This window comes from Dokdonella ginsengisoli (assembly GCF_042652785.1).
In the GTDB taxonomy this organism is placed as follows: Bacteria; Pseudomonadota; Gammaproteobacteria; order Xanthomonadales; family Rhodanobacteraceae; genus Dokdonella_A; species Dokdonella_A ginsengisoli.
On sequence record NZ_JBHSHD010000007.1, the window covers coordinates 453106 to 666274 of the forward strand.

The window sequence follows — 213169 nt, forward strand, 5'->3', positions numbered from 1 at the left end:
CGACGACGAATCGCCGCCTCGTCCGGCGGCATAGGCGGGACTCAGCGCGCGGGCGCGGAGAAATCGCACGGCGCCCCGCGCAGGCGCTGGTCGAGCAGCCACGGCAGCAGCGCGTCCTCGGCGTAGGCGCGCGGCCAGATCACGTGCTTCTCGCCGGCGTATTCGGTGTAGCGCGGCTTGCCGCCCATCGCGCGCAGCGCGCGCACGACGGCGCGCGAGCCGACCATCGCGCCGTCGTAGCCGGTCTCCACGTCGGTGTCGTCGTCCTCGCTGCCGTGGAATACCCACTGCGGCACGTCGCGGATCGGCCCGAGCCCGGCGAGTTCGGTCATGCCCGACATCGGCACGCCGGCGGCGAAGCAGGCCGGATAGGTCTTCAGCGCATCCCATACGCCGGTCGCGCCGTCGGAAATGCCGGTGAGGTAGATGCGCCGCCGATCGATCGGGAAACGCGCCAGCGCGTCGCGCACGACGGCGGCGACGCGCGCCGGCGGCCAGTACGCGTCGGTCGTCTGCGGCGCGACGTAGACCAGCGCAATGCCGTCCTCGCGCGCAGCGTCGACGAGCTCGTACGAACCGTTGCCGCGGCCGGCGAGCTGCGATTGGTTGTCGGTGCCGTCCTGCCAGTCGCCGTGCAGGAACACCACCAGCGGCAGCTTCTCGCCGTCGCGCCGGCCCGGCGTCTGGATCGCCCGGTAAGGCACGCGCGCCGCATCGGCGGTCCAGTACTTCGCCAGCTCGGCGTCCTCCAGCTCGGCGGCGGCGGCGTGCCCGTGCGCGGTGACGGCGAGAACCAGGACGAGCAGGTGCAGGGCGAGACGGGACGAGACAGAAGAGCGCATCGCGCAAGCATACCGGCTGGCACGCCGCACGCCGTGCATTGACGCTGCATGTCCGCCTCGCTACGCTAGCATTTATCTTTTTATCAAGATAAAGGGATACATCTTGGACCTGGCCGCCACTTCGGCCCTGCTGCGCCTGCTTTCCGACCCGACGCGCGTGCGCCTGCTCGCGCTGCTCGAGCGCGAGGAACTCACCGTCGCCGAACTGTCCGCCGTGCTGCGCCTGGCGCAGCCGCGCGTGTCCACGCACCTGGCCAAGCTGAAGGAAGCCGACCTCGTGCGCGACCGCCGCGCCGGCGTGTCGTCCTACTACCGCTACAACGGCGAGCTGGACGCGAAGGAAGGCGCGCTGCTGCGCGCGCTTAAGGACAACGTCGACGACGCGATCCTGCGTGACGACGAGCGCCGCCTGCCCGCCCTGCTGGCCAAGCGCGCACGCGCCGAAGGCTGGGCGGATACCGTCGCCGGCGACATGGAACGCCACTATTCGCCCGGCCGCACCTGGGAAGCGCTGGCGCGCGGCATGACGCAGCTGGTGGAGACCGGCGACGTGCTCGACATCGCCTCTGGCGACGGCGTGCTGGCGGAGCTGCTCGCCTCGCGCGCGCGCTCGATCGTCTGCGTCGACGCCAGCGAGCGCGTGGTCGCCGCCGCGCGGCAGCGCCTGAAGGCCTTCGGCAACGTCCAGGTGCGCGTCGGCGACATGCACGCGCTCGACGTCGCCGCGCCGCGTTTCGACCTGGTCCTGCTGATGCACGCGCTGACCTACAGCGAACGCCCCGCCGCGGTGATCGCCGAGGCCGCGCGCGTGCTGCGCCCGGGCGGCCGCCTGCTCGCCGCGACGCTCGCGCGCCATGCGCACCGCACCGCGGTCGAACCGTTCGAGCACCGCAACCTGGGCTTCACCCCGGACGAGCTGCGCGAGTTCGCGCGCAAGGCTGGCCTGGACGTCATCGCCTGCGAGCGCCTCACGCGCGAGCGCCGCGCACCCCATTTCGAAGTCCTCAGCCTGCTCGCGAGGAAACCATGAGCCTGCCCTACCTCAACCCCTCCCGCGCCAAGGCCCTCGTCGACGGCCTCGCCCGCCGCATCCTCGTCATCGACGGTGCGATGGGCACGATGGTGCAGGGCTACAAGCTCGACGAGAGCGACTACCGCGGCGAACGCTTCGTCGACGGATTCGACCGCCTGCACGAGCCTCAGCGCGATCCGGCGACGCAGCCGGGCCACGACCTGAAAGGCAACAACGACCTGCTGACGCTGACGCGTCCGGACGTGATCGGCGCGATCCACACCGCCTACCTCGACGCCGGCGCGGACCTGGTCGAAACCAACACGTTCAACGCGACCTCGATCAGCCAGGCCGACTACCACCTCGAGCACGTCGTCTACGAACTCAACCGCGAAGGCGCGCGGCTTGCGCGCGCGTGCTGCGACGCGGCCGAAGCGAAGACTCCGCACAAGCCGCGCTTCGTGATCGGCGTGCTCGGCCCGACCAGCCGCACCGCCTCGATCAGCCCGGACGTCAACGATCCGGGTTTCCGCAACACCAGCTTCGAGGAACTGCGCGTGGCCTATCGCGAGGCCGCGGCCGGACTCGTCGACGGCGGCGCGGATGCGCTGATGGTGGAGACGATCTTCGACACGCTGAACGCGAAGGCGGCGCTGTTCGCGATCGACGAACTGTTCGAGGAACGCGGCGCGCGCCTGCCGGTGATGATCTCCGGCACGATCACCGACCTCTCCGGCCGCACCTTGTCCGGGCAGACCGCCGAAGCGTTCTACGCCTCGGTGGCGCACAGCCGGCCGCTGTCGGTCGGGCTCAACTGCGCGCTCGGCGCCAAGGAGCTGCGCCAGTACGTCGACGTGCTCGCCCAGGTCGTCGACGGCTACGTCAGCGCGCATCCCAACGCCGGCCTGCCCAACGCGTTCGGCGAATATGACGAGACTCCGGAACAGATGGCGCAGCTGATCGGCGAATTCGCGCGCTCGGGTCTGCTCAACCTCGTCGGCGGCTGCTGCGGCACGACGCCCGCGCACATCGCGGCGATCGCCGCGGCCGTCGAGGGTGTCGCGCCGCGCGCGTTGCACACACGCGTCTCCCAAGCGGCATGACTTCGTCGTTCCCGCGCGAGCGCGAGTCCATCGCGTTTTCCAGGCGCTGAGAAGCGGATTTCCGCTCGCGCGGGAATGACGTCAACCCAATCTCCGGTCCATCCAGAATGTCCGACACTCCACGCTACACCCGCCTTTCCGGCCTCGAGCCGCTGCTGATCACGCCGGAGCTGCTGTTCGTCAACGTCGGCGAACGCACCAACGTGACCGGCAGCGCGCAGTTCCGCAAGCTGATCAAGGAAGAACGCTACGACGAGGCGGTCGTGGTGGCGCGCCAGCAGGTCGAGAACGGCGCGCAGATCCTCGACGTCAACATGGACGAAGGCCTGATCGATTCCGAAGCCGCGATGGTGCGGTTCCTGAACCTGATCGCCTCCGAGCCCGACATCGCGCGCGTGCCGGTGATGGTCGATTCGTCCAAGTGGAGCGTGATCGAGGCCGGCCTGCGCTGCCTGCAGGGCAAGGGCGTGGTCAATTCGATTTCGCTGAAGGAAGGCGAAGAGGTCTTCCTCGACCACGCCAGAAAGGTGCTGCGCTACGGTGCCGCCGCGGTGGTGATGGCGTTCGACGAACAGGGCCAGGCCGACACCTGCGCGCGCAAGGTCGAGATCTGCACGCGCGCCTACCGGCTGCTCAGGGAACGCCTCGACTTCCCGCCCGAGGACATCATCTTCGATCCGAACATCTTCGCCATCGCCACCGGCATCGAGGAGCACGACAACTACGCGGTCGACTTCATCGAGGCGACGCGCCTCATCAAGGCGACCTTGCCGCACTGCCACGTGTCCGGCGGCGTGTCGAACGTGTCGTTCTCGTTCCGCGGCAACGAGACCGTGCGTCAGGCCATCCACGCGGTGTTCCTGTACCACGCGATCCGCGCCGGCATGGACATGGGCATCGTCAACGCCGGCGCGCTGCCGATCGTCGACGACCTCGATCCGGACCTGCGCGAGCGCGTCGAGGACGTCGTGCTGAACCGGCGCAAGGACGCCACCGAGCGCCTGCTCGAAATCGCCGAGCGCTACAAGGCGAAGAAGGGCGAGGTCGTGGTCGAGAACCTCGCCTGGCGCAGCCTGCCGGTGCGCGAGCGCCTGACGCACGCGCTGGTGCACGGCATCGACGCCTACGCCGAGCTCGACACCGAGGAGATGCGCCTGCAGTGCGCGCGTCCGCTCGACGTCATCGAGGGTCCGCTGATGGACGGCATGAACGTCGTCGGCGACCTGTTCGGCGCCGGCAAGATGTTCCTGCCGCAGGTGGTGAAATCCGCGCGCGTGATGAAGAAGGCGGTCGCCTACCTGCTGCCGTTCATCGAGGCCGAGAAGGCGCGCACCGGCGACACCGGCAGATCGAACGGCAAGATCGTGATGGCGACGGTCAAGGGCGACGTGCACGACATCGGCAAGAACATCGTCGGCGTCGTGCTCCGCTGCAACAACTTCGACGTGATCGACCTCGGCGTGATGGTGCCGGCGCAGAAGATCCTCGACACCGCGATCGCCGAGAAGGCGGACATGATCGGGCTGTCCGGCCTGATCACGCCGTCGCTGGAGGAGATGAGCCACGTCGCGCGCGAGATGCAGCGCCAGGAGTTCGCGCTGCCTCTGCTGATCGGCGGCGCGACGACCTCGCGCGCGCACACGGCGCTGAAGATCGAGCCGCACTACAAGGCGCCGACGGTATGGGTCAAGGACGCCTCGCGCGCGGTCGGCGTGGCGCAGTCGCTGATCTCCAAGGAGCTGGTCGACGCGTTCATGGCGAAGATCCGCGCCGAGTACGCCGAGATCCGCGAACGCCACAAGGACCGCGGTGGCGCCAAGCGCCTGGTTCCGCTCGATAAGGCACGCGCGCAGCGCTTCGACGGCGGCTGGGCCGACTATGTGCCGCCGGCGCCGCGTACGCCCGGCGTCACGGTGTTCGACGACTACCCGCTCGCCGATCTGGTCGAGTTCATCGACTGGTCGCCGTTCTTCAACGCCTGGGAGCTGGCCGGGAAATTCCCGGCGATCCTCGAAGACCCCGTCGTCGGCGCGCAGGCCACCGAGCTGTACCGCGACGCGCGCGCGATGCTCGACAAGATCATCGCGCAGAAGTGGCTCAAGGCCAGCGGCGTGATCGGGTTCTGGCGCGCGAACAGCGTCGGTGATGACGTGGTGCTCCTGACGGAGCACCGGGAATCGGGAATCGGGAACCGGGAATCGGATGAAGCGGCTTCCGCTCCTCCCCATTCCCTGCATTTCTTGCGCCAGCAAGTCGACAAGCCGGTCGAGCGGCCGGACTTCTGCCTGGCCGACTTCGTCGCGCCGAAGGATTGCGGGCGCGAGGACTGGATCGGCGCGTTCGCCGTCACCGCCGGCATCGGCATCGACGAGCACGTCGCGCGTTTCGAGCGCGACCACGACGACTATTCGGCGATCCTGCTGAAGGCCTTGGCCGACCGCCTCGCCGAAGCCTTCGCCGAGCACCTGCACCAGCGTGTGCGGCGCGAATTCTGGGGCTACGCGGCCGACGAGGCGCTCGACAACGAGGCCTTGATCGCCGAAAAGTACCGCGGCATCCGTCCCGCCCCCGGTTATCCGGCCTGCCCGGACCACACCGAAAAGGCGGCGCTGTTCCGCCTGCTCGACGCGACGGCCAACGCCGGCATCTCGATCACCGAGAGCTTCGCGATGCTGCCGACCGCGGCCGTCTCGGGCTGGTACTTCTCGCACCCGCAGAGCCAGTATTTCGTGGTCGGCCGCCTGACCAAGGAACAGGTCGAGGACTACGCCCGGCGCAAGGGCTGGTCACTGGCCGAGGCCGAGCGCTGGCTGGCGCCGAACCTCGACTACGATCCCGACTGACGCCGGGCAGGCCTTCCTGCCGGCGAGCTTGCAGGCCAGCACGTAGTCGCCCGGCCGGCCGATCCAGCCGTGCCCGCCGGCGACCCGCCGCACGGCCTGCGCGCCCCTGCCGTCGAGACAGGTCATGGGCATCGCCTGCCTGCCGGCGGGGGATGCGCGCCGCCCACGCGGAAGAAGCGCCGACGTCGACCGCGCTGCGGACGCCGCCGTGCCCGCGCGTTTCAGCTTGCATTCGCCTCGCGCTGCAGGCTTCGATCCTTGCGGTGGCGGAAGTCGACGACGAGGTTGTAGACCGACACGAAGGCCGGGAACAGATTCGAGAGCACGCCGACCGAATCGTTCTTGCCGAACGTGAAATAGCACACCAGCAGCACGCTGCCGAACACCGACAGCCACCAGAACGCGCGCGGCATGTGCACGCGCTTGAGCTTCTTGGTCGCGTACATCTGCACGAACCAGCGGCTGGTGAACAGGAACACGCCGAGGTAGCCGACGATCTTCCAGGGCGTGACCGTGATGCCGTGCAAGGTCACCAATACTTCATTCATGGGCGTGGCTCGCCATTGGGTCGAAGAAAATCGGGCGGCAGCATGCCGCGCGGCCCTTTCGGGACCGTTTCGCGGCGGAAAGGTTCGGCGGCGCGGCAACCCGCCGCGCCGGGATCAGCGCGAGCGCTTGGCCAGCCAGTCGTGGATCGCCGCCGGCACCTCGCGCTGCGCGCGGCCGGACACGTAGATGCCGATGTGGCCGCCGCGGAAGGCGATCTGCGTGTAGTCGTCGGTGCCGACGTGGTCGGCCAGCACGCGCGACGCCGACGGCGGCACCAGATGGTCCTGCTCGGCGAACACGTTCAGTACCGGCATCGTGACGTTGCCCAGGTGCACTTCGTGCGGGCCGATCTTCAGGCCGCCCTTGACCAGCTTGTTGCCCTGGTAGAAGTCCTTGATGAACTGGCGGAATGCCTCGCCCGCCTGGTCGGGCGAGTCGAAGATCCACTTCTCCATGCGCAGGAAATTTTCCAGCTCCGCCTTGTCGTCGAGGATGTCGACCAGGCCGATGTACTTCTGCTGGTTCAGCCGCACCGGCTTGAGCATCAGGTAGCACAGGTTCATCAGGTCGGCCGGCACGTTGCCGAGCGTGTCGACGAACAGGTCCACGTCCAGCTGCCGCGTCCAGTTCGACAGCATGTTCTCCGGCGTGTGGAAATCCACCGGCGTGACCATCGTGATCAGGTTCCTGATCTTGTCCGCGTGCGTGGAGGCGTAGCACAGCGAGAACGCCCCGCCCTGGCAGATGCCGAGCAGGTTGATCTTGTCGACGCCCGCGTGCGCGGCGACCGCGTTGACGGAACGGTCGATGTAGCCGTTGATGTAGTCGTCGAGCGTCAGCCAGCGGTCGGCCAGGTCCGGATAGCCCCAGTCGATCAGATAGACGTCCTCGCCCTGCGCAAGGAGATTCTTGACCAGCGAGCGGTCGTCCTGCAGGTCGACCATGTACGGGCGGTTGACCAGCGCGTAGACGATCAGGATCGGCACCTTGGCGGTCGGCGTCCGCTCGCCCTTGAAGCGATAGACGACGAGCTTGTCCTCACGGTAGACCGCTTCCTTGGCCGTGACGCCGAAATCGACGTCGTCGACCTCGCGCAAGGTCTGCAGGGCGGCGGCGAGCTTGCGCTGCGTGGTCAGGACTTCGTCGATCGCCTTGGTCGGCTCGATCTTGATCGGAAACATGAAAGGCCCTCGGCTGGACGTTCAGGCGCGCTCAGCGCTTCTTCTTCGACTTCGCCGCTTGCGCGGACTTTTTCTTCCCGCGGCCGAGCGAAGCGTCGGCGAACTTGGCGATGCGCGAGGAAAAATTGCCCGGCGCCACTGCAGCGACCGCTCGCCGGGCCTTCTTCTCCGGTTCGGCCTTCGGGCGCGCCGGGCGCTCCTTCGCGCGCGTGTGCGCGGCGCGCGGCGGCGGCGGCTCGGGCGCCTTATCCTCGGCCGCACGGCCGCCGCCGGCACGCTTGCCGGCCGCTTTCAGCGCGGCAACTTCGTCGCGCAGCCGCGCGACCTCGCGCGCCAGGCCGTCGTCGCCGCGGGCGCGCAGCTCGCGGCGCAGCGCCTGCAGGCGCTCGCCGATGTTGTTCAGCTCGGTGCGCGTGGGCATGCCCAGATCGACCGCGACGCGCTCGACCTCCTGCTGGATCTGAGAACGCACGCGCATCTGCGCGTTGACCAGCGCCCCATAGACTTCGCGGAACTCGGTCGACAGCGCGACTTCCGCGTAGCCCTCCTCCGCCGCGTCGACCCACAGGTCGTACAGTGCGCGCAGAGAATCGATCTGGCGCCCGGGCTGCTCGCGCTCGGTGAGCTTGCCTTCGAACAGCTCGAATCCGCGCTGGCTCGCCTTCAGCATCAGCGCGTTGTAGCGCGCCATCTGCTCCTGGCACTCGACCCAGGCGACGGCCATCTTCTGGTAGTGCTCCTGGTGCTCGCGGGCCAGGCCGAACGCCGGCAGGCTGAGCCAGCTCTTGAGTTCACCCGCATCCGCGGCCGGAGGGCGCAGGGAACCCAGCGTGTTGAAAATCGCCGCGTAGCCGCCGCCGTGGACCGGCATCTCGCGCATGGCGCGCAGCAGATCGCTGCCGAAGGGCATCGACTCGGCTCCGGGGATGCCGAAACCGGAGCGGAAGGTCTCGCTCCAGGCCGGGCCGCCGGTTCCGGCATTGGCCGCCGCGGCGAGCGCCGACTGCATGAAAGCCGCATAGCCCTTCGCACTGTCGATGATGCGCTCGATCGTCTCGCCCTGCGTCCCGCCGCCGGAGGCGAACAGGCGCGCCCACTGCTCGAAGCCGTCGTGCCAGGGCGACGCCGGCGCCTGTGGCGCGGCGCCCGCCTGGCGCGCCATGTCCTGCCACGCATTCATCATGTTGCGCGAAAATCCCTGCCATTGATTCAACCAATCGGGATTCGGCGACTGACCCATGGGGGCTCCTCGATGCGCGTGCAGGCGGAAGTCCCATCATAGTGCACGCACGTGACGCGCGCGCTATCGCCCGGGGAAAGCGCGGCGGATCAGCCCTTGGCGCGCACGGCCCGCACCGGGATGGAGCGGTTGCGCGTGTAGACGTAGACGGTCGCCGGCGGCATGTTCAGCCAGGTCATGCTCGCGCGCCGCACGCTCAGGTCCATCTCGGCCAGAAGATCGCGCGGCAGCGGGCTCGAGGGGCCGTAGGTGAACTGGATCAGCGGACGATCCGGGCCGAGCACGTCGAAGATCGCGCGCAGGATCGCCTGCTGGATCGGACGCGGCATCGCCAGGAAGCCGAGGCCGCTGACCACCGCGTCCACGCCTTCGCCGATCTCGAAGCCCGACTGCCGGGTCAGCTCGACCAGGTCGCGCGCATCGCCGTTGACGATGCGCACGCCGTCGAAACGCTCGCTCAGCCACTCGGCCAGCTCGGTGTTCAGCTCGACCACGAGCAGATCGTCGGGCGCGATGCCCCGATCGAGCAGCGCGCGCGTGAACACGCCGGTACCGGCGCCGAGTTCGATCACCCGCCGCGCCCCCGGCGGCAGCTGCGCGACCATGCGCCGCGCCAGTTGCCGGCTGGACGGTGCCAGCGACGCCATCGCCCGCGGATTCTTCAACCACTGGCGGAAGAACGTCCAAGCGGCCGGCCCTTCGGCTGCCGTGCGCGTGGAAGGTCGCCTGGAGTGTTCGCTCATGCACCGATCCGTTGACATCAACACGTCATGATAACGCGACCGTGCCCCACCCCGCCCAGCCTCCCGGCCGTTTGGCTTCACTGAAAAGCGCGGCCCGGCCTCCCAGCCCGTTCGCTTCACCTGAAAAGCCGGCCCAGCCCTTCAACCGGCCGGCTTCACATGAAAAGTGCGGCCAGGGACGGCCGCGCTGGACTCCAAGACCACGCAAGGCCACAAAGGTGGCCTTGCGCGGACCGAAGCAGCGATCAAGGACGAGCGCACAAAAAAGAAACCCCGCGACGACCAGGGGAAATCGTCGCGGGGCGGGTACGCTAGCGGCGGGGAAGGGGGAGGGGTGCGCCGCCAGCGCAGACGGTGATCAGCGGCGGTAGCCGCGATCGTAGTAGGAAGCCCGGTGGTAGCCGCGATCGTAGCTGCGGTACCCACGGTCGTAACGGTCGTAGTTGCGATAGCCGCGGTCGTAGTGAGCGCGCCGATACGTGGTGCGATAGTACGGGCGATCGTAATAGTACGAACCGTAATAAGCCGGGTAACTGTAATAAGCCGGACTGTAATAGGCCGGACGGTAGTACGCCGGAGCGTAGTACGACGAATAGTAGCCCCCACCGTAGTACCCGTGACCCCAACCGGAGTTGGAATAGCCGATGCCGACGCCGGGATATCCGAAATTGAGCGAAACGTTCCAGTGACCGTGGTGGTGACCGCGCGCGAACGACGCCGGCGCGAACACGAGCCCTGCGGTGATCAGCAGGCCGAGCACGACGAGACGAAGCGGGTTGCGGGAAACAGTCATGGGACAGGCCCTTCCGAATTACGATTCGCATGCTGCGTGCGAACGCCTGAATCGTGACTGAAATTTCGCGCGGGCGAGTTAAGAATCCGCTCAGCGCGCGGAACCACGACGCAATTCGTAGCAACGATGAATTCGCGCGTTGCGCGCGAAGTCCGGCGGAATGGTGGAAACCGTGATGTCCTTCACGTCGAACGCACTCGACAAACCTTCGTCGAGCGTGAAACGGCGCAAATTGTTCGAAAAAACGATCAGCCCGTCCGCCGCAAGGCGCTCGCCGCACAGCGCGAGCAATTGCGCATGGTCGCGCTGGACGTCGAAATCGTCGGCGCGCTTGGAATTGGAGAAGGTCGGCGGGTCGACGAAGATCAGGTCGTACTCGCCGCGATCGTGGCGCAGCCATTCCAGCACGTCGGCCTGCACGAGCCGGTGCGACGGCCCGCCGAACCCGTTCAGCGTGAAGTTGCGCGCGGCCCATTCCAGGTAGGTCGACGAGAGGTCGACGCTGGTGGTCGTACGTGCGCCGCCGGCCGCCGCGTGCACGCTGGCGCTCGCGGTGTAGCAAAACAGGTTCAGGAACCGCGCACCGCGTGCCGCGGCGCGAATGCGCGCGCGCGCCGGCCGGTGGTCGAGGAACAGCCCGCTGTCGAGGTAGTCGAACAGGTTCACGCGGAACTTCAGCCCGCCCTCCTCCACCACCAGGAACTCGTCGCGGCGTTCCAAACGCCCGTATTTGGAGCCGCCCTTGGCCCGATAGCGCGTCTTCAGAGCGATGCGTTCGCGCGGCACGCCCAGGGCGGCGCCCGCGCCGCGCACCAGATCGCGCAGCCGGTCGCGCGCGACCGCCTCGGGTATCTCGCGCGGCGGGGCGTATTCCTGCACGTGCAGCCAGGTCTGCGGGAAGGTCTCGTGCGACGGCGCGTCGTCGCGCGCGACGGCCGTGTAGACGTCGATCGCCGCGGCGTACTCGGGAATGTCGGCGTCGTAGACGCGGTAGCACGAAATTCCCTCGCGCTCGAAGCGCTTGCGCAGGTGACGCTGGCTCTTGGTGATGCGGTTGGCCACCGCCTGCGCGCCCTCCGAAAGCGGCTTCTCGACGTGCTCGCGCGGCGCGGTCTCGGCCAGATCGAACGTCAGCAGGCGGCACTCGAGCGCACCGTTGTAGAGCGTGTAGCGCTTGTCCGCGCGCAGGCCCAGCGCATGGCCGAGCTCGTCGTCGGCGACGATGACACTCGCGCGCCAGCCGACGAACTCCGAACGCAGGCGCTCGCCGAAGGCGCGATACAGCGAAGCGAGCTGTGCGCGCTCGCCGAGCCGCTCGCCGTAGGGCGGATTGCAGATGACCAGACCGGGCGCGGCGGTTCCTTCCGGCCGGCGCAGGTGCTCGGCCGAATGCCGCGCCAGATGCACGAACCCGGCGACGCCGGCCGCCTGCGCGTTGCGCTTGGCCTCGTTCAGCACGCGCGGATCCTGGTCACTGCCGAAAAACACCGGGGAGAGCGCGCGCAAGCCCTCTTCCGCGCGCCGGTGCGCTTCGGCCTGCAGCGTTTCCCACAGCGCAGCGTCGTGGCCGCGCCAGCCGAGGAAGCCGAAGTAGTCGCGGCGCAGGCCCGGCGCGACGTCGGCCGCCATCAGCGCGGCCTCGATCGGCAGCGTGCCGGAACCGCACATCGGATCGACCAGCGCGCCGCCGGCCGCGGCGATCGCCGGCCAGCCCGCGCGCAGCAGCATCGCGCAGGCGAGGTTTTCCTTCAGCGGCGCCTCGCCCTGCCCCTGGCGCCAGCCGCGGCGATGCAGCGGCGTGCCGGCAAGGTCCAGCGAGACGGTGGCTCGCTGGCGGTGCAGCCGCACGTTCACGCGGATCGACGGCCGCTCCACGTCGACGTCCGGGCGCGTACCGGCCTCGCGCCGGAACTGGTCGACGATCGCGTCCTTGGTGCGCAGGGCGACGAACTGGGTGTTGTTCAGTGCGCTCGAGCCGCCGACCGCGTCGACAGCGAAGCGGCCGTCGGCGGCGAGGTGCGCGGACCAGTCGATCGCCTGCACGCCGGCGTAGAGCGCATCCGCGTCGGCGGCGTCGAATTCCGCCAGATGCAGCAGCACGCGGCTGGCCAGGCGCGACCACAGGCAGGCGCGATAGGCCAGCTCGAGCGAGCCGGTGAAGTGCACGCCGGCGAGGGCCTCGCGCGCTTCCTCGGCACCGAGCGCGCGCAACTCGTCGCGCAGCAGGTATTCGAGTCCCTTCGGGCAGGTCGCGAACAGTTCCGGCACGTCAGTGGAGCCCGCTCAGGAACCGGCGGAACAGCTCGGCGCATTCGGACACGTGCGCACCGAGGCGATGGTCGTCGTCGACCAGGTGCAGCGCCGCCGCGCGCTCGCGCGCGAAGTCGATCGCCGCGTCCACCGGGCAGACCTCGTCACGCCAGCCGTGCACCAGCGCGATCGGCACCGCCGCCGCGCGGAACGGCTGCGGATAACCGGGGATGCCGGTGGGCAGCGCGAGCAGGAACAGGCCGGCGCTGGGCCGCGCCACGGAGGCCGGTCCGGACACGAAGGCGCCCATGCTGGAACCGGCGAACACCACGCGTCCCTCGGCCGGCGCATGCGCCAGCGCCCGCGCGATGCGCGCGTCGATTTCGCGCGGATCGCGCGTGGCGTCGAGGTCGCGGTAGTCCGGACGCACCTCGGCCCAGCCGAGCGCCACGGCGACCTCGGCCAGCGCACTGACCTTGGTCGCCTGCGGGCCGCTTTCCAGGCCGTGCGAGAGGATGACCGTGCCTTTCATGGGAATGGGGAATCGGGAGTGGGGAATCGCGAAAGCATAGCGGCACTTCGCCCCAGGGGGCGAAAACTTGTAGCCTTCCGCACCCGCCGATTCCCGATTCCCCATTCCCGGCCGTTGCCCATGCCCGCACTCGTCATCCACGACTGGCCGCTGCCGTACGAGGAACGCCTGGCCGCGCGGCCGTCGGCGGCGATCGACCTCGTCGTGATCCACTGCACCGAGCTGCCGGACATGACGCTGGCGCGCGAATTCGGCGAGCGCATCCACTACGAAGGCTCGCGCACCGGCAACAGCGGCCACTACTACATCGACACCGACGGCGCAGTGTCGCGCTTCGTCGGCGACCTGCGCGTGGCCAACCACACCTACAGCTACAACCCGCGCTCGATCGGCATCGAGCTGGTCAACCTCGGCCGCTATCCGCATTGGGGCGACAGCCGCCACCAGGAATTCAGCGTGCCGTACACGCCCGAGCAGATCGCCTCGCTGCGCGCCCTGCTCGGCCGCCTGCGCCACGATCACGCGAACCTGCGCTGGATCGCCGGCCACGAGGACCTCGACCGCCGCCTCGAGCCGGCAAAGGACGATCCTTCGATCCTGCTGCGGCGGCGCCAAGACCCCGGCCCGCTGTTTCCGTGGGACGAGGTCGTTCCCGAGAGCGGGCTGGAGCGCCTGAAGCCGGAACCCTGAAACCGGGCCGCCGATCCTGCCGGCTATACTGGGCGGCCCTTTCCGCCCGATCCGCCCGATGGCCGCCCACGTCGAAGAACTGCTGACCCTGCTTCAGCTCGAACGCCTCGAGGACAACCTGTTCCGCGGCGAGAGCCGCGACATCGGCACGCGCTTCGTGTTCGGCGGGCAGGTGCTCGGCCAGGCGCTGTCGGCGGCGCAGCAGACCGTCGACGCCGACCGCGCCGCGCATTCGCTGCACGCCTACTTCCTGCGCGCCGGCGACATCGAGAAGCCGATCGTCTACAACGTCGAACGCACGCGCGACGGCGGCAGCTTTTCGGTGCGCCGGGTCACCGCGATCCAGCACGGCCAGCCGATCTTCAATTTCTCGGCCTCGTTCCAGGTCGCCGAGACCGGCGTCGAGCACCAGGTGTCGATGCCCGAAGTGCCCAAGGCGGCCGACCTCGACCCGCCCAAGCCGCTGTCCGCCGATGAGCTCGCCAAGCTGCCGCCGAAGCTGCAGCGCTGGTTCGGCCGCGGCGGCCCGTTCGAGTTCCGCCACGTCTACCCGCGCGACGAGCTGAAGCCGGCCAAGCGCCCGCCGCAGCAGCAAGTCTGGTTCCGCCTGACCAGCCGCATCGCCGACGACGCGGTGCTGCATCGCGCCCTGCTCGCCTACGCCTCGGATTTCCACCTGATCGGCACCGCGATGCTGCCGCACGGCATCTCGTTCCTGCAGCGCAACGTGCAGGTGGCCAGCCTTGACCACGCGCTGTGGTTCCATCGGCCGTTCCGCGTCGACGAATGGCTGCTCTACGCCTGCGACAGCCCCACCGCGCAGGGCGGACGCGGCCTCGCGCGCGGCCTTTTCTACGACGAGAGCGGCCGCCTGGTCGCCTCGACGGCGCAGGAAGGCCTGATTCGCCTGCGCCCCGAAACCGCGTAGCATCGACCCATGCGCCAGATCTATACCTCGCCCCGCATGGAAAACATCCAGCGCGTCGTCGCGCTGATGGCCGAGAAGGGCATCCAGACCTCGATCGCGAACCGGCGCGCCTACCAGGGCTCGGACTGGAAGCGCTTCAGCTACACCGCGAAGGGCGATCGCGACTCCTGGCCGCAGGTATGCGTGGTGCGCTCGGAGGACCAGACCGCCGCGCGGCGGATCCTGCGTGACGCCGGGCTGGAACCGGCGACCCGCTTCGCCGACGAACTGGCCGCCGCACGCAGCGCCGGCGACGCCAGCGGCCACCGCCGCACCTCGACGCGGATCAAGCTGATCCTGCTCGCCCTGATCGGCGGCGTCGCGGCGCTGATCGCGATGACGATGCTGTCGCGCTGAGGCGGCGCGCTTCCTGAACCGCAGCGCGCCGGGACACGGCGGACGCCGCTCTCCCCGCCCGGCCCCCGGATGCGCCGCCGCGGCGAAACGCTAGAATGCGCCATGCGTTCGGATGTCGTCCGCCTGTTCCAGACCCTGCCGCATCCGTGCGGCTATTTCGACGAGCGCACCGCGCAGAACATCGTCATCGACCCGAGCGCGCCGCAGCTGCCGCAGATCTACGATCTGGCCGTGCAGCGCGGCTACCGCCGCGCCGGCGGCCACGTCTACCATCCGCAGTGCCAGGGCTGCAGCGCCTGCGTCGCCTGCCGCGTGCCGATCGCACGCTTCCGCCCCGACCGCAGCCAGCGCCGCTGCCTGGCGCGCAACGCCGACCTGTCGGTGCAGATCGTGCCGGCCGCCTACACCGACGAGTACTTCGCGCTCTACCGCACCTACCTGAGCGCGCGCCACCGCGACGGCGGCATGGACGACGCCCGGCCCGAGGACTTCGCACGCTTCCTGTACACCGCGTGGAGCCCGACCCGCTTCATCGAATTCCGCGACGGCGCACGCCTGCTCGCGCTCGCCGTCACCGACTTCTGCGCGGCGGGGCTTTCGGCCGTCTATACGTTCTTCGATCCGGAACACGAATCGCGCGGCCTGGGCACCTGCGCGATCCTGAACCAGATCCGCATCGCGCGCGAGCACGGCCTGCCGCATCTGTATCTGGGCTTCTGGATCGACGGCCATCCGAAGATGCACTACAAGTCGCGCTACCGGCCGCTGGAAATCCTGCGCGACAATGCGTGGCTCGACCTGGACGCCCCGGCCCGCTGAGTCCGCTGGCCTGCGCCCCGCGGCGCCAACCGCCTTCACCATCACGCCCGGCAACGGTGGCGCCTGGCTTTTTTCCGAGCCGGTCAGATGAATCCGATCTCGTGCTCGCCGTGCATCGACATGACGAGCTTCACCATCGACACCGGCACCATCAGTTCGAGTTCGAGCCGCTCGCCGTTCGGGCCCTTGCCGACCAGGGTCATGCCGAACAGCGGCCCGGCCGCGTCGATCTCCACGCAGACGATGTGCGGTCCGCCGGGCGTGTCGCGCAGGTACGGCTTGATCGCCTCGCCCAGCGCATCGAGCGCCTGCGGAAACAGGAAGACGGCGTAGTTCGGGGCATCGGTCATGCGGACGTTCCTGCGGTTGTGAGGGATGCCCGCTCAGGGCGAGATCGACAGGTGCGCGGCGGCACGCACGGCCTTGGCCACGGCCGCCTCGACGTCGGCATCGCGGGCGAGCGTGACCGCCATGCGGCGCTGGCCGTGGACCTCGGGCTTGCCGAACAGGCGCAGCATCGTATCGGGTTCGGCCAGCGCTTCGGCGACGCCGTGGTAGCGCGGCCGCGCGCCGTCGCCCTCGGCGAGCACGGCGCAGGAGGCCGAAGGTCCGAACGAGCGGATCGCCGGCACCGGCAGGCCGAGGATCGCGCGCGCGTGCAGCGCGAATTCGGACAGGTCCTGCGAGATCAGCGTGACGAGCCCGGTGTCGTGCGGGCGCGGGCTGACTTCCGAGAAGATCACCGCGTCGCCCTTGACGAAGAACTCGACGCCGAACACGCCGCGGCCGCCGAGCGCGGCGGTGATCGCCGCGGCCTGGCGCTCGGCTTCGGCCAGCGCCCGGTCGCTCATCGGCTGCGGCTGCCACGATTCGCGGTAGTCGCCCTTCTCCTGGCGATGCCCGATCGGCGCGCAGAAACGGGTGCCGCCGACGTGGCGCACCGTCAGCAGGGTGATCTCGTAGTCGAAGTCGACGAAGCCCTCGACGATGCAGCGCCCCTGCCCGGCGCGACCGCCGGACTGCGCGTAGTCCCAGGCCGCGTCGAGGCCGTGCTCGTCGCGGACGATGCTCTGGCCCTTGCCCGAGCTCGACATCACCGGCTTGATCACGAACGGCAGGCCGAGCGCGGCCACCGCCGCGCGGTATTCCTCGCGCGTGTCGACGAAACGGTACGGCGAGGTCGGCAGCTGCAATTCCTCGGCGGCGAGACGGCGGATGCCCTCGCGGTTCATCGTCAGCCAGGCCGCGCGCGCGGTCGGCACCACGCTCAGGCCCTGCTGCTCGAGTTCCATCAGGGTCGGCGTATGGATCGCCTCGATCTCGGGCACGACCAGGTCCGGACGCTCCAGCTCGATCACGCGGCGCAGCTGCGCGCCGTCGAGCATGTCGATCACGTGCGAGCGGTGCGCCACCTGCATCGCCGGCGCGTTGGCGTAGCGATCGACCGCGATCACCTCGACGGCGAGGCGCTGCAGCTCGATCGCCACCTCCTTGCCGAGTTCGCCCGATCCGAGCAGCAGCACGCGGATCGCGGTGTCGGTGTGCGGCGTGCCGAAATCTTTCATGCGGGGACTCGCGGGAAGGGGAGCGCGATTGTAATGAGGCGCCGGGCCGGCGGGGCAAACCGCTTCGCTCGCCTTCCCGGCCACGCCGGAACTACGTAAGGATTCGTGACTGCGCGCGGCGATTCACGCCCCCCGCACGCGCCGGCGGCCGCGGCTTGGCACAATGCGGCTTCCGCCAAGGGAAATCCGCATGCGCCGTCTCCTCCTCGCCGTCCTGCTCGCCTCGCCGTTGCTGGCCGGCGCCGCGCCGCCCGCGCATCAGTGGTTCACGGTCCTGCTCGACGGCCGCAAGATCGGCACCTTCGAATCCAAGCGCGAGGCGCACGGCAACCAGGTCGTGACGATGCAGCGGCTCGATCTGGTGCTCGACCGCGCCGGCACGCAGGTCACGCTCGGCAGCGCGGAGACCAGCACCGAAACGCGCGACGGCAAGCCTCTGTCCTTCCGCAGCGTGTCGCAGCTGTCGGGCAGCCAGACCGTGGTCGAGGGCACGCTGCGCGGCGGCACCCTGCACCTGGTCACGCGCAACGGCGGGCAGGCGCAGAAGCGCAGCCTGCCGTGGCCGAAGGGCGCGCTGCTGCCCGAAGGCGTGCGCCTGGCCGGCGTACGCGCCGGACTCGCCGCCGGCACGCAGTACAAGGCGCTGGCGTTCCAGCCGTCGAGCCTGGACACCGCCGAGCTGACCAGCATCGTCGGCGCCCGCGAGGACGTCGACCTGCCCGGCGGCCGCCGCGCCCTGAACCCGGTCGAGCAGACCCTGGCCTTTCCGGGCACGCCGATGAAGAGCCGCGCCTGGGTCGACGCGGACCAGACCGTGTACAAGCTGGCGATGCCGGTGATGGGCGTGGAGCTGGTCCTGCTCGCCTGCGATCGCGCCTGCGCGACCGCGCCGAACCAGGGCAGCGACGTGTTCGAGCGCACGCTGGTGACCTCGCCGCGTGCACTGGCGTCGACCGAACTCGCCGGAACGATGCGCTACACGCTGGCGTCGCGCGACACCGGCAAACCGCTGGCGCTGCCGGACACCGACGAGCAGCACGTCGAGCGGCGCGGCGACGAGTTCCTGGTGACCGTGCGCCGCGAGGCCGAGGCACGCGGCGAATCGGCGCCGGACAAGGACGACTACCTGCCCAACGACTGGCTGCAGAGCAAGTCGCCCGAGCTGGTCAAGCTGGCGCGCCACGCGGCCGGCGCGAACCGCGATCCGCTGGCGCAGATGCAGCGCGTGGAGACCTTCGTGCGCGGCTTCATCCGCAACAAGAGCCTGGGCGTCGGCTACGCCTCGGCGCTGGAAGTGGTGCGCAAGCCCGAGGGCGACTGCACCGAGCACGCCGTGCTCGTCGCCGCGCTCGGCCGTGCGCTGGGCATCGCCACGCGCGTCGTCGACGGCCTCGCCTACGCGCCCGGCTTCGCCGGCAAGGAGCAGGTGTTCGTGCCGCACGCCTGGGCACAGGCGTGGATCGACGGCCGCTGGCGCAGCTTCGACGCCGCCCTGTCCGGCTTCGACGCCGGGCACATCGCGCTGTCGGTCGGCGACGGCGATCCGTGGCGCTTCTACGCCGGCCTGGACATGCTCGGGCGCATCGAACTGCGCCGCGCCGAGGCGGTGACGCCGTAGCAGGCGTCGCCGCGCCGGTCGGTAGCCGTCGTCGATCGCCGGCACGCCACGGCAACGGGGCGAATCGACGCCAGCCGGCGCGCACCCAGCGCCCCGTTGCCGGAATCCGATCGAGCCGGCATCGGCGACGCGCGCTCGCGACTGGGCGCGCTTGCGGGCCTTCCGTTTTTTCCCGGACCACGATCCGCTGCGCAGATCGTCGACACCACATTTGGCGTTTGATATATTTTTGATATCTATTCGACGCACCAGGAGGCTCGTCATGAACGAGCGCAAAGCCTTTTCCGTTCCCGGCCTGCCGGTCGTGCTGGGCCTGATCGTGATCGCGATCGTCGCCTTCGTCTGGCTCGGCGACGGCCTGCAGCGCGGCGCGGCGCGGCCGCAAGGGATGGGCATCGTCGTGCTGCTGGTCGGCGCGCTCGCCTTCCTCGCCAAGGGCCTGTTCCAGGTGCAGCCGAACCAGGGCCAGGTCATGCAGCTGTTCGGCCGCTACGCCGGCAGCGTGCGCGACGCCGGCCTGCGCTGGACCAACCCGTTCTACTCGCGTCGCGCGATCAGCCTGCGCGTGCGCAATTTCGAATCCGGCAAGCTCAAGGTCAACGACAACGACGGCAATCCGATCGAGATCGCGGCCGTCGTCGTCTGGCAGGTGATCGACACCGCCGAGGCGGTGTTCCAGGTCGACGACTACGAGAACTTCGTGCGCATCCAGTCCGAATCGGCGCTGCGGCAGATGGCGCAGAGCTATCCGTACGATGCGCACGACGCCGACAAGCCTTCGCTGCGCAGCCACGGCGACGAGGTCAACGCGCATCTGCGCGACGAGATCCAGACGCGACTGGGCAAGGCCGGCGTGGAAGTCATCGAGGCACGCATCAGCCATCTCGCCTACGCGCAGGAAATCGCGCAGGCGATGCTGCAGCGCCAGCAGGCCGGCGCGATCATCGCCGCACGCACGCGCATCGTCGAAGGCGCCGTCAGCATGGTCGAGATGGCGCTGGCCGAACTGGGCAAGCGCGGCGTCGTCGACCTCGACAACGAACGCCGCGCGGCGATGGTCAGCAACCTGCTGGTGGTGCTGTGCGGCGACCGCTCGACGCAGCCGGTGGTCAATACGGGTTCCCTCTACACCGGCTGAGCGGCGTGAGCGAAAAGAAAGCCTACCCGCTGCGCATCAGCGCGCCCGTGCTCGAAGCGGTGCAGCGCTGGGCCGACGACGACCTGCGCTCGCTGAACGCGCAGATCGAATACCTGCTGCGCGACGCGCTGCGCAAGGCCGGCCGGCTGAAGCCGGCGCCGAAGCCGAAGGCGATCGAGGACGATTCCGCGTGAGCCGCTCGCCGCCTCAGCTGCGCATCGCTTTGCTGTTGGGCGTTGCCGGTGCCTGGGCAACGGCATTGCTCTTTCCGTACCTGCTCGCGCTGAAACCGGGCGCCCTCGCCGGCCTGCCGGTTACGCCCGGCGTGTTGATGTTGGCGCAATCGCTGCAAGCCGGCGTGATCGTGTTCCTGCTCGCCTGGGCCGGACTGAAACTCGGCGCGACGTCGGGCCTCGGCGCGCCGTGGCTCGCCGCCTGGCTCTACGCGCGCGCGCGCCCGGCTGCGGCGAACTGGCCGCTCGCGATCGCGCTCGGTGCGTCGGCCGCGGTGACGGTGCTCGTCGCGATCGCCGCGTTCGGCGCGCCGCTCGAGGCGATACGCACCCCGGCGCTCTGGAAAGGGCTGCTCGCCGCACCGTACGGTGCGATCGTCGAGGAGACTGCCTGCCGGGTCTTCCTGATGGGCAGTGTGGCTTGGCTGCTCGGCCGCTGCTGCGCCGGCGAAGCGAAGCCGTGGATCATGCCTGCCGCGATCGTCGTCGCCGCATTGCTGTTCGGTGCCGGCCACCTGCCGGCGGCCTCGCAGCTCGCCCCGTTGACGGCGGCAATCGTCGTTCGCGTGCTCGCCTACAACGCCATCGCCGGCCTCGCGTTCGGCTGGCTGTACTGGAAGCGCGGCCTCGAGCACGCCGTCCTCGCGCACCTCTGTGCCGACCTGGTCCTGCACGTCGCCGCGCCGGCGATGGCCTGAGGCCGCGACTCAGCGTCGATACATGCCCTCGTGATAGCGTTGGCGCCCTTCGACCGCGACGCATCGCGGCGCCCGTTCCTTCGGAGGTTGTCCATGTCGATCCGCGCCCTCGCCTGCCTGCTGCTGCTCGCCGTCGCCTCCGCCCAGGCCGCGACGCCGGCGAAGAAGAAGGCCGAACCCGCCGCCCCGCCGCAGGAGATCGACGTCGACGCGCTGGCGCGGGCGAAGGACGTCGGCGCGCAGACGCCGCCGGCCGACGGTGCGGCCGCCGAGGCGCCGCCGGCACAGGCCGAACCGGCAGCGGCCGAACCCGCTCCGGCCGAGCTCGCCGTCGAAGCCGCCGCCGCAGAGCCGGTGGCGACCGAGCATGCCTCGACGGAGAACGCCGCGGCCGAGAGTCCCGCCGCCAAGGTACCGAAGACCGCTGCCGAGCCGGGCAAGTCGCAGGACGCTCTCGCCCTGACGCCACCGATCGACGCGCAGGAGAAGCGGCTGGCGACGTCGTGCGAGTCGCGCTCCGCGAGCCTGCTCGACGCCGCCCAGAAGGGCGATTTCGCCACCGCGACGAAGGACTTCGACGCGAAGATGCGCGGCGCGATGCCGGCGCCCAAACTCAAGGAAACCTGGGGCCAGCTCGCGCAGTTCGGCGCACTGCAGGCGCGCGGCCAATCGCACCCCGCCAAGGGCGAGGGCTACTTCATCGTGATGACGCCGCTGATCTTCGAGAAGGCGACCCTGGTCGCGCAGATCGCCTGCGGCAGCGACGGTCGCATCGCCGGCTTCCACGTCAAGCCGCTGGCCGCCGCCCTGAAGCAGTGATCCGATGCGCGGCGCAGGCGCGCAGTCCGTGACTTCCTCGACGCCGCACGCGCCGCAGCCACCGGTGCGTTGCGACGCGCGGCAGCGGAGCGCGATCCTGCGCGAAGCCGAGCGCCTCGGCGTGCCGCGCGACTACGGCCGCCGGCGCGCGCTGCGCATCGTGCGCGAGCCGCGCGAGCTGGTCTGCGTCGGCGAGGACGTCCACGCGCGCCTTCAGTGGCTCGCGCCGCGCGCCGCGCGCGCCCTCGCCCGCATGCGCGCAGCCGCCGCGAACGACGGCATCGAGCTGCAGCTGGTGTCGGCGTTCCGCTCGGCCGAGTACCAGCTCGGCATTCTCCGCCGCAAGCTCGAACGCGGACAGACGGTCGAGGAGATCCTGCGCGTCAGCGCCGCACCCGGCTACAGCGAACACCACTCCGGCCGCGTCGTCGACCTGACCACGCCGGGATACGCCGCACTCGAGGAGGAGTTCGAGCGCTCGCCGGCGTTCGCGTGGCTGACGCGGCGGGCGCGCGAGTTCGGCTTCGTGCTGTCGTATCCGCGCGGCAACCGGCACGGCATCGCGTACGAGCCGTGGCACTGGTGCTGGCACGCGAAGCGTCGTTCCCGCAGCGCCGCCGCGTAGCGCCGCCGCGCTGCACGGCATCGGCGGCGGGCGCGCGGCCGCCGAACACCGGCGGATACTCAGTCGAAGCCGTCTCTGAAGATGATGTCGTCCGGCGCCTCCACTTCGACGGCGCCGATGTCGCACGTCGCAATGCCGTCGCCGTCACCGTCCTGGGGGCGCGCGATGCCACGGGCGTCGTTGCGGGCGCAGTTGGTGCCGCTGACGTCGCCGGCGTCGACCAGAGGACTTCCCACAAGCGGCAGGTGCACGGGCAGAGCCGAATCATACAAGCCGAGCGGCGACAGCTGAGGATCCACGCCGACCAGGTTGTACGCCGCACTGACCGTGCACGAACCGGGAACCTGTACCAGGTTGTCGATCGCCACGAGGTCGTGCTGCTCGTCCTGCTCGCAATCGGAAGGAGTCTCGGGATGGCCGAAGACGTGATTGCCGGCCAGCACGCTGTTGAACAGGCTCATCCTGTCGACCGGGCCGATCCACAGGCCGCCGCCCTTGGCGTCCGGCGCAAGTTCCCGGAACGTGTTTCCGACGATGCTGACGTTCTTCAGCACTCCGTTCTCGATGTCCTGCGCGTACAAGCCACCGGCACTCGTGCGCGAGCGATTCGCGCTGACCGTCGCGTTGAACAGCTGCAGATCGTACAGCCCGGTGACGGCCAGCCCGCCGCCGCCGCGCGCTTCGGCCTCCCCCGCATCGTTGACGGTGAAAGTCGACTCGCGCACCTCCAGGTTGTAGCGCTGCACGTACGCGCCGCCGCCCATTCCCGCCGCGCGATTGCCGGCCACCAGGCTCCGGATGAAGGAGGCCGCACCGAAGTGGACGGCAACGCCGCCGCCGTTGCCCGACGCGACGGAATCGGTGACAGCGACGCGCTCGAAGGCGACGTATCCGTGGTAGGCGAAGACCGCCCCGCCACTCTCTGCGGTACTGCCGTTCGTCAAGGTCAGGTCGTGCAGTCCCCACGTGAGAATCTGCAAGGTGTCGTCCTGCGACGGGAAAGTCATCACGCGCCCGTCCGCGGACGCGTCAATGACGGTCTCGCCCATCCCCGCGCCATAGAGATTCATGCCGCCGGGATGATGGGCGCCGAAGTCCAGTCCGCCGGGAACCAAGTAACGTCCGGCCGGGACGACGATGGCGCCCGGCTCGGCGATGGACCGGTTCACCGCCTCGCGCAGCGAGCAGTCCGTCTCGTCGCATTGCCCGTCGTCGCCGTCTTCGGTCTTGGTCACCCGATGCACGGCGCTGCGCGACATCGAGAACTCGAGCGAGGCGTCATCCGCGACGAACACGTAGGCCGCGACGAAGATGGAATAGGCGGTGTTGGCGCTCAGCTTCACGCCACGCAGGATCGATCCGCTTCCGATGCGAAGGCCGTCATCGTTGCAGCCGCCCGGCACGTCGACGAACGCTCCGGGCTCGCCCTCGTAGACGGCGAGCGCCGTGTCGTAGCCGCCCGTGTCGATGTCGACGTATTCGTCGGTGTCGCCGGTGACGAATCCGAACCACAGGCCGTAGTCGCCGGGATTGGCCGGATGGAACGACTGCCACCAGCAGAAGATGTCCGGATCGGTGTCGTCCGTGCTCGCGGTCGTCACGTCCGGCACGGTCGCCGAGAACGGCAGTTCGGTGATCGCCATGCGATCCGCCCAATGGTCGTTGGCCGGAGCGGCGTGGCCGATGCCGCAGGCGCCGCACGCGGCCGCGATCGTGCCGATGAGCCGGTAGATTCCTTTCATGAGATTCCCTGGCGAGTCGATTCGAACGGAAGCCCGCGCCGCGGCCCGGGACCGGGGTGGGTCCCCGCACGGCTGCGAGCGACGTCGGCGAAGAGCTCTCGGGGTGCCCGGCGACGCGCCGCCCGCAGGGTGCGGGGACCGGAGACGAATCTAGGGAGGGAGCCGGCGCCTGTCGGCACGAGCGGGTAACGTCGAGGTAACGACGAAGTAACGCGAACGGAAATCTAACCTTCTCTTCGTACTTTTTTCTTCGTAGACAACGCCCGTGCGGAAAAAAGCGAGTGCGCGCGCGACTCGGCCGGCGCCGCCGGAAGGCGGCGCCGGAGTCCGGATCAAGGTTCGAAGTTCAGCGTCGAGTCGGCGGCGGCGACCGCCGCGGCGGCCGGAATCGGCAGATCGTGGTAGTGGCCGGTCAGCCACAGCGGCAGCTGATCGGCGTAGTTCGGACTGCCGAGCACGCCGGAGTTGCCGCCCGGAATCACTTCCCAGGCACCGACCGTCGCCGTCATCTCGCCGACGAAGCGGCGCGCCGAACCGGAGCCGAACAGGAAGCCGTTGGCACCGTTCGCGCGCAGGTCGTAGTTGCCCACGTTGACGGTTTCCCAGGCGCCGTCGCGCGCGATGCCGGGCAGGCCTTCGGCGAGATCGGTGAAGCCGTACGGACTGGGAATGCCGTTCTGGCCCGGGATACTGAACGGTCCGCCGAGCGGATGGTCGAACACGATGCGGTGCAGGCGGCCCCAGCGGTAGTCGGCCAGGTTCGTCGAGCCGCCGAAGGCCGGCGCGAAGCCCTCCATGCCCAGCGCCTTCAACGACTCCGACAGGCTGCCGAGCAGGGCGAGATCGCGCGCGACGGACGCATCCTGCGCCGCCACGTCGGCGGAGCCGGCGAAGAACGGCAGTCCGGATGCGCCCCTGCCCTGCAGGGCATCGAAGTTCTCGAGCAGGAACTTAAGCCCGTTGAACGCGAGACCCGCGCTCGGCAGATGGTCGCCGAGCCCGGCGCTGGTCAGCGTCGCGTCGATCGTGCTGCGAAGGACTTGGCTGCGCCACGTCGCCCAGATCGTCGCGGCGACGCTGGCGTCGATTTCCGGCTGCCCCGGCGGCGCCAGCGCGAGCGGATTGTCGCCGGCGTCGTAGCCTTCGGCGATGCCGGTCGGCGTGGAGTAGTCCCAGGCGCGCAGGCGTTCGATCGCCTCCTCCACGCCCGGCGAGGCGGCCAGCTGCGCGAGCGCTTCCGGCGCCCCGCTCGCCTTCGCATGGTCGTAGGCCGCCAGCAGGTGCGGCAGGACCAGTTCCGCGTCGAGCGCCTTCGTGTTCGCCTGCAGCGCCTGCATGTCGGCCGGCGTGATCTTGTGCCCCGCCTCCTTGAAGGCCTGGATCTGGCGATCGATGCGGCCCATGCGCAGCGACGAGGCGCCGCCCCAGTCGAGGTAGTACAGGCCGCCGCCGGGGCGCAGCTGGTTGAGCGGATTGTTGTCGAGCGAGAAGCCGATCGGATCGTTGTTGGCGTTGGCGAAGTAGCCGCTGGCCGGATTGATCGTGAACGGCATTTCGTCCGCCGGCAGCACCTCGTACGGGGTGGCCTGATTCGACTGCCGGTTCGCGACCGGCATCCAGTCGTGCTTGAGCGCGCCGGAGCCGTCGCGGATCAGCCACGGCGGACGGCCGCCGCCGGGCGCACCGTCGGTCTGCAGGTCGGTACGGACCGGCGCCTCGGCGCTGGTGAAATAGGCGATGTTGCCGGCCGTGTCGGCGTAGGCAAAGTTCTGCGAGCCGAAGTCGAAATAGGTCAGCGCGTCGCGGAATTCGTCGAGGTTCGAGGCGCGGTTGATGCGGCGGAACGATTCGATCTCCTGCGTCGCGCCGAAGCCGGTGTAGGCGATCGACAGGCCCTGCGCGTTGGCGCTGTCGATCTGCACGATCGGGCCGTTGTTGCGCCGGGGCACGACCAGGGTGATCGCGCCGTCGCTGTAGCCGAGCGAGGTGTCGCGCACGACGTTGTCGGGCGTGCCATCCATGCGGTTGACGTAGTAGCTCTGGAAGATCCACTCCAGCGGCTCGTCGACACCGTCGTGCACGATCGCCACCGGCAGGCCGTAGGTGTTCAGGCGCAGCGTCTCCTGGAACACGTCGGTGACGTCGAGCGAGTTCGTCGTGGTGCCCCAGCACACGGTCTGGTTGCAGCCCTGGATCACGCCGGGCGCGCCGGGCACGGTCACGCCGGTCACGTCCATCGCCCGGCCGTCGCGCTGCTCGGTCGAGTACAGGTGCTGCTCCATGAACACCGGCGCCAGCGACAGGCTCAGGTGCGGGTCGTTCGACAGGATCGGCTTGCCCGAAGCGGTGAGCGAGCCGGAGACGACCCATTCGTTGCTGCCGATCGGCGTGTCGCGGCCGGCCAGCGCCTTCTCGAACAGCGGATTGCCGGCGATGCGCGCGCGGTAGTCGCGCGCGAGGCCGACGGTGACCGGATCGATGCGGCCGATCCGCTGCGCGGCTTCCGACTTCGGTGCCGCCGGTGCGCCCGCGGCGCCGGGCTGGAAGCCGGGAACCGTCACGCGGTCGTCGGCCGGCGCGGAACGATGCACGTCGCCGAAGAACAGCGCGGTGCCGTCGAAGCCGCCGGCCTCGCCGGCCTGCTGATAGGCGCCGAGCTGGATCGTCGCGTCGATGTCGAGATCGAACGAGAGCTGGTAGGCCAGGCCCTTGCCGACGCACAGCGTGTCGACCGGCGTCCACGGATCGGCGCGCGTGAGGTCGAGCGCGGCGTATTCGGGCGGTAGCGGATTCGTCGCCAGCCACTGGTTCACGCCGGCCGCGTAGGCGGCGATCCAGCCGCGCGTATCGTCGGACATCGCCGCCCAGCTGCGTTCGGCGGCGCGGCGCAGGCCGAGCGTGCGCGATTGCACGTCGTTGGCCAGCTGCGAAGCGCCGACCAGCGCGGACAGCGTGCCGCTGACCTGGCGCCGCGTGAGGTCCATCTGGAAGAAGCGCGCCTGCGCGTGCGCGTAGCCCTGCAGGAACGCGACATCGTCGTCGCTGCCGGCCTGGATCGTCGGCATGCCGCGCGAGTCGTAGGAAATCTTGCCGGGCCCGCTCAGCTGCGGGGCGGAAACGGTCTGCGCCTGCGACGGAAGCGAAAGCGCAAGGGCGACGGCGACGGGCAGCGCGCGCCGGAATGTGAACGTCAACATGAGAACCCCTTCTCGAATCCGATCGAACGATCGTTCGATTCGAGTATGCTCCCGAGTGCGCGAAATCCCGTTGTGCGTCGCATCGCGCAGCGCTTCGCACCGCGCGGTTCGAGGCGGCGGCGCGCACGGCGGAAAATCGCGACGCGGCCACGCCGCGTGCCCTTCCCCTGCATCGAGTCACCGCCATGCTCGCCAAGACCTACCCCTACTACCTCGCCAATCGCGCGCGTTCGCCGAACGCCGCGCTCGACGTGCGCGACAAGCATTCCGGCCGCGTCGCCACGCGCGTCGCCCTCGCCGACGCGAAAGCGATCGAGCGCGCCATCGCAGCCGCGGCGGACGCCGCCGCGCCGATGCGCAAGCTGCCGCCGTACGCGCGCCAGGCCGTGCTCGAACACTGCGTGGCGCGTTTCCGCGAACGCCACGACGAACTCGCCCTCGCGCTGTGCATCGAGGCCGGCAAGCCGATCCGCGACGCCGAGGGCGAGGTCACGCGCCTGATCGACACCTTCAAGGTCGCCGCCGAGGAAGCCGTGCGCATCGACGGCGAGGTGATGAACCTGGAAATCTCCGCGCGCGCCGCCGGCTATCGCGGCTTCGTGCAGCGCGTGCCGATCGGGCCGTGCTCGTTCATCACGCCGTTCAACTTCCCGCTGAACCTGGTCGCGCACAAGGTCGCGCCGGCGATCGCCGCCGGCTGCCCGTTCGTGCTCAAGCCGTCGGAGAAGACGCCGGTCGGCGCGCTGATCATCGGCGAGATCCTGGCCGAGACCGACCTGCCGAAGGGCGCCTTCTCGATCCTGCCCTGCCGCATCGAGGACGCCGGCCCGTTCGTCAGCGACGAACGCCTGAAGCTGCTCTCGTTCACCGGCGGACAGGTCGGCTGGGAACTCAAGGCGAAGGCCGGGCGCAAGAAGGTCGTGCTCGAACTCGGCGGCAACGCGGCCGCGATCGTCGACGCGGACCAGCGCGCGAGTCTGGATCGCGTCGTCGAGCGGCTGATCTTCGGTGCGTACTACCAGTCCGGCCAGAGCTGCATCAAGGTGCAGCGCATCTTCGCGCACGAGTCGCTGTACGCCGAGCTGCGCAAGCGCTTCGTCGCCGCGACGAAGCGGCTCAAGGTCGGCGACCCGAAGCGCCGCGACACCTTCCTCGGCCCGCTGATCGACGAGGCCAGCGCGAAGCGGCTGGAGGAATGGATAGGCGAGGCACGCAAGGCCGGCGCGAAGCTGCTGTGCGGCGGACGGCGCGAAAGCAACCGCCTCGAGGCCAGCGTGCTCGAGAACGTGCCGCGCGAGGCCAGGCTCAATGCGCTCGAAGCGTTCGGCCCCGTCGTCACGCTCGCCCCGTTCGCCGATTTCGACGAGGCGCTCGCACGCGTCAACGACTCCGACTACGGCCTGCAGGCCGGCGTGTTCACCCACGATCTGGCGCACGCGATGCGCGCGTGGGACGAGCTGGAAACCGGCGGCGTCGTGGTCAACGACGTACCAAGCTTCCGCGTCGACAACATGCCCTACGGCGGCGTGAAGCGCTCCGGCCTGGGCCGCGAAGGCGTGCGCTACGCGATGGAGGACATGACCGAGCGGCGGCTGATGGTGCTGCGCGAAGGCTAGACCTTCAAAAGCCGCGCGAGAAGTTCTCGAAGGCGCGGCGAATGCCGCTCCCGACTGCAGGTTCGCCCGCGAGCAGTTCCCTCTGCGCAGCCATCTCCTCCTCGACGGCGCCGATCAGGAATTGGATGCGCCGGCGGGGTTCGGCCACGCCGCAGCGCTCGCCGAAGTCGAGCAGGTGCAGGCGCGCGGCGAAGAAGCTCTTGGAGCCGCCGAGCGTCAGCGCGAGGCTGTCTTGGGGAATGTAGGCAGTCGTGTTGACGACGTCGTAGGCCGGTGCCGCCCACACGTCCTCCGACGTCGGATCCGTGTAGAGCACGCCGAAATTCTTCAGGTGCGCATCGCCGTTGCCGAGGATGCACGACAGCGCGATCTGGTCGAACAACTGCGCCAGGGCGGCGAGGCGGCGTTGCGGAGCGCAAAACATCTCGACGACGCGCGCGACCTGCTCGTAACTCCCTTCGTATTTCTGCGCGGCGCCCTTGCCCATCAACACCGCCATTTCCTCGAAGCCGAGCGCGGCGCCGTCGGCAGCACGGTCGAAGCGACGCATGACGAACAGTTCGCGATCGGCGGACAGAAAGAACTCCGGCACCGGCACGCCGGCGCGGCGCAGTGCGCACATGCAGACGAACTCGTTGACCGCCAGGCCCGGGTAGTCGCCGCCGCCGCTCTTCACGATCAGGTCCGACGTCGCCAGCGAGACCTTTCCCGGCGGCAACGCCTCGGGCACCAGCAGCTTCGGCTGCACGCCCGAGATTCCCGTGCGGAACAAATAGCGCTGCGCCAGCTCGTCGAACAGGCTGCCCGCGCCTTCCCAGGCCAGAATCTCCTCCAGCCGCTCGCCACGCCCCTCGCCGGGCGCCAGGCCGAGAGCCTTCGATAGGTCTTCCGGCGCCTCCACGCGGACGCGCCCGATCGAGGCCTCGCGTCCGGTCAGCGCCAGCAGCAGCATCGGATCGACCGGTGCGGCCTTCGCCACGCGGTTGCGCAGGCGCTCCAGCACGTAGCCTTCCGGCAGGTTCATCTGGAAGATCGGATGCAGTTCGCGGCTCTCGTACTGCGCGATGCGGTACGGCATCAACAGGCTGATCTCCGCGGCGCGCGAGGCCTCGCGCACGTAGCCGAACAGGAATCGACCGTCCTCCTGCGCCAGCGTGCCGCTCGCGCCTTGCGGCGTCGCGACGGCGAGGTGGTTGATCGCGAGCGGGTTACGGCCGGCCGTCATCGAGAAGCCCTGGCATTTCCTCGAGCGTCGGACGCCGCGCCGGCGACAGCGCGAACTCGAAGCCGAGCGCGGCGGCGACGGCGGCGTAGGCGCCGACCGATACGGAAGCGTCGCCCTGCTCGATCTGGATGATCTTCAGGCGCGGCAGGCCGGCCAGGGCGGCGAGATTGGCCTGGGTCAGGCCGCGATTCCGGCGTGCCGTGCGCAAGGCCGTGCCGAACCGGGCGAGCAACGTCTGCGTATCCATGTATCGAATACTAGACATTCAATACTAAATGTCAAGAATTCGATACATTTCCCCGTTGCGACTGCCTTCTCGTCCGCTGATCGCTCAGGAGAACGGATCGCGCAGGACGATGTTGGCGTCGCGGTCCGGACCGGTGCTGACGATCGCCAGCGGGCATCCGGCCAGTTCCTCGAGCGCGCGCAGGTAGGCGCGCGCGGCCGGCGGCAGCTTGTCCCACTCGGTGATGCCGTGGGTGGATTCCTGCCAGCCCGGGAATTCGAGGTAGACCGGCGTGCACTCCTCCCAGCCGGCGGCGTCCAGCGGCGCGTATTCGGTGCGCTTGCCGCGGTATTCGTAGGCGATGCAGATGTTGAGCTTGTCCATCCCGTCGAGGATGTCGAGCTTGGTGATGCACAGGCCGGTGATGCCGTTGATCGCGACCGCGCGCTTGAGCGCGACGATGTCCATCCAGCCGCAGCGGCGCGGACGCCCGGTCGAGGCGCCGTATTCCTGGCCGCGGTCGCGGATGCCCTGGCCGATCTCGTCGTGCAGCTCGGTCGGGAACGGACCGCCGCCGACGCGCGTCGCGTAGGCCTTGGCGATGCCGAGCACGTAGTCGATCGTGTCCGCGCCGACGCCGGTGCCGGCCAGCGCGCCGCCGATGGTGGTGTTCGACGAGGTCACGTACGGATAGGTGCCGTGGTCGATGTCGAGCAGCGCGCCCTGCGCGCCCTCGAACAGCACGCGCTTGCCCTGCTTGCGCAGCTCGTGCAGCAGGCCGGCGACGTCGGATTTCATCGGCTCGACGTATTCGCCGAACGCCAGCGCTTCGTCGTAGGTCTGCTGGAAATCGATCGCCTCGGCGCCGAGGTACTGGGTCAGCACGAAGTTGTGGTAGTCCAGCGCCGTGCGCAGAAGCTCGCCGAGCTGCTCGGGATAGTGCAGGTCGGCGACGCGGATGCCGCGGCGCGCGACCTTGTCCTCGTAGGCCGGGCCGATGCCGCGACCGGTGGTGCCGATCGCCTTGCCGCCGGCGGCCTTCTCGCGCGCCTGATCGAGCGCGATGTGGTACGGCATGATCAGCGGCGTCGCCGGGCTGATCTTCAGACGCGACCGCACGTCGATGCCGCTCGCCTCGAGCTCTTCGATCTCCTTGCGCAGCGCAGCCGGCGAGAGCACCACGCCGTTGCCGATCAGGCACAGCGCGTCGTCGCGCAGGATGCCGGACGGAATCAGGTGCAGGACGGTCTTCTTGCCCTTGATGACCAGGGTGTGGCCCGCGTTATGGCCGCCCTGGAAGCGCACGACCGCGCCGATGTCCTGCGTCAGCAGGTCGACGATCTTGCCCTTGCCTTCGTCGCCCCACTGCGCGCCGAGAATTACGACTGACTTGCCCATGATTTCCTCAGCGAGAGACTTCCAACCATTCTTGAACCGGCCTCCGGAAACGGGGCGCTTTCGCACACACCCAACCTCCAATCCCGGCTCCGCTCAATGCACGACCTTCAGCGCGATCAGGCCGACCAGCACCATCGCGCCGCCGATCATACGCATCGAACGTGGATCGATTTGTTGCATCTGTTCGGCCATGCGTTTCCACAGGCGCGGGGCGGCGAACAGGAATAGGCCCTCGAACACGAGGACCAGGCACAGCGCCGCGGCCAGCTCGCTCACTTGCTTTCTTGCAGATAACGCAGGAACTCGGTCTTCGGATCGAGCACGAGCATGCCGTTCGGCGTCGCGAACGCCTCGCGGTACGCCTCCAGGCTGCGATAGAACGCGTAGAACTCGGCATCGCGCCCGTACGCGGCCGCATACGCCTGCGAGGCCGCAGCGTCGCCCTCGCCGCGCGTCTTCTCCGCGTCGCGGTAGGCCTCGGCGTTGATCACCTGCACCTGGCGGTCGGCGTCGGCCTTGATCGTGCGTGACACTTCCTCGCCTTCGGCGCGCAGCTGGTTGGCGACCTTCTTGCGCTCCGAGCGCATGCGCTCGTAGACCGAGCCGATCACGGTGCCGTCCTCGGGCAGGTCGATGCGCTTGATGCGCAGGTCGATGACCTCGATGCCGAGTCCTTCGGTGGCGCGGTTCGCCTCGGTGATCAGGCTCTGGGTGAGGTCGGAGCGACCGCCGGAAACCAGCTCCTGCAGGGTCTTGGAATTGACCGCGGTACGCAGGCCGTCCATCACGAACGGCACCACGCGCTTCTGCGCCAGCCCTTCGTCGCCGGCGACCGAGACGTAGAACTTGGCCGCGTCGGCAATGCGCCACTTGACGAAGAAGTCGATGTTGACGTCCTTCTTCTCCGACGTCAGGTAGCGCTCGGGCGCCGACTCGAGCGTCAGGATGCGCTTGTCGAAGCGCTGCACCTGCTGCATCAGCGGAATCTTGAAATGCAGCCCCGGATCGTAGCTGCTCTTCACGATGCGGCCGAACTGCAGCAGGATCGCGGTCTGGTCGGCACGCACGACGAACGCCGAGCTGGCCGCGATGAACAGCGCCGCCAGCACGATTACCACGGTAGCCAAACGCATCAGCGGCCTCCCTTGCCGGTTTCCGGCGATACCACCGTGGTGCCCGCGGCGCCCGGCACGACGGCGCGGACCTCCGGCGAGGCCGGCAGCGAAAGAATGTTCTTGCCGGCGGAGAAATCGATGATCTTCGGCGTCTGCGAGAGCACTTCCTGCATCGTTTCCAGGTACATGCGCTTGCGCGTGACCTCCGGCGCGAGGCGGTACTGCCCCTGCACCAGGTTGAAGCGCTGCGCGTCGCCCTCGGCGCGCGCGATGCGCTCGCTCTTGTAGCCTTCGGCCTCGGCGCGTGCGGTCGCGGCGTCGCCGCGCGCCTCGGGCACCACCTTGCTGGCGTAGGCCTTGGCTTCCTCTTCCAGCCGCTGCTTGTCCTGCAGCGCGCGGCTGGCATCGTCGAACGCGTCCTTGACCTCCTGCGGCGGGCGCACGTTCTGGAAGTTCAGCGCGTTCACCGTCAGTCCGGTCTTGTACTGGTCCAGCGTCGCCTGCAGCTGCTGCTTGGCGCGCGTGATCAGCTCCGCGCGCTGGCCGGACAGGATGGTGTCCATCGTGCTGCCGCCGACGACCGAACGCACCGCGCTCTCGGCGGCCTGGCCGAGCGTGCCGTCCGGATCGCGCACGCCGAACAGCACCTTCTGCGGATCGGTGACGAGGTACTGCACGTTGAAGTCGATCAGCACGATGTTCTCGTCGCGGGTTAGCATGCGGACCTGCGCGTTGGTCGTGCGCACGCCGCCGACGTTGACCTTGTAGAGCGTCTCGATCGGCCGCGGCAGCTTGAAGTTGATGCCCGGCGTCATCAGGCGCGCGACCTCGCCGAAGCGCAGCACGACGCCCGACTCGCCGGCCTTGATCAGCGCCACGCTGTCGAACGCCAGCCACACCAGCAGCATCGCCACCACGGCCACGCCGGGACCGCCGCCGCCACCGCCGAACAGGCGGTTGAAGAATTCGCGCAGGCGCCGGGTCAGCGCGTCCAGATCCGGGCCGCCGCCGTTGCCGCCGCCATTGTCGCGCCAGGGATCGCGTTGCTTGCCGCCGCCGGGTTCATTCCACGCCATTACTCGCTACCTCGCCGCCGGCGATCTTGCCGACCCTGTGAGCTTCACTGATTTGGACTTCGCTGAAAAGTGCGGCCGGGAACGGTCGCTTCCGGCATCGCGGACGAGGTCCCTTGCGGGCCGCCGCGACCATGCTGTGGAGAAAACGATCAGGGAAGGTCGCAGGAGCCGCTCGACGACCGCACAGGCTACACCGCCGTTGTCGCCCGATTGTAGGTAGCCCCATCCACCGCGGCAAGCAAGGAGCCGGCCAGCTCGCCGCGCAGCCATTCGCCGTCGCCGTCGGGCAGGCCGAACAGGGGTTCGACCAGCGTGCGCGGCGCGTCGATGCGGATGCGCCAGCCGTGCTCGTCGGCGTGCTCGCCGGCGACCAGGCCCTGCGCGTGCAGGCGCGCGCGCAGGCGGCCGGCCGACGAGGGCAGCTGCAGCTCGGCGCGCACGCGCTCGCTGCCCAGGCGATGCTCGATCGCGCGCAGCAGGCCGTCGATGCCGGCGCCGCTCATCGCCGATACCCAGGCGCGCGGCAATTCGCCGCCGTCGATGTAGTCCAGCCGGTACGCCGGCTCCGGCGCCGCGGAACTCGAAGAGAGGCCGTCGGCGGAGGCTTCCTCGCCTCCGTCGTCGGAGACGTCGGCGTGAAGCAGGTCGATCTTGTTGTAGACCAGCACCTGCGGCAGGTCGGCGGCGCCGATCTCGGCCAGCACCGCTTCGACGTCGGCGATGCGCTCGTCGCGCTCCGGGTCCGAGGCGTCGACCACGTGCAGCAGCAGATCCGCGTCGCGCGCCTCGGCCAGGGTCGAGCGGAACGCGGCCACCAGATCGTGCGGCAGGTCGCGGATGAAGCCGACCGTGTCGGCGAGCAGGACCGGGCCGCAGTCGAGTCCGTCGAGCCGGCGCAGGGTCGGATCGAGCGTGGCGAACAGCTGGTCGGCGGCGTAGACGCCCGAACCGGTCAGCGCATTGAACAGGGTCGACTTGCCGGCGTTCGTGTAGCCGACCAGGGCCACCACCGGCAGCGCATTGCGCTGGCGCGAGCGGCGCGCGGTGGCGCGCTGCATCTCGACTTTGTCCATGCGCTTCTGCAGCTGCTTGACGCGCTCGCCGAGCAGCCGGCGATCGAGCTCGAGCTGGGTTTCGCCGGGGCCGCGCAGGCCGATCGAACCGCCGCGCTGGCGCTCGAGATGGGTCCAGCCGCGCACCAGGCGCGTGGACATGTGCTTGAGCTGGGCCAGTTCGACCTGCAGTTTGCCTTCGTGCGAGCGCGCGCGCTGCGCGAAGATGTCGAGAATGAGGCCGGTGCGGTCGACCACGCGGCACTGGGTGAGCTTCTCGAGGTTGCGCTCCTGCACCGGGCTGAGCGCGTGGTTGACCAGGATCAGGTCGGCGTCGAGCGCCTGCTTCTGCTCCTTCAGCTCCTCGGCCTTGCCCTCGCCGACGAAATAACGCGGATTGGGCCGCTCGACGCGCGCGTTCAGCGAGCCGACGACGCTGGCGCCGGCCGAACGCGCCAGTTCACCGAATTCTTCCAGCGCGAGCGGATCGTGCCGGCCCGGCGCCTGCGGCTGCAGCAGCAGCGCTCGCTCGCCTTTTCTGGATCGTTCGAACAGGAGACTAGCCCTCGGTTGGGAACGGCTTGAATGCGTCCGGCAAGGACGAATTCAAGCCGGACGCCCGCCTCAGGCCGGCTCGTCGGTGGCGTCCACCGCCACCGCGTGCCCACCAGCGGCGGCGGCACCGCCTTCCTGGGGGCCGCCGACGCGCACGTTGCGCGACGGCACCACGGTCGAGATGGCGTGCTTGTAGACCATCTGGCTGACGGTATTGCGCAGCAGCACGACGAACTGGTCGAACGACTCCACCGTTCCCTGCAGCTTGATTCCGTTCACCAGATAGATCGACACCGGCACGCGCTCACGGCGCAATGCGTTCAAAAACGGATCCTGCAACGACTGCCCCTTGGACATGGTCTTCTTCTCCGAGCAACGAAATTCGCGAACCGGCAAAAAGTCACGCGGCGCATCAATGGAGGAGTTCTCCGCGCAACGCCCGATTCAACCCGCGTTCAGCCAAGCGTGAATCTTAACGATTTGTTCCGACAAAGAAAACGACCGGAGTCGCGTTCCGGGCGCTTCAGGGCAGGAAATCGCTGACCGCGCGGGCCGCATGTTCGGTCAAATCGGCTCCATTTGGCGTGAAAATGCGCGCATCGAGCTCGCTGCGCAGCCAGGTGACCTGGCGTTTGGCGAGTTGTCGCGTTGCAAAAATTGCGCGCTGGACGAATTCCCCGCGCCCGATCTCGCCGGCCAGGTACGGCCAGATCTGGCGATAGCCCACGGCGCGCATCGCCGGCAGGTCGAACTGCGGCCCGACTTCGGCCAGCACCCGCCGCGCCTCCTCGACGAAACCGGCCCCGAGCATGGCCTCGAAGCGCGCGGCGATCGCCGCGTGCAGGGGCGCGCGATCGGCCGGCAGCAGGGCCAGCTTGAGGATCCGCCACGGCGGGCGCTCGCGCCGTCCTTCCTGCTGCGCGCTGAGCGGGCGCCCGGTCAGCTCGATCACCTCGAGCGCGCGCTGGATGCGCTGCGCGTCGTTCGGCCGGATGCGCGCGGCCGCCGGCGCATCGACCGCGGCCAGCCGCGCGTGCAGGGCCGGCCAGCCGGAGCGCGCCGCCTCCTCGGCCAGGCGTGCACGCACGCCGGGGTCCGCTTCCGGCAGCGCCGACAGCCCGTACTCGAGCGCACGGAAATACAGCCCGGTGCCGCCGACCAGCAGCGGCGTCGAGCCCGCGCGCGTGATCTCCTCCATCGCAACCAGTGCGTCGGCGCGGAATTCGGCCGCCGAGTACGGCTGCGACGGATCGCGGATGTCGATCAGCCGGTGCGGATGGCGCGCCAGCGTCGCCGCGTCGGGCTTGGCCGTGCCGATGTCCAGGCCGCGATAGACCAGCGCGGAATCCACGCTGACCAGCTGCAGCGCGAAGCGTTCGGCCAGCGCGCAGGCGAGCGCGGTCTTGCCGGACGCGGTCGGCCCCATCAGGAAGATTGCGCACGGGCGCCGGTCGATCGGATTCATCGCGCGATTCTAAGGAACGCGCAGCCGGCGGAACTATAATCGCCGCCCTCTCGAACCCCTCCGCAGGAACGAACGATGTCGCAAGCGATGATGAAGGCCCTGGTCAAGCGCGAAGCCGCGCGCGGCATCTGGATGGAAGAGGTTCCGGTGCCGGAGATCGGCCCCAACGACGTGCTGGTCAAGCTGGAGAAGACCGCGATCTGCGGCACCGACCTGCACATCTACAAATGGGACGAATGGTCGCAGCGCGTGATCAAGCCGGGGCTGGTGATCGGCCACGAGTTCGTCGGCCGCATCGTCGACATCGGCGCCGCCGTGCGCGGCTACCAGCTCGGCCAGCGCGTCTCGGCCGAGGGCCACATCGTCTGCGGCGTCTGCCGCAACTGCCGCGCCGGCAAGCAGCACCTGTGCCCGAACACCGTCGGCATCGGCGTCAACCGCAACGGCGCGTTCGCCGAGTACGTCGCCGTGCCGGCCTCGAACCTGTGGCCGATCCCGGACCAGATCCCGAGCGAACTGGCCGCCTTCTTCGACCCGTACGGCAACGCCGCGCACTGCGCGCTGGAGTTCGACGTCATCGGCGAGGACGTGCTGATCACCGGCGCCGGCCCGATCGGCATCATCGCCGCCGGCATCTGCAAGCACGTGGGCGCGCGCAACGTCGTGGTCACCGACGTCAACGACTACCGCCTCAAGCTCGCCGCCGACATGGGCGCGACGCGCGTGGTCAACGTCTCCAAGCAGTCGGTCAAGGAGGTCATGAAGGACCTGCACATGGAGGGCTTCGACGTCGCACTGGAGATGAGCGGCAACCCGCGCGCGTTCAACGACATGCTCGACTGCATGTACCACGGCGGCAAGGTCGCCCTGCTCGGAATTCTTCCGAACGGCGCCGGCATCGACTGGGACAAGGTCATCTTCAAGGGACTGGTGCTGCACGGCATCTACGGCCGGCGCATGTACGAGACCTGGTACAAGATGACGCAGATGGTGCTGACCGGCTTCCCGCTGCAGAAGGTGCTCACGCACCAGATCCACATCGACGACTTCCAGAAGGGCTTCGACCTGATGGACTCGGGCAACTGCGGCAAGGTCGTCTGCTCGTGGAACTGACGCCGTCGCGGCGGACGCTGCGCTGACGTCGCGATGCCGGTCCGCCGCATCCGCGAACTGATCGATTCCGGGCTCGCCGAGCTGCCGCCGGGCGCCCTGCTCGCCGCGTTCAGCGGCGGCCTGGATTCGAGCGTGCTGCTGCACGCGCTGGCGCAGTCCGCGGCCGCGCGCGATCGCGGGCTGCGTGCCGTGCACGTCGATCACGGCCTGCACGGCGACAGCGCGAGCTGGTCGCGCCAGTGCCGCGAGTTCGCGCAGGCGCTCGAGGTCGAGCTGGTCGTGCGCGCAGTCGACGTCGCGCGCGTGCCGGGCCTGGGCCTGGAAGCCAGTGCGCGCCGCGCGCGCTACGGCGCGATCGAGGCGCTGCTCGCGACGGACGAGATCCTCGCCCTCGCCCACCACCGCGGCGACCAGGCCGAAACGGTGCTGCTGAAGCTGCTGCGCGGCGCCGGGCCGGAAGGCATCGGCGCGATGCGCACGCTGCGCCCGTTCGGCCGCGGCCGCGCCTGGCGTCCGCTGCTGTCAATTCCGCGCGCCGCGCTGCGCGAATACGCCGACCGCCACAAGCTGAGCTGGATCCAGGATCCGAGCAACGCCGATCCGACCATCGACCGCAACTACCTGCGCATGCAGGTGCTGCCGGGCATCGTGCGGCGCTGGCCGGAGGCGGAGGCCAGCATGGCGCAGAGCGCGACCTGGGCGCGCGACGCCGCCGACTTCATCGATGCCGAAGCCGAGCGCGCGCTGGCGCGCACGCAGGGACTGGACCCGGCCACCCTGCATCATCGCCAGTGGCTGGCGCTGCCGCGCGCGCTGCGCGATCCGGTGCTGCGCCGCTGGCTGCGCTCGCTGGCGCTGCCCGAACCCACGCAGTACCAGGCCGCCGAGCTGGTGCGGCAGCTGGGCGAGGCCGGCGAGGACCGGCAACCTTGCGTGCGCTGGCCCGGCGTCGAGGTGCGGCGCTATCGCGACCTGCTCTACGCGCTGGCGCCGCTGCAGCTGCCCATCTCGGACTGGAGCGGCCGCTTCGACGGCAGCGAACTGGAGCTTCCCAACGGCCTCGGCCGGCTGCGTCTGGTCGGTCCCGACGGCACGCCGCGACGCATCGACCCGCCGCTCGCCGTGCGCTTCCGCCGCGGCGGCGAAAGCCTGCGCCTGGCCGGCGGCGGCCCCACGCGCGAACTGCGCGACCTGTTCCAGGAAGCGGGCATTCCGCCGTGGCAGCGCGGCCGGCTGCCGCTGGTGTTCGAGCCGGGCGAATCGGGCGACGCGCTGATCGCGGTCGCCGACCTGTGGCGCAGCGAGCGCGGCACCGAACGCCTGGCCGGCGCGGATACGCGGCTGGAATGGACGACGGCGGACGCCGCCGCATGAAGCCGCCGCGGCGCGCGCGAATCGTGGACGATCGCGAAAGTGCGTGCTAGCGTTCGCGCCCATGTCGCAGAACGCTCCGGAAGCCTCGCAGGTCGCCCGCTTCGAGCAGTCGCTCGACGAGCTCGAACAGCTCGTCGTGCGCATGGAACAGGGCGAACTCAGCCTCGACGATTCGCTGCAGTCGTTCGAGCGCGGCATCGCGCTGTACCGCAACTGCCAGAACGCGCTCGAGCAGGCCGAACTGCGCGTCAGCCAGCTGCTGGACCCGAACCTGCCGGAGACGGCGCGGCCGTTCGACGACGGTTCCTTCGATCCTCCCTGAGGGAGGAATTCGAAAAACCCCGCCGCCCCGCGAACGCGCGAATCTGCGCTGGCTTTCTCCCGGGGCGATCAAAGGCAAAAGGGACGACTGGCCCCGTCGGCGTAACGCTCATGCCGTGCGCCAATCCGCAGCGGCCGTCCACGGCCGCACACTTTGAATGGAGCGTTGATCTTTCCCGTGACCGAGCTGACGCCTGAACTGATCGCGCTGTCCGCGCGCGCCGACGACGCGCTCGCGCGCTTGCTGCCGCCGGACGAACAGCCGCCGGTCGAACTGCATCGCGCAATGCGCTACGCCGTCCTCGGCGGCGGCAAGCGGCTGCGTCCGCTGCTGGTCTACGCCACCGGAAGCGCGTTCGGCGCCGCGCCGGAAGCGCTCGACGCGCCAGCGGCCGCAGTCGAGATCATTCACGCCTACTCGCTGGTGCACGACGACCTGCCGGCGATGGACGACGACTCCCTGCGACGCGGCCGCCCGACCTGCCACGTCGCGTTCGGCGAGGCGATGGCGATCCTCGCCGGCGACGCGCTGCAGGCGCTCGCCTTCGAGGTGCTCGCGAACGACGCGGCGCTGACCGTCGACGCGCAGACCCGGCTGGAGATGCTGCGCGTGCTCGCGCTCGCCTGCGGCTCGCACGGCATGGCCGGCGGGCAGGCCTTCGACCTGGCGGCGGTCGGCCGCAAGCTGGCGCCGGCCGAACTCGAGCGCATGCACGTGCACAAGACCGGTGCGCTGATCCGCGCTTCCGTGCGACTGGGCGCGCTCGGCGCCGGCTGTGCCGACACGCGCGCGCTCGATGCGCTGGAAACCTACGGCCACTGCATCGGCCTCGCCTTCCAGGTCCGCGACGACCTGCTCGACATCGAGGCCGGCACCGAGCAGCTCGGCAAGACCGCCGGCAAGGACGTCGCGGCGAACAAGCCGACCTATCCGGCGATCCTCGGCGTGGAGGCCTCGCGCGCCGAACTCGCCGCGCTGACCGTGCGCGCGCTCGATGCGATCGCCGCGCTGGGCCCACACGCCGAACCGCTGCGCGACCTCGCCCGCTTCGTCGCCGAACGCCGCGCCTGAATCCGCCGGCGGCGACACCTTCCCGCCCGCGGCGCGCCGGACGAGCGCCGCGCCGCCGCGATGGGTTAGGCTTGGGCCTCCCCCGCAGCCCGATCCCGCGATGACGACGACCACCGCCCCGGCCGCCGCGCAAGCGCGCATTCCGCGCCAGATCCCCTACATCATCGGCAACGAGGCGTGCGAGCGCTTCGGCTTCTACGGGATGCGCAACATCCTCACGCCGTTCCTGATCGGCAGCCTGCTGCTGTTCGCGCCGGAAGCCGAACGCGCCGGCATCGCCAAGGACGTGTTCCACACCTTCGTCATCGGCGTGTACTTCTTCCCGCTGCTCGGCGGCTGGCTGTCGGACCGCTTCTTCGGCAAGTACCGCACCACGCTGTGGCTGTCGCTAGTGTACTGCCTGGGCTTCGTGTGCCTGGCGCTGAGCACCGACAACCGCGCCGGCTTCTACACCGGCCTGTTCCTGATCGCGCTCGGCTCCGGCGGCATCAAGCCGCTGGTCTCCGCCTTCGTCGGCGATCAGTTCGACCAGGGCAACAAGCACCTGGCCAAGGTGGTCTACGACGCGTTCTACTGGACGATCAACTTCGGCTCGTTCTTCGCCTCGCTGCTGATGCCGATCTTCCTGCGCAGCTACGGTCCGGCGGTCGCCTTCGGCATTCCGGGCGCGCTGATGTTCGTGGCCACGTTCGTGTTCTGGCTCGGCCGGCGCAAGTACGTGATGGTGCCGCCGTCGCCGCCCAATCCGCATTCGTTCCTGCGCGTGGCGCGCACCGCGCTGCTGGCGCAGTCGCCGGGCCGCGGGCGCCCGGGCCTGATCGTGGCCGGCCTCGGCGGCCTGCTGGCGCTGGCCGCGCTGGCCTGGCTGGTGCGTTCGGACTTCGTCATCGCCGTGCTGGTCGCGCTCGGCCTGCTCATCGCGTTCGGCGGCGTCGGCACCTCGATGCAGCTCGAACGCGCGCGCGGCGCGCATCCGGACGAAGCGGTCGACGGCGTCAGCGCGGTGCTGCGCATCCTCATCGTGTTCGCGCTGATCACCCCGTTCTGGTCGCTGTTCGACCAGAAGGCCTCGACCTGGGTCATCCAGGGCGACGCGATGCGCATGCCGACCGAGCAATGGTGGTGGCCGGGCTGGCTGGTGAAGTCACCGGCGCAGATGCAGGCGCTGAACCCGATCCTGGTGATGCTGATCATCCCGTTCAACAACCTCGTGCTGTATCCGTTCCTGCAGCGGCTGGGCATCGAGGTCACCGCGCTGCGGCGCATGGGCGTGGGCCTGGCGTTCTCCGGCCTCTCCTGGGTCGTGGCCGGCCTGATCCAGCTGCAGATCGACGGCGGCGACGCGGTGTCGATCGCCTGGCAGATCGCGCCGTACGCGCTGCTCACCTTCGGCGAGGTGCTGGTCTCGGCGACCGGGCTGGAGTTCGCCTACAGCCAGGCGCCGCGCGCGATGAAGGGCGCCATCATGAGCTTCTGGCTGCTGTCGGTGTCCTACGGCAACCTGTGGGTGCTGGTCACCAACGCGGCGGTGCGCAACGAGGCGGTGACGGCGCAGATCGCCGGCACCGGTTTCGGGCAGAACGCGTTCCTGATGTTCTTCTTCGCCGGCTTCGCGTTCCTCGCCGCGCTCGCATTCGCGCTGTACGCGCGGCGCTATCCGATGCAGGACCACTACCGCGCGGCCTGAGCCGCGCGGCCGGGCGGTCTCAGCTCACCAGGCGCAGCGTGAACGGATAGCGGTAGGCGACGCCTTCGTTCGCCTTGATCGCGGCGATGATCGTCAGCACGATCCAGGCGATGAACAGCGCGGCGCCGATCGGCCACGTCAGCACCACGCCGATGCCGAAAGTCAGCACCGTGAACGCCACCAGCGCGACGAACGCCAGCACCATCGTGATGTTGAAGTTCAGCGCTTCCTTCGCCTGCTCGCCGGCGAACGGCAGGGTGTCGCGCTTGACCAGCCAGACGATCAGCGGGCCGAGCACGCAGCCGATGCCGGTGATGAAGAAACTGAACGCCGACAGGTGGCCGATCAGCGCCCAGGTGCGTTCGTCGCTCGACAGCGCCACGGGGGGCTGGTCGACGGGTGAACCGGTAGTCTCGCTCATCGCAGGTCTCCGCTTCTGAACAGGTTCGTCCCGAACGGGTCCGCTCCGGAAAGCTCCGTACCGATCAGGCACGCTCCGACCAGGCCCGTTCCGAACGACTCCACTCTCGCGCCGCGCGATGCCGGGGTCAACCGCAGGAAGTCATGCGCCGTCGCGTCGCGGCCCCGTCATTCGCCGGCGACGGTCATGCGTTCGAGCAGGATCGATCCGGTGAGGATGTGCGAACGCGGGTCGACGTCGCGGCCGACCGCGACGACGTTGGCGTACATGTCGCGCAGGTTGGCCGCGATCGTGACTTCCTCGACCGGATGCACGATCTCGCCGTTCTCGACCCAGAAGCCGGTCGCGCCGCGCGAGTAGTCGCCGGTGATCAGCGAGACGCCCTGCCCCATCAGCTCGGTCACCAGCAGCCCGGTGTGCATGCGCTGGAGCAGCGCGGCGAAGTCGTCCTCGCCGGGCTGCACGACGACGTTGTGGATGCCGCCCGCGTTGGCGGTGGTCTGCAGGCCGAGCTTGCGCGCCGAGTAGCTGCCGAGGATGTAGCGCGCCAGCACGCCGTCGGTGACCAGGTCCGAATCGCGCGTCGCCACGCCTTCGGCGTCGAACGCGCTGGAGCCGTGCCCGCGCGGAAGCCGCGGGCGCTCGGTGATTTGCATCCACGCCGGAAAGACCGGCTTGCCGACGTGATCGACGAGGAAGCTCGCCTTGCGGTACAGCGCGCCGCCGCTGGCCGCCGACAGGAAATGCCCGATCAGCCCGCGCGCGACTTCCGGCACGAACAGCACCGGGCAGTCGCGCGTGGACAGGCCGCGCGCACCGAGCCGCGCGACCGTGCGCTCGGCCGCCTTGCGGCCGATGAAATCCGCCGCGGCGAAATCGCCGGCCGCGCGCACGCTGTCGTACCAGTAGTCGCGCTGCATGCCGTTCTCGTCCTCGGCGATCAGCGCGACGGACAGCGAATGATGCGTGCCGCGTTCGGTGCCGACGAAGCCGAGCGAGTTGGCGTAGGCGGTCATCGACGCGCCGACCTGCACCGCGGCGCCGTCGGAGTTGTCGATGCGCGGGTCGAACGCGCGGCCGGCGTCCTCGATCTCCAGGCCCAGCCGGATCGCTTCCTCGGCCGTGATCTCCCACGGATGCCACAGGTCCAGGTCGGGGATCTCCTTCGCCATCAGCGCGGCGTCGGCGAGCCCGTTGGCCGGGTCCTCCTCGGTGTAGCGCGCGATCGCGCAGGCGTGCTCGATGGTCTGCTCGATCGAGGCCGGATCGAGGTCGGCGGTGCTGGCCGAGCCCTTGCGCTTGCCGAAGTAGACCGTCAGCGAGACGCCGCGGTCGCGCGTGCGCTCCACCGTCTCCACTTCGCCCAGGCGCACGCCGACGCTGAGCCCGGAATCGACGCTGGCGGCGACGTCGGCCTCGCTCGCGCCCTTGGCGCGGCAGCGGCGGATCACATCCTCGGCGATCTGTGCGAGACGCTCGAGTTCGGTGGAGGTGGCATCATGGTTCAATACGGAATTCACGGACTGTCCTCGATCGCCGTAGCGGCCCTCGCCGCGATACGGCATGCTTTTCATCTCTTCATGCCCGCGCAGGCGGGCATCCATTGTGGTCTACGAATGCACGACACCGACGACTTCGACGACGACTTCACCGGCCCCAGCCGCAGCCAGCTGCGTCGCGACGCGCTCGACATCTTCAAGCTCGCCGAGGCGCTGGCCTCCTTGAGCGACGCGCAGCTCGCGCGCGTGCCGCTCGACGACGACCTGCGCGAGGAGGTGCTGCGCACGCGCGCCGTCACCTCGCACATCGCGCGCAAGCGGCAGACGCAGTTCCTGGCCAAGCAGATGCGCAAGCTCGACGACGAGGCGCTCGAGGCGATCCGCAAGGCGCTGGCGCACGACCGCGTCGCCGCGCATCGCGAAGCCGCCGCGCTGCACCGCGTGGAAGCGTGGCGCGAACGCCTGCTCGAGGAAGGCGACGACGCGCTGGCCGAATTCGTGGCTGCGCATCCGTCGGTCGACCGCCAGCACCTGCGCCAGCTCGTGCGCAACGCGGTGGCCGAACGCAAGGCGAACAAGCCGCCGCACGCGCAGCGCGAGCTGTTCCGCGTGCTGCGCGACGCGGCAGCCGCGGCCGCCGGCGAGACTTCCGCCGACGACGAGGCCGACTGACGCCGCACGCTCAGCGAGCCGGGACATACGGATTGCGGCCCAGCGCCGCCAGCGCGGCCCAAGCCGTCGCGCCCAAGTGCGGCAGGCGGAAGTAGTACGCGTCCGCCGCCAGCCCGGTGGTGATGCGCGGCTCGCGCGTCGCGTAGACGTAGCCGCCGGGAGCGAATTCGCGCGCGATGCAAGCCAGGCGCCGGTCGGCCGCCGCGCGCTCGCCGCGCACGCGGTAGGCCAGCGCCGCCTGCGCGGTGCCTTCCAGCCAGATGCCGTCGCGGTCGGCGTCGAAATCGAAGCCGCAATCGACCGCGTGGGTGCGTTCGGCGTACGCCAGCGCGCGCTTCCAGCGCGGCTCGGCGCGCGGCACCAGCTGCGACCACAGCTGCACGTCGAGCGCGGAGGTCTGCAGGTTCGGTTGCACGCCGTCGACGCCGGTGCCGATCGCGAAGCGGCCGTCGCGCTCGTCCCACTGCGTGGCGAGGAACGTGCGCGCCGCGCTCGCGGGCTTGTCCCAGCCGCCGCCGCGATCGATCGCGGCGAGCCAGTCGAACAGCGCGACCAGATCGAGCGCGTGCTCGGTCGATTTCCAGTCGAGCGGTACCGGCGCTTCGTCGAAACCGTTCACGCCGCCGCGGAACCCGCCGGCGCCGCGTGTATCGGACTGCCCGGCGACGACCCAGCGGCCGAGGCTGCGCGCCGCGTCGAGCCATTTCGCCTCGTGCGTCGCCTGATGCAGGGCGAGCAGCGCCAGCGCGGCCCAGGCGACGTTGCCGGTGGCGGTGCCGGCCTGGTAGCCGTCCTCGACCCAGCGCTGCTGCGCCGCGTCCCACCAACCGTTGCGGAGCACCTTCTCGCCGACCGGGCCGGCGCGATACGCATTGCGCAGGCGCGTATCCGTGTTCGCGGCCAGGCGCAGCGCCTCGCCGACGCGCGAGGCCTGCGGCAGCGCGTCGCACGCGCTCAGCGCGATCACCGCGAGCGCCTGGTCGTAGACGAAGGCGGCGGTCTTCAGCGCCGGTTCCTGCGCCTGGCTTGCGCCTTCGCCGTCGTAGCTGCGCAGGAATAACGCGCCCTTGCCCGCCACCGCGTCGACGCGGCCCTTCAGCGCCGCGCAGCTCTTCGCGGCGACCGGCGAGGCCGGCGCCGCGTGCGCCTGCGCGAAGGCCGCGACGCACGCCAGCGCGACGATCGCGAGCCGGCGCAGGCCGCGCGCCCGGCGCGCCGGCGTCATGCCGCGGTGCCTCCGACGGTCATGCTTTCGATCTTCAGGGTCGGCTGGCCGACGCCGACCGGCACGCTCTGCCCGTCCTTGCCGCAGACACCGACACCCTCGTCGAGCTGCAGGTCGTTGCCGATCATCGACACGCGCTTGAGCACGTCGGCGCCGGAGCCGATCAGGGTGGCGCCCTTGACCGGCCGCGTGATCTTGCCGTCCTCGATCAGGTAGGCCTCGCTCGCCGAGAAGGTGAACTTGCCGTTGGTGATGTCGACCTGGCCGCCGCCGAAGTTGACCGCGTACAGGCCGCGCTGCACGGAGGCGATGATCTCGCCCGGGTCGCGTTCGCCGGGCAGCATGTAGGTGTTGGTCATGCGCGGCATCGGCAGGTGCGCGAACGATTCGCGGCGGCCGTTGCCGGTCGAGCGCATGCCCATCAGGCGCGCGTTGAGCTTGTCCTGCATGTAGCCCTTCATCACGCCGTTCTCGACCAGCACCGTGCAGTTCGTCGGCGTGCCTTCGTCGTCGATGCTGAGCGAACCGCGGCGCCCGGCCAGCGTGCCGTCGTCGACGACGGTAACGCCGTCGGCGGCCACCTTCTCGCCGAGCATGCCGGCGAAGGCGGAGGTTTCCTTGCGGTTGAAGTCGCCCTCGAAGCCGTGGCCGATCGCCTCGTGCAGCAGCACGCCCGGCCAGCCCGGGCCGAGCACGACGGGCAGCGTGCCGGCCGGCGCCGGCACCGATTCGAGGTTGACCAGGGCCACGCGCACGGCCTCGCGCGCGAACGCGTGCGCGCGGCCATTGGCGAGCAGTTCGTCGAAGCCGTAGCGGCCGCCGCCACCGTGGCTGCCCGATTCGCGGCGGCCGTTCTGCTCGGCGATCACCTGCACGTTCATGCGTACCAGCGGGCGCACGTCGGCGGCGAGCGTGCCGTCGGACTGCGCGATCAGCACGGTGTCGAGCGCCGCGGCGAGGCTGACGATGACCTGCTTCACGCGCGGATCCTGCGCGCGGCAGTAGGCATCCACCTCGCGCAGCACGGCGATCTTCGCCTCGTTGCTCAGGCTGTCGATCGGATCGATCGCCGGATACAGGCCGCGGCCGCTGGCGATCGCCAGCGGCTTGCCGACGCCGTTCGCGCCGGCGCGCGCGATGGCGCGCGCCGAGCCGGCCGCCTCGAGCAGGGCCGGCAGCACGATCTCGTCGGAATAGGCGAAGCCGGCCTTCTCGCCCGACAGCGCGCGCACGCCCACCCCCTGCTCGATGGAGTGGTTGCCGTCCTTGACGATGCCGTCCTCGAGCAGCCACGACTCGCTGCGCGAGTGCTGGAAATAAAGGTCGGCGGCGTCGATCGACGGGCCCATCAGGCGCGCGAAGATGCCGTCGAGGTCGGCGGCGGCGAGGCCGCCGGGGCGCAGCAGGCGCTGCTCGGCTTGGGTGATCAGATCCATGGAAGAGCCGGGATTGGAGATTGGGGACTGGAGATTCGGAACAGCGGAAGATCCTGTCCCGACTTATGGGGGCGCGCATGCTGCAGCGCAATCGACTTCAACGCAAGTCCTTGGACTTCGGCGGGTTTTTCCGGCCGGAATCGCGGTTCCTGGCGGCCTCGCGCGATTCCCGCGCCAGCGCGACGATCTTGGGCTTCTCCCACGAGCCGGTGACCTGGTAGCGCATCGCGATGACCTTGCCCAGCGGCTTGTGCAGGATCCCCTGCATGACCAGGCCGGCCGCCGCGCCGACCGGGCCGCCGGCGATCGCGCCGACGATCGGCAGGGTCACGCCGGCGTGCGGGCTGACCATCATCTGCTGGTCGTAGTCCTTCGCGCGCAGGCCGGTGCGGCCGGTGATGACGATGTCGGCGGCGGGGCTGTTGATGGTCAGGCCGTCGGTGTAGGCGTCGCCGTCGGCCAGGCGGAACTTGCCCTTGATCGAATTGAAGCTCAGGCCTGACTTGAAGAAGTCGCTGAAATCCAGCGTCAGCCGGCGCGGAATCTCGGTCAGCGAGAGCAGGCCGAAGATGCGCCCGGCGCCGGGTTCGACCTCGGGGATGCGCCCTTCGGCGACGTCGATGTCCAGCGAACCATCCAGCCGCGACAGCGCGAATGCGGACGGCGGCCCGGCCCAGGAGGCGGCGATCGTCGCGCGCGCGGCGCCGCCGTCGATCAGGCCGGGAAAGCCGAGTGCGGCCATCATCTGGCCCATATTGTGCGCCGACAGCTCGATCGTCAGGCGCGAGCGCGAGTTCTTCGCGCCGCCGGTCCACTCGCCGCTGGCCTTCATGTCCAGGTTCGGCGACCGCGCCTGCAGCTTGTCGATCTGCATGCCGTTGGCGATCGGCCGGCTCTCGAACTCGGCGGCGCCGAAGCTCGCCTTGCCGAGGCGGAAATCGTCGACCACCAGGTGCAGCGGCGGGATCGACGCCGGCGCCGTGTCGGCGAGCGCATTCGCGTCGTCGCCACCGGCGGTCGGCTCCGGCCCTTCCGGCCAGTGCACGCGGTCGAAGCGCGCGGTCACGCCCTGGCGCGCGAGGTCGACGTTGGGAATGGTCAGGCCGCCGGACGCCGCCGCGCCGTCGAGGCGGATCGTCGTCGCCGCGGCGCTGCTGTCGATCGCCAGCCGCATCTCGCCGAAGCCGCGCCCGCCGAGCAGCAGGTCGTCGATGCGCAGGTCGACCCCGCGCAGCAGGCCGCCGGCGCCCGTGCCGGCGCTGCCGCCGAGCTGGGCCAGGTCGATCCAGCCGCCGCCGTCCAGACTCGGTGTGCGGCCGCCCACGGAAACGCCCTGCGTCGGCAGCGCACCGGGCGTCGCGGCGCCGAACTCCACGCGCGCGGCGAGCGGCTGGCGGGCGTCCGGCAGGCGCACGCGCGCGGCGACGAGGCCGCCGAGCGAAGCTTCGAACGTCTGTCCGGCGTACGGCAGGTCGAGAGCCAGCTTGAACGGCAGCGAGGCATCCGCGCCCTTGGCCAGCGGCGCCGGCAGGTCGATCGCGGTGCCGCGCAGGTCGCTCTGCAGGGTCAGGCGCTTGCGCCCGCCGGCGGCGGCGGTGTCGATGTCGACATTGGCCTTCCACACCGATTCGCCCGGCAGGCGCGCCAGCGCCGGCAGGATCGAGGGCACGTCGGCGAACACCGTGGTTGCCGGAAAGCGGCCGCTGAGGCCGGCCTCGAAGGCATGGCGCGGATCGGCGACCGCTCCGGCCAGCGCCAGCGAGAACTTGACCGGCCGGCCGCGGAACGTCGCGTCCAGGCCGTCCACCGTCATGCCCTTCTGGGTGAAGCGCAGCTTGCCGGACGCCTCGGTGAAGTGCAGGTCGTAGGCGCGCTGGTCGACCTTCGCGCCGGAGAGATCGACACTGCCGTCCAGGCTCAGCGTCTCGACCTGCTTGATCGGCAGGTTCAGCTTCAGCGCGAGCTGGCCCTTGCCGCCGATGTCCAGATCCTTCAGCGCGTCCTCGTTGCGCTTGCCGATCGGCGTTGCGCGCATGAAGCCGAGCAGGTTCGCGCCGCTGCCCTCGCCCTTGACCTCGAGCTCGAGCACGGCCAGGTTGAAGTCGGCGATCGTCGCGCTGGACTCGCCGACCGAATTGCCCATCGATTCCGCCGACGCCACGTCCACGTGCATGCCGCTGTTCTCGAACGTGGCGAAGGCGTGCACCTTCTCGGCGCGCGGCCAGTTGGCGTCGTAGACGAGATCCAGCCCCTCGACCTCGGCGCGCGCGATCATGCGGCCGCTGTTCTCGCGGAACGGCCAGTCGGCCAGATCGCCGCGCAGCGCCGCGCGCGCGCCGACGATGCGGCCGCCGGCCAGGCCGCGGTCGAGCCAGGCGATCGCCTTCGGCGACATGTTGGTGGTCGGCCAGAACAGCTTGGCCGCGACGACCTCGCCGTGCGTGATCGCGGCATACAGGTCGAGGAACGGCCGCCGCTCCGGGTGCAGCTCGATCGCGCCGCGCAGCTCGCCGCCGTAACCTTCGCCCTCGAAGGCGAGGCGGTCGGTCTCGATGCGCCAGCCGTCCTCGCCCTTGCGCACGACCACGTCGCCGCCGAACTGCGAGTACAGGAACGGCTTGCGGAACACGCGCGGATAGTCGATGCGCAGCGCCTGCTGCGGGATTTCCAGCAGCAGCGACTGCGCATCGCCGCGCAGGTCCAGATCGATGCGCTCGACGCCCGGGACGCGACCGGCCTCGGCCAGGTCGAGGCCGCGCAGCTGCGCGTCGACGTCGTAGTCGGCGGCGCCGTTCCAGCGCAGCCCCGCGTTCGTCACGACGCCGCGCGGATGCGCCAGATACAGCCAGCGGCGCAGGCCTTCCGGCGCCGAGGCGAACAGCATCGCCAGGCTGCCGAGCGGTTCCAGCGGCAGCGCGACGGCGCCGGCGCGGTACTGCGGGTCGGCCTCGTCGCCGCGGCGCTCGAGGCTGAAGCGCGCCGGCTGCGCACCGGGACCGGCGTCGGCGACGAAGTCGGCCAGGTCGAAGCTCCAGCCGCCGTCCTCGCGCCGCCAGCGCGCGACGAAGGCGAGGCGCTCGAACGCCGCCCGCGGCACCACCGCGGCCGGTTCGTCGAGCGGGGTCCTGCCGTCGAGCAGGATCGGCACCACGCCGCCGAACTGCGCCTCGCGCAGATCGACCCGCGCGCGCACGTCGGCCAGCCGCGCCGCCTCGACGCGCGCCCAGACCTGCACGTCGCCGCGGCCGCCGGCGATCAGCAGGCCGCCCGGCGTCTGGCGCGCGGCCGCGCGCGCCAGGTCGAGGTCGCGCCCGCCGACGTAGATCTGGCCGGAGCGGCGGTTGATGTCGAGATCGGCGACCAGCTCGGCCGGCGGCGAATCGCTGCCGAGCAGGCGCACGCGGCCGACCACGCGGGTGATCTCGCCGCGGTTGAGCAGGCGCAGCACCGGCACGCCGAGGGCGAGGTCGAGATCGTGCTCGGCGTCGCGCACGACGAACTTCGAGTCGCGGATCTCGATCGCGCCGAGCGCGCCCATCGAGAACGTCTCCTCGTCGCTGCGCGGCGCGAGGTCCAGGCCGTGCAGCTGCCAGGCGCCGTCGACGCGCACCAGTTGCAGGTCGAGGCCGCCGATGCGGAACTCGCTGAGCGCGTGGTTGCGCCGGAACACGGCCCAGGGATTGAACGCGAGTTCGGCATTCGGGATCGCGAACGGCGCGGCCTGCGGATCGGTCGCGGCGATGCGCACGTCCTCCAGCGCGAGCACCGGGCCGCCGCCGACCCAGGCGCCGTCGACGTGGCCGATCGTGACCGTCCGGCCGAGGCGCTGCGACAGCCACTGTTCGACCTGCTGCGGATGGCGCTCGACCCACGGCAGCGCGAGCTGGATCAGCCCGGCCAGCAGGCCGAGCACGATCACCAGCGCGCTGGCGGCGGCCAGGGCGACGAACCGCAGGCGATGCAGACGCGCGCGCCAGGGCGTCGTCACGGGCACGGGCACGCGCTACAGCACGACGACATCGTACTGTTCCTGCGAATAGTGCTCCTCGGCCTGGAAGCGGATCGTCTTGCCGATGAACTCCTCCAGCTCGGCGACCGCGGCGGAATCCTCCTCGAGGATCCGGTTGACGACCTTCGGCGCGGCCAGCACGAGCAGCTGCTTGGCTTCGAACTGGCGCACCGCGCGCGTGATCTCGCGGAAGATCTCGTAGGTCACGGTCTCGGCGGTCTTCAGGCTGCCGCGGCCGCTGCAGGCCGGGCATGGCTCACACAACTGGCGCTCAAGGCTCTCGGTGGTGCGCTTGCGCGTCATCTCCACCAGGCCCAGCGGCGACATGTCGTAGACGGTCGCCTTGGCCGGGTCGCGCGCCATCGACTTCTGCAGCTGGCGCAGCACCTGGCGTTGGTGCTCGGCGTCGGTCATGTCGATGAAGTCGATGATGATGATGCCGCCGAGGTTGCGCAGGCGCAGCTGGCGCGCGGCGGCCTGCGCGGCCTCGAGATTGGTGCGGAACACGGTCTCTTCGAGGTTGCGCGAGCCGAGGAACGCGCCGGTGTTGACGTCGATGGTGGTCATGGCCTCGGTCTGGTCGACGATCAGGTAGCCGCCCGACTTGAGCGGCACCTCCTTGCGCAGCGCCTTCTGGATCTCGTCCTCGACGCCGTTGAGGTCGAAGATCGGGCGCTCGCCCGGGTAATGCTCCACCCGTTCGGCCAACTCCGGCATGAACTGCTGCGCGAAACGCGAGGCGCGCTCGTAGGTCTCGCGCGAATCCACGCGCACCTTCTCGATCGACGGCCGCATCAGGTCGCGCAGCGCGCGCAGCGGCAGGTTGAGGTCCTCGTAGATGCAGCGGCCGACCTTGGCCGTCTCGATGTCGCGCTGCACCGCCGTCCACAGGCGGCCGAGATAGTCGACGTCCTCGGCCAGCGCCTCGCGCGACTCGCCTTCGGCATTGGTGCGAACGATGTAGCCGAAGCGCGTCTCGCCGAGCAGCTCGACCAGGGTTTCCTTCAGGCGCGCGCGCTCGGCCTCGTCCTCGATGCGCACGGAAACGCCGAGCACCTTGCTGTAAGGCAGCAGGACCAGATGCCGCGACGGGATCGACAGGTGCGTGGTCAGGCGCGCGCCCTTGGTGCCGATCGGGTCCTTGACCACCTGCACCACGATCTCCTGGCCGTCGCGGACCAGCTCGCCGATCGGCGGCGTCGGCGCCGGCGCCGCGTCGCCGTTGTCGCCGATCAGGGGCGCCGGCAGGCGCACGATGTCGGAGGCGTGCAGGAACGCCGCGCGTTCCAGGCCGACCTCGACGAAGGCCGCCTGCATGCCCGGCATGACCCGGCTGACCTTGCCCTTGTAGATGTTGCCGACGTAACCGCGCCGGCTCGCGCGCTCGACCTGCACCTCCTGCAGCATGCCGTTCTCGACCAGCGCCACGCGCGTCTCCCGCGGAGTCACGTTGATCAGGATTTCTTCGGACATGCAAGGCACTTGGCGAGGGAAGCTGATGAGACTTATAGCTTTCCCGGCGCGTTCTTGTCGAATGCGGATCGCGCCGCGCAAGGATTGTTTGCCGAGCGCCGCCGGGTGTTCCCGGCAACGGCCCGGACGGTGGCGCGCGGGCACCCAAGGCCCGCGCGCCGGTTCCGCTCGCGAACGGGCGCGGGTCAGCGTCCGGGCGCGACCTGCAGCGGCTCGGCCGCCCCTTCGAGCAGGAAGCCGAGCCCGTCGCCGGTCTTCACCGACGCGATCGCCAGCGCGGCGCCCGCCTCGACAGCCGACCAGGGGCTGACCTGCTCGGCGTCCGGCGCGGCGACGCGCAGGCGCACGTAGCTGCGCGCGCCCAGGCTGAAGCGGTCGACGCCGACCTCGCGCGCGCCGTCGCGCAGCACCGGCATGCGCTCGACGCGGCCGGCGACGCTGGCGGGCGGCAGCGCGAACACGTGGCTCGACTCGCCGTCCAGCAGCGCCGTCGCGGCGGCGCCCTGCAGCATCGGCGGCGGCGACCCGTCGCCGTTGGTGCCGTCGGCGCCGTCGACGTCGAAGCCGTCGCGGATGACCACCAGCGTGTTGCTGTCGGAAGCCAGCATGGCGCCGTCGACGTTGACCTGGTACGTCACCCTCGGCTCGGCGGTCACCGCCCGCACCGGTATGGTGACCAGCCAGGTCAGGCTGCCGCCCGCCGGCAAGGTGACCGTGTCGATCAGCGGACCCGTACCGGTCGGCGCGCAGACCGCGCCGTTGCCGCCGTCGAGGCAGATCCAGCGGGCCTGTGCGTCGTTCAGGCCGGCCGACAGCACGGACGACAGCGCGATCCCGCTCGCCACGCCGTTGCCGGCGTTGCTCAGCCTGACCGTGTAGTCGACGACCTGGCTGTAGCGGGCGTAGTCGCGACCGTCGGCGATGCTGGCGGAAACCTGCGCGAGCGCGTCGACGCACGTCACCGCGACATTGCTCACGTCGGCGCCGGCGAGCGTGCCGGCACCGTTGGCCACGCCGCAGATCTGCGCCGGACCGGTCGGCTGCGTCGCCACCGTCACCGAATACGCCGAACCGTCGATGATCGGCGGGAACGCGAACGCGCCGTTCGCGCTGACCGGCAGGGAACTGCCGCCGTTGAGCTGCAGGGTCAGGCCGCTGCCGCTGAGGCCGCTGACGCTGCCGCCGACGGCGTACTGGTTGACCGTGCAGGTGACCTGCACGTTGGTGACGTCGCCGCTGCCGATCAGGCCCGAGTCGTTGCTGACCGCGCAGGTCCGCTGCGGCGTGGAGACCGGCTGCGAGGCGACGGTGACCGCATAGGCGCCGCCGCTGGGGATGTACGCGGGGAACTGGAAGGAACCGTTCGCCGCGACCGACAGGTCGTTGCCGCCGTTGAGCCGCAGCACCAGTCCCGAGCCGGCCAGTCCGCTCACGTTGCCGCCGACCCGGTACTCCGGCGCGCCCGTCGAATACACCACGCGATCGATGCCGATGAAGTCCGAATTGGTGCCCGCGCTGCCGGCATTGGTCACGAAGTAGCGGAATGCGACGCGGCCGCGGCCGTTGCGCGGCAGGCCGCTGACCGTGTACTGCGTCCAGGCCTGCGGATAGCCGCCGACGACCAGGTTCGGGTTCACCGTCAGCACGTGGTTGGTGAAGACGCCGACCGCGGTCGCGCCGGCGCCGACGTTGGTGTCGGGGCCGGCGGTGCTGTAGCGCACTTCCAGGCGGTCGGGGTATTCGGGATTGCCGGCGGCGATCGCCGGCTTGCGCGTATAGAAGGTCAGCTGCGCATTGCCGCCGAAATCCAGCTCCGGCGTCAGCAGCCAGTTGCTGATCGTGCCGGGCGAGGTGCTCGAGGCATTGTTGAAGTTGGCCGCGATGTAGGCGTTGTTCGCGCCGTCGTAGGCGTTGAACGGGCCGGGGGTCGGCGTCGCGGTGGTCGGAACGCCCTGGAACCAGCCGATGGTGCCGATCGGGCTGCTGTTGTTCTGCATGTACCAGCCGCGGCCGGCGAGCTGGGTGATGTCGTCGAAGCCTTCGCTGAGGCTCGATACGGTCGGCACGGCGACCGGGATGGTCGACACGGACGGCGCGACCGGCGCCGCCGCCGGCGACGCGGCCGCCGCCCGGTGCAAGGCCGCGCCGGTGTCCGCGGCCGCGGCCGGTGCGGCCACGGCGAGCGCGGAGGTCAACAATGCGATACGGAAAACGAAAGGACGCATCAAAGTAATCCCCTTGTTGTGCTGAATGAAGGCGGCTGGCCGCCGCCTAACGTGTGGGAGCCCGAAAAGCCGCCCTCCCGGCGGACTTTCGAGTCGCAGAATCCGAAGTGACGACCATCCTGCGGCCGTCGTGGAGCGCTTCGGACGCTGCTCCGTCGATCAAGCACTGATGTGGCGCCTCCCTGTGCCACAGGCGCTTCCAGCTTTTTACGAAGGACCCGCGTCGATGCGCAGGTCGTGCGGAAACGGACCGGGCGGGGGCCGATGTCTGGCCCGGACCCGACTGGCAGCTTAGAATTCAGGCCCCGCGACACCCGGAACAGGTGTGCCCACCCCTTCACGCTTCCGCACCGGAGAGTACCTGATCGATCTCGGTGCTCGTGAGATCCACTGCACCGGACGAACGGTCGAGATCGAGGCGAAAGTCTTCGACCTTATCGCCCTTCTGCTGCACAACCGCGACCGCGCGCTGTCCAAGCGCGAGCTCAACACGGCCCTGTGGGGCGATCGCCCGGTCACCGACGCGGCGCTGTCGCAGCAGCTGCGCAAGGCGCGCCGCGCGCTCGGCGACGACGGCGACGCGCAGCGCGTGATCCGCACCGTGCACGGCCGCGGCCTACGCTGGGTCGCGCCTGTGGTCGCCGTCGACGGCGACGAAGACGCGCCGGCGCAGGCCGGGCCGCCGCCCGTAGCGCTGGCGCCGGTGCCCCCGGAGACCGGACCGCGCACCGGTGCTCGCATCGGGTACTTCGCGGCGGCGCTGGCGGCGCTGCTGCTCGCCGCGGCCCTGCTGCTGCGGCACGAATCCGTGCCGCCGGCGCTCGGCATGACGCAGCGCCTGGCGGTGCTGCCGGTCGTCGACCGCAGCGGCGAGACCGCGCTGGCCTGGACGCGCAACGGCCTGATGGGCCTGATGACGAGCCTGTTCGGGCGCAGCGAGCGGATCGAGATCGTCGCCGCCGGCAGCGTGCAGGCGGTGGTCGGCGACCGTGCGCAATTCGATGCGCCGACGCTGCAGCAGCTGCGCCGCGCGCTCGGCGCGACGCATTTCCTGGCCGGCGAGCTGCGCCGGCTCGGGCCGGTCTACGAACTCGACGTCCGCCTGATCGCCGACGGCGGCGCCGAGCGCCGCGACACCCTGCACGGCAGCGAGCCCGCCGCGCTGGCCGCCGACGCGGTCGCGCGCGTGCGGCGCTGGCTCGATCTCGACCCGCCGCAGCCGGCCGACGTCGGCGCCGCCGGCAGCGCCAATCCGTTCGTCGCCGAGGCCTACGCGCGCGGCCTCGACGCGCAGCTGCGCGGCGACGCGCCGATGGCCAAGAAGTACTTCTCGATCTGCCTCGACCACGATCCCGGCCTGGCCTGGCCGCGCCTCGGCCTGGCGACGGCGCAGGCGCGCAGCGGCGAGATCGCGCAGAGCCTGGACAACGCCGGCAAGGTTGCCGCCGCGGCGCGCGAGCGCAAGGATCCCGACCTGCTGGTGCCGGCGCTCAAGCAGCTCGCCTCGCTGGCGTTCGGCCGCGGCGACCTCGACGGCGCCGCCGCGCTGCTCGACGAGGCGCTGGCGGCGCTGCCGCCGCAGGGGCGGCCGCTGGCCCTGATCGACCTGCTGGTCGCCTACGGCTCGGTCGAGGACGAACGCGGCCGCTTCGGCCAATCGCGCCGTCACTTCGAACGCGCGCTCGAGCTCGCCCGCGCCGCCGGCAGCCGGCGCGGCGAAGCCTCGGTACTGGTGAACCTGGCCAGCCTCGACAACGGTGCCGGCGACGCGGCTGCCGCCGCGAGCGCGCTGCGCACCGGCCTCGACGCCGCACGGGCGGCCGGCGATGCGTACCTGGAAGGCGCCACGCTCGGCAATCTGGGCGCGACCGAAGCGAACCAGGGCCGCCTGCTCGACGCCGCCGCGCTGTTCAAGCAGGCCATCGCGCTGGCGCGCACGCGCGGCGATCTCAACCTGCAGATGCTCGCCGGCACGCAGCTGGTGTGGACGCTGGCGCCGTTCGGCCAGCGCGAGGATGCGCGCCAGCTGGCCGCGCAGATGCTGGCCGCCGCCGAGCGCGAGAAGAATCCCTACTGGCAGGCCGACGTGCGCTGGGCGATGGCCGGCCTCGCCGCGCGCCGGCGCGACTGGCCGCTCGCCTTCGACGAACTGGAGCAGTCGCGCCGGCTCTACGCCGAGGCCGCGATGGAGCGCAACATCGTGCAGGTGCTGGTCGACACGGTGGCGATCGCCGCGCAGGCGGGCGATGCGCCGCGTGCGCAGGCCGCAGCGAACGAATTCCGGCGCCTCACCGCGAACGGCGCGGACGCGGCGCACTGGCGACCGTGGCAGCCGCTGGTCGCCGCGCTCGAACGCGGCGCCGCCGGCGACCTCGCCGGCGCGGCGGACGACCTGGCCCGTCTGCTCGACGCCGACGGACCGGTCAACGGCGCGGTGGCGCAGGCGGCGCTGTTCCAGCTCGGCCGCTGGCAGCTCGCGCTGGACCGCCCGGCCGACCTGCTGGCGCGGCCGCAATGGAAGCCGTGGCTGGAGCAGCATCCGGACGCGATCGCGCTGCGCGTCGCCGCCCTGCGCGCCGCCGGCCGCACCGACGAAGCCGAGGCCGGACAGGCGCGCCTGGACCAGCTGGCGCAATCGCCCGAACTGGAATTCGACGCGAGCTGGCTGGCGGCGTTCTGAGCGCCGCGATCCGCAGCCGATCACGCTTCGTCGAGCCGGCGTCACGAATCCGTCATGACTGCCCGCCGCGTCCGCGCTGCAATGGGGCCTCGCTCACCACGGAGACCTGCATGACTCGCGCGACGCTCGCTGCCTTCCTGGCCTTCGCATCCACCCTGGGCGCCGCAACGGCCCGGGCCGAACCCGCCGTCTGGCGTTTCGACTTCCCCGACTTCGCCACCTCCGCCTACACGTTCGGCTATTTCGGCGACGAGGAGGGGCCGTTCACCGGCCGCATCGTCAGCACGACCCTGGTCATCCACTACACCACCCAGGACGCGCAGGACGCGGCCAACTTCTACTACACCTTCGACGTGCCGACCCTGGACGGGACGGAGACGCACATCCACGTGGAAGGCGCCGACCAGGGCTGGTCCGGCCAGGGCACGTTCGACTACGTGATCGAGAACACCGACCGCTTCAACGGCACGATCCGCACCGGCCGCTTCGCCACCGAAATGGACGGCGGCGGCGCGTTCACCGACTCCTACATCGAGTTCACCGTCGACGCCGAACCGCGCGATCCGATCTTCGACGACGGTTTCGAGTCGCTGGAATAGAGGCGGAGAGCGAAAAGATCCGCCGATCCAAACACGAAGGACACGAAGATCACGAAGAAACGCGAACGGGACGGAAGACGCGCGAACGCCGTACACCCGGAACTTCTTCTGCCCTTCTTCGTGTTCTTCGTGTCGAAGCCTTTCGCCCTGCTCAACCGGCGCCGAAGCGCCGCAGCAGCTCGCCGGTCTCGTACAGCGGCAGCCCCATGACACCGCTGTAGCTGCCTTCCAGGTGGCGCACGAAGCGGCCGGCGCGCCCCTGGATCGCGTAGGCGCCGGCGCGGCCGAAGGCCTCGCCGCTGGCGACGTAGGCGGCGATGGCGGCCTCGTCCAGCGGCATGAACTCGACCGTCGACAGGCTGGTCGCGTGCTCCTCGCGGCCGGCGCTGACCAGCCATACTGTCGACACCACGCGGTGCGCGCGGCCGGACAGGCGGCGCAACATCGCCGCGGCGTCGGCGGCGTCGGCCGGCTTGCCGAACACCTCGTCGTCGAGCACCACCTCGGTGTCGGCGCCGAGCACCAGCGCGTCCGGCACCGCGCCCAGCTGCAGCAGGCCGGCGCCGGCCTTCTCGCGCGCGACGCGGCTGACGTAGTCCTGCGGCGACTCGCCCGGCTCGCGCCGTTCCGGCACGTCGACGTCGACGACCTCGAACCCGACGCCGATCTGGCCGAGCAGCTCGCGCCGGCGCGGCGATTGCGAAGCGAGGAAGAGCCGGATCGTCATTTGGGGTGACCCATGAAATGGCAAGCCGCACAGACTGCCGCGCCGGCGGCGGCGAAGCAATCGTTGCGACGGCCACTCCGCCCCATCACGCAACGCCGCGCAAATCCGTGAAGAAGCTTCGACCAAAGGAAACAAATTGAAAGGTGGACCTTTTTCCGCCGAACCCCGCCCCACAATGCGCGCATCGCATCGCGGCACCCGCCGTGCACGGAAAAAGACCCGCCATGATCGTCACCGCCTTCGGCCTGCTCGCCGCCGCCTCGCTGCAGATGGCGCGCTTCGGCCCGCACCAGAACGTCGTCGTCGAGCGCATCCACGACCAGCCCGCCATCTCGGCCTACGGCGATGCGCACGTGGTGCGCCTGCGCGGCTCGGCGGCGCAGTTCGCGCAATGCGTCGCCGGCATCCGCTCCGGCCAGGCCACGCAATGCACCTTCGCGCACAGCGGCTCGCTGGACTTCCGCCCGATCGACGGCGGCAACTACCAGTTCCGCTTCAACGACGCGCTGAAGGCCAACGTCGTCGATTTCGTCGTCGACGCGAACGGACTGAAGAACGCGCTCGACGCGATGGCCAACATCTGACCGATCCGCTGCCGCGCCGGCTCAGGCGCGGTGGTAGGGATGCCCGGCGTTGATCGACGTCGCGCGATACAGCTGCTCGGCGACCACCAGCCGCACCAGCATGTGCGGCAGGGTCAGCGGGCCGAGCGACCAGCGCTGGTCGGCGCGCGCGAGCACCTCGTCGGCGTGGCCGTCGGGACCTCCGATCAGGATCGCCAGATCGCGGCCGGACATGCGCCAGCGCGCCAGCTCGGCCGCCAGCTGTTCGCTCGACCACGGCTTGCCGCGGCCGTCGAGCGCGACGACGTGGCAGTCCTTCGGCAGCGCCGCCAGCACGGCGGCGCCCTCGTCGGCGATCGCGCGGGCGGGATCGCGGCTCTTGCCGCGGTTGCCGAGCGGGATTTCGACCAGGTCCAGCGGAAGTTCGTGCGACAGGCGCTTGCGGTATTCGGCCAAGCCGTCCGCGACCCAGGCCGGCATGCGCTCGCCGACCGAGATCAGGCGGGTTTTCACGTGCGGCCTCCGAAAGGGTCGTGATTCCCGCGAACGCGCAGCGGCGCAGGCAGGCCGGGCCTCGTCGCGATGAGCGAGGGAGGCGGCCATCCGCGCAGCGAACGCGCCGCCGGGCCGCCTGTGCAATGCATGCCGTCATCCGCGCCACCGTTTCGATGGCTGCCCGCGTTCGCGGGCACGGCGTCGGCTCGACGGCGGGCAGTCGTCCCTCAGACCGCGGCGGCGTATTCGGCGTCGCCGACCGTCCACAGGCGCTCCAGGCCGTAGAACTCGCGCGTGCGCGGCAGCATCACGTGGACGATCACGTCGCCGAGGTCGACCAGCACCCATTCCGCCTCGCGCTGGCCTTCCACGCCGATCGGCGGCTGGCCGGCCTGCTTGGCCTTCCGGACGACCTCGTCGGCGAGCGACTTCACGTGCCGCGACGAGGTGCCGCTGGCGATCACGAGCAGGTCGGCGACCGAACTCTTGCCGCGCACGTCGATCTCCTGCACGTCCTTCGCCTTCAGATTGTCGAGCGCGTCCAGCACCACGCTGCGCAGCCGCTCGGCCGGATCGACGGCCTTGGGACGGGTACGCGGCCTGGCCGCGGGCTTCGCGGCGACGGGTGCGGGCTTGCGCGGCGCGGCGGTTTTCTTCTTCGCGGCGACCGGCGTCTTCTTCGCGACCGCTTTCTTCGCGGCAACCGCCTTGCGGGCGGGCGCGGATTTCTTCGCGGTAGCGGAGGTCTTGCGGGGGGCGGCCTTGGCGGCCTTGGAAGTTCCGGCCTTGAGCGGCCGTTCGCGTTTTTCCGACGTAGCCAAGTAGGCGACCTCGATCGTGCCAGGCGCCGGGATCGGCGCGGGCCGAGTATATGCGGATTTCGTTGACGGGTACCTGACGGCGGCGGCAGCATGCGGGCGCCGCAACCTTTCGCCGCCGAAGACGAACTCAGGCAGAGCGACTTCCGATTCCGGGGAACTGCGATGGCGCGTCCGTACCTCCCGCTCGCCCTGCTGGTGCTGGCTTCCGCCGCCACGGCGCAGGTCACCTTCAGCGACGTCACGCCGACGACGGCGCCCTATTTCGCGACGCCGGCCGACGAGGATTTCTGGATCAATTCGATCGCCCCGGCAGACTACGACGGCGACGGCCGCACGGACCTCGCCGTGATCGGCTTCTACGTCGTCTACGACGTCAGCGTCGAGGACAAGCTGCTCCTGCTGCACAACGACGGCGAAGGCGGCGACGGGCGCTGGGCGTTCACGACCGTCGAGCTGCCCCTGAACGGCATGATCGCCGGCGCCTCCGACCTGGCCTGGGGCGACGTCGACGGCGACGGCGACCACGATCTCGTCGTCGCCTCGAGCGGCGCGATGGCGCTGTATCGCAACGACGGCGGCAGCCTGGTCGCGACCGACGTGGCGCTGCCGGCCTACTACGAGGACTCCGAGTACGAGGACACCTACGACCTGCGCTCGCTCACGTTCGCCGACGTCGACAACGACGGCGACCTCGACCTGCTGGTGCCCTCGGTCTACGACGAGGCGAACTTCGCGTTCAGCACGCGCCTGCTGCGCAACGACGGCGACGACGGCGCCGGCGGCTGGACCTTCACCGACACCGCCGCGGCGATCGACCCGAGCGTGAACGCGCAGAGCGCCTGGGCCGACGAGGACGGCGACGGCGATCTCGACCTGCTGCTGGCGAACGTCGATCCGAACACCGAGCAAGGCTTCGTGCGCCTCTTCCGCAACGACGCCGACGGCTTCCACGCCGAGGATCCGCTCGGCATCCGCATCGCGCACGGCCTGGCCGACATGGCCGACGTCGACGCCGATGGCGACCAGGACCTGCTGGTGGCCGGCAACGTGCAGGAACCGGACGAAACCTTCGTCACCGTCGTGCGCCTGTACCGCAAGGAAGCCGCCGGCTACGTCGCCGAAGACCTGATCGCCGCGCCGGCCGGCGACTGGCTCGACTTCAACGCGGCGACCTGGGCCGACTACGATTCCGACGGCGACGTCGACCTGCTGGTCACCGGCAGCTACGTCGGCGACAGCGAGATCGCCGGCAAGTCGGAGATCTACGCCAACGACGGCGGCGCCTTCGCGCCGATCGGCGTGCAGCTGCCGGCGCCGATCGGTTCGATCGGGCGCGGCGGCGCGTTCACCTGGCTGGATCTCGACGGCGACGGCGACCTCGACTATCTCGTCGCCGGCGGCTTCTTCGTGCCCGGCGGCAACGGCCTGGTCGAGGCGCAGATCCACCTGTTCCGCAACGACGCCGTGGCGGCCAATGCCGCACCGGCGGCGCCCACCGGCCTGGCACTGGCGCCTTCCGGCGAGGACGGCATCGCGCTGAGCTGGAACGCCGCCGTCGACGACCACACGCCGGCCGCGCAGCTGACCTACGACCTGGAACTCTGGCGCGACGCGGTGCCGGTCGCCCTGCCCGGGCGCCTGCCGCAGCCCGGCTCGATCGGCAACGGGCTGCGCCGCGACCTCGCCGGCCTGCCGCCGGGGCACTACGTGTGGCGCGTCGCCGCGGTCGACAGCGCCTACGCCGGCAGCGCCCCGGCCGGCGGCGAGTTCACCCTGCCGCTCGCCGCGGATGCGATCTTCGCCGACGGCTTCGATCCGGCCCAATAGGCTTCCGTCACCTCTCCCGCTCGCGCGGGAGGTCGAAGCCGCCCCCCAAGGCGGCTGAGGGTGAGCGCAGGATGCGCGAACGGATGCGGAGCAGGGACAGCGCAGCCGCGCTGGAAGCGCGGATGAGGGAAAGCGCAGTCGGGCAGCGCACGCTCGAGCAACCCTCCCCGGCGCGCTCCCCATCGGCATCCCGGCCTCGGTCCCGGCCGCTCCGGACGGCCTCGGCCACGAGCGGGAAAGGCAGAACCGCAGCCGCCGGCCACGCCCGCGAACCGATCGCGCTAAACTACGCGATCCTTTCTGCCGCGGCGCGACCGCTTTTTCTCATGTCGAACGCGGACCGCGAAGACGTTTCATCCTCCCCCGCCTTTGGCGACCTCGGCCTCGCCGAGGCGCTGCTGCAGGCCCTGTCGGCGGTCGGCTACGAGACGCCGTCGCCGATCCAGGCGGCGACCATCCCGCCCCTGCTCGAAGGCCGCGACGTGCTCGGCCAGGCGCAGACCGGCACCGGCAAGACCGCCGCGTTCGCGCTGCCGATCCTGTCGCGGCTGGACCTGAGTAAAAGCAAGCCGCAGGCGCTGGTGCTGGCGCCGACGCGCGAACTGGCGATCCAGGTGGCCGAAGCCTTCCAGCGCTACGCCTCGCATCTGCCCGGCTTCCACGTGCTGCCGATCTACGGCGGACAGAGCTACGGCCCGCAGCTCGCCGGCCTGCGCCGCGGCGCGCACGTCGTGGTCGGCACGCCCGGGCGCGTGATCGACCACCTCGAGCGCGGCTCGCTCGATCTCTCCGGGCTGACCACGCTGGTGCTCGACGAAGCCGACGAGATGCTGCGCATGGGCTTCATCGACGACGTCGAGACGGTGCTGAAGAAGACGCCGCCGGAGCGCCAGGTGGCGCTGTTCTCGGCGACGATGCCGGCGCCGATCCGACGCATCGCGCAGACCTACCTGCGCGAGCCGGCCGAGATCACCATCAAGGCGAAGACCACCACCGCAACGAACATCCGCCAGCGCTACTGGTACGTCAGCGGCGTGCAGAAGCTCGACGCGCTCACGCGCATCCTCGAGGCCGAGCCGTTCGAGGCGATGATCGTGTTCGCGCGCACCAAGCAGGCCACCGAGGAACTCGCCGGCAAGCTGCAGGCGCGCGGCTTCGACGCGGCCGCGATCAACGGCGACATCGTGCAGGCGCAGCGCGAACGGCTGATCCAGCAGCTCAAGGACGGCAAGCTCGACATCCTGGTCGCCACCGACGTCGCCGCGCGCGGCCTCGACGTCGAACGCATCAGCCACGTGCTCAACTACGACATCCCCACCGACACCGAAGCCTACGTGCACCGCATCGGCCGCACCGGGCGCGCCGGCCGCAGCGGCGAGGCGATCCTGTTCGTCGCGCCGCGCGAGAAGCGCCTGCTGATGGCGATCGAGCGCGCCACGCGCCAGCCGATCGCCGAGATGCAGCTGCCCAGCGTCGAAGCGGTCAACGACCAGCGCATCACCAAGTTCAAGCAGCGTATCGCCGATGCGCTGGCGGCCGACGACCTGGGCGTGTTCCGCCAGCTGATCGAGCAGTTCGAGCAGGAGCGCAACGTGCCGGCGATCGAGATCGCCGCGGCGCTGGCCCGGCTGGCGCAGGGCGGCCAGCCGCTGCTGCTGGAGGCGCCGGCACGCTTCGACCGCACGCGCGCGTTCGAGCGCGACGCGCGAGGCTCCGAGCGTCCGTCGCGCGAGCGCGGTGAACGCGAGCCGCGTGGCGCGCGCGAACGCGGCGATGAACGCGAGCGGCAGCACCGCGGCGCCGCCGCGCGCAGTTCGTCGCCGTCGTTCCCGCGGACGCGGGAGGCGCTTCACGACGGTCCGCAGGAGCGGCCGTCCACCGCGCCTGCGCGAAGCGAAAAGCCCGCGGATGCACGCGCTCGCGGGCATGACGTCGACAAGGCGCCGGGAGCCGCCGCGCCCCGTCCCCATCGCGACGCAGCACCGCACGAACGCCCTGCGCACATGCAGCGCGACGAAACGGCGCGTCCGGCACGCACGCGCCGCGACGAGGCCACGCGCGCGCCCGAGTCCGGTTTCGAGACCTTCCGCATCGAGGTCGGCAACGACCACGGCGTGAAGCCGGGCAACATCGTCGGCGCGATCGCCAACGAGGCCGGGCTGGATTCCAAGCACATCGGCCGCGTCGACATCCGCGACGACCACAGCTTCGTCGACCTGCCCGAAGGCATGCCGTCGGAGATCTTCAAGCACCTGAAGAAGGTCTGGGTCTCCGGCCAGCAGCTGCGCATCACGCGCGGCGGCGATGCACCGGAGTCCGGCAAGCCGCGCAAACCGCACGCGGCCAAGCCGCCGTCGTTCCGTCCCAAGCCGCAAGGCGGCTTCGACAAGCCCAAGCGGCGGCCGAAAGGCTGACGCTCAGCGGTACGTTCGAAAAAGCAATTCCTCGCAGAGGCGCAGAGAGCGCGGAGAGAGCAAAGAAATCTTTCTCTGCGTTCTCTGCGCCTCTGCGAGAAAACACTTTTTTTTTTGGCCTTCCGGAGAACGCAGAAGCTCCTCAGCCCTCACCCCGATACGGCGCCAGCAGCGCCGGATCGGCGAACAGCGCGTCCGGCATCAGATAGCGCGGCTCGCGGCCGTCGGCGAGCAGCGCGCGCACCTGCGTGGCGGAGATGTCCAGCGGCGTGACCGGGATCGCGATCACGCGCCCGGCCGGCGCCTCGCGCACGAAGCGCGTCTCGGTGCAGCGGCGCGAGGCGATCTTGGTGCGCAGCTCGGTCGGCAGCGTGCCGTTGTGGCCGGGCCGCGTCAGCACGCCGATGTGGGCGAGCTCGAACAGTTCCTTCCAGCGATGCCATTGCGGCAGGCCGGCGAACGCGTCGGCGCCGACCAGCAGCACCAGCGAACGCTCCTCGCCCAGTTCGGCGCGCAGCTCGAGCAGGGTGTCGACCGTGTACGACGGCCCTTCGCGGCGCAGCTCGCGCATGTCCAGCGTCAGCCGGTCCTGGCCGGCCAGCGCGGCGCGCACCAGTCCGGCGCGCTGCGTCGCGCCCGCCACCGGCTGATCGCGGTGCGGCGGCACGTTCGCCGGCACCAGGCGTACCTCGGCGTCGAGGAACTCGGCCGCTTCCCACGCCACGCGCAGGTGCGCGTTGTGGATCGGATCGAAGGTGCCGCCGAACAGGGCGAGCGGACGCGCGGCGTTCATGCGAGCAGTTCCCCGCCGCGGCGCGGCGCGGCGATCGCGGCGATCAGCCGCTCCAGCTCGCGCCAGCCGTCGCCGTCGCCGCGCCCCTTGGCGATGCGGTCGATGCGCCCGGCCTGGGCCAGGCAGCGCTCCCAGTGCGCGCGGTCGCCGTTCTTCAGCGCGCGGCGGAACAGCGACTCGCGTGACGAGGGCCAGATGCGTTCGTTGCGCAGCGCGGCGTCGACGCTGCCGCCGGCCGAGGCCACGCGCAGCAGCAGCCGCAGCTGCGTGAGCAGCCAGCCGAGCAGCGGAATCAGTTCCTCGCCCTCGGCGCGCAGGCCGGCGACGATGCGCAGCGCGCGCCCGGCGTCGCCGCCGATGGCGGCGTCGGCCAGACGGAACACGTCGTAGCGCGCGTCGTCGGCGACGCTCGCCTCCAGCGTCGGCAGGTCGACGGTGGTGCCGGCGTGCAGCAGTGCGAGCTTGTCGATTTCCTGGCTGGCCGCCAGGAGGTTGCCTTCGACGCGCTCGGCCAGCAGCGCGATCGCATCGGGCGTGGCCTTCAGGCCGCGGCCGGCCATGCGCGCACCGATCCAGTCGGGCAGTTCGGCCGGCTTGAGCGGCCACACCGGCACGGCCGCGCCGACGCGCTCGATCGCCTTCGACCAGGCGCCCTCGTGCTTGCCGCTCCAGTCGTTGGCGCTGACCAGCAGCACCGTGTCGTCCGGCGGCGCCTGGCAGTAGTCGACGATCGCGGCGGAGCCGTCCTTGCCCGGCCGGCCGGTCGGCAGGCGCAGGTCGATCAGCTTGCGGCTGGCGAACAGCGAGAGCGAGCGGCCGGCGTCGCCGAGCCGGTTCCAGTCGAAACCGGCCTCGACGTCGAGCACCTCGCGTTCGAGATAACCCAGTTCCTTGGCGCGCGCACGCAGCGCATCGGCCGCCTCGAGCACCAGCAGGTGCTCGGCGCCGGCGATCAGGTACGCCGGCTTCAGCTCGCCGGAGGCGAGCTGCTTGCGCAGCGCGGGCAGGGTCGTCGCCATCGCGGCGTGCGGCGGCTCAGCCGCGCCTCACGGCTGCTGCGCGTGCGCGACGGCCTCGAGACGGCGCAGGACCGTCTGCACCATGTCGCGCTGCAGTTCCTTCGTCAGCAGGTCGGTCTCGGCGGCGACGCCCAGCGCCTGGCTGGCGTCGAAGGTGAACTCGCGCGTCAGCTCGATCGTCTGCCTGGGCAGCAGCGCCGTGCCGGCGGCGTTCTCGACCTGGAACTCGACGTGATAGCGCAGCGAATACTCGTTGGCGCGGGCGGTGCCGCTGACCGAGAGCACGTCGGTGGTGAACGAATTCGCGACGAACTTCATGACCGCCACGCCGTCCTCGACCGTGTCGACGACCGTCGCGCCGGCGCGCGGCAGCGCCTTGACCAGGTCCTTGCCCAGCGGGCTGTTCGGATCGACGCCGGCGATGTGGATGCGCTGCATGCTCGCCGGCAGCTGCGCTTCCTTGCGTAGGTGGAAGCCGCAGCCGGCCAGCGCGAGGGCGAGGACGGCGACGACGGCGAAAGCGATGCGGCGATGGATCATGTGCGGGTTCCGGCAGCGATCGGAGGACTGGCGATCAGCAGATCATACGGTGCCTGCCAGCCCGGCAGCGAGCGGATGCGCGCCAGCCACTGCACGATCGCCGGCCACGGGGCGAGATCGACGCCGGCCTGGTCGGTCCAGAACAGGTAGCCGCAGCACGACGCGTCGGCGATCGTCGGCGCGCCGCCGAGCAGGAAGTCGCGCTCGCGCAGGGCAAGGTCGAGGCGGTCGAAATCGGCCTGCATGCGCGCGCTCCAGTACGCCTCCAGCGCCTGGCCGGCCGGCGTGAAGCGGCGCGAGAAGCGCAGGTGCGGAAAGCTCATCGCCAGCCGGTTCGCCTCCCAGGCCAGCCACTCGCGCACGCGCGTGCGCTCGGCCGGCGTGGCGCCGTCGAGCCTGCCGTGACGGCGCGCGAGATGGTCGAGGATCGCGTTCGACTGGCACACCGCCAGGCCGTCCTCGTCGACCAGCACCGGCACCTCGCCGAACAGCGAGACGCGGCGGAAGTCCTCCGGCCGCTGCTCGCGCGGCAGGTTCAGGTCGACCGCGCGCTGCTCGAACGGCACGCCCATCAGGCTCAGCGCCAGCGCCACCTTGTAGCTGTGGCCGGATTCGCGGTGGGAATAGAGGATGGGTCTGGTCATGAGCAGCACGTTCGTGACGCCGTCATTCCGGCGGAAGCCGCAATCCGTTTCGATCGCGCCGGCAGCCCAGGCCGGACAGACCCCGGCTTGCGCCGGGACGACGCGACCGGACGCTTCCCTTCACACCACGATGTTCACGATCTTGCCCGGCACCACGATGATCTTCTTCGGCGTGGCGCCGGCGACGAACTCGGCCACGCGCGGCTCGGCCAGCGCGGCGCGTTCGATCTCCTCGCGCCCCGCGGCGACCGGCATCTCGATCGTGCCGCGCAGCTTGCCGTTGACCTGCACGGCCAGCTTGACGGCGTCCTTCACCAGCGCAGCCTCGTCGACGGCCGGCCAGGGAAGATCCTCGAGCAGCGTCTCGGCGTGGCCCAGCGCCTGCCACAGGGCGTGGCAGGCGTGCGGGGTGACCGGATTGAGCAGCAGCACCATCGCCTGCAGCGCTTCGTGGCGCACTGCGCGCCCCTGCTCGCTGCCGCCCTGCTCGGCGCTGCCGTCGAAGCGGCCGACCGCGTTGAGCAGCTCCATCAGCGCGGCGATCGCGGTGTTGAACGCGTAGCGGCGGCCGATGTCGTCGGAGACCTTCTGGATCGTCTCGTGCACCTGGCGGCGCAGCGTTTTCTGCTGAGGACTGAGGGCTGAGGGCTGAGGGCTGAGAGCCGAGGGCTGAGGGCTGGTGGCAACACCGCCTTGCACGTGGTTGGCGACCTCGCGCCAGAGCCGGCGCAGGAAGCGTGCCATGCCCTCGACGCCGGCCTCGTTCCATTCCAGCGACTGGTCCGGCGGCGCGGCGAACATCGAGAACAGGCGCACCGTGTCGGCGCCGAACTTGCCGACCATCGACTGCGGATCGACGCCGTTGTTCTTCGACTTCGACATCTTCTCGATGCCGCCGATCTGCACCGGCCGGCCGTCGCTCCGGAGCACGGCGCCGACCACGCGCGCCTTGTCGTCGCGCTGGATCTCCACGTCGGCCGGGTTGATCCATTCCTTGGAGCCGTCGGCGTTGTCGCGGTAGAACGTCTCGGCGATGACCATGCCCTGGCACAGCAGGTTGGTCGCCGGCTCGTCGCTGTGCACCAAGCCCTCGTCGCGCAGCAGCTTGTGATAGAAGCGGAAGTACAGAAGATGCAGGATCGCGTGCTCGATGCCGCCGATGTACTGGTCGACCGGCAGCCAGTAGTTGGCACGCTCGTCGATCTGCGCCGAGGCGCCCGGCGAGGTGTAGCGCGCGTAGTACCAGCTCGACTCCATGAAGGTGTCGAAGGTGTCGGTCTCGCGCTCGGCCGGACCGCCGCACTGCGGGCAGGTGGTCTTGCGCCACTGCGGATCGGCCTTGATCGGCGACTGCACGCCCATGAACTCGACGTCTTCGGGCAGCAGCACCGGCAACTGGTCCTCGGGCACCGGCACCGCGTCGCACTTGGGGCAGTAGACGATCGGAATCGGGCAGCCCCAGTAGCGCTGGCGCGACACGCCCCAGTCGCGCAGGCGCCAGTTGACGCGGCGCGCGCCCTTGCCTTCCTTCTCGAAGCGCGCGGCCAGCGCGTCGAACGCGCCGCGGTAGTCCAGGCCGTCGTAGTCGCCGGAATTCACCAGCGTGCCGTAGTCGGTGTAGGCGCCGTCCTCGACGATCGCGCGCTCGAATTCCTCGACGATGCTTTGCGCGGCGGCCGGCTCGTAGGGATCGATCGCGCGGCTCTCGCCGAGCGCGGCGCTCATCGGATCGGGGTTGCGCGCGGCGTCGCGGCCGAGCTCGCGTATCGCGTCGCGCACCGCGTCGCTGACGATCACCATCCTGATCAGCAGGTCGTACTTGGTGGCGAACTCCCAGTCACGCTGGTCGTGGCCGGGCACCGCCATCACCGCGCCGGTGCCGTAGCCCATCAGCACGAAGTTGGCGATCCACACCGGCAGCTTCTCGCCGGTGACCGGATGGATCGCGGTCAGGCCGGTGTCGATGCCCTTCTTCTCGGCCGTCTCGATCTCGGCCTCGGCGGTGCCGCCGTGGCGGCATTCCTCGACGAAGGCGGCGACCAGCGGCTTGTCCTTGGCCGCCTTCAGCGCCAGCGGGTGCTCGGCGGCGACGGCGAGGTAGGTCACGCCCATCAGCGTGTCCGGACGCGTCGTGAACACCGTCAGCGGCTCGCTCTCGCCCTCGACGGCGAACTGGATCTCCAGCCCTTCCGAGCGGCCGATCCAGTTGCGCTGCATGGTCTTGACCGAATCCGGCCAGCCCGGCAGCCGGTCGAGGCCGTCGAGCAGCTCCTGCGCGTAGTCGGTGATCTTCAGGAACCACTGCGGAATCTCGCGCTTCTCCACCAGCGCGCCGGTGCGCCAGCCGCGGCCGTCGATGACCTGCTCGTTGGCGAGCACGGTCTGGTCGACCGGATCCCAGTTCACGACCGAGTTCTTGCGATACGCCAGGCCCTTCCTGAACAGGCGCACGAACATGCGCTGCTCGTGCACGTAGTAGTCCGGGCGGCAGGTGGCGAACTCGCGCGACCAGTCGATCGCGTAGCCCATGGTCTTGAGCTGCGCGCGCATGTGGTCGATGTTGGCGTAGGTCCACTTCGCCGGCGCGGTCTTGTTCTTGATCGCGGCGTTCTCGGCCGGCAGGCCGAACGCGTCCCAGGCCATCGGCTGCAGCACGTTGCGGCCGCGCATGCGCTGGTAGCGGCTGATCACGTCGCCGATCGTGTAGTTGCGCACGTGCCCCATGTGCAGCGCGCCGGACGGATACGGCAGCATCGACAGGCAGAAGAACTTCGGCCGCGCCGGATCCTCCTTCACCTCGAAGGCGCGCGTGTCGTTCCAGAATTTCTGCGCGGCGGCTTCGACCGCCTGCGGTTCGTAGGTTTCCTGCATGGGGATTCGGCGCGGCCGCGGCCACGCGCTCAGTCGACGAAAGTGATGCAGCCTAGCGCAGCGCGGCCCCGCACGACAAATTCGCCGCCGCGCCGACGGCAACGAAAAAAGCCGCGCCGCCGGGGCGGCGGCGCGGCGCGGAGGCGGCGCGGAGGGAGGACGCCGCCTGCCGGAGCCGGCGGATCAGCCGTCGAAGCCGTTGGCGAAGATGCGCCCGCCGCCGTCGCCGACGGTCAGCGTGACCGGCACGGCGACGTGCCGCTTGAGCGGATCGTTGCTGTTGACGCACAGCGTCGTCGTATAGACGCCGGCTTGAAGGGTGCTCGCGTCGAAGGTCAGGTCGACCGTATTGGACACGCCGTAGTCGCCGATCGCGCCACTGGCCGGATCGGCGACCAGCCACGGCACCTGGTCGAGGTTGGCGCAGGGCCGGCCCGAGCGCGCGATCGCAAGGCCGCCGCTCCACAGGCGGTAGGCGTCGAAGTCGCCGCCGGTTTCGAGCACGCCGAGCGCGGTCGCCGCGCCGGTGGTCGGGTCCACGACGTAGGACTTGGTCACCAGCCCGCTGGTGTCGGCGTTGTCGATCGCAACCAGATACAGGCGGCCGTCGCCGTCGTCGAAATCCATCGCCGCGGCGTACTGCGTGAAGATGCCGGTGTCGCCGATCACGTTGGCGTCGCCGGTGGCGCGGTCGATCGCGACCAGGGTGTGACTCAGGCCCTCGAAGCCGTACATCGCGCCGCCGGCGTCGACGGCGATGTCGGTGATCGCGATCGCCTGCATGCCGGGAATGGAGATTCCGCCGACGAGGCTCGACGCACCGGTGGCCGGATCCACCGTGTACAGCTTGCTGCGGCCGAGCAGGTCCTCGCTGACCGAGACCACGTAGAACAGGCCGCTGACCGCGTCGTAGGCCGCGCCCGTCACGCTGCCGCCGTTGGCGCCGATGCCGGTCGCGCCGATCATCGTGGTCGTGCCGCTGTCCACGTCCATGCGGAACAGCACGCCGCCGGTGCTGGTGATCGCGTACAGGTTCTTCAGATCGTCGCCGACGAAGTCGCCGGCGGACCAGGTCGTCTCGTCCGGCAGCGCGAACGGCGCCGGCGTCAGCGTCTGCGGCGCGAGCAGGTCGAATCCGGCGAGGCCGCCGTGGCCGAGGAAGGTGGCCACGTCGATCGTGCTGATGCCGGTGTAGCCCGGCACGCCGCCGGCACCCGCCGTCGACGGCCCTCGCGCGCCGGAGAGCGGCGCCTGCAGCGGCTGCAGTGCGGCGATCCGCGCCGGTGTCAGCCGCGCCGACGGCGAGGTGCCCAGCTGCAGCTCGCCGGGCGCCTGCGCGGCCGGCGCGTGGCGCAGCCCCGGCGGTACGTGCGCCGAGGTCGACTGCGTGCCGACCTCGTAGCGCAGCGGCCGGTTGCCGTAGTTGCCGATCGACAACGTCTGCGTGGCGAACTCGCCCGGCGCGAGCGTCACGTCGTAGGCGTCGTGGTCGAGCCGGATCACCGGCGCGCCGACGGTGACGCCGGACCACGCCGACGCGACGCTGCGCACGACCGCGCTCGGCGTCCAGCGGATCGCCAGGCCGTCCTGGATGCGCGGCTCGTTCAGCGAGTACTGCGTGGCGATACCCATCACGCCGTCCGGCATCATGCCGTAGTTCATGCCGACGCTGGCCTGCAGGCCGTGGTCGTAGGACGAATCCTCGAACGTGGTGTGCAGATACTGGAACACGATGTCGTCGCTGCCTTCGCTGAAGACGACCTCGAACGTGGCGCCCTGCGGATCGGCCGGGCCCTCGGAGGCGAACATGCCGCGGTCGTACCATTCGACGACGAAGCGGCGGTTCGGCGCGCTGCCGAGCGTGGCCGTGTAGATCGCGCCGTAGCGCGCGTCCAGGCGCATCCACAGCGGCGCGATCACCGGATAGACGCCGCTGTTGGCCGCGTTCGCGGTCGGCAGCGGCTGGTCCCAGACGCCGCCGATCAGGCCGCTGACGTCGGTGCCGAAACCGATCGCACCGTGCACGCCGACCGCGATGCGCCGCGACGGGCCGCCGTAGAAGTTGACCGGAAACGGCAGCGCGACCGCCGCCTGGCCGTTCTGCCCGATGTCCAGCGCCTGGCCGATCGCGGTGACGTCGACGAAATCCGCCGGCGCCGTGTCGTCGGCGACGTAGTTGGGCAACGCCGCGACCGCGGTCCAGGTGGCGGTCGAGCGCAGGTTCGCCCCGACCGTCAGGATGCGGTTGTACTGGTAGCTCTCGCCCGGCGCCAGCGGCTGCCGCACGCCGAACAGGAACTGCTGGTCCGGCTCGGCGCCGTTGTCGCCGAGCGTGTGGTACTCGTAGGTCGTCGTCGAATGATTGGTGACGGTGTAGCAGAAGTTGACCTGCTCGCCGGCGACCGCGTCGAGCGAAGGACCGCCCTCGCAGGCCTGCGGATCGAGATTGCGGCTGACCGTGACGGCCAGGCAGATGCCGTCCGCGTCGCAGCTGTCGGCCTGCCCCGCCACCGCCGCCGGTTCGCGCGCGGGCACCCGCGTCGCGGACGGATCGGCGGCCGCGAGCGCCCCGTACAGAAGGCCGCTGCCGGCCAGTGCCCATACCCGTTTCTTCGTTGCCACCCCGACACCTCTCGATTGCTGTCGGCCGCATCCCTGGCCAAGGATTCGCTGACGCGTTCCGCACCGCGCGGCCGCCTCGGCGGCGCGCGATCGCGGCGCATCTTCCCTAACGCAGAGCGGCCGCAAACCCTGACACGAAACTTCGCCGCGCGCGGCGCAAGCGGCTACCAGAAGCCGTTCAGGCCGACGAAGCGCGGCCGCTGCGCCGAACCGGCCAGCGCCTGCAATCGGGCGGCGGCACGCGCGCTGCGGGCGGGGTCGGCGGAAGGCAGGCCGAAATCGGCGCGCACCTCGTCGAGCAGCAGGTCGAACTGCCAGACCTGGGTCACCTCCTCGCCGCCGGTCGCGGCGACCAGCTCCGCGCGTCGCGCCGCCAGCGCCTCGAGCGCGGCGGCATCGCGCGTGGCCAGCGCGCGCGACCACAGGCGATGGATTTCGCTGCGCACGCGCGACGGCGCGCCGTCGACCTGCGCGGCGGAAAACTGCGCGATGGCCTGCCCGAACCAGCGCTGCGCCTCGTCATGGCGCCCCTGCACCAGCGCGCAGCGGCCGAGGCTGTCCTCGATCTCGCCGACGTGGGCGTTGGGCGTGCCAGCGGACAGCGCCTGCGCGTAGCGCAGCGCCTCCTGTAGCACCGGCTCGGCCTGCTCGCACTGCCCCGACTGCAGCAGGCTCTCGCCGAGCAGCATGTCGGCGCGCATGAGGTAGCGATGCGGCGACGGCAGCGCGCGCAGCGAATGCTCGATCGCGCGCGCGCCGGCCAGCGCCGCGGCGGTGCGCAGGCGGTACAGGTCCAGCCGCGTCGCGACCTGGTCGACGAACGCGCCCTGCAGCGGCGTCAGCACGCTGCCGCCGCGGCGTGCGGCCTGCACCTCATCGAGTTCGGCGGCCGCGGCGGCGTAGTCGGCGCGGTTGAGCCGGCACTGCACCAGGTTCACGCGCGACATCACCACGCGGCCGTGCGTCGGGCCGAGCATCGCGCCGAGCCGCTCGACCGCGCTGCGCTGGCGCTCGATGCCGGTGACGGTGTCGCCAAGCAGGCAGTACGCGCGCGCCATCACCTCCTCGGTCGCCAGGCGCGAGAAGCGGCTGCCTTCGGCGGCGCGGTCGTGCGCATCGAGCGCGCGCTGGTACAGCGCGATGCCGCCGCGGATGTCGCCGCGGTCCACCGCCACGAACGCGCGCTGGTACAGCGCGCCGCCGAGATCGTCGAGCGAACGCGCCGAATCGCGCTCGAACTCGGCGATCGCCGCGTCCAGGCTCGCCGCCGCGCCCTCGTTGTCCTCGCGCTGGAACTGCGCGTAGCCGCGGTAGGCAAGGAACACGCCGTACCACAGCCGTTCGCCGCCCGGCGTGCGCCGCGCCAGCGGCAGCGCGTGCTCGATCAGCGCCACCTCGCGCGCGGAGGTGTCGAGCGCACGCAGCGCCTCGATCAGGTTGCCGGCCGCGGACAGGTATTCCTCGGCATGCGCCTCGCGCACCGGCTCGAGCATCTCGACCGCGCGCGCCGCGCGCGGCATCGCCTCGTCGTCGCGGCCGAGCGCCTGGAACACGCCGGCGATCTCGCCGAGCAGCACGGCGCGCGTGACGTCGTCGACGTCCTTGCGCGCCTCGAGCCGCGCAGCCGCGCGCTCGAGCAGGTCCAGCGGCCGCGCGTCGGCGCCGGCGTTCTGCGGATCGCCCTGGCGGAACACGTCGCGCATGAACGCGACTACGGTCTGCGCGCGGCGGCGCTGCTCGCGTTCGTGCCCGGCACGGTTGATCGCCACCACGCTGCTGGCGACCAGGCCGATGCCGAGCAGCGCGATCGCCGTGGCCGCGTAGGCGTGCCGGCGCAGCAGCTTGCCGAGGCGGTAGCCGAGCGAACCGCGCTGGGCGAGCACGGCCAAGCCGGCGAGCCAGCGCTCCAGATCCTCGGCCAGCGCCTGCGCGCCGTCGTAGCGCTCGCGCGGATCGTCGGCGGTGGCCTTGGCGACGATGCGGCCGAGATCGCCGCGCAGCGCGCGCGCCAGCCGCGCCGGCGCCAGCCCGCGTTCGGCGGCGATGCGCGCGGCGTGCTGCGCATCGCACTGCGCGTACGCCTGCTCCAGCCGCGGCAGCGACTTCGTCGTCTCGCGCGCGAGCGCGCGGCGGCGGCGCAGCTCGTGCGCGGACACGCCGCCGAGCAGTTCGTACAGCACCAGGCCGAGCTGGTACACGTCGCTGGCCGTCGTCACCGCCTCGCCGCGCAGCTGTTCCGGCGCGGCGTAGGCCGGCGTCATCGTCACCGTCTGCGGCCGGTCCGCGGCGGTGTCGTCGAGCAGCCTGGCGATGCCGAAGTCGAGCAGCTTCGGCACGCGTTCGGCGTCGAGCAGGATGTTGGAGGGCTTGAGGTCGCGGTGCAGCACGAGGTTGCGGTGCGCGAACTGCACCGCGCGGCAGACCTGCGCGACCAGGCGCACGCGCGCACGCAGGTCGAGCCGCTGCCGGTCGCAGGCCTCGGTGAGCGCGGCGCCATCGACGTACTCCATCGCGAACCACGGCACGCCGGCGTCGGTGAGGCCGCCGTCGACGAGGTGCGCGATGTTCGGATGGCTCAGCCGCGCCAGGATCTGGCGCTCGCGCAGGAAGCGCTTGTGCAGGGCCGCGCTGCCGCCGCGCACCAGCTTCAGCGCGACCTTCTGCGCGATGTCGTCGATCCGCTCGGCCAGGTGCACCGCGCCCATGCCGCCCTCGCCGAGCAGGCGCAGGATGCGGTAGCGGCCGGCGACGATCGTGCCGGGCGCCAGCCCGGCGTCGACCGGCGGCATGCCGTCGGCGTCGATCTGCGTGTCGGCGTCGTCGAGCAGCCGGCGCACCAGCTGCGCCAGTTCCGCATCCGCGGCGGCCACGGGCGCGAGCTCGGCGCGGCGCGTTTCGGGCGTCGCCTCGAGCAGGCGATGGAACAGGCTGCGCAGGCGCGCGAAGCGCTCGCTCGACAGTTCGGTCATCGGCAGGCGTGGATCTTCGGGGAGTCGCGCATGCCCGGCCTAGCGGTCCAGTCGCGTGCGCAGCCAGCTGCGCGCCAGCGCCCAGTCGCGGTACACGGTGCGCTCGTCGACGTTCATCACGCCGGCGACCTCGGGCACGCTGAGGCCGACGAAGTAGCGCAGCTCGACCACGCGGGCGAGGCGCTCGTCGAGGCGTTCGAGCTGGGCGATCGCCTCGTCCAGCTCGCCGAGGTCGGTGTGGTCGGGCAGCGGCAGGCCGAGCGCCTGGGTCAGGTCTTCGCGCTGCCAGTCGCCGCCGTGCTTGTCGGCAGCGGCGCGGCGCGCGCGGTCGACCAGGATCTGCCGCATCGTGCGCGCGGCAAGGCGGAACAGGTGCTCGCGGTCGACGATGTCGATCCGCTCGGCGCCGAGCAGGCGCAGGAACATCTCGTTGAGCAGCGCGGTCGGCTGCAGCGTGCGCTGGTCGGGGTGGTCGGCCAGGCGCCTGGCCGCGAGCAGGCGCAGGTCGCCGTACACCGCCGGCAGCAGCGCGTCGAGCGCGTACGCGTCGCCCTCGCGCCAGCGCTGCAACTGGAGGCTCAGGTTGGCGCTGTCTTCCATTGCCGGCTCCGGATCGGGCCCGATTCTAGAGCATCGCCCGCGCTCGCCGGATGCGGGGCGGACCATGCCGAACGGCACCTTCGCGCCGGCACGGCGCGGCTAAGATGGGCGCTTCCGCCCGCCGAGGAGATCGCGATGAACCTGCTGCTCGCCACCGCCGTCGCCGCGTTCGCGGCTCCCGCCGCGCCCGCTCCCGCGGCGCCGGGCGTGACCGCCCTGCACTGCGCGAACGCGCTCGACACCGCGGGCGGCAAGCTGCTCGGCGAGACCACGATCGTGATCGAGGGCAAGCGCATCCGCGAGATCAGGCCCGGCCGCGCGGACGTGCCCGGTGCGGCGGCGATCGAACTCGCCGGCGCAACCTGCCTGCCCGGCCTCATCGACAGCCACACGCATCTGACCGGCGAAACCAGCCCGACCGGCTACACCGACCAGTTCCGCTGGAACGTCGCCGACTACGCGATCCGCTCCACCGTGTACGCGCGGCGTACGCTCGAGGCCGGCTTCACCACCGTGCGCAACCTCGGCGACGGCTCCAATGCCTCGATCGCGCTGCGCAACGCGATCAACGCCGGCATCGTGCCGGGCCCACGCATCTTCACCGCCGGCGGCGCGATCGGCACCACCGGCGGCCACGCCGACGACACCGACGGCTACCGCGCCGACCTGCAGGGCGATCCGCACGCCAAGGACGGCATCATCAACGGCGCCGACGACGCCTGGAAAGCCGTGCGCCAGCACTACAAGGACGGCGTCGACCTGCTCAAGATCATGCCGTCCGGCGGCGTGCTGGACGAAAGCAGCAGCGTCGACAACGCGCAGATGACGGTGGACGAGATCAAGGCCGTGGTCGCCGCCGCGCACGACTACGGCTTCACCGTCGCCGCGCACGCGCACGGCGCGGAGGCGATCCGCCGCGCGGTGGTCGGCGGCGTGGATTCGATCGAGCACGGCACCTTCATGACCGACGAGGACATGAAGCTGATGAAGCAGCACGGCACCTGGTACGTGCCGACCATCATCGCCGGCAAGTACGTGCAGGAGATGGCCGAGAAGCCGGGCTACTACCCGGCGCAGATCGCGACGAAGGCCAGGCAGGTCGGGCCGCTGATCCAGCAGACCGCCGGCCGCGCCTACAAGGCCGGCGTGAAGATCGCCTTCGGCACCGACGCGGCGGTGTATCCGCACGGGCAGAACGCGAAGGAGTTCCAGTACATGGTCGAGGCCGGCATGCCGCCGCTGTACGCCCTGCAGGCGGCGACCACGCACGCGGCCGAGCTGCTGAAGAAGTCGCAGGACCTCGGCACGCTGGAAGCGGGCAAGTTCGCCGATGTGATCGCCGTCGCCGGCAACCCGCTGGAGGACATCCGGCGCATGCAGGACGTCGGCTTCGTGATGAAGGAAGGCGTGGTCTACAAGCAGGCGGGCAAGGCGCCGGCGCCGTAGGCCGGTCTCCGCCGCGCCGGCGTCGTTCTGGGCTGGAGGCGGTAAAGATTGAAACACGAAGAACGCGAAGACGGAGCGGAAGAACTGGCTTGGCGTTCTCTCCGCGCGCCCTTCGTGTTTCAGGCTCCTGCTTCAAGGCGCGACCCGACCATCCCACTGGCGACGGATTCCCGGACGCAAGGCGCAGGTGGCGCCGGTACTCGCGGCGCTGAGCCGGGAGTGAAGATCTGAGAGCGGGTTCTCGCAGAGACGCAGAGATCGCAGAGTAGGAGATGGATCTTTTACCTCTGCGATCTCTGCGCCTCTGCGAGACTTCTTCTTTGCAACCGAACCGTCAGGTCATTTGGCTGGCGACGAAGTCCCAGTTGACCAGGTTCCAGAACGCTTCGACGTACTTCGGCCGCGCGTTGCGGTAGTCGATGTAGTAGGCGTGTTCCCACACGTCGCAAGTCAGCAGCGGACGGTCGGTGCCGGTGATCGGCGTGCCGGCGTTGGAGGTGCTGGCCAGCGCGAGGCCGCCATCCGGACGCTGCACCAGCCAGCCCCAGCCGGAACCGAAGGTGCCCACGCTGGTCTTGGTGAACTCGTCCTTGAACTGGGCGAAGCCGCCGAAGGCCTTGTTGATCGCGTCGGCCAGGCGTCCGCTCGGCTCGCCGCCACCGTCGGGCTTGAGGCAGTTCCAGTAGAACGTGTGGTTCCAGATCTGCGCGGCGTTGTTGAACATGCCGCCGGAGGACTTCCTGATGATCTCTTCGAGCGAAAGGTTCTCGAACTCGGTGCCCTTGATCTGGTTGTTGAGGTTGGTGACGTAGGTCTGGTGGTGCTTGCCGTAGTGGTAGTCGATGGTTTCCGCGCAGATGTGCGGAGCCAGCGCATCGCGCGCCCAGGGAAGCGGGGGAAGTTCGATCGCCATCGTCGGTTCCTCTTGGTGGTGAACTCGTGGTGTGGAGAAGGTCAGGCCGGCAGCGGCAAGGTGACGCGACGCGCGGTCGGCAGGCCGAGCACGACCAGCGCGGCGAATCCGCCGAACACCCACAGCGCGGCGCGGCTCGCACCTGCCACGCCGCCCGGCTCGCTGAGGCCGGCCGCGTTCGCGAGCAGGCCGGCCAGCGCGGCGCCGACCGACATCGCGTACAGCTGCACGGTGGAGATCGAGGCGGAGGCGAGATCGCCTTCCGCCGCCGGCGCCGATTCCAGCACGGCCGTCAGCAGGTGCGGCCAGGCCATGCCGATGCCGAGTCCGGCGCCGGCCAGCGCGACGCACAGCAGCGCGAAGCCAGCCCCCTGCTCGAAGCCGTGCGCGCGGCGCAGCATGAGGCCGAGCGCGGCCAGCGAAACCGCCATCAGCAGCGGGCTGACGCGGATGATGCGCGCGGCGCAGGCGCCGTCGCGCCCCGCGCTCAGGGTCGAGCCGAAGCTCCAGCCGGCCGCCATCACCGCCGCAGATACCCGGCCGCCAGCGGCGTGTGGCCGTGGATCGTCTGCAGGAAATACGGCACGAAGATCTCGGTCGTGCTGCCGATCACCAGCAGGCTCATGCACAGGTAGACGGCGCGCAGCCGCGTGGACGAATACGCCCCGTGCGGCAACAGGCGCACGGCGGCGTGGCGGTCGAGCCGCACGATCAGCGCCGCCAGCACCAGTCCGATGCCCACGCCGAACAGCTGCCACGCGCCCGAACGGGCCAGGCTGGCCAGCGAGACGGCCAGCACCGACAACGCCAGCAGCGCCAGGCGCCCGCCGGCGATGCGCGCGCCGCCGCCGGACGACGCACGCGCCGTCGACGGCAGGTAGGCCACGACGATCGCCGCGAGCACCACGACCACCGGCAGCAGGCTCCAGAACGCCGCGCGCCAGTCGCCCCATTGCGCGAACACGCCGCCGATGGCCGGCCCCGACAAGGTGGCGATGCCCCACATCGCCGACACCAGCCCCATCGCGCGCGGCCACAGCGCCGGCTCGAACACCTGCCGGATCAGCACGTAGGCGAGCGAGACCAGCACGCCGCCGCCCAGTCCCTGCAGCGTGCGCCCGCCGAGCATCCACGCCATGTCCGGCGCGCAGGCGCAGACCATGGTGCCGGCCGTGAAGACCGCCAGCGCGATGAGGTACGCGCCCTTGGCGCCGGCGCGCCCGGCCAGCGGCGCCGCCAGCGCCGCGCCGAGGATCGAGGCAATCACGAACAGGGTCGTGTTCCAGGCGTACCAGGCCAGTCCGCCGATGTCGGCGACGACCGAGGGCATGATCGTCGTCACGACGTAGACGTTGATCGCGTGCAGCGCGGTGCCGCCGGCCAGCGCGAGCGAGCGCATGCCGTTGCGGCCGGACAGCAGGTCGGACCAGGAAGCGGAGGCGGTGGTGGCGGACATGGACGATCCCGGCGGCGTGCGCGCGGCGCGCCTCATATGCAAGAATGTTCTTGGATATTAGACCGGACCGATCCATTTAAACAAGCATGAACTTGGATAATAAATTCGATCAGGCCGCTGAGCGCATCCTGTTCCAGCTCAAGACGCGCGGGCCGCTGGGCACGTTGGCGCTGGCCGAGGTTCTGCAGCTGACCGGCGAAGCCGTGCGCCAGCAGGTGGTCAAGCTGCTCGACGCCGGCCTGATCGAGGGCGAGTCGGAGCGCGGCGGCGGCGCCGGACGGCCGCGCCAGCTGTGGAAGCTGACCGGCGCCGGCCACGCGCGCTTCCCCGACACGCATGCGCAGCTGGCGGTCGAGCTGATCCGCTCCGCCCGCGCGCTGTTCGGCGAGGCCGGCGTCGACCGCCTGATCGACGCACGGCGCGAAGACAGCCGCGCCGCCTACCTGCAGGCGATGGCCGGCGCGCGCACGCTCGGCGAGCGCGTGCGCCGGCTCGCCGCGATGCGCGAACGCGAGGGCTACATGGCGCGCGCGGAACGCGACGGCCGCGACTGGCTGCTGATCGAGGACCACTGCCCGATCTGCGCCGCCGCGCAGGTCTGCCAGGGCTTCTGCCGCGCCGAACTGGAACTGTTCCGCGAGGTGCTCGGCGACGGCGCGCAGGTCGTGCGCGAGCAGCACCTGCTCGCCGGCGCGCGCCGCTGCGTCTACCGCGTCGGTACGCGCCGCACGCTGGCGACGCCGCTGCGCGTCACCGCCTGAGCCGCGCGAGCGGTCAGGGCTCGCTCCAGCGGAACACGTCGTCCACGCGCATGCCGAACGTGCGCGCGATGCGGAAGGCGAGCTCGAGCGAGGGCGCGTAACGGCCCGCCTCGAGCGCGATGACGGTCTGCCGCGTGACGCCGCAGGCGTCGGCCAGCGCCTGCTGGGTCATCTCGCCGTGCTCGAAGCGCAGGCGGCGGATCTCGTTGGCGATCGGCGTTCCGCTCATTGCTCGGCCCAGCCCCGCGGCACGGCCGTACCGGTGCGCGCGTTCAATGCCGGTCCTTCCAGTAGGCAAGCGCGCTGTAGGCGTACTCGAACAGCGTGCCGACGATCAGCGTGAGCACCAGCAGGTGGGCGAGCATCGGATGGCTGGCCCACTGCAGCCGCTCCGGCGGCGAGAAGCCGATCGTCACCGCGACGGCGACGACGCCGAAGGTGAGCGCGCCGCGGCCCCACTCCTGCGCCTTCGCCGCGATCTCGCGGTCGCGCTCGTCCTCCTGCACCCGCCCCTGCCAGCGCTGGCGCAGCACCGCGAACAGGATGAGCCAGGCGATGACCATCAGCGCGATCGTGCGGCCGACGCGCTGCGCGTCCGGGTTCTTCCACAGCGGCGGCCCCTGGAACGCCTCGGCGTGGACGAGCGCATAGGCGGCGATCACCGCGGTGAAGGCGAACGCGATCCAGGCGCGCCACTCGCCCGGCGCGATCGCCGTCTCGATGCCGTCCTGCGGCAGCCGCGACACCGCGATCAGCGAGGTCCACGACACCGTGATCAGCACCGCCACGCCGAGATTGCCGGCGTCGATGCCGAGCACGCGATCCGGCCCGGCCAGCAGCAGCCAGGTCGCACAGGCGCCGACCAGCAGCAGCGCGACGAACAGCCAGCGTTGACGCATGATGTACCCCTTAGCGGACAAAATGTCCGCTTTAGATTACATTTCGCTCCAGGCATGTCAAGTATTTTTGACATTGCCTTGCCTTCCTGCCGGGCCGGCAGCATGTGCTTTCGCGATCTTCCATAGATCGCGAGAATCGCGAGGCGGCCATCCGCGGCCGCACTTTCCAACCCCCTGCGTGACAGATCCGGAGTCGTTGATGCCCACCACCGTCCCCTCCCCGTACGTGTTCGACGCCACCGAAGCCAACTTCGAGGCCGAGGTCGTCCAGGCGTCGTTCCAGCAGCCGGTGCTGGTCGACCTGTGGGCGACCTGGTGCGGACCGTGCAAGACCCTCGGACCGCTGCTGGAGAAGGTCGTCGACGAGTTCAACGGCGCGGTGCGCCTGGCGAAGATCGACTGCGACAAGGAGCAGGCGCTGGCTGCGTCGTTCGGCGTGCGCAGCATCCCGACGGTCGTGCTGCTGCGCGAAGGCCAGCTCGTCGACGGCTTCACCGGCGCGTTGCCGGAAAGCGCGATCCGCGAGTTCCTGTCCCGCCACGTGCAGCCGAACGCGCCGGCGGAAGACGCCGTCGCGGCGGCGCCGGCCGTGCAGGAGACGCCGGAACAGGCGATCGCGCGCATCCAGCAGGAGATCGCCGCGGAGCCGGACCGGGCCGAGCTGAAGCTCGACCTCGCCGTGGCGCAGATGCAGGTCGGCAACGCCGCCGCGGCGGAGGCCGAACTCGACGCGCTGCCGGCCAACCTCGCCGCGGACGACCGCGCGCGGCGCCTGCGCGGCCAGCTCGATTTCGCCCGTGCGCTGAAGGATGCGCCGCCGGCCGCCGAACTCGCCGCGCGCATCGAGCGCGACCCGCACGACCACGCCGCGCGCGACCTGCTCGGCGTGCGCCTGCTGATCCAGGGCGACACCGCGGCCGCGCTGGAGCAGTTCCTCGCCGTGCTGAAGGCCGACCGCACCTGGAACGACGATCAGGCGAAGAAGCGCCTGATCGCCGCGTTCGCGGTGATCGACGACGAGGACCTGGTTGGCACCTACCGCCGCAAGATGTCGTCGCTGCTGTTCTGAGAGCCGGCGGGGCTCAGGTTCGCGCCGTGCCGGCCGTGCCGCGCAGCGCGAACCGCATCAGCAGGCCGATCACCACGAACAGCACCGCCGCGCTCAGCGCCAGCGACCAATGGATGCCGATGCGCGCGCCGACCAGGCCGACGGTGACGCCGCTGAACATGCGCATGCCGAGCGCGAACATGTTGTACACGCCGATCGCGCGGCCGCGCATCTCCGCCGGCGCGTCCAGCTGCACCAGGGTCTGCGCCATCGCGTTGAACGACAGTTCGACGAAGCCGGCGACGAACAGCAGCACCAGCGCGAACGTGTAGTCCGCGATCAGCGCGAAGCCGGCCAGCGCCACGCACCAGATCATCGCCAGCACGCAGGCGGTGCGCGCACGCGGCTGCAGCAGGCTGCGGCTTTCGAGCACGAAGCCGGCGGTCAGCGCGCCGGCCGCGTCGGCGGCGAGCAGCATGCTGTAGGAGAAGTCGGCGTGGGCGTGGCCGAGGTCGTGCGCGTAGCCGGGCATCTGCGCCTGGTACGCGTTGCCGATGAACAGCGAGGCGCAGCCGGCGAGCAGGGTCATCGCCATGATCACGCGGTGCTGCGCGATCTCGTGCAGCGCGCGCCAGATGTCGCCGAGGCTGCGCACCGCGCGCGTCGCCACGACTGCGCCGGCGGCACGGAACTTCGGCCCGTACGGCGCGACCGCGAGCCACAGGATGAACGGCAGATACAGCAGCGCGTTGACCAGGATGCCGAGATTGGGCCCCAGCCACAGCAGCAGGCCGCCGCCGATGCCCGGCCCCATCAGCAGGCCGAGCTGGCGTGCGGTCGCGTTCAGGCGCACCGCGCTCTGCAGGTGTTCGCGCCCGACGATGTCGTGCAGCAGCAGCTGCGAGGGCGGTCCCCACAGCACGCCGGCCAGGCCGTGCACGATCAGCAGCACCGCCGCGTGCCAGACCTGCAGCGTCCCGGTGATGAACAGCACGCCCCACAGGATCGACACACCCATGAACAGCGTCATGCCGATCTGGATCATGCGGCGCGGGTCGTAGCGATCGGCGAGCGAGCCGGAGTAGACCGAGAACAGCAGGAACGGAAGCCAGTGCGAGACGACGGCGAAACCGCCGAGCGCGGGCGACTTGAAGTGCTCGAAGATCACCCAGTAGCTGATCACGTGCTCGATGTTGTCGGCCATCATCGCCAGGGCCGACAGCAGGAAGTACGCGCGGAAACCGGGGTGGCGCAGCGCCGCGAAGGCGACGGGGGCCGGCTGGGAAGCGGAAGCGTTCATGGAGTTCCTTTCAATTCCGGTCAAGCGACAGCGCCTCGCGCATCGCCGGGGCGATGACACGATGAGTCCGGCAACACCGGAAACGGTTGGCGCGTTGGTTGACGTGAACGCTTACGGCGGCCGCGGTGTCCGCGGCGCGCGGCAATGATAAGGGCGTGCCGGCGAAGGCGGCAAGGCGCCGGCGGCACGACGCGTTCTTGTACGCTGTGGCTCCCGCCTTCGCGCCGATCGCCATGACGCCCGCCCGCCTGCGCCGCTTCATGAACCTGTGGCCGCCGTTCCTGTTCGCCGGCATCCGCGTGCTGGAGATCGCCGGCGACTGGCGCCACGCGCGCGTGGCGCTGCGCCGGCACTGGTACAACCGCAACTACGTCGGCACGCACTTCGGCGGCAGCCTGTTCGCGATGACCGATCCGTTCTGGATGATCCTGACGATGCAGTGCCTGGGCCGCGAGTACATCGTCTGGGACAAGGCCGGCGAGATCGAATTCGTCGCGCCGGGCCGCGCCGACGTGTTCGCCGACTTCCGCATCGACGAGGCGATGCTGGCGGAGATCCGCGCCGCCACCGCGAACGGCGAGAAATACCTGCGCTGGTGCGAGACGCCGGTCGTCACCGCGAACGGCGAGGTGATCGCGCGCGTGCGCAAGCAGATCTATGTGCGGCGCAAGCGCGAGGCGTCCGCGCCGCGCACGGATGGCGCCACACGGGACGACGCCTCGTGATGAGAAAGCTCGCGCGCGTCCTGCCGCAGGCCTGGCGCAACCGGCTGCGCGCCTGGCAGCTGCGCGGCATGGCCGCATGGCGAGACCGCGCCGAGGCGGCGCAGGCGCCGCTGCAGGAGACCGCCGTGCACTGCCGCTTCTGCGGCACCGCCGGCGCGCGCCATCGCGTGCTCGGCGACGTGCCGCTGACCCATCCGGGGCCGTTCCGGCAGAACGCGTACCGCCTGCTCCACTGCAATGTCTGCGACGTCGTCCATCTCGATCCCGAGCCCGGCGCGGCGGACCTGTCCACCTTGTACGAAGACTCCGTCCAGTTCAGCGACGAGACGTATTCCGGCGACGCACAGGCGTTGCGCGTGCTGGAAGGCTACGGCCGCCGCCTCGATCGCCTGGGCCTCGTGCCGGACGCGGGACAGGCGCTGCTGGAAGTCGGCGCCGGGCTGGCGTGGATATCGCGCGCCTGCAAGCAGCGCCGCGACGGCGTGCACACCGTCGCGCAGGACGTCAGCGGCGAATGCGCGGCGCGCTGCCCGTGGGTCGACCACTACCACGTCGGACCGCTCCGCTCGCTGCCCTCCGAGCGCCGCTTCGCGCTCGCCTCGATGACCCACGTGATCGAGCACCTGACCGATCCGGCCGCGATGCTCGCCGAACTCCATGCGCGCCTGCTGCCCGGCGGCAAGGTGTACGTGACCGCGCCGCATCGCCCGCCGCTGTGGCGCGCCGGCGACGGCATCCGCCCGTGGCTGCGCTACGAATACCTGCACGTGCCGGCGCACGTCGCCTATCTGTCGCGGACCTGGTTCGAGCGGGTCGCCGCCGGGCTCGGCTTCGAGCTGGTCGGCTGGGACACCTCGCACGACGGCCACCAGGTGCTGGAAGCCGTGCTGCGCAAGCGCGAGGAGGCGTAGCCTGCGCGCACTCCGCGGCCGCCCGCTGCCGCAGAATCCGGAACAGGGCAGCGCCGGATCGGCATTGCGCCGCCGCGCACGATCTCCCGCCCGGCGCGGCGTCGCACGGCGTCCGGTGGCGATCCCCGCGGCGCCTCGGCAGAATGGGCCGATCCTTTTGCGGAAGTCCCCGTGAACACACCAGCCGACGAATCCGCGGTTCCCCCCGGCGCCGAGGCGGCCGCGAACGAGAAAGCGCAGCCGGCCAGCGTCGCCGAAGTGCTCGGCAGCGTGCACACGACCAACTTCCCGGACCTGCTGCGCCAGCTCGGCGGCTGTCTGCTCGTGAGCACCTACCAGGCCGGCAAGCTGGTGATCCTGCGGCCCGACGGCGCCTCGATCAACACGCACTTCCGCACCTTCAACCGGCCGATGGGCATGGCCGCCGACGGCGAGCGGCTGGCGCTGGGCGCGGCGATCGAGATCGCCGAATTCCGCAACATGCCGGCGGTGGCCAAGCGCCTGCAGAACCCGCCGCGCCACGACGCGGTGTACCTGGCGCGGCGCGGCCACATCACCGGCGCGATCGACATCCACGAGATGGCCTGGGACAAGCACGGCGACCTGTGGTTCGTGAACACGCTGTTCTCCTGCCTGTGCACGCTGGATGCGAAATCCAGCTTCGTGCCGCGCTGGCGGCCGCGCTTCGTCTCGCACTACGCGCCGGAGGACCGCTGCCACCTCAACGGCCTGGCGATGCAGGGCGGCAAGCCGCGCTACCTGACCGCGCTGGGCGAGACCAACGAGCCGCAGGGCTGGCGCAAGAACAAGCGCGACGGCGGCATCCTCATCGACATGGCCACCGACAAGGTGATCGCGCGCGGCCTGTCGATGCCGCACTCGCCGCGCTGGTACGACGATCGCCTGTGGGTGCTCGAATCCGGCCGCGGCGCGCTGGTCACCATCGATCCGAAGACCGGCGAGAAGAAGGACGTCGCACGCGTGCCCGGCTTCGCGCGCGGACTCGACTTCATCGGCCCGGTCGCCTTCATCGGCCTGTCGCAGCTGCGCGAGACCAACGCGTTCACCGACATCGAGATCACCGAGGCGAATGCCGACCGCCAGAGCGGCGTGTGGGCGGTGCACATCGGCACGGGCAACACCATCGGCCTGCTGAAGTTCACCGGCGGCGTGCAGGAGATCTTCGCCGTGCAGGCGCTGCCCGGCGTGCTGTTCCCCGAGGTCATCCACGAAGGCGAGTTCCTCCATTCCTCCTACGCACTGCCGGACGAGGCGCTGCGCGAGGTCGGCTTCTCGCCGCAGCCGGCGGCGGCCGCCACCGGCTCCGCCTACGCGGCGGACGCGCCGCAGGCCGAAGCGTGAGCGCGGCGGCCGGCTTCCGCCTGGTGGTCGACTGGCAGGCGATGCGGCCGGCCGACGCCGAGGCGATCCGTGCGTTCTGGCGCGACGAGCGCGCGCTGACCGACGAGGCGCAGATGGACGAGCGCCTGAAGCAGGTCGTGCTGCACGCGCTCGACGGCGACGGCCGCCTCGCCGGCGTCTGCACCGCGGTGGCGGCGACGCCGCCCCCGCTCGGCCAGCCGCTGTACTTCTGGCGCTGCTTCGTCGGCGCGCGCTGGCGCTCGACGCCGCTGGTGATGTCGCTGCTGAAGCGCTCGTGCACCGTGCTGGAGGACTACGCGGCGGCGAACGGGCACCCGTGCATCGGCATCCTGCTCGAGCTGGAGAACGCGCGCTTCCGCGACAAGGGCCGCGCCGCGGTGTGGTGGAATCCGCGCTTCACCTACGTCGGCCGCAGCGCGCGCGGACTGGACCTGCGCGTGCACTACTTCAAGGGCGCACGGCTGAAGCCGCCGGCCTAGCGGGCGCGCCGCCCCCGATCCGCTGCCGCGCACTGGAAAGATCGCCGGATTTGTGCAGGTCCGGGCCGGGTTCATCCGGCCTAGACTGAATCGTTTCGGCGAGCAGGGGCTGGCCGAGAATCCTCCGCACGCGCGGAACCCTTGGGGGGAGTCACCATGCAACGAAACGCCATCCGCGTCCTGGCCGGCCTGGCCTGCGCAGCCCTGTGCCCAGCTGCCTGGGCGCAGGGAACGATCGCCACGACGGCCACCACCGACGCCAGCGGGCTCTGGCGCGACGTGGCCGAAACCCGCGTCCAGAACGTCGCGGCGCGCACCATCGTGCCGTCGCGCTACCGCACGCTCGCCCTCGACAACGCGCGCCTGGCCGCCCTGCTCGCCGACGTTCCGCCAGAGTCGCGGCAGAACGTGCGCTCGAGCACCGCCACGCTCACGCTGCCGCTGCCCGACGGCCGCTACGCCGATTTCCGCATCGTCCAGTCGCCGATCATGCAGCCCGGGCTCGCGGCGAAGTATCCGCAGATCCGCACCTACCTCGGCCAGGGCATCACCGATCCCGGCGCCACCTTGCGCTTCGACGTGACGCCGAAGGGCCTGCGCGCGCAGATCCTGGGCGCCGGCGGCGCGGTGTACGTCGACCCGTACCAGAACAACGACACCTCGCACTACATCGCCTACGCCAAGCGCGACTACGCGCGCGCCGGCGAGCGCATGCAGTGCACGGTGCGCGATCCGCACGGCGCGACGCACGGCGAGCCGGTGCCGGACATCGCCGTGTCGCCGACGCCCAACGTCGCCTCCGGCGACACCCTGCGCACCTATCGCCTCGCGCTCTCCGCGACGGGCGAGTACACCGCGTTCCAGGGCGGCTCGGTGGCCGATGCGCTCGCCGGGATGGTCAGCACGATGAGCCGCGTCAACGGCATCTACGAGCGCGAAGTCGGCGTCCGCATGGTGCTGGTCGACAACACCGACCTCAACATCTACACCGACGCCGACACCGATCCCTTCACCAACGACGACGGCGGGTCGCTGCTCGACGAGAACCAGTGGGCGATCGACCGCTACATCGGCAGCGCCAACTACGACATCGGCCACGTCTTCAGCACCGGCGGCGGCGGCATCGCCGGCCTGGGCTCGGTGTGCGCGGAGGGCGGCAAGGCGAACGGCGTGACGGGTTCGAGCAGGCCGACCGGCGACGCCTACGACGTCGACTACGTGGCGCACGAAATGGGCCACCAGTTCGGCGGCCCGCACACCTTCAACAGCGAAGTGTCCAGCTGCGGCGACGGCAACCGCGAGGAGAGCGACGCCTACGAGCCCGGCTCGGGCATCACCGTCATGGCCTACGCCGGCATCTGCGGCGCAGAGAACCTCCAACCGCACAGCGAGGACTTCTTCCATCGCTCGAGCCTGAACCGCATCTTCGCCTTCATCGCCGGCGACGGCAGCTGCGGCGTTTCCTCCGCCACCGGCAATGCGGCGCCGACGGTGAGCACGGCGCCGGCGTTCACGATTCCCGCGCGCACGCCGTTCACGCTCACCGCCAGCGGCAGCGATCCCGACGGCGATCCGGTCACCTACCTGTGGGAACAGATGGACCTGGGCGCATCCACCACCGGCGGCGCGCTGGCCGACGACGGCGCGCGTCCGCTGTTCCGCGCGTTCGATCCCTCGCCCGATCCCGCGCGCACCTTCCCGAGCCTGCGCTACGTCCTCGACAACGCCAACGTGGTCCCGGACCGGGCGCCGCTGCCGGGCACGACCTCGCCCAACGTCTACACCGGCGAGCTGCTGCCGACCACCAACCGCACGCTCAATTTCCGCGTGACCGTGCGCGACAACCGCGCCGGCGGCGGCGGCACCGGCGAAGCGGCCACCGCGATCACCGTGAACGCGGGCGCCGGTCCGTTCGCCGTGACCGCGCCGAACACGTCGACGAGCTGGGCCGCCGGCAGCGCGCAGACGGTGACGTGGAACGTGGCGAACACCGCCGCGGCGCCGGTGAGCACGGCGAACGTCGCCATCAAACTGTCGCTCGACGGCGGATACACGTGGCCGAAGACGCTGGCCGCGAGCGTGCCCAACAGCGGCAGCGCGTCGGTGACGGTTCCGGCCGACACGCCGGCGACTACGCAGGCGCGCGTGAAGGTCGAGGCGGTCGGCAACGTGTACTTCGACGTCTCCGACGCGAACTTCACCGTCACCGGCACGAACACCGCGCCGACGATCGCCGTGACCGGCCCGCTGGCGCTGCGCCAGGGCAGCCCGGCCGCCACCGCCGACGTGGCGACGGTGGCCGACACCCAGGACGCCGCGGGCACGCTCGCGGTGGCATTGTCCGACGTGCCGCCGGAACTCACCGCCTCGGTGGCGAACGACGCCGGCACCGTCACCCTGACCGCGGCCGCCTCCTGCGCGCTGGTCGCGCCGTCGACCGGCAGCCGGACCTATCCGCTGCGCCTGACGGTGGCCGACGGCCCCGGCTCGGCCAGCACCGGTTTCGTCAGCGTGCAGGTGAGCGCGAACCAGGCGCCGACGCTCGGCACCTACGCGGGCCGGATCATGACCCGCGGCACGACCGCCACGTTCGCGCCGTCGGCGGCGCCCGCCGACCCGAACGACAACTACGTCGGCGTGTCGGTGTCGCCGACCGCGCTGCCCGGAGGAGGCACGGTCTCGATCGCGCCGGACGGCACGGTCAGCGTCACCACCACGCCGGACACGATCTACGGTTACTACAAGATCCGCGCGAGCGCGGCCGACACCTGCGGCGCCGTCGAGACGCGCGAATTCACCGTGCAGGTGACCACGCCCGAGCCGCTGCTGAACTTCGACGGCGCCACGATCGACACCGGCAACGCGCTGATCGAGCCGAACGAGTGCAACGCGGCGACGGTGGCGCTGAAGAACGAAGGCGCGAACGGCGCCACGGCGATCTCGAGCACGCTCGCCACGAGCACGCCGGGCGTGTCGATCGCGCAGGACGCTTCGGCCTACGGCGACCTCGCCGCCGCCGCGACGGGTTCGAACGTGACCGCCTACCGGATCAGTACCGGGCCGGCGCTGGCCTGCCACAGCACGATCGACTTCACCCAGACCGTCACCTATGCCGGCGGCGGCTCGCCGAGCGTGATCCACTTCAGCCTGCCGGTGGGCCGCGCGCAGGCGTCCACCTACGCCTTCACGCAGGGCACGGGCGGGACGATCACCAGCACCGGCACGTGGGTGCCGGGCACGCGGGCCGACGACGCCGTCGCCTCGATCACCGTGCCGGCCGGCTTCGACTTCTCCGTCATGAACACGCCGGTCGCGGGCGGCAGCACGCTGCGCGTGAGCACCAATGGCAACATCCAGTTCGTTTCCTCCGGCGGCACCGAGGCCTGGGGCAACACGCCGCTGCCGGCGTTCGGCAGCGGCGGCGGCGAAGGCGTCTTTCCGACCGATGCGCCGACGCTGTTCGCCTACTGGGAAGACCTGGACCTGCGCGCCGCCACCGCCGGGGTGTTCACCGAGCTGACCGGCACCGCGCCCGATCGCGTGTTCAAGGTGGAATGGCGCGGCCGCATCGTCGGCGGCGGCCCGGCGGTGAACTTCGCCGTGCTGTTCCACGAGAACTCGAACCTGTTCGACCTCGTCTACCGCAATGCCGCCGGCGCCGACGGCAGCAGCGCGACCATCGGCTGGCAGGCGGACGACCACGGCACCGACTTCACCGCGTTCTCGATCAACCGCGACACGATCGACCCGGGAACGACGCTCGCCTCGAGCGTCGCGCCGGCGCAGTGCACGGTGGGCACGGGCATGTGCACGGAGTCGGACGTCATCTTCCGCGACGGCTTCGATCCGTGACCGGCTGATGCCTCCGCGCCGTCCCCGTCCTGCGCAGGACGGGACGGCCGGCCGGTTCGCGCCGGCGCAGGGTGCCTCGAAGTGCCCGACGCTCGCGCCACCGCGTTCGCGGGTGATCAGGCTTTCGAGGTTCCCTATAGAATCGCGTTCCGCCCTGCGCGAACGCCATGACCCGCCTGAACCTCCCGTTCGAGATTCCCGGCTACCGGATCGTGCGACGGCTCGGCCTGGGCGGGATGGCGACCGTCTACCTGGCCGTGCAGGAGTCGCTCGGGCGCTCGGTCGCGATCAAGGTGCTGGCCAGCGAACGCACGCCGGACGACGAGATCGCGCGGCGCTTCCAGCACGAGGCGCGCACGATCGCGCGGCTGGATCATCCGCACATCGTCAGCATCTACGACGTCGGCCGCACCTCGGACGGCAGCATCTACTACACGATGCCGTACCTGCCCAACGGCGACCTGCTGGCGCGCCACCTGCGCGACGATCCGCAGCGCGTGCTCGAAGTGGTGCGCGCGCTGGCCGAGGCGCTCGGCTTCGCCCATGACCAGGGCATCGTGCACCGCGACGTGAAGCCGGAGAACGTGCTGTTCGACAAGCTCGACCGGCCGATGCTTGCCGACTTCGGCATCGCCCTGAGTTCGTCGCACGCGCTGCGCGTGACGCGCGAGGGCGCCACGATCGGCTCATCCGGCTACATGAGCCCCGAGCAGGCGCGCGGGCAACCGATCGACGGCCGCTCCGACCTCTACAGCCTCGGCGTGCTCTGCTACGAGCTGCTGACCGGCGAGCTGCCGTTCCAGGGCGCCGATTCGCTCGCGGTGGCGCTGGCGCACATCGAGAAGCCGATACCGCGCCTGCCGGTCACGCGCCGCCTGTGGCAGCCGTTCGTCGACAAGGCGCTGGCCAAGCTGCCGGACGCGCGCTTCCAGAGCGCCGAGGAAATGCTCGCCGCGCTCGCGGTGATCGAGAAGCGCCTGAAGACGCCGCCGCAGTTCGGCCTGTCGAAGTGGTGGCTGACGCTGGTCGAGCGCACGGTGGCGATTCCGCGCCGGCGCCGCGCGGTCGCGCTCGGCATCGCGACACTGCTCGCGCTGGCCGGCCTGCTCGCCCTGCTGCCGCGCAAGCCCGAACGCGCGTCGCCGCCACCGGCGGCGGTGCCGGCGGAATCGGCGATGACGCCGCCGGCCGCGGCAGCACCGGAGGCGCCGGCCGAAGTCTCCGCGGAGCCGGCGCCCGCCGCGCCGCCCGACGCCCAGGCACCCGCCGCGCTCACGCTGGAGCAGCGCCTGCAAGCGGCCGCCGCGCTGGTCGAGCGCGGGCGGCTGCTCGCCCCCGCCGGCGACAACGCGGGCGAACGCTACCTGCAGATCCTCGCCGACGAGCCGCGCCAGCGCGACGCGCTGAAGGGCATCGCGCGCGTGCTGAACCTGCTCGCCACGCGCGCGGCGAGAGCGATCGCCGGCGCCGACCCGCGCGCCGCGCTCGATCCGATCACCGCCGGCATTTCGCTGGCCGACCGCGCGCAGCTCGGCGACGGCCCGGCCTTCGCCGCGTTCGCAGCGCCGATCCGGCGCGCGGTCGAGGAACGCCGCGCGCGCCGCAGCGATCCGTTCGACGCCTCGCAGGCGCGTGCCCTGCTGCCGCTGCAGCCGGTGCTGACGCGGCTGGATCCGCAGCAGGCGCTGGCGCTGCAGGACGATCTCGACCGGCCGCAGCGCCTGCTCTCCGAAGGCGGCGCGTTCCGCGACGCCGACGGTCCGCCGCTGGTCATCGTGCCGAGCCTGCTCGCCGCCAGCGGTCACGTCGAACGTCCGTTCGCGGTCTCCACCGGCGCCGTCACGCGCGGCGCCTACGAACGCTTCGTCGAGGGCACCGGCCGCGCCACTGCCAGCTGCCGCGAATCGCAGCGGCTGTTCGCGCGCTCGGACGGACTGAGCTGGCGCAATCCCGGCTTCACCCAGGCCGACGACCATCCGGTGGTGTGCGTCAGCTGGGAAGACGCCAGCGCGTACGCCAGCTGGCTCAGCCGCAAGACCGGCGCGCGCTACCGCCTGCCGACGCAGCGCGAATGGCTGCTGGTCGCGCAACCGGCCGAGCGCGGCACCGCCTGCGGCACCTCCAACATCGCCAAGCACGACGGCTGCGACGACGGCTACGCGCAGACCGCGCCGGTCGGCCGCTTCGCGCCGACGCCGCCGGGCCTGTACGACATCGCCGGCAACGTCAGCGAATGGATCGACGGCTGCGCCAAGGCGGACGCTGCGAACTGCCGCGAACGCCTGTTCCGCGGCCTGTCCTGGCGCGACGACGGCGACGAATCCAACCTCGAACGCGTCGGCCGCAGCGTCGGCGACGTCGGCTACGTGCACGTCGGTTTCCGCCTCGTGCGCGAGCTTCCGGATGGGAAGGGCTGAGGGCTGCTTGAGAGAGCTGAGGGCTGAGGGCTGAGGGCTGAAAAGCGAAGCGCGGCGTCGCGAGCGTGTACGCTTCCAGCCCTCAGCCCTTCGCCCTCAGCCCTCAGCCCCAATGCGACCGCTCCACGTCCAGCGCTACCTGCTCACCGGCCTGCTCACCTTCCTTCCGATCTGGCTGACGTGGGTGGTGTTCAAGGCGATCTTCTCGCTGCTGTCACAGCTCAACCTGCCGTGGGTGGCAGCGCTGTTCGACGCGCTGGCGGGCGCGTTCCCGGAGACGCTGGGACGGCTCAACCAGCAATGGCTCGCTTCGCTGCTCGCCTTCGTGGTGACCGTGGTCGCGCTGTACGCGATGGGTTTCGCCACCAACCGCGTGTTCGGCCGGCGCCTGCTCGGCGCGTTCGAGCGCGTGATCGACCGCATCCCGGTCGCGCACAGCATCTACGGCGGCGCGAAGAAGCTGATGGGCATGCTGCAGAACCAGCCGAGCGGCATGCAGCGCGTGGTGCTGATCGATTTTCCGTCACCGGAGCTGAAGTCGATCGGCTTCGTCACGCGCGTGTTCCGCGATGCCGAAGGCGCCGAACTGGCCGCGGTGTACGTGCCGACCACGCCCAACCCGACCGGCGGGTATCTGGAGATCGTGCCGCTGGAGCGCCTGATCGCGACCGACTGGAGCGTCGACCAGGCGATGGCCTTCATCCTCTCCGCCGGCGCGGCGGGACCGGACACGCTGCCGTTCGCGGTCCCGCGCGCGGCGCAGCCGACGGTGCGCGCGGCCGCGCCCTGAGCGCGGCGCTACTTCGCCTCGAGCTTCTTCTTCAGGTTGTCCAGGCCGCCCTGGTAGACCGCGCTCATCGTCGTCGTCGCGGTCTCGTCGTTCTCCTTCTCGCCGGGATGCTCGCCGGTGTCCTTGCGCTGGAACGTGCCCGACCAGGTCACCGTCGACTTGTCCTTGCCGGTTTCCTTCACCACGATCGTGGAACGGTAGTGGCTGACCGGCAGCACGCTTTCGAGGATCTCGTACTCGTACGAGCGGCCCGCATCGTCGAAGCGCAGCAGCTTCTCGCGGATCGTGCCGCCGTCGCCGAGCGTGAGCAGGCGCACCGCACCGACCTCGTTGTTGCGCCCCTCGAGGATGCGGTCGGAGGCGACGGCCGGATGCCAGGCGTCGATGCGGTCGAAGTTCTTCACCGTCTGCCAGACCAGCGCGGCCGGGCGGTCGATGTCGACGCTCTTGTCGACCTTCAGCACGGGGGCGGCGACGGCCAGGCCGGATGCCGCGGCCAGCGCGGCGGCGGCGATGCTGCGAACGGGATTCATGCACACGCTCCTATCGGTGGGTGGGACGAGGACGGATACGCGAGGACGGCAAGCCGGTTGCCCTTGCCGCCGCCCAATCTGGCACATCGCCGCGGCCGCCGCACGCGGCAGCGCACCGCCTGCGCGCCGCCGCACGCGCGGTACCATCACCGGCTTTCCGAAGCCGCGGACGTTTGCCGCCATGAAGATCCCCTCGCCGCTCCGGCCGCTGCTGCTGGGCCTGTTCCTCGCCGTCCACGCCGCCGCCGCGCGTTCGGCCGACTGGACCACACCGGCCGAGCGCGCGAAGTTCGCCACCACGCCGTCGTACGAGCAGACGCGCGCGTGGCTGGAGCGACTCGCCGCGGCGGCGCCGGAGCGGATCCGCCTGACGCGCTTCGGCATCTCGCCCGAAGGCCGCGACCTGATGCTGGTCGTCGCGGCGAAGGACGGCGAGTTCACGCCGGCGGCCGCGCGCGCGTCGGGCAAGGAGATCGTGCTGGTGCAGTCGGGCATCCACGCCGGCGAGATCGAGGGCAAGGACGCCGCGCTGATGCTGCTGCGCGACCTCAGCGTGGAACCCAGGCACGCCGGCCTGCTCGACCACGCGATCCTGGTCTGGCTGCCGATCTTCAACGTCGACGGCCACGAGAACTCGCATCCGTACAACCGCATCAACCAGAACGGGCCGCGCGAGATGGGCTTTCGCGCCACCGCGCAGAACCTCAACCTCAATCGCGACTACATGAAGGCCGACGCGCCGGAGATGCGCGACTGGCTGGCGATGTTCGACGCCTGGCAGCCGGACCTGTTCCTCGACATCCACACCACCGACGGCGCCGACTATCCGTACGACCTGACCTGGTACATGGAGCAATGGGGACCGCTGCACCCGGCGCTGAAGCGCTGGCAGAGCGAGGCGTTCGAAGGCTCGATCCTTCCCGATTTCGACAAGCGCGGGCATCTGGCGGCGCCGTATCTGGAACTGGTCGACCATCGCGACCTCGGCAAGGGCATCGCGAACTTCGGTTCCGGCCCGCGCTTCTCGACCGGCTACGTCGCCCTGCGCAACCGCGCCGCCGTGCTGGTCGAGACGCACATGCTCAAGCCCTACGCCGTGCGCGTGCGCGCGACCTACGATTTCGTCGCCGCCACGCTGGCGTACATCGGCCGGCATCCGGGCGAACTGCGCAAGGCGGTGGCGCAGGCCGACGCCGACACCGTCGCGCGCACGCGCGATGCGCAGGCGAGCCTGCCGGTCGCGTTCCGCACCAGCGACCAGTCCGTGCCGTTCACGCTGAAGGGCTACGCGTTCAAGCACGAGGCCAGCCCGATCTCCGGCGACACCTGGGTCAGCTACGACCCGCGCACGCCGAAGACCTACACGATCCCGTTCTTCCGCGACCTGGTGCCGACGCAGACCGTGCGCCTGCCGGCCGCCTACCTGGTGCCCGCCGGCTGGCCGCAGATCGCCGACGCGCTGCGCCGGCACGGCCTGCGCGTCGAGCGGGCGGAGCAGCCGCTGCAACTGCGCGTGGAACGCTACCAATTGGACGCGCCGCACTGGGACGAGCAGCCGTTCGAAGGCCGCCACTGGCTGCGCGAGTTCGACGCGACTCTCGAAACGGCCGACGCGCCGTTCGCCGCCGGTGCGCTGCTCGTGCCGCTGGACCAGCCGGGCGCGAATCTCGCGGTGAACCTGCTCGAGCCGCGCGCCGCCGATTCGCTGCTGCACTGGGGTTTCTTCGACGCGATCTTCGAGCAGAAGGAATACGCCGACGCGCGCGTCGCCGAGCGCCTGGCACGCGAGAGGCTGGAAAAGGATCCGGCGCTGAAGGCCGAATTCGAGGCCCGGCTCGCCGCCGACGCGGCGTTCGCGAAATCGCCGGCCGCGCGGCTGGCGTTCTTCTACCGGCGCTCGCCGTGGTACGCGACGCAGAAGATCGGCGCCTATCCGGTGGTGCGGCTCGACGCCGAGGCGCTGGCGAAGGCGCGCGCGACGCGCTGAGCCGCATCGCCGGTGCGCACGTCGCGGTCAGCGCGAACGGTCGTCGCCGGGCTGCAAGGCGGGCATGCCGCCCGGCGCGGCGGCGCGGTTCTCGATGCCGGCGCGCAGCGACAGCCGCACCTCGCGGCCGGCCACCTGCACGCGCACGCGCGGCGGCGAGGCCACCGATCTCGCCCGCAGGTATTCCACCGCGACGTTGTCCGCGTCGGTCCAGCGCAGATCGACGCCGTAGGCGCTGGCGTTGCGCGTCGCGCCGTAGAGTTCGACGGCGGCGCGGCCGCCGCGCCAGTCGCCCGCATGCGGCACCAGCCAGACGCGGTAGAGGAAGGAGGCCGTCGCGCCCGGATTGGCCTGCGTCAGGACGACGTCCAGCGTCGCATCCGGCGACGGCACGCGCGCCACTTCCTCGTCGTTCATCGCTACGCCCTTGCCGCAGCGGCCGAAGGGCAGCGCGACGCACCGGAGGGAACGAGCCGGTCCGCGAGGGCTCGTCGACGAGCCGTCACGACCGGGCCTGTGGGCTCATCCTAGCGCCGCGCGCGCATCGCGCAACGATCGCAGCGGTCCGTAAGCGCGGATTTCAGTCCGGCCACACCCGCCACAGTCCGGAGTTGTAGTACGCGTAGCCGTCCTTGATCTGCTGCTGGTCCTTGGGATCGTCGCCGTACGGACCGCCGTTGAGGTCGGTCGGATCGCCCCATTCGGGCCTGGAGGTGCCGGCCTGCTCCTGCGCGTAACCGGCCGCGCGCAGGCCGACGTTCTCCGGAATGCCCATCGCCGCGGCGACCACGCCGTAGTGGAAGTTGCCGAAGTTCTCGTACTGCGCGCCCTGCTGCTTGAAGTCCCACGGACCCTTGCCCTGCACCTGGCCCTTGAACCAGCCCAGGTCCTGCGGGAACGAATGCTGCTGCGACTGCGCGATGTTGGCGTCCATCGAGACGCCCGGCGGCGCCTGCGGCGTGTCGATCAGCCCGGCCTGCGTCGCCTCCGCGCGCGAAAGCACGCCGCCCATCGCCTTGGCGACGTCGTCGACGTAGGCGCCGGCGCCGAGCAGGCCGACGTTGTCCCCCTGCATCGTCTTCAGCTGCGGCATCGCCGCGGCGAACACGGCCGTGCGCGTGTCGAGATCGCTGCCCTTGGCCGCATCGAGAATGCCGACCAGCGCCGACGGCTCGTAGCTGGTGGTGCCGGCGGTCTGACCGGAGAAATCGGCGATGTAGCGGCGCCCCATGGCGACGGACATGACGTCGGCGAGCTGGTCCTGGCTGAGCGAATCGACCGCCTGCCGGAACGCCGCCGGATCGTTGCCGAGGCTGGCCAGCACCTTGCCGATCGCCGCGGTTTCCGCGTTGCCGTAGGTGCCCTGCGTCGCGCTGTAGTCGGCGTTGATGGAATCCTTGCTGGACTGGACGAAGGCGGCCTTCGCCTCGGGCGTGCCGTGGCTGGCGACGGCGTCGGCCAGCGCGCTGCGTCCGCCCGGACTGCCGTCGAAGGCCTTGACGAAGCGCGTCAGCTGGGTGCCGTCGAGGCCGTCGGCGAGCTTGTTGAACAGGTCCTCGCGCTCGCCGGCGCTGAGGGAACCGTTGAGCCCGTCGATCTCCTGCGTCCAGTTCTTGAGGTCGTCGTCGCTGAGCTTGCCGATGAACTCGTTGCGCTCCTGCGGCGAGAGCCCGTTGACGGCGTTGCTGATGTCGTCCAGGTCGCCCTTGGTGACGTCCCAGTCGAAGATGCCCTGTTCGAGCCGGTCCTTGGTCAAGGATACGGCGGCGTTCACATCGCCCATGAGATCGCTCCTCGGCAGCTGCGACGATACGGCGGCGGCCGGCCGATGCGGCGCGAACCGGCACGCTCCGGGGCACACTAGCCGCAGCCGCCCCGCCCCGCCATTGGGGATGACCCTAGGGCGCCAGCCCACCGCGCGAGGCGCGGAGCCGGCCGGCCGCGCCCGCAGTGACCTTCGACACTGTGCCCCCGCGCCCTCGGAGCCTAGGCTCGCCTGCCGTTTTTCAAGGCGCCGCGCCCCGCCCGCCGGGCCCGGCGCGCCGCCTTCCCGCCGGCCCCTCCTTCGGCATGCGGCGCCGGCGCTCCGCCGACGACGCGTCCGACTGGACGTAGACTAGGCGGTTCACTGCCTTTCCTTCGAACGATACGGAGCTTCCACCATGCGGAAATCAATGAACCTCGCGCTGGCGATCTGCGCGGCTCTCTCGACCAGCGCGATCGCGGCCAGCCAGGCCCCGTCGTTCGACATCAAGGACCTCGACGCCAGGATCGCCCCGTGCGCCGACTTCAACGGCTTCGTCAACGCCAAGTGGGTCGCCGCCAATCCGATCCCGGCCGACCGCACGCGCTGGGGCGCGTTCGACCAGCTGCGCGAGAAGAGCCTGCAGACGCAGCGCGTCATCGTCGAGAAGGCGGCGCGCGAGGCGAACAAGGCCACCGCCGGCTCGATCGAGCAGAAGATCGGCTGGTTCTACCGCTCCGGCATGGCCGAGGGCGCGATCGAGAAGGCCGGCTACTCGCCGATCAAGGGCGAGCTGGCCAAGATCGACGCGCTGAAGTCGCCGGCGGACATTTTCGCCTACGTCACCGGCAGCTTCGCGCAGGGCCGCGGCCCGCTGTTCTCGATGGGCGCCAGCGCCGACTACAAGAACTCGAAGGTGCAGATCGCCTATGCCTACCAGGGTGGCCTGGGCCTGCCGACCTCGGAGTACTACTCCAAGCCCGACTACGCCAAGACGCGCGAGGACTACAAGGCGCACGTGGCCAAGGTGCTCGAGCTGACCGGCGTCAAGGCCGCCCAGGCCAAGCAGCAGGCCGAGCAGGTGCTGGCGTTCGAGACGCGCCTGGCCGCCGCCTCGCTGGCGCCGGTGGAACTGCGCAAGCCGGAGAACCAGTACCACTTCATCAGCCTCGCCGACGCCGACAAGGCGACGCCGAATTTCTCGTGGACAAAGTTCTTCGCCGCGCAGAAGGCCGACATCCAGGGCGGCTTCTCGCTGTCGCAGCCGAAGTTCTTCGCCGAGATCGACAAGATGCTGGCCGACGTGCCGGCCGAGCAGTGGCGCGCCTACCTGCGCTTCCACACGGTCGATTCCGCCTCGCCGTACCTGTCCAAGCCGTTCGCCGAGGAGAACTTCGCGTTCTACGGCAAGACGCTGAACGGCCAGAAGCAGCAGGAACCGCGCTGGAAGCGCGTGCTCGGCGCCGTCAACGACACCATGGGCATGGCGCTGGGCGAGCTGTACGTGGCCGAGGCGTTCCCGCCCGAATCCAAGCAGCGCGCGCTGCAGCTGGTCACCAACGTCAACGCCGCGCTGAAGACGCGCATCGAGCACCTGGACTGGATGAGCGAGGAAACCAAGAAGAAGGCGCTCGAGAAGTGGTCGACCTTCCTGCCGAAGATCGGCTATCCGGACAAGTGGCGCGACTGGTCGGGCCTGACGGTCTCGGCGGACGACTACTTCGGCAACGTCGAGGCGGCGATCAAGTACGACTACGACTACGACATCGCCAAGATCGGCAAGCCGACCGACCGCCTGGAATGGGGCATGACGCCGCAGACGGTCAACGCGTACTACAACCCGACCGACAACACGATCAACTTCCCGGCCGCGATCCTGCAGCCGCCGTTCTTCGACCCCAACGCCGACGACGCGATCAACTACGGCGGCATCGGCGCGGTGATCGGCCACGAGGCGACGCACGGCTTCGACGACGAAGGCAGCCAGTTCGACGCCCAGGGCAACAACGCCAACTGGTGGACGAAGGACGACCGCGAGAAGTTCGAGTCGCGCACCGCCAGGCTCGTCGCGCAGTTCAACGAATACGAGCCGCTGCCGGGCAAGCACGTCAACGGCCAGCTCACGCTGGGCGAGAACATCGCCGACCTCGGCGGCATCAACGTGGCGCTCGACGCGCTGCGCATCGCGCTGCAGAAGAACCCGGGCGAGGCGGAGAAGAAGATCGACGGCTACACGCCGGACCAGCGCTTCTTCCTCAACTTCGCGCGCATCTGGCGCGGCAGCACGCGGCCGCAGCGCCAGGAAGTGCTGCTCAATTCCGATCCGCACTCGCCGGCGCAGTACCGCGCGATCGGCGCGCCGTCGAACATGCCGGCGTTCGCCGAAGCCTTCCAGTGCAAGGCCGGCGATGCGATGGTCCGCGACGGCGAGAAGCAGGTGAAGATCTGGTGAGGTGCCGCGCCCTCTCCTGCGGAGGGCTGCGTTGCGTCCTCTCCCCGTGCGGGAGGGGACGCCTTGTTTCTTCTTCTCCCGCAAGCGGGAGAAGTCTGCTTTTTTCTCCCTCTCCCGCTTGCGCGAGACGTTTGCTTTTTCCTCCCTCTCCCGCCCGCGGGAGAGGGCCGGGGTGAGGGTGCCTTTCGCGGAACGCCGCGCAACGTCCCCCTCACCCGCCGCGCTGCGCGCGTCGACCTCACCCGCGCGCGGGAGAGGTGACCGCAGCGTTTCTTTCCGAACATCGGAGACCTCCCCATGCCGCCTCTCTCCCCCCGCCTGATCGCCGCCGCCGTCGCGTTCGCGCTCGCCGGACCGTCCGTCGCCGCACCCGCCGCTGCGGTCTTCGACCCGAACGAACTCGACCCGAAAATCTCCGCCTGCAGCGACTTCAACGGCTACGCGAACGGCAAGTGGATCGCCGCCAATCCGATCCCGGCCGACAAGACGCGCTGGGGCGCGTTCGATGCGCTGCGCGAGCAGAGCCTGGCCGCGCAGCACAAGCTCGCCGAGGCCGCCGACGCGAGCGCCGACAAGGGCCAGGCCGGCTCGATCGAGCAGAAGATCGGCTGGCTGTACCGCTCCGGCATGAACGAGGCCGCGATCGACAAGGCCGGCTACGCGCCGATCCAGCCCGAACTCGACGCGATCGCCCGGCTGAAGGACCGCGCCGACGTCGTGACGTGGCTGGGCAAGGCCTTCGCCGAGGGCAACGGCGTCGGCTTCCGCTTCGGCCCCGGCGCCGACTTCAAGAACGCCAGCCGGCAGATCGCCTTCGCCGGCCAGGGCGGCCTCGGACTGCCGACGCCGGACTACTACACCAAGGATGAGCACAAGGCCGTGCGCGAGGCCTACGTCACCCATCTCGCGCGGCTGTTCGAGCTGAGCGGCGCGAAGGCGGACGAGGCGCGCCGCAAGGCCGACGGCGTGCTCGCCTTTGAGACCCGCCTGGCCAAGGCCTCGCTGTCGCGCGTCGAGCTGCGCGATCCGAAGAACCAGTACCACTTCGTCGACCTCGCCGCGGCGAACAAGGCGACCCCGCACTTCGACTGGAGCGCGTTCTTCAAGCACCTCGGCGTCGCGCCGGGCGACGGCTTCTCGCTGTCGCAGCCGAAGTTCTTCGCCGAGTTCGACGCGATGCTCGCCGGCCTGCCGGTCGCGCAATGGCGCGACTATCTCGCCGCGCACACGCTCGACGATGCCGCGCCGTACCTGTCCAGGCCGTTCCAGGAGGCGAGCTTCGAGTTCCACGACAAGACGCTGAACGGCCAGCCCGAGCAGCGCGCGCGCTGGAAGCGCGTGCTCGAAGCGGTCAACGACGCGATGGGCATGGCGCTCGGCCAGATGTACGTGAAGGAGTACTTCCCGCCGTCGGCGAAGGCGCGCGCGCAGCAGCTGGTGGACAACGTCAACGGCGCGATGAAGGCGCGCCTGGAAAAGCTCGACTGGATGAGCGAGGCGACGCGCGCCAAGGCGCTGGAGAAGTGGTCGACCTTCCTGCCGAAGATCGGCTATCCGGACAAGTGGCGCGAATGGAATGGCCTTGCGATCGTGCCGGGCGACTACTTCGCCAACCTGCGCGCGGCCGCCGCGTTCAACTATCGCTACCAGCTCGACAAGATCGGCAAGCCGACCGACCGCTACGAGTGGAGCATGACGCCGCAGACCGTCAACGCGTACTACAGCTCCGGCACCAACACGATCAACTTCCCGGCCGCGATCCTGCAGCCGCCGTTCTTCTACGCCGACGGCGACGACGCGATCAACTTCGGCGGCATCGGCGCGGTGATCGGGCACGAGTCCGGCCACGGCTTCGACGACAAGGGCAGCCAGTTCGACGGCGCCGGCAACAACGAGAACTGGTGGACGAAGGAGGACCGCGAGAAGTTCGACGCGCGCACCGCCAGACTGGTCGCCCAGTTCGACGGCTACGTGCCGCTGGCCGACCATCCCGACCAGCACGTCAACGGCAAGCTGACCCTGGGCGAGAACATCGGCGACCTCGGCGGCCTGGCCTTCGCCTACGATGCGATGAAGAAGGCCGGCGAAGGCAAGCCCGATCCGAAGATCGACGGCCTCACGCGCGAGCAGCGCTTCTTCCTCAGCTGGGCGCGCGTGTGGCGCGGCAACATCCGCGACAAGGCGCAGCTGGTGCTGCTCAACACCGATCCGCACGCACCGGCGAAATTCCGCGCGATCGGCGCGCCGTCGAACATGCCCGCCTTCGCCGAAGCGTTCGGCTGCAAGGCCGGCGACGCGATGGTGCGCGACGCCGGCAAGCAGGTGAAGATCTGGTGAGCGCGCGACGTCGCCGTCGCTGAACGTGAAACGGCGCCTTCCCGGCGCCGTTTCGTTTCGACAGCGAGACCGTACGCCTCTTTCGGCCTCGCCGCGCTGCAAGTTTCATTTCCACCGTGGTCGCGCTAGGTTCGCAGCTTCCCTGATGTGTGGAGCCCGCGAACCGATGAAGAAATCCCTCGCCCTTTCCTTCGCCGCCTTGCTCGGCGCCGCGAACGCCGCGGCGGCCGTGCCCGAATACGCGCAGTTCGAACTGCAGGCGCGCAGCAACCTGCTCGTCAACGACGAAGGCTTCAACCTGCCGCCGGGCACCTCGTTCAACAGCATCTCGCCGCGCATCAACGACGCGCAGCAGGTCGCGTTCAGCGCCGGGCTGGTGCCGATCGACGGCGACCAGACGCGTACCGGCGGCGGCGTCTGGCTCGGCGCGCACGGCGCCGGCTCGATCGTCGCGGTGCACGAAGTGCCGGCCGGCGATCCGGAAGATCCGCCGTTCATGATCGTCGCCGACACGCCGGGGCTGAACGCGTCCGGCGCGATCGCCTACTACACCAGCGTCGACGGCGGCACCTACACCCTGCGCAAGTACGACCCGGCCACCGGCGAATCCAACCCGGTCAGCCTGCTGCCGCTGACGCCGTCGTCGATCTCCAATCCGGACATCGCCGACGACGGCCTGATCGGCTTCAAGGCGCGCATGGGCCTGGGCTACGGCCTGGCCACCGCCGGCAACGGCACGCCGGCGATCTACGCGGTCGACACCAGCGTGGAAGAGACCAGCCCGTACGCGTACATCTACTCGCCGGCGACCAACAACGCGCACCGCATCGCCAGCAAGGTCAGCACGACCGACTACGATCACAACGAGATCCGCCTGTTCACTGGCCCGAACGAGAGCGAGCTGGTGGTCGCCGACCGCGCCACCGACACGACGTCGCCGTTCGCCGGCTTCGACAACGGCCTGGGCCTCAACCAGCTCGACGCGGTGGCGGTGGTGGTCAAGCTCGCCGACGGCAACGTGCGCGCGGTGTATCGCTTCACGCCGGGCGAGAACGGCATCGAGGCGACCGAGATCGCGCGCGTCGATCCGGCCGGCACGATCCGCGAGATCGAATCGTTCTCGCCGGTGCTCAACGACGCCGGCTTGGTCGCCTTCCGCGCCAGGGATGCGGACGGCCAGGCGATCTACGTCGGCGACGGCGAGTCGCTGATGCGCGTGGTCGGCAAGGGCGACGTGATCGAGACCGATCTGGGTACCGCGCAGATCGGCCAGCACGACGATTCGCCGGTGTTCAGCGGCAAGCCTGCGATCAACAACCTCGGCGACGTCGCGTTCGTCGCCGGCGTGCATCCGCAAGGCGACAACCAGACCGAATGGGGCTCGGGCGTGTTCGTCGCCTACGCGCCGGCGAACGACGCGATCTTCGCCGACGGCTTCGACGGTTGAATCTGGCCTGCAGCCGGCGCGGGTCGACGCTCAGCGCGACCCGCGCCGGTACCCGGCGACGACGATCGCCAGCGCCACGAGCGGACAGGCCAGGCAGGCGAAGCCGAAACGCATCACGCCCAGGCCGCCGGCGATCGCGCCGGCGGTGAACGCGAGCAGCGGCGGGCCCATCCGGCGCAGGCGCGCACGCGCCTGCGCGGCGTCGAAGCCGCGGGCCAGGTCGACCACGTCCATCGTCACCTGGGTCACGTTGCCGGTCATCACCGTGGTCGGCCCATGGCCGGCGAACACGCTGCGCGACGAGGCGTTCTGGATCGACATCGCGGCGACGCCGAGCAGGCCGACCAGGATCGTGCCGGCCGCGGCGGCGTCGGTGAACGGCGCCGCCAGCACACCAGCGACGAGAAAGGCGGCGAGCACGGCCATTTCCGCGAGCAGGATCGGCACTGCGGCGTCGCGGCCGAGGCGCCGCGCGCGCAGTTCGTACAGCCGCGTCGCGGCGACGACGAGCAGGAACACCGGGAACGCCAGCAGCTTGGCGGCGATGCCGGCGCGATGCGTGGCCAGGCTGTCGCCGATCAGCACGAGGTTGCCGGTCATGTGCGCGGTGAACAGGCCGAACAGCGCGACGAAGCCGGCGGTGTCGACAAAGCCGGCGACGAAGGCGAGCAGGCTGGCGCCGGACGTCGCCGGCGCAGCGGTATCGCGGCTGCCGGCGGAAGGAAGGACGGCGTTCATGGCGGACTCCCGGACGATGCGGCGCATCGGCACGCCGCGCATCGCGCGCCGGCGGGAAGGCGGCCCGCCGGCGCGATCGCATGCCCCCGACGGGGCGTTCCTCAGCCCTTGCCTTCGATGAAGGCGAGCAGGTCCGCGTTGAGCTGGTCGGCGTGCGTGCTGGCCAGGCCGTGCGGCGCGCCGGCGTAGACCTTCAAGGTCGCGTTCGCGACGATCTCGGCCGAGCGGCGGCCGGCGTTGTCGATCGGCACCACCTGGTCGTCGTCGCCGTGCACGATCAGGGTCGGCACGTCGATCTTCTTCAGGTCGCCGGTGTAGTCGACGGCGGAGAACTGCTCGATGCAGTCGTACTGCCCCTTCAGGCCGCCGGCCATGCCCTGCAGCCAGAACGAATCGACCAGGCCATGCGATGTCTTCGCGCCCGGCCGGTTGAAGCCGTAGAACGCGCCGGCGGCCAGATCCTTGTAGAACTGCGAACGGTCGGCCAGCACGCCGGCGCGGATGCCGTCGAACACCTCGAGCGGCAGGCCGCCGGGGTTGTTCGCGGTCTTGAGCATCTGCGGCGGCACCGCGCCGACCAGCACCACCTTGGCCACGCGCGCGGTGCCGTGGCGGCCGATGTAGTGCGCCACTTCGCCGCCGCCGGTCGAGTGGCCGACGAGCACGACGTCGCGCAGGTCCAGTTTCTCGATCAGTTCGGCCAGATCGTCGGCGTAGGTGTCCATGTCGTTGCCGTCCCACGGCTGCGCCGAGCGCCCGTGGCCGCGGCGGTCGTGCGCGATGGTGCGGTAGCCGTGCGAGGACAGGAACAGCATCTGCACGTCCCAGGCATCGCCCGACAGCGGCCAGCCGTGGGAGAAGACCACAGGCTGGCCCTTGCCCCAGTCCTTGTAGAAGATTTCGGTGCCGTCTTTGGTGGTGATCGTGCTCATTGGGTGGATCCTCGATGGAGAGGGAGATCGAAAAGGAACGAACGGTGGCGGCGGCTCGCCGGAAGCTCAGCCTGCGCCCTGCGTGATGACGCTTCGGTGACTTGCGCGGGTATCGAACGCCGCCGCCGTGTGGACGGCGCTGCTAGGGCGTCATGTCGAACAGCAGCAGTTCGGCATCCTCGTGCGCGAGCACGGTGAGCCGCTCCGCGCCGCTCCAGGCGCCGGCATCGCCGGCGTCCAGCGTGCGTCCGTCGACCTCGACCGAGCCGCGCGCGACCTGCAGCCACAACTTGCGTCCCGCCGCCGGCACGAACGTCAGCTCGTGCGAAGCGCCCAGGCGCGTGGCGTAGAGGTTCACGTCCTGGTGGATCTTCAGCGCGCCGTCGCGCGGCGTGCGCGAGGCGATCAGGCGCCACTGGTCGGCCAGGTCCGCCGGCTCGAAGCGGCGCTGCTCGTAGCCCGGCTCGAGGCCGTTGCGCTCGGGCATGATCCAGATCTGCAGGAAGTGCACCGGGTCGGTCGCGGACGCGTTGAACTCCGAGTGCACCACGCCGGTGCCCGCGCTCATGCGCTGCAGCTCGCCGGGCCGGATGCGCGCGCCGGTGCCCATGCTGTCCTTGTGCTCGAGCGTGCCGTCGAGCACCCACGACAGGATTTCCATGTCGCGGTGCGGATGCGCGCCAAAGCCCTTGCCCGGCGCGACGCGATCCTCGTTGATCACGCGCAGCGGGCCGAAGCCCATGTGCTGCGGGTCGTAGTAGTCGCCGAACGAGAAGGTGTGACGGCTCTTCAGCCAGCCGAAATCGGCCAGGCCGCGTTCCTGTGAAAGTCGGGTGAACTGCATGAGGTTCTCCGCTGGGTGGGTGGATGGAAGGAACTCTAGGCGCGGTGCGCGGGTGCGCCTAGCCGGACGAAGCCGAACGCGGTGTTCGCGATTGCCGAACGCCGTCCGGAGGCGCTGCGGTTTCGTGCTTCAATACGGCGATGGACTACGACTTCGGCGACATCCGCGCCTTCATCCAGGTCGTCGAGAGCGGCGGCGTCAACGCCGCGGCGACGCGGCTGAACGTGTCGAAGTCGCAGCTGAGCGCGCGCGTGGCGCGGCTGGAGAGCGAGCTGCGCACCAAGCTGCTGCACCGCTCGCCGCGCGGCATCACCACCACCGATGCCGGGCAGCGTTTCTACGTGCACATGTGCGAGGTGCTGGCGCGCATGCAGGAGGCGGTGGACGAAGTCTCCGGCGACGAATCCGAACAGATCGTCGGCAGCCTGCGCGTGGCCGCGCCGATGACCTTCGGCACCGCCCATCTCGGCCCGGTGCTGTACGGCTTGCTGCGCGAGCATCCGGCGCTCGAGCTGACGCTGGAACTGGACGACCGCTACGTCGACCTGCTCGCCGGCGGCTACGACCTGGGCGTGCGCATCGGCCGCCTGCACGACTCCTCGCTGATGGCGCGGCGCATCGCACCGAGCCGGCGCGTGCTGGTCTGCAGCCCGGACTACGCGCGGCACAACGGCGTGCCCGAGACGATCGAGGACATCCAGCGCCACGACTGCATCTGCTACGGCAACGCCTCCGTCGCGCCGTACTGGCAGTTCGCGCCGGCCGAGGAAGGCGGGCCGCCGCGGCAGATCGTCGTGCGCGGCCGCATCCACCTCAACAACGGCGAGAGCATGCGCGACGCGGCGGTGGCCGGCCTGGGCATCGCCGCGCTGCCGGCCTTCATCGCCGCGCAGGCGCTGCGCGCCGGCACGCTGATCGAGCTGCTGCCCGACTCGCCGCCGAGCGCCGACGCGATCTACGCCGTCTATCCGCAGACGCGCTACGTCAGCCGCGCGGTGCGCGCGGTGATCGACGCGCTGGTCGCCGCGTTCGAGCAGCCGCCGTGGGAGCACCGCGGCGCCGGCTGAGCCGGCGAGTGCCGCGCAAGATTCGGAGTGCCGCTCCACGGCGCGACCGATATCTTGACCCTCGACCCCCAAGTCGAGAGGAATCGCCATGAACACGAAGATCCCCGCCCCCGCCGCGAACCGCGACCGCTGCGGCGCACGCGACGCGCAAGATGCCATCCGCTTCGACCTCGCCGCCTGCTCGCTCGGCCTCGTGCTGGCCGCGCGCAGCGATCGCGGACTGTGCGCGATCCTGCTCGGCGACGACGCCGACGCCCTGATCGCCGACCTGCGCCGGCGCTTCCCGCAGGCGCGCGCGGTCCGCGACGTCGCCGGCCTGGCCGAGCCGCTGGCGCGCATCGTGCGCTGCATCGAGCACGCGCAGGACGATCCCGACCTTCCGCTCGACCCGCGCGGTACACCGTTCCAGCGGCGCGTCTGGCAGGCGCTGCGCACGATCCCGCGCGGCGCCACCGCCAGCTACGGGCAGATCGCGCGCCGCATCGGCGAGCCGCAGGCCTCGCGCGCGGTGGCCGCGGCCTGCGCGTCGAATCCGCTCGCGCTGGCCGTTCCCTGCCACCGCGTGGTCAAGGGCGACGGCGCGCTGTCCGGCTATCGCTGGGGCGTCGAGCGCAAGCGCGTCCTGCTCGAACGCGAGGCCGCTGCCGCATGAGCGCGACGGAGCAGACCGCGGCGCACGGCACGCTCGCCGCGCGCCTGGACACCCGCCGCTGGGACCGCGTCGAGACGGATCTCGACGCGCACGGCAACGCCCTGCTGCCGGCGCTGCTCGACCACGGCGAATGCGAGGCGGTCGCCGCCTGGTACGACGAGGACCGGTTCCGCAGCCGCGTGGTCATGGCGCGGCACGGCTTCGGCCGCGGCGAGTACCAGTACTTCCGCTATCCGCTGCCGGAACTGCTGCAGGAACTGCGCACGCGGCTGTACGCGCGCCTCGCGCCGCTGGCCAACCGCTGGAACGAGGCGATGGACGTCGAGGTGGCCTATCCCGCCCGCCACGAGCAGTTCCTGCAGCGCTGCCGCGCCGCCGGCCAGGAGCGGCCGACGCCGCTGCTGCTGCGCTACGGCGCAGGCGACTACAACTGCCTGCACCAGGACCTGTACGGCGAACACGTGTTCCCGCTGCAGGTGGCGATCCTGCTGTCCGAGCCGGGCGCGGATTTCGACGGCGGCGAGTTCGTGCTGACCGAGCAGCGGCCGCGCATGCAGTCGCGCGTCGACGTGGTGCCGCTGCGCAAGGGCGATGCGGTGGTGTTCGCGGTGCGGCACCGGCCGGTGCGCGGCACGCGCGGCACGTATCGCGTCGCGCTGCGCCACGGCGTCGGCCGCGTGCGCGCAGGGCGCCGCCTGACCCTCGGCGTGATCTTCCACGACGCGCTGTGAGCGCCGGTGCGCGAGCGCGGGCTCCGATCGCACGGAGCCCGCGCCGCGTCTTCCTACAGGGTGCGCAGGAACGCCACCAGGTCCTTCTTCTCGTCCGCCGACAGCTTCGTCTCCAGCACGAGATTGAAGAACTCGACCGTGTCGTCGAGCGTCAGCAGGCGGTCGTCGTGCAGGTACGGCGGCGAATCCTTGATGCCGCGCAGCGGGAAGGTCTTGATCGGCCCGTCCATGTTCGCCATGCGCCCGTTGATCATCTGCGGCTTGAAGAAGCGCTCGGTGCGCAGGTTGTGCATGAGGTTGTCGGTGTAGTACGGCGGCGTGTGGCAGCTGGCGCAGGTGCCCTTGCCGAAGAACACCTCCTGGCCGCGCAACTCGGCCTCGCTCGCCTTGCGCGGATCGAGCTTGCCGTACACGTCGAGCTTGGGCGCCGGCGGGAAATCCAGCAGCGCCTCGAACTCGGCCATGAAGTGCACCTGGCTGCCGCGTTCGAGCACGTTGACGCCCTTCTTCGTCGCGATGACCGGATCGCCGTCGAAGTACGCGGCGCGCTGCTCGAACTCGGTGAAGTCCTCCACCGTCTTCAACGCCCGCTGCGAGCCGAACAGGCGCTGCACGTTCACGCCGCGCAGGGACGGCGTGTCGATGCGGTGGCGGAACTCCTGCGGCCGGATGTCGCCGACGAGGTGCGTCGAGGCGTTGGTGTGGCCGTTGGCGTGGCAGTCGAAGCACACCACGCCGCGGCTCGGCCGTTCGCTGCGGCGGTCGTCGGTCTGGTTGAACTGCTGCTGCGGAAACGGCGTGACCAGCAGGCGCAGGCCTTCGAGCTGCTTCGGATTGAGGATGCCGTTGAACAGCCCGTAGTAGTTCTCGATGGTCACCAGCTTGCCCTGCGAGACGTCGCCCAGATCGGGCCGCGTGGTCAGGTAGATCGGCGCCGGGAACTCGGGCAGGAAGTGGTCGGGCAGATCGAAGTCGAGGTCGAAGCGGGTCAGGTCGCGCTGCTCCTGGCGCTTGATCTCGTCGATGTGGAACTTCGGAAACAGCATGCCGCCCTCGGCATGGTTGGGATGCGGCAGCGGCAGGAAGCCGGCCGGGAACAGGCCCTTGTCGCGGATCTGCTCCGGACTGGTCGAGGCCAGCTGCTCCCAGCTGGTGCCGGACGCGAGCCGCACGCGCACGCCTTCCTGCACCGGCTTGCCGCGCGACATGACGACGCCGGCGGCGGGCTTGTCCGACAGATCGTAGCGCTGCCGCAGCAGCTCGGCCTGGCGCTTCTCGATGCCCGGCTTGGCGGCCTTCATGCGCGACATCACCGCCGCGAGGTCGTCCTCGACGGTCGGCGCGTAGCTGGACGGGGGCTTGTCCGCGGCGTGGGCGAGTCCTGCGGCCGCCAGGGCCAGGACCAGCGCGAGCGGGGTTTTCCGGTACTCCTTCGGTTGCGGTTTCATACGACCTCCAAACGGCGATGGCGAAGAGGCGTCGAACGTCGCCGCGACCGCGGCGACGCGAGGACGCTAGCACCGCGCCGATCCGGCGGGAAATCGTTGGCTTGAATCGCTGCGATCAACCCTGCCTATCGTCGTGCTTTGCTTGCACCGCCGGGGGCCGGATAATCCGCCCCCGCTTCCCGTTCTCGTGATCGATGGCTTTCGTACCCGGACAACGCTGGATCTCCAACGCCGAACCCGAGCTCGGCCTCGGCACCGTCGTGCGCCTCGACGGACGCAACGTGCAGGTGCTGTTCGCCACCGCCGGCGTGCTGCGCCACTACGCGATGCACGCAGCGCCGCTGGCGCGCGCCGAATTCCGCATCGGCCAGAAGGTCGCCGGGCAGAAGCGCAGCTTCGTGATCGAGCACGTCAGCGAGGCCGACGGCCTGCTGACCTACCACGCCGCCGGCGGCTCGCTGTCGGAAGCCGAACTCGACGACGCGCAGCCGATCTCGCGCGCCGACGAGCGCCTGCTGTCGGCGCGCGTGGACGCGCCGGACCGCTTCGACTTCCGCCGCGACGCGCTGACCCGCCGCGCCGAGGCGATGCGTGCGCCGTCGTTCGGCCTGGCCTGCGCGCGCATCGACCTGATCCCGCACCAGCTGCGCGTGGCCGAGATCGTCGCGCAGCGGCAGCCGCCGCGCGCGCTGCTCGCCGACGAGGTCGGCCTGGGCAAGACCATCGAGGCCGGCATGATCCTGGCGCGCCTGCTCGCCTCCGGCCGCGTCGAGCGCGCGCTGGTGCTGGCGCCGGGCAGCCTGACCAGCCAGTGGCTGATCGAGCTGCTGCGCCGCTTCAATCTTTCCTTCGCGCTGTTCGACGAGGAGCGCTGCGAGGCGATCGAGGTCGCCGACGCCGCGCGCAACCCGTTCGAGGACGAGCAGTGCGTGATCGCCGACATCGGCTGGCTCGCCGCGGCGCCCAAGCGTGCGGCCCAGCTCGGCGATGCGCCCTGGGATCTGGTCGTCGTCGACGAGGCGCACCACCTGGAGTGGTCGCCGCTGGCGAGCAGCGCCTCGTACGCGCTGGTCGAGCGCCTGGCGATGGCCTCGCCGGGGCTGATCCTGCTCACCGCGACGCCGCAGCAGCTCGGCCGCAGCGGCCATTTCGCGCGCCTGCGCCTGCTCGATCCGGCGCGCTACGCCGACCTCGACGCGTTCGCCGCCGAAGCCGACGGCTACGTGCGCCTGTCCGCGGTCGCCGCGCAGCTGCTCGACGCGCAGGCGCTGTCGCCCAACGAGCGCGCCGAACTGGAAACGCGCTTCGCCGCCGATGCCGACCTGCTCGACCTGCTCGCGCGCTACGACACGGACCGCGCCGCCCATGCGCCGGCCCTGCTCGACGCGCTGATCGACCGCCACGGCACGGGACGGGTGATGTTCCGCAACCGCCGCGCGCAGATCGGCGGCTTTCCGCGCCGCCTCGCCGCGATCGATGCGCTCGACGGCAGCGCGCTGGACGAGGCGCAGCGCCAGTCGCTGCTGGCCGAATTCCACGCCGACGCGCAGGCGCACGCGGCGCACGTCGAGCTGGACTACGGCAACGATCCGCGCCTGCCGTGGCTGGTCGGCCTGATCGAGAAGCTGGCCGGCGAGAAGCTGCTGCTGATCTGCCGCAGCCAGGCCAAGGTGCTGGCGCTGGAGGACGCGCTGCGCACGCGCAGCGGCGCCAAGGTGGCGCGCTTCCACGAAGGCATGACGATCCTGCAGCGCGACCGCAACGCGGCGTTCTTCGCCGAGCCGGACGGCGCGCGCGTACTGCTGTGCTCGGAGATCGGCTCGGAAGGCCGCAATTTCCAGTTCGCGCACCATCTCGTGCTGTGGGACCTGCCGCTCGATCCGGACCTGCTCGAACAGCGCATCGGCCGCCTCGACCGCATCGGCCAGCGCCACGACATCTCCGTCCACGCCGCCGCGTTCACCGGCACCGCGCAGCACGCCCTGCTGCGCTGGTACCACGAAGGCCTCGACGCGCTGCGCTCCAGCCCGTCCGACGGCCGCGAGATCCTGCGCCGCTTCGGCGCGCGCCTGCTCGCCGAAGCCGAGCGCCACGCGCTCGGCGGCGAGGAAGCCGACGCCGAGGTCGATTCGCTGATCGCCGAGACCGCCGCCGCGCACCGCGAGCTGTCCGATCTCGTCAACGCCGGACGCGACCGCCTGCTGGAACTGGCCGGCGAGCGCCAGGCGCGCGGCCAGGTGCTCGCCGGCGCGCTGCAGGCGCAGGACGCCGACACCGCCGCCGACGACTTCGTGCTGGCGCTGTTCGAGCAGTTCGGCGTCGACAGCGAGGAAACCGGTCCGCGCACCTGCGTGCTCGATCCCGAATACCTCAGCACCGACGGCTTCCCCGGCCTGAAGGACGGCCCGCAGCAGGTCACCTTCGACCGCGCCACCGCGCTGGCGCGCGAGGAACTGCCGCTGCTGCGGCTCGACCATCCGCTGGTGCTCGGCGCGCTCGACCTGCTGCTGGAAAGCGAACAGGGCAACGCCGGCCTGCTGATCGACGCGGCGCTGCCGCCGCGCACCGCCCTGCTCGAATGCGTGTTCGTGCTCGGCTGCGTCGCCGACCGCCGGCTCGACGTCGGCCGCTTCCTGCCGCCGCTGCCGCTGCGCATGGTGGTCGACACGCGCCTGACCGCGCGCAACGACTACGCGCCGAACCCGGCCAGCCTCGCACGCGCCAAGGAGCAGCCGATCGACGCCGCGCGCTACCGGCCGCTGCTGGCCAAGCTGGTGCCACCGATGCTGGCCGCCTGCGAGACGCAGGCGCGCGGACTGGCCGCGACCGAGATCGGCCACGCGCTCGCCGCGGCCGAGCGCGAACTGGGCGCCGCGCAGGCGCGCCTGGTCGCGCTCGCCAAGGTCAACCCGTCCGTGCGCGAGGAGGAGATCACAGCGCTCGCCGACGAACTCGACGCGCTGCGCGCCGCGCTGGCGACGGCGACGCCGCGCCTGGACGCGATCCGCTTCGTCTGCAGCCAGGACATCGCCGCGCGCTGAGGAACGCCGCGGCCGCCTCGGGTGGCGTCGTGCCTGCCCGGCACGGCGCAGCCGGCTTCCCGCGTGGGCTTCCGTTCAACGCCGCCGCCGCCGCGCCGCAGCGGCGATCTGCGACGGATTCACGCCGAACAGCCGGCGCATGCAGCGCGCCAGATGGCTGGCGTGGGCGAAGCCGGTTTCCAGCGCCACCTCGGTGACGCTGGCGCCGCCGTCGAGCAGGCGCGCGCGGGCGCGCTCGACGCGCCGCTCCAGCACGAAGCGATGCACCGGCACGCCGGTGGCCTGCTTGAACAGCGCCTTGAAATGCGAGGGACTGAAGCCGGCGACGGCCGCGAGTTCGGCCAGCGACAGGTCCGCGTCCAGGTGCGCCTCGACGTATTGCGTCACGTGGCGCAGGCGCCACGCCGGCAGGGCGCGGCCGGGCCTGGCCGCCGGCCGCGTCTGCAGCGCGACCAGGCGCGCCGCCAGCGCCGTGGCGAGGCTGTCGGCGAACAGCCGGCCGCCGGGGTGATCGTCGCGGTCCTCGGCCTGCATCATCCAGCCGATGCGCTCGATCTGCGCGTCGCGGATGTGGATCGCCGGCGCGAGGTCGGCGCGGCCGGCCGACACGCCCATCGCCTCGGCGCTCTCGCCCAGCGACGCCGGCGCCAGCCGCAGCAGCAGCGAGGTCGCCGGGCGCGACAGCGTCCAGCGCGTCGACGAGCCCGCCGGCACCACGCAGAACTGGCCGTGCAGGCGCACGCCGTCGCGTTCGTATCGGCCGACCCGGTACGACACCGGCACCGGCGCGCCCAGATGCAGGCACAGCACGTGGCGATGGTCGAGCGGCGAATCGAAGCGGCCGTATGGCACCGGCGAGGTGAGCACGTCGAGCCGCGGCAGCGGCGCCGCCGCGTCCGGCGACAGCGCGGCGGACGGGTCGGGATAGCACGCGGGACGGTCGCTCATGCGGCGCATCTTCCACGCATCCGCGCCGCTTGCAAACGCGATCGGCCATTCGTGCGCGACGGCGTCCGTTCGTGCGCGCCGCCGCGTCGCGCGCGCGCCAGCATCCGCGGTGTCCCGAGCCACTGGAGCATGCGCATGCGAAGAAGAGGTTTCCTGCAACTGGCCGGCGCCGCGCTGGCCGCCGGCACCGCCGCCGCCTGCGCCACGCGCGCGACGGACGCGGACCGCGCCGCGGCGGCGACGCCGATCGACGCCGCCACATTCCACGCGATGCGCCGCTTCGCCGTCACGCCGTTCGGGCGCATCGCCTACGTCGAGCGCGGCCGCGGCGAGGCCGCGCTGTTCCTGCACGGCGCGCCGCTCAACGGCTTCCAGTGGCGCGGCGCGATCGAGCGGCTGGCGCCGTACCGGCGCTGCATCGCGCCGGATTTCATGGGCCTGGGCTATTCGCAGATTCCCGAGCACCAGCCGCTGGCGGCGTCCGACCAGGCGGCGATGCTGCTGGCCCTGCTCGATGCGCTCGGCGTCGGCTCAGCCGACTTCGTCGCCAGCGACAGCGGCGGCGCGGTCGCGCAGCGGCTGGTCGCGCACCATCCGCGGCGCGCGCGCAGCCTGCTGCTGACCAACGGCGACGTCGAGCCGGACAGCCCGCCGCCGAAGGTCGAGCCCGCCATAGCGATGGCGCGCGCCGGCACGCTGGCCGACGCGACGGCGCACTGGCTGGTCGATCCCGCCGGCGCGCGCGCCACGTTCGGCAAGGCCGTCTACGCGTTCCCGGAGCGGCTTGCGGACGAAACCATTGCCACCTACGCCACGCCGCTGGTGAGTTCGCCGCTGCGCCGCGCGCAGTACCACGCCTTCCACCTGGCGCTGCAGCCCAATCCGCTGGCCGGCCTGGAACCCCTGCTGAAACGCAGCCCGGTGCCGCTGCGCGTCGTCTGGGGCATGGCCGACGACATCTTCCGGCCGGCCGACGCCGACTACCTCGACGGCCTGTTCCCGCAGTCGCGCGGCATCCGCCGCGTCGCCGAGGGCAAGCTGTTCTTCGCCGAGGAATTCCCCCACGTCATCGCCGAAGAGGCGATGCGCCTGTGGGGAATCGGCTGACGCGCCGCCGCCGTCCCGGTCGCCGTTGCGGCGACCGGGAAGCGGACATCGTCAGTCGCGCCGGCGCTGCAGGCCGAGGCCGGCCACCAGCGCCAGCAGCAGGCCCATCAGCGCGAGCATCCAGCGCGCGTCGACCGGCACCGGCACCTTCTCCACCGGCGGGTTGCCGCCGACCGTGGTGGCCGAACTGCTGCTGTCGTTGGCCGGATCCGGGTCGGGCGTGCTGGAACTGGCCGTCGCCGTGTTGGTCAGCGTGCCGCTGAAGCCGGCGTCGATCGCGTAGGTCGCCGTGAACGTCGCCGTCTGGCCGCTGGCCAGCGTGCCGATCGCGCAAGGGAAACCGCCCGCGCACGGCGCGCCGGCCGAGACGAAGCTCAGCCCTGCCGGCGTCGGATCGTCCAAGCTCACGCCGACCGCCGCGGCCGGGCCGTGGTTGGTCACGCTCAGCGTGTAGACGATGCTGCCGCCGGCGCTCGCCGTCGCCGGGCCCTGCTTGCTCACGCTCAGGTCCGCCGTGTCCGGCGCCACCGCGATCACCTGGCTCGGCGCGACGTCGTTGGCCGGGATCGTGTCCGGGGTCTGGCTCGCCGCGGTCGTGCGCAGCGTCCAGGTACCGGCCTGATCCGGCGTGAACTGCGTCGTGCAGGTGATCACGCCGCCGACCGCGAGGTTCCCCACCGGCGTAGCCGGCACGCATTGGGTCGCCGGCGTGCCGGCCGTCCCGCCGACCGCGTCCGGCGCGTTCGGCACGACCACCGTGCAGGTGGCGCCGACGGCCGCCAGCGGTCCGTTGTTGGTGCACGTGGTCACCACCGTCACCGGCGTGCCGACGGGCACCGTCTGCGTCGGCGCGCCGGTCGCCATCATGTCCGCCACCTGGCCACCGGTGTCGACCGAGGTCTGCGCGGTGGCGCTGTTGTCGGCCGGGTTCGGGTCGGCGGTGACGCTGCTCGCGCTGGCGGTGTTGGCGATCGGATTGGAGCCGGCGTACTCGAGCGGCACCTCGTAGGTGCTGGTGATGGTCGCCGAGGCGCCGCTGGCGAGGTCGCCGAGCGCGCACGGGTACGCCGTGGTGCAGGCGCCGGCATTGCCGACGAAGACCAGCCCCGGCGGCGTCGGATCGGCCACCTGTACGCCGGCCGCGGTGTCCGGGCCGGTGTTGCTCACCACCACGGTGTAGACCAGCGTGCTGCCGGCGGCGATCGTGGGCGGGCCGCTCTTGCTTACGCTCAGGTCGGCCATCGGCGCGCCGATTTCCGTCACCACCGTGGCGCTGGTGTCGTTGGCCGGCTGCGGATCGGTCACTCCCGCCGGCGGCGCCACCGTCGCCGTGTTGCTCAGCGTGCCCGCCTGCGTCGGCGCCGTCGCGGTGATCGTGATCGTGGCGCTGCCGCCGGCCGGCAGGGTCGCGATCGTGCCTGCCACCGTAGTGTCGAACGCGCCGCAGACCGCGCCGCCGCTTTCGCCGCCGCAGACCGCGCTCGCGCCGCTCAGGCCGGCCGGCAGCGGATCGCTGACCGTGGCGCCGTCGGCGCTGCTCGGGCCGGCGTTGGCGACCGTCAGCGTGTAGGTGACCGTGCCGCCCGAGGCGACCGCGGCCGGACCGGTCTTGACGATCGACAGGTCCGCCACCGGCGTCACTTCCGTCTGTACCGGCGGGCTGGTGTTGTCGCTCGGGTCCGGATCGTCGCCGCCGGGCGGCGGCGTCACCGTCGCCGTGTTCGACAGCGTGGTCGCGTCGGCCGGCGCCGTACCGGTGATGGTGATCGTCACGCTGCCGTTGGCCGGCAGGGTCGGCACCGTGCCGGCGACCGTGTTGCCGGTCACCGTCGGCGCGGCGCAGACCGCGCCGCCGACCGGCGAGCCGCAGCTCGCGGCGAGGCCGGTGATGCCGGCCGGCACGTCGTCGCTGTAGCTCGCGCCGTTGGCCGCATCGGGGCCGGCATTGGCGACCACCAGCGTGTAGCTGATCGTGCCGCCGGCGCCGACCGTGGCCGGGCCGCTCTTGACGATCGACACGTCCACGCTCGCCGGCACCGTCACCGTCGCGCTGCCTTCGTCGTTGCTCGGCGTCGGATCGGTCTGGTCGCCGCCGGCGCTGGCCGCCACGTTGGTGATCGCACCGGTCTGCGTGACCGTGGTGGTGACCGCCAGCGTCGCCACCGCGCCCGCGCCGCTGGCGGCGAGGTCGCCGACCGTCCACACGCCGGTGGCCGGATCGTACGTACCCTGGCTCGGCGTCGCACCGACGAAGCCGAGGCCCGCCGGCAGCACGTCGTCGACGCGCACGTTAGTGGCCGCGTTCGGACCCAGGTTGGTCAGGGTCACGGTGAAGGTCACGTCCTGACCGAGCCGCGGATTGGCGTCGTCGACGGTCTTGACCACCTGCAGGTCCGCCGCCTGGCCGTTCGGGGTCACGCCCGACTGGTTGTTGGCGGTGTTCGGGTCCGGCTCGTCGGCCGCGCCGGTGGCGGTGTTGGTGATCTCGCCCGCCTGCGTCACGGTCGCCACGATCGTCAGCGTCTGCTCCACGCCGGCGGCGAGGTCGCCGACCGACCACAGGCCGGTCGTCTCGTCGTAGGCGCCCAGGCTCGGCGTCGCGCTGACGAAGGCCAGGCCCGCCGGCAGCACGTCGCTCACGTTGACGCCGGTCGCCGGGCTCGGGCCGGCGTTGCGCACGGTGATCGTGAACGTCACGTCGGAGCCGAGGTTCGGCGTCAGCGTGTCGGCGGTCTTGTTGACCTGCAGGTCCGCCAGGGTGCCGGCGTTCACGCCTGCGCTGCCGGCGTTGTTGCTGGTGTCCGGATCGAGCTGGTCGCCGCCGGTGCGCGTGGCGGTGTTCACGATCGCGCCCGGCTGCGTCACCGTCGCGCTGATCTGCAGGGTCGCGCTCGCGCCGTCCGCCAGCGCGCCGACCGTCCACAGGCCGCTCGCGCTGTCGTACGTGCCCTGGCTCGGCGTGGCGCTGACGAACGTCAGACCCGCCGGCAGGCCGTCGGTGACCTGCACGCCGGTGGCGTCGTTCGGCCCCTGGTTGGCCGCCGTCACGGTGAACGTGACGGTCTCGCCGACGTTCGGCGCCGCGTTGTCGACCGTCTTGCTCACCGCGATGTCCGCCGCCGAACCGACCTCCGTCGTCACCGTGCTGGTGTCGTCGCCGGGGGTGGGATCGGTGGTGCCGCCGGGCACCGTCACGCCGGCCGTGTTGGTCAGCGTCTGCGCGCCGACCGGCGCGGTGCCGGTGATGGTGATCGTCACGCTGCCGTTCGCCGGCAGGGTCGGGATCGAACCGCTGACCGCGTTGCCGGCCACGTTCGGCGCGGCGCAGACCGCACCGCCGGTCACCGAGCCGCAGCTCGCCGCCACGTCGGTGATGCCGGACGGCACCGCGTCGCTGTAGGTCGCGCCGTCCGCACGGCTCGGGCCGGCGTTGGCGATCAGCAGCGTGTAGCTGATCGCGCCGCCCGAGGTCACCGTCGCCGGGCCGCTCTTGAGCAGCGACAGGTTCGCCACCGGCGTCACCTGCGTCTGCACCGGCGGGCTGGTGTTGCCGCTCGGATCCGGATCGGTCGTGCCCGGCGGCGGAGCGACCGTCGCCGTATTGCTCAGCGTGGCCGCGTCGTCCGGCGCGGTCGCGGTGATCGTGATCGTCGCCGAGCCGCCGGGCGGCAGGGTCGTGAGGGTGCCGGCCACGCTCGTGTCGAACGCGCCGCACACCGCCCCGCCGCTCGCGCTGCAGTTCACCGCGGCATTGCTCAGGCCGGCCGGCAGCGGATCGCTGACCGTGGTGCCGTTCGCGTCACTCGGGCCGGCGTTGCTCACCACCAGCGTGTAGGTGACCGTGCCGGCCGCCGGCACCGTCGCCGGACCGCTCTTGGTCACCGACACGTCGGCGCTGGCGCTCAGGCCGGTCGTCACCGTGCTGGTGTTGTCGCCACCGTCCGGATCCGGAGTCGGGCTGGTCACGCTCGCCGTGTTGGCGATCGTGCCGCTCTGGCCCGGCGGGATCGCGTAGGTCGCGTTCACCGTCGCGCTCGCGCCGGCGGCGAGGTCGCCGAGGTTGCACGGGAAGCCGCCTGCGCACGGCGCATCGGCCGAAACGAAGAGGAGGCCCGCCGGGGTCGGATCGGCCAGGCTCACCGCGGTCGCGGTGCTCGGGCCGGTGTTGCTCACGACCAGCGTGTAGGTGACGTTCGTGCCCGGAGTCGCCGTGGCCGGACCGGTCTTCGTCACGCCGACGTCGGCCGAGGCGTTCACCGCGGTGTCGGCCGTGTCCTGGTTGTTGGCCGGGTCCGGATCGGTGGTGCCGGCCGGCGGCGTCGCCGTCGCCGTGTTGCTCAGCGTGCCGCCGTCGTTCGGCGCGGTGGCGGTGATCGTGATCGTCGCCGAAGCGCCGGCCGGCAGGGTCGCGATGGTGCCGGCCACGCTCGTGTCGAACGCGCCGCACACCGCCCCGCCGGTTTCGCCGCCGCAGCCGACCGTGGCGTTGCTCAGGCCCGCCGGCAGCGGATCGCTGACCGTGGTGCCGTTCGCATCGCTCGGGCCGGCGTTGCTGACCACCAGCGTGTAGCTGATCGTGCCGGCGGCGGTCGCCGTCGCCGGAGCGGTCTTGCTCATCGACACGTCGGCGCGGCGCACCACCGGCGTGGTCACCGTGCTGCTGTCGTTGTCCGTCTGCGGATCGCCGGTCGGACTGGAGACCGTCGCCGTGTTGCGGATCGGATCGGCGCCGGCGTAGTTCGCCGGGATCGCGTAGGTCACGTTCACCGTGACGCTCGCGCCGGCGGCGAGGTCGCCGAGGTTGCACGGGAAGCCGCCCGCGCACGGCGCGTCGGCCGAGACGAAGGTCAGGCCGGCCGGCGTCGGATCGGCCAGGCTGACCTGCGCCGCCGTGCTCGGGCCGGCGTTGCTCACGACCAGCGTGTAGGTGATGTTCGTGCCCGGCGTCGCGTCGGCCGGACCGGTCTTGCTCACCGACACGTCCGCGCTGGCGACCGGCGTCACGCTCGCCTCGGCCTGGTTGTTGCCCGGATTCGGATCGGCCTGGTCGAGCGCGTCCAGGCTCGCCTGGTTGGTCGCGCCCGCGTCACTGTCCACCGTCGCCGACACCGTCAGCGTCGCCACCGCGCCCGCGCCGCTCGCCGCCAGGTTGCCGATCGTCCACAGGCCGGTGCCGGGGTCGTAGCTGCCCTGGCTCGGCGTGGCGCTGACGAACGAAAGGCCGGCCGGCAGCGCGTCCTCGACGCGCACGCTGGTGGCGGCGCTCGGTCCGAGGTTGGTCACCGTCACCGTGAACGTCACCGTGTCGCCTCGCGTCGGGTTCGCTTCGTCGACCGTCTTGAGCACCTGGATGTCGGCCGCCTGGCCGTTGATCGTCACGCCGCTGCTGTCGTTGGCGGGGTTCGGGTCGTGCTGGTCGGAGGCCGCGATGCCGGCCGTGTTGGTCAGCTCGCCGGGCATGCCCACCGTCGCCACCATCGTCAGCGTCACTTCCGCGCCGTTGCTCAGCGCGCCGATCGTCCACACGCCGGTGCCGGGGTCGTAGCTGCCCTGGCTCGGCGTCGCACTGACGAAGTTCAGGCCGGCCGGCAGCGCGTCGTCGACGACCACGCCGGTCGCATCGTTCGGGCCGCCGTTGCGCACCGTGATCGTGAACGTCACGTTGCTGCCGAGGTTCGGCGTCGCCGTGCTCGCGGTCTTGTTGACCTGCAGGTCCGCCGACGGCTGCGCGTTGAGCGAGGCCGTCGCCGCGTTGTTGCTGGTATCCGGATCGAACTGGTCGCCGGCCGACCTGGTCGCCGTGTTGCTCAGCGCGCCGGCCGACAGCACCTGCGCAGTCATCGTCAGCGTCGCCTGCGCGCTGTTGGCCAGCGCGCCGATCGTCCACAGGCCCGTCGCGCTGTCGTAGTTGCCCTGGCTTGGCGTGGCGCTGACGAACGACAGGCCCGCCGGCAGCGCGTCGGTCACCGCCACGCCGGTGGCGTTGCTCGGACCGGCGTTGCTCGCCGTCACCGTGAAGGTCACCGTTTCGCCGACGTTCGGCGCCGGATTGTCCACCGTCTTGGCGAGCACGATGTCCGCCGAGGCGTTCACCGGCACCGTCACCGCGCCGCTGCAGCGCGCCGCCGCCGGGCAGCCGGCGTCGCCGCCGCCGCTCGCCGTGGCCGTGTTGTTGCCGTTCGCCGCGCTCGCCGCCACCGCCACCTGCAGCGTGACCGTCGTGCTCGCGCCGGCCGCCAGCACGCCCGTGTAGACGCACGACACCGCCGTCGTGCCCGTGCAGCTCCAGTTCGCGCCGCTCGCGCCGGTCAGCGTGATTCCCGCCGGCAGCGCGTCGGATACGGTCACGTTGCCCGCCGTCGGGCCTGCGCCCGCGTTCGTCACGGTGATCGTGTAGCTGGCCGGCTGGCCGACCGTGAACGGACTGGGCGTCGCCGTCTTGCTCACCGTCAGCTGCGGCTGCAGCAGGGTCGTCGTCGCCGTGCCGGTGTTGTTGGCCGGGTCCGGATCGGTCGTTCCGGCCGGCGGCTGCGCCGAGGCGGTGTTCGTCACCGAGGCGCCGCTGGTCGGCGCGTTGCCGGTGATGGTGAACGTCACGCTGCCGTTCACCGGCAGGGTCGTGATGGTGCTGGTCACCGCGCTGCCGGCGACGTTGACCGTGCCGCAGACCGCGCCACCGACCGGCGTGCCGCAACTGGCGACGATGCTGGTGATGCCGGCCGGCAGCGTGTCGCTGAAGGTGGAGCCGTTGGCGTTGCTCGGCCCGGTGTTCGTCACGACCACGCTGTAGCTCAGCGCGCCGCCGTAACCGACGCTGGCGGTGCCGCTCTTGACCGCGGAGAGGTTCGCGCTCGGCGCGGCGGCGTCGACGTCGGTGGCCTGGTTGTTGCCGGGCGTCGGATCGACGAGGCCGGCCGGCACCGCGACGGTCGCGGTGTTGGAGAGCGGGCCGGTGGCGGCCGCGCTGACGATGCCGGTGACGGTGAACGTCACGCTGCCGCCGGACGGGATCGAAACCGTCGCATTGATGTTGCCGCTACCCGAAGCCGGACAGGTCGCCCCGCCGGCGCCGACGCAGGTCCAGGTGCCGGTGAACGCCGCCGGGAAGGTGTCGGTCACGGTGGCGCCAGCCGCGTTGCTGGGGCCGGCGTTGCTCGCCACGATCGTGTAGGTCAGCGCCGCACCGGGCGTGTACGTGGTGCGGCCGTCGGTCTTGGTGATCGACAGGTCGGCCAGCTGCGACAGCGGCGTGGTGGTCTGCGCACACTGCTGGTTGCTCGCGTTCGGACACGTCGGCAGCGGATCGGGATCGCCGCCGCCGCCGACGGCAGCGACGTTGGTCACCGAACCGGTGGCGGTGCCGGGAATGGCCACGTTGATGCGTACGCTGGCCGAACCGCCGACCGGAATCGGCACGCTCGGCGTGAAGGTGCAGGTCAGCGTTCCGGTGGCCGGCAGCGTGCCGCAGCTGACCGCGCCGTCGGCGCTGGACACGGCGGTCGCGCTGACGCCCGCCGGCAGGTTGTCGACCAGGTTGATCGCGCCGAAGGTCGGACCGGCGCCGACGTTCTGCACGCTGATGACGTAGTAGCCGTCGGTCGGCGCGCCGGTCTGCCCGGCGGCGAGACCGCCGCTGACCGACTTGCCCGCGACCAGTTGCGGGATGCCCACCGCCAGCACTTCGTCGCCGACCAGGTTGGTGAGGTTGTTGACGCCGGTGATGCTGGCGTTGGTGTTGTGGTAGACGCCGGCCGTCGACGAGGTCACGTCGACGGCGACCTGGCAGGCGATCTCACTGCCCGCCGCGGCCGCGCCGTTGATGCGGCCGCCGCTGAGCTGGATCGTGCCGCTACCCGCGGCGGCGGTGACGCTCATGCCCGGGGGGAAGGTCGTGCCGAGCGTGCCGCCGGCCGGACAGTTCGTGCGGATGTTCGGCGCCGGCGCGACGACCACGCCGGCCGGCAGCGTGTCGAGGAAGTTCATGCTCGCCACGGCATTAACGGTCTTGTTGCTGAAGTTGAAGGTCAGCGTGGAGATGCCGTTGAGGCCGATGGTGCCGGGGTTGAATCCCTTGGTCAGGTCGACCGCGCCCATCGCGAAGGTGACGCGGTATTCCACCGCGTACGAGGACACGCCGGCGGGCACGTTCCACTGCGCGGCCATGCCGTTGTCGGTGCTCGCATTGGTGTCGACGGTGTTGTTGAGGTTGCCGGTCCCGGTGACGCAGGGATTGGTCGCTGCCGTGGTGCCGTTGCAGATCAGGTTGCTCGGCTGCGAATAGGTGCCGGTGAAGTAGCGGTCCCAGATCGCCGTGCCCGACGAGGGCTCGTACCACAGCGCCTCGAACTGGCTGTTCTTGATGACGCCGACGACGTCCGGCGTGCCGCTGGTGTTGCCGGGGCTGGTGCGCGTGAAGCCCGGGCCGTTGTCGCCGCCCTGCAGGAAGGTGTCGACGTTCTGGTAGAACTTGATCGTCGCGCCGCTGGTCGGCAGTCCGCTGAGATCCACGCGCCGCGTGAACCAGCCCTGCGGCCGCACGTAGCTGTCGGTCAGCGTGACGGTGATGCCGTTGTCGGCCGCCACCGCCGGCCGCAGCACCGTCGTCACCACCCACGGCGAAGCGGCCGTGCCGCTGCCGGAAATCGCGCTCTGCGACACCTGGGTGAACTGGGAGAACTGCGCGGCCGTGGCGTTGTTGGAGTTGTTGTAGACGCGCGTCGTCGCGTTGGTGCCGCGGTCGACGCGCAGGTAGACGCTGTTGTAGAGGGTGCCGCCGGTGGGCGTGCCGGACTGCGAATACACCTGGCCACTGCCGCCGAGGTTCACCTGGAACTGGCTGTTGCTGCCCATGAAGACGCGCAGCCCGTCCGACCCGTTGGCGGCGACGCCGCCGGTCGGGTTCACGTCGCGCTGGGTAGTGGCGCCGGAGCCGTAGGCCGCCGGCGCGGCGAACAGCAGCGCCAGCAGCATCGACGCCATTCCGGCCAGCACACCGCGGCGGCGGCCTCCTGCGCGAGGCGTCGCGCCTGCGGTTTCACCCTGCCCGACCGCCGGACGTCGGGACGGGAGCGTCCGCGCGTCGGATCTGGAAACATTCATGCTTTTTCCCCCTGTGGAAATCGAACGTGCGGGCCGGGCGGCGATGTGGGATCGCCGGCCGGCCCGGGATGACGGAAAGCCCGGCCCGGCAATCGCCCAGGCCCGGCCGGGAAGGCCGGGCGAGCCGCTGCGGCGGCCTCGAGGCGGAGATGCGACGACGCCGCGGCGGACGGTCTTCTCGTCTCGCTTCGCGGCGTCTGGTTCGAGCTCATGCTTTCCCTGATCTGTCGTGCTGAGCCATGACCCCTGTCGTCCGGCTCGTGGAGCACTCCCCCGGAATCGGGGCGGAGAGACCCACAAGAATAGAATCTTAGATTTCTGTGATGTTGATCAAGTAAAAATGGTTAACTTTGGTGATCTGTACAACAGACTGAACGAATCTGGCCGTTTCTGAACGGATTTCCGGCCGAAGCCACCCGCTGCGACACGGGGTCGCAGGGGGCGGATTTGCCGGACAAGGGGAAAGAAGGAGCGCCGGTTCAGGCCGATTCCGCCGGCGAATGGCGGCGACGCCCGGACGGGACGAAATCCGTCAGGCACGAGGGCGCCGGGCCGCCGGGCTGCCGGCGAGAAAAACCGGCGTGCGACCGACGGCAGCCGGCGCTGGGACCGGGAAGCGTGCGCGGAACGTTCCGGCAGGGCTCGCCCGCGGGCGAGCCCGCCCGAGGCGGCAGCCGGCGGCTTGCCTAGGCGGCGCGTGCCTGCTTGGTCAGCAGGGCCAGCACGGCGGAAAGCTTGTCGCGCATCTCGCGCCGGTCGACGATCAGGTCGATCGCGCCGTGATCGAGCAGGAACTCCGAGCGCTGGAAGCCCTCGGGCAGGGTCTCGCGCACGGTCTGCTCGATCACCCGCGGTCCGGCGAAGCCGATCAGCGCCTTCGGCTCGGCGACATTGAGGTCGCCGAGCATGCCGAGGCTGGCGGAGACGCCGCCGGTGGTCGGATGCGTCAGCACGCTGATGAACGGCACGCCGGCGTCGCGCAGGCGCGCCAGCGCGGCCGAGGTCTTGGCCATCTGCATCAGTGAGTACAGGCCTTCCTGCATGCGCATGCCGCCGCTGGCGGAGAAGCACACCAGCGGCATGCGCTCGGCCAGGGCGAGTTCGGCCGCGCGGGTGAATTTCTCGCCGCCGACCGAGCCCATCGAGCCGCCGATGAAGGCGAACTCGAACGCGGTCGCCACCGTCGGCTGCCCCTTCAGCGTGCCGCGCATCGCGACCAGCGCGTCCTTCTCGCCGGTCTGCTTCTGCGCCGCGACGAGGCGGTCCTTGTACTTCTTGGTGTCGCGGAACTTCAGCGGATCGGTCGGCTCGAGGCCGGCGAACAGCTCCTGCGTGGTGCCGGCGTCGAAGAACGCCGCCAGGCGCGCGCGCGCGCGGATCGCGTGATGGTGGCCGCATTTCGGGCAGACCATCAGCGCGGCTTCCAGCTCGGGGCGGTACAGCACCGCGCCGCAGCCGTCGCACTTCTCCCACAGGCCTTCCGGCACCTTGCCCTTGCTCGCGCCGGCGGCGCGCGTGCGCGGTCCGACGAGTTTCTGCAGCCAGTTCATGTCGTACACCTCTCCCGTATCGATCGGCGGCTGCATCGCCTGCAGCGACGCCCCGGAAACGGATCCGTCCTTTCGTTCAGCCGCCATGTCCGGCCGGCGCATCGAGCGCCGCGCGAATCGGGGCCAGGAAATCGCGCGCGCGCCCGCAGGCGTCGCTCGCGTCCGTCGCGACGGCCAGCCGCTCGACCAGCGCGCTGCCGATCACGACCGCATCCGCGTATTGGCCGATCGCCGCGGCCGAGGCCGCGTCGCGTACGCCGAAACCGACCGCGACCGGGATCGACGTGCGCTGCTTGATCGTCTCGACGCGCGACCGGACCTCGTTCCGGCTGAGCCGGTCCGCCCCGGTGATGCCGGCGAAGGAGACATAGTATAGAAAACCCTGCGCCGCCCCGCAGACGCGCTCCAGGCGCGCCTGCGTGGTGGTCGGCGCGGCGAGCAGGATCTGCCGCAGCCCGGCCTCGCGCAGGGGCGCCGCGGTTTCGAACTCCTCGACCGGGCAGTCGACCAGCAGCGCGCCGTCGACGCCCGCCTCCACCGCCGCCTGCGCGAAGCGCGATGCGCCGAGGATCTCGACCGGATTGAGGTAGCCCATCAGCACCACCGGCGTGGTCGCGTCGCGCGCGCGGAATTCGCGCACCCAGCCGAAGATCCTCGTCAGGCCAACGCCCTTCGCCAGCGCACGCTCGCTCGCGTGCTGGATCACCGGCCCGTCGGCCATCGGATCGGAAAACGGCACGCCGAGCTCGATCAGGTCGGCGCCGGCCTCGACCAGCGCGTGCATCAGCGCGACGGTCGCCTCGGGCAGCGGATCGCCGGCGGTGACGAACGGGATCAGGCCGGTGCGGCGCCGGGCTTTCAGTTCGGCGAAGCGTTGGTCGATGCGGTTCATGCGGAAACTGCCTTGGCGTAGTCCCCGCCGAGGCGGATTCGCGCGGAAACGCGCATGAAATACCGGGCTCGAAGAGCGGCACAGGGATTTCCGCTTTCGCGGCAATGACGTCTCCCATGGTTTGCGGACAGGGCAATCACAGCACGATCCCCTCGCGCGCGGCGATCGTGTGCACGTCCTTGTCGCCGCGCCCGGACAGGTTGCACAGCACGAGCGCGTCGCGCGGCAGTTCGCGCGCGAGCTTGATCGCCTGCGCCACGGCGTGGCTGGACTCGAGCGCGGCGAGGATGCCTTCCGTGCGCGCCAGCTCGTGGAACGCCGCGAGCGCTTCCTCGTCGGTGACGCCGACGTAGGCGGCGCGGCCCGCGTCCTTGAGGAACGCGTGCTCCGGGCCGACACCCGGATAGTCGAGTCCGGCCGAGACCGAGTGCGTCTCGGTGATCTGGCCGTCGTCGTCGCACAGCACGTAGGTGCGGTTGCCGTGCAGCACGCCGGGCCGGCCGGCGGCGAGCGAAGCGGCGTGGCGGCCGGTGGCGATGCCGTCGCCGGCCGCTTCGGCGCCGACGATGCGCACGTCGCGGTCGCCGAGGAACGCGTGGAACAGGCCGATCGCATTGGAGCCGCCGCCGACGCAGGCGGTGATCACGTCGGGCAGGCGTCCGTACTGCTCGAGCATCTGCGCGCGCGCCTCGCGACCGACCACGCTGTTGAAGTCGCGCACCATCTGCGGATACGGATGCGGCCCGGCCACGGTGCCGATGATGTAGAACGTGTCGGCGACGTTGGTGACCCAGTCGCGCATCGCCTCGTTGAGCGCGTCCTTGAGCGTCTTCGAGCCGGAGGTGACCGGCACCACTTCCGCGCCGAGCAGCTTCATGCGGTAGACGTTGATCTTCTGGCGCTCGATGTCGACCGCGCCCATGTAGACGACGCAGTCGAGGCCGAAGCGCGCGCAGACCGTGGCCGTGGCGACGCCGTGCTGGCCGGCGCCGGTCTCGGCGATGATGCGGCGCTTGCCCATGTGGCGTGCCACCAGCGCCTGGCCGACCGTGTTGTTGATCTTGTGCGCGCCGGTGTGGTTGAGATCCTCGCGCTTGAGCAGGATCTGCGCGCCGCCGACGCGCGTCGACAACCGCTGGGCGTGGTAGATCGGCGACGGCCGGCCGACGTAGTGGCGCAGGTCGCGCTCGAACTCGGCGACGAAGGCCGGATCGGCGCGCAGGGCCTCGTAGGCGGCGCTCAGTTCGGCCAGCGGCGCGATCAGCGTCTCGGCCACGTAGGAACCGCCGTACTCGCCGAAGCGCCCGCGCGCATCGGGGTAACGGCTGTAGTCGATCGCCGCGGCGGGCGCGGCGGAAGTTCTTGCCTGCATGGAATTCTCCGGAACGGTTCGCCTCGCGAGCAGCGGCGTCGCGCCGCCGCGGGCATTTTCCAAGGGGCGCGCCGGAGCGAAGGCCGGCTCGCGCGAAGAGGCGCCGGTGCGGGTTATCGCACCGCGGCGGCGGGCACGCGGCGCCAGCGGCGCAGCGAGCGGCCGAACGGCGGCGACGGGAACGGGCGGATCGGAAGGTTCATCGCAGTGCGCATAGCGTACCCAATCGGACGCGGTTCCGCTCGCCGCCTCAGCGGTCCGCCGCGCGCACGGCCTCGACGAAGGCGCGCATCTTCGCCGCATCCTTCAGGCCTGGCGCCAACTCGATGCCGCTGGACACGTCCACCGCGTAGGGCTTCACCTGCGCGATCGCCTGCGCCACGTTGCCGGCGTCGAGCCCGCCGGCGAGCACGACCGGCCGCGGCAGCCGCGGCACGGCCGACCAGTCGAAGACGGTGCCGCTGCCGCCGGCGCCACCGCTGGCGTGACTGTCGAGCAGGAAGCCGCGCGCGTCGGCGTAGCGCCTGGCGTAGGCTGCCGCGTCGCCGACCGAGGCCATCGGAACGGCCTTCAGGTAGGGACGCGCGAAGCGCGCGGCGAACGGCGGCGTTTCCTCGCCGTGGAACTGCAACAGGTCCGGGCGCACCGCGCCGATCACCTGCTCGATCCAGTCCGGCTCGTCGTCCATGAACAGGGCGACGGCGCTGACGAACGGCGGCAGCGCGTCGCGCAGCGCGGCCGCGTGACCCGGCTCGACGAAGCGCCGGCTGCGGCGCGCGAACACGAAGCCGATCGCGTCGACACCGAGTGCGACCGCCGCGCGCACGTCCTCGATACGCGTGAGGCCGCAGAACTTGATGCGCGTCGTCACAGCGTGACCTCCGCCGGCAGGTTCCACTGCGCCGGATAGCGCGGCGCGAGGAAGGCCAGGCCGGACGACGGTGCGGTCGGACCGGCGACGCTGCGGTCGCGGCCGCGCAGCAGCTCGCCGAGCCATTCGACCGGTCGCTCACCGCGGCCGATCGGCAGCAGCGAACCGACGATGTTGCGCACCATGTGGTGCAGGAACGCGTTCGCCTCGATCTCGATCGCGACCTCGTCGCCGTGGCGCGCGATCGCGATCTCGCGCACGTCGCGCATCGGCGAGTTCGCCTGGCACTGCGCGGTGCGGAATGCGCTGAAATCGTTCTCGCCGATCAGTGCCTGCGCGGCGTCGCGCATCGCGTCCACGTCGAGCGGCACGCGCTCCCAGGTGACGAAGCGTGCGGCCAGCGCGGCGCGCACCGGGCGGTTGAGGATCGTGTAGCGGTAGCGCCGCGCGCGCGCGCCGAAGCGCGCGTGGAAGTCGTCGGCGACCGGTCGCGTCCACAGCACGGCGACGTCGCGCGCGAGGCGCGAATTGGTGCCGAGCGTCCAGGCGCGCTCGCTGCGCTGCGCGTCGGTGTCGAAATGCACGACCTGGCAGCGCGCGTGCACGCCGGCGTCGGTGCGTCCGGCGCAGGTGACCTCGACGGGATGGTCGGCGACGAAGGACAGCGCCGCCTCGACCTCGCCCTGCACGCTGCGGCCGTGCGACAGGCGCTGCCAGCCGGAGAAGTCCGTGCCGTCGTATTCGATGCCGAGGGCGAGGCGCATGCGGGAAAGGAATCGGGAGCGAACGCGGAATCGTACGGCATCCGCTGCGCCGTGCGCGCGCATCCGCCGGCGCCGGGCGGATGCGCGCGAAGCGGTGCGGCGCGGCCGCCCGCTTCGCGATCGACGCCGGCGGCCGTCAGCGAAGCTCGACGAGCAGCCGCTGCGCCTCGGCCTTCTGCGCGTCGCTGCCCTCGGCGATGACTTCGTCGAGCATCGAGCGCGCGCCTTCCGGATCGCCCATGTCCATGTAGGCCTTGGCGAGGTCGAGCTTGGTGCCGACCACGTCCTCGCCGGCGAAATAGTCGTCCTCGAGCTGCACCGGTTCCGGCTCCGGTTCGGGCTTGGCCGGCGGCTCGAAGTCGAGCGGCGGCAGGTCGAACTCGAAGCCGCCGTCGAGCTTCGCCGCGGACTCGGCCGGCGGGCGATGCTCGAAGGACGCGTGGTCGTCGAGCCCGAAGCCGAGCGTGGAGTCCGGGCGCGCCGGCGCGGGCGGCTCGACAGCCGGTTCGAGATCGCTGGCGAAGTCGTCGAACGCGCGTGCCGGCGGCTCGAAGCCGGCGACCGGGGTGGACGATGCGAAATCGTTGCGTGCAAAGTCGTTGCGCGCGAAGTCGTCGGTATCGTCGACGGCGGAATCGCGCTGCGACGTCGCGAACAGCGGATTGTGCGGAGCCATCTCCTGCCCCATCGCCACCGCTTCCTGCCACTCGGGCTGCTGCGGATCGGTGACGTAGGCGTGCATGTCGGCGGCGGCGGCCTCGAATTTGCCGGTGGCGCGCTCGGCGTAGTGGATGCTCAGCAGTTCGAGCCGCAATCCGAGGTTGGACGGATCGCGCGCGATCTGTTCGCGCAGGTTGACCTCTTCGGTGTCGTAGGCGGCGTCCACAGCGCCCTCGGGCGCCGGCGGCAACGGCGAGTCGCCGAAGGCGCTGGCGATCGAACCACGCTCGGGAGCCGGCGCGGGCTTGCGCTTGCGCAGGCCGAACAGGCCTGCGAGCAGGGCCAGGATGCCGGCGCCGGCCGCGGCCGGCAGCACCCAGGGCTCGTCGTACCAGGCGCGTGCCGCGACCGGGGCCGGTTTCGGCCTGGCCTTCGCATCGGTCTTCGGCGCCGTCGCGGCGGCCGGCTTCGGAGGCGTCGCGGGCGGCGTGGCCGGCATCGCCGCGGGCGTGGTGGCCGACGGCGGCGTCGATGCCGTGCTGGCGGGCGTGGCCGCCGCCGCGGTCGGTGCCGGCTGGCTGCTTTCGCCCGTCGCTGCGGCCGGGGTCGTCGTCGCGGGCGTGCCCGCGGACGGCGTCGCGGTCGCGGACGGTGCGGTGGTCGACGGCGCCGTGGTCGACGGCGCCGCCGCGGAAGTCGCCGTGGCAGCCGTCGCCGGCTTGGCCGCTTCATCGGGCTTGGCCGCATCGCCTGCCGGCTTGGCGGCCGACGCCGTGGCATTGCCCCAGATCTCGTCCTTGCTCGGCGCGCTCTTGTCCGGTGCGCTCTTGCCGGCATCCGCGGCCGGCGTCTTCGTCGCCGAAGCTTCCGTCGCCGCCAGCTTGGCCGTACCGCCCTTGGCGGTCGTGTCCTGCATTTCCTTGAGCTTGCGCTGCAGCTCGGCGATTTCCGAATCCTTCAGGCCGATCAGGCGGTCGTTCTTGCCCTTGAGGTCCTCCAGCTCGCGTACGCGCGACTTCAGCTCGCCGGTTTCCTGGTCGCGCGCGGTCAGTGCTTCCTTGGCGCGCGACAGCTCGGCCTTGATTTCCGCCATCGCCGCACTGCCGCCACCGCTGCCGGGGCGGTCGGCCATCGCGAGACTGTCCTTGCCGGCCTTCGGCGGCACCAGCTCGAGACGTTCGCTGGACGCCTTGGTCGAGGCCGTCGCACTCACCGGCGCCTTCGGCTTCTCGGCGGGTGCGGCCGGCGCGGCCGGCTTGCTGCCGGCATCGGCGACCAGCGTCGGGCTGGCGCGGCCACCGCGCCAGTCCTCGATCTGCGACTGCGCCAGCGCCGCGGCCTCGCTGGCCGAACCGATCGCCTTGGCTTCCGTCGCCGACGGGATGCGCAGGATCGCGCCGCGCTTGAGCGCGTTGATGTTGTTGCGGTAGAACGCATCCGGATTGTGCTTGAGCAGCGCCAGCATCATCTGGTTGTGCGTGACGCCGCTACCGGCGCTCTCGGTGCGCGCGATGGCCGACAGCGTCTCACCGGCCTCGACCGGGCCGTATTCGCCGCCGGACGCCTTGCGCGGTTCGGGTGCGGCCGCGGCCGGCTTCGGCGCACGCGGCGCGGCAGGCGCCGCCGCTGCGGCCGGACGGTCCGGGCGCGGTTCGCGCTTGACCAGCGTGACGCTGCCGGGCGAACCCGCGCTGGCGCCGGCCGTGCTGCGCGTGGTCGCCGGCGCGCTCACCGGCGGGTCGAGCAGGATCGCGTATTCGCGCAGCAGGCGCCCTTTCGGCCAGTTCGCCTCGACCAGCACGTCGATGAAGGCGTCGCGCACGGGCTCCTTGCTGGTGATGCGGATGAACACCTCGCCGCGCGCGTTCTTGGTCACGGCGAAATCGAGCGGCACGGTCAGGCGGGAACGGTTGAGCCCGACGCGCTCGAAGTCCTCGGCACTGGCCAGGCTGGCCAGCAGGCCCTCGGCCTCGCCCTGGGTGCCCTGCAGGACCGGGATCTCCGCGTCCAGCGGCTGGTTCAACTTCGAATTGACGTGCACCGGGCCCAGACCCAGCGCCAGCGCGTTCGTCGCGCTCAACGCGAGCGTGATCGCAAGCGGAAGCTGCAACGGTCGTTTCATCCAGGCGTCCCCCCAAAATACTCAGTGGCGGCCCGTATCGGGCTATCTCGAAACGGGCTTATAACACAATCGTAACCTCTACAGGCGACTGGGAAACCTGTCCCTGCCGCGATCCGCGAACGGGTCAGCATTCCGGCTCCGCAAAAGGCCCCGGATGCGGAAATTCCGCACCCGGCAAGACGCCTCAAAGATAGGCGTCGATCAGCCGCTCGGCCACCTGCACGGCGTTCAGCGCGGCGCCCTTGCGGATGTTGTCCGAAACGATCCAGAGGTTCAGGCCGCGCGGATGCGAGATGTCGTCGCGGATCCGGCCGACGAAGACCTCGTCCTTGCCGGCCGCGTGCGACACCGGCGTCGGATAGCCGCCCGGCCTGCGCTCGTCGACGACGACCACGCCGGGCGCCGCTTCGAGCAGCTTGCGCGCGGCCTCGGCGTCGAGCTTCTCGCGCGTCTCGATGTGCACGGCCTCGGAATGCCCATAGAACACCGGCACGCGCACCGCGGTCGGGTTCACCTGGATCGAGTCGTCCTCGAGGATCTTGCGCGTCTCCCAGACCATCTTCATCTCTTCCTTGGTGTAGCCGTTGGGCTGGAAGTCGTCGATCTGCGGGATCAGGTTGAAGGCGATCTGCGCCTGGAATTTCTTCGGTTCGAATTCCTGGAAGTTGAGCAGGGCCGCGGTCTGGCGGCCGAGTTCCTCGGCGCCGGAACGGCCGGCGCCGGACACCGACTGGTACGTGGCGACGTTGATGCGCTCGATGCCGACGGCACGGTGGATCGGCGCCAGCGCGACCAGCATCTGCATCGTCGAGCAGTTCGGGTTGGCGATGATGCCGCGCGCGACGTACTGCGCGATCGCGTGCGGATTGACCTCGGCGACGACCAGAGGGATGTCGTCCTGGTAGCGGAACTCGGAGGTGTTGTCGATCACCACCGCGCCGGCCGCCGCGGCGCGCGGCGCGTGCACCTTGGACACGCTGCCGCCGGCGGAGAAGAACGCGATGTCGATGCCGTTGAAATCGTGCTCGGCGAGGTTGCGCACGACGATCTCGCGATGGCCGAACTCGACCTTGCCGCCGGCCGAACGCTCGCTCGCCAGCGGCACCAGCTCGGCGATCGGGAAATCGCGTTCCTTCAGGATCGCCAGCAGGGTTTCGCCGACCGCGCCGGTGGCACCGACGATCGCCACGTTGTACTTCGTCTTCTGGTTCATCGTTCAGCCGAAGAAGGAGGGAGGAAAGGACCTTGCAGCATGGCGCCGATCAGCCGCCGCGTGCCAATGACGAATCGGCATTGAGGACATTGGGCGGATGCCCGGCATTCGGGCCGTAGCCGAGTGCGGCGATCAGGTTGTCGACCGCCATCGCCGCCATCGCCCGCCGCGTCGCCAGACTCGCGCTGGCGATGTGCGGCGTCAGCACGACGTTGTCGAGCGCGAGCATCTCCGGCGGCACCGCCGGCTCACGCTCGAACACGTCCAGTCCCGCGCCGGCGATGCGTCCTTGCGCCAGCGCGGCGACCAGCGCCGCGTCGTCGACCACGCCGCCGCGCGCGATGTTGATCAGGAACGCGTCGCGCTTCATCAGGGCCAGTTCCGCGGTGCCGACGATGTGCCGCGTCTGCGCGGTCATCGGCACGGTGAGCACGAGAAAATCCGCCTCGCGTAGCAAGGTGTCGCGATCGACGTAGCGCGCGCCGCAGTCCCGCTCGATCGCATCGTCCAGGCGCGAACGATTGTGATAGATCACCGGCATGCGGAAACCGACCGCGCGGCGCGCGATCGCCTGGCCGATGCGTCCCATGCCGAGGATGCCGAGCGTGCGGCCGTGCACGTCGCCGCCGAGCAGGATGTGGAAGGACATGCCCTTCCATTGGCCGGCGCGCAGGTAGCGTTCGGCCTCGGTCACGCGCCGCGCCGTGGCCAGCATCAGCGCCCAGGCGAAATCCGCGGTGGTCTCGTCGAGCACGCCGGGCGTGTTCGTCGCGACGACGCCGGCCGCGCTCAAGGCGGCGAGGTCGAGGTTGTTGTAGCCGACTCCGCGATTGGCGACCGCGCGCAGCAGCGGCGCGTGCGCGAGCACGCTCGCGTCGACCGGATCGGCGACACCGAGGATCGCGCCGGCCTTGTCGCGCAGCCTCTGCGCCATCTGTTCGCGCGTCCAGTCGCGGTCGTCGTCCTCGACGTCGACGTCGGCGTGCTCGCGCAGCCGATCGAGGATGTCGTCGAACAGCGGACGCGAGACCCAGACGCGCGGGCGGTGATGCGGACTACTCATCGCTCATGCCGATCGATGTGCATGGGGGATGTTCCGTTCCAGGCGCAGGCGGCTTCCGCCTCTCCCGCTCGCGGGAGAGGTCGCGCCGCAGGCGCGGGTGAGGGGAATCCAAGCGCTGCGCTCCGACTGCTCTCACCCCGGCCCTCTCCCGCTCGCGGGAGAGGGAGATAACCGGCGCCTTCATGCATCATCGCGCGGCGCGCTCCCCGCGATGCGCGGCGTCACCGGTCCGACGTCGCCGCACTGCGCGCGATGGCGCAGCGCCTGATCCATCAGCACCAGCGCGACCATCGCCTCGGCGATCGGCGTGGCACGGATGCCGACGCAGGGATCATGGCGCCCCTTGGTCACGACGTCGACCGGCTCACCCGCGAGGTTCACGCTGCGGCCCGGGATCAGGATGCTCGAGGTCGGCTTCAGCGCGATCGAGGCGACGATCGGCTGGCCGGTCGAGATGCCGCCGAGGATGCCGCCGGCGTGGTTGGACAGGAATCCCTGCGGCGTGATCTCGTCGCGATGCTCGCTGCCCTTCTGCGCGACGCAGGCGAAGCCGTCGCCGACCTCCACGCCCTTGACCGCGTTGATCGACATCAGCGCCGACGCCAGTTCGCCGTCGAGCTTGCCGTAGATCGGCTCGCCCCAGCCCGGCGGCACGCCGTCGGCGACCACGCTCACGCGCGCGCCGACCGAATCGCCGGACTTGCGCAGCGCGTTCACGTAGCTCTCCAGCTCCTCGACCATCGACGCGTCGGGCCAGAAGAACGGATTGCCTTCGACCGCGTCCCAGTCGAACGCGCGCGGCGCCAACTCGCCGATCTGCGCGAGGTAGCCGCGCACGCGCACGCCGTGTTTTTCGGCCAGCCATTTCTTGGCGACGACGGCCGCGGCCACGCGCATGGTCGTCTCGCGCGCCGACGAGCGTCCGCCACCGCGCGGATCGCGGATGCCGTACTTCTGCCAGTAGGTGTAGTCGGCGTGTCCGGGACGGAAGGTCTCGACGATGTTGCCGTAGTCCTTCGAGCGCGCGTCGACGTTGCGGATCAGCAGCGCGATCGGCGTGCCGGTGGTGCGCCCCTCGTACGTGCCGGAGAGGATTTCCACCTCATCGGCTTCGTGCCGCTGCGAGGTGTAGCGGCTGCGTCCGGTGGCGCGGCGATCGAGGTCGGCGCGGAAGTCCGCGGCGGCGATCGCCAGCCCCGGCGGGCAGCCGTCGATCACGCAGCCGATCGCCGGCCCGTGGCTTTCGCCGAAGGTGGTGACGGTCAACAGTTTTCCGAAAGCGTTGCTGGACACGTCTCACCTCGGGTGTCTTCGACGATCTCCACTGCACGGCAAGGACGATCCAGGGGATCTGGGAAATCGTCATTCCCGCGAAAGCGGCAATCCATTGGCCCTTTTCGCTGGATGCCCGCTTTTTTGCGGGCACGACGCAATGCGTCGATCGGGCTGTCTAGCGCCGCTGAGCCACCGCGCGAATCGCCTCCGCGTGCTCGACCAGGTCGCGCCGGTCGAGCAGGAACACGCCCATCTGGCCGACGTTGAACTCGATCCAGTTGAACGGCACCGTCGGCAGCAGCTCGACCAGGGCGCGCTCGCTCTCGCCGACCTCGACGATCAGCACGCCGTCCTCGCTCAGGTGCTCCGGCGCCGCGGCGAGGATGCGCAGGGCGAAATCCAGTCCGTCGTCGCCGGCACGCAAACCTAGCGCCGGCTCGTGGCCGTATTCGGGCGGCAATGCGGCGTATTCCTGCTCGGTCACGTACGGCGGATTGCTGACGATCAGGTCGTAGCGCTCGCCGCCGAGGTTGGCGAACAGGTCCGAACGGATCACGCGCACGCGGTCGCCGACGTCCTGGAACTCCACGTTCTCGCGCGCCAGCGCGAGCGCGTCGTCGCTGATGTCGGCCAGGTCGACCTGCCAGTCCGGATTGTGCGCGGCCATCGCGATGCCGATGCAGCCCGAACCGGTGCACAGGTCCAGCGCGCGGTCGACCGGGCGCTCGTCCAGCCACGGCGAGAAGCCGGCCTGGATCAGCTCGGCGATCGGCGAGCGCGGCACCAGGGCGCGCGTGTCGGACTTGAACTTGAGCCCGGCGAACCAGGCTTCGCCGGTGAGATAGGCGACCGGCTTGTGCTCGGCGATGCGGCGCTCGACCAGTTCGAGCACGACGCGCTTCTCTTCCGCGGTGAGCCGGGCCGCCCCGTAGGCCGGCGCCAGATCGTGCGGCAGGTGCAGCGCATGCAGGACGAGATGGGTCGCCTCGTCGAGCGCGTTGTCGTAGCTGTGGCCGAAGGTGAGCCCCGCCGCACCGAAGCGGCTGGCGCCGTAGCGGATGAAATCGACGATCGTCGCAAGTTCGCTGGTCACGGAAATCTTGTGCGCTGCAGAAGGCCGCACAGTATATGGGCAACGGCGGTCCGGTTCCGGGGGCTCGTCGGCGCCGCGGGTACGCGCGTGCCGGACGTCCAAACGAAAAACCCCTGCTTGCGCAGGGGTTTGGAACTGGCGGAGAGAGAGGGATTCGAACCCTCGATAGAGCTTTTGACCCTATACTCCCTTAGCAGGGGAGCCCCTTCGGCCTCTCGGGCATCTCTCCGGGGTTTTCACTGCGACGCCGAAGGCGTCGCGCTGGACAACGGGGCCGCGAAGGATACCGGCCCTGTCCCCGGCGGTAAAGCTCAGCTCGCCGCGCCGCCCTCCGGCGGCTCTTCGCCGGGCGCCAGCTCGCGCTTGATGCGCTGGTAGATTTCCTCGCGGTGCACCGCGACGTCCTTCGGCGCATTGATCCCTATGCGCACCTGATTTCCCTTGACCCCGAGCACGGTGACGGTCACCTCGTCGCCGATCATCAGCGTCTCGCCGACGCGGCGAGTCAAAATTAGCATTTTGGTGCTCTCCTTACACGATTGTCGGTCCGATGAGCCCTTCAGCGCATGCAACCGCTCACCCGAGCGCGTCGAAGGAAACTCCGGGGACCAGGCAGCCTCCCTCGCTGCCGCTCCCCCTGTCGCAAAACCGGCTCGCCGTTCTAACGCCGCAAAACGGCGCCGCGACGATGCCTCGACCGTTCGATACTAGCGAACGCCTGCCGCAGGCGCAACGAAGCGCGCTGCGGCCTTACCTCGTCTTTACATTCAAGAAAGACGCTGCCCGACCCAGTCCGGCAGGGCCGCCAGCGCGGCGTCCAGCGCGGGGGAATCGATGCCTCCGCCCTGCGCCATGTCGGGCCGTCCGCCGCCCTTGCCGCCGATCAGCGCGGCCACGTGCGCGACGACGTCGCCGGCCTTGATGCGGCCGAGCGCGGCGCCGTGGACGCCGCCGACCAGGGCCACCTTGCCGTCGGCGCCGGCGGCGAGCAGGACGACGCAGTCGGCCAGCTTCTGCTTCAGTCCGTCGACGCCTTCGCGCAGGGCCTTCGCATCGAGACCGTCGACGCGCGCGGCGACGACGCGGATGCCGCCGATCTCGCGCGCGGCGGCGGCCAGATCCTGCGTCGCCGAACTCGCCGCCCTGGCCTTGAACGATTCGAGTTCGCGCTCGAGCTTCTTCTGCCGCTCGAACAGCTGGCGCAGTTTGTCCACGACCTCCGCACCGTGCGCGGACAGCAGGGAGCCGATCTCGTCCAGCCGCGCCTCTTCCTCGGCGACGTGGGCGATCGCGGCCGCGCCGGTCACCGCCTCGATGCGGCGCACGCCGGCGGCGACGCCGCTCTCGCCGAGGATCTTGAACAGGCCGATGTCGCCGGTGCGGCCGACGTGCGTGCCGCCGCACAGCTCGGTGGAGAACTCGCCCATGCGCAGCACGCGCACTTCATCGCCGTACTTCTCGCCGAACAGCGCGAGCGCGCCGAAATCGAGCGCGTCCTGGTAGGCCATCTCGCGCACCTGCGCCTCGGAATTGCGCCGCACCTCGGCGTTGACCAGATCCTCGATCCGGCGCAGCTCGTCGGCGCCGAGCGGCTGGAAGTGCGAGAAGTCGAAGCGCAGGCGGTCCGGGGCCACCAGCGAACCCTTCTGCTGCACGTGCGTGCCCAGTTCCTTGCGCAGCGCGGCGTGCAGGAGATGGGTGGCCGAGTGATTCAGCACGGTCGCCTGCCGGCGCGCACCGTCGACGCGGGCGTCCACGCGCGCGCCGGCGCGCAGCGCCCCGCCGCGCCAGCGTCCGACGTGGGCATGGAACACCCCGCCGAGCTTGACCGTGTCGGCGACCTCGAAGCGCCCGTCCGCCGACGTCAGGACGCCGGTGTCGCCGACCTGGCCGCCGGACTCGGCGTAGAACGGCGTACGGTCGAGGATCACGATCGCCTCGTCGCCGTCGTCCAGCGCCGGCGCCGCGCGCCCGTCGCGCACGATCGCGAGCACTTCGACGCCGTCCGCGTCGAGCATTTCGTAGCCGAGGAAATTCGTCGGCGGCAGGGCGCTGGCCAGCTCCGCCGGCAGCGTCGCCTTGCTGTCGAACTGGCTGGCCGAGCGGGCGCGCTCGCGCTGCTGCCCCATTTCGGCCTCGAATCCGGCCATGTCCACCGTCCAGCCGCGTTCGCGCGCGATGTCGGCGGTCAGGTCGACCGGGAAGCCGTAGGTGTCGTAAAGCGTGAACGCGATCTTGCCGGGAACCACCCGCGAGGACGACGACGCCGTGCCCACGTATTGCGTGTCTTCCTTGAGTGCGGATTCGAGCAGCCGCATGCCGTTTTCGAGCGTCTCGCCGAAGCGCTCCTCTTCCTTGCGCAACGCGCTTTCGACGAGTTCGCGCTTTTCCGTCAGCTCCACATACGCATCGCCCATGACCTCGACCAGCACCGGCACCATCGCGTGGAAGAAGGGGCGCTTCTGCCCGAGCATCCAGCCGTGGCGCAGCGCGCGTCGGATGATCCGGCGCAGCACGTAGCCGCGGCCCTCGTTCGACGGCAGCACGCCGTCGACGATCAGGAACGCGCAGGCGCGGATGTGGTCGGCAATCACGCGCAGCGACTTGTTCTCCAGGTCGCCGGTATGGGTCAGGCGCGCGGCTTCGCCGATCAGGCGCTGGAACAGGTCGATCTCGTAGTTGGAATGCACGTGCTGCAGCACGGCGGCGAGACGTTCCAGACCCATGCCGGTGTCCACGCACGGCGCCGGCAGCGGCGTCAGCGTGCCGTCGGCGGCGCGGTCGAACTGCATGAAGACGAGATTCCAGATCTCGATGTAGCGGTCGCCGTCCTCGTCCGGCGAACCCGGAGGGCCGCCGGCGATGTCCGCGCCGTGGTCGTAGAAGATCTCCGTGCACGGCCCGCACGGGCCGGTGTCAGCCATCTGCCAGAAATTGTCCGAGGCGAACGGCGCGCCCTTGTTGTCGCCGATGCGCACGATGCGCGCGGCCGGAACGCCGATCTCCTCGTTCCAGATCGCGTAGGCCTCGTCATCGGTGTGGTAGACGGTGACCCACAGGCGGTCCTTCTCCAGCTTCAGCACGCCGGTCAGGAATTCCCACGCCCAGGCGATCGCCTCGCGCTTGAAGTAGTCGCCGAACGACCAGTTGCCGAGCATCTCGAAGAACGTGTGGTGACGCGCGGTGTAGCCGACCGAATCGAGGTCGTTGTGCTTGCCGCCGGCGCGCAGGCAGCGCTGCACGTCGGCCGCGCGCACGAACTTCAGCTTCTCGCTGCCGAGGAACACGTTCTTGAACTGCACCATGCCGGAGTTCGTGAACAGCAGGGTCGGATCGTTCGACGGCACGAGCGAACTCGACGGCACGATGGTGTGCCCCTTCGAGCGGAAGAACTCGAGAAAGGCGGAGCGGATTTGGGAAGTTTTCATGCGCGGGAATCGGGAATGGAGAATCGGATCTGGAAATCTGGAGTCGGAAATCTGGATCGGGAAATCTGGAAAATCTGAAACCGGGCACGCCGGGCGCGCCATGCTGCGGACTTCGACGAGACGTCATCGACGCGAACGCGGCGATTCACCCCCGCGACCGCTCGAGAACACGATGCAGACGTGCGTTCGCGGGCATGACGCTCGAGCTCGGCGCATCGGCCAAAATGTGGCCGGCGAGTCGGGGACTCAATCCAACCCGAGGCCCGGATCACCCGTTTCGGCATGCGTGACGGCGCGTACTGTCGCCGCATCGAAGCCGCGGCGCAAGAGAAAGGCTGCGCGCCGGGCGCGCTCGGCGGCGTCCGCCGGAGCATCGGTCCCGACGTGGCGGCGCAGCTGCGCCGCGGCGGATTCGACCCAGTCCGTGTCGATTTCCGCCAGGACGGCACGGATCGCCGCATCGCCGAGGCCGTGCGACTTCAGCTCGGCACGGATGCGCAGCGGACCGTAACCCTGCGCGGCGCGCCGTCGCGCGAGACTGGCAGCGAAGCGTTCGTCGTCCTGGTAGCGCTGCGCTTGCAGGCGCTCGATCGCCGCGTCGGTCGCCGCGCCGGCCTGGCCGCCGGCGCGCAGCTTGGTCTTCAGCTCGCGCGTGGAGTGCTCGCGCCGCGTGAGCAGGCCGAGCGCCTGGTCGTAGGCGCTGCGCTTGGCGGGCTTGTCCGGGGAACGTCGCGCCATGGCGGACCGCGAGGCGGGTCAGCGACGCGCAGCGTGCGAACGGCCGCCGCTCAAGGCAGCTTCGGCCGCGTCGCGATGCGTGCGGCGATCTGGTCGCGCAGGTCGTCGACCGACTGCCCCGCCGATTGCACGACAGATTCGATGGCCTCGGCCTCGAGGCCGCCCATGCGCGAGGCCTCGGCCAGGGCCCAGGTCCTTGCCGCACGGCGGCCGCTCTTGCAGTAGAGCAGCACCGTGTTGTCCGGCCGCGCGATCGCGCGCGAGACCGCGTCGACGGCGCTGCCCGGAATGTCGCTGCCGGCGACCGGCGCGTAGGCGAACGCGAGGCCGGCGCTGCGCGCCGCGGCGTCGATCGAACTCGACGGCGGCTGGCCCGGCGCCTCGCCGTCGGGACGCAGGGCGATGATCGCCTTGATGCCCTGCGACTTCAGCTCGTCGACCTGCTGCGGCGTGATCTGGCCGGAAATCCACACGCCGCCGACGAGCGGCTTGAGGGCCGCGTCCTGTTCGGGAGTGCCCTGCTCCGCCGCGCCCGCCGTGCCGCTGGCGACCACGGCGGACGCCGCGAGAAGGAAGATTCGCGCGAGCTTGCGCCGGCCAACGGCCGGCGCTGCGGACGTGACCATCACGCCTCCTCGACCTCGACCGCCGGCAGCGGCGATTCGCCGCGCTTGATCAGCAACTTCGCGCGCAGCTGCGCGTCGATGTCGGCGGCGATCTCCGGATGCTCCTTCAGGTAGAGGCGCGTATTGTCCTTGCCCTGACCGATGCGGTCGCCGTTGTAGCTGTACCAGGCACCGGACTTGTCGACCAGATTGTTGTTGACGCCCAGTTCGATCAGTTCACCCTCGCGCGAGGAGCCCTCGCCGTAGAGGATCTCGAACTCGGCCTGGCGGAACGGCGGCGCCACCTTGTTCTTGACCACCTTGACGCGCGTTTCCGAACCGATCACTTCCTCGCCGCGCTTGACCGAGCCGATGCGGCGGATGTCCAGGCGCACGGAGGCGTAGAACTTCAGCGCGTTGCCGCCGGTGGTGGTTTCCGGATTGCCGAACATCACGCCGATCTTCATGCGGATCTGGTTGATGAAGATGACCAGGGTGCCGGACTTCTTGATGTTCGCGGTCAGCTTGCGCAGCGCCTGGCTCATCAGGCGCGCCTGCAGGCCGACGTGCGAATCGCCCATCTCGCCTTCGATTTCCGCCTTCGGCGTCAGCGCGGCGACCGAGTCGATCACGACCACGTCGACCGCGTTGGAGCGCACCAGCATGTCGGCGATTTCCAGCGCCTGCTCGCCGGTGTCCGGCTGCGAGACCAGCAGGTCGTCGACGTTGACGCCGAGCTTCTCCGCGTAGCTCGGATCGAGCGCGTGCTCGGCGTCGACGAAGGCCGCGGTGCCGCCGTTGCGCTGGCAGTTGGCGATGACCTGCAGGGTCAGCGTGGTCTTGCCGGAGGACTCCGGTCCGTAGATCTCGACGACGCGGCCACGCGGCAGACCGCCGACGCCGAGCGCGATGTCCAGGCCGAGCGAACCGGTGGAGACGACGTCGATCGCCTCGTCGGTCTTGTCGCCCATGCGCATGACCGCTCCCTTGCCGAACTGCTTCTCGATCTGGCTCAGTGCGGAAGCGAGCGCCTTGCGCTTGTTGTCGTCCATTGCGGATTCCTCATCGATGCGGGTCAGGCGGCGAATGTGCCGCGGCGAAGTCTCAGCGGCTAAGACTTCGGATTCGCCGCGATTATCCCACAGCGCCCCGCCGGGTCGATCCGACGATCGCGTTTCAGCTCGTAAGAATTCGCCGCACGCCGTCGAGCGCGGCGGCGACGGTCTGGCGCCGCACCGCTTCGCGGTCGCCGTCGAAATGGAACAGTTCCGCGCGCGCGTAGCCGCCGCGGCGCTTCCAGCCGACCCAGACGGTGCCGACGGGCTTGTCGGTGGTGCCGCCGGAAGGCCCGGCGACGCCGGTCACCGCGACCGCGACGCTGGCGCCGTAGCGCGCGAGCGCGCCGGAGACCATCTCGACCACGGTTTCCTGGCTGACCGCGCCGGTGCGCTCGAGCGTCTGCGGGCGCACGCCGAGCAGCGCTTCCTTGGCCTCGTAGCTGTAGGCGACCACGCCGCATTCGAACCACTGCGAGCTTCCGGCGATGTCGGTCAGCACCTTGGCGATCCAGCCGCCGGTGCACGATTCGGCCGCGACCATGGTCTGTCCGCGCGCGAGCAGGCATTCGGCCACCGCCTGCGCCTGGGCTTTGAGCATCTCGTCGGAAATGGGCAATGCAGTCATCGCGAACCTCAACGCATCAGGATGCGGCGCGGTTTCAGCGGAAACTTGCCGCGCCAGTACTGGATCAGCAGGAAGCCGAAGGCCATGCCGCCCAGATGCGCGAAATGCGCCACGCCGGACTGCGTGCCGGTGACGCCGAGCACCAGCTCGACCGCGCCGTAACCGATCACGAACAGCCACGCCGGCATCGGAATCGGCGGAAACAGCAGCAGGATGCGCGCGTGCGGATACATCATGCCGTAGGCGAGCAGCAGGCCGAAGACGCCGCCGGAGGCGCCCAGGGTCGGATAGAAGCCGCCGGTGAAGTAGTGCACGGTGGCCAGCTGCGCCAGCGCCGCACCGATCACGCAGACGAAGTAGTAGAGCGCGAACGGACGCGAGCCGAACAGGCGCTCAATTGCGCCGCCGAACATCCACAGCGCCAGCATGTTGAAGACGATGTGCGTGATGCTGCCGTGCAGAAAGCCGTAGGTGACCAGCTGCCACGGCTCGAAGCCGACCACGTTGCCGTACGGCGAAGGGCCCGTCGGCCACAGCGCGAAATGCACCACCAGCAGATTGCCGGTGACCTGCTGCAACAGAAAGACCGCGACGTTCACGATCAGCAGGACGCGTGTGACGGGGGGAAGATCGATGTTCATGACTGTCCTGCATGTGCCTGGCCGGGATCGGAACTCCGGCCGCCGCAGGCACGAAATGCCGAGCATGCGGGTTGCGCCGATCCGATTCAATATGAAGAACGCAAGAGAGGGAGCGAACCAGACAGTGACCGGCGAATCGGCGTCCGCGCGAGGCCGCGGCGCCCCTGGTCCGCCGACGAATGCGCGCCCGACCCGGTGACGGGAGACGATCCGACGCCCTGTCGCGTCGCAGCTTCGCGACCGCGCGGCGGGTCAGGTCATGAAGCCGAGATCGGCGCTGGCGAAGCGGCCGAGATTCGGGAAGATGTCCGCGATGCCGCCAGCGTCGACGCCGAACCAGCGCGCCAGCGTCGCCGAGTATTGATCCACGGCGGTGGTCGGGATGATCTGTCCGAAGCCGGTGTCGTCGGGATTGCCGTTCGGCGCCAGCGACGGCAGCGTGCCGTAGAAGCGCTGGCCGCGCACCGCGCCGCCGAGCACGAAGTGATGTCCGCCCCAGCCATGGTCGGTGCCGTCGGCGTTCATGCCCAGCGAGCGGCCGAAATCGGAGGCGGTGAAGGTGGTCACGCCGCTCTCGATGCCGAGCTGCACGGTCGCCGCGTGGAAGGCGTGCAGCGCCTGCGACAGCTGGCCGAGCAGATAGGGGTGGTCGTTCAACTGGGCGGCGTGCGTGTCGTAGCCGCCGACCGAGACATAGAACACCTGCCGGCTCATGCCGAGCGCGGCGCGTGCGCCGATCAGGCGCGCGACCATCTGCAGCTGCGCGGCGAGCTCGTTGTCGTCCGGAAACGGCGTCGTCCATGCCGGCGGCTCGCCGAGCGCCTCGGCGATGATGCGGTAGTTGTCGATCGAGCGCCGCACCGAGCCTGCGTAGGCGCGCTCCAGCAGATGCGTCTGCGTGCCGGGTTCGATCAGCGCATCCCAGGCGGCCGCGCCGGCGGTGTTGTCGCCTTCGAGGAACCACGCCTCGGGGCCGTCGTCGGAGTAGCTCAGACGCTCCACGCCCTGCGTGCCCATCGCGTAGGGCTGCACCACGGCGCCGCGCTGGAACGGATTGTTGCCGCCGAGCGAGACGCTCATCGGCACCTGGCCGCTGTTGGACGACTGCAGCAGGTCGGCGATGCGGCCGCCCCAGCCGTTCGCACTGGCGTCGTCCGGGCGCGAGGTCTGCCACTGCACGGACTGGTCCGAATGCGAGAACAGCTGCGGCGGCACCGGCACCGTTCCGGCCTGGTATTGCGCCTGCGTGACCGGATACAGCAGGCCGCCGACGTTGGCGACCACCGCCGCCTTGCCGGCGTTGAACAGCGCCGCCAGCTCGGGCGCGGCCGGATGCAGGCCGTAGTTGGCCGGTCCGCCGCCGGCGGCCGGCGTCAGCGCGTGCAGATCGCCCGCCGGCACCGCGATGGTGCCGCGCGAGGCGGCGTAGTCGGTGCGCTCCGTTCCGGAAACCGGCGCCAGCGTGTTGAAGCTGTCGTTGCCGCCGAACAGGAACACGCACACCAGCGCCTTGTAGTCGCCGAACAGGTACGGCCGCTGCGCCGCGGCGGCGGAGATCAGCCGCAGGTTTCCGAGCGCCGAATACGCGCCCGCCCCACAGAGCGCGGCGCACAGGCTCTTGCGCAGGAAATCACGACGGCTCGTTCGCATGGCTCGCCTCACTTCTGGATCGAGTATTCGGGCGAATTGACGATCAGGTAGAGCACGTGCTGCACGCGCTCGCGCCCGAGGTTTTCACCCAGTTCGGCCGAGGTCATCGCCTGCAGGCGCGTGAGCAGCACCGAACGCATGAACGGCGACATCTGCCCGGCCATCAGCAGCCGGTCGTAGGCGTCGACCAGCGCGGCGGGATTCCCGGCGGCGAGCTGCGCATCGGCCTGGATGTCCATCAGCAGCGTGTCGGAAAGGGATTCCGTGTAGCACTGGTGATTGAGCACGTTGTAGCAGAACAGGTGAATGAACAGCTGATTGGGCGTCGCCACGATCGTGCTGTCGTTGAGGATCTGGAATTCCGGCGCGACCAGCCCCTGTGCCGCGATCGCACCCGGCGGACGATAGGCCGGCTGGAAGAAGTTGAATACGCTCGGCGAGCGCAGCGGCGCCTGGCCGTACCAGTCCTCGATCCACGGCCAGGTCGACAGATTCTGGATGCGTCCGCTCTGCGAACGGCCCTGGAACGCACGCCACAGATGCAGGTTCTTCAGCAGCGGCTCGCGCAGCTTGCCGAACGTCGTCGGCTTCTGCCAATGGCCGTAGCGTGCCTCGGGATCGAGCAGGATTGCCCGCACCAATGCCTGCAGGTTGCCGCGCACGCCGCTGCCGTCGTCGGCGAAGACCGCGGCGGTGCGCCGCACGTAGTCCGGCGAAGGATTGCTGGTGACCAGACGCTGGATCAGCCGCGTGGCGACGAACGGCCCGACGTTCGGATGCCGGAACAGGTTGTCCAGCGCCGCCTGCATCTCGGCCTGCGCATCGCCGCCGTGCATGAGCACGCCGCCCGGCAGTGCGGCGCCAGGATAGTCGAGCAGCTGCTTGTCCGACGTCGCGTCGTGGAAGGCCTCCACCGGCTGCATCGGCAGCTGCCAGATCGGGCGGTCGTCGGCATTCGCCCAGGGGCCGCACCAGGTGTAGGTTTCCTCGGTGCAGCACGGATAGGTGTCCGCGCCGCAGCCGGTGTTGTTCCAGATCCAGCCGGTGAAGGCCGCGGCGAAACCGCGCACCGTCGCCTGGCCGTAGGTCGGCACCGTCGCGCCGCCGACCAGCGTCGGCGTGCCGTCCGGCTCGAGCTGGACCAGGCCGACCGAGAACAGCTGCATCACCTCGCGCGCGTAGTTCTCGTCGGGGCGGATGTTGAGCTCCGGATCGGCCCTGCGGTTGCCGATCATGCTGAGGTAGACGCCCATCGCCGGATGCAGGGTCACGCCTTCGAGCAGGTCGCGGTAGTTGCCGAACGCGCGCTCGGCCAGCAGGTCGTAGTAGCTCGCCAGCGCCCACGGCTGGTAGGCCAGGGTGCCGTTCTTCTCCGACACGACGAAAATCTCGCTGAGCGCGAAGGCGACGCGCTGGCGCAGCTGGTCGCCGCGCGCATTGGCCGGAAAGCCCGGCCGGCTCGGATCGGGCGTGCCGGCCGCAGCCATGTTCCATGCCTCCAGGCGCACGTTGTCGCTGAGGTAGGCGTCCGGATCGAGCGAGCGCACCCAGTCCATGTACGGCACCTGCTTGGTCGCCGGGATCGCGAACTGCTCGGCGAGCCATGCCTCGTAGCCGATCGCACGCAGGTGCTCGATGTCGGCCTCGGTGGCACCGAACGTCGCCTGCGCGAGGAAGCGCGCCGCGTCGGCGTCGGTGTCCGGGCCGCTGGAGGCGGCCTCGAAGCCGGCGCGGAAAGCCGCGTCCGGCCAGTGGCTCGGCGTCTGCGCGTGGACCGGCAGCGCCGCGAGCAATGCCGTCGCCGCCCATGCGGACCAGCGTCTCAGCCAGCCTGCGACCATGTCGATCTCCCCGTCCCGCGACCGGCGCCGAATCTAGCGCGACGGGGCACGCGCGAACATGACGCAGCGCGCACTCGCGGCAGGATCAGCGGCGGCGTACCGGCTTGCGCGGCGCCGCTGGCGGCGGTCCCCAGAGCAGATCGTCCAGATTGCGCTCCCAGCCGTGGGCGGCCAGGTCGACGCGGCCGTTCTTCACCAGCACGCCTTCGGCGGCGAGCCGGCGCACCTGCTCGCGAAAGCCGCGGCTGCCGGGCGGGAACGCGATACGGCCGTCCGAACGCAGCACGCGGTACCAGGGCACGACCCCGGCCGGCGTTTCGCCGAGCACGCGGCCGACCAGACGCGCACGCTTGGGCAGGCCGGCGCGCGCGGCGATCTCGCCGTAGCTCGCCACGCGCCCGGCGGGAATCGCGGCGATCGTGCGCAGGATCGCGGCGTGATCGGCGTTCGGCTTCGGCTCGACTGACTTCATCGGCGGCGCACGCTAGCATAGACGCCGATTCCGAACGAAGGACCGCCGTGCAGAGTTTCGAACAGATCCGCTCCCATGTCGGCGCGCGCCACAGCCTGCGCACGAACGATCCGTACCTGATCAGTTTCGATCTGACGCTCGACGACGCCCGCCACCAGGGCATCTATCTGGCCGAGATGGACGACGAGGACGGGCAGAAATACCTGCGCATCTCCACGCCGATCGGTCCGTTCACGGGCATGGACGGCCTGCGCTGCCTGCGTTTCAACTGGGAGCAGCGCACCGGCTACCTCGCCGTCAGCGACCTGGAAGGCTCGCCCTATCTGCAGCTGTGCGAGAACCGCCCCTACGCGCTGCTCACCGAGGCGGAGCTGGACCGCGTGATCACCGAACTCGGCGCGCTCGGCGACCGCCTCGAGCAGGCCATTTCCAGCGGCGGCGACTCGTTCTGAGGCGAGTATCCGGTGCGATCGGGCGCGGACCGCGCCCGCGGCGCACGGGATTCAGCTCCAACCCATCGCGCGCGCGGCGCGCACCAGCAGCCAGGCCAGCGTGCCGGTGACCGGCAGGGTCAGGATCCAGGCCCAGATCATCCGCTCCACCACCGTCCAGCGGATCGCGTTGGCGCGCTTGGCCACGCCCACGCCGAGGATCGCCGACGAAATGTTGTGCGTGGTCGACACCGGAATGCCGAAGTGCGAGGCGGTCAGGATCACGCTCGCCGACGCGGTTTCCGCGGCGAAGCCGTTGATCGGGTGAAGCTTCACCATCTTGTGGCCGAGCGTCTTGATGATGCGCCAGCCGCCGGCCGCGGTGCCGGCCGCCATCACCACCGCGCACAGCAGCTTGATCCACAGCGCGATCTCGAACGGATGCTCGGCGCTGTCTTCGATCCTCAGGAAGCCGAGCCAGGCCGGCATGCCGTCCAGCGTACCGGCCGCCGTGGCGCCGGCCAGCGCCAGCGCGATGATGCCCATCGTCTTCTGCGCGTCGTTGAGGCCGTGCGAGAGTCCCATCGCGCTCGCCGAGACCAGCTGCGCCTTGCCGAAGAACAGGTTCGCGAAACGCGTGCGGCCGAGCTTCTGCAGCGGCCCGGTGCGGCTGCCGAGAAACTCCATCAGGGAAAACAGCAGGGCCATCAGCAGCAGGCCGAGCACGAAGCCGGCCACCGGCGAGGTCACCATCGGCACGATGACCTTCGGCACCACGCCCTTCTCGCCCCACCAGTGCGTGCCGCCCTGCGCCCAGATGATCGCGCCCCAGTTGTCGTGCGCGGCCGCCAGCGCGGCGCCGCAGAGACCGCCGACCAGCGCGTGCGAGGAACTCGAAGGCAGGCCCCACCACCAGGTGATCAGGTTCCAGATCACCGCGCCGAGCAAGGCGCAGATCAGCACCACCGGCGTGACCGCCACCACGTTCGTGTCGATCAGCCCGGACGCGATCGTCTTCGCCACCGCGGTGCCGGCGAGCGCGCCGATCAGGTTCATGGAGGCCGCGAGAAGCACCGCCTGCCCCGGGCTGAGCACCTTGGTCGCGACGACCGTGGCGATCGAATTGGCGGTGTCGTGGAAGCCGTTGATGTATTCGAACACCAGCGCGATCACGACGACCAGCAGGACGAGCGTCAGCTCCATGCGCGATCCTTGTCCGTCGTGCCGTCAGGAGTTCTTCAGGACGATCTGGTAGACCACGTTGCCGGCGTCGCGGCAGCGGTCGATCGCCTTTTCGAGCAGTTCGAACAGGTCCTTCAGCAGCAGGATGCGGATCGGATCGTGACGGCCGCCGTAGAGATCGCGGTACAGCTCGAGCAGCAGCCGGTCCGCCTCGCTCTCGATCGCCTGCAGGCGGTCGTTGAGCGCCTTCATCGTCTCTAGGTTCATGCCCTTGCGCAGCTGGGCGACCATCTGCACGATGACCTCGCCGGCCTTCTCGAGCATGACCCCGCGCGCGCCGAAGTCGACGTCGCCGAGGCGGTCGGCAGCCAGCGAGTAGCGCTCGGCGAATTTCGCGATCGCCTTGGTGATCTTGTTCAGCGCCGCCGACAGCGCCTCGATGTCCTCGCGATCGAGCGCGGTCACGAAGGTGTTGACGAGCTCCTGGCTGATCTGCGCCGAGAGATCCTTCTCGCGCCGGCGCGCGAGCATGAACTCGTCCAGCGACGGCACCGCCTGCCGCGCCTGCAGCATGCGCACCAGCGCGACGGCGGACTCGTGCGCCGCCCCGGCACTGGCTTCCAGCAGTCCGTAGAACTTGTCGCCCTTGCCGAAAATCGTCTGCAACGAAAACATCGGATGCGCCTGTCGTCGACTGTCGCAGCGGACCCGCTGCAGGAGCTGCGCGACGGCAGCCATATGTTGCAATTATGTTACCGAAGCCCCTCTGCGGGGAAGCGCGCTGCGACGAGTTGCTACACTCCGGCCGCCGATGGCGCGGCGAGGAGGCCGGACACGGTGGATACCTTCCAAGGGGCGGGAGCGGCCGGGGCGGAATGCTGATCGAACTGCTGCTGGTGCTCGTGCTCGCCCTCCTGAACGGCTTCTTCGCGCTCGGCGAAATGGCCCTGATGACCTCGCGCCTGAGCCGCCTGAAGCAGCTCGCGCAGGGGAGCCGCCGCGCGCGGCTCGCGCTGGAGCTGGTGCAGGAACCCGAACGCTTCCTGGCCACCGTGCAGGTCTTCATCACCCTGCTGCAGATCAGCGCCGGCGCCGCGCTCGGCGCGGGCATCGGCGAACGCATCGCGGTCGCCTTCGACGCCCTGGACCTGCCCTTTCTCGATCGTTACAGCACCGCGATCGGCGTCGCCCTCAGCGTCACCGGCATCACCTTCCTGAACATGCTGCTGGGCGAGCTGGTGCCCAAGCGCATCGCGCTGGTGGACCCGGAGAGGTACGCCATCGCGGTGGCGGCGCCGATGCGCGTGATGGCGTGGCTGGCCAAGCCATTCGCCTTCGTGCTGATCCAGGCCACGCGGCTGATGCTGCGCCTGCTCGGCATGGACAGGACCAGCCGCGAACGCGTCAGCGAGGAGGAAATCCGCCTGCTGGTGGCCGAGGGCGCCGACCAGGGCGTGATCGACTCCGACGAACGCAACATGGTCAATCGCGTGCTGCGGCTGGGCGACCGCACGGTCGACAGCGTGATGACGCCGCGCACGCGCATCACCTGGCTCGACGCGACCGTGCCGCTGGAGGAAAACCTCGCCGTGATGCGCGAGACGCCGTATTCGCGTTATCCGGTGTATCGCGGCAGCGAGCAGGAGATCCTCGGCGTGCTCGAGGTCAAGCGCGTGATCGGCCGCGTCACGGGCGTGGCCCATGCCGACCTGTTCGGCGAACTGCGCGATCCGCTCTACGTGCCGGCGACCGCGCGCGCGCTCGACCTGCTGGAGGAATTCCGCGACGCGGAAACGCCGCTGGCGCTCGTCGTCGACGAGTACGGCGAGATCGAAGGCCTGGTCACGCTCAACGATCTGCTCGCCGCCGTCGTCGGCCGTACCGCCACGCCGTTCGCCGAGACGCTCGCGCACCCGATCGTGCAGCGCGAGGACGGCAGCTGGCTGGTCGACGGCAGCGTCGGAGCGGACGACCTGCGCGAGCTGCTCGGCCTGGCCGAGCTGCCGAACGAGCAGGAACACGATTTCCGTACCGCCGCCGGCCTCGTCGTGGCGCACTACGGCCGCATTCCGCAGCCCGGCGAGCACTTCACCGCGAGCGGTTTCCGCTTCGAGGTCGTCGATCTCGACGGCAAGCGCATCGACAAGCTGCTGATCTCGCGAAAATCCCCCTGACGGCGCTCCGCGCCGGCCAGCGCCTCAGTCCTTTTCGTCGGTCGCCGATCGCCCGTCCGGCGTCACACCGCGCGCGAGGCGCGCCATGCGCTGCGTGTCGGCGAGGATGCCGTGCAGGATGCGCAGCTCGCGCGCGTCCGGCTGCGCGCGCAGGAAGAAGCGGCGCAGCCGCTGCATGATCGTGCGCGGCGAGCGCCCCTTGTGGAACTCGATCTCGTCGAGCGTGCGCGCCAGATGCTCGAAATAGCCTTCCAGGTCCGCACTGCTGGCCGGCGGATCGGCATGCGCGGCCGGCACGGGAAGCCCACCCTGCAGCCAGGCCAGACGCAGCTCGTAGGCCACCACCTGCACCGCCTGCGCGAGATTGAGCGAGGAATAGGTCGGATCGCTCGGTATCGCGATCGCCGCGTGACAGAGCTTGATCTCGTCGTTGTCCAGACCGCTGCGCTCGTTGCCGAACAGCAGGGCGACCTCGTGCCCGGCGGAAAGGCTCGCCAGCACGCGCTGCGCCGCCTCGCGGGGACTGAGTTCGTCGAGCAGCACGCCGCGACGACGCGCAGTCGCGCCGAGCACCAGACGGCAGTTCGCGATCGCCGAAGGAAGATCCGCGTGGACCGCGGCCGCGTCGAGCACGTCGTCGGCGCCGGCCGCCAGCGCATGCGCCTCCGGATGCGGATACGCCTGCGGCGCCACCAGCGACAGGCCGCGCATGCCCATCGTGCGGATCGCGCGCGCGGCCGCGCCGATGTTGCCCGGATGCGAGGTGCGGACGAGGACGAAGTGCAGTCGCGCCAGGACGTCGGCGGAATTCGGTTCGGTCATGCAGGTTCGAGCGCTCGCGTCGGTCGAACGCGACGATAGCGCAGTCGCCCGTGTCGCGGCGATCTGCTATTCTTTGCGGTCGTGCAGCCGTGCGCCGCACCGCGTTCTTTCTCACTCCGTCCAGCGGAACCAGCATGCCCAGACCCGCCGTCAACGTGGCGGTGCGCGCCGCGCGCGCCGCCGGCCAGATCATCCTGCGCTACATGAACCGCCTGGACAGTCTCGACGTGATCGAGAAGCAGCGGCACGACTACGTTTCCGAAGTCGACCGCATGGCCGAGACGGAAATCCTGCGCGAACTCAAGCGTGCCTATCCGCGCGACGCCTTCCTGGCCGAGGAATCGGGCAAGACCGGCGATTCGCGCAACGTCTGGGTTATCGATCCGCTCGACGGCACGCGCAACTATCTGCGCGGCTTTCCGCATTTCTCGGTCTCGATCGGCCTGCTCGAGAACGGCGAGCCGACGCTCGGCGTCGTCTACGATCCGCTGCGCGACGAACTGTTCACCGCGGACAGGGGCAACGGCGCCTATCTCAACGACCGCCGCATCCGCGTCGGCAAGCGCGACGGCATCGGCGGCGCCCTGCTCGCCACCGGCTTTCCGTATCGCCAGCGCCGGCACCTCGAAGCGCAGTTGGGCATGACCCGCGCACTGCTGGCGGAAGCGGAAGACATCCGCCGCAGCGGCTCGGCCGCGCTCGACCTCGCCTACGTCGCCGCCGGCCGCTTCGACGGTTTCTACGAGATCGGCCTGTACGCCTGGGACATGGCGGCCGGCTGCGTGCTCGTGCGCGAGGCAGGCGGACGCTACTGCGACTTCGTCGGCCGCGACGGCCTTCCGGAAAGCGGCCATCTGATCGCCGGCAACGTCGCCGTCGCCGGCGCGATGGTCAAGACGATCGCGCCCGAGCTGACGCCGCCGCTCGCCCTGCGCTGATCCATTCGACTCGAACTTCGTCCCAGCAGACCTGCTCTTGGTGAAGAGTGCGGCCATGGATGGCTGCCCTGGACTCGGCCGAAGTTGATCCACTGCGGAGTCTTTCGCCGCAGTCACAAGCAGCGATCAAGGATCGATCGCAAAAAAAAAAGCCCGGCTTGCGCCGGGCTTTTTCATTCACGTTACCGCTCGATGCGCTTACTGGTCGACCTTGATTTCGGTACGACGGTTGCGCGCACGGCCTTCCTTGGTCGCATTGGTGTCGATCGGCTGCGTTTCGCCGAAGCCCTTCACCGCGATGATGCGGCTGGAGTCGATACCGTGCGAGGTCAGGTAGTCGGCCACGATCTGGGCGCGACGCTCCGACAGACCCTGGTTGTACTGGTCGGTACCGACGGAGTCGGTGTGGCCGTCCAGCTCGACCTTGATCTCCGGATAACGGTTGAGCGCGTCGATCGCCTGGTCGAGGATCGCGACGGAATCAGCCGTCGGAGCCTGCAGCGTCGGCTCGATCTTGTGCTCACCCTTCTTCGGACGGTCGAACTTGAAGTTCACGCCGCGCAGGTCGATGACGACCTTCTGCGGGCAGCCATCCGGGCCGACGATGGTGCCAGCGGCCGTATCCGGGCAGCGGTCATCGCAGTTGTTCACGCCATCCTTGTCGTCGTCGAGCGAGTGGCAGTCCGCAGCCGGCGGCGGAGCGACCGGGGTCGGCGGCGGCGGAGCAGCCGCGGCGCCGCCGAAGCTGTACACCAGGCCCACGCTGACGATGCCGTCGGTGAAGCCGCTCTTGCGCTTGACGTTGTAACCGACCGCTTCGGCCAGGTTGTTCATCGTGTTGTTGTCGTGGTCGTAGCGGGCGGCAATTTCACCGCGCAGCGCGACGCGCTCGGACATGTTGTACTGGATACCGGCGCCGACGGTGGCGAACGGATCCCAACCGTCGTTCTCCAGACCGGTCGAGGCGGTCAGCACGCCCGAGTAGGCCGTGTGGCGCATCGCACCGAGGCCGGCCATCACGTACGGACGCCACGCCGAACCGGCGTCGCCGAAGAACCAACGGGCCGAAACGCCCAGGCCGACATTTTCCCACTGCTTGTCACGCTTGCCGGTCGGCAGCTGGTTGACGCGCCAGGAATCGTCTTCGAAATCGGCGTTGTTGATCGTGTATTCGAAATCGATCGCCAGGTTCGGGTTGACCCAAACGCCGACGCCGACGCCACCCCAAACCGACGTATCGGTCTGACGGTCGCTGTCGGAGAAGTTCGCACCGATACGCGGGGCGATGTACCAGTTACCACCGAGGTCCTGCGCGTGAACAGCGGCACTGGTGCCGCCGACGAGCGCCAGGGCGATGAGCGCACTTAGGGCTTTACGTTTCATCCAGAGTCTCCTCTCTACGTTTTTGTATCGATGCGTCCGCCCAACCCATCGCAGGACGCTGCACCCTTTCTAGTCTACGCCAATATGACGTAAAGGAAACGTGCACTTAACACTTTATCACGGGTTTCAGGGCCGGGCGGATTCTAGCCGTATTGCCGGGTGCTCGGCCAGCCTTTTGTGAAGATGTTGTTAAGGAATGAGTCAGTCAAAGGGCGAACGCGTCCACAAACTCGTGAATTGGCATCGCATCCAGCCGCCCCGGGTCGTGGGCGAGGCCGACCAGATGGCCTACCCGCCCGGACGGCAGATGGCCGGCCAGGGCCGTTTCGAACTTCCGCAGCAGCACCGGCATCCCCTCGGCGCGCCGCCGGCGGTGCCCGATCGGATAGTCGATCGACACCTTCTCCGTCGAGCTGCCGTCGTCGAAGAATACCTGCACCGAGTTGCCGATGTAACGCTTGTCCGGATCGAAATATTCCTGCGTGAAGCGCGGATTTTCGCGCACCAGGGTGCGCTCGCGCAGCGCGTCGATGCGCGGGTCGGCGGCGACCGCGTCAGTGTAGTCCTGCGCGGTCAGGCGTCCGAAGATCAGCGGCACCGCGACCATGTACTGGATGCAGTGATCGCGGTCGGCGTAGTTCGCCAGCGGCCCGGTCTTGTCGATGATGCGCAGGCCGGCTTCCTGCGTTTCGATCACGATCCTGTCGATGCGCGCGAGCCGGCCGGCGACCTGCGGATGCAGCCGCATCGCGCACTCGACCGCGGTCTGCGCGTGGAACTCGGCCGGATGGCTGAGCTTGAACAGCACGTTTTCCATCACGTACGTGCCGAACGGCCGCTCGAACTCGAACGGCCGTCCGCGGAAGGCGACGTCGTAGAAGCCCCAGGTCTTCGCGCTCAGCGCGGACGGATAGCCGACCCCGCCCCTGACCGCGTTCAGCGCATGCGTGACAGCGCGCCGGCAGGCGTCTCCCGCCGCCCAGCTCTTGCGCGGACCGGTGTTCGGCGCGTGCCGGTACGCGCGCAGCGCGCCGTTGTCGAGCCACGATTCGGACACCGCGTCGACGATTTCCGGCTTGCCACCGCCGAGCATGCGCGTGGCCACCGCGGTCGAGGCCAGCCGCACCAGAATCACGTGATCGAGCCCGACGCGGTTGAAGGAATTGCGCAGCGCGTAGCAGCCCTGGATCTCGTGTGCCTTGATCGCGCAGTCGAGCACCTCGCGCACGCGCAGCGGCGCACCGCCCTCGCGCACGGCGCGGCGCGAGAGGTAGTCGGCCACCGCGAGGATCGCGCCGAGATTGTCGGAAGGATGGCCCCATTCGGCCGCCAGCCAGGTGTCGTTGAAGTCGAGCCAGCGCACCTGCACGCCGATGTTGTAGGCGGCCTGCACCGGGTCGAGTTCCCATGCCGTGCCCGGTACGCGTGCGCCACCGGGCAGAACCGCGCCCGGCACCAGCGGCCCGAGGCGCTCGACGCATTCGGGAAATTTCATCGCCAGCATCGCGCAGGCGAGCGAATCCAGCAGCACGTGACGCGCGGTGTCGCGTGCTTCGGTGGAGCGGATTTCGTAGTCGACGACGTAGTCGGCGATCTCGACCATCGGCGCGTCGGGAGCCGGACGCGCGGCGGAACGGACGTCAGGCGGGCTCATCGGGCCTCCGGCTGCGCGGGCGCGCGCGGCTTTTCGCCGGCACGGGAGCGTTCGCGTGCGCCGACACGCGGTGACGCGTGCCGGCGGGACGCGCGCGGCCGGCAGGAGCGCAATCGCGTTCCCACGGCGGCACGCCGCCGAACTGCTCCTCGAGGAAATCGATGAAGGCGCGCACGCGCAGCGGCACCAGCCGGCGCTGCGGCATCACCGCGTAGATGCCGGTTTCGGCGATGCGGCAGTCTTCCAGAACCGCCCGGAGGCGGCCGGCGCACAGATCGTCGTGGACGTGCCAGGTCGAGTGCAGGGCGATGCCGAGGCCGGCAAGCGCCGCGTCGCGCAGGACTTCGCCGTAGTTGGATTCGAAGCGGCCGTTGACGCGCACGGCGGTCTCGTGTCCGTCGCGGTCGACGATGCGCCAGAGGTCCTGGCGCCCCAGGCTGCCGGTGAGGATCAGGCATTCGTGCGCGGTCAGGTCGGCCGGCACCGCGGGCGTGCCGTGCCGGTCGAGATAGGCCGGCGCGGCGCACAGCACGCGCCGGTTCGCCGCGATGCGGCGCGCGACGAGCCGCGAATCGGCCAGGGCGCCGATGCGGATCGCCAGGTCGTAGCCGGCGCTGATCAGGTCCTGCACGCGATCGTCCAGATCGACGCTGACGCGCACGCGCGGATGGCGGCGCATGAACTCCGGCAGCAGCGGCGACAGGTACTGGCGGCCGAACGAAGCCGAGGTCGTCACGCGCAGCGTGCCGGAAGCCTCCACGCCGCTCTGGCGCAGATCGGTCGCCAGCGCCTCGAGGTCCTCGACCAGCGCGCGCCCCTGCTCGGCCAGCGCGGCACCTTCCGGCGTGGCGTGCAGCCGGCGCGTCGTCCGGTGCAGCAGGCGCACGCCCAGCTGCTGTTCGAGCCGCCGCAGCCGCTGGCTGGCGACGGCGACGGACAGGTCCAGGCTGCGCGCGGCGGCGCTGATCGAGCCGAGGTCGAGCACGCGCAGAAACAGGCTGATGTCGCCGATCCGGTCCACGATTCTCAACGAATCATTGAAACTGATTGCCTATCCTGACGGTTTTTCGGCAATCCGCAAGCGCCCACGCTACGCCCCTCCCCGACTCCGGCGTACGACATGGAATCTTCCGCCCTTTCCCGCCCCCGCACGCCGCTCGCGCTGTATGCGCTGACCGCCGGCGCCTTCGGCATCGGCACCACCGAATTCGTCATCATGGGACTGCTGCTGCAGGTCGCCGCCGACCTGCAGGTGACGATCTCCGCCGCTGGCCTGCTGATCTCCGGCTACGCGCTCGGCGTCTTCGTCGGCGCACCGCTGCTGACCGCCGCGACCGGGCGTCTGCCGCGCAAGGCGGTGCTGATCGCGCTGATGGTGATCTTCACGATCGGCAACCTGATCTGCGCGCTGGCGCCGAACTACGCGGTGCTGATGACGGCGCGCGTGATCACCTCGCTCGCGCACGGCACCTTCTTCGGGGTCGGCGCGGTCGTCGCCACCCGTCTCGTCGCCGCCGACCGCCAGGCCTCGGCGATCTCGACCATGTTCACCGGCCTCACCGTCGCCACCCTGCTCGGCGTGCCGGCGGGCGCGTGGATCGGCCTGCACTTCGGCTGGCGCGCGACGTTCTGGGCGGTGACCGCGATCGGCATCGTCGCCACCGCGGTGATCGCCACGCTCGTGCCCACCGATCGCGGCGGCGAGGCGCCGGTCGCGTTCCGCCAGGAGCTGGCGGCGATCGCGCGGCCGCAGGTGCTGTACGGCCTGGCCACCACCGTGCTCGGCTTCGCCGGCGTGTTCACGGTGTTCACCTATGTGCAGCCGATCCTGACCCGCATCACCGGCTACGACGAGAGCGGCGTGTCGCCGATCCTGCTCGTGTTCGGCATCGGCCTGATCGCCGGCAACGTCCTCGGCGGCCGTCTCGCCGACCGGCGCCTGCTGCCGGCCCTGCTCGGCACGCTCGGCGCGCTGGCGATGACGCTCGCCCTGATGACGTTCGCGCTGCACGACAAGACGGCCGCCGTCGTCTTCGTCGGCCTGCTCGGTATCGCCGCCTTCGCCACGGTGTCGCCGCTGCAGCTGTGGGTGCTGCAGAAGGCGCAGGGCGCGCAGAGCCTCGCCTCGAGCCTGAACATCGGCGCCTTCAATCTCGGCAACGCACTCGGCGCCTGGCTCGGCGGCGTGGTCATCGACCGCGGCCCAGGCCTGGGCGCGGTGACCTGGGCAGCGGCGGCGGTGACCGCCTCGGGGTTGCTCGTCGCGCTCTGGGCGCAGCGCGCCGACCGCCGGCGCGCGTCGCCGCGCGCAATGAACTGCGCCGCGGAACGGGCTTGAAGTCGCCTCGATGAATCTGTTGCGAATGCCGCGTTGCCATCCGAACGAACGCGTGCGCCAGCGCGTGAACGCCTGGATGCGCGGGAGCGGTGAATTCGACGCGCTGCTGGATTTCGATGCCGTCACGCGCGATCCCGCGCATCCGGCGCGTTTCCTGCCGGCGTAGGATTCCGGCGACCATCTGCATCCCGGCGACCCCGGCTACCAGGCCGTGGCCGACTCGATCGATTCTTCCCTGCTGCTCGGCGACACCGCCGCCCCCACCGGAGCCACACCATGAAAGCCGTCGGACTCACCCGCTACCTGCCGATTTCCGATCCGCAGTCCCTGCTCGACGTCGAGCTGCCCAGACCCGAGCCGGGCCCGCGCGACCTGCTCGTGCGTGTCGAGGCCGTGTCGGTCAATCCGGTCGACACCAAGATCCGCGCGCCGAAGGACGCCGTCGAGGCGCAGCCGAAAGTGCTCGGCTACGACGCCGCCGGCGTGGTCGAGGCGGTCGGCAGCGAGGTCAGCTCGTTCCGTCCGGGCGACGCCGTGTACTACGCCGGCGACGTCACGCGCGGCGGCACCAACGCGCAGTTTCATCTCGTCGACGAACGCATCGTCGCGCGCAAGCCGCAGTTGCTGGACTTCGCCCAGGCCGCCGCGCTGCCGTTGACCGCGATCACCGCCTGGGAACTGCTGTTCGAGCGCATGCCGCTCGACGCGGAAGGCGCCGACCGCGGCAAGTCTCTGCTGGTGATCGCGGGCGCCGGCGGCGTCGGCTCGATCGCGATCCAGCTCGCGCGCCGCGCCGGCTTCACGGTGATCGCCACCGCGTCGCGCCCCGAGACGATCGCCTGGTGCGAACGCATGGGCGCGCAGCACGTGATCGATCACCGCCAGGCGCTGAAGCCGCAGCTGGCGGCGCTCGGCTTCGACGAGGTCGACGCCGCCGTCAACCTCGCCGACACCGACCGCTACTGGGAACCGCTCGGCGAGCTGCTCGCGCCGCAGGGCCACGTCGGCCTGATCGTCGAGCCGCGCGGCGCGCTGAAGATCGGCGATCCGTACAAGGCCAAGTGCATCGGCATCCACTGGGAGATGATGTTCGCGCGGCCGCGCTTCCGCACCGCCGACATGCAGCGGCAGGGCTGGATCCTCGCCCGCGTGGCGGAGCTGGTCGACGCCGGCGAGCTGCGCACGACGCTGACCGAAACCCTGTCGCCGATCGACGCGGCCAACCTGCGCGCGGCGCACGCGCGCCTGGAATCGGGCACGACGATCGGCAAGCTCGCGCTGAGCGGCTGGTCCTGATCCAGGCGCCTCGACACCGTCGAGGCTGCCGTGGCGGCGGTGCCGATCGTTCGATTTGACGAACGATCGGCCAACCCTAGAATCGCCGCGCTATGGACGACGCCGTTCTCGCGCTGCTGCGCTGCTACCCGCAGATCTATCTCGCCTGCCACGTCGAGCACGTGCGTGCGCGCAGCAACGCGCATGCGTTGAGCGCGCGCGACGCTTCTCTGCTCTCGCACCTCGACCGCGGTCACGGCATCGCCGCCGCGGAACTCGCCCAGCACATGCAGATCCGGCCGTCGACGCTGTCGGCCGCGCTCGCCCGGCTGGAACGGCTCGGCTACGTCGAACGCGAAGCCGACGCGCACGACCGTCGCGTGCACCGGCTGCGCCTCAGCTCGCGCGGCGAGATCGCGATGGCCGAAAGCTCGGTGCTCGATCCGCAGCGCGCTGCCGCCCTGCTCGCCCTTCTCGCTCCCTCCGAACGCGAACGCGCGCTGGAGGGATTGGCCCTCCTCGCGCGCGCCGCCCGTGAACTTTCCAAGGAAACGCCGTGAAGATCCTGCTCGGTATCGTCGTCGTGCTCGTCGGACTTCTCGCCTGCGCGCTGTTCTTCGGTTCGCGCCTGCCGGTGCAGCATCGCGCGCGCATGCAGGCTCGCGTCGGCGCCGCGCCGGCGGCGGTCTACGCGCTGGTCACCGACGTCGGCAACACGCCCGCCTGGCGCAAGGACGTGAAGTCGGTCGAACTGCTCGGCGCCGAAGGCAATACGTCCGGATTCCGCGAGAACGGCAAGCACGGCGTGATCACCTACCGCATCGAAGCGGCCGAAGCGCCACATCGCTTCGTCACGCGCATCGCCGACACCGATCTCGGCTACGGCGGCCGCTGGACCTGGGACATCCGTCCGGACGGCGACGGCAGTCTCGTCACGATTACCGAAGACGGCGAAGTGACCTCGCCCTTGTTCCGCCTTCTGTCGCGCTACGTGTTCGGCCACTACGCCTCGATCGACAGCTATCTCCAGGCGCTGGTCGGCCGGCTCGGTGGTTCTGCGCCGCAGCGCCTGCGCGACTGAGCGGCGAAACGCGGCGCCGCCTCAACGCGGCGCGAGCGTCTCGCCCGGAACGCGCACCGCGCCTTCCATCAGGACGCGCGCGCTGCGGCTCATGATCGCCTTGGTCACCGTCCATGCGCCGTCGACCAGGCGCGCCTGCGCGCCGACGCGCAGGGTGCCGGACGGATGCCCGAAGCGCACCGCCTCGCGCTCGCCGCCGCCGGCGGCGAGGTTGACCAGGGTGCCGGGAATCGCCGCCGCGGTGCCGATCGCGACCGCGGCGGTGCCCATCATCGCGTGGTGCAGCTTGCCCATCGACAGCGCGCGCACGTTGAGGTCGACGTCGCCGGCGGCCACCTTGCGGCCGCTCGACGACACGTAGTCGGCCGGCGGCGCGACGAAGGCGATCTTCGGCGTGTGCTGGCGCGAGGCCGCCTCGGCCGGATCCTTGATCAGGCCCATCTTCAGCGCACCGTGCGTGCGGATCGTCTCGAACCTCGCCAGCGCCTGCGCATCGCCGTTGATCGCATCCTGCAGCTCGGTGCCGGTGTAACCGATGTCCGCCGCGTTCAGGAAGATCGTCGGAATGCCGGCGTTGATCAGCGTCGCCGCGAAGGTGCCGACGCCCGGCACCTGGAGTTCGTCGACGAGATTGCCGGTCGGGAACATCGCGCCACCGTCCTCGCCCTCATCGGCCGGATCGAGGAATTCGAGCTGGATCTCGGCCGCCGGAAAAGTCACGCCGTCGAGTTCGAAATCGCCGGTCTCCTGCACCTCGCCGCTCACGATCGGCACGTGCGCGACGATCGTCTTGCCGATGTTCGCCTGCCAGATGCGCACCGTGCACGTGCCGTCGCGCGGGATCTTCGCCGCGTCGACCAGCCCGTTCGCGATCGCGAACGGGCCGACCGCGGCGGACAGGTTTCCGCAGTTGCCGGACCAGTCGACAAAGGGCTTTTCGATCGAGACCTGGCCGAACAGGTAGTCGACGTCGTGCCCGGGCCGCGCGCTCTTCGACACGATCACCGTCTTGCTCGTGCTCGAGGTCGCCCCGCCCATGCCGTCGATCTGCTTGCCGTACGGATCGGGGGAGCCGATCACGCGCAGCAGCAGCGCATCGCGCGCGGGACCGGGCGCCTGCGCGACCGCGGGCAGGTCCTGCAGGCGGAAGAACACGCCTTTCGAGGTGCCGCCGCGCAGATACGTGGCGGGGATGCGGATCTGGGGTCGATGGGTCATGGCTGGGTCGCGATGTCGGGTCATTGGCCGTCGGGAATCTCGGGCTCGACCAGCCTGGCGAGCTGTTCGAGCGATTCCTGCCAGCCGAGATAGCAGAACTCGGTCGGGATCGCCGCCGGGATGCCTTCCTGCACGACGTGCAGCTCGGTGCCGCAGGCGACCGGCTTCAGGATCACGCTGACGCGCATCTCGCCCGGCAGGTTCGGATCGTCGAAGCGGTCGGAGTAGCCGATGCGCTCGTTCGGCACCAGTTCGGTATAGATGCCGCCGAAGCTGTGGCTCGAGCCGGTGCCGAAGTTGGTGAACGACATGCGGTAGCGGCCGCCGACCCGCGCGTCGTTCTCGTGGACCTTGCCGAGGAAACCGTACGGCGGCAGCCAGCGCGCCTTCGCATCGGCATCGAGGAAGGCACGGTAGACGCGTTCGACGGGCGCGCGCAGCACGCGGTGCAGGCGGACGGTTCCGGAAGCGGGATGGTTCATTGCGGTCTCCTGTCGGGTGGGCTTGCCTGATGACGACGAACGAGTCAGGCCGCTTTCGACGATTCCAGGAAATCCTGTGCAAACCGCTGCAGCACGCCGCCGGCCTCGTAGATCGACACCTCCTCGGCGGTATCCAGGCGGCAGGTCACCGGCACCTCGACGCGCTCGCCGTTCTTGCGGTGGACGACCAGCGTCAGGGTCGCGCGCGGCGTGCGTGCGCCGGTCACGTCGTAGGTCTCGGTGCCGTCGAGGCCGAGCGTCTTGCGATCGGTGCCCGGCTGGAACTCCAGCGGCAGCACGCCCATGCCGATCAGGTTGGTGCGGTGGATGCGCTCGAAGCCTTCGGCGACGATCGCCTCGACACCGGCCAGGCGCACGCCCTTGGCGGCCCAGTCGCGCGAACTGCCCTGGCCGTAGTCGGCGCCGGCGACGATGATCAGCGGCTGCTTGCGCTCCATGTAGGTCTCGATCGCCTCCCACATGCGCATGACCTGGCCTTCCGGTTCCACGCGCGCCAGCGACCCCTGCCTCACCTGGCCGTCGACGACGGCCATTTCGTTGATCAGCTTCGGGTTGGCGAACGTCGCGCGCTGCGCCGTCAGGTGGTCGCCGCGATGCGTGGCGTACGAATTGAAGTCCTCTTCCGGCAAGCCCATCTTCGCCAGGTATTCGCCGGCGGCGCTGTCGAGCAGGATCGCGTTCGACGGCGACAGGTGGTCGGTGGTGATGTTGTCGCCGAGCACCGCCAGCGGGCGCATGCCGCGCAGCGTGCGCTCGCCGGCCAGCGCGCCTTCCCAGTACGGCGGGCGGCGGATGTAGGTGCTGCGCGGCCGCCAGTCGTACAGCGGGCCGACGCGCTCGCCGTCGTCGACGGCGATACGGAACATCGGCTCGTAGACCTTGCGGAACTGCTCCGGCTTGACCGCCTGCTTCACGATCGCGTCGATCTCCGCGTCGGACGGCCAGATGTCCTTCAGCCGCACCTCGTCGCCGTCGGCGTCGACGCCGAGCACGTCCTTCTCGATGTCGAAGCGCACCGTGCCGGCGATCGCGTAGGCGATGACCAGCGGCGGCGAGGCGAGGAAGGCCTGCTTGGCGTACGGGTGGATGCGGCCGTCGAAGTTGCGGTTGCCGCTGAGCACGGCGGTCGCGTAGAGGTCGCGCTCGACGATCTCCTGCTGGATCTTCGCATCGAGCGCGCCGCTCATGCCGTTGCAGGTGGTGCAGGCGAACGCGACGATGCCGAAGCCGAGCTTCTCCAGCTCGGGCAGCAGGCCGGCTTCCTCGAGGTACAGCTGCACGGCCTTCGATCCGGGCGCGAGCGAGGTCTTGACCCACGGCTTGCGCAGCAGGCCCTTCGCGTTCGCGTTGCGCGCGAGCAGGCCGGCGGCGACGACGTTGCGCGGATTGGAGGTGTTCGTGCAGCTGGTGATCGCGGCGATGACGACGGCGCCGTCCGGCATGCGCCCCTGCGCCTCGTCGGCCTTGCCGGCTTGGAGCTTGGCCTGGTCGGCGATGCCGCGCCCGGCGAGCTCGCCGACCGGCAGGCGGCGATGCGGATTGGACGGCCCGGCCATGTTGCGCACGACGCCGGAGAGATCGAAATGCAGCGTGCGTTCGTACTGCGCGGTCTTCAGCGCGTCGGACCACAGGCCGGCGGTCCTGGCGTAGCTTTCCACCAGCGCGACCTGCTCGTCGCTGCGGCCGGTCAGGCGCAGGTAGTCCAGCGTGTTGTCGTCGATGAAGAACATCGCCGCGGTCGCGCCGTACTCCGGCGCCATGTTCGAGATCGTCGCGCGGTCGCCGACGGTCAGCGCCGCCGCGCCCTCGCCGCGGAATTCGAGATACGCGCCGACCACCTTCGACTGGCGCAGGAATTCAGTCAGCGCGAGCACCACGTCGGTCGCGGTGATGCCCGGCTGCGGCCGCCCCGCCAGCTCGACGCCGACGATGTCCGGCAGGCGCATCCACGAGGCGCGGCCGAGCATCACATTCTCCGCTTCCAGTCCGCCGACGCCGACCGCGATCACGCCGAGCGCGTCGACGTGGGGCGTGTGGCTGTCGGTGCCGACGCAGGTGTCCGGAAACGCGACACCGTCCTGGACGGCAATCACCGGCGACATCTTCTCCAGGTTGATCTGGTGCATGATGCCGTTGCCCGGCGGGATCACGTCGACGTTGCGGAACGCCTTCTTCGTCCAGTCGATGAAATGGAAGCGGTCCTCGTTGCGGCGATCCTCGATCGCGCGGTTCTTGGCGAACGCATCCGGGTCGTAGCCGCCGCACTCGACGGCGAGCGAGTGATCGACGATCAGCTGCGTCGGCACCACCGGATTGATCCGCGCCGGATCGCCGCCCTTGTCGGCGATCGCGTCGCGCAGGCCGGCCAGGTCGACCAGCGCGGTCTGGCCAAGGATGTCGTGGCAGACCACGCGTGCCGGGAACCACGGGAAGTCGAGATCACGCTTGCGCTCGACCAGCTGGCCGAGATAGTCGGCGATGCGCGCCGGATCGGCGCGGCGCACGATGTTCTCGGCGTGCACGCGCGCGGTGTACGGCAGCGCGTCCCAGGCACCCGGGCGGATCGCCTCGACGGCGCCGCGCGCGTCGAAGTAGTCGAGCGTGGTGCCCGGAAGAGGCTGGCGGTGGTTCGTGTTCATGGCTGGCTCCGTGCAGGCAGGCGCGGTCGCCGTCGCGACGGACCAGCGCGCGACGGGGATCGCCCGTGAACCGCTTATTGTGCCAGAGCCGCGCGCCCGGCCTCAGGCCGGCGGCCGGCGCCGCAGTTCGGCGAGGATCGCCTCCAGCGCCGCCGCGCCGCGGCGGGCCAGCTCGATCGATTCCTGCGTCGCCGCCATCTGCGCGTCGCGCAGTTCCGCCGCGCGGTCGAGGTTCTCGCGCCCCATGCGATTGATCTCGTGCGACTCGGCCATCAGCGCGCGCACACGCCGCTGCTGGCGCGAGGCCCCCACCAGGAGGGCGGCGAGAAACGCGAACAGGCCGAACAGCGGGCCGTAGCTGCGCAGCCATTCCGGCCATCGTCCGGACGCCTGCTCGTCCTCGCCCTGCCCGCGCAAGGCGCGCGCCCATTCGCTCATCGACAGCCACGCCTGCTTGTCGACGTCGTAGACGAAGTTCTGGTGCTCGGATTTCCAGCTCATCAGGCCGGGCGACTGCAGCCCCTGCGACGGCGCCGGCAGATCCGACAGCTCGAAATCGACCGAACCGGAGGCCTGCATGCCGTACGGGCCTTCGCCGGCCATCGCGTCCGTCCGCACGATCGCGGTCAGCCGCTTCAGGCGGCCGTCGTAGCCGATCGCGTCGCTGCGGTAGCGGTAGTCCCCGTCCGCCTGCGCCTCGAGTTCGCCGTCGTGGCGCATCGCCGCCTCCCACGCCTCGATGAGGCCGGCGCGATCGGGCGCGGCCGCGGCCAGGGCCGGCACCAGCAGGACCAGTCGCGTCATGGCTCCCCCCTTTTCAAGGCGCGGAGCATAACCCGCGCTCGTTCGCCGGCCTCACGATCCGCTTGTCGGCCCGGCGCATTCCGGGCATCTTCATACGATCGTTTGATCCCGCCAGGCAGCCCGCATGCGCTACCCGCACCTGTTCGCCCCGCTCGACCTCGGCCACCTCACCCTGCCCAACCGCGTGCTGATGGGCTCGATGCACACCGGCCTGGAAGATCGCGCAAGCGACTACGACAAGCTCGCCGCGTACTTCGCCGAACGCGCGCGCGGCGGCGTCGGGCTGATGGTCACCGGCGGTATCGCGCCGAGCGTCGAGGGCTGGCTGGCGCCGTTCGGCGGCCGCCTGTCGATGCCGTGGCACGTCGCGCGGCACCGCAAGGTCACGCGCGCCGTGCACGCCGAGGGCGGCCGCATCTGCCTGCAGATCCTGCACGGCGGGCGCTACTCCTACCATCCGCTGTCGGTGGCGCCGTCGAAGATCAAGTCGCCGATCACGCCGTTCACGCCGCGCGCGCTCTCCGCGCGCGGCGTCGAGCGCACCGTCGGCGATTTCGTCGACTGCGCACGCAAGGCGCAGGACGCCGGCTACGACGGCGTCGAGGTGATGGGCTCGGAGGGATATCTGATTAACCAGTTCCTGGTCGAGCGCACCAACCGGCGCGAGGATGACTGGGGCGGCTCGGTGGAGAAGCGCCAGCGCTTCCCGGTCGAGATCGTGCGGCGCATGCGCGAGGCGGTCGGGCGCGAATTCCTCATCGTCTACCGGCTGTCGATGCTCGACCTGGTCGAGCGCGGCCAGAGCTGGGAGGAGATCGTGCAGCTGGCGAAGAAGATCGAAGCGGCCGGCGCGTCGATCCTCAACACCGGCATCGGCTGGCACGAGGCGCGCATTCCCACCATCGTGACCAGCGTGCCGCGTGCCGGCTTCAGCTGGGTCACGCGCCGCATGAAGGCGGAGGTGCGCATCCCGCTGATCACCACCAACCGCATCAACGCGCCGGACGTCGCCGAGCGGATTCTCAGCTACGGCGATGCCGACATGGTCTCGATGGCGCGGCCGCTGCTCGCCGACGCGGACTGGGTGCGCAAGGCGCGCGAGGATCGCGCCGACGACATCAACACCTGCATCGCCTGCAACCAGGCCTGCCTCGACCACGTGTTCGAGAAGCGGCGCGCCAGCTGCATGGTGAATCCGCGCGCCTGCCACGAGACCGAGCTGGTGATCCGGCCGGCGGCGGCGGGCAAGCGCGTCGCGGTCGTCGGCGCCGGACCGGCCGGCCTCGCCTGCGCTACCACCGCGGCCGAGCGCGGCCACCGCGTGACGCTGTTCGAGCAGGCCGGTGAAATCGGCGGCCAGTTCAACCTCGCCAAGCGCATTCCCGGCAAGGAGGAGTTCCACGAGACCTTGCGCTACTTCGGCCGGCGCATCGAGCAGACCGGCGTCGACCTGCGCCTGGCGACGCTCGCCACGCCGGAACGGCTGCGCGAGGGCGGATTCGACGAGATCGTGTTCGCCACCGGCGTGCACCCGCGCGCGGTGAGCTTTCCCGGCAGCGAGCGCGCCAACGTCGTCGGCTACCTCGACGTGCTGCGCGGGAACGCCGCCGTCGGCGCGCGCGTGGCGATCATCGGTGCCGGCGGCATCGGCTTCGACGTCGCTGAATTCCTCGTCGAGCCCGCGCCCTCGCCGACCACCGACCTCGCGCGCTGGACGCGCGAATGGGGCGTGGACACCACGCTCGCCGCGCGCGGCGGCCTCGCAGGACCTGCGCCGGAAGCGCCGGCGCGGCAGGTGTGGCTGCTGCAGCGCACGCCGGGCAAGCCCGGCCGGCGCCTCAACAAGACCACCGGCTGGGTGCATCGCGCGACGCTCGCCGCCAAGCGCGTGACCATGCTCGGCGGCGTCGCCTACGAGCGCCTCGACGACGAGGGACTGCACATCCGCATCGGCGAGGAAGCGCGCGTGCTGCCGGTCGACACGGTGGTGATCTGCGCCGGCCAGGAATCCAACCACGCCCTGCAGGCCGAGTTCGCCGGCGCCGGCGCCGCCGCGGCCACGCATCTGATCGGCGGCGCCGACGTGGCTTCCGAGCTCGACGCCAAGCGCGCGATCGCGCAGGGGACCCGGCTGGCCTGCGCGCTCTAGGCGTGCGGCGGGACCGCGAGGCGGGCGCCTGCCGCCCCCGCATCACCGCTTCTTACATCGGCCTGAGGACGGGCGGTGTAACGGAATCACAGTCCGTTCATAACGAATCTCGAGTGCCAATCTAACGCCTGCCCTGCGCAGTGACGCTAGCGTGACCGCGGACGAAGCCGCGTCGAATCGGCGCTGCGACGAACCTTCGGCCCGTCGCCGTCCGAGTATCGCGTTTCTTCGGCGGCGAGCGCGTCTGGACGGACGCTTCGCCTTCACTCGACCAGGAGTTGTTTCTCCATGCCTTCGAAAAACCATTGGGCGCTGCTGGCGGCCGCGCTCGCCACTGCCACCAGCGCGACCGCCGCGCCGCCGGATTGGGTGACCGCCACGCTCGACGCCCCCTGCGACGTCACCGACATCGACTTCTCCGACTCCCGCAACGGCTTCGCCACCTGCGCCTTCAGCGACGTCATGACCAGCGAGGACGGCGGCCTCAATTGGCACGTCATCCACACCGACCTGCAGCAGAGCCTGCTGTGGGCGCATGCCGAGAGCGCCGACGTGCTGTACGCAGCGCGGCTGGGCTTCTATCGCAGCGCCGACCGCGGCCAGACCTGGACCGAAGTGGGCGCCCTGAGCGGCATCCAGAACTCGGTGTTCGACGCGCACTTCTTCGACGCGCAGCGGATTTCGCTGCTGAAGGGCTCCGACCTGTACTACAGCCAGGACGGCGGACAGAACTGGAACCTGGTCTATCCGGCGGAGTTCAGCGTCTACTTCAGCAAGCTCAACTTCCCCACCGGCGAGACCGGCTTCGCCACCGGCGGCATCAGCAGCGAGGCCGGCACGCACGGCAACGTGGCCCGCACCACCGACGGCGGGCAGAACTGGACCCTGCTGCCGTTCAAGTACGGCCGCATCTACGCCGCCGACTTCTTCGACGCCACGCACGGCATCGTCGCCACGCAGGACATGAACCTCTACGTCACCACGGACGGCGGCGACACCTGGAAAGTGCTCGGCGCGACGCCGAACGGCGACCTGCTGCTGGACATCGCCCATCGCGACGCCACGCACTGGTACGCCGTATCCAGCAACGGCGCCCTGTACGAGACGCGCGATGCCGGCACGACCTGGAGCACCGGCTACCAGGATCCGGACAACAACCCGCTGGTGTCGTTGAGCATCCGCAGCGGCGCCGTGGTCGCCGGCGGCAACGAAGGCGTCGTGCTGTATGAGAACCGCCTCTTCAACGACGGCTTCGACTGATCCGCCGCGGGCGGAAACCGGCGCCGCCGGACATCGTACGGCCCGGCGGCATGGTCGGCCCGAATGTGCGCCGCCGTTGCGGCGCCCGCTCCGTTTCGCCCACGCAGGTCGGCGAAAGACGAGCCGGTGAAAGAAAAAGGTTGACGGACAGCCTGCCGATCAGAATAATCCCGCGCCTTCGCCGAGGCGGCGGCGTCCAGTGCTATACTGTTCGGCCGCACGCAGCGGACAAGCGAAACATGCGCCCGTAGCTCAGCTGGATAGAGCACCAGGCTACGAACTTGGTGGTCGGGAGTTCGAATCTCTCCGGGCGCGCCATACGCAAAGCGAAAAGGCCGGCGGTTCTCCGCCGGCCTTTTTGTTTGCCCGCACGGCGGCATTGCGTCGCTCCGGTTCGCGCGGCGCAACGCCTATACTTGCCCGATGATCTCCTTCCGACAGCAAGGTCGCCTCTCGGCGACCGGATTGATCCTGATCGCCGCGGTCGCGGCCGCGCTCGGGCTGTGGCTCGGCCTGCGCCAGCTGCAGGCGCCGGCGCTTCCTTCGCTCGACGCTGCCGTGCTCTATCCGGCGCCGCGCGCGCTGCCGGATTTCCGCCTGACGCGCAGCGACGGCAATGCGCTGACCCTGGCCGACTGGAAGGGCCACTGGACCGTCGCGTTCTTCGGCTTCACCAACTGCCCGGACGTCTGCCCGACCACGCTGACGACGTTCAAGCAGGTGCACAAGCAGCTCGGCGACGCCGGCGTCGCCGACCGCGTGCGCTTCGACTTCATCTCGGTCGATCCGCAACGCGACACGCCGGAACTGCTGGCGCGTTACGTCGGCTACTTCAGCAAGGACTTCGTCGCCGCCACCGGCCCCGACGAAGCGCTGCTGCCGCTGACCCGCGCCCTCGGCATGGTCTACGCGCGCGGCGAGCCGAAGGACGGCACCTACTCCGTCGATCACAGCGCCTCGGCCGTGCTGGTCGATCCGGCCGGGCGCCAGGTCGGCCTGTTCCGGCCGCCGTTCGAGGCGGCCAGGATGGCCGCAGACCTGGAGAAACTCGCCCGGACCGGCGGCCGCTGATCCGCGATGAGCCTCGCCGTTCTGCTGCAGCATCTCGCGCCGCACAAGCTGCTCTCCGGCATCGTGCGCCGGGCCACGCGCTGGACCTGGGCGCCGTGGAAGAACTTCCTGATCGGCCGCATCGTGCGCAGCTACCGCGTCGACCTCGCCGAAGCGGAAAACCCCGACCCGGCCTCGTACGCGCATTTCAATGCGTTCTTCACGCGCGCGCTGAAAGCCGGCGCGCGCCCGCTGGCGGACGACGCCGAGGCGATCCTCTGCCCGGCCGACGGCCGCATCAGCCAGTCCGGCGCGATCAGCGAAGGGCGCATCCTGCAGGCCAAGGGCCGCCACTACAGCGCCGCCGAACTGCTCGGCGACGCCCAGGCCGCCGACGTCTACGCGCGCGGCGGCTTCCTGACCGTGTACCTGTCGCCGCGCGACTACCATCGCCTGCACATGCCGCTCGACGGCGAACTGGTCGCCACCACGCACGTTCCGGGACGGCTGTTCAGCGTCGCGCCGTTCGCGGTCGAGGGCATCGACCGCCTGTTCGCGCGCAACGAACGCCTGGTCTGCCACTTCCGCCACGAGCACGGGCCGTTCGCGGTCGTGCTGGTCGGCGCGATGCTGGTTTCAGGCATCCAGACCGTCTGGGGTGACATCGAAGTGCCACCGTACGCGCGCAAGATCACCCACCGCGACTACCGCGGACGCGGCATCCGCCTTGCGCGCGGCGCCGAATTGGGCCGCTTCGACATGGGCTCGACCGTGATCGTGCTGATCCCCGCCGGCCTCGGCGCGTTCGATCCGGCGCTGCAGCCGGAGCAGGCCGTGCGAATGGGCACCGCCGTCGGGCGCCTGAGCCGCGGTCAAAATGTGACGTCTCTAGACAAAATGTGACGTACTGGACGGGCTTCCCACCGTCGAAAACATTAGCATTGCGTAAATCCGGACCCGCTCCGGAAATCGATCCAGGGATGGGCGATACGGAGGATCGATGCAATTCGTAACCCGCATGATCGCGTTGACCCGCGCAATCCAGCTGCGCCGGCAATACCGCGAGATCAACAAGGCTCTGGAACAGTTTCCGGTGAACGTGCGGCGCCAGCTCGCCGCGATCGCCCTGCGCGAGTTCGCCAACGCGTCCAAGAGCGAATTCCCGCACCTGTACGCGACGCCGCCGGAGGACAAGTACCGCGCCTGGGGCAGCGGCACGGACATCGGCCTGGAACGCCTGCGCTCGGACAACCTGCAGGTGCGCCTGCGCGGCGCCGCGCTGTGGCTGGCGGTGGCCTATCACGAGACGAAGGACTCGCCGTTCGGCGAGCAGCAGGACCTGCACCGTCAGCTGATGCGTTCGCTGCGTTCGCTGAAGGAGACCATCCCGGCCTCCGAACTCGACCGCTGGATGATCGACGACGCGGAAGCGGCCTGAGCCGCTCCGCCGCTTCACCCCGCCCGGCGCGCGCTCAGCGCGCGGCGCACGTGAGCTTGAGCACCTGTCCCGGCTTGATCGTGTAGTGCGGCCCGCGCAGGCCGTTCGCCACGGCGATCTGCTTGCTGCTGCAACCCGAGCGGCCCGCGATGCGCGCCAGCGTGTCGCCCTTGCGCACGGTCACGGTCTTGGGCCCCTTCGGCTTCGACGGCTCCGCCGCGCGCGCCAGTGCCACCGGCGGCGGCGCCGGCACCACGGCCGAATGCAGTTCCGCGGCGAGCTCGGGCCAGCGCCCCTGCGCGCAATCGCGCTCGTAGACCTTCTCCAGCTGCAGCGGCACCGCGAGCTTCGCACCGGCCGGCTCCGGCCGCTGCGGATCGAGCTGCGGATTGAGGTTGCGCAGCGTGCGGAACCAGCCGTCGTGCGCGCCGTTGTCCTGCCCCAGGCAGATGGTCAGCTCGGCGATCGAGGCCGGACGCTTGAGCGTGATGCTGCCCGGATGCGCGGCGAGTTTAGGGAATTCGAGGTTGTAGCGCTCCGGGTGCATGAACAGCCACGCCGCGGCGAGGACCATCGGCACATACTCGCGCGTCTCCTGCGACACGCCGTAGTAGATCTGCGGGTCCCAGAAGCTCAGCGCGCTGGCACCGCGGCCGGCGCGGCGCTGCATGGCGCCTTCACCGCCGTTGTAGGCGCCGATCACCAGCTCGAGGTTATTGTTGAAGATCGCCAGCTGCTCGTTGACGTAGGCCGCGTTGGCGCGCGCCGACAGCTTCGGGTCGAAGCGCTGGTCGAAGCCGTCGACGGTGCTCAGGCCGAAGCGCAGGCCGGTGGCATACATGAACTGCAGCGGCCCCGACGCGCCCGAGCGCGACACCGCGTGCACCTTGCCGCCCGATTCCTTCGCCATCATGCCGAACAGCAGCGCCTCGGGCAGGCCGGCCTTCTCGTACTCCGGCCACATCTGCGAACGCATGTACTGGTAGTTCTCGTACGCGGTCATCAGGTTCGGCCGGTACTGCGTCAGCCATTCCTCCAGCGACGCCTTGACCGGGCCGTTGAGGGCGATGATGTCGCTCAGTTCGCGCCCCTTGAGCAGGGTGATCGAACGGCCGAGCTGCGGCAGCTGCGCCACCGCCGGCGAACTCGCGCCGGGCTCGACCGGTTCTTCCGTGGCCGGTCCGTCGCCGCCGTCCTCGCTGCCCTCATCCGCGGGGCCGCCGATGCCCTGGCGCAGCAGCGCGTCGAAGCCGGCGACGAAGCGCTGCTGGTCGCAGCCGGCCAGCGCCGCGCAGTTCGTCGCGGCCGCGCGCAGGTCGTCCAGCGCGGCCTTCATTTCCTCCTGCGCCTTGGCGGTGTCGCCCGAGCGCGCGAGATCCAGGCCGTCGGCGTAGCGGCGGCTGTCGCGGTCCAGGCGCGCGTACAGCGCGTTGACGGCGGTGTCGTCGACCTTGGCCGCGCCGGGCTTGCGCGCTTGCGGCGCGCCGGCGCAGGCGGCAAGGCCGAGCAGGCTCGCGGTCAGGAGTACGCGGGAAAGACCGGGCATCGAGGGCGGATCCGTTCACGAAGTCGGCCGCACGTTACCCGCTGATCCGCGCAGCGGCAACCGCCACGGGGCGGCAGCCACGCGCGCTGCCACCCCGTGGCGCGATCGTCAGCGCTTCGCGCCGCCGTCGAAACCGTCGCGGAAGATCACATCGCCCGACAGCACCGCCTTCTCCGCGTCGATGAAGCCGAAGCCGTCGAGGCGGCTCCAGCCGTGGCCGATCTCGTTGCGGATCACGCCGGAGAACGTGCCGCCCGAGGTGGTGGTGCCGCTGAACGCCATGCCGTCCTGCACGACGGTGCCGCCGGGCAGGAACACGCCGCCGCCGAACAGGTCGGAACGGTAGTTGGCCGTGGTCGTGCCGGGGCCGATCGTGCCGCCGTTGCCGGTGGCCGACGAATGCTGCGCGCCGCGACCGACGGTGAAGCGCATCGACTTGCCGTCACCGAACTGGCCCGGCGTGAAGCCGATCGTCATCGTCCAGAAATGCGTGCTGCCGTTCGACGGCGCGCCGGCGAGATTGCTGAAGCCGGTGAACGGCGCGACGCTGGCCGGAGCCTGGATGTCGCCCGGCGCCAGGCCGACCAGGGCGCCGAGCTGGAACGCGATCGTCGCCGGCTCGAACACCAGGCCGGGGAAGTCGTTTTCGAAATAGGTGACCTGCCCCGCCCCTGCATCGAGCACGCCGTTGTTGCCGCCGGTCACGTTGCCGGCGGTGGCCGCGGTGCCGGCCGGATTGAAGGTGATGCTGGCGATCGATCCCGCTCCGGCGTAGCTCAGTTCGAACGAATCGGGATCGTTGCCGCCGGTCTGCTTGTTGGACTCCTCGTCGGAGCGGATCGTCAGCGTCACGGTGCCGCCGTCGCTGGTCGTCGCCGTGCCGGCGGCGAACATCGGATCGAGATCGTGCGGGAAGGTGTTCTGCTGCAGGATCGTGCGCAGTTCCTCCGGCGTGACCGAACGCGGTCCGCCGCGCGACTGCAGCACCAGCGCGGCGATCGCCGCGGCGTGCGGCGCCGCCGCGCTGGTGCCGCCGAAGTTCGGATTGGTGTCCGGATCGGAGGAAGTCTCGCCGCTGAAGAACGAGGTGTTCGCCTGGCTAGCCGCGGCGATGCGCGGCACCTGGCGGATCTCCGGCTCGGCCAGGCGGTTGGACTCGTGGTCGAACAGGATCGTGGCCGGGCCCGGCGAGGTGTAGTAGTCCGGCGCGTTCGGGCGGAACACGCTGTAGGCGGCGGTGCCGTTGCAGCCCTTCGCGGTGGCGTGGCCCTTGGTGGTGGTCGTGTTGTAGGCGAAGTACTCGGCCGGGCCGAAGCCGGAACCGCCGTTGCCGCGCGCGATCCAGCGCACGCGCGTGGGCAGCTGCGCATCGGCCGGCGTGTTGGAGCGAGCGATCAGGAACTGCATCTGCGTCTGTCCCGCGGGCGACTTGATCACGCCCAGTTCGACCGGCCGGTTGTTGGCGATGTTGTTGGTGGTCAGCGAGGCGGCCGGGATGTAGGCGCCGGTGTCGGCGCGGAAGGCGAGCAGGTTGACGTCGGTGGTCACGCCGGCGACGCCCTGTCCGGTGTTGATCGTGAAGGTGAAGTCGCCGGCCGTGGCCTCGAAACGCTCGACCTTGACCGAATAGTCGCCGGTGGTCGGCGGGCGGAACAGCACCACCTCGTCCGAGCCGGTGTCCTGGTGGACGAGCACGTTGCCGCCGGAATCGATCACCGAGACGATGCCGTCGAGGTCGCCGCTGGTCGCGGTCTCCTTGATCACGTACAGCGTGCCCTGCACGAACGTCGGCAGCGGCGGCGTGCTGGTCTGGTCGAAGGTCACCGACGGGACGCCGGCGCTGATCGTGCCGCTGGTGGTGTAGATCGGCGGCTCGACCAGCTGCGGCTCGCGCTGGTCGTAGGGATCGTCCCACTGGATCTCGAAGCCCTGCGAGGACTGCACGCTAGACGGATAGTTGACCAGCTGCGCGACGTCGAGCTGGCCGGCCTGCGGATCGAAGTTGTGGAAGCCGCCGGCGTACAGCTCCGGCGGCACGCCGGTGAGATCGATGTTGGTGCCGGCCAGCGCGGTGTTGGTCGCCGCGGTGTTGCCGCTGCCGTTGGCGACCCAGCGCAGCGGCGATTCGTAGGCGTTGATGCCGATGTTGTTGCCGGCGGAGGAGAAGTACATGACGCCGGCGGCGGCGACCTCGTCGATCGCGCCGCCGATGATGGTCTCGCCGAAGTACGGCTCGCCGCCGTAGCTGATGTCGTCGACGATCACGTCGGCGGCGAAGCCGGCGATGCCCTCGTGGCCCGGCAGGTTCGCCAGCTGGCGGATGCTCTGGGCGAATTCGACCTCGCCGAGCGAACCGCTGGCGAAGCCGAGCCGCGCGCGCGGCGCCATCTTGTGCAGGATCTGCACCATCGCGCGCCCTTCGTCGGTGCCGCCCGACGGACGCTCGACCAGCACTTCGACCGGCTGCGAATTGATCGCGTTGCCCGCGCCGGGCAGGTCGCCGTTGGCGACGTCCTCGGCCGCGGTCGGCGACGTCGTCACGCGGGCGAAGCTGTCGGAGATCGCCGCGATGGTCATGCCGGTACCGCCGAAGTCGACCGCCGCGCCCGGGTCGTAGAGCCGGTTGATGCGGTCGATGCGGTGTTGGGTCACGCCCTGGTCGAACGCGGTGCCGATCTTGCTCAGCGTGGCGCCCGCAACGGCCTGGATGCCGAGGGCGTCGGCGATGGACTCCGGCTGCTGCGGCTGGATCGATTCGACCTGCGGCTGCAGGCCGAGAAACACCGCGCGCACGCCGGCGGTCTTGGCCAGCGCGGGAACGTCGTCGAGGGCGACGTAGCCTTCGAGGATGCCGACACCGCGATACCCGCGGTCGACCGCGGTGAGGCTCAGCGACGCCGCGCGCGCGCCGAGGGCACCTGCGACGGTGTCGACGTCGACGTAGCCGTCGAGCGTGATGTCGACCAGGATGCGTCCGCTGGCGGCGTCGGTGATGGCCTGCGCGGCGTAGCCGGCGGCCTGTTCGGCGAGCGCCTCGGACGAGGCGGCGATGCGGCCGCGCGCGGCCAGGTCGTGTTCGACCAGCTTCTCCAGGCCGTAGCCGAGATTGGCCGGAACGCCGCCGGCGGCGTGCGCCGCGCCGGCAAAAAAGACGAGCGCCGCGAGCGCCGGCGCGCTGCGGCGCGCATGCGTGAATGACATAGAATCGGTCCTCCCCGAATTGCCGTTTTCGCACGGCCGCCCGCAGGGTAGGGTCGGCGGCCAATTGCGCACAATGGTGACTGGACGTCGCCGGCCGAACGTCCAGCGGCCTAGAATCGGCGCACCATTTTCCGGAGCGAGTCCATGAGCGAGATCCTGATCGGCAAGGGCGACGAGGAAGTCTTCCTGCTGCCCAAGTACGCCAACCGCCACGGCATGGTCGCCGGCGCCACCGGCACCGGAAAATCCGTCTCGCTGATGCTGCTCGCCGAAGGCTTCTCCAAGCTCGGCGTGCCGGTGTTCCTGGCCGACGTCAAGGGCGATCTCGCCGGCCTGTCGCAGGCCGGCGCGATGAACGACAAGCTCAAGGCACGCATCGACAAGCTCGGCCTGGACTGGAAGCCGAACGCGAACCCGGTGGTGTTCTGGGACATCTACGGCAAGTCCGGCCATCCGGTGCGCACGACCGTGTCGGAGATGGGCCCGACCCTGCTGGCGCGCCTGCTCGAACTCAACGACACGCAGTCGGGCGTGCTGGAGATCGTGTTCAAGGCGGCCGACGACGAGGGACTGCTGCTGCTCGACCTCAAGGACCTGCGCGCGATCCTGACCTACGCCACCGAGAACGCGAAGGACATCTCCAAGCAGTACGGCCTGATCTCGCCGACGTCGGTGGCGGCGATCCAGCGCGCCCTGCTCTCGCTCGAGCAGGCCGGCGGCGATGCGTTCTTCGGCGAGCCGGCGCTGGAACTGGCCGACTTCATGCGCCAGGACATGTCCGGCCGCGGCGTGGTCAACATCCTCGCCGCCGACCAGCTGATCCTCAAGCCGAAGCTGTACACGACCTTCCTGCTGTGGATGCTGTCGGAGCTGTTCGAGACCCTGCCCGAGGTCGGCGACCTCGACCAGCCCAAGCTGGTGTTCTTCTTCGACGAGGCGCACCTGCTGTTCGACGACGCGCCGCCGGCGCTGCGCCAGCGCGTCGAGCAGGTCGTGCGCCTGATCCGCTCCAAGGGCGTGGGCGTCTACTTCTGCTCGCAGAATCCGGACGACCTGCCCGACGTGATCCTCGGCCAGATGGGCAACCGCATCCAACACGCGCTGCGCGCGTTCACGCCGCGCGACCAGAAGGCGGTCAAGGCGGCGGCGGAAACCTTCGCGCCGAATCCGAAGATCAAGGTCGCCGAGGTGATCTCGCAGCTGGGCGTCGGCGAGGCGCTGGTGTCGACCCTGCAGGAAGGCGGCGTGCCGCTGCCGGTCGAACGCGTGCTGATCGCCTCGCCGGGCTGCCGCATCGGCACCGTCACCGACGCCGAGCGCAGCGCGGTGCGTTCGCGCTCGCCGATCGGCGGCAAGTACGACACGCCGGTCGATCGCGAGTCCGCGTTCGAGAAGCTCGCCGCGCGCGCACAGGCCGCGCCCGCCGACGACGACGGCGCCGCGAAGACCAAGGGCGGCGCCGCGACGGCCGAAGCCGAGGCCGGCTGGATGGGCGCGGCCAAGGACATGCTGTTCGGCACCAAGCGGCGCCAGGGCATGGTCGAGACGATGGCCAAGTCGGTCGTGCGCAACGCCGGCGGCCAGCTCGGCCGCGCCCTGCTGCGCGGCGTGCTCGGCTCGCTCTCCAAGCGCTGATCCAACCGACCGCGCCGCCGCGGCGGCGCCAATCCCGTCCCTCCGCAAGAAAGACCCGATGAGCCACACGCCGATCGTTCCGTTCTGGAACCGCCTGCGCGAGATCTCGCTGTACCCGCTGCACGCCGACGCGATGCTGACCATCTGCGTGCTCGCGCTGTGCCATCTGGTGGCGTACCTGCCGCTCGGCCGCTTCCTCGACCTGCTGGTCTGGGTCGCGATGTACAAGTACGCCTTCGAATGCCTGCGCGCGTCGGCGAACGGACGGCTGACGCCGCCGGAAGGCAGCATCGGCGTGGAGGACAGCACCGGCTGGAGCCAGATCTGGCTGCAGTTCCTGTTCATCGTCGCCGCGATCGCCGGCTTCGTGCTGCTCGGCCCCGGCGGCGGCTTCGCCGTGCTCCTGCTGCTCGGCCTGTGCTGGCCGGCGGCGGTGATGTCGCTGGCGATGGACCAGAACCTGCTGCACGCGCTCAATCCCGCCACCTGGCTGGCGATCCTCGGGCGGCTGGGCTGGCCCTACGTCGCCGTCGTGCTGCTGTACTTCGTGTTCTTCGCCAGCCAGCTCTACGCGCAGGCGTTCGCGATGCAGGTGCTTCCCGGCTTCCTCGCGATCGTGCTGGTCGGCGCGATCTCGCATTACGTGATCGTCGCGACGTTCCACCTGATGGGCTATCTGATCTACCAGTACCACGAGGAGGTCGGCTACGAGCCCGAACAGGCGCCCGCGCCGCTGCGCCGTGCCACGGCCGATCCCGACCAGGAAACGCTGGACGAGGCGGCCCGGCTGGTGCGCGACGGCGACCCGGACGGCGCGCGCGAATGCGTCGCGCAGCAGCTGCGCTCGCGCGGCGGCACCGAGGCGCTGCACGCGCAGTACCGCAAGCTGCTCGCGCTCGGCGGGCAGCGCGAAGAACAACTGCGCCACGGCCGCGAATGGATCACGCTGCTGCTGTCACAGGACAAGGACCGGCGCGCCGTCGACGTGGCGCGCGAGTGCCTCGATCTCGACCCGGCGTTCCAGCCGTCCTCGCCCGACGAGATCGCGCGCATCGCGCAGAAGGCCGTCGATGCCGGCAACACGCAGGTCGCGCTGAAGCTGCTGTCGGGGTTCGGCAAGCGCTATCCCAAGCACCGCGACATCCCGCAGAACTACCTGCTGGCGGCCAAGCTGCTGGCCGAACGCATGGGCCGCGACGCCGAGGCGCGCACCTTGCTCGATCAGCTCGCCAAGGCGTATCCGCAGCATCCGCTCGCCGCCGACATCGCGGCGTACCGCGATTTCCTCGCCAAACTCGCTCCGGCGCCCGCGCCGGCACCGAGCCGCTGAGTCGCTACGCGAAATCCGCCAGCAGCAGGCGCGCCTTGCCGCCTTCCTCGCTCGCCGGCCAGGCGGCGAAGAGCTTCTCCAGCAACGCGCGCGCGGGCGCGGATTCGCCGCGCTCGCGCAGGTCGCGCGCCACGCCCAGGCAGGCCGCACGCAGCCCCGGCGTGGCCGGCGCGCGACCGATCCATTCCGCCAGATGCGCGGCCGCCTCCGCGCCGGCACCGACCGCCGGCCAGCGCCGCAGCAGCGCGATCGCCTGCATCGGACTGAGCGGCGACGGCTTCGCGCCGGCCTTGAGGCAGTCCTCGTAGACTGCCTTCTGCTCGCGCACCTCGGCGCCATCGCGCGGTGCCAGCGACAGCACCGCGCGCGCCGCCTCGGACAGCCGCGGCATGCCCGGCTCCGTGCGCGCGCAGCGGTACAGCGCGGCGCGCACCTGGAAATCGTCCGGCTGCGCTTCGAGCAGGGGTTCGAGCAGGGCCCGCGCCGCCGGAATGCGCAGATGCCCCAGATGCTCGCGCGCCTGGGCGAGCGCGACCTCGCGCTGCGCACGCGCGTCGGCGACGACGTCCTCGTCGAGAAAATCGCGCCGTTCCCAGTGCAGCGCGCGCACGCCGAGTGCGAGCAGCGCGCCGACGACGATGCCGCCCGCGTGCGCGTCGAAGCCGACGTGCGCGCCCTCGTTCCAGAACAGGTTGAGCAGTTCCCAGCCGAGCCAGATCGGCAGCAGCACCAGCGCCGGCGCCTTCACGTAGTCGAACGCGACGAAGAACCACCAGAAGAAGCGCACCTTGCGTGTCCCCCACAGCACGCAGTAGGCGCCCATCAGCGCCGCGATCGCGCCCGAGGCGCCGAGCGCGGCGCCGGTCTCGCCCCAGCGCCAGGCCAGGCTCAATGCCGCGCTGCCCAGGCCGCCGAGCAGGTACAGCGCGAGGAACGCGCCGTGGCCGAGCGCGCCTTCGACGAGCAGGCCGAGCACGGCGAGGAACAGCATGTTGCCGATCAGGTGCCCGGCGCCGCCATGCAGGAACATCGCGCCGAACATGCGGCGCGGGTCGAATTCGGAGAAGCGGATCATCCAGCGCTCGGTGAACGCCGCGTCCCAGCGGCGATCGAACTCGGCGCGGCGTTCGCGCCACGCCTCGCGCTGCTGTGCATCGGGCGCGATCAGTCCGCCCGTGCGCAGCTCGGCGAGGAAGGCGGCGTCGGATTGCAGCACCTGCGTCGCCAAGCCCGCGTCGACATCGGCGAAGCGCTCGAACAGCGCCTGCCGCCGCCCGTCGTCGCCGTGCGCCTCGAGCCACTGGCGATACGCCGGAAATTCCCACTGCGCCAGATCCTGCTGCGCGTAGTAGTCGAGCGCATCCGCACGCACGCGCGCGTCGCCCGACTGCAGGAAGGCGAACACGAACACGTTGGCCAGGATCAGCGCCAGAGTGACCCAGGGCATGTTGGCCCAGGTCGGCGCGCGATGCAGCGGTACGATCAGCAAGCCGTCCCTCCCCTACCCCTGCGCGATTCTAGCTCGCGCCGCGGCGTTGACGCGCTGCGCATGCGCCGATAGCTTTCCCGGTCCTTCCGCTGCCACGCATCCGCCGATGAGCCGCTGGCGCCCACCCGCCGCCGCATCCACCGCCATGATCACGCCGGAAGGCCATGCGCGCCTGAAGGCGGAACTCGACGAGCTGTGGCGCGTGCGCCGTCCGGAAGTCGTGCGCGCGCTCGCCGCCGCGGCGGCCGAAGGCGACCGCTCGGAGAACGCCGAGTACACCTATCGCAAGAAGCAGCTCGGCGAGATCGATCGCCGCGTACGCTACCTCGGCAAGCGGCTGGAAAACCTGCGCGTGGTCGACAGCGTGCCGAGCGACCCGCATGCGATCTACTTCGGTGCCTGGTTCCGCGTCGAGGGCGAGGACGGCGGCGAGCACGAGTACCGCATCGTCGGCCCCGACGAAACCGATGCCGCGCGCGGCTGGATCAGCATCGACTCGCCGCTCGCGCGCGCCGCGCTCAAGCGCCGCGCCGACGACGAATTCGAAGCCGCGCTGCCGGGTGGCGTCGCGCGCTTCGTCGTGATCGAGGTGCGCTATCGCGAGCCCTGATCCGGCGCGCTGGCGATGCGCAAAAAAAAAGCCGCGCGATGCGCGGCTTTTTTTCGTGATGCCGGGTCCGGTTACTGCTGGACCGGCAGGTAGACCTTGAACGACTCCTCGCCGGCCGGCGCGTCCGGCGCCGAGATGTTCTCGTCCCAGAAGCGGGTGAGGCCGGACTCGGCGTAGCGGTAGCCGTGCGTCTCGGCATAGGCCTTGAGATTCAAGCGATACAGCGGCAGCGAGGCCGGGCTGCCGGTGTACTCGCTCACCAGCGCCTTGCCCTGGTACCACTGCGCCGCGCGCACGTTGCCGCCGACCACGAGCAGGCCGTGCTCGTCGCGATCGCCCGGATTCAGCACCGGGGCTTCGCCGCCCTCGTCGCTCTCGGTGTCGCTCGGCTTCGGCGCCGGGGCGTCGATGGTGAAGTCCTTCTTGTCGAGCGTGAAGGTGGCCTTGTCGACCGGGATGGCGATGCTGAAGGCGTAGTCTTCGTCGCCCCAGTTCGTGGTGATCGTCATCACCGGGCCGGCCGCGGTCAGCTCGGCCTTCTTCATGATCGCCTCGATCTCGGCCACCGCCGTGTCGGTCGCCTCGGCGACGTCGTCGAGCGAGCGCTTGGCCTTGGTGGCGACCATCAGCACCGGCCGGGACGCGACGTCGGCGAGCTCGATCGGCTGGTCTTTGTAATCGGTGTTCGGGAAGCCGGCCAGCATCGCGGCGACGTTGTTGAGGTCGGACTGGATGGTCTGCGCCGGATCGCCGTAGATGTACAGGCCCGCGTAGCGCGCCATCAGGTCCCAACCGTAGTCGGCGTCGAACGCCCAGTGCACCTTGAGCGTCTTGCCGTTGGCCGAAGGCTCCAGCTCGATCGTGAATCGCTTGTTCTGGCCGGTCCAGTGGTTGTCGACCGCCATCTCGATCTTGCTGTCCTGATCGCTCTTGGTGATCTCGTAGGCGCCGTTGCCCACGCGCGCGTTCGAGCTGGTCCAGGCGACCTTGGCGCCCTGGCCGAAGTCGTTGCCTTCGAGCTTGAACTGCGTCTGCGGGTCGAGGCCGCGGAAGGCCGACCACTGCGGGAAACGCCGGAACGTGTTCAGCGTGTCGTAGACCTGGCGCACCGGGCTGGAGACTTCGACCACGCGCGTGACGTGACCGTGGCTCGGCAGCAGCACGCCGATCAACACCGCCAGTACCAACACGATTACCAGCGAAACCAGTACTTCGAAGATACGAATCATCCCAGCCATCTCCAGGGCGTCAGCCGATACAGGCATCGGCGCGTGGCAAGAACGCGGCGGCTTTCACCCTGCGTCCCCTGCATGCCAGCACCGGCGTAGCCTGCGCAGGCGCAGGCCAAGAAATGGATGGTAACGGAGTCCGGGCCGGAAACGCTACGTCCGTCCCGGCAGACGCGCAAAACCCGCATCACGCCTGGCCGGGCGGCCCGCCTCGGCGCTCCGGGGGCGAGCGTGCTGGGGACCCGGATGCGCGTGCGGCGCCGCGGCACGCCGGCGCGCGCCACGCGGATCGCGCTAGACGATGCCGAGCTCGAACGCCTTCAGCACCGCCCGCGTGCGGTCGCGCACGCCGAGCTTGGACAGCACGTTGGAGACGTGATTCTTGACCGTGCCCTCGGCGACGCCGAGCGAATTGGCGATTTCCTTGTTGCTGTAGCCGCCGGCCATCAGCCGCAGGATCTCGGTCTCCCGCTCGGTCAGCGGATCGGGCCGGTCGAGGCTGACGAAGTCGTTGTGCATGCGCTCCAGGCCGGACAGCAGGCGCTGGGTCACCACCGGCGCGACCAGCGAGCCGCCGCCGGCGACGGTCTTGACCGCATCGACGAGCTGGTCGAGCGAGACGTCCTTGAGCAGGTAGCCGCGCGCGCCGGCCTTCAGCCCGGCCAGCACCAGCTGGTCGTCGTCGAAGGTGGTCAGGATGATCGTCGGCGGCAGGCGGTTGGCGCCGGCCAGCGCGTTCAGCACGTCCAGTCCGGACATGCCGGGCATGCGCATGTCGAGCAGGACCACGTCGGGCTTCACGCGCGGAATCGTCTCGACCGCCTGCGTGCCGTCGCCGGCTTCGGCCACCACGCGGATCGAGTCGGACAGCTCCAGCAGCGAACGGATGCCCTGCCGCACCAGCGTCTGGTCGTCGACGAGGCAGACCTTGATGATTTCTTCCTTGCTCATGCCCTGCCCTCGAGTCTGATTCGCAAAACCGGGCACCCTGCCACGGTGTGCAAGAAAACGGTCGCGGCAAGGCCGCGCCACCCTCAGGCCGCTCGATGCGGCCCTCGATCCTCCTCGAACACCGGAGTGCTCGAGGTGACGGCACATCCCTGGTGCCGGAGCGGCTTTCTCAGACCGCTCTCTCCAATGGCAGCGAGGCGTCGAGCGCGAAACCCTGCCCCTTGCCGGTGGCGATGTCCAGACGGCCGCCGAACTGCGCCAGACGCTCGCGCATGCCGGTGAGGCCGTTCCCCTGCTTGAACTGGATCGCGCCGTGGCCGTCGTCGCGCGCGTGGATCATCATCTCGCGTCCGGCGCTGCGTTCGAAGCGCAGCCACAGGTTGCGCGCACCGGCGTGGCGCACGGTGTTGGTGATGATCTCCTGCGCGCAGCGCAGCAGTACCTGCGCGCGCTTGGGATCGTCGACGCCGAAGCGTGGCGGCAGCTCCAGGTGGATGTCCAGCCCCGGCACGCCTTCGGTCAGGTTCTTCAGCGCCTGGGTCAGGTCGATGTTGTCGTCCTCGCGCAGCTGGCTGACCACCTCGCGCACGTCGCCGAGCAGCAGCTTGGCCACCGACTGCGCCTGGCGCACGTGCTCCTGCGCCTGCCCCTGCACCAGGTGGGTGGCCACTTCGAGATTGAGGCTGAGCGCGGTCAGGTGGTGACCGACCAGGTCGTGCAGCTCGCGCGAGATGCGCATGCGCTCGGCCAGGCGGCTCGACTCGGCCAGCAGGGTGCGCGTGGCGCGCAGTTCCGAGTTCAGGCGGCGCTGCTCCTCGCGCGCCTCGACCTGGCGCTTGGTCACGAACGAGGTCACGAAGGCGAGCACGATGAAACCGAGGTACAGGCTGGACTGCAGGAACGCGTCGCTGAGGCTGAACACCGGCTCGCGGATGCTGGCGAACACCGGCACCAGCGAGAAGTTCTGCAGCACCATCCAGGCCACGGCGACGCGCAGCGGCAGCAGCCACGGCAGGGCGACCGCGATCACCCCGAGCAGCAGCGCGCCGATGCCGCCCTGGCTGAACCAGCCGATCGCCACCACCGTCGCGTTCAGCACCAGCAGCAGCACGATCTGCATCGCCCGCCGCAGCGGCGTGCGCCGCTGGTCGCCGAGGTCGCTGGTGAGGTACCAGTAGACGATGCCGAAGACGACGTAGCAGCCCAGCCACAGGTGCACGTACGAGGTCGGCAGCTGCTTCTGCGCCAGGTCCTCCACCAGCGTCTGGTAGCGCAGGAACGGCGTTCCGACGCTGGCGTACTGGAACAGGCCGGCGTAGCGCAGCAGCTGGATGTGGTTGAAGTTCGGCCACGGCATGGCGCCATCATAGGCGCGCGCCGTGGCGGCGTAACCTGTCCGGAAGTCACGCGCGCCGGCACCCGCCGCCGCTGGCCGTCGCGCGGCGGCGGCCGGCCCGGGCGGTCTTTCACCCCGCTGCCCTCATCCGGCGCCACGCGCCACCTTCTCCCGTCTCGGGAGAAGGGAAAGCCCGTCCATTCCGGCGCGCTAACGCTTCGCTAACTTCGCCGCCCGCACCGCGCCATGACCCCGCCGCGGACGCATGCGATAATTGCCCGCACGCGGACCCGCGTCGACGCGCTCACGCAGCGTCGCGCGGGGCACTATTTCGATGGAGCAACACAATGTCCTTGAGCATCCGCGACGTGTCGCCGCACGAGCTGGATTCGGTGCTGGCGCTCAACAACGCCGCCGGCTCCACCATCCTGCCGCTGGACGCCGCAGGCCTGCACACGCTGTACGAGCAGTCGAGCTATTTCCGCCTGGCCGAAGTCGACGGCCACGCCGCCGGCTTTCTGTCGGCGATGCGCGAAGATGCCGACTACGCCAGCCCGAACTACCTGTGGTTCCGCGAGCGCTACCCGCAGTTCGCCTACATCGACCGCATCGTCATCGCCAAGCCGTACCGCGGCCTCGGCCTCGGCCGCGTGTTCTACGCCGACGTGACCAGCTACGCCGAGACGCGGGTGCCGCTGCTCGCCTGCGAGGTGTTCCTGGAGCCGCGCGACGACGTGTCGGTGCTGTTCCACGGCACCTGGGGCTTCCAGGAAGTCGGCCAGCAGACGATGCCGAGCAACGGCCGCCGCGTCTCGCTGCTGGCCAAGACGCTGTGCAGCTATCCGTTCGTGCGCGACACCTACCTCGCCGGTCCCGGCCTGCCGGACCTGCCGTGGCTGGCCGAGCGCGGCCGCGTGGCGCCCGGCCGCCCGCCCGTCCGCGCCGCCGGCGGCGCCTGAGCGGGGGCGTGGACGGACAATGACGTCAGCCTCCATCGGCGCGCTCGAACCGGTCGCCGAGATCAAGTTCGGCCAGGTCGGCCTCGCCAATCTCAAGCTCAAGCGGCTCGATCCGGAAGGGCTCGCCGCCGAACTGCGCGAAAAGGTCGCCAGCGCGGAGAAACTGTTCCTGCGCACGCCGGTGGTACTCGACCTGAGCCATCTGTCCGCGCTGCCGGACGTGGAAACCGTGCGCGACCTGTTCGAACGCATCCGCGCATCGGGCATGCTGCCGGTCGGCCTGTCCTACGGCACCAGCGAGAACGAGGCGCTTTCGCAGGCGCTCGGCGTGCCGGTGTTCGCGAAATTCCGCGCCGCCTACGAGCGCGACTCCGAGGCCGCTCCGGTGTCGCGCGAGACGCCGCGCCCGCCCTCGCGCGCGCCCGCTGCCGCGCCGACTCCGGTCGAACGCGCCACACCACCGCCGCCCAGCGCCAGCGCGCCGACCAGCGGCCTACTGCACGACCAGCCGGTGCGTTCCGGCCAGCAGGTCTACGCGCGCGGCCGCGACCTGATCCTCAATGCGCTGGTCGGCAACGGCGCCGAGGTCATCGCCGACGGCTCGATCCACGTCTACGGCGCCTTGCGCGGCCGCGCGCTGGCCGGCGCGCAGGGCGACGAGCGCGCGCGCATCTATTGCCAGGAATTCCACGCCGAGCTGGTTTCGATCGCCGGCCATTACCGCGTCTTCGAGGACATTCCGGCGGACCTGCGCGGCAAGCCGGTCCAGGTATGGCTCGACGGCGACAAGCTGCTTTTGAAAAAAATGTGAGGGGAGATTCGCCATTGGAGGTTCGGAAGGGGCAAATGACGGATAATCCGCAGTCGAATACGATTTTCGACGTTTCTGCACGATTCCGAATTTCCGGTCCGAAATCCCGTCCTTCAGGAGAACCCCATTGACTGAAATCATCGTCGTCACGTCCGGCAAAGGCGGCGTCGGCAAGACCACCACCAGCGCCTCGCTCGCGGTCGGCCTCGCCAAGCGCAACAAGAAGGTCGCGGTCATCGACTTCGACGTCGGCCTGCGCAATCTCGACCTCATCATGGGTTGCGAACGCCGCGTGGTCTACGACTTCGTCAACGTGATCCAGGGCGAATGCACGCTCAAGCAGGCGCTGATCAAGGACAAGCGCATCGAGACCTTGTACGTGCTGGCGGCCTCGCAGACGCGCGACAAGGATGCACTGAACAAGGAAGGCGTCGAGCGCGTGCTCAACGAGCTGACCGAAGATGGTTTCGATTACGTCATCTGCGATTCGCCGGCCGGCATCGAGAAAGGCGCCTCGCTGGCGATGTATTTCGCCGACCGCGCGATCGTCGTGGTCAATCCGGAAGTGTCGAGCGTGCGCGATTCCGACCGCATCCTCGGCCTGCTGTCGAGCAAGACGCGCCGCGCCGAACTGGGCAACGGTCCGGTCGAGCAGCATCTGCTGCTGACGCGCTACAACCCCGACCGCGTCGCCGGCGGCGACATGATGGGCGTCAACGACGTCAAGGAAATCCTCGGCATCGAAGTGCTCGGCGTGATCCCGGAGTCGTCCGGCGTGCTGACCGCCTCGAACGCCGGCGTGCCGGTCATCCTCGACGAGGAATCCGCCGCCGGACAGGCCTACGCCGACGCCGTCGCGCGACTGAGCGGCGAGACGCGCCCGATGCGCTTCGTCGACGCGCAGAAGAAGGGTTTCCTCGCACGCATCTTCGGGAGCTGAACATGGGACTGTTCGATTTCCTGCGCGCCCGCCAGAAGAACACCGCCTCCGTCGCCAAGGAGCGCCTGCGCATCATCGTCGCGCAGGAGCGCGCGCAGAGCGGCGACCGCCCGGACTACCTGCCGCTGCTGCGCCGCGAACTGCTCGAAGTGATCCGCAAGTACGTCAACATCGATCCGGACGCGATCGAGATCCACGTGCAGCGCGACGGCGACCAGGAAGTGCTGGAGCTGTCGGTCGCGCTGCCGGAACAGCAGCAGGCCGAAGCGCCAGCCGCGGCCGCCGACGGAACCTGATGGGCGACGACGAGGCCGGCGTGCTCACGCTGGCCGATCTCGACATCGCCGTCGTGTCCGGGCTGCTCGCGCGTCGTGCACTGACGCTCGCGCAAGTCGAACCCGGCGCGCCGATCCCCGGCAGCTACTGGGGCGAACCCGAAGCCGGCGTGATCGCCCACACGGTGTATGCGCGCGACGACACGCCGGTGCACTCGCTGCTGCACGAGGCCTGCCATCTGATCGTCGCCCCGGCCGAACGCCGTGCGCATATCCACACCGACGCGTCCGATTCGCAGGCCGAGGAGGACGCGACCTGCTACCTGCAGGTCCTGCTCGCCGACGAACTGCCGGACGTCGGGCGCGAGCGGCTGATGCGCGACATGGACGCGTGGGGATACAGCTTCCGCCTCGGTTCCACGCGCGCCTGGTTCGAGCACGACGCCGAGGACGCCCGCCTGTGGCTGGCGCAGCGCGGCCTGCTGCCGGGAACAGGCTCCCCGCGACCCGGCGATGCCTAGATTACGGATGTCGCGGCCGGAAGGCCGGTTCGGTCGACTCGGACACGTGCCGTTCGGCATGGACTTCGTAGACTCGAAGACCTTCCGCAGGCGCGCCGGCGCCGATCGGGGCCGACGAACCACGCAATGACCCGCGACGAACCGCTTCCGCTCGACGCTTCCCTGCCACCGCCGCCGGCGCTCGCGACGGGCGCGCTGTTCCTGGACCTCGACGGCACCCTGCTGGATTTCGCCGAACGCCCCGACGCGGTGGTCGTCGAAGCGGGACTGCGCACCGCGCTGCAGCGTCTGCACGACGCGCGCGACGGCGCCCTCGCGCTGCTCAGCGGGCGTCCGCTGCAGCAGATCGACGCGCTGCTCGCCCTGCCGCATGCCGCGGCGGCCGGGCTGCACGGCGCGCAGCTGCGCCGGCCGGACGGCCACGTCAGCGTGCTGCGCCCCGATCCGGCGCATCTGGAACGGCTGCGTGCGCACGCCCGCGCACTGGTGGCCGGACTGCCCGGCGTGCTGCTCGAGGACAAGGGCGCCGCGCTCGCCCTGCACTACCGCAACGTGCCCGACGCCGAAACGGCCGTGCGCCGCGCCGCCGACGACCTGCTGCAGGTGGCCGGCGCCGGCTTCGCGCTGCAGCCGGGCAACCGCGTCGTCGAGATCAAGCCGGCCGGCGTCGACAAGGGAACCGCGCTGCTCGCGCTGATGCAGGCGCCGCCGTTCGCCGGCCGCGTGCCGTGGATGCTCGGCGACGACTTCACCGACGAGCACGCGTTCGAGCAGGCCAACCGCCTCGGCGGCATCAGCGTGATCGTCGGCGCGCGCCGCCCGACCCGCGCGCGCCACGCGCTGGCCGACCCCGCCGCCGTGCGCCGCTGGCTCGCAGCGCTGGCCGCTTCCACGCCTCCGGAGAACCGATGAACGAATCCCAGTCCACTCTCGACCTCGGCGTCGTCGGCAACGGCAGCATCGGTGCGCTGATCGACGCGCGCGGCCGCATCGTCTGGTGCTGCCTGCCGTCGTTCGACGGCGATCCCGCGTTCTGCTCGCTCCTGTCGCCGACGGCCGGCGACCTCGGCTACTTCGATCTCGTGCTCGACGGCGAGACGACCCGCTCGCAGCGCTATCTCGACAACACGCCGGTGCTGGTCACGCGCCTGGAAGCGGCCGACGGCAGCGCGGTGGAGATCGTCGACTTCGCGCCGCGCTACAAGCTCAACGGCCGCATCTTCCATCCGATGAGCCTGCTGCGCACGATCCGCCCGCTGGCCGGCGCGCCGCGCATCACGCTGCGTCTGCGGCCGCTGGCGAACTACGGCGAGCGCCGCCCCGAGCGCACCTTCGGCTCGAATCATCTGCGCTTCCTGCTCGACGGCGTGGTGCTGCGCGCGACCACCGACGCGCCGCTGCCGATGCTGCGCGACGAGCTGCCGTTCCTGCTCGACCGCGAACTGTCGATCGTGCTCGGCCCCGACGAGACGCTGGCGCAGGCGCCGGCCGTGCACGTGCGCGAGGCGCTCGACTCGACCGTCGACTACTGGCGCGAATGGGTGCGCTATCTGTCGATACCGGCGGAATGGCAGGACGCGGTGATCCGCGCCGCGATCACGCTCAAGCTCAGCCAGTACGAGGGCACCGGCGCGATCGTCGCGGCGCTGACCACCTCGATACCGGAGGCGCCGCACACCGTGCGCAACTGGGACTACCGCTACTGCTGGCTGCGCGACGCGGCCTTCGTCGTGCGCGCGCTGAACCGCCTCGGCGCGACGCGCAGCATGGAGGAGTACCTGCGCTACCTGGCCAATCTCGCCGCCTCGGCCGACGGCGATCTGGCGCCGGTGTACGGCATCCATTTCGAGCGCGAGCTGATCGAGCGTGAAGCCGGGCACCTGCGCGGCTATCGCGGCATGGGTCCGGTGCGCATCGGCAACGACGCCTGGCGCCAGAGCCAGCACGACGTCTACGGCAGCGTGGTGCTGGCGGCGACGCAGCTGTTCTTCGACCATCGCCTCAACGTGCGCGGCGACGCCGCCGCGTTCGCGCGGCTCGAACACGCCGGCGAAGCCGCCTTCCGCCTGCACGACCAGCCCGACGCCGGACTGTGGGAATTCCGCGGCCGCAGCGACGTGCACACCTATTCGAGCGTGATGTCGTGGGCGGCCTGCGACCGCCTCGGCCGCATCGCTTCGCACCTGGGCCTGGAGGAACGCGCGGCGTTCTGGTCCGACCGCGCCGAACGCGTACGCACGCTGATCTTCGAGCGCGCGGTGCATCCGCAGCACGGCCATTTCGTCGACGCATTCGGCAGCGAACGTCTCGACGCGAGCCTGCTGCTGCTCGCCGACCTGGGCTTCGTCACGCCGCACGATCCGCGCTTCGTCGCCACCGTCGAGGCCGTCGGCCGCGTGCTGCGCCAGGGCGACTACCTGTTCCGCTACATCGTGCCGGACGATTTCGGTGCGCCGGAGACGAGCTTCACCATCTGCAGCTTCTGGTACGTCGACGCGCTCGCCGCCATCGGCCGGGTCGACGAGGCCCGCGTCCTGTTCGAGCAGTTGCTGGCGCGGCGCAATCCGCTCGGACTGCTGTCGGAGGACGTGCATCCGGGCAGCGGCGAGCTGTGGGGCAATTTCCCGCAGACCTATTCGCTGGTCGGCCTGATCAACGCGGCCGCACGGCTGTCGCGCAGCTGGGAGAGCGTGCTGTGAGGACCTCATGAGCCGGCTGATCGTCGTTTCCAACCGCGTCGCGCTGCCGAAGGAGGCACGCGCCGGTGGGCTCGCCTCGGCCATGCAGGCCGCGCTGGCCGAACGCGGCGGGCTCTGGTTCGGCTGGAGCGGACGCCTCGTCGAGGAAGGCGAACGCACGCTCGACCGGCGCAGCGAAGGCCGCGTCGACTATGCCCTGCTCGACCTGACCCGCGCCGAATACCAGGAGTACTACCTCGGCTTCGCCAACCGCACGCTGTGGCCGCTGCTGCACTTCCGCCAGGCGCTGCTCGATTTCAGCCGCAAGGACTTCGCCGGCTACCTGCGCGTCAACCGCCTGTTCGCCGAGCACATCGCAGGCCTGCTGCGGCCGGGCGACCGCATCTGGGTGCACGACTACCACCTGATCCCGCTCGGCGCCGAGCTGCGCCGGCTCGGCGTCGAGGCGAGCCTGGGTTTCTTCCTGCACGTGCCGCTGCCGCCGCGCGACCTGCTGGCCGCCCTGCCGCACCACGAGCTGGTGTTCAGCGCGCTCGCTGCCTACGACCTCGTCGGCCTGCAGACGCCGACCGACCTGAACGCCCTGCTCGGCTATTTCCGCGACGAATGCGCGGCCGTGGCCGACGAGGGCGGGAACGTGCGCCTGCCCGACGGCAGGCGTTTCCGCGCCGGCGTGTTCCCGATCGGCATCGACACCGAACGCGTCGCGCGCCAGGCCGAACGCGCGGTCGGCAGCGCGGCGAACAAGCGGCTGGTCACCAGCCTGGAGCACCGCCGGCTGGCGATCGGCGTCGACCGGCTGGACTATTCCAAGGGCCTGCCGCAGCGCTTCGAGGCGTTCGGGCGCTTCCTCTCGCAGCATCCGGAATGGCGCTCGAAGCTGTCGCTGCTGCAGATCGCGCCGCCCTCGCGCGAGGACGTGCCGGAATACCGCGAGCTGCGTTCGCGGCTGGAGCGCCTCGCCGGCGCGACCAACGGCCGCTACGCCGAGCCGGACTGGGTGCCGATCCGCTACGTCAACCGCAGCTTCCAGCAGGAAACCCTGACCGGCTTCTACCGCAGCGCGCACGTCGGCCTGGTCACGCCGCTGCGCGACGGCATGAACCTGGTGGCGAAGGAATTCGTCGCCGCGCAGGCCGCCGAAGACCCCGGCGTGCTGGTGCTGTCGAACCTGGCCGGCTCCGCGCGCGAGCTGCCGCAGGCGATCATCATCAATCCGCTCGATCCGGACGACATCGTCGAAAGCCTGGAGACCGCGCTGGCGATGCCGCTGGCCGAGCGCCGCGAGCGCTGGTCGGCGATGTTCGAGCACCTGCGCCGGCACGACATCACGGCGTGGCGCAATGCGTTCCTGAGCGCACTGGACGAAGCGTGAAGGCGTTCGCGGAAAACGGCCGTGCCGACCGGCGCGCGGACCGCAACTGCCGCGATCGACTACCCTAGGCGCCATGTCGACCGCAGCCGCCCGCGACGTACCCGCGACCTCGCCTGCCGCGTGGATGGAAATCCTGCGCCTGACCGGCCGCCTGCTCGCCGAGCACTGGCCGGCGCTGCTGTTCTGGTTCTTCCTGCAGCGCGTGCTCTACGGCCTGCTGCTGGACGCGGCGATCGCGCTGGTCGCCACCTCCCTGCTGCTGGCCTACGCCGTGATTGCCCTGCTGGTGGTCAGCCAGCTGGCGACGGTGATCGCGATGTTCCTGTGCCTGCGCCCCAGCCTGCCGATGCTGTCGCGGCGCGACGTGCCGCAGCAGATCGGCCTCGGCGGCGGACATCAGGCCTGGACGCGCGCGCTGGCCGTCGCGCTGCTGCCGTTCTTCGCCTACTACACGACCTGGGGCCTGCTCGACGGCCTGCGCCGGGATTTCCAGATCTCCTTCGTGCAGAACTACGCGTTCACCGACACGCTCAAGACCTCGGCGCCGAAGGACGTGCTGCACCAGCCCTATCTCTGGCTCGCCCTGATCGTCGCCTGGGCCGTGCGCGCGTTCGCGCAGCGGCGCGCCAAGCAGCAGGACGGCCGCATCGGCTGGTCGCTGCTGGCCACCGCCTGCGAGGCGTACTGGGTCTTCGTCGGCGCGCGCGCGATCGCGCAGGCAATCGGCATCGGCAAGGACTGGTGGCAGGAACGCGCGGTCTACCAGGCGCTGACCCGCTGGTGGGACGACCCGCGCGCACTGTTCCATCTGCTGGCGCCGATCAAGCAGGCGCTGGCACCGGCGTGGGACCTCGCCACGACCGCCTTCGGCGGCGTCGTGACGCCGATGGTGTGGCTGGCGATCACCGCGATCATCTACGGCATGGACATGCGCCGCAAGCAGAAGCTCGACGCCGCCGACGCGCACCTGTCGCGGCTCGGCGCGCGCTACAGCGCGCTGCCGCTGCTGGTGCGCAAGATGGCCGGCAAGGCCAGCGAAGGCTGGACCAGCAAGGGCGTGCCGATCACCAACAGCCTGCGCCTGGTGCTGCGCGCCGGACTGCCTGCCGTCGTCGTGCTGTGCGTGTGCTACCAGCTGCTCGACTGGATCGATTCGCACTCGCTGCGCGCGGTGGTCGCGCTGGTCGGTCCGCGCGACGACCTGTGGTGGAACACGGTCGGCCAGCCGCTGGCGGTGCTGATCGGCACGCCGAGCGCGGTGCAGCCGGCGCTGCTGACCGAGATCGTGCGCATCGCCCTGCTCGCGGCCGCCTGCGACTGCGCGATCGCGCGGCTGCAGTCGGCGCCGGCCGACGCGCCAGCGGCGACGGGCGGACCCGCAGCCGCCGCTACTGGGTGAAGCGCAGATAGGTTCCCGGCGCGTCCGGCTCGGACAGCGGAACGACGAAGATCTCCGGCCGCAGCTGGCGCGCGTCGAGGCCGCGCGGCACCACGAAGCTCTTCTCGAACTGCCACAGCTGGCCCGGCTGCGGCGCGATGCCCTTGAAGTCCGGCCCCGGGTCGTAGTTGCACAACGTGGGCAGCGTGCGCCGGCCGGCGGCGACGAAACCGGACTTCCACACGCGCTCGCGCGCGTCGCTCAATCGTGCGTCGCACAGTCCGAGGTTCTTCGGATCCACGCCCTCGTCGAGCACCAGCTCGAAGCGCGCGACCAGCGCCATCGCGTCCGGCTCGAGCTTGGGCACGTCGCGCTCGGTCAGATTCAGAAATCGCCAGCGCGCGCCGCGGTACTGCGCCTGCGCCCCCTGCGCGACCTCGATCGGCACGATCGGATTGCTGCGCGCATAGCGGCGCCAGGCGTCGCGGTACGGTGCGTACAGGGCCCACGCGCCGAGCAGCGCGGCGCCGACCAGATAGAAGCGCTGGCGTCGCCACCAGCTGGAGGATGCGTCGCTCGCGCTCATGGCCGCAGATCGACCTCCTCGGTGGCCATTGCGAGCAGGTCCGCCGCGGTCGCCTTGCCCAGGCCGAGGTCGATCTCCACGACGGCGTCGAGCATCGGCTGCCGCGCGCCGGAAAAGAACTCCAGATGAGCGCCCGGCAGCGCCTCGGGCGGCAGCTCGAAGAAGAACGTGCCGTTCTTCGGCAGGCCCGGGACCACTTCGCCCGAGGCCAGGTTCACCCCCGGAGCGCTCGGCCGCTTGTCGCTGGCGGACAGGTACTCCAGCCCGTCGCGCGTACGCAGGCGGGCGCGGACGAAGGTCGGCTCGTGCAGCGCCTCGAGCAGGACCGGCACCGCGACCCACACGCCGGGCGTCTTCAGCACCCGCGCCTCGTCCTCCTTGAGGAAGCCTCCCACCGTCTTGTAGCGGCGGGCCAGACTGAAGCCTTCGGCCGTGACCGCGAAATCGCGCGTGACGATTCGCTGCTTGAACTCGGCCGGCAGCGGCACGGGCGCCAGCTTGTCGGCGTAGCTGAGCAGGCTCTTGCGCATCGCCACGATCAGCACCAGCCCGAGCACGAGCCAGCACAGCTCGCGCCAGCCGATTCCGCGCAGGGTCCTCACGGCGCCGCTCCCGTGCGCCGGTCCTCGACCGGCAGCTTGAGCGTCATTCCCGGACCGTCCTGCATCCAGCCGCTTTCGTTGTTGACGTAGGCCTTCTCGACGAAGCGGCGCTGGTACAGGCCCCAGCGCGCCGGCTGCGGCAGCGACTGGTCCTTCGGGATCTTCCAGCACAGCAGCACGCGCATCGGCAGCCGCGGATGCAGGTAGTCGTGGAGGGTCAGGTCGTCGACGAGGTAGATCACGTCCGCCTTGCTGCCCTTGTAGTCCTCCGCGCCGGTCAGCCAGCGCAGGTCCTCGGGCAGGTAGTAGTTGCTGCTGGCCTTGGTCAGGTTCTCGACCACGGCCTCCAGCACGAGCACGTCCTTGCCGGAACGGTCGTCGAAGCCCTTCGGATCGCGCCGGTCCACCCAGGCGCGCAGCGGCTGCACCGCGAGCGCGCCGACCGTCACGCGCGCGCCGGGACCGGAGGCGCCGACGCGCTTGGGGGCGGAGCGGAAACCGCCGAGCAGCGCCGTCGCGATCACGGCGAGAATCACGACGACGGCGGCGATCCGCCACCGCGTGCTGTGCACCGCCTGCTTCAGGAAAGGATCGAGCGGCATGCTCCCGTCGGACCGGCCAATGACGGTGCGGACTTATAGCACACGCCCTCGCGGGCATCGAAGCGGCGCTTCGCGGATTCAGGCATTGCGCTCGATGCGCCGGTACGCGCGCCACGCGGCAAATCCGAGCAAGGTCGACAGCGCCGCGCCGGCGGCGAGCTTGAGCGCGCTGTCGGACAGCAGCGGCGACAGCACACCGGCAATCGCCGCGCTGAGCACGAGGCTGATGAACGCCTGCACCGACGACACCGCGCCGCGATGATTGGGAAAGCGATCGAGCAGCAGCAGGGTCAGCGTCGGGAAGTTGATGCCGATGCCGATCGCGTGCAGGCCGATCGGCAGCACCGACCACGGCAGCCGCGGCATCGGGAACACCAACACCAGCAGCAGGTTCAGCGCGGTCGCGGCCAGCATGATCGCGTAGCCCAGGCGCACCGTCGCCGCGGCGGTCAGGCGCCCGGCGACGCGGCCCGACAGGAAGGCGCCGAGCATCATGCCGCTGATCGCCGGAATGAACAGCCAGGCGAAGTGCTGCGTGTCGAGCCCGAGCAGGCCAAGCACGAATGCCGGTGCCGAGGAGATGTAGACCCACATCGCGTTGAAGTTCAGCGTGCCGGCCAGCGCCAGCGGCAGGAAGGCGCGGTCCTTCGCGATCGACTGGTAGGTGGCCGCCAGTTCGCGCGGCGACAATCGCGAACGCCGTTCCGGCGGATGCGTCTCCGGCAGCCACGCCAGGCAGGCGAAGAACAGCAGCAGCGCAAAACCCGCCAGCAGCCAGAAGATCGTCGACCAGTGCGCGACCGCCACCACCCAGCCGCCGGTGATCGGCGCGATCGCCGGCGCCACGCCGAAGATCATCGACACGGTCGACATCAGGCGCTGCGCCTCGACCCCGTCGAAGCAGTCGCGGATGATCGCGCGGCCGACGATCAGGCCGGCGCCGGCGGAGACACCCTGCAGCATGCGGAACGCCAGCAGCGCCTGGATCGTGCCGGACAGCGCGCAGCCGATCGAGGCCAGCGTGAACACGACCACGCCGACCAGGATCACCCGGCGCCGGCCCAGCGCGTCCGACAGCGGTCCGTGCGCCAGCGACATCAGCGCGTAGGCGATCAGGTAGGCGCTGATCGTCTGCTGCATCGCCAGCGGACTCGCGCGCATCTGCGCGGCGATCGCCGGAAACGCCGGGAAGATCGTGTCGATCGCGAACGGCCCGAACATCGCCAGCGCGGCGAGCAGGGGAGCGAGCAGGCGTCGGCGGGAAACGGGAGCGGAAGTCATCGGCGGGCGCAGTGGCCGCGCATGCTACACGCCGGGGATGCGCATCGCGAGGCCGCCGGCGCGACCGTCGCGAGGGTTGCGCTAGGATCGCCGCATCGGAGACGGCATTCTTCCCGTACCGCCGCGAGGCCGACGATGCCTGCCCGGCTCCCGCGAGCGGGACCGGCGGACGTCGCGGACCGGATCGCTGCGCGCGGCGGGCTGCCTCGATCCCAGCCGGGAGTTCCATGAATCTGCTCTCGTTCCTCGCCGTGGGTTTGGGCGCCTTCGCCGGCGCCGTGCTGCGCTGGCTGCTGGGCCTGGCGCTCAATCCCATCCTGCCCTGGCTGCCGCTCGGCACGCTGGTCGCCAATCTCTCCGGCGGCCTGATCATGGGAATGGCGATGGCGATGTTCGAGCACTACCAGACCCTGCCCGTCGTCTGGCGGCTCGCGCTGACGACCGGCTTCCTCGGCGGCCTGACCACGTTCTCGACCTTCTCCGCGGAAACCGTGATCGCGCTGCAGCGCCAGCAGTACGGCTGGACCGCGGTGATCGTCACGACCCATCTGTTCGGCTCGCTGCTGGCGACGCTGACCGGCATCGGACTGGTGCGCCTGGTGCTGCGCGCCTAGGGCGCGGGAACGAACCTGAAATGCGCGTCATGCAGGGGTGCTTGAAGCGCGGCACCGGCGTCCCGACCATAGGCCCGGTCGCCGCTGCGATACCGCCAACGAGGGGGATGCCGATGAACGAGTCCCGTGCGCACGCCCGCATCGAGTCGCTGCTCGCTGCTGCCGGACTGCACATCGACGGGCCGGCGCCGAGCGACATCCAGGTGCACGACCAGCGCCTGTACTCGCGCGTGCTCGCGCACGGCTCGCTCGGCCTGGGTGAGAGCTACATGGACGGCTGGTGGGACGCCGACGACCTCGACGGCTTCCTGTCGCGCCTGCTCGACGCGCACCTGGACGAGCGCGTCGGCGGAGTCGAGGACGCCTGGCTGTTCCTGAAGTCGCGCGTGGTCAACCTGCAGCGCGGCCGGCGCGCCTACGAGGTCGGCGAGCAGCACTACGACCTCGGCAACGACCTGTTCGAGGCGATGCTCGGCAAGCGCCTGGTCTACAGCTGCGGCTACTGGAACGAGGCGACCGATCTCGACGCGGCGCAGGAAGCCAAGCTCGACCTGATCTTCCGCAAGCTCGGCCTGCAGCCGGGCATGCGCTTGCTCGACATCGGCTGCGGCTGGGGCGAGGCGCTCAAGCTCGCCGCCGAACGCCACGGCATCACCGGCGTCGGCGTGACGGTGTCGCAGGAGCAGGCCGACTACGCACGCGAAATCTGCCGCGGCCTGCCGGTCGAGATCCGCCTGACCGACTATCGCGAACTGGACGAGCGCTTCGACCGCGTGTTCTCGGTCGGCATGTTCGAGCACGTCGGCGTGAAGAACTACCGAACCTATTTCGAAGTCGCGCGCCGCTGCGCGGGCGACGACGGCCTGTTCCTGCTGCACTCGATCGGCTCGAACGTGTCGTCCAACCACACCGATCCGTGGATCGAGAAGTACATCTTCCCGAACTCGATGATCCCGTCGGCCGAGCAGATCGCCAAGGCGAGCGAAGGCCTGTTCGTGATCGAGGACTGGCACAACTTCGGCGCCGACTACGACCGCACGCTGATGGCCTGGCGCGCCAACTTCGACGCCGCGTGGCCGCACCTGGAAGCCCGGTACGGCGAACGCTTCCGCCGCATGTGGCGCTTCTATCTCTCCGCCTCGGCGGCGGTGTTCCGCACGCGTCGCGACCAGCTCTGGCAGCTGGTGATGAGTCCGCGCGGCATCCGCGGCGGCTATCGCGCGCCGCGCTGAGGCTGCAGGCCGCCGGCGTGCGCGCGTGCGCCGCTCACCATAGCGGCGCACGCATGGCCGTTGTCTTCCTCGACGCCCGTCAGCGCAGCGTCAGGATGTACACCGGCACGTTCGCGGCGCTCTGCGTGGTCGACGCGAAATTGCAGATGCGCGTCTTGACCAGGCCGGCGGCCGCGACCTTCATCGGCATCACCAGCATCTTCGACGGCAGCGAACCGCCGGCCTGCAGCGCGAAGAACGGGATGTCGCCCGGCTGCACGCCGCCGACGGAGATGTCGTAGTCGTTGCAGCTGTCCGCTCCGAGCGTCACCGAGATCGCGCCGTTGCTGTAGCCGCCGGCGATCTTGCCGCGCGTGACCGAGTCGTTGGCGAGCTTGGCGGTGCCGACCGCGCCGTTGGCGAGCTTGTTCGCCGTCACCGCGCCGTCGGCCAGTTCGCTCTCGCCCACCGCGCCGGCGGCGATCTCGCTGCTGCCGACCGCACCGCTGGCGATGTCCGCCGAGCCGATCGCGCCGTCGGCGATGTTGCTTCCGAACACCGAGTCCGCGGCCAGCTTGCCTCCCGTCACCGCGCCGGAAGCGATCTTCGCGCTGGTGACCGCGCCCGGCGCGATCGCCGGGTTCGGGAACGAACCGCTCAGGTCGCCGCCGGCCGGACCGATCGCGCCGCTGAGCGTGTACTGCGCCACCGGCGTCGTCGCGACCGGCTGGCGCGGCAGCATTGGAATGCCGTCGACGCTGACCTGCAACCACAGCTGCGTGCCGTTGAACGCGCCGGGAAACGCGAGCGAGATCGTGAACAGGCCGTCCTCGACCGGATAGTCCGCCTCGTCGATCGCCGCTCCCACCTGGTTGCCGCCGCTGGCCGCGTCGAACAGCGCGAAGCTCAGGTCGAACGCGCCGTTCGCCGGCGCGCCGTTGCGCTGCAGCTGTCCCTGGTAGGTGAAATCGGGCAGCTGCGGCTCGGCGGCGATCGCCGCCAGCGGCAGCGCCCAGGCGAGCAGGAACGCGCACCACCACGGGCGATGCGAAACAGGATCGAATTTCATCAACGGCACTCCTCGAAGGCATCGTCGAACACCCAATCGCGCCGGACGCTGCCGGCGCCTCCCCAGAAACCGGCGCTGAGAGCGAATTCGCCGGCCGCGGAAGCACCGGCGGCGTTCTCGGCGACGGTGCCGTCCAGGCGCAGGCAGCCCTGCTCCGACCGGCTCGATCCGCCGCCGCCGGCGATCACCGCACCGCGCAGGGCGAACGTGTCGCCGGCCGACGCCGCGCCGGCGCAGGCCGCCAGCGCGAAGACGAGGCCGGCCCGCGGCGAGCGGCACCGGCTCACGAGGTCAGCCGTCCGCCGGAAGACGGATCGCCGAAACGGTTCGCGCCCGGCGTGCCGGCGACGAAGCCGTTGAAGACCAGCGCGACCAGGCCGCCGACGACCGGCACCAGGCCGATCAGGATCCACCAGGCGGATTTGTCGACGTCGTGCCAGCGCTTGGCGGCGACCGCCAGGCTCGGCCACAACAGCGCGAGGCAGACCAGCGGCAGCAAGATTCCGGCGATGCCTGCGCTCGGCGGCGAGACCGGTACGCCGTCGAGGCCGACGCCGCTGAACAGCGAAACGCCGGCGAAGGCGAACAGCACCGCGAACAGCACGGTCACCGCCAATACGAAATACCAGTACGGTGCGCGGCCGATGCGGCCTTCGAACGAGAACAGCAGATGCGACCAGTTCATGCGCCTTCTCCCCGTGGACGACGTGTGCACTGTGCGACGGCGGCGGGGCTTGCGGCCAATGAATGTTCTGCATCCGGCGATAGTGCGGATTTATCGCGATAGACGGCCGTGATCGCGCGATAGCCTGCGGTTATACTGCCGCCGCGACCCGGCGGGCCGTGGCGAAACGGACCGCCGTCGCGATCCACGGACGGATCGCTGGCGGATCGACGGCACCCGCCGCGGTCCGCGCAGCAGATGGCGCGGCTGCGCCGCGACCGTGGGGGTCGAAAGGGAGCGGGAAAGCCCTTTCCGACAGCCTGCCAGGGGAGGACGCATGGGCACGCGTTTGTCGTCCGCGCAGATCGAGTCGTTCATGACGCTCGCGCGCGAGCTGAATTTCTCGCGCGCCGCCGAACTCCTGCACGTCAGCCAGCCGGCGCTGACCAAGCGCATCCAGAACCTCGAGGAAACGCTCGGGCAGGCATTGTTCATGCGCCTGCGCGGCGGCCTGCAGCTGACCGAGTCCGGCCGCATCCTGCATCGCCACGCGGCCTCGGTGGAACGCCAGGAGCAGGAACTGCTCGACGATCTCGTCGGCGGCACGAGCGGCATCGCCGGCTTCTTCCGCCTGGTGTCGTTCTCCTCCTGCCTGCGCTCGGTGCTGATTCCCGCCATCGGCGGGCTGCTGCGCGAGAACCCGCGCCTGTCCTGCCAGTTCGTGAAGGCCGAGGTGCATGAGCTGCACGACCTGCTGATCGAGGGCAAGGTCGACTTCAGCGTGTCGCTCTCCGAATGCGAGCGCATGGGCGTGGAGAACGTGCGCCTGGGCGTCGAGCGCAACGTGCTGATCGAATCGGCACGCCACGAGGCGCGCCGGGACTGCTACATCGACCACGACCCGCGCGACAACTTCACCGAGCGCTTCTTCCTGATCCAGACCGGCGCGACGGTGCCGAAGATGCTGCGCGCCTACTTCGACGACATCTACGGGCTCATCGACGCGGTCTCCGAAGGCGTCGGCCGCGCGGTCGTGCCGCTGCATCTGCTGCGGCCGGAACACGAGGTGCGCCTGGTCCCCGGCTTCCGCCCGTACGAAGTGCCGGTGTTCCTGCACCACCACACCCAGCCGTACTACACCAAGATGCAGCGCACCGTGATCGACGCGCTGGTGCGCGAAGGCGCGCGCCAGTACGAGTCGCACCGCCGGCTCGACCAGGGCATCAGCGCGATCGCCGACGACGCGCTGATCGCGGCGAACCGGCGCCGCATGCCTCCGGTGCGCCCGCGCGAAGGCGCCTAGGTTCCCGCCGCGACGGCGGCGTTCAATCGAAGCCGTCGGCGAAGATCGAATCGGCGCTGCCTTCGAACGCGCCGATGTCGCAGAAGCCGCCTTCCGGCCGCGCGGCGCCGCGCTGGTCCGCGGCCACGCTGCGCAGCGAACCGTCGCGGCAGGCCATCTGGCGATCGAAGGTCTGGCCGACGCCGACGCCGTCGAGGGCCGGACTGTCCGGCCGCGGCGGATGCACCGGCAGCAGGCCGCCGTAGAGACCCAGCGGCGCCAGCCGCGGATCGGCACCGACGAGATCGTGCACGGCCGAACCGCCGAGCGTGCAGCCGGCCGCGTTGCCGATCAGGTTGAAGTCCTGCGACTGCACCAGCGCCGCGCAGTCGGGCCCGATGCCGCTGCCGGACTCGTTGCCGGCGACGATCGAGTTCTTCAGGAACACCGTGCCGGAGCCGCCGCGCCCCAGGCCGCCGCCGCCCTGCGTGCCGCCGCCGGCGTAGTCGGCGACGTTGTCGGTGATCGTCACGTGGACGAGCCGCGCCGTGCCGCCCTCGACGAAGATTCCGCCGCCGCCCTGCCTGGCGCGGTTGCCGCTGACGGTGCTGTTGCGCATCTCCAGCACGCCGCCGCTGCCGACGTACGCGCCGCCGCCGTTGTAGGGACAGCCGCCGGCGACCTCGGCGAGGTTGTCGTGGATGCTGACGCGCTCGGCGATGACGTGGTCGCGCACGTGCAGGCCGCCGAAGCAGCCCTGGTTGTCGGAAATCTCCACGTCGGCCAGCAGCGCCGGATCGTTGAGCACCGCGACGCCGCCGGCGCTGACCTGCGCCTGTTCGGTGCCGCCGCGCACGGACAGGCGCAGCAGCGCGTTGGCGCCGCTGAAGAGCTGGAAGATCTGGTCGTCGTGTCCGTCGCCGAGCACCACGCTGCGGCCGGCACCGGCGCCGACGACGGCCAGCGCCGCGGCCGGCGCCAGTTCGAGGTCGCCGCTGTCCTGGTTCGGCACGGTCGGCAGGGTCAGGCGGAACGTGCCGGCCGGCAGCACGATGGTGGTCGGCTCGTCGCGCTCGTTCGCCTCGGCGATCGCCGCGCGCAGGGTGCAGCCGCCGCCGACTGCGTTGCACTGGCCGTTGCCCGGTGTCGCGTCGGCAGCGTCGTCCTGCCGGCTGACGGTGAACGTGGGCCGGTATTCGTAGGCGCCGATGTCGCAGTCGGAGCGATCGACGCCACGCTGGTCGGCGGGCGGACAGGCGTTGCCGCCGCTGCCGGGAGAGGCCGGATTGCCGGCGCCGATGGCCGCACTGCCGGGCAGGATCATGTGGCTGGGCGTGCCGTTGCCGTAGTCGAACAGCGGCATCAGCTGCGGATCGACGTCGGTCAGGGTGTTGGTCAGCGTGCCGAGGAGATCGCAGTCTTCGGCGCTGCCGATCAGGTTGTAGTCGTCGGAGGTGATCTCGTCGCAGTTGACTTCGATGAAGCCGGAGTAGTTGCGCGCGACGATGCTGTTGCGCACGCGCACCGTGGCGGACGAGCTGAACGCGTTCCACAGCGCCGGCGCATCGATGCAGTTGGAACGGGTGCCGCCGTGGTTGTCGGCCACGGTGACGCTGGCCAGGGTGTGCTCGACGTCGACGTCGCTGAAGTAGATCGCCGAGCCGACGCAGCCGGTGCTGTTGCCGCTGAAGGTCGAATTGGTGGCGTTGAGTTCGCGGCGCGACAGCACCGCGCCGCCGTAGTCGGTGGCGTGGTTGAGCGAGAACGAGCTGCCGGAGATGCCGAACGCGGAGGCGCCGCCGTCGACGAACACGCCGCCGCCCTGGGCGGCGCGGCTCGCGCTCACGTGCACGTTGGTCATCGAGATCGCGCCGCTGCCGTCCATGTACACCGCGCCGCCGTAGACGTCGTCGGCGCTCGAGCCGCCGAGCGGATCGCCATTGCGCAGCGTCAGATTGCTCAGCAGGAGCAAGGCGGCACCGGCCTGGACGTGGAAGATCCGGTCCAGCCCGTTGCCGTCGACGATGCTGACGGCGGCGCCGTTGCCGACCACCACCACGCCATCGCCGGCGACGTCGAGATCGCCGGTGGCGTCGGCGTCCTCGTCGCGCCCGGCGCGGGTCAGCAGGAACACGCCGTCGGGCAGGTCGATCAGGTCGATGCCGCCGCCGGCCGTACAGCCGCCGAAGGCCGCGTCCGTGTTCGCCGCGCGCACGGCTTCACGCAGCGAGCAGTGCGCGGTGTCCGAACCGTACTGGTCGGCGACGGTGTTGACGACGATCGAGTTGGCCTGGACCGGCGCGGCGAATGCAGCGGCCAGCGGCCAGGCGACGAACGACTTCCAGGATCTCATGCGGTTCCCTCCTCGGCTGCCGCGCGGTCGACGGCGGCGAGCGCGCACGCTAGGCGCAGGGAGCCTTCCCCTTCCAATCAAACTTCTGCATTCGCCGATCAGCACGGCTTATCGTGATGCCTGCACGTTATCCGACGATCACGGGCGGTTATCGCCATTGTCGCCCGTTGTGCGCAGTGACCGGCGTCGCGGCGCGTGCTCCGCGGCGCTGCGGAACGCGCCGTTACCCATCCGTTACCACGCCGTTGCCGCTGCGTGCCGACGCGCGCCATCGACTCCGGCTACTTTCGCGCGAGCCGATCCTCGCGCGTCGCCTGGGGTGTTTCGCGCACGCGAGGTCTCGATCGGCGACCGCTCGTTCTCACGGAAATCCCATCATGCACGACCACAAACTGTACTCCTGGCTCGGCAGCGCCCTGCTCTGCGCCACGGCCCTGTTCGGAGCGGCCGATCTTGCCGCCAAGACCGCCACCAAGGCCGCCGGTCTCACCGCCGCGCCCGTGGTCACGACGATCGCCGGCACGCCGCTGGAGGTCCACGTCGGCGACGACAACTCGTTCCAGATCTTCAACAGCAACGTCCCCGGCGCCGGGCAGGTCTTCCCGTCCTCGGCCACCGGCACCGCGGACATGGGCTGGTTCGTACGCACGGCCGATACGCTGTACGCGCCGAACTTCGCCGAACACTCCGGTACCGCCACCGGCAACATCGGCACCTACACCCCGTTCACGCCCGGATCGCTCAGCGCGGTCGCCGGCAGCGGCAGCGAGGCCGATCCGTTCCGCGTCACGGTCGCCTCCACGCTCGGCGCCAGCGCAATCGCGGCGACCCAGCAGGTGAGCTACGTCAACGGCGACAACTACTTCACCAAGACGCTGACCCTGACCAACAACGGCGCGGCGCAGAGCGTGAAGATCTTCCTCGGCGCGGACATCTACCTCGCCAACGACGACAGCGGCGTGCCGTACCTCGCCGCCGCCTCGACCAGCCCCGGCGGCCAGGACTGCGGCGCGACTCCTTCTTATACGATCCTGCTGATTCCGCAGACGCCGCCGGACGCCTACAGCGCGAACCGCTACAGCGACGTGTGGAGCCTCATCGGCGCCGGCCAGCTCGACGGCGTCGTGCTCACCGGCGGCTGCCTCGACAACGGCGCCGCGCTGCAGTGGAACCGCACTCTCGCCGCCGGCGCCTCGGTGACGGTGCAGACCGCGGTCTCGTTCGGCGACATCCCGCCGATCGCCCTGTTCAACGTCACCGCCGTCAGTCCTTCCAGCGGCGCCGTCGGCAGCAGCGTCGACGTGACGATCAGCGGCCTGGGCTTCCAGTCCGGCACCACGTTCGACTTCGGCGCCGGCGTGTCGGTGTCCAACCTGGTCATCGTGAACAGCAACACCGCGACCGCGACCCTGGCCATCGCACCGGCCGCGACGCCGGGCCCGCGCGACGTCGCCGGCACGCAGTCGGCCGGAGGCCTCGGCGCGGTGCTGCCGGGCGGCTTCACGGTGACCGGCGGCACCGTGCCGACGTTCGACGTCACGGCCGTGGCGCCGGCCAGCGGCGCGGTCGGCAGCACGCTGAACGTGACGATCAACGGCAGCGGCTTCCAGCCGGGCACGAGCTTCGACTTCGGCGCCGGCGTGACGGTCTCCGGCCTTGTCGTCGCCGACGCCAACCGCGCGACCGCGACGCTGACCATCGCCGCCGGCGCCACGCCCGGCCCGCGCGACGTGACCGGCACCCAGTCGCCCGGCGGCGCCACGGCGGTGCTGACCGGTGGCTTCCGCGTGGTCGGCGGCGGCGTTCCGCCCTCGGAGGCCACGGCGGTGCCGACGCTCGGCACGACAGCCCTGCTCGCGCTGATCCTCGCCTTCGCCGGCTTTGCGGCGGCGAACGTGAATCGCCGGCGCTTCCGCCGCGACTGATCCGGCGTTCCCCGCACGGTCGCGTGACCGTGCGGGGCGCTTTCCGCCCTGGATGCATCGCGCGGCGCCTTCGCGCCGCGCCGGCGTTCCGCTCCGTCCCGTCACCCTCGGCGACATCCGTCGGCTATCTGCGCCGCGGCGACTGCGGCACAATCCCCGGTTTGCGGCCGCTGCGAGCCGTTGCGACGCCTACCGGATGAACCTGCAAGCCAACTACGAACAGATTCCGCTCAAGGACTACGCCGAGCGCGCCTACCTCGACTACTCGATGTACGTGGTGCTCGACCGCGCCCTGCCCTTCGTCGGCGACGGCCTCAAGCCGGTGCAGCGCCGCATCGTCTACGCGATGAGCGAGCTCGGCCTGGACGCCGGATCCAAGCCGAAGAAGTCCGCGCGCACCGTCGGCGACGTGATCGGCAAGTTCCATCCGCACGGCGACAGCGCCTGCTACGAGGCGATGGTGCTGATGGCGCAGCCGTTCTCGTACCGCTATCCGCTCATCGATGGCCAGGGCAACTTCGGCTCGACCGACGACCCGAAGTCGTTCGCGGCGATGCGCTACACCGAATCCAAGCTGACGCCGATCGCCGAACTGCTGCTGGAGGAACTCGGCCAGGGCACGGTCGAGTGGACGCCGAACTTCGACGGCACCTTGAAGGAACCGTCGTGGCTGCCGGCGCGCATCCCGCACGTGCTTCTGAACGGTTCCACCGGCATCGCGGTCGGCATGGCGACCGACATCCCGCCGCACAACCTGCGCGAAGTCGTCAGCGCCTGCATCCGCCTGCTCGACGATCCGGAAGCCAGCATCGCCGACCTGTGCGAGCACGTGAAGGGACCGGATTTCCCGACCGCGGCGGAGATCATCACCCCGGCGGCCGAACTCGCCGCGATGTACGCGACCGGCAACGGTTCGGTGCGCTGCCGCGCGGTGTACGCGAAGGAGGACGGCAACGTCGTCATCACCGCGCTGCCGTACCAGGTGTCGCCGTCGAAGATCGCCGAGCAGATCGCCGGCCAGATGCGCGCCAAGAAGCTGCCGATGCTGGAGGACATCCGCGACGAGTCCGACCACGAGAATCCGGTGCGCCTGGTGCTGTTCCCGCGCTCCAACCGCATCGATCTCGACGAGATGATGACGCACCTGTTCGCGACCACCGACCTGGAGCGCAGCTACCGCGTCAATCTCAACATGATCGGGCTGGACGGCAAGCCGCAGGTCAAGAACCTCAAGCAGATCCTGTCCGAATGGCTGCGCTTCCGCCAGGACACGGTGACCCGGCGCCTGCAGTTCCGCCTGGCCAAGGTCGAGCGCCGCCTGCATCTGCTCGAAGGCCTGCGCATCGCCTACCTCAACCTCGACGAGGTGATCCGCATCATCCGCACCGAGGAAGAGCCCAAACCGGCGCTGATCGCGCGCTTCAAGCTCAGCGAAGAGCAGGCCGACTACATCCTCGAGACGCGCTTGCGCCAGCTCGCGCGGCTGGAAGAGATGAAGATCAACGCCGAGCGCGACGAACTCGAGGAAGAGCGCGCGCGCATCAACGTGATCCTCGGCTCGAAGGCGCGGCTGAAGACGCTGATCAAGGACGAGCTCAAGGCCGACGCGAAGAAGTACGGCGACGAGCGCCGCTCGCCGCTGGTCGCGCGCGCCGCCGCGCAGGCGCTGGACGACACCGCCCTGGTCGCCAGCGAGCCGGTCACGGTGGTGCTGTCGGCCAAGGGCTGGGTGCGCGCGGCGAAGGGGCACGACGTGGTCGCCAGCGAACTCGGCTACCGCGAGGGCGATTCCTTCCTCGCCGCCGCGCAGGGCCGCACCACGCAGCAGGCCGCCTTCATCGACTCGACCGGACGAAGCTATTCGACCCCGGCGCACACGCTGCCGTCCGCACGCGGCAACGGCGAGCCGCTGACCGGCCGCTTCACGCTGCCGGCCGGCGCGCGCTTCGACGCGGTCGCGATCGCCGATGCGCAGGCCAAGCTGGTGCTGGCTTCCGATCTCGGCTACGGCTTCGTGACCCGCTTCGAGACGCTGGTCGCCAACAAGAAGGCCGGCAAGCAGATCCTCAACATCGAAGACAAGGCACGCGTGCTGGCGCCGGCGATGGTGGCCGACTCCGCGCGCGACCGTATCGTCGTCGTGACCAACGCGGGACACCTGCTGATGTTCTCGGTCGCCGACCTGCCCGAGCTGGACAAGGGCGGCAAGGGCAACAAGCTGATCGAGATTCCCAAGGCCAGGCTCGGCGAAGGCGAACGCGTCGCCGGTGTCGCCGTCGTCGCCGAAGGCAAGGGCGAGGTGACCCTGTACGCCGGCCAGCGCAAGCTGATCCTGAAATGGAACGACCTGGTCGAGTACGGCGGCGCCCGCGCCGCGCGCGGCGGCCTGCTGCCACGCGGCCTGCAGCGCGTGGACCGCATCGAAACCACCGGCTGAGGTCGATCACCGCCGCTGCGCGGATGCCGCGCGGCGGACGATCCTCCGGTCATCGACGAAGCGCTCGACCTCGCCGAGGTCGACGAACTCGGCTGAGGCGCCGCGGCTTCCATGGATGCCCGCGTTCGCGGGCATGACGTCCGGATTTGCGTGCGGCGGCGTCGATGCGGTGCGGGCCGGAATAGCGTCTCGTCGTCGATGCCGCCCGTTCGACAGCAAGCCTTCAACGTCTCTCTCGTCACGCAGATCGGCACAACGTCACCGCCGTCATTCCCGCGAACGCGGGAATCCATTGTCCTCGCACGCGGTGTCGACCCCGCCCGCCACAACGAACCTCCCACGACATCCCGTCGTACGGATCGCCAGGTCCCCGCTGCGTCATTCCCGCGACCGCGGCCATCCATCGTCCGCGCACGCCCCGCGGGCATGTCACCGCGGAACCGGTTCCAAAAAAAAGGGCCTCCCCGGAGGGAGGCCCTTGAGTTCACGCATCGATCTTCGAGT

174 protein-coding genes, 2 tRNA genes and 1 pseudogene (1 of these 177 cut by a window edge) are annotated in these 213169 nt (G+C 70.3%); 76 read left to right on the forward strand and 101 right to left on the reverse strand.

The window, feature by feature from the left end:
- On the forward strand, positions 1-34 hold the 3' portion of the coding sequence (locus tag ACFO6Q_RS09615) for a winged helix-turn-helix transcriptional regulator (RefSeq protein WP_380020444.1). It extends 320 nt beyond the left edge of the window; the window shows 34 of its 354 coding nt (coding positions 321-354); its start codon lies beyond the left edge, outside the window; the stop codon is at positions 32-34.
- Positions 35-41: 7 nt separating this feature from the next.
- On the opposite strand, the gene ACFO6Q_RS09620 is transcribed toward ACFO6Q_RS09615, so the two are convergent.
- On the reverse strand, positions 42-842 hold the full coding sequence (locus tag ACFO6Q_RS09620; RefSeq protein ID WP_380020446.1) for a carboxylesterase family protein: 801 nt from the start codon (positions 840-842) through the stop codon (positions 42-44).
- Positions 843-945: 103 nt separating this feature from the next.
- On the opposite strand from ACFO6Q_RS09620, the gene ACFO6Q_RS09625 reads away from it, so the two are divergent.
- From ACFO6Q_RS09625 to metH, 3 genes are all read left to right on the forward strand, one after another.
- The gene (locus ACFO6Q_RS09625; RefSeq protein ID WP_380020447.1) at positions 946-1872 is read left to right on the forward strand and encodes an ArsR/SmtB family transcription factor; all 927 of its coding nucleotides are present in this window, start codon (positions 946-948) and stop codon (positions 1870-1872) included.
- Positions 1869-2957 carry a homocysteine S-methyltransferase family protein gene (locus tag ACFO6Q_RS09630; protein WP_380020448.1) on the forward strand — a complete coding sequence of 363 codons (1089 nt, stop codon included), beginning with the start codon at positions 1869-1871 and terminating at the stop codon, positions 2955-2957. The genes ACFO6Q_RS09625 and ACFO6Q_RS09630 overlap by 4 nt, the downstream gene beginning before the upstream one ends.
- 107 nt (positions 2958-3064) lie before the next feature.
- The gene (gene metH / locus ACFO6Q_RS09635) at positions 3065-5800 is read left to right on the forward strand and encodes a methionine synthase (RefSeq protein WP_380020449.1); all 2736 of its coding nucleotides are present in this window, start codon (positions 3065-3067) and stop codon (positions 5798-5800) included.
- Between the two features lie 221 nt (positions 5801-6021).
- On the opposite strand, the gene ACFO6Q_RS09640 is transcribed toward metH, so the two are convergent.
- The 7 genes from ACFO6Q_RS09640 to ACFO6Q_RS09670 all read right to left on the reverse strand — a co-directional run bounded on the left by ACFO6Q_RS09640 (position 6022) and on the right by ACFO6Q_RS09670 (position 13088).
- Positions 6022-6348 (reverse strand): lipid-A-disaccharide synthase N-terminal domain-containing protein, encoded by a 327-nt coding sequence (locus ACFO6Q_RS09640; RefSeq protein WP_380020450.1) that lies wholly within the window; start codon positions 6346-6348, stop codon positions 6022-6024.
- A 114-nt stretch (positions 6349-6462) separates the two neighbouring features.
- Positions 6463-7530: a class III poly(R)-hydroxyalkanoic acid synthase subunit PhaC gene (locus tag ACFO6Q_RS09645; RefSeq protein ID WP_380020452.1), complete on the reverse strand. Its 1068-nt coding sequence runs from the start codon at positions 7528-7530 to the stop codon at positions 6463-6465.
- Between the two features lie 31 nt (positions 7531-7561).
- Positions 7562-8713, reverse strand: coding sequence for a class III poly(R)-hydroxyalkanoic acid synthase subunit PhaE (gene phaE / locus ACFO6Q_RS09650; RefSeq protein ID WP_465251707.1), 1152 nt, complete (start codon positions 8711-8713; stop codon positions 7562-7564).
- A 146-nt stretch (positions 8714-8859) separates the two neighbouring features.
- Positions 8860-9513: a class I SAM-dependent methyltransferase gene (locus tag ACFO6Q_RS09655; RefSeq protein ID WP_380020454.1), complete on the reverse strand. Its 654-nt coding sequence runs from the start codon at positions 9511-9513 to the stop codon at positions 8860-8862.
- Positions 9514-9871: 358 nt separating this feature from the next.
- Positions 9872-10306 carry a hypothetical protein gene (locus ACFO6Q_RS09660; protein ID WP_380020455.1) on the reverse strand — a complete coding sequence of 145 codons (435 nt, stop codon included), beginning with the start codon at positions 10304-10306 and terminating at the stop codon, positions 9872-9874.
- A 90-nt stretch (positions 10307-10396) separates the two neighbouring features.
- Entirely contained in the window at positions 10397-12574 is a 2178-nt protein-coding gene (gene rlmKL, locus ACFO6Q_RS09665) for a bifunctional 23S rRNA (guanine(2069)-N(7))-methyltransferase RlmK/23S rRNA (guanine(2445)-N(2))-methyltransferase RlmL (protein ID WP_380020456.1), read from the reverse strand.
- Position 12575: 1 nt separating this feature from the next.
- Positions 12576-13088, reverse strand: a complete 513-nt coding sequence (locus tag ACFO6Q_RS09670) for an alpha/beta hydrolase (RefSeq protein ID WP_380020457.1) — start codon at positions 13086-13088, stop codon at positions 12576-12578.
- 120 nt (positions 13089-13208) lie between these two features.
- Here ACFO6Q_RS09670 and ACFO6Q_RS09675 point away from each other — a divergent pair, with 120 nt between their 5' ends.
- The 4 genes from ACFO6Q_RS09675 to ACFO6Q_RS09690 all read left to right on the forward strand — a co-directional run bounded on the left by ACFO6Q_RS09675 (position 13209) and on the right by ACFO6Q_RS09690 (position 15921).
- Positions 13209-13778 (forward strand): N-acetylmuramoyl-L-alanine amidase, encoded by a 570-nt coding sequence (locus tag ACFO6Q_RS09675; protein ID WP_380020458.1) that lies wholly within the window; start codon positions 13209-13211, stop codon positions 13776-13778.
- A 58-nt stretch (positions 13779-13836) separates the two neighbouring features.
- On the forward strand, positions 13837-14706 hold the full coding sequence (gene tesB, locus ACFO6Q_RS09680; protein ID WP_380020459.1) for an acyl-CoA thioesterase II: 870 nt from the start codon (positions 13837-13839) through the stop codon (positions 14704-14706).
- Between the two features lie 9 nt (positions 14707-14715).
- The gene (locus tag ACFO6Q_RS09685; protein ID WP_380020460.1) at positions 14716-15102 is read left to right on the forward strand and encodes a hypothetical protein; all 387 of its coding nucleotides are present in this window, start codon (positions 14716-14718) and stop codon (positions 15100-15102) included.
- A 102-nt stretch (positions 15103-15204) separates the two neighbouring features.
- On the forward strand, positions 15205-15921 hold the full coding sequence (locus ACFO6Q_RS09690) for an arginyltransferase (protein ID WP_380020461.1): 717 nt from the start codon (positions 15205-15207) through the stop codon (positions 15919-15921).
- Positions 15922-16004: 83 nt separating this feature from the next.
- Here the strand turns inward: ACFO6Q_RS09690 and ACFO6Q_RS09695 are convergent, their stop codons facing one another.
- Positions 16005-16271 carry a hypothetical protein gene (locus tag ACFO6Q_RS09695; protein ID WP_380020462.1) on the reverse strand — a complete coding sequence of 89 codons (267 nt, stop codon included), beginning with the start codon at positions 16269-16271 and terminating at the stop codon, positions 16005-16007.
- A gap of 33 nt (positions 16272-16304) precedes the next feature.
- Complete coding sequence (gene purT / locus ACFO6Q_RS09700; RefSeq protein WP_380020463.1) at positions 16305-17486, reverse strand: formate-dependent phosphoribosylglycinamide formyltransferase; 1182 nt, start codon at positions 17484-17486, stop codon at positions 16305-16307.
- A 190-nt stretch (positions 17487-17676) separates the two neighbouring features.
- On the opposite strand from purT, the gene ACFO6Q_RS09705 reads away from it, so the two are divergent.
- From ACFO6Q_RS09705 to ACFO6Q_RS09730, 6 genes are all read left to right on the forward strand, one after another.
- Positions 17677-19104, forward strand: a complete 1428-nt coding sequence (locus ACFO6Q_RS09705; RefSeq protein ID WP_380020464.1) for a transglutaminase-like domain-containing protein — start codon at positions 17677-17679, stop codon at positions 19102-19104.
- A 262-nt stretch (positions 19105-19366) separates the two neighbouring features.
- Positions 19367-20242, forward strand: coding sequence for an SPFH domain-containing protein (locus ACFO6Q_RS09710; protein ID WP_380020466.1), 876 nt, complete (start codon positions 19367-19369; stop codon positions 20240-20242).
- A 5-nt stretch (positions 20243-20247) separates the two neighbouring features.
- Entirely contained in the window at positions 20248-20436 is a 189-nt protein-coding gene (locus ACFO6Q_RS09715; protein ID WP_380020467.1) for a type II toxin-antitoxin system antitoxin, read from the forward strand.
- A complete protein-coding gene (locus ACFO6Q_RS09720; RefSeq protein WP_380020468.1) occupies positions 20433-21173 on the forward strand; it encodes a CPBP family glutamic-type intramembrane protease in 741 nt (246 codons plus the stop codon). Before ACFO6Q_RS09715 ends, ACFO6Q_RS09720 begins: the two co-directional genes overlap by 4 nt.
- 93 nt (positions 21174-21266) lie before the next feature.
- Positions 21267-21992 (forward strand): DUF3887 domain-containing protein, encoded by a 726-nt coding sequence (locus ACFO6Q_RS09725; RefSeq protein ID WP_380020469.1) that lies wholly within the window; start codon positions 21267-21269, stop codon positions 21990-21992.
- Between the two features lie 28 nt (positions 21993-22020).
- Positions 22021-22617 (forward strand): M15 family metallopeptidase, encoded by a 597-nt coding sequence (locus ACFO6Q_RS09730; RefSeq protein WP_380020470.1) that lies wholly within the window; start codon positions 22021-22023, stop codon positions 22615-22617.
- A 59-nt stretch (positions 22618-22676) separates the two neighbouring features.
- Here ACFO6Q_RS09730 and ACFO6Q_RS09735 read toward each other — a convergent pair whose 3' ends face one another.
- Both ACFO6Q_RS09735 and ACFO6Q_RS09740 read right to left on the reverse strand, forming a co-directional pair.
- A complete protein-coding gene (locus ACFO6Q_RS09735) occupies positions 22677-24260 on the reverse strand; it encodes a choice-of-anchor Q domain-containing protein (RefSeq protein ID WP_380020471.1) in 1584 nt (527 codons plus the stop codon).
- 431 nt (positions 24261-24691) lie between these two features.
- On the reverse strand, positions 24692-27556 hold the full coding sequence (locus ACFO6Q_RS09740; RefSeq protein WP_380020472.1) for a penicillin acylase family protein: 2865 nt from the start codon (positions 27554-27556) through the stop codon (positions 24692-24694).
- Positions 27557-27741: 185 nt separating this feature from the next.
- On the opposite strand from ACFO6Q_RS09740, the gene ACFO6Q_RS09745 reads away from it, so the two are divergent.
- Positions 27742-29172, forward strand: coding sequence for an aldehyde dehydrogenase family protein (locus ACFO6Q_RS09745; RefSeq protein WP_380020473.1), 1431 nt, complete (start codon positions 27742-27744; stop codon positions 29170-29172).
- Between the two features lie 4 nt (positions 29173-29176).
- On the opposite strand, the gene ACFO6Q_RS09750 is transcribed toward ACFO6Q_RS09745, so the two are convergent.
- The 9 genes from ACFO6Q_RS09750 to miaA all read right to left on the reverse strand — a co-directional run bounded on the left by ACFO6Q_RS09750 (position 29177) and on the right by miaA (position 37284).
- On the reverse strand, positions 29177-30397 hold the full coding sequence (locus ACFO6Q_RS09750; protein ID WP_380020474.1) for a type II toxin-antitoxin system HipA family toxin: 1221 nt from the start codon (positions 30395-30397) through the stop codon (positions 29177-29179).
- On the reverse strand, positions 30381-30644 hold the full coding sequence (locus ACFO6Q_RS09755) for a helix-turn-helix domain-containing protein (protein WP_380020475.1): 264 nt from the start codon (positions 30642-30644) through the stop codon (positions 30381-30383). Before ACFO6Q_RS09755 ends, ACFO6Q_RS09750 begins: the two co-directional genes overlap by 17 nt.
- A gap of 84 nt (positions 30645-30728) precedes the next feature.
- Positions 30729-32021: an adenylosuccinate synthase gene (locus ACFO6Q_RS09760; RefSeq protein WP_380020477.1), complete on the reverse strand. Its 1293-nt coding sequence runs from the start codon at positions 32019-32021 to the stop codon at positions 30729-30731.
- A 93-nt stretch (positions 32022-32114) separates the two neighbouring features.
- On the reverse strand, positions 32115-32297 hold the full coding sequence (locus ACFO6Q_RS09765; RefSeq protein WP_380020479.1) for a DUF2065 domain-containing protein: 183 nt from the start codon (positions 32295-32297) through the stop codon (positions 32115-32117).
- Positions 32294-33154 carry a protease modulator HflC gene (hflC, locus tag ACFO6Q_RS09770; protein ID WP_380020480.1) on the reverse strand — a complete coding sequence of 287 codons (861 nt, stop codon included), beginning with the start codon at positions 33152-33154 and terminating at the stop codon, positions 32294-32296. The genes ACFO6Q_RS09765 and hflC overlap by 4 nt, the downstream gene beginning before the upstream one ends.
- Positions 33154-34212: an FtsH protease activity modulator HflK gene (gene hflK / locus ACFO6Q_RS09775; RefSeq protein WP_380020482.1), complete on the reverse strand. Its 1059-nt coding sequence runs from the start codon at positions 34210-34212 to the stop codon at positions 33154-33156. The genes hflC and hflK overlap by 1 nt, the downstream gene beginning before the upstream one ends.
- 188 nt (positions 34213-34400) lie before the next feature.
- On the reverse strand, positions 34401-35819 hold the full coding sequence (gene hflX, locus ACFO6Q_RS09780) for a ribosome rescue GTPase HflX (RefSeq protein ID WP_380020727.1): 1419 nt from the start codon (positions 35817-35819) through the stop codon (positions 34401-34403).
- Positions 35820-35888: 69 nt separating this feature from the next.
- Positions 35889-36176 carry an RNA chaperone Hfq gene (gene hfq, locus ACFO6Q_RS09785; protein WP_380020483.1) on the reverse strand — a complete coding sequence of 96 codons (288 nt, stop codon included), beginning with the start codon at positions 36174-36176 and terminating at the stop codon, positions 35889-35891.
- 166 nt (positions 36177-36342) lie between these two features.
- Positions 36343-37284: a tRNA (adenosine(37)-N6)-dimethylallyltransferase MiaA gene (miaA, locus tag ACFO6Q_RS09790; RefSeq protein ID WP_380020484.1), complete on the reverse strand. Its 942-nt coding sequence runs from the start codon at positions 37282-37284 to the stop codon at positions 36343-36345.
- A gap of 75 nt (positions 37285-37359) precedes the next feature.
- On the opposite strand from miaA, the gene tdh reads away from it, so the two are divergent.
- The 5 genes from tdh (at position 37360) to ACFO6Q_RS09815 (ending at position 42851) form a co-directional block, all read left to right on the forward strand.
- Complete coding sequence (gene tdh, locus ACFO6Q_RS09795) at positions 37360-38397, forward strand: L-threonine 3-dehydrogenase (protein WP_380020486.1); 1038 nt, start codon at positions 37360-37362, stop codon at positions 38395-38397.
- 33 nt (positions 38398-38430) lie between these two features.
- Positions 38431-39771: a tRNA lysidine(34) synthetase TilS gene (tilS, locus tag ACFO6Q_RS09800; protein ID WP_380020487.1), complete on the forward strand. Its 1341-nt coding sequence runs from the start codon at positions 38431-38433 to the stop codon at positions 39769-39771.
- A 61-nt stretch (positions 39772-39832) separates the two neighbouring features.
- The gene (locus ACFO6Q_RS09805) at positions 39833-40093 is read left to right on the forward strand and encodes an exodeoxyribonuclease VII small subunit (protein ID WP_380020489.1); all 261 of its coding nucleotides are present in this window, start codon (positions 39833-39835) and stop codon (positions 40091-40093) included.
- Between the two features lie 186 nt (positions 40094-40279).
- Entirely contained in the window at positions 40280-41164 is an 885-nt protein-coding gene (ispA, locus tag ACFO6Q_RS09810; RefSeq protein WP_380020730.1) for a (2E,6E)-farnesyl diphosphate synthase, read from the forward strand.
- A 100-nt stretch (positions 41165-41264) separates the two neighbouring features.
- Entirely contained in the window at positions 41265-42851 is a 1587-nt protein-coding gene (locus ACFO6Q_RS09815) for a POT-type proton-dependent oligopeptide transporter (protein ID WP_380020491.1), read from the forward strand.
- Positions 42852-42870: 19 nt separating this feature from the next.
- Here the strand turns inward: ACFO6Q_RS09815 and ACFO6Q_RS09820 are convergent, their stop codons facing one another.
- Together ACFO6Q_RS09820 and pmbA are read right to left on the reverse strand one after the other, a co-directional pair.
- Positions 42871-43272 carry a DUF4870 domain-containing protein gene (locus tag ACFO6Q_RS09820; protein WP_380020492.1) on the reverse strand — a complete coding sequence of 134 codons (402 nt, stop codon included), beginning with the start codon at positions 43270-43272 and terminating at the stop codon, positions 42871-42873.
- 167 nt (positions 43273-43439) lie between these two features.
- Positions 43440-44792 (reverse strand): metalloprotease PmbA, encoded by a 1353-nt coding sequence (gene pmbA, locus ACFO6Q_RS09825; RefSeq protein ID WP_380020493.1) that lies wholly within the window; start codon positions 44790-44792, stop codon positions 43440-43442.
- Between the two features lie 96 nt (positions 44793-44888).
- Here pmbA and yjgA point away from each other — a divergent pair, with 96 nt between their 5' ends.
- A complete protein-coding gene (gene yjgA / locus ACFO6Q_RS09830) occupies positions 44889-45443 on the forward strand; it encodes a ribosome biogenesis factor YjgA (protein ID WP_380020495.1) in 555 nt (184 codons plus the stop codon).
- Between the two features lie 10 nt (positions 45444-45453).
- Here the strand turns inward: yjgA and ACFO6Q_RS09835 are convergent, their stop codons facing one another.
- The 5 genes from ACFO6Q_RS09835 to ACFO6Q_RS09855 all read right to left on the reverse strand — a co-directional run bounded on the left by ACFO6Q_RS09835 (position 45454) and on the right by ACFO6Q_RS09855 (position 55811).
- Positions 45454-46668, reverse strand: coding sequence for a hypothetical protein (locus tag ACFO6Q_RS09835; protein WP_380020497.1), 1215 nt, complete (start codon positions 46666-46668; stop codon positions 45454-45456).
- A complete protein-coding gene (gene tldD, locus ACFO6Q_RS09840; protein WP_380020498.1) occupies positions 46665-48104 on the reverse strand; it encodes a metalloprotease TldD in 1440 nt (479 codons plus the stop codon). The genes ACFO6Q_RS09835 and tldD overlap by 4 nt, the downstream gene beginning before the upstream one ends.
- A gap of 97 nt (positions 48105-48201) precedes the next feature.
- Positions 48202-52092 carry a YhdP family protein gene (locus tag ACFO6Q_RS09845; RefSeq protein WP_380020500.1) on the reverse strand — a complete coding sequence of 1297 codons (3891 nt, stop codon included), beginning with the start codon at positions 52090-52092 and terminating at the stop codon, positions 48202-48204.
- Positions 52093-52107: 15 nt separating this feature from the next.
- Positions 52108-53586 (reverse strand): ribonuclease G, encoded by a 1479-nt coding sequence (gene rng, locus ACFO6Q_RS09850; protein WP_380020502.1) that lies wholly within the window; start codon positions 53584-53586, stop codon positions 52108-52110.
- 185 nt (positions 53587-53771) lie between these two features.
- Positions 53772-55811 (reverse strand): choice-of-anchor J domain-containing protein, encoded by a 2040-nt coding sequence (locus ACFO6Q_RS09855; RefSeq protein WP_380020504.1) that lies wholly within the window; start codon positions 55809-55811, stop codon positions 53772-53774.
- Positions 55812-56136: 325 nt separating this feature from the next.
- Between ACFO6Q_RS09855 and ACFO6Q_RS09860 the strand changes: the two genes are divergently transcribed.
- Together ACFO6Q_RS09860 and ACFO6Q_RS09865 are read left to right on the forward strand one after the other, a co-directional pair.
- Complete coding sequence (locus tag ACFO6Q_RS09860; protein WP_380020505.1) at positions 56137-58491, forward strand: winged helix-turn-helix domain-containing protein; 2355 nt, start codon at positions 56137-56139, stop codon at positions 58489-58491.
- 110 nt (positions 58492-58601) lie between these two features.
- Positions 58602-59090 (forward strand): hypothetical protein, encoded by a 489-nt coding sequence (locus tag ACFO6Q_RS09865; protein WP_380020507.1) that lies wholly within the window; start codon positions 58602-58604, stop codon positions 59088-59090.
- A 151-nt stretch (positions 59091-59241) separates the two neighbouring features.
- On the opposite strand, the gene ACFO6Q_RS09870 is transcribed toward ACFO6Q_RS09865, so the two are convergent.
- Positions 59242-59817 carry a Maf family protein gene (locus ACFO6Q_RS09870; protein ID WP_380020508.1) on the reverse strand — a complete coding sequence of 192 codons (576 nt, stop codon included), beginning with the start codon at positions 59815-59817 and terminating at the stop codon, positions 59242-59244.
- 224 nt (positions 59818-60041) lie between these two features.
- Between ACFO6Q_RS09870 and ACFO6Q_RS09875 the strand changes: the two genes are divergently transcribed.
- Positions 60042-60401 carry a hypothetical protein gene (locus ACFO6Q_RS09875; RefSeq protein WP_380020511.1) on the forward strand — a complete coding sequence of 120 codons (360 nt, stop codon included), beginning with the start codon at positions 60042-60044 and terminating at the stop codon, positions 60399-60401.
- A 21-nt stretch (positions 60402-60422) separates the two neighbouring features.
- On the opposite strand, the gene rlmH is transcribed toward ACFO6Q_RS09875, so the two are convergent.
- Together rlmH and rsfS are read right to left on the reverse strand one after the other, a co-directional pair.
- Positions 60423-60893, reverse strand: coding sequence for a 23S rRNA (pseudouridine(1915)-N(3))-methyltransferase RlmH (gene rlmH / locus ACFO6Q_RS09880; RefSeq protein ID WP_380020513.1), 471 nt, complete (start codon positions 60891-60893; stop codon positions 60423-60425).
- Between the two features lie 209 nt (positions 60894-61102).
- Positions 61103-61435: a ribosome silencing factor gene (rsfS, locus tag ACFO6Q_RS09885; protein ID WP_380020732.1), complete on the reverse strand. Its 333-nt coding sequence runs from the start codon at positions 61433-61435 to the stop codon at positions 61103-61105.
- 423 nt (positions 61436-61858) lie between these two features.
- Between rsfS and ACFO6Q_RS09890 the strand changes: the two genes are divergently transcribed.
- Together ACFO6Q_RS09890 and ACFO6Q_RS09895 are read left to right on the forward strand one after the other, a co-directional pair.
- Positions 61859-63523 carry an FG-GAP repeat domain-containing protein gene (locus ACFO6Q_RS09890; RefSeq protein ID WP_380020514.1) on the forward strand — a complete coding sequence of 555 codons (1665 nt, stop codon included), beginning with the start codon at positions 61859-61861 and terminating at the stop codon, positions 63521-63523.
- Positions 63524-63849: 326 nt separating this feature from the next.
- Entirely contained in the window at positions 63850-65937 is a 2088-nt protein-coding gene (locus tag ACFO6Q_RS09895; RefSeq protein WP_380020516.1) for a DEAD/DEAH box helicase, read from the forward strand.
- Positions 65938-66079: 142 nt separating this feature from the next.
- Here the strand turns inward: ACFO6Q_RS09895 and nadD are convergent, their stop codons facing one another.
- The 8 genes from nadD to ACFO6Q_RS09935 form a co-directional block, all read right to left on the reverse strand.
- Positions 66080-66730: a nicotinate-nucleotide adenylyltransferase gene (gene nadD, locus ACFO6Q_RS09900; RefSeq protein ID WP_380020517.1), complete on the reverse strand. Its 651-nt coding sequence runs from the start codon at positions 66728-66730 to the stop codon at positions 66080-66082.
- The gene (gene holA / locus ACFO6Q_RS09905) at positions 66727-67749 is read right to left on the reverse strand and encodes a DNA polymerase III subunit delta (RefSeq protein WP_380020518.1); all 1023 of its coding nucleotides are present in this window, start codon (positions 67747-67749) and stop codon (positions 66727-66729) included. Before holA ends, nadD begins: the two co-directional genes overlap by 4 nt.
- A gap of 27 nt (positions 67750-67776) precedes the next feature.
- Positions 67777-68289, reverse strand: coding sequence for an LPS-assembly lipoprotein LptE (locus ACFO6Q_RS09910; protein WP_380020521.1), 513 nt, complete (start codon positions 68287-68289; stop codon positions 67777-67779).
- Positions 68286-68933, reverse strand: coding sequence for a glutathione S-transferase family protein (locus ACFO6Q_RS09915; protein WP_380020524.1), 648 nt, complete (start codon positions 68931-68933; stop codon positions 68286-68288). The genes ACFO6Q_RS09910 and ACFO6Q_RS09915 overlap by 4 nt, the downstream gene beginning before the upstream one ends.
- A gap of 120 nt (positions 68934-69053) precedes the next feature.
- Positions 69054-71804, reverse strand: coding sequence for a leucine--tRNA ligase (gene leuS / locus ACFO6Q_RS09920; RefSeq protein ID WP_380020527.1), 2751 nt, complete (start codon positions 71802-71804; stop codon positions 69054-69056).
- A gap of 183 nt (positions 71805-71987) precedes the next feature.
- Positions 71988-74426 (reverse strand): NHL repeat-containing protein, encoded by a 2439-nt coding sequence (locus ACFO6Q_RS09925; protein WP_380020529.1) that lies wholly within the window; start codon positions 74424-74426, stop codon positions 71988-71990.
- A gap of 164 nt (positions 74427-74590) precedes the next feature.
- Complete coding sequence (locus tag ACFO6Q_RS09930) at positions 74591-77395, reverse strand: serine/threonine-protein kinase (protein WP_380020532.1); 2805 nt, start codon at positions 77393-77395, stop codon at positions 74591-74593.
- A gap of 39 nt (positions 77396-77434) precedes the next feature.
- Positions 77435-77995 (reverse strand): ECF-type sigma factor, encoded by a 561-nt coding sequence (locus ACFO6Q_RS09935; RefSeq protein WP_380020534.1) that lies wholly within the window; start codon positions 77993-77995, stop codon positions 77435-77437.
- A 135-nt stretch (positions 77996-78130) separates the two neighbouring features.
- On the opposite strand from ACFO6Q_RS09935, the gene ACFO6Q_RS09940 reads away from it, so the two are divergent.
- Positions 78131-79441 (forward strand): metal-dependent hydrolase family protein, encoded by a 1311-nt coding sequence (locus tag ACFO6Q_RS09940; RefSeq protein WP_380020536.1) that lies wholly within the window; start codon positions 78131-78133, stop codon positions 79439-79441.
- A gap of 334 nt (positions 79442-79775) precedes the next feature.
- Here ACFO6Q_RS09940 and ACFO6Q_RS09945 read toward each other — a convergent pair whose 3' ends face one another.
- From ACFO6Q_RS09945 to ACFO6Q_RS09955, 3 genes are read right to left on the reverse strand one after another with little or no spacing between them, the layout of a single operon-like run.
- Positions 79776-80354: a Fe-Mn family superoxide dismutase gene (locus tag ACFO6Q_RS09945; RefSeq protein ID WP_380020537.1), complete on the reverse strand. Its 579-nt coding sequence runs from the start codon at positions 80352-80354 to the stop codon at positions 79776-79778.
- Positions 80355-80395: 41 nt separating this feature from the next.
- The gene (locus ACFO6Q_RS09950) at positions 80396-80875 is read right to left on the reverse strand and encodes a hypothetical protein (protein ID WP_380020539.1); all 480 of its coding nucleotides are present in this window, start codon (positions 80873-80875) and stop codon (positions 80396-80398) included.
- A complete protein-coding gene (locus ACFO6Q_RS09955) occupies positions 80875-81810 on the reverse strand; it encodes an MFS transporter (RefSeq protein ID WP_380020541.1) in 936 nt (311 codons plus the stop codon). The genes ACFO6Q_RS09950 and ACFO6Q_RS09955 overlap by 1 nt, the downstream gene beginning before the upstream one ends.
- 86 nt (positions 81811-81896) lie before the next feature.
- Between ACFO6Q_RS09955 and ACFO6Q_RS09960 the strand changes: the two genes are divergently transcribed.
- Complete coding sequence (locus tag ACFO6Q_RS09960) at positions 81897-82571, forward strand: helix-turn-helix transcriptional regulator (RefSeq protein WP_380020543.1); 675 nt, start codon at positions 81897-81899, stop codon at positions 82569-82571.
- Between the two features lie 13 nt (positions 82572-82584).
- Here ACFO6Q_RS09960 and ACFO6Q_RS09965 read toward each other — a convergent pair whose 3' ends face one another.
- Together ACFO6Q_RS09965 and ACFO6Q_RS09970 are read right to left on the reverse strand one after the other, a co-directional pair.
- Positions 82585-82800, reverse strand: a complete 216-nt coding sequence (locus tag ACFO6Q_RS09965) for a helix-turn-helix transcriptional regulator (protein ID WP_380020544.1) — start codon at positions 82798-82800, stop codon at positions 82585-82587.
- A 43-nt stretch (positions 82801-82843) separates the two neighbouring features.
- Complete coding sequence (locus tag ACFO6Q_RS09970) at positions 82844-83470, reverse strand: hypothetical protein (protein WP_380020546.1); 627 nt, start codon at positions 83468-83470, stop codon at positions 82844-82846.
- A 199-nt stretch (positions 83471-83669) separates the two neighbouring features.
- On the opposite strand from ACFO6Q_RS09970, the gene trxA reads away from it, so the two are divergent.
- Positions 83670-84539: a thioredoxin gene (gene trxA / locus ACFO6Q_RS09975; RefSeq protein WP_380020548.1), complete on the forward strand. Its 870-nt coding sequence runs from the start codon at positions 83670-83672 to the stop codon at positions 84537-84539.
- A gap of 13 nt (positions 84540-84552) precedes the next feature.
- On the opposite strand, the gene ACFO6Q_RS09980 is transcribed toward trxA, so the two are convergent.
- Together ACFO6Q_RS09980 and ACFO6Q_RS09985 are read right to left on the reverse strand one after the other, a co-directional pair.
- On the reverse strand, positions 84553-85818 hold the full coding sequence (locus ACFO6Q_RS09980) for an MFS transporter (protein WP_380020550.1): 1266 nt from the start codon (positions 85816-85818) through the stop codon (positions 84553-84555).
- A gap of 10 nt (positions 85819-85828) precedes the next feature.
- Positions 85829-86053 carry a hypothetical protein gene (locus ACFO6Q_RS09985; protein ID WP_380020552.1) on the reverse strand — a complete coding sequence of 75 codons (225 nt, stop codon included), beginning with the start codon at positions 86051-86053 and terminating at the stop codon, positions 85829-85831.
- Here ACFO6Q_RS09985 and ACFO6Q_RS09990 point away from each other — a divergent pair.
- The 7 genes from ACFO6Q_RS09990 to ACFO6Q_RS10020 all read left to right on the forward strand — a co-directional run bounded on the left by ACFO6Q_RS09990 (position 86052) and on the right by ACFO6Q_RS10020 (position 96375).
- Positions 86052-86543 (forward strand): DUF4442 domain-containing protein, encoded by a 492-nt coding sequence (locus ACFO6Q_RS09990; RefSeq protein WP_380020554.1) that lies wholly within the window; start codon positions 86052-86054, stop codon positions 86541-86543. The genes ACFO6Q_RS09985 and ACFO6Q_RS09990 overlap by 2 nt on opposite strands.
- Positions 86543-87454 carry a class I SAM-dependent methyltransferase gene (locus ACFO6Q_RS09995; protein ID WP_380020556.1) on the forward strand — a complete coding sequence of 304 codons (912 nt, stop codon included), beginning with the start codon at positions 86543-86545 and terminating at the stop codon, positions 87452-87454. The genes ACFO6Q_RS09990 and ACFO6Q_RS09995 overlap by 1 nt, the downstream gene beginning before the upstream one ends.
- Before the next feature lie 171 nt (positions 87455-87625).
- On the forward strand, positions 87626-88816 hold the full coding sequence (locus ACFO6Q_RS10000; RefSeq protein WP_380020558.1) for a TIGR03032 family protein: 1191 nt from the start codon (positions 87626-87628) through the stop codon (positions 88814-88816).
- On the forward strand, positions 88813-89316 hold the full coding sequence (locus ACFO6Q_RS10005) for a hypothetical protein (protein ID WP_380020560.1): 504 nt from the start codon (positions 88813-88815) through the stop codon (positions 89314-89316). Before ACFO6Q_RS10000 ends, ACFO6Q_RS10005 begins: the two co-directional genes overlap by 4 nt.
- 156 nt (positions 89317-89472) lie before the next feature.
- Entirely contained in the window at positions 89473-93168 is a 3696-nt protein-coding gene (locus ACFO6Q_RS10010) for a reprolysin-like metallopeptidase (protein ID WP_380020563.1), read from the forward strand.
- A 167-nt stretch (positions 93169-93335) separates the two neighbouring features.
- A complete protein-coding gene (locus ACFO6Q_RS10015; RefSeq protein ID WP_380020565.1) occupies positions 93336-95585 on the forward strand; it encodes a bifunctional serine/threonine-protein kinase/formylglycine-generating enzyme family protein in 2250 nt (749 codons plus the stop codon).
- A gap of 112 nt (positions 95586-95697) precedes the next feature.
- Positions 95698-96375, forward strand: a complete 678-nt coding sequence (locus ACFO6Q_RS10020) for a DUF502 domain-containing protein (protein WP_380020566.1) — start codon at positions 95698-95700, stop codon at positions 96373-96375.
- An 8-nt stretch (positions 96376-96383) separates the two neighbouring features.
- Here the strand turns inward: ACFO6Q_RS10020 and ACFO6Q_RS10025 are convergent, their stop codons facing one another.
- Positions 96384-96908 (reverse strand): SRPBCC family protein, encoded by a 525-nt coding sequence (locus tag ACFO6Q_RS10025; protein WP_380020568.1) that lies wholly within the window; start codon positions 96906-96908, stop codon positions 96384-96386.
- Between the two features lie 181 nt (positions 96909-97089).
- Between ACFO6Q_RS10025 and ACFO6Q_RS10030 the strand changes: the two genes are divergently transcribed.
- The gene (locus ACFO6Q_RS10030) at positions 97090-98895 is read left to right on the forward strand and encodes a M14 family metallopeptidase (RefSeq protein WP_380020570.1); all 1806 of its coding nucleotides are present in this window, start codon (positions 97090-97092) and stop codon (positions 98893-98895) included.
- A gap of 27 nt (positions 98896-98922) precedes the next feature.
- On the opposite strand, the gene ACFO6Q_RS10035 is transcribed toward ACFO6Q_RS10030, so the two are convergent.
- Together ACFO6Q_RS10035 and ACFO6Q_RS10040 are read right to left on the reverse strand one after the other, a co-directional pair.
- On the reverse strand, positions 98923-99312 hold the full coding sequence (locus ACFO6Q_RS10035) for a hypothetical protein (protein ID WP_380020572.1): 390 nt from the start codon (positions 99310-99312) through the stop codon (positions 98923-98925).
- 163 nt (positions 99313-99475) lie between these two features.
- Entirely contained in the window at positions 99476-100678 is a 1203-nt protein-coding gene (locus ACFO6Q_RS10040) for a polymorphic toxin type 44 domain-containing protein (protein ID WP_380020573.1), read from the reverse strand.
- A 379-nt stretch (positions 100679-101057) separates the two neighbouring features.
- Here ACFO6Q_RS10040 and ACFO6Q_RS10045 point away from each other — a divergent pair, with 379 nt between their 5' ends.
- The 3 genes from ACFO6Q_RS10045 (at position 101058) to ACFO6Q_RS10055 (ending at position 106875) form a co-directional block, all read left to right on the forward strand.
- A complete protein-coding gene (locus tag ACFO6Q_RS10045; protein ID WP_380020576.1) occupies positions 101058-103091 on the forward strand; it encodes a M13 family metallopeptidase in 2034 nt (677 codons plus the stop codon).
- Positions 103092-103388: 297 nt separating this feature from the next.
- Positions 103389-105428, forward strand: coding sequence for a M13 family metallopeptidase (locus ACFO6Q_RS10050; RefSeq protein ID WP_380020578.1), 2040 nt, complete (start codon positions 103389-103391; stop codon positions 105426-105428).
- Positions 105429-105594: 166 nt separating this feature from the next.
- Complete coding sequence (locus tag ACFO6Q_RS10055; protein WP_380020580.1) at positions 105595-106875, forward strand: DUF7453 family protein; 1281 nt, start codon at positions 105595-105597, stop codon at positions 106873-106875.
- A 30-nt stretch (positions 106876-106905) separates the two neighbouring features.
- Here the strand turns inward: ACFO6Q_RS10055 and ACFO6Q_RS10060 are convergent, their stop codons facing one another.
- The 3 genes from ACFO6Q_RS10060 to ACFO6Q_RS10070 form a co-directional block, all read right to left on the reverse strand.
- Positions 106906-107613: a YoaK family protein gene (locus ACFO6Q_RS10060; RefSeq protein WP_380020582.1), complete on the reverse strand. Its 708-nt coding sequence runs from the start codon at positions 107611-107613 to the stop codon at positions 106906-106908.
- Between the two features lie 101 nt (positions 107614-107714).
- A complete protein-coding gene (locus ACFO6Q_RS10065) occupies positions 107715-108545 on the reverse strand; it encodes an alpha/beta fold hydrolase (RefSeq protein WP_380020583.1) in 831 nt (276 codons plus the stop codon).
- Between the two features lie 142 nt (positions 108546-108687).
- On the reverse strand, positions 108688-109389 hold the full coding sequence (locus ACFO6Q_RS10070; RefSeq protein WP_380020585.1) for a pirin family protein: 702 nt from the start codon (positions 109387-109389) through the stop codon (positions 108688-108690).
- A gap of 140 nt (positions 109390-109529) precedes the next feature.
- Here ACFO6Q_RS10070 and ACFO6Q_RS10075 point away from each other — a divergent pair, with 140 nt between their 5' ends.
- The 3 genes and pseudogenes from ACFO6Q_RS10075 to ACFO6Q_RS10085 all read left to right on the forward strand — a co-directional run bounded on the left by ACFO6Q_RS10075 (position 109530) and on the right by ACFO6Q_RS10085 (position 111839).
- Positions 109530-110456 (forward strand): LysR family transcriptional regulator, encoded by a 927-nt coding sequence (locus tag ACFO6Q_RS10075; protein ID WP_380020587.1) that lies wholly within the window; start codon positions 109530-109532, stop codon positions 110454-110456.
- Between the two features lie 157 nt (positions 110457-110613).
- Positions 110614-111108, forward strand: a pseudogene (locus tag ACFO6Q_RS10080) (methylated-DNA--[protein]-cysteine S-methyltransferase); the annotation flags it as partial.
- Positions 111105-111839: a 2OG-Fe(II) oxygenase gene (locus tag ACFO6Q_RS10085; RefSeq protein ID WP_380020589.1), complete on the forward strand. Its 735-nt coding sequence runs from the start codon at positions 111105-111107 to the stop codon at positions 111837-111839. The pseudogene ACFO6Q_RS10080 and the gene ACFO6Q_RS10085, both read left to right, overlap by 4 nt.
- Positions 111840-111892: 53 nt before the next feature.
- Here ACFO6Q_RS10085 and ACFO6Q_RS10090 read toward each other — a convergent pair whose 3' ends face one another.
- On the reverse strand, positions 111893-113287 hold the full coding sequence (locus ACFO6Q_RS10090; protein ID WP_380020591.1) for a hypothetical protein: 1395 nt from the start codon (positions 113285-113287) through the stop codon (positions 111893-111895).
- A gap of 194 nt (positions 113288-113481) precedes the next feature.
- Here ACFO6Q_RS10090 and rapA point away from each other — a divergent pair, with 194 nt between their 5' ends.
- On the forward strand, positions 113482-116328 hold the full coding sequence (rapA, locus tag ACFO6Q_RS10095) for an RNA polymerase-associated protein RapA (protein ID WP_380020592.1): 2847 nt from the start codon (positions 113482-113484) through the stop codon (positions 116326-116328).
- 75 nt (positions 116329-116403) lie between these two features.
- Here rapA and ACFO6Q_RS10100 read toward each other — a convergent pair whose 3' ends face one another.
- Complete coding sequence (locus ACFO6Q_RS10100; protein WP_380020593.1) at positions 116404-117276, reverse strand: helix-turn-helix domain-containing protein; 873 nt, start codon at positions 117274-117276, stop codon at positions 116404-116406.
- 135 nt (positions 117277-117411) lie between these two features.
- Here ACFO6Q_RS10100 and ACFO6Q_RS10105 point away from each other — a divergent pair, with 135 nt between their 5' ends.
- Positions 117412-118383: an alpha/beta fold hydrolase gene (locus ACFO6Q_RS10105; protein ID WP_380020595.1), complete on the forward strand. Its 972-nt coding sequence runs from the start codon at positions 117412-117414 to the stop codon at positions 118381-118383.
- Between the two features lie 51 nt (positions 118384-118434).
- On the opposite strand, the gene ACFO6Q_RS10110 is transcribed toward ACFO6Q_RS10105, so the two are convergent.
- The 22 genes from ACFO6Q_RS10110 to ACFO6Q_RS10215 all read right to left on the reverse strand — a co-directional run bounded on the left by ACFO6Q_RS10110 (position 118435) and on the right by ACFO6Q_RS10215 (position 151415).
- Positions 118435-127362 (reverse strand): DUF7507 domain-containing protein, encoded by an 8928-nt coding sequence (locus ACFO6Q_RS10110; RefSeq protein ID WP_380020597.1) that lies wholly within the window; start codon positions 127360-127362, stop codon positions 118435-118437.
- Between the two features lie 806 nt (positions 127363-128168).
- A complete protein-coding gene (accD, locus tag ACFO6Q_RS10115) occupies positions 128169-129032 on the reverse strand; it encodes an acetyl-CoA carboxylase, carboxyltransferase subunit beta (protein WP_380020734.1) in 864 nt (287 codons plus the stop codon).
- A 76-nt stretch (positions 129033-129108) separates the two neighbouring features.
- On the reverse strand, positions 129109-129924 hold the full coding sequence (trpA, locus tag ACFO6Q_RS10120; RefSeq protein ID WP_380020599.1) for a tryptophan synthase subunit alpha: 816 nt from the start codon (positions 129922-129924) through the stop codon (positions 129109-129111).
- A 136-nt stretch (positions 129925-130060) separates the two neighbouring features.
- Entirely contained in the window at positions 130061-131296 is a 1236-nt protein-coding gene (gene trpB / locus ACFO6Q_RS10125; RefSeq protein WP_380020601.1) for a tryptophan synthase subunit beta, read from the reverse strand.
- Between the two features lie 250 nt (positions 131297-131546).
- Positions 131547-132167, reverse strand: a complete 621-nt coding sequence (locus tag ACFO6Q_RS10130; protein ID WP_380020603.1) for a phosphoribosylanthranilate isomerase — start codon at positions 132165-132167, stop codon at positions 131547-131549.
- Positions 132164-132931, reverse strand: coding sequence for a tRNA pseudouridine(38-40) synthase TruA (truA, locus tag ACFO6Q_RS10135; protein ID WP_380020605.1), 768 nt, complete (start codon positions 132929-132931; stop codon positions 132164-132166). The genes ACFO6Q_RS10130 and truA overlap by 4 nt, the downstream gene beginning before the upstream one ends.
- A gap of 136 nt (positions 132932-133067) precedes the next feature.
- On the reverse strand, positions 133068-135713 hold the full coding sequence (locus tag ACFO6Q_RS10140) for a motility hub landmark protein FimV (protein ID WP_380020607.1): 2646 nt from the start codon (positions 135711-135713) through the stop codon (positions 133068-133070).
- A 184-nt stretch (positions 135714-135897) separates the two neighbouring features.
- The gene (locus ACFO6Q_RS10145) at positions 135898-136926 is read right to left on the reverse strand and encodes an aspartate-semialdehyde dehydrogenase (protein WP_380020609.1); all 1029 of its coding nucleotides are present in this window, start codon (positions 136924-136926) and stop codon (positions 135898-135900) included.
- Positions 136927-136975: 49 nt separating this feature from the next.
- On the reverse strand, positions 136976-137989 hold the full coding sequence (locus tag ACFO6Q_RS10150; RefSeq protein WP_380020610.1) for a 2-hydroxyacid dehydrogenase: 1014 nt from the start codon (positions 137987-137989) through the stop codon (positions 136976-136978).
- A gap of 180 nt (positions 137990-138169) precedes the next feature.
- Complete coding sequence (gene aroC / locus ACFO6Q_RS10155) at positions 138170-139282, reverse strand: chorismate synthase (RefSeq protein ID WP_380020612.1); 1113 nt, start codon at positions 139280-139282, stop codon at positions 138170-138172.
- A gap of 157 nt (positions 139283-139439) precedes the next feature.
- Complete coding sequence (gene prmB / locus ACFO6Q_RS10160; RefSeq protein WP_380020614.1) at positions 139440-140357, reverse strand: 50S ribosomal protein L3 N(5)-glutamine methyltransferase; 918 nt, start codon at positions 140355-140357, stop codon at positions 139440-139442.
- Between the two features lie 136 nt (positions 140358-140493).
- Positions 140494-140586, reverse strand: a tRNA-Ser gene (locus ACFO6Q_RS10165).
- Between the two features lie 82 nt (positions 140587-140668).
- Positions 140669-140875 carry a carbon storage regulator CsrA gene (gene csrA, locus ACFO6Q_RS10170; RefSeq protein ID WP_380020615.1) on the reverse strand — a complete coding sequence of 69 codons (207 nt, stop codon included), beginning with the start codon at positions 140873-140875 and terminating at the stop codon, positions 140669-140671.
- Between the two features lie 249 nt (positions 140876-141124).
- Positions 141125-143785, reverse strand: coding sequence for an alanine--tRNA ligase (gene alaS, locus ACFO6Q_RS10175; RefSeq protein WP_380020616.1), 2661 nt, complete (start codon positions 143783-143785; stop codon positions 141125-141127).
- Between the two features lie 246 nt (positions 143786-144031).
- Positions 144032-144523, reverse strand: a complete 492-nt coding sequence (locus ACFO6Q_RS10180) for a regulatory protein RecX (protein WP_380020618.1) — start codon at positions 144521-144523, stop codon at positions 144032-144034.
- Positions 144524-144573: 50 nt separating this feature from the next.
- On the reverse strand, positions 144574-145149 hold the full coding sequence (locus ACFO6Q_RS10185; protein WP_380020619.1) for a protein tyrosine phosphatase family protein: 576 nt from the start codon (positions 145147-145149) through the stop codon (positions 144574-144576).
- Positions 145149-146180, reverse strand: coding sequence for a recombinase RecA (gene recA, locus ACFO6Q_RS10190; protein ID WP_380020620.1), 1032 nt, complete (start codon positions 146178-146180; stop codon positions 145149-145151). The genes ACFO6Q_RS10185 and recA overlap by 1 nt, the downstream gene beginning before the upstream one ends.
- A gap of 124 nt (positions 146181-146304) precedes the next feature.
- Complete coding sequence (locus ACFO6Q_RS10195) at positions 146305-146811, reverse strand: CinA family protein (RefSeq protein ID WP_380020622.1); 507 nt, start codon at positions 146809-146811, stop codon at positions 146305-146307.
- Between the two features lie 8 nt (positions 146812-146819).
- Positions 146820-147452 (reverse strand): rhomboid family intramembrane serine protease, encoded by a 633-nt coding sequence (locus ACFO6Q_RS10200; protein ID WP_380020624.1) that lies wholly within the window; start codon positions 147450-147452, stop codon positions 146820-146822.
- 252 nt (positions 147453-147704) lie between these two features.
- Entirely contained in the window at positions 147705-149102 is a 1398-nt protein-coding gene (locus tag ACFO6Q_RS10205; protein WP_380020627.1) for a DUF1501 domain-containing protein, read from the reverse strand.
- Positions 149103-149110: 8 nt separating this feature from the next.
- Entirely contained in the window at positions 149111-150943 is a 1833-nt protein-coding gene (locus ACFO6Q_RS10210) for a DUF1800 domain-containing protein (RefSeq protein WP_380020628.1), read from the reverse strand.
- A gap of 85 nt (positions 150944-151028) precedes the next feature.
- Complete coding sequence (locus tag ACFO6Q_RS10215) at positions 151029-151415, reverse strand: MGMT family protein (RefSeq protein ID WP_380020629.1); 387 nt, start codon at positions 151413-151415, stop codon at positions 151029-151031.
- Between the two features lie 47 nt (positions 151416-151462).
- Here ACFO6Q_RS10215 and ACFO6Q_RS10220 point away from each other — a divergent pair, with 47 nt between their 5' ends.
- The gene (locus ACFO6Q_RS10220; RefSeq protein WP_380020631.1) at positions 151463-151867 is read left to right on the forward strand and encodes a hypothetical protein; all 405 of its coding nucleotides are present in this window, start codon (positions 151463-151465) and stop codon (positions 151865-151867) included.
- A 51-nt stretch (positions 151868-151918) separates the two neighbouring features.
- Here ACFO6Q_RS10220 and ACFO6Q_RS10225 read toward each other — a convergent pair whose 3' ends face one another.
- Positions 151919-153049, reverse strand: a complete 1131-nt coding sequence (locus ACFO6Q_RS10225) for an inorganic phosphate transporter (protein ID WP_380020632.1) — start codon at positions 153047-153049, stop codon at positions 151919-151921.
- A gap of 24 nt (positions 153050-153073) precedes the next feature.
- On the reverse strand, positions 153074-153703 hold the full coding sequence (locus ACFO6Q_RS10230; protein ID WP_380020633.1) for a DUF47 domain-containing protein: 630 nt from the start codon (positions 153701-153703) through the stop codon (positions 153074-153076).
- Positions 153704-153903: 200 nt separating this feature from the next.
- Between ACFO6Q_RS10230 and ACFO6Q_RS10235 the strand changes: the two genes are divergently transcribed.
- Positions 153904-155202 (forward strand): hemolysin family protein, encoded by a 1299-nt coding sequence (locus ACFO6Q_RS10235; RefSeq protein WP_380020635.1) that lies wholly within the window; start codon positions 153904-153906, stop codon positions 155200-155202.
- Positions 155203-155226: 24 nt separating this feature from the next.
- Here the strand turns inward: ACFO6Q_RS10235 and ACFO6Q_RS10240 are convergent, their stop codons facing one another.
- A complete protein-coding gene (locus tag ACFO6Q_RS10240) occupies positions 155227-156024 on the reverse strand; it encodes an RNA methyltransferase (protein ID WP_380020636.1) in 798 nt (265 codons plus the stop codon).
- A 134-nt stretch (positions 156025-156158) separates the two neighbouring features.
- On the opposite strand from ACFO6Q_RS10240, the gene ACFO6Q_RS10245 reads away from it, so the two are divergent.
- The gene (locus tag ACFO6Q_RS10245) at positions 156159-156962 is read left to right on the forward strand and encodes an inositol monophosphatase family protein (protein WP_380020638.1); all 804 of its coding nucleotides are present in this window, start codon (positions 156159-156161) and stop codon (positions 156960-156962) included.
- A 198-nt stretch (positions 156963-157160) separates the two neighbouring features.
- Here the strand turns inward: ACFO6Q_RS10245 and ACFO6Q_RS10250 are convergent, their stop codons facing one another.
- The 3 genes from ACFO6Q_RS10250 to ACFO6Q_RS10260 all read right to left on the reverse strand — a co-directional run bounded on the left by ACFO6Q_RS10250 (position 157161) and on the right by ACFO6Q_RS10260 (position 161020).
- Positions 157161-158345: an OmpA family protein gene (locus ACFO6Q_RS10250; RefSeq protein ID WP_380020640.1), complete on the reverse strand. Its 1185-nt coding sequence runs from the start codon at positions 158343-158345 to the stop codon at positions 157161-157163.
- Positions 158346-158550: 205 nt separating this feature from the next.
- Complete coding sequence (locus ACFO6Q_RS10255) at positions 158551-159999, reverse strand: bifunctional 2-methylcitrate dehydratase/aconitate hydratase (protein WP_380020642.1); 1449 nt, start codon at positions 159997-159999, stop codon at positions 158551-158553.
- The gene (locus ACFO6Q_RS10260) at positions 159986-161020 is read right to left on the reverse strand and encodes a LysR family transcriptional regulator (protein ID WP_380020643.1); all 1035 of its coding nucleotides are present in this window, start codon (positions 161018-161020) and stop codon (positions 159986-159988) included. Before ACFO6Q_RS10260 ends, ACFO6Q_RS10255 begins: the two co-directional genes overlap by 14 nt.
- Before the next feature lie 99 nt (positions 161021-161119).
- Here ACFO6Q_RS10260 and ACFO6Q_RS10265 point away from each other — a divergent pair, with 99 nt between their 5' ends.
- The 5 genes from ACFO6Q_RS10265 to ACFO6Q_RS10285 all read left to right on the forward strand — a co-directional run bounded on the left by ACFO6Q_RS10265 (position 161120) and on the right by ACFO6Q_RS10285 (position 164693).
- Complete coding sequence (locus ACFO6Q_RS10265; RefSeq protein WP_380020645.1) at positions 161120-162337, forward strand: MFS transporter; 1218 nt, start codon at positions 161120-161122, stop codon at positions 162335-162337.
- 10 nt (positions 162338-162347) lie between these two features.
- Positions 162348-162503 carry a hypothetical protein gene (locus ACFO6Q_RS10270; protein ID WP_380020647.1) on the forward strand — a complete coding sequence of 52 codons (156 nt, stop codon included), beginning with the start codon at positions 162348-162350 and terminating at the stop codon, positions 162501-162503.
- Positions 162504-162613: 110 nt separating this feature from the next.
- Positions 162614-163633 carry a zinc-binding alcohol dehydrogenase family protein gene (locus tag ACFO6Q_RS10275; RefSeq protein WP_380020648.1) on the forward strand — a complete coding sequence of 340 codons (1020 nt, stop codon included), beginning with the start codon at positions 162614-162616 and terminating at the stop codon, positions 163631-163633.
- A 92-nt stretch (positions 163634-163725) separates the two neighbouring features.
- Entirely contained in the window at positions 163726-164172 is a 447-nt protein-coding gene (locus ACFO6Q_RS10280) for a MarR family winged helix-turn-helix transcriptional regulator (protein WP_380020649.1), read from the forward strand.
- Positions 164169-164693: an SRPBCC family protein gene (locus ACFO6Q_RS10285; RefSeq protein WP_380020651.1), complete on the forward strand. Its 525-nt coding sequence runs from the start codon at positions 164169-164171 to the stop codon at positions 164691-164693. Before ACFO6Q_RS10280 ends, ACFO6Q_RS10285 begins: the two co-directional genes overlap by 4 nt.
- A 21-nt stretch (positions 164694-164714) precedes the next feature.
- On the opposite strand, the gene prpF is transcribed toward ACFO6Q_RS10285, so the two are convergent.
- The 4 genes from prpF to ACFO6Q_RS10305 form a co-directional block, all read right to left on the reverse strand.
- Positions 164715-165911, reverse strand: a complete 1197-nt coding sequence (gene prpF, locus ACFO6Q_RS10290) for a 2-methylaconitate cis-trans isomerase PrpF (protein ID WP_380020653.1) — start codon at positions 165909-165911, stop codon at positions 164715-164717.
- Between the two features lie 20 nt (positions 165912-165931).
- On the reverse strand, positions 165932-166393 hold the full coding sequence (locus ACFO6Q_RS10295; protein ID WP_380020655.1) for an SRPBCC family protein: 462 nt from the start codon (positions 166391-166393) through the stop codon (positions 165932-165934).
- A gap of 44 nt (positions 166394-166437) precedes the next feature.
- On the reverse strand, positions 166438-169053 hold the full coding sequence (gene acnD / locus ACFO6Q_RS10300; protein WP_380020656.1) for a Fe/S-dependent 2-methylisocitrate dehydratase AcnD: 2616 nt from the start codon (positions 169051-169053) through the stop codon (positions 166438-166440).
- Positions 169054-169155: 102 nt separating this feature from the next.
- Positions 169156-169857: a hypothetical protein gene (locus ACFO6Q_RS10305; protein ID WP_380020658.1), complete on the reverse strand. Its 702-nt coding sequence runs from the start codon at positions 169855-169857 to the stop codon at positions 169156-169158.
- Positions 169858-169981: 124 nt separating this feature from the next.
- Here ACFO6Q_RS10305 and ACFO6Q_RS10310 point away from each other — a divergent pair, with 124 nt between their 5' ends.
- The 6 genes from ACFO6Q_RS10310 (at position 169982) to ACFO6Q_RS10335 (ending at position 175754) form a co-directional block, all read left to right on the forward strand.
- Positions 169982-172006 (forward strand): FAD-dependent oxidoreductase, encoded by a 2025-nt coding sequence (locus ACFO6Q_RS10310; protein WP_380020660.1) that lies wholly within the window; start codon positions 169982-169984, stop codon positions 172004-172006.
- A 288-nt stretch (positions 172007-172294) separates the two neighbouring features.
- Positions 172295-173266, forward strand: coding sequence for a WD40/YVTN/BNR-like repeat-containing protein (locus ACFO6Q_RS10315; protein ID WP_380020662.1), 972 nt, complete (start codon positions 172295-172297; stop codon positions 173264-173266).
- Positions 173267-173507: 241 nt separating this feature from the next.
- Positions 173508-173584: transfer RNA gene (locus tag ACFO6Q_RS10320), tRNA-Arg, on the forward strand.
- Positions 173585-173731: 147 nt separating this feature from the next.
- Complete coding sequence (locus ACFO6Q_RS10325; RefSeq protein WP_380020664.1) at positions 173732-174337, forward strand: SCO family protein; 606 nt, start codon at positions 173732-173734, stop codon at positions 174335-174337.
- 6 nt (positions 174338-174343) lie between these two features.
- Complete coding sequence (asd, locus tag ACFO6Q_RS10330) at positions 174344-175219, forward strand: archaetidylserine decarboxylase (RefSeq protein WP_380020666.1); 876 nt, start codon at positions 174344-174346, stop codon at positions 175217-175219.
- 97 nt (positions 175220-175316) lie between these two features.
- Positions 175317-175754 carry a hypothetical protein gene (locus tag ACFO6Q_RS10335; RefSeq protein WP_380020668.1) on the forward strand — a complete coding sequence of 146 codons (438 nt, stop codon included), beginning with the start codon at positions 175317-175319 and terminating at the stop codon, positions 175752-175754.
- Positions 175755-175788: 34 nt separating this feature from the next.
- Here the strand turns inward: ACFO6Q_RS10335 and ACFO6Q_RS10340 are convergent, their stop codons facing one another.
- On the reverse strand, positions 175789-177300 hold the full coding sequence (locus ACFO6Q_RS10340) for a transglycosylase SLT domain-containing protein (protein WP_380020669.1): 1512 nt from the start codon (positions 177298-177300) through the stop codon (positions 175789-175791).
- Between the two features lie 108 nt (positions 177301-177408).
- A complete protein-coding gene (locus ACFO6Q_RS10345) occupies positions 177409-180501 on the reverse strand; it encodes a S8 family serine peptidase (protein WP_380020671.1) in 3093 nt (1030 codons plus the stop codon).
- Between the two features lie 144 nt (positions 180502-180645).
- On the opposite strand from ACFO6Q_RS10345, the gene ACFO6Q_RS10350 reads away from it, so the two are divergent.
- A complete protein-coding gene (locus ACFO6Q_RS10350) occupies positions 180646-182136 on the forward strand; it encodes a helicase HerA-like domain-containing protein (protein ID WP_380020672.1) in 1491 nt (496 codons plus the stop codon).
- A gap of 58 nt (positions 182137-182194) precedes the next feature.
- Positions 182195-183466, forward strand: coding sequence for a tetratricopeptide repeat protein (locus ACFO6Q_RS10355; RefSeq protein ID WP_380020674.1), 1272 nt, complete (start codon positions 182195-182197; stop codon positions 183464-183466).
- Between the two features lie 4 nt (positions 183467-183470).
- Here the strand turns inward: ACFO6Q_RS10355 and ACFO6Q_RS10360 are convergent, their stop codons facing one another.
- Positions 183471-184955, reverse strand: a complete 1485-nt coding sequence (locus ACFO6Q_RS10360) for a rhomboid family intramembrane serine protease (RefSeq protein ID WP_380020675.1) — start codon at positions 184953-184955, stop codon at positions 183471-183473.
- Between the two features lie 106 nt (positions 184956-185061).
- Here ACFO6Q_RS10360 and greB point away from each other — a divergent pair, with 106 nt between their 5' ends.
- Entirely contained in the window at positions 185062-185565 is a 504-nt protein-coding gene (gene greB / locus ACFO6Q_RS10365) for a transcription elongation factor GreB (RefSeq protein WP_380020677.1), read from the forward strand.
- A gap of 71 nt (positions 185566-185636) precedes the next feature.
- Here greB and ACFO6Q_RS10370 read toward each other — a convergent pair whose 3' ends face one another.
- From ACFO6Q_RS10370 to ACFO6Q_RS10380, 3 genes are all read right to left on the reverse strand, one after another.
- Positions 185637-186794, reverse strand: a complete 1158-nt coding sequence (locus tag ACFO6Q_RS10370; protein WP_380020678.1) for an SRPBCC family protein — start codon at positions 186792-186794, stop codon at positions 185637-185639.
- Between the two features lie 294 nt (positions 186795-187088).
- A complete protein-coding gene (locus tag ACFO6Q_RS10375; RefSeq protein ID WP_380020736.1) occupies positions 187089-187730 on the reverse strand; it encodes a response regulator in 642 nt (213 codons plus the stop codon).
- 184 nt (positions 187731-187914) lie between these two features.
- On the reverse strand, positions 187915-189102 hold the full coding sequence (locus ACFO6Q_RS10380) for a sensor histidine kinase (protein WP_380020680.1): 1188 nt from the start codon (positions 189100-189102) through the stop codon (positions 187915-187917).
- Between the two features lie 326 nt (positions 189103-189428).
- On the opposite strand from ACFO6Q_RS10380, the gene ACFO6Q_RS10385 reads away from it, so the two are divergent.
- From ACFO6Q_RS10385 to ACFO6Q_RS10425, 9 genes are all read left to right on the forward strand, one after another.
- Complete coding sequence (locus ACFO6Q_RS10385) at positions 189429-190040, forward strand: GNAT family N-acetyltransferase (protein WP_380020681.1); 612 nt, start codon at positions 189429-189431, stop codon at positions 190038-190040.
- Between the two features lie 19 nt (positions 190041-190059).
- The gene (minC, locus tag ACFO6Q_RS10390) at positions 190060-190851 is read left to right on the forward strand and encodes a septum site-determining protein MinC (protein ID WP_380020683.1); all 792 of its coding nucleotides are present in this window, start codon (positions 190060-190062) and stop codon (positions 190849-190851) included.
- A gap of 127 nt (positions 190852-190978) precedes the next feature.
- Complete coding sequence (gene minD / locus ACFO6Q_RS10395; protein ID WP_380020685.1) at positions 190979-191791, forward strand: septum site-determining protein MinD; 813 nt, start codon at positions 190979-190981, stop codon at positions 191789-191791.
- Between the two features lie 2 nt (positions 191792-191793).
- Positions 191794-192087: a cell division topological specificity factor MinE gene (gene minE / locus ACFO6Q_RS10400; RefSeq protein WP_380020687.1), complete on the forward strand. Its 294-nt coding sequence runs from the start codon at positions 191794-191796 to the stop codon at positions 192085-192087.
- Positions 192087-192587 carry a hypothetical protein gene (locus ACFO6Q_RS10405; protein WP_380020688.1) on the forward strand — a complete coding sequence of 167 codons (501 nt, stop codon included), beginning with the start codon at positions 192087-192089 and terminating at the stop codon, positions 192585-192587. Before minE ends, ACFO6Q_RS10405 begins: the two co-directional genes overlap by 1 nt.
- Before the next feature lie 126 nt (positions 192588-192713).
- The gene (gene otsB, locus ACFO6Q_RS10410) at positions 192714-193499 is read left to right on the forward strand and encodes a trehalose-phosphatase (protein ID WP_380020690.1); all 786 of its coding nucleotides are present in this window, start codon (positions 192714-192716) and stop codon (positions 193497-193499) included.
- Positions 193496-195286 carry a glycoside hydrolase family 15 protein gene (locus tag ACFO6Q_RS10415; protein WP_380020692.1) on the forward strand — a complete coding sequence of 597 codons (1791 nt, stop codon included), beginning with the start codon at positions 193496-193498 and terminating at the stop codon, positions 195284-195286. The genes otsB and ACFO6Q_RS10415 overlap by 4 nt, the downstream gene beginning before the upstream one ends.
- A 7-nt stretch (positions 195287-195293) precedes the next feature.
- Positions 195294-196661 carry an alpha,alpha-trehalose-phosphate synthase (UDP-forming) gene (locus tag ACFO6Q_RS10420; protein ID WP_380020693.1) on the forward strand — a complete coding sequence of 456 codons (1368 nt, stop codon included), beginning with the start codon at positions 195294-195296 and terminating at the stop codon, positions 196659-196661.
- Between the two features lie 73 nt (positions 196662-196734).
- The gene (locus tag ACFO6Q_RS10425) at positions 196735-198060 is read left to right on the forward strand and encodes a hypothetical protein (protein WP_380020695.1); all 1326 of its coding nucleotides are present in this window, start codon (positions 196735-196737) and stop codon (positions 198058-198060) included.
- Here ACFO6Q_RS10425 and ACFO6Q_RS10430 read toward each other — a convergent pair.
- The 4 genes from ACFO6Q_RS10430 to ACFO6Q_RS10445 all read right to left on the reverse strand — a co-directional run bounded on the left by ACFO6Q_RS10430 (position 198050) and on the right by ACFO6Q_RS10445 (position 201110).
- Positions 198050-198625, reverse strand: a complete 576-nt coding sequence (locus ACFO6Q_RS10430; protein WP_380020697.1) for a hypothetical protein — start codon at positions 198623-198625, stop codon at positions 198050-198052. The genes ACFO6Q_RS10425 and ACFO6Q_RS10430 overlap by 11 nt on opposite strands.
- A complete protein-coding gene (locus ACFO6Q_RS10435; protein ID WP_380020699.1) occupies positions 198622-199227 on the reverse strand; it encodes a hypothetical protein in 606 nt (201 codons plus the stop codon). Before ACFO6Q_RS10435 ends, ACFO6Q_RS10430 begins: the two co-directional genes overlap by 4 nt.
- Positions 199224-199829 (reverse strand): hypothetical protein, encoded by a 606-nt coding sequence (locus ACFO6Q_RS10440; protein WP_380020700.1) that lies wholly within the window; start codon positions 199827-199829, stop codon positions 199224-199226. Before ACFO6Q_RS10440 ends, ACFO6Q_RS10435 begins: the two co-directional genes overlap by 4 nt.
- 78 nt (positions 199830-199907) lie before the next feature.
- Positions 199908-201110 carry a multidrug effflux MFS transporter gene (locus ACFO6Q_RS10445; protein WP_380020701.1) on the reverse strand — a complete coding sequence of 401 codons (1203 nt, stop codon included), beginning with the start codon at positions 201108-201110 and terminating at the stop codon, positions 199908-199910.
- 227 nt (positions 201111-201337) lie between these two features.
- Between ACFO6Q_RS10445 and crcB the strand changes: the two genes are divergently transcribed.
- Positions 201338-201724, forward strand: coding sequence for a fluoride efflux transporter CrcB (gene crcB / locus ACFO6Q_RS10450; RefSeq protein WP_380020704.1), 387 nt, complete (start codon positions 201338-201340; stop codon positions 201722-201724).
- A gap of 113 nt (positions 201725-201837) precedes the next feature.
- On the forward strand, positions 201838-202956 hold the full coding sequence (cfa, locus tag ACFO6Q_RS10455; protein ID WP_380020705.1) for a cyclopropane fatty acyl phospholipid synthase: 1119 nt from the start codon (positions 201838-201840) through the stop codon (positions 202954-202956).
- 79 nt (positions 202957-203035) lie between these two features.
- Here cfa and ACFO6Q_RS10460 read toward each other — a convergent pair whose 3' ends face one another.
- Genes ACFO6Q_RS10460 through ACFO6Q_RS10470 form a run of 3 tightly spaced genes read right to left on the reverse strand, consistent with a single transcriptional unit; the run spans position 203036 to position 204689 of the window.
- Positions 203036-204004 carry a hypothetical protein gene (locus tag ACFO6Q_RS10460; RefSeq protein ID WP_380020707.1) on the reverse strand — a complete coding sequence of 323 codons (969 nt, stop codon included), beginning with the start codon at positions 204002-204004 and terminating at the stop codon, positions 203036-203038.
- Positions 204004-204291 carry a hypothetical protein gene (locus ACFO6Q_RS10465; protein ID WP_380020709.1) on the reverse strand — a complete coding sequence of 96 codons (288 nt, stop codon included), beginning with the start codon at positions 204289-204291 and terminating at the stop codon, positions 204004-204006. Before ACFO6Q_RS10465 ends, ACFO6Q_RS10460 begins: the two co-directional genes overlap by 1 nt.
- Positions 204288-204689: a DUF805 domain-containing protein gene (locus tag ACFO6Q_RS10470; protein WP_380020710.1), complete on the reverse strand. Its 402-nt coding sequence runs from the start codon at positions 204687-204689 to the stop codon at positions 204288-204290. The genes ACFO6Q_RS10465 and ACFO6Q_RS10470 overlap by 4 nt, the downstream gene beginning before the upstream one ends.
- A gap of 316 nt (positions 204690-205005) precedes the next feature.
- Between ACFO6Q_RS10470 and ACFO6Q_RS10475 the strand changes: the two genes are divergently transcribed.
- Positions 205006-205971 (forward strand): LysR family transcriptional regulator, encoded by a 966-nt coding sequence (locus tag ACFO6Q_RS10475; RefSeq protein WP_380020711.1) that lies wholly within the window; start codon positions 205006-205008, stop codon positions 205969-205971.
- Positions 205972-205993: 22 nt separating this feature from the next.
- Here ACFO6Q_RS10475 and ACFO6Q_RS10480 read toward each other — a convergent pair whose 3' ends face one another.
- Entirely contained in the window at positions 205994-208303 is a 2310-nt protein-coding gene (locus ACFO6Q_RS10480; protein WP_380020713.1) for a choice-of-anchor Q domain-containing protein, read from the reverse strand.
- A 377-nt stretch (positions 208304-208680) separates the two neighbouring features.
- Between ACFO6Q_RS10480 and ACFO6Q_RS10485 the strand changes: the two genes are divergently transcribed.
- Complete coding sequence (locus ACFO6Q_RS10485; RefSeq protein WP_380020715.1) at positions 208681-210228, forward strand: hypothetical protein; 1548 nt, start codon at positions 208681-208683, stop codon at positions 210226-210228.
- A 196-nt stretch (positions 210229-210424) separates the two neighbouring features.
- Entirely contained in the window at positions 210425-212665 is a 2241-nt protein-coding gene (parC, locus tag ACFO6Q_RS10490; protein ID WP_380020717.1) for a DNA topoisomerase IV subunit A, read from the forward strand.
- Between the two features lie 6 nt (positions 212666-212671).
- Here parC and ACFO6Q_RS10495 read toward each other — a convergent pair whose 3' ends face one another.
- A complete protein-coding gene (locus tag ACFO6Q_RS10495; RefSeq protein WP_380020719.1) occupies positions 212672-212884 on the reverse strand; it encodes a hypothetical protein in 213 nt (70 codons plus the stop codon).
- Positions 212885-213169: the final 285 nt, after the last annotated feature.

What these genes read in the sequence shown, in the direction of transcription:
- ACFO6Q_RS09620 (WP_380020446.1), bottom strand. Translation starts at nt 842, where the DNA reads ATGCGCTCTTCTGTCTCGTCCCGTCTCGCCCTGCACCTGCTCGTCCTG.
- ACFO6Q_RS09630 (WP_380020448.1), top strand. Translation starts at nt 1,869, where the DNA reads ATGAGCCTGCCCTACCTCAACCCCTCCCGCGCCAAGGCCCTCGTCGAC.
- metH (WP_380020449.1), top strand. Translation starts at nt 3,065, where the DNA reads ATGTCCGACACTCCACGCTACACCCGCCTTTCCGGCCTCGAGCCGCTG.
- ACFO6Q_RS09640 (WP_380020450.1), bottom strand. Translation starts at nt 6,348, where the DNA reads ATGAATGAAGTATTGGTGACCTTGCACGGCATCACGGTCACGCCCTGG.
- ACFO6Q_RS09645 (WP_380020452.1), bottom strand. Translation starts at nt 7,530, where the DNA reads ATGTTTCCGATCAAGATCGAGCCGACCAAGGCGATCGACGAAGTCCTG.
- phaE (WP_465251707.1), bottom strand. Translation starts at nt 8,713, where the DNA reads ATGATGAATGCGTGGCAGGACATGGCGCGCCAGGCGGGCGCCGCGCCA.
- ACFO6Q_RS09655 (WP_380020454.1), bottom strand. Translation starts at nt 9,513, where the DNA reads ATGAGCGAACACTCCAGGCGACCTTCCACGCGCACGGCAGCCGAAGGG.
- ACFO6Q_RS09660 (WP_380020455.1), bottom strand. Translation starts at nt 10,306, where the DNA reads ATGACTGTTTCCCGCAACCCGCTTCGTCTCGTCGTGCTCGGCCTGCTG.
- ACFO6Q_RS09670 (WP_380020457.1), bottom strand. Translation starts at nt 13,088, where the DNA reads ATGAAAGGCACGGTCATCCTCTCGCACGGCCTGGAAAGCGGCCCGCAG.
- ACFO6Q_RS09675 (WP_380020458.1), top strand. Translation starts at nt 13,209, where the DNA reads ATGCCCGCACTCGTCATCCACGACTGGCCGCTGCCGTACGAGGAACGC.
- tesB (WP_380020459.1), top strand. Translation starts at nt 13,837, where the DNA reads ATGGCCGCCCACGTCGAAGAACTGCTGACCCTGCTTCAGCTCGAACGC.
- ACFO6Q_RS09685 (WP_380020460.1), top strand. Translation starts at nt 14,716, where the DNA reads ATGCGCCAGATCTATACCTCGCCCCGCATGGAAAACATCCAGCGCGTC.
- ACFO6Q_RS09690 (WP_380020461.1), top strand. Translation starts at nt 15,205, where the DNA reads ATGCGTTCGGATGTCGTCCGCCTGTTCCAGACCCTGCCGCATCCGTGC.
- ACFO6Q_RS09695 (WP_380020462.1), bottom strand. Translation starts at nt 16,271, where the DNA reads ATGACCGATGCCCCGAACTACGCCGTCTTCCTGTTTCCGCAGGCGCTC.
- purT (WP_380020463.1), bottom strand. Translation starts at nt 17,486, where the DNA reads ATGAAAGATTTCGGCACGCCGCACACCGACACCGCGATCCGCGTGCTG.
- ACFO6Q_RS09705 (WP_380020464.1), top strand. Translation starts at nt 17,677, where the DNA reads ATGCGCCGTCTCCTCCTCGCCGTCCTGCTCGCCTCGCCGTTGCTGGCC.
- ACFO6Q_RS09710 (WP_380020466.1), top strand. Translation starts at nt 19,367, where the DNA reads ATGAACGAGCGCAAAGCCTTTTCCGTTCCCGGCCTGCCGGTCGTGCTG.
- ACFO6Q_RS09725 (WP_380020469.1), top strand. Translation starts at nt 21,267, where the DNA reads ATGTCGATCCGCGCCCTCGCCTGCCTGCTGCTGCTCGCCGTCGCCTCC.
- ACFO6Q_RS09735 (WP_380020471.1), bottom strand. Translation starts at nt 24,260, where the DNA reads ATGGCGATCACCGAACTGCCGTTCTCGGCGACCGTGCCGGACGTGACG.
- ACFO6Q_RS09740 (WP_380020472.1), bottom strand. Translation starts at nt 27,556, where the DNA reads ATGTTGACGTTCACATTCCGGCGCGCGCTGCCCGTCGCCGTCGCCCTT.
- ACFO6Q_RS09745 (WP_380020473.1), top strand. Translation starts at nt 27,742, where the DNA reads ATGCTCGCCAAGACCTACCCCTACTACCTCGCCAATCGCGCGCGTTCG.
- ACFO6Q_RS09750 (WP_380020474.1), bottom strand. Translation starts at nt 30,397, where the DNA reads ATGACGGCCGGCCGTAACCCGCTCGCGATCAACCACCTCGCCGTCGCG.
- ACFO6Q_RS09755 (WP_380020475.1), bottom strand. Translation starts at nt 30,644, where the DNA reads ATGGATACGCAGACGTTGCTCGCCCGGTTCGGCACGGCCTTGCGCACG.
- ACFO6Q_RS09760 (WP_380020477.1), bottom strand. Translation starts at nt 32,021, where the DNA reads ATGGGCAAGTCAGTCGTAATTCTCGGCGCGCAGTGGGGCGACGAAGGC.
- hflC (WP_380020480.1), bottom strand. Translation starts at nt 33,154, where the DNA reads ATGCGTTTGGCTACCGTGGTAATCGTGCTGGCGGCGCTGTTCATCGCG.
- hflK (WP_380020482.1), bottom strand. Translation starts at nt 34,212, where the DNA reads ATGGCGTGGAATGAACCCGGCGGCGGCAAGCAACGCGATCCCTGGCGC.
- hfq (WP_380020483.1), bottom strand. Translation starts at nt 36,176, where the DNA reads ATGTCCAAGGGGCAGTCGTTGCAGGATCCGTTTTTGAACGCATTGCGC.
- miaA (WP_380020484.1), bottom strand. Translation starts at nt 37,284, where the DNA reads ATGAATCCGATCGACCGGCGCCCGTGCGCAATCTTCCTGATGGGGCCG.
- tdh (WP_380020486.1), top strand. Translation starts at nt 37,360, where the DNA reads ATGTCGCAAGCGATGATGAAGGCCCTGGTCAAGCGCGAAGCCGCGCGC.
- tilS (WP_380020487.1), top strand. Translation starts at nt 38,431, where the DNA reads ATGCCGGTCCGCCGCATCCGCGAACTGATCGATTCCGGGCTCGCCGAG.
- ACFO6Q_RS09805 (WP_380020489.1), top strand. Translation starts at nt 39,833, where the DNA reads ATGTCGCAGAACGCTCCGGAAGCCTCGCAGGTCGCCCGCTTCGAGCAG.
- ACFO6Q_RS09815 (WP_380020491.1), top strand. Translation starts at nt 41,265, where the DNA reads ATGACGACGACCACCGCCCCGGCCGCCGCGCAAGCGCGCATTCCGCGC.
- ACFO6Q_RS09820 (WP_380020492.1), bottom strand. Translation starts at nt 43,272, where the DNA reads ATGAGCGAGACTACCGGTTCACCCGTCGACCAGCCCCCCGTGGCGCTG.
- yjgA (WP_380020495.1), top strand. Translation starts at nt 44,889, where the DNA reads ATGCACGACACCGACGACTTCGACGACGACTTCACCGGCCCCAGCCGC.
- ACFO6Q_RS09835 (WP_380020497.1), bottom strand. Translation starts at nt 46,668, where the DNA reads ATGACGCCGGCGCGCCGGGCGCGCGGCCTGCGCCGGCTCGCGATCGTC.
- tldD (WP_380020498.1), bottom strand. Translation starts at nt 48,104, where the DNA reads ATGGATCTGATCACCCAAGCCGAGCAGCGCCTGCTGCGCCCCGGCGGC.
- rng (WP_380020502.1), bottom strand. Translation starts at nt 53,586, where the DNA reads ATGTCCGAAGAAATCCTGATCAACGTGACTCCGCGGGAGACGCGCGTG.
- ACFO6Q_RS09855 (WP_380020504.1), bottom strand. Translation starts at nt 55,811, where the DNA reads ATGCGTCCTTTCGTTTTCCGTATCGCATTGTTGACCTCCGCGCTCGCC.
- ACFO6Q_RS09865 (WP_380020507.1), top strand. Translation starts at nt 58,602, where the DNA reads ATGACTCGCGCGACGCTCGCTGCCTTCCTGGCCTTCGCATCCACCCTG.
- ACFO6Q_RS09870 (WP_380020508.1), bottom strand. Translation starts at nt 59,817, where the DNA reads ATGACGATCCGGCTCTTCCTCGCTTCGCAATCGCCGCGCCGGCGCGAG.
- ACFO6Q_RS09875 (WP_380020511.1), top strand. Translation starts at nt 60,042, where the DNA reads ATGATCGTCACCGCCTTCGGCCTGCTCGCCGCCGCCTCGCTGCAGATG.
- ACFO6Q_RS09890 (WP_380020514.1), top strand. Translation starts at nt 61,859, where the DNA reads ATGGCGCGTCCGTACCTCCCGCTCGCCCTGCTGGTGCTGGCTTCCGCC.
- ACFO6Q_RS09895 (WP_380020516.1), top strand. Translation starts at nt 63,850, where the DNA reads ATGTCGAACGCGGACCGCGAAGACGTTTCATCCTCCCCCGCCTTTGGC.
- nadD (WP_380020517.1), bottom strand. Translation starts at nt 66,730, where the DNA reads ATGAACGCCGCGCGTCCGCTCGCCCTGTTCGGCGGCACCTTCGATCCG.
- holA (WP_380020518.1), bottom strand. Translation starts at nt 67,749, where the DNA reads ATGGCGACGACCCTGCCCGCGCTGCGCAAGCAGCTCGCCTCCGGCGAG.
- ACFO6Q_RS09910 (WP_380020521.1), bottom strand. Translation starts at nt 68,289, where the DNA reads ATGATCCATCGCCGCATCGCTTTCGCCGTCGTCGCCGTCCTCGCCCTC.
- ACFO6Q_RS09915 (WP_380020524.1), bottom strand. Translation starts at nt 68,933, where the DNA reads ATGACCAGACCCATCCTCTATTCCCACCGCGAATCCGGCCACAGCTAC.
- leuS (WP_380020527.1), bottom strand. Translation starts at nt 71,804, where the DNA reads ATGCAGGAAACCTACGAACCGCAGGCGGTCGAAGCCGCCGCGCAGAAA.
- ACFO6Q_RS09930 (WP_380020532.1), bottom strand. Translation starts at nt 77,395, where the DNA reads ATGACCGAACTGTCGAGCGAGCGCTTCGCGCGCCTGCGCAGCCTGTTC.
- ACFO6Q_RS09935 (WP_380020534.1), bottom strand. Translation starts at nt 77,995, where the DNA reads ATGGAAGACAGCGCCAACCTGAGCCTCCAGTTGCAGCGCTGGCGCGAG.
- ACFO6Q_RS09940 (WP_380020536.1), top strand. Translation starts at nt 78,131, where the DNA reads ATGAACCTGCTGCTCGCCACCGCCGTCGCCGCGTTCGCGGCTCCCGCC.
- ACFO6Q_RS09945 (WP_380020537.1), bottom strand. Translation starts at nt 80,354, where the DNA reads ATGGCGATCGAACTTCCCCCGCTTCCCTGGGCGCGCGATGCGCTGGCT.
- ACFO6Q_RS09950 (WP_380020539.1), bottom strand. Translation starts at nt 80,875, where the DNA reads ATGGCGGCCGGCTGGAGCTTCGGCTCGACCCTGAGCGCGGGGCGCGAC.
- ACFO6Q_RS09955 (WP_380020541.1), bottom strand. Translation starts at nt 81,810, where the DNA reads ATGTCCGCCACCACCGCCTCCGCTTCCTGGTCCGACCTGCTGTCCGGC.
- ACFO6Q_RS09960 (WP_380020543.1), top strand. Translation starts at nt 81,897, where the DNA reads ATGAACTTGGATAATAAATTCGATCAGGCCGCTGAGCGCATCCTGTTC.
- ACFO6Q_RS09965 (WP_380020544.1), bottom strand. Translation starts at nt 82,800, where the DNA reads ATGAGCGGAACGCCGATCGCCAACGAGATCCGCCGCCTGCGCTTCGAG.
- ACFO6Q_RS09970 (WP_380020546.1), bottom strand. Translation starts at nt 83,470, where the DNA reads ATGCGTCAACGCTGGCTGTTCGTCGCGCTGCTGCTGGTCGGCGCCTGT.
- trxA (WP_380020548.1), top strand. Translation starts at nt 83,670, where the DNA reads ATGCCCACCACCGTCCCCTCCCCGTACGTGTTCGACGCCACCGAAGCC.
- ACFO6Q_RS09980 (WP_380020550.1), bottom strand. Translation starts at nt 85,818, where the DNA reads ATGAACGCTTCCGCTTCCCAGCCGGCCCCCGTCGCCTTCGCGGCGCTG.
- ACFO6Q_RS09990 (WP_380020554.1), top strand. Translation starts at nt 86,052, where the DNA reads ATGACGCCCGCCCGCCTGCGCCGCTTCATGAACCTGTGGCCGCCGTTC.
- ACFO6Q_RS09985 (WP_380020552.1), bottom strand. Translation starts at nt 86,053, where the DNA reads ATGGCGATCGGCGCGAAGGCGGGAGCCACAGCGTACAAGAACGCGTCG.
- ACFO6Q_RS09995 (WP_380020556.1), top strand. Translation starts at nt 86,543, where the DNA reads ATGAGAAAGCTCGCGCGCGTCCTGCCGCAGGCCTGGCGCAACCGGCTG.
- ACFO6Q_RS10010 (WP_380020563.1), top strand. Translation starts at nt 89,473, where the DNA reads ATGCAACGAAACGCCATCCGCGTCCTGGCCGGCCTGGCCTGCGCAGCC.
- ACFO6Q_RS10015 (WP_380020565.1), top strand. Translation starts at nt 93,336, where the DNA reads ATGACCCGCCTGAACCTCCCGTTCGAGATTCCCGGCTACCGGATCGTG.
- ACFO6Q_RS10020 (WP_380020566.1), top strand. Translation starts at nt 95,698, where the DNA reads ATGCGACCGCTCCACGTCCAGCGCTACCTGCTCACCGGCCTGCTCACC.
- ACFO6Q_RS10025 (WP_380020568.1), bottom strand. Translation starts at nt 96,908, where the DNA reads ATGAATCCCGTTCGCAGCATCGCCGCCGCCGCGCTGGCCGCGGCATCC.
- ACFO6Q_RS10030 (WP_380020570.1), top strand. Translation starts at nt 97,090, where the DNA reads ATGAAGATCCCCTCGCCGCTCCGGCCGCTGCTGCTGGGCCTGTTCCTC.
- ACFO6Q_RS10035 (WP_380020572.1), bottom strand. Translation starts at nt 99,312, where the DNA reads ATGAACGACGAGGAAGTGGCGCGCGTGCCGTCGCCGGATGCGACGCTG.
- ACFO6Q_RS10040 (WP_380020573.1), bottom strand. Translation starts at nt 100,678, where the DNA reads ATGGGCGATGTGAACGCCGCCGTATCCTTGACCAAGGACCGGCTCGAA.
- ACFO6Q_RS10045 (WP_380020576.1), top strand. Translation starts at nt 101,058, where the DNA reads ATGCGGAAATCAATGAACCTCGCGCTGGCGATCTGCGCGGCTCTCTCG.
- ACFO6Q_RS10050 (WP_380020578.1), top strand. Translation starts at nt 103,389, where the DNA reads ATGCCGCCTCTCTCCCCCCGCCTGATCGCCGCCGCCGTCGCGTTCGCG.
- ACFO6Q_RS10055 (WP_380020580.1), top strand. Translation starts at nt 105,595, where the DNA reads ATGAAGAAATCCCTCGCCCTTTCCTTCGCCGCCTTGCTCGGCGCCGCG.
- ACFO6Q_RS10060 (WP_380020582.1), bottom strand. Translation starts at nt 107,613, where the DNA reads ATGAACGCCGTCCTTCCTTCCGCCGGCAGCCGCGATACCGCTGCGCCG.
- ACFO6Q_RS10065 (WP_380020583.1), bottom strand. Translation starts at nt 108,545, where the DNA reads ATGAGCACGATCACCACCAAAGACGGCACCGAAATCTTCTACAAGGAC.
- ACFO6Q_RS10070 (WP_380020585.1), bottom strand. Translation starts at nt 109,389, where the DNA reads ATGCAGTTCACCCGACTTTCACAGGAACGCGGCCTGGCCGATTTCGGC.
- ACFO6Q_RS10075 (WP_380020587.1), top strand. Translation starts at nt 109,530, where the DNA reads ATGGACTACGACTTCGGCGACATCCGCGCCTTCATCCAGGTCGTCGAG.
- ACFO6Q_RS10085 (WP_380020589.1), top strand. Translation starts at nt 111,105, where the DNA reads ATGAGCGCGACGGAGCAGACCGCGGCGCACGGCACGCTCGCCGCGCGC.
- ACFO6Q_RS10090 (WP_380020591.1), bottom strand. Translation starts at nt 113,287, where the DNA reads ATGAAACCGCAACCGAAGGAGTACCGGAAAACCCCGCTCGCGCTGGTC.
- rapA (WP_380020592.1), top strand. Translation starts at nt 113,482, where the DNA reads ATGGCTTTCGTACCCGGACAACGCTGGATCTCCAACGCCGAACCCGAG.
- ACFO6Q_RS10100 (WP_380020593.1), bottom strand. Translation starts at nt 117,276, where the DNA reads ATGAGCGACCGTCCCGCGTGCTATCCCGACCCGTCCGCCGCGCTGTCG.
- ACFO6Q_RS10105 (WP_380020595.1), top strand. Translation starts at nt 117,412, where the DNA reads ATGCGAAGAAGAGGTTTCCTGCAACTGGCCGGCGCCGCGCTGGCCGCC.
- ACFO6Q_RS10110 (WP_380020597.1), bottom strand. Translation starts at nt 127,362, where the DNA reads ATGGCGTCGATGCTGCTGGCGCTGCTGTTCGCCGCGCCGGCGGCCTAC.
- accD (WP_380020734.1), bottom strand. Translation starts at nt 129,032, where the DNA reads ATGAACTGGCTGCAGAAACTCGTCGGACCGCGCACGCGCGCCGCCGGC.
- trpA (WP_380020599.1), bottom strand. Translation starts at nt 129,924, where the DNA reads ATGAACCGCATCGACCAACGCTTCGCCGAACTGAAAGCCCGGCGCCGC.
- trpB (WP_380020601.1), bottom strand. Translation starts at nt 131,296, where the DNA reads ATGCAGGCAAGAACTTCCGCCGCGCCCGCCGCGGCGATCGACTACAGC.
- truA (WP_380020605.1), bottom strand. Translation starts at nt 132,931, where the DNA reads ATGCGCCTCGCCCTCGGCATCGAATACGACGGCACGGACTTCTCCGGC.
- ACFO6Q_RS10140 (WP_380020607.1), bottom strand. Translation starts at nt 135,713, where the DNA reads ATGAAACGACCGTTGCAGCTTCCGCTTGCGATCACGCTCGCGTTGAGC.
- ACFO6Q_RS10145 (WP_380020609.1), bottom strand. Translation starts at nt 136,926, where the DNA reads ATGAACCAGAAGACGAAGTACAACGTGGCGATCGTCGGTGCCACCGGC.
- ACFO6Q_RS10150 (WP_380020610.1), bottom strand. Translation starts at nt 137,989, where the DNA reads ATGAGTAGTCCGCATCACCGCCCGCGCGTCTGGGTCTCGCGTCCGCTG.
- csrA (WP_380020615.1), bottom strand. Translation starts at nt 140,875, where the DNA reads ATGCTAATTTTGACTCGCCGCGTCGGCGAGACGCTGATGATCGGCGAC.
- alaS (WP_380020616.1), bottom strand. Translation starts at nt 143,785, where the DNA reads ATGAAAACTTCCCAAATCCGCTCCGCCTTTCTCGAGTTCTTCCGCTCG.
- ACFO6Q_RS10180 (WP_380020618.1), bottom strand. Translation starts at nt 144,523, where the DNA reads ATGGCGCGACGTTCCCCGGACAAGCCCGCCAAGCGCAGCGCCTACGAC.
- ACFO6Q_RS10185 (WP_380020619.1), bottom strand. Translation starts at nt 145,149, where the DNA reads ATGGTCACGTCCGCAGCGCCGGCCGTTGGCCGGCGCAAGCTCGCGCGA.
- recA (WP_380020620.1), bottom strand. Translation starts at nt 146,180, where the DNA reads ATGGACGACAACAAGCGCAAGGCGCTCGCTTCCGCACTGAGCCAGATC.
- ACFO6Q_RS10195 (WP_380020622.1), bottom strand. Translation starts at nt 146,811, where the DNA reads ATGACTGCATTGCCCATTTCCGACGAGATGCTCAAAGCCCAGGCGCAG.
- ACFO6Q_RS10200 (WP_380020624.1), bottom strand. Translation starts at nt 147,452, where the DNA reads ATGAACATCGATCTTCCCCCCGTCACACGCGTCCTGCTGATCGTGAAC.
- ACFO6Q_RS10205 (WP_380020627.1), bottom strand. Translation starts at nt 149,102, where the DNA reads ATGCGAACGAGCCGTCGTGATTTCCTGCGCAAGAGCCTGTGCGCCGCG.
- ACFO6Q_RS10210 (WP_380020628.1), bottom strand. Translation starts at nt 150,943, where the DNA reads ATGGTCGCAGGCTGGCTGAGACGCTGGTCCGCATGGGCGGCGACGGCA.
- ACFO6Q_RS10215 (WP_380020629.1), bottom strand. Translation starts at nt 151,415, where the DNA reads ATGAAGTCAGTCGAGCCGAAGCCGAACGCCGATCACGCCGCGATCCTG.
- ACFO6Q_RS10225 (WP_380020632.1), bottom strand. Translation starts at nt 153,049, where the DNA reads ATGGAGCTGACGCTCGTCCTGCTGGTCGTCGTGATCGCGCTGGTGTTC.
- ACFO6Q_RS10230 (WP_380020633.1), bottom strand. Translation starts at nt 153,703, where the DNA reads ATGTTTTCGTTGCAGACGATTTTCGGCAAGGGCGACAAGTTCTACGGA.
- ACFO6Q_RS10235 (WP_380020635.1), top strand. Translation starts at nt 153,904, where the DNA reads ATGCTGATCGAACTGCTGCTGGTGCTCGTGCTCGCCCTCCTGAACGGC.
- ACFO6Q_RS10240 (WP_380020636.1), bottom strand. Translation starts at nt 156,024, where the DNA reads ATGACCGAACCGAATTCCGCCGACGTCCTGGCGCGACTGCACTTCGTC.
- ACFO6Q_RS10245 (WP_380020638.1), top strand. Translation starts at nt 156,159, where the DNA reads ATGCCCAGACCCGCCGTCAACGTGGCGGTGCGCGCCGCGCGCGCCGCC.
- ACFO6Q_RS10250 (WP_380020640.1), bottom strand. Translation starts at nt 158,345, where the DNA reads ATGAAACGTAAAGCCCTAAGTGCGCTCATCGCCCTGGCGCTCGTCGGC.
- ACFO6Q_RS10255 (WP_380020642.1), bottom strand. Translation starts at nt 159,999, where the DNA reads ATGAGCCCGCCTGACGTCCGTTCCGCCGCGCGTCCGGCTCCCGACGCG.
- ACFO6Q_RS10265 (WP_380020645.1), top strand. Translation starts at nt 161,120, where the DNA reads ATGGAATCTTCCGCCCTTTCCCGCCCCCGCACGCCGCTCGCGCTGTAT.
- ACFO6Q_RS10270 (WP_380020647.1), top strand. Translation starts at nt 162,348, where the DNA reads ATGAATCTGTTGCGAATGCCGCGTTGCCATCCGAACGAACGCGTGCGC.
- ACFO6Q_RS10275 (WP_380020648.1), top strand. Translation starts at nt 162,614, where the DNA reads ATGAAAGCCGTCGGACTCACCCGCTACCTGCCGATTTCCGATCCGCAG.
- ACFO6Q_RS10280 (WP_380020649.1), top strand. Translation starts at nt 163,726, where the DNA reads ATGGACGACGCCGTTCTCGCGCTGCTGCGCTGCTACCCGCAGATCTAT.
- prpF (WP_380020653.1), bottom strand. Translation starts at nt 165,911, where the DNA reads ATGACCCATCGACCCCAGATCCGCATCCCCGCCACGTATCTGCGCGGC.
- ACFO6Q_RS10295 (WP_380020655.1), bottom strand. Translation starts at nt 166,393, where the DNA reads ATGAACCATCCCGCTTCCGGAACCGTCCGCCTGCACCGCGTGCTGCGC.
- acnD (WP_380020656.1), bottom strand. Translation starts at nt 169,053, where the DNA reads ATGAACACGAACCACCGCCAGCCTCTTCCGGGCACCACGCTCGACTAC.
- ACFO6Q_RS10305 (WP_380020658.1), bottom strand. Translation starts at nt 169,857, where the DNA reads ATGACGCGACTGGTCCTGCTGGTGCCGGCCCTGGCCGCGGCCGCGCCC.
- ACFO6Q_RS10310 (WP_380020660.1), top strand. Translation starts at nt 169,982, where the DNA reads ATGCGCTACCCGCACCTGTTCGCCCCGCTCGACCTCGGCCACCTCACC.
- ACFO6Q_RS10315 (WP_380020662.1), top strand. Translation starts at nt 172,295, where the DNA reads ATGCCTTCGAAAAACCATTGGGCGCTGCTGGCGGCCGCGCTCGCCACT.
- asd (WP_380020666.1), top strand. Translation starts at nt 174,344, where the DNA reads ATGAGCCTCGCCGTTCTGCTGCAGCATCTCGCGCCGCACAAGCTGCTC.
- ACFO6Q_RS10335 (WP_380020668.1), top strand. Translation starts at nt 175,317, where the DNA reads ATGCAATTCGTAACCCGCATGATCGCGTTGACCCGCGCAATCCAGCTG.
- ACFO6Q_RS10340 (WP_380020669.1), bottom strand. Translation starts at nt 177,300, where the DNA reads ATGCCCGGTCTTTCCCGCGTACTCCTGACCGCGAGCCTGCTCGGCCTT.
- ACFO6Q_RS10345 (WP_380020671.1), bottom strand. Translation starts at nt 180,501, where the DNA reads ATGTCATTCACGCATGCGCGCCGCAGCGCGCCGGCGCTCGCGGCGCTC.
- ACFO6Q_RS10350 (WP_380020672.1), top strand. Translation starts at nt 180,646, where the DNA reads ATGAGCGAGATCCTGATCGGCAAGGGCGACGAGGAAGTCTTCCTGCTG.
- ACFO6Q_RS10355 (WP_380020674.1), top strand. Translation starts at nt 182,195, where the DNA reads ATGAGCCACACGCCGATCGTTCCGTTCTGGAACCGCCTGCGCGAGATC.
- greB (WP_380020677.1), top strand. Translation starts at nt 185,062, where the DNA reads ATGAGCCGCTGGCGCCCACCCGCCGCCGCATCCACCGCCATGATCACG.
- ACFO6Q_RS10370 (WP_380020678.1), bottom strand. Translation starts at nt 186,794, where the DNA reads ATGATTCGTATCTTCGAAGTACTGGTTTCGCTGGTAATCGTGTTGGTA.
- ACFO6Q_RS10380 (WP_380020680.1), bottom strand. Translation starts at nt 189,102, where the DNA reads ATGCCGTGGCCGAACTTCAACCACATCCAGCTGCTGCGCTACGCCGGC.
- ACFO6Q_RS10385 (WP_380020681.1), top strand. Translation starts at nt 189,429, where the DNA reads ATGTCCTTGAGCATCCGCGACGTGTCGCCGCACGAGCTGGATTCGGTG.
- minC (WP_380020683.1), top strand. Translation starts at nt 190,060, where the DNA reads ATGACGTCAGCCTCCATCGGCGCGCTCGAACCGGTCGCCGAGATCAAG.
- minE (WP_380020687.1), top strand. Translation starts at nt 191,794, where the DNA reads ATGGGACTGTTCGATTTCCTGCGCGCCCGCCAGAAGAACACCGCCTCC.
- ACFO6Q_RS10405 (WP_380020688.1), top strand. Translation starts at nt 192,087, where the DNA reads ATGGGCGACGACGAGGCCGGCGTGCTCACGCTGGCCGATCTCGACATC.
- otsB (WP_380020690.1), top strand. Translation starts at nt 192,714, where the DNA reads ATGACCCGCGACGAACCGCTTCCGCTCGACGCTTCCCTGCCACCGCCG.
- ACFO6Q_RS10415 (WP_380020692.1), top strand. Translation starts at nt 193,496, where the DNA reads ATGAACGAATCCCAGTCCACTCTCGACCTCGGCGTCGTCGGCAACGGC.
- ACFO6Q_RS10420 (WP_380020693.1), top strand. Translation starts at nt 195,294, where the DNA reads ATGAGCCGGCTGATCGTCGTTTCCAACCGCGTCGCGCTGCCGAAGGAG.
- ACFO6Q_RS10425 (WP_380020695.1), top strand. Translation starts at nt 196,735, where the DNA reads ATGTCGACCGCAGCCGCCCGCGACGTACCCGCGACCTCGCCTGCCGCG.
- ACFO6Q_RS10430 (WP_380020697.1), bottom strand. Translation starts at nt 198,625, where the DNA reads ATGAGCGCGAGCGACGCATCCTCCAGCTGGTGGCGACGCCAGCGCTTC.
- ACFO6Q_RS10440 (WP_380020700.1), bottom strand. Translation starts at nt 199,829, where the DNA reads ATGCCGCTCGATCCTTTCCTGAAGCAGGCGGTGCACAGCACGCGGTGG.
- ACFO6Q_RS10445 (WP_380020701.1), bottom strand. Translation starts at nt 201,110, where the DNA reads ATGACTTCCGCTCCCGTTTCCCGCCGACGCCTGCTCGCTCCCCTGCTC.
- crcB (WP_380020704.1), top strand. Translation starts at nt 201,338, where the DNA reads ATGAATCTGCTCTCGTTCCTCGCCGTGGGTTTGGGCGCCTTCGCCGGC.
- cfa (WP_380020705.1), top strand. Translation starts at nt 201,838, where the DNA reads ATGAACGAGTCCCGTGCGCACGCCCGCATCGAGTCGCTGCTCGCTGCT.
- ACFO6Q_RS10460 (WP_380020707.1), bottom strand. Translation starts at nt 204,004, where the DNA reads ATGAAATTCGATCCTGTTTCGCATCGCCCGTGGTGGTGCGCGTTCCTG.
- ACFO6Q_RS10470 (WP_380020710.1), bottom strand. Translation starts at nt 204,689, where the DNA reads ATGAACTGGTCGCATCTGCTGTTCTCGTTCGAAGGCCGCATCGGCCGC.
- ACFO6Q_RS10475 (WP_380020711.1), top strand. Translation starts at nt 205,006, where the DNA reads ATGGGCACGCGTTTGTCGTCCGCGCAGATCGAGTCGTTCATGACGCTC.
- ACFO6Q_RS10480 (WP_380020713.1), bottom strand. Translation starts at nt 208,303, where the DNA reads ATGAGATCCTGGAAGTCGTTCGTCGCCTGGCCGCTGGCCGCTGCATTC.
- ACFO6Q_RS10485 (WP_380020715.1), top strand. Translation starts at nt 208,681, where the DNA reads ATGCACGACCACAAACTGTACTCCTGGCTCGGCAGCGCCCTGCTCTGC.
- parC (WP_380020717.1), top strand. Translation starts at nt 210,425, where the DNA reads ATGAACCTGCAAGCCAACTACGAACAGATTCCGCTCAAGGACTACGCC.